Annotated in this window: 218 protein-coding genes, 2 pseudogenes and 3 other annotated features (2 of these 223 cut by a window edge); of the genes and pseudogenes, 35 read left to right on the top strand and 185 right to left on the bottom strand. The window is 40.1% G+C overall.

Going from position 1 to position 230,686, the window contains the following annotated elements; genetic code table 11:
* The 5 genes from AC4HCY_RS09280 to AC4HCY_RS09260 form a co-directional block, all read right to left on the bottom strand.
* Positions 1 to 156, bottom strand: the 5' end (the start) of a protein-coding gene (locus AC4HCY_RS09280; RefSeq protein WP_024400914.1) for a DUF2800 domain-containing protein. 972 nt of this gene lie to the left of the window's left edge; 156 of the gene's 1,128 nt are visible here — the first part of the coding sequence; its start codon is at positions 154 to 156; its stop codon lies off the left edge, out of view.
* The gene (locus AC4HCY_RS09275; protein ID WP_024400915.1) at positions 153 to 470 is read right to left on the bottom strand and encodes an rRNA biogenesis protein rrp5; all 318 of its coding nucleotides are present in this window, start codon (positions 468 to 470) and stop codon (positions 153 to 155) included. The genes AC4HCY_RS09280 and AC4HCY_RS09275 overlap by 4 nt, the downstream gene beginning before the upstream one ends.
* 318 nt (positions 471 to 788) lie before the next feature.
* Positions 789 to 1,283 (bottom strand): sigma-70 family RNA polymerase sigma factor, encoded by a 495-nt coding sequence (locus tag AC4HCY_RS09270; protein WP_039652167.1) that lies wholly within the window; start codon positions 1,281 to 1,283, stop codon positions 789 to 791.
* Positions 1,284 to 1,437: 154 nt separating this feature from the next.
* Entirely contained in the window at positions 1,438 to 1,596 is a 159-nt protein-coding gene (locus tag AC4HCY_RS09265) for a hypothetical protein (RefSeq protein WP_200888058.1), read from the bottom strand.
* A gap of 22 nt (positions 1,597 to 1,618) precedes the next feature.
* On the bottom strand, positions 1,619 to 2,077 hold the full coding sequence (locus AC4HCY_RS09260; RefSeq protein WP_228381164.1) for a helix-turn-helix domain-containing protein: 459 nt from the start codon (positions 2,075 to 2,077) through the stop codon (positions 1,619 to 1,621).
* A gap of 186 nt (positions 2,078 to 2,263) precedes the next feature.
* On the opposite strand from AC4HCY_RS09260, the gene AC4HCY_RS09255 reads away from it, so the two are divergent.
* From AC4HCY_RS09255 to AC4HCY_RS09245, 3 genes are all read left to right on the top strand, one after another.
* Entirely contained in the window at positions 2,264 to 2,923 is a 660-nt protein-coding gene (locus AC4HCY_RS09255) for a helix-turn-helix domain-containing protein (protein ID WP_024400918.1), read from the top strand.
* A gap of 18 nt (positions 2,924 to 2,941) precedes the next feature.
* On the top strand, positions 2,942 to 4,204 hold the full coding sequence (locus AC4HCY_RS09250) for a double zinc ribbon domain-containing protein (RefSeq protein ID WP_039652065.1): 1,263 nt from the start codon (positions 2,942 to 2,944) through the stop codon (positions 4,202 to 4,204).
* A gap of 71 nt (positions 4,205 to 4,275) precedes the next feature.
* Positions 4,276 to 7,128, top strand: a complete 2,853-nt coding sequence (locus tag AC4HCY_RS09245; protein WP_024400920.1) for a DEAD/DEAH box helicase family protein — start codon at positions 4,276 to 4,278, stop codon at positions 7,126 to 7,128.
* A gap of 40 nt (positions 7,129 to 7,168) precedes the next feature.
* On the opposite strand, the gene AC4HCY_RS09240 is transcribed toward AC4HCY_RS09245, so the two are convergent.
* The 22 genes from AC4HCY_RS09240 to uvrC form a co-directional block, all read right to left on the bottom strand.
* Positions 7,169 to 8,506, bottom strand: a complete 1,338-nt coding sequence (locus AC4HCY_RS09240; RefSeq protein ID WP_024400921.1) for a DNA methyltransferase — start codon at positions 8,504 to 8,506, stop codon at positions 7,169 to 7,171.
* A gap of 4 nt (positions 8,507 to 8,510) precedes the next feature.
* The gene (locus AC4HCY_RS09235; RefSeq protein WP_024400922.1) at positions 8,511 to 10,379 is read right to left on the bottom strand and encodes a DNA methyltransferase; all 1,869 of its coding nucleotides are present in this window, start codon (positions 10,377 to 10,379) and stop codon (positions 8,511 to 8,513) included.
* A complete protein-coding gene (locus AC4HCY_RS09230; protein ID WP_024400923.1) occupies positions 10,345 to 10,707 on the bottom strand; it encodes a helix-turn-helix domain-containing protein in 363 nt (120 codons plus the stop codon). Before AC4HCY_RS09230 ends, AC4HCY_RS09235 begins: the two co-directional genes overlap by 35 nt.
* Before the next feature lie 315 nt (positions 10,708 to 11,022).
* Entirely contained in the window at positions 11,023 to 12,399 is a 1,377-nt protein-coding gene (gene rlmD / locus AC4HCY_RS09225; protein ID WP_491095911.1) for a 23S rRNA (uracil(1939)-C(5))-methyltransferase RlmD, read from the bottom strand.
* Positions 12,353 to 12,931, bottom strand: coding sequence for a DUF1003 domain-containing protein (locus AC4HCY_RS09220; protein ID WP_333783322.1), 579 nt, complete (start codon positions 12,929 to 12,931; stop codon positions 12,353 to 12,355). Before AC4HCY_RS09220 ends, rlmD begins: the two co-directional genes overlap by 47 nt.
* Before the next feature lie 173 nt (positions 12,932 to 13,104).
* Positions 13,105 to 14,109, bottom strand: coding sequence for an aldo/keto reductase (locus tag AC4HCY_RS09215; protein WP_323432522.1), 1,005 nt, complete (start codon positions 14,107 to 14,109; stop codon positions 13,105 to 13,107).
* A gap of 77 nt (positions 14,110 to 14,186) precedes the next feature.
* Positions 14,187 to 14,612 carry an acyl-CoA thioesterase gene (locus AC4HCY_RS09210; RefSeq protein ID WP_491095910.1) on the bottom strand — a complete coding sequence of 142 codons (426 nt, stop codon included), beginning with the start codon at positions 14,610 to 14,612 and terminating at the stop codon, positions 14,187 to 14,189.
* Between the two features lie 40 nt (positions 14,613 to 14,652).
* Positions 14,653 to 16,407, bottom strand: a complete 1,755-nt coding sequence (gene pyk, locus AC4HCY_RS09205; RefSeq protein WP_491096102.1) for a pyruvate kinase — start codon at positions 16,405 to 16,407, stop codon at positions 14,653 to 14,655.
* Positions 16,408 to 16,419: 12 nt separating this feature from the next.
* Complete coding sequence (gene pfkA / locus AC4HCY_RS09200) at positions 16,420 to 17,379, bottom strand: 6-phosphofructokinase (protein WP_491095909.1); 960 nt, start codon at positions 17,377 to 17,379, stop codon at positions 16,420 to 16,422.
* A gap of 352 nt (positions 17,380 to 17,731) precedes the next feature.
* Positions 17,732 to 17,929, bottom strand: coding sequence for a hypothetical protein (locus AC4HCY_RS09195; RefSeq protein ID WP_323432518.1), 198 nt, complete (start codon positions 17,927 to 17,929; stop codon positions 17,732 to 17,734).
* Positions 17,930 to 17,991: 62 nt separating this feature from the next.
* Entirely contained in the window at positions 17,992 to 21,504 is a 3,513-nt protein-coding gene (locus tag AC4HCY_RS09190) for a DNA polymerase III subunit alpha (protein ID WP_491095908.1), read from the bottom strand.
* Between the two features lie 148 nt (positions 21,505 to 21,652).
* The gene (locus AC4HCY_RS09185) at positions 21,653 to 22,918 is read right to left on the bottom strand and encodes a glucose-6-phosphate isomerase (RefSeq protein WP_491095907.1); all 1,266 of its coding nucleotides are present in this window, start codon (positions 22,916 to 22,918) and stop codon (positions 21,653 to 21,655) included.
* 27 nt (positions 22,919 to 22,945) lie between these two features.
* Complete coding sequence (whiA, locus tag AC4HCY_RS09180; protein ID WP_323432515.1) at positions 22,946 to 23,902, bottom strand: DNA-binding protein WhiA; 957 nt, start codon at positions 23,900 to 23,902, stop codon at positions 22,946 to 22,948.
* A 13-nt stretch (positions 23,903 to 23,915) separates the two neighbouring features.
* Positions 23,916 to 24,440, bottom strand: a complete 525-nt coding sequence (gene lepB, locus AC4HCY_RS09175) for a signal peptidase I (RefSeq protein ID WP_323432514.1) — start codon at positions 24,438 to 24,440, stop codon at positions 23,916 to 23,918.
* A gap of 21 nt (positions 24,441 to 24,461) precedes the next feature.
* Positions 24,462 to 25,496 carry a gluconeogenesis factor YvcK family protein gene (locus AC4HCY_RS09170; RefSeq protein WP_442916715.1) on the bottom strand — a complete coding sequence of 345 codons (1,035 nt, stop codon included), beginning with the start codon at positions 25,494 to 25,496 and terminating at the stop codon, positions 24,462 to 24,464.
* A 12-nt stretch (positions 25,497 to 25,508) separates the two neighbouring features.
* Complete coding sequence (gene rapZ / locus AC4HCY_RS09165; RefSeq protein ID WP_323432512.1) at positions 25,509 to 26,375, bottom strand: RNase adapter RapZ; 867 nt, start codon at positions 26,373 to 26,375, stop codon at positions 25,509 to 25,511.
* 45 nt (positions 26,376 to 26,420) lie between these two features.
* Complete coding sequence (locus AC4HCY_RS09160) at positions 26,421 to 27,155, bottom strand: PHP domain-containing protein (RefSeq protein ID WP_442916717.1); 735 nt, start codon at positions 27,153 to 27,155, stop codon at positions 26,421 to 26,423.
* Positions 27,156 to 27,278: 123 nt separating this feature from the next.
* On the bottom strand, positions 27,279 to 28,196 hold the full coding sequence (murB, locus tag AC4HCY_RS09155) for a UDP-N-acetylmuramate dehydrogenase (protein WP_491095906.1): 918 nt from the start codon (positions 28,194 to 28,196) through the stop codon (positions 27,279 to 27,281).
* Positions 28,196 to 28,903: a coenzyme F420-0:L-glutamate ligase gene (locus tag AC4HCY_RS09150; RefSeq protein WP_491095905.1), complete on the bottom strand. Its 708-nt coding sequence runs from the start codon at positions 28,901 to 28,903 to the stop codon at positions 28,196 to 28,198. Before AC4HCY_RS09150 ends, murB begins: the two co-directional genes overlap by 1 nt.
* Positions 28,904 to 29,046: 143 nt before the next feature.
* Positions 29,047 to 30,390 (bottom strand): extracellular solute-binding protein, encoded by a 1,344-nt coding sequence (locus AC4HCY_RS09145; protein ID WP_491095904.1) that lies wholly within the window; start codon positions 30,388 to 30,390, stop codon positions 29,047 to 29,049.
* Positions 30,391 to 30,522: 132 nt separating this feature from the next.
* Positions 30,523 to 30,786 (bottom strand): PspC domain-containing protein, encoded by a 264-nt coding sequence (locus AC4HCY_RS09140; protein WP_323432507.1) that lies wholly within the window; start codon positions 30,784 to 30,786, stop codon positions 30,523 to 30,525.
* A 68-nt stretch (positions 30,787 to 30,854) separates the two neighbouring features.
* Entirely contained in the window at positions 30,855 to 32,714 is a 1,860-nt protein-coding gene (gene uvrC, locus AC4HCY_RS09135) for an excinuclease ABC subunit UvrC (RefSeq protein ID WP_491095903.1), read from the bottom strand.
* A gap of 90 nt (positions 32,715 to 32,804) precedes the next feature.
* Here uvrC and AC4HCY_RS09130 point away from each other — a divergent pair, with 90 nt between their 5' ends.
* Positions 32,805 to 33,518, top strand: coding sequence for a hypothetical protein (locus AC4HCY_RS09130; protein WP_323432505.1), 714 nt, complete (start codon positions 32,805 to 32,807; stop codon positions 33,516 to 33,518).
* A gap of 141 nt (positions 33,519 to 33,659) precedes the next feature.
* On the opposite strand, the pseudogene ltrA reads toward AC4HCY_RS09130, so the two are convergent.
* From ltrA to AC4HCY_RS09110, 4 genes and pseudogenes are all read right to left on the bottom strand, one after another.
* Positions 33,660 to 34,825, bottom strand: a pseudogene (gene ltrA, locus AC4HCY_RS09125) (group II intron reverse transcriptase/maturase).
* A complete protein-coding gene (locus tag AC4HCY_RS09120; protein ID WP_323432503.1) occupies positions 34,782 to 34,991 on the bottom strand; it encodes a hypothetical protein in 210 nt (69 codons plus the stop codon). The pseudogene ltrA and the gene AC4HCY_RS09120 overlap by 44 nt, the downstream one beginning before the upstream one ends.
* Positions 34,992 to 35,272: 281 nt before the next feature.
* Positions 35,273 to 35,671, bottom strand: a complete 399-nt coding sequence (locus AC4HCY_RS09115; RefSeq protein ID WP_323432502.1) for a HEPN domain-containing protein — start codon at positions 35,669 to 35,671, stop codon at positions 35,273 to 35,275.
* Positions 35,661 to 36,020, bottom strand: coding sequence for a nucleotidyltransferase domain-containing protein (locus AC4HCY_RS09110; RefSeq protein WP_323432501.1), 360 nt, complete (start codon positions 36,018 to 36,020; stop codon positions 35,661 to 35,663). Before AC4HCY_RS09110 ends, AC4HCY_RS09115 begins: the two co-directional genes overlap by 11 nt.
* 226 nt (positions 36,021 to 36,246) lie before the next feature.
* Here AC4HCY_RS09110 and AC4HCY_RS09105 point away from each other — a divergent pair, with 226 nt between their 5' ends.
* Positions 36,247 to 37,011 (top strand): SDR family NAD(P)-dependent oxidoreductase, encoded by a 765-nt coding sequence (locus AC4HCY_RS09105; protein WP_323432500.1) that lies wholly within the window; start codon positions 36,247 to 36,249, stop codon positions 37,009 to 37,011.
* Between the two features lie 41 nt (positions 37,012 to 37,052).
* On the opposite strand, the gene AC4HCY_RS09100 is transcribed toward AC4HCY_RS09105, so the two are convergent.
* The gene (locus AC4HCY_RS09100; RefSeq protein ID WP_491095902.1) at positions 37,053 to 37,511 is read right to left on the bottom strand and encodes a YbaK/EbsC family protein; all 459 of its coding nucleotides are present in this window, start codon (positions 37,509 to 37,511) and stop codon (positions 37,053 to 37,055) included.
* A 141-nt stretch (positions 37,512 to 37,652) separates the two neighbouring features.
* On the opposite strand from AC4HCY_RS09100, the gene AC4HCY_RS09095 reads away from it, so the two are divergent.
* Positions 37,653 to 38,366 carry an EcsC family protein gene (locus AC4HCY_RS09095; protein WP_442916716.1) on the top strand — a complete coding sequence of 238 codons (714 nt, stop codon included), beginning with the start codon at positions 37,653 to 37,655 and terminating at the stop codon, positions 38,364 to 38,366.
* Between the two features lie 23 nt (positions 38,367 to 38,389).
* Here the strand turns inward: AC4HCY_RS09095 and AC4HCY_RS09090 are convergent, their stop codons facing one another.
* Positions 38,390 to 38,887, bottom strand: a complete 498-nt coding sequence (locus AC4HCY_RS09090; protein WP_323432497.1) for a hypothetical protein — start codon at positions 38,885 to 38,887, stop codon at positions 38,390 to 38,392.
* A gap of 248 nt (positions 38,888 to 39,135) precedes the next feature.
* Between AC4HCY_RS09090 and AC4HCY_RS09085 the strand changes: the two genes are divergently transcribed.
* Positions 39,136 to 40,101: a peptidylprolyl isomerase gene (locus tag AC4HCY_RS09085; RefSeq protein WP_491095901.1), complete on the top strand. Its 966-nt coding sequence runs from the start codon at positions 39,136 to 39,138 to the stop codon at positions 40,099 to 40,101.
* 596 nt (positions 40,102 to 40,697) lie between these two features.
* Here the strand turns inward: AC4HCY_RS09085 and AC4HCY_RS09080 are convergent.
* Positions 40,698 to 42,023: a transposase gene (locus AC4HCY_RS09080; RefSeq protein ID WP_491094266.1), complete on the bottom strand. Its 1,326-nt coding sequence runs from the start codon at positions 42,021 to 42,023 to the stop codon at positions 40,698 to 40,700.
* Positions 42,024 to 42,173: 150 nt separating this feature from the next.
* Between AC4HCY_RS09080 and AC4HCY_RS09075 the strand changes: the two genes are divergently transcribed.
* The gene (locus tag AC4HCY_RS09075; protein ID WP_491095900.1) at positions 42,174 to 42,740 is read left to right on the top strand and encodes a hypothetical protein; all 567 of its coding nucleotides are present in this window, start codon (positions 42,174 to 42,176) and stop codon (positions 42,738 to 42,740) included.
* A 191-nt stretch (positions 42,741 to 42,931) separates the two neighbouring features.
* Positions 42,932 to 43,504, top strand: a complete 573-nt coding sequence (locus AC4HCY_RS09070; RefSeq protein WP_491095899.1) for an HD domain-containing protein — start codon at positions 42,932 to 42,934, stop codon at positions 43,502 to 43,504.
* 108 nt (positions 43,505 to 43,612) lie between these two features.
* On the opposite strand, the gene AC4HCY_RS09065 is transcribed toward AC4HCY_RS09070, so the two are convergent.
* From AC4HCY_RS09065 to AC4HCY_RS09055, 3 genes are read right to left on the bottom strand one after another with little or no spacing between them, the layout of a single operon-like run.
* The gene (locus tag AC4HCY_RS09065) at positions 43,613 to 43,837 is read right to left on the bottom strand and encodes a DUF4367 domain-containing protein (protein ID WP_491096101.1); all 225 of its coding nucleotides are present in this window, start codon (positions 43,835 to 43,837) and stop codon (positions 43,613 to 43,615) included.
* Positions 43,837 to 44,337: a hypothetical protein gene (locus AC4HCY_RS09060; protein ID WP_491095898.1), complete on the bottom strand. Its 501-nt coding sequence runs from the start codon at positions 44,335 to 44,337 to the stop codon at positions 43,837 to 43,839. The genes AC4HCY_RS09065 and AC4HCY_RS09060 overlap by 1 nt, the downstream gene beginning before the upstream one ends.
* A complete protein-coding gene (locus tag AC4HCY_RS09055) occupies positions 44,303 to 44,887 on the bottom strand; it encodes an RNA polymerase sigma factor (protein ID WP_491096100.1) in 585 nt (194 codons plus the stop codon). Before AC4HCY_RS09055 ends, AC4HCY_RS09060 begins: the two co-directional genes overlap by 35 nt.
* Positions 44,888 to 45,235: 348 nt before the next feature.
* Here AC4HCY_RS09055 and AC4HCY_RS09050 point away from each other — a divergent pair, with 348 nt between their 5' ends.
* Positions 45,236 to 46,867: an alkaline phosphatase gene (locus AC4HCY_RS09050; RefSeq protein WP_491095897.1), complete on the top strand. Its 1,632-nt coding sequence runs from the start codon at positions 45,236 to 45,238 to the stop codon at positions 46,865 to 46,867.
* A 149-nt stretch (positions 46,868 to 47,016) separates the two neighbouring features.
* On the top strand, positions 47,017 to 48,756 hold the full coding sequence (locus AC4HCY_RS09045; RefSeq protein ID WP_323432492.1) for a GGDEF domain-containing protein: 1,740 nt from the start codon (positions 47,017 to 47,019) through the stop codon (positions 48,754 to 48,756).
* Between the two features lie 77 nt (positions 48,757 to 48,833).
* Here AC4HCY_RS09045 and AC4HCY_RS09040 read toward each other — a convergent pair whose 3' ends face one another.
* The 4 genes from AC4HCY_RS09040 to AC4HCY_RS09025 all read right to left on the bottom strand — a co-directional run bounded on the left by AC4HCY_RS09040 (position 48,834) and on the right by AC4HCY_RS09025 (position 52,874).
* Complete coding sequence (locus AC4HCY_RS09040; RefSeq protein WP_491095896.1) at positions 48,834 to 50,858, bottom strand: methyl-accepting chemotaxis protein; 2,025 nt, start codon at positions 50,856 to 50,858, stop codon at positions 48,834 to 48,836.
* A gap of 977 nt (positions 50,859 to 51,835) precedes the next feature.
* Positions 51,836 to 52,237: a hypothetical protein gene (locus AC4HCY_RS09035; RefSeq protein WP_491095895.1), complete on the bottom strand. Its 402-nt coding sequence runs from the start codon at positions 52,235 to 52,237 to the stop codon at positions 51,836 to 51,838.
* A gap of 132 nt (positions 52,238 to 52,369) precedes the next feature.
* Positions 52,370 to 52,606, bottom strand: coding sequence for a BhlA/UviB family holin-like peptide (locus AC4HCY_RS09030; RefSeq protein ID WP_255229146.1), 237 nt, complete (start codon positions 52,604 to 52,606; stop codon positions 52,370 to 52,372).
* Positions 52,607 to 52,625: 19 nt separating this feature from the next.
* Positions 52,626 to 52,874, bottom strand: a complete 249-nt coding sequence (locus tag AC4HCY_RS09025) for a sigma-70 family RNA polymerase sigma factor (protein WP_491095894.1) — start codon at positions 52,872 to 52,874, stop codon at positions 52,626 to 52,628.
* A gap of 100 nt (positions 52,875 to 52,974) precedes the next feature.
* Here AC4HCY_RS09025 and AC4HCY_RS09020 point away from each other — a divergent pair, with 100 nt between their 5' ends.
* Together AC4HCY_RS09020 and AC4HCY_RS09015 are read left to right on the top strand one after the other, a co-directional pair.
* Positions 52,975 to 53,514 (top strand): LytR/AlgR family response regulator transcription factor, encoded by a 540-nt coding sequence (locus AC4HCY_RS09020; RefSeq protein ID WP_491095893.1) that lies wholly within the window; start codon positions 52,975 to 52,977, stop codon positions 53,512 to 53,514.
* A 345-nt stretch (positions 53,515 to 53,859) separates the two neighbouring features.
* Positions 53,860 to 54,429: a hypothetical protein gene (locus AC4HCY_RS09015; RefSeq protein ID WP_255229149.1), complete on the top strand. Its 570-nt coding sequence runs from the start codon at positions 53,860 to 53,862 to the stop codon at positions 54,427 to 54,429.
* A gap of 90 nt (positions 54,430 to 54,519) precedes the next feature.
* Here the strand turns inward: AC4HCY_RS09015 and AC4HCY_RS09010 are convergent, their stop codons facing one another.
* From AC4HCY_RS09010 to uvrB, 5 genes are all read right to left on the bottom strand, one after another.
* Complete coding sequence (locus AC4HCY_RS09010) at positions 54,520 to 54,930, bottom strand: hypothetical protein (RefSeq protein WP_255229150.1); 411 nt, start codon at positions 54,928 to 54,930, stop codon at positions 54,520 to 54,522.
* A 54-nt stretch (positions 54,931 to 54,984) separates the two neighbouring features.
* Positions 54,985 to 55,113, bottom strand: a complete 129-nt coding sequence (locus AC4HCY_RS09005; RefSeq protein ID WP_255229151.1) for a cyclic lactone autoinducer peptide — start codon at positions 55,111 to 55,113, stop codon at positions 54,985 to 54,987.
* Positions 55,114 to 55,794: 681 nt separating this feature from the next.
* Positions 55,795 to 56,823, bottom strand: coding sequence for an NAD/NADP octopine/nopaline dehydrogenase family protein (locus AC4HCY_RS09000; RefSeq protein WP_323432489.1), 1,029 nt, complete (start codon positions 56,821 to 56,823; stop codon positions 55,795 to 55,797).
* A 129-nt stretch (positions 56,824 to 56,952) separates the two neighbouring features.
* On the bottom strand, positions 56,953 to 59,802 hold the full coding sequence (uvrA, locus tag AC4HCY_RS08995; protein WP_491095892.1) for an excinuclease ABC subunit UvrA: 2,850 nt from the start codon (positions 59,800 to 59,802) through the stop codon (positions 56,953 to 56,955).
* A 10-nt stretch (positions 59,803 to 59,812) separates the two neighbouring features.
* Positions 59,813 to 61,789, bottom strand: a complete 1,977-nt coding sequence (gene uvrB / locus AC4HCY_RS08990) for an excinuclease ABC subunit UvrB (protein ID WP_323431967.1) — start codon at positions 61,787 to 61,789, stop codon at positions 59,813 to 59,815.
* A gap of 211 nt (positions 61,790 to 62,000) precedes the next feature.
* Between uvrB and AC4HCY_RS08985 the strand changes: the two genes are divergently transcribed.
* On the top strand, positions 62,001 to 62,168 hold the full coding sequence (locus tag AC4HCY_RS08985; RefSeq protein WP_323431966.1) for a hypothetical protein: 168 nt from the start codon (positions 62,001 to 62,003) through the stop codon (positions 62,166 to 62,168).
* Positions 62,169 to 62,193: 25 nt separating this feature from the next.
* On the opposite strand, the gene AC4HCY_RS08980 is transcribed toward AC4HCY_RS08985, so the two are convergent.
* The 13 genes from AC4HCY_RS08980 to AC4HCY_RS08920 all read right to left on the bottom strand — a co-directional run bounded on the left by AC4HCY_RS08980 (position 62,194) and on the right by AC4HCY_RS08920 (position 76,675).
* Entirely contained in the window at positions 62,194 to 63,462 is a 1,269-nt protein-coding gene (locus tag AC4HCY_RS08980; protein ID WP_491095891.1) for a PDZ domain-containing protein, read from the bottom strand.
* A gap of 12 nt (positions 63,463 to 63,474) precedes the next feature.
* Complete coding sequence (locus tag AC4HCY_RS08975) at positions 63,475 to 64,674, bottom strand: S41 family peptidase (protein ID WP_491095890.1); 1,200 nt, start codon at positions 64,672 to 64,674, stop codon at positions 63,475 to 63,477.
* 244 nt (positions 64,675 to 64,918) lie between these two features.
* A complete protein-coding gene (locus tag AC4HCY_RS08970; protein ID WP_323431963.1) occupies positions 64,919 to 65,347 on the bottom strand; it encodes a Fur family transcriptional regulator in 429 nt (142 codons plus the stop codon).
* Positions 65,348 to 65,366: 19 nt separating this feature from the next.
* A complete protein-coding gene (locus tag AC4HCY_RS08965; protein WP_323431962.1) occupies positions 65,367 to 66,179 on the bottom strand; it encodes a metal ABC transporter permease in 813 nt (270 codons plus the stop codon).
* Positions 66,157 to 66,870 carry a metal ABC transporter ATP-binding protein gene (locus AC4HCY_RS08960; protein ID WP_323431961.1) on the bottom strand — a complete coding sequence of 238 codons (714 nt, stop codon included), beginning with the start codon at positions 66,868 to 66,870 and terminating at the stop codon, positions 66,157 to 66,159. The genes AC4HCY_RS08965 and AC4HCY_RS08960 overlap by 23 nt, the downstream gene beginning before the upstream one ends.
* A 126-nt stretch (positions 66,871 to 66,996) precedes the next feature.
* Complete coding sequence (locus AC4HCY_RS08955; RefSeq protein ID WP_323431960.1) at positions 66,997 to 68,142, bottom strand: murein hydrolase activator EnvC family protein; 1,146 nt, start codon at positions 68,140 to 68,142, stop codon at positions 66,997 to 66,999.
* Between the two features lie 15 nt (positions 68,143 to 68,157).
* On the bottom strand, positions 68,158 to 69,054 hold the full coding sequence (gene ftsX, locus AC4HCY_RS08950) for a permease-like cell division protein FtsX (protein WP_491095889.1): 897 nt from the start codon (positions 69,052 to 69,054) through the stop codon (positions 68,158 to 68,160).
* On the bottom strand, positions 69,051 to 69,731 hold the full coding sequence (gene ftsE / locus AC4HCY_RS08945; protein WP_323431958.1) for a cell division ATP-binding protein FtsE: 681 nt from the start codon (positions 69,729 to 69,731) through the stop codon (positions 69,051 to 69,053). Before ftsE ends, ftsX begins: the two co-directional genes overlap by 4 nt.
* A 109-nt stretch (positions 69,732 to 69,840) precedes the next feature.
* Positions 69,841 to 70,983: a murein hydrolase activator EnvC family protein gene (locus AC4HCY_RS08940; protein ID WP_323431957.1), complete on the bottom strand. Its 1,143-nt coding sequence runs from the start codon at positions 70,981 to 70,983 to the stop codon at positions 69,841 to 69,843.
* 641 nt (positions 70,984 to 71,624) lie between these two features.
* Entirely contained in the window at positions 71,625 to 73,592 is a 1,968-nt protein-coding gene (locus AC4HCY_RS08935; protein WP_491095888.1) for a metallophosphoesterase, read from the bottom strand.
* Positions 73,593 to 73,757: 165 nt separating this feature from the next.
* A complete protein-coding gene (locus AC4HCY_RS08930; protein ID WP_491095887.1) occupies positions 73,758 to 75,044 on the bottom strand; it encodes a sensor histidine kinase in 1,287 nt (428 codons plus the stop codon).
* Positions 75,041 to 75,778 carry a LytR/AlgR family response regulator transcription factor gene (locus AC4HCY_RS08925; RefSeq protein ID WP_491095886.1) on the bottom strand — a complete coding sequence of 246 codons (738 nt, stop codon included), beginning with the start codon at positions 75,776 to 75,778 and terminating at the stop codon, positions 75,041 to 75,043. The genes AC4HCY_RS08930 and AC4HCY_RS08925 overlap by 4 nt, the downstream gene beginning before the upstream one ends.
* A gap of 348 nt (positions 75,779 to 76,126) precedes the next feature.
* Positions 76,127 to 76,675: a LiaI-LiaF-like domain-containing protein gene (locus AC4HCY_RS08920; protein WP_491095885.1), complete on the bottom strand. Its 549-nt coding sequence runs from the start codon at positions 76,673 to 76,675 to the stop codon at positions 76,127 to 76,129.
* A 223-nt stretch (positions 76,676 to 76,898) separates the two neighbouring features.
* Here AC4HCY_RS08920 and AC4HCY_RS08915 point away from each other — a divergent pair, with 223 nt between their 5' ends.
* Complete coding sequence (locus tag AC4HCY_RS08915) at positions 76,899 to 77,468, top strand: 5-formyltetrahydrofolate cyclo-ligase (protein ID WP_323431951.1); 570 nt, start codon at positions 76,899 to 76,901, stop codon at positions 77,466 to 77,468.
* Positions 77,469 to 77,696: 228 nt separating this feature from the next.
* Here AC4HCY_RS08915 and AC4HCY_RS08910 read toward each other — a convergent pair whose 3' ends face one another.
* The 13 genes from AC4HCY_RS08910 to AC4HCY_RS08850 form a co-directional block, all read right to left on the bottom strand.
* Positions 77,697 to 80,090, bottom strand: coding sequence for a Lon protease family protein (locus AC4HCY_RS08910; RefSeq protein ID WP_323431950.1), 2,394 nt, complete (start codon positions 80,088 to 80,090; stop codon positions 77,697 to 77,699).
* A gap of 81 nt (positions 80,091 to 80,171) precedes the next feature.
* A complete protein-coding gene (locus AC4HCY_RS08905) occupies positions 80,172 to 81,107 on the bottom strand; it encodes a transketolase family protein (RefSeq protein ID WP_323431949.1) in 936 nt (311 codons plus the stop codon).
* Positions 81,107 to 81,934 carry a transketolase gene (locus tag AC4HCY_RS08900; RefSeq protein ID WP_323431948.1) on the bottom strand — a complete coding sequence of 276 codons (828 nt, stop codon included), beginning with the start codon at positions 81,932 to 81,934 and terminating at the stop codon, positions 81,107 to 81,109. The genes AC4HCY_RS08905 and AC4HCY_RS08900 overlap by 1 nt, the downstream gene beginning before the upstream one ends.
* 132 nt (positions 81,935 to 82,066) lie before the next feature.
* Positions 82,067 to 82,798 carry a WecB/TagA/CpsF family glycosyltransferase gene (locus AC4HCY_RS08895; RefSeq protein WP_323431947.1) on the bottom strand — a complete coding sequence of 244 codons (732 nt, stop codon included), beginning with the start codon at positions 82,796 to 82,798 and terminating at the stop codon, positions 82,067 to 82,069.
* On the bottom strand, positions 82,795 to 83,898 hold the full coding sequence (csaB, locus tag AC4HCY_RS08890; protein WP_491095884.1) for a polysaccharide pyruvyl transferase CsaB: 1,104 nt from the start codon (positions 83,896 to 83,898) through the stop codon (positions 82,795 to 82,797). The genes AC4HCY_RS08895 and csaB overlap by 4 nt, the downstream gene beginning before the upstream one ends.
* A gap of 15 nt (positions 83,899 to 83,913) precedes the next feature.
* Entirely contained in the window at positions 83,914 to 85,161 is a 1,248-nt protein-coding gene (locus AC4HCY_RS08885) for an O-antigen ligase family protein (RefSeq protein WP_491095883.1), read from the bottom strand.
* An 11-nt stretch (positions 85,162 to 85,172) separates the two neighbouring features.
* A complete protein-coding gene (locus AC4HCY_RS08880; protein ID WP_491095882.1) occupies positions 85,173 to 85,583 on the bottom strand; it encodes a hypothetical protein in 411 nt (136 codons plus the stop codon).
* Positions 85,584 to 85,595: 12 nt separating this feature from the next.
* Positions 85,596 to 86,087, bottom strand: a complete 492-nt coding sequence (locus AC4HCY_RS08875) for a DUF4330 domain-containing protein (protein ID WP_323431943.1) — start codon at positions 86,085 to 86,087, stop codon at positions 85,596 to 85,598.
* A complete protein-coding gene (locus tag AC4HCY_RS08870; protein WP_491095881.1) occupies positions 86,071 to 87,225 on the bottom strand; it encodes a glycosyltransferase in 1,155 nt (384 codons plus the stop codon). The genes AC4HCY_RS08875 and AC4HCY_RS08870 overlap by 17 nt, the downstream gene beginning before the upstream one ends.
* Entirely contained in the window at positions 87,200 to 88,153 is a 954-nt protein-coding gene (locus AC4HCY_RS08865) for a PIG-L deacetylase family protein (RefSeq protein WP_491095880.1), read from the bottom strand. The genes AC4HCY_RS08870 and AC4HCY_RS08865 overlap by 26 nt, the downstream gene beginning before the upstream one ends.
* Before the next feature lie 28 nt (positions 88,154 to 88,181).
* Positions 88,182 to 89,258, bottom strand: a complete 1,077-nt coding sequence (locus AC4HCY_RS08860; protein WP_491095879.1) for a GNAT family N-acetyltransferase — start codon at positions 89,256 to 89,258, stop codon at positions 88,182 to 88,184.
* A 115-nt stretch (positions 89,259 to 89,373) separates the two neighbouring features.
* A complete protein-coding gene (locus AC4HCY_RS08855) occupies positions 89,374 to 90,228 on the bottom strand; it encodes a DegV family protein (protein WP_442916679.1) in 855 nt (284 codons plus the stop codon).
* Between the two features lie 75 nt (positions 90,229 to 90,303).
* Positions 90,304 to 91,659, bottom strand: coding sequence for a radical SAM/SPASM domain-containing protein (locus AC4HCY_RS08850; protein ID WP_491095878.1), 1,356 nt, complete (start codon positions 91,657 to 91,659; stop codon positions 90,304 to 90,306).
* Positions 91,660 to 91,956: 297 nt separating this feature from the next.
* Between AC4HCY_RS08850 and AC4HCY_RS08845 the strand changes: the two genes are divergently transcribed.
* Positions 91,957 to 92,508, top strand: a complete 552-nt coding sequence (locus AC4HCY_RS08845) for a TetR/AcrR family transcriptional regulator C-terminal domain-containing protein (protein WP_323431937.1) — start codon at positions 91,957 to 91,959, stop codon at positions 92,506 to 92,508.
* Positions 92,509 to 92,515: 7 nt separating this feature from the next.
* Here AC4HCY_RS08845 and ade (AC4HCY_RS08840) read toward each other — a convergent pair whose 3' ends face one another.
* From ade (AC4HCY_RS08840) to ftcD, 19 genes are all read right to left on the bottom strand, one after another.
* The gene (ade, locus tag AC4HCY_RS08840; RefSeq protein WP_491095877.1) at positions 92,516 to 94,237 is read right to left on the bottom strand and encodes an adenine deaminase; all 1,722 of its coding nucleotides are present in this window, start codon (positions 94,235 to 94,237) and stop codon (positions 92,516 to 92,518) included.
* A gap of 16 nt (positions 94,238 to 94,253) precedes the next feature.
* A complete protein-coding gene (locus AC4HCY_RS08835; protein WP_491095876.1) occupies positions 94,254 to 95,216 on the bottom strand; it encodes a xanthine dehydrogenase family protein molybdopterin-binding subunit in 963 nt (320 codons plus the stop codon).
* Positions 95,213 to 96,493, bottom strand: coding sequence for a xanthine dehydrogenase family protein molybdopterin-binding subunit (locus AC4HCY_RS08830; protein ID WP_491095875.1), 1,281 nt, complete (start codon positions 96,491 to 96,493; stop codon positions 95,213 to 95,215). The genes AC4HCY_RS08835 and AC4HCY_RS08830 overlap by 4 nt, the downstream gene beginning before the upstream one ends.
* The gene (locus AC4HCY_RS08825) at positions 96,474 to 96,968 is read right to left on the bottom strand and encodes a (2Fe-2S)-binding protein (RefSeq protein ID WP_323431933.1); all 495 of its coding nucleotides are present in this window, start codon (positions 96,966 to 96,968) and stop codon (positions 96,474 to 96,476) included. Before AC4HCY_RS08825 ends, AC4HCY_RS08830 begins: the two co-directional genes overlap by 20 nt.
* A gap of 197 nt (positions 96,969 to 97,165) precedes the next feature.
* Positions 97,166 to 98,023, bottom strand: coding sequence for an FAD binding domain-containing protein (locus AC4HCY_RS08820; protein ID WP_491095874.1), 858 nt, complete (start codon positions 98,021 to 98,023; stop codon positions 97,166 to 97,168).
* Between the two features lie 19 nt (positions 98,024 to 98,042).
* Positions 98,043 to 99,389 (bottom strand): 5'-deoxyadenosine deaminase, encoded by a 1,347-nt coding sequence (locus tag AC4HCY_RS08815; RefSeq protein ID WP_491095873.1) that lies wholly within the window; start codon positions 99,387 to 99,389, stop codon positions 98,043 to 98,045.
* Between the two features lie 191 nt (positions 99,390 to 99,580).
* The gene (locus AC4HCY_RS08810; RefSeq protein ID WP_442916682.1) at positions 99,581 to 100,876 is read right to left on the bottom strand and encodes an NCS2 family permease; all 1,296 of its coding nucleotides are present in this window, start codon (positions 100,874 to 100,876) and stop codon (positions 99,581 to 99,583) included.
* 127 nt (positions 100,877 to 101,003) lie between these two features.
* Complete coding sequence (ade, locus tag AC4HCY_RS08805; protein WP_491096099.1) at positions 101,004 to 102,791, bottom strand: adenine deaminase; 1,788 nt, start codon at positions 102,789 to 102,791, stop codon at positions 101,004 to 101,006.
* Between the two features lie 33 nt (positions 102,792 to 102,824).
* Positions 102,825 to 103,094 (bottom strand): EutN/CcmL family microcompartment protein, encoded by a 270-nt coding sequence (locus AC4HCY_RS08800; RefSeq protein WP_323431929.1) that lies wholly within the window; start codon positions 103,092 to 103,094, stop codon positions 102,825 to 102,827.
* Between the two features lie 46 nt (positions 103,095 to 103,140).
* On the bottom strand, positions 103,141 to 103,365 hold the full coding sequence (locus AC4HCY_RS08795; RefSeq protein WP_491095872.1) for a hypothetical protein: 225 nt from the start codon (positions 103,363 to 103,365) through the stop codon (positions 103,141 to 103,143).
* A gap of 32 nt (positions 103,366 to 103,397) precedes the next feature.
* Positions 103,398 to 103,679, bottom strand: coding sequence for a BMC domain-containing protein (locus AC4HCY_RS08790; RefSeq protein WP_323431927.1), 282 nt, complete (start codon positions 103,677 to 103,679; stop codon positions 103,398 to 103,400).
* Positions 103,680 to 104,021 (bottom strand): BMC domain-containing protein, encoded by a 342-nt coding sequence (locus tag AC4HCY_RS08785; RefSeq protein ID WP_491095871.1) that lies wholly within the window; start codon positions 104,019 to 104,021, stop codon positions 103,680 to 103,682.
* A complete protein-coding gene (locus tag AC4HCY_RS08780; RefSeq protein ID WP_323431925.1) occupies positions 104,021 to 104,323 on the bottom strand; it encodes a hypothetical protein in 303 nt (100 codons plus the stop codon). Before AC4HCY_RS08780 ends, AC4HCY_RS08785 begins: the two co-directional genes overlap by 1 nt.
* Positions 104,324 to 104,335: 12 nt before the next feature.
* Positions 104,336 to 104,620, bottom strand: coding sequence for a BMC domain-containing protein (locus AC4HCY_RS08775; RefSeq protein WP_323431924.1), 285 nt, complete (start codon positions 104,618 to 104,620; stop codon positions 104,336 to 104,338).
* 19 nt (positions 104,621 to 104,639) lie between these two features.
* Positions 104,640 to 106,013, bottom strand: coding sequence for a UbiD family decarboxylase (locus AC4HCY_RS08770; protein WP_491095870.1), 1,374 nt, complete (start codon positions 106,011 to 106,013; stop codon positions 104,640 to 104,642).
* A complete protein-coding gene (locus AC4HCY_RS08765) occupies positions 105,991 to 106,566 on the bottom strand; it encodes a UbiX family flavin prenyltransferase (RefSeq protein ID WP_323431922.1) in 576 nt (191 codons plus the stop codon). The genes AC4HCY_RS08770 and AC4HCY_RS08765 overlap by 23 nt, the downstream gene beginning before the upstream one ends.
* A 19-nt stretch (positions 106,567 to 106,585) precedes the next feature.
* Positions 106,586 to 107,200, bottom strand: a complete 615-nt coding sequence (locus AC4HCY_RS08760; protein WP_491095869.1) for a cysteine hydrolase family protein — start codon at positions 107,198 to 107,200, stop codon at positions 106,586 to 106,588.
* A gap of 306 nt (positions 107,201 to 107,506) precedes the next feature.
* Positions 107,507 to 108,919 carry an allantoinase AllB gene (allB, locus tag AC4HCY_RS08755; protein WP_323431920.1) on the bottom strand — a complete coding sequence of 471 codons (1,413 nt, stop codon included), beginning with the start codon at positions 108,917 to 108,919 and terminating at the stop codon, positions 107,507 to 107,509.
* Positions 108,920 to 108,996: 77 nt separating this feature from the next.
* Positions 108,997 to 109,902: a glutamate formimidoyltransferase gene (gene ftcD, locus AC4HCY_RS08750; RefSeq protein WP_491095868.1), complete on the bottom strand. Its 906-nt coding sequence runs from the start codon at positions 109,900 to 109,902 to the stop codon at positions 108,997 to 108,999.
* 395 nt (positions 109,903 to 110,297) lie between these two features.
* On the opposite strand from ftcD, the gene AC4HCY_RS08745 reads away from it, so the two are divergent.
* Positions 110,298 to 110,990, top strand: coding sequence for a cyclase family protein (locus AC4HCY_RS08745; RefSeq protein WP_491095867.1), 693 nt, complete (start codon positions 110,298 to 110,300; stop codon positions 110,988 to 110,990).
* A 19-nt stretch (positions 110,991 to 111,009) separates the two neighbouring features.
* Here the strand turns inward: AC4HCY_RS08745 and AC4HCY_RS08740 are convergent, their stop codons facing one another.
* On the bottom strand, positions 111,010 to 112,713 hold the full coding sequence (locus tag AC4HCY_RS08740) for a PucR family transcriptional regulator (RefSeq protein WP_491095866.1): 1,704 nt from the start codon (positions 112,711 to 112,713) through the stop codon (positions 111,010 to 111,012).
* Positions 112,714 to 112,906: 193 nt separating this feature from the next.
* Here AC4HCY_RS08740 and AC4HCY_RS08735 point away from each other — a divergent pair, with 193 nt between their 5' ends.
* Entirely contained in the window at positions 112,907 to 113,803 is an 897-nt protein-coding gene (locus AC4HCY_RS08735) for a radical SAM protein (protein ID WP_491095865.1), read from the top strand.
* A 71-nt stretch (positions 113,804 to 113,874) separates the two neighbouring features.
* Positions 113,875 to 115,506, top strand: a complete 1,632-nt coding sequence (locus tag AC4HCY_RS08730) for a diguanylate cyclase domain-containing protein (protein ID WP_491095864.1) — start codon at positions 113,875 to 113,877, stop codon at positions 115,504 to 115,506.
* Between the two features lie 4 nt (positions 115,507 to 115,510).
* On the opposite strand, the gene AC4HCY_RS08725 is transcribed toward AC4HCY_RS08730, so the two are convergent.
* The 7 genes from AC4HCY_RS08725 to acpS all read right to left on the bottom strand — a co-directional run bounded on the left by AC4HCY_RS08725 (position 115,511) and on the right by acpS (position 120,884).
* Positions 115,511 to 116,077 carry a hypothetical protein gene (locus AC4HCY_RS08725; protein ID WP_323431914.1) on the bottom strand — a complete coding sequence of 189 codons (567 nt, stop codon included), beginning with the start codon at positions 116,075 to 116,077 and terminating at the stop codon, positions 115,511 to 115,513.
* Between the two features lie 146 nt (positions 116,078 to 116,223).
* Positions 116,224 to 116,580 (bottom strand): type II toxin-antitoxin system PemK/MazF family toxin, encoded by a 357-nt coding sequence (locus tag AC4HCY_RS08720; RefSeq protein WP_255227057.1) that lies wholly within the window; start codon positions 116,578 to 116,580, stop codon positions 116,224 to 116,226.
* A gap of 1 nt (position 116,581) precedes the next feature.
* Complete coding sequence (locus tag AC4HCY_RS08715) at positions 116,582 to 116,857, bottom strand: CopG family ribbon-helix-helix protein (protein WP_255227058.1); 276 nt, start codon at positions 116,855 to 116,857, stop codon at positions 116,582 to 116,584.
* 178 nt (positions 116,858 to 117,035) lie between these two features.
* Positions 117,036 to 118,220 (bottom strand): alanine racemase, encoded by a 1,185-nt coding sequence (gene alr / locus AC4HCY_RS08710; RefSeq protein WP_323431913.1) that lies wholly within the window; start codon positions 118,218 to 118,220, stop codon positions 117,036 to 117,038.
* Positions 118,221 to 118,285: 65 nt separating this feature from the next.
* Positions 118,286 to 118,915, bottom strand: coding sequence for a hypothetical protein (locus AC4HCY_RS08705; protein ID WP_323431912.1), 630 nt, complete (start codon positions 118,913 to 118,915; stop codon positions 118,286 to 118,288).
* Between the two features lie 12 nt (positions 118,916 to 118,927).
* Complete coding sequence (locus AC4HCY_RS08700) at positions 118,928 to 120,487, bottom strand: NAD(P)H-hydrate dehydratase (protein ID WP_491095863.1); 1,560 nt, start codon at positions 120,485 to 120,487, stop codon at positions 118,928 to 118,930.
* Entirely contained in the window at positions 120,435 to 120,884 is a 450-nt protein-coding gene (gene acpS / locus AC4HCY_RS08695) for a holo-ACP synthase (RefSeq protein WP_323431910.1), read from the bottom strand. Before acpS ends, AC4HCY_RS08700 begins: the two co-directional genes overlap by 53 nt.
* 325 nt (positions 120,885 to 121,209) lie before the next feature.
* Here acpS and AC4HCY_RS08690 point away from each other — a divergent pair, with 325 nt between their 5' ends.
* A complete protein-coding gene (locus tag AC4HCY_RS08690) occupies positions 121,210 to 122,313 on the top strand; it encodes a hypothetical protein (protein WP_491095862.1) in 1,104 nt (367 codons plus the stop codon).
* Positions 122,314 to 122,429: 116 nt separating this feature from the next.
* Here AC4HCY_RS08690 and leuS read toward each other — a convergent pair whose 3' ends face one another.
* A complete protein-coding gene (gene leuS, locus AC4HCY_RS08685) occupies positions 122,430 to 124,871 on the bottom strand; it encodes a leucine--tRNA ligase (RefSeq protein ID WP_491095861.1) in 2,442 nt (813 codons plus the stop codon).
* 47 nt (positions 124,872 to 124,918) lie between these two features.
* Positions 124,919 to 125,136 (bottom strand) — a binding site (T-box leader).
* Positions 125,137 to 125,611: 475 nt separating this feature from the next.
* Positions 125,612 to 127,360: an IS1634 family transposase gene (locus AC4HCY_RS08680; protein WP_491095327.1), complete on the bottom strand. Its 1,749-nt coding sequence runs from the start codon at positions 127,358 to 127,360 to the stop codon at positions 125,612 to 125,614.
* 262 nt (positions 127,361 to 127,622) lie between these two features.
* Between AC4HCY_RS08680 and AC4HCY_RS08675 the strand changes: the two genes are divergently transcribed.
* On the top strand, positions 127,623 to 128,783 hold the full coding sequence (locus tag AC4HCY_RS08675; RefSeq protein WP_323432453.1) for a hypothetical protein: 1,161 nt from the start codon (positions 127,623 to 127,625) through the stop codon (positions 128,781 to 128,783).
* Between the two features lie 287 nt (positions 128,784 to 129,070).
* On the opposite strand, the gene AC4HCY_RS08670 is transcribed toward AC4HCY_RS08675, so the two are convergent.
* The 6 genes from AC4HCY_RS08670 to AC4HCY_RS08645 all read right to left on the bottom strand — a co-directional run bounded on the left by AC4HCY_RS08670 (position 129,071) and on the right by AC4HCY_RS08645 (position 135,323).
* Positions 129,071 to 129,676, bottom strand: a complete 606-nt coding sequence (locus tag AC4HCY_RS08670; protein ID WP_323432454.1) for a hypothetical protein — start codon at positions 129,674 to 129,676, stop codon at positions 129,071 to 129,073.
* Positions 129,677 to 129,800: 124 nt separating this feature from the next.
* Positions 129,801 to 131,471 (bottom strand): peptide ABC transporter substrate-binding protein, encoded by a 1,671-nt coding sequence (locus AC4HCY_RS08665; RefSeq protein WP_491095860.1) that lies wholly within the window; start codon positions 131,469 to 131,471, stop codon positions 129,801 to 129,803.
* A 269-nt stretch (positions 131,472 to 131,740) separates the two neighbouring features.
* Positions 131,741 to 132,583: a M55 family metallopeptidase gene (locus AC4HCY_RS08660; RefSeq protein ID WP_323432456.1), complete on the bottom strand. Its 843-nt coding sequence runs from the start codon at positions 132,581 to 132,583 to the stop codon at positions 131,741 to 131,743.
* Positions 132,584 to 132,623: 40 nt separating this feature from the next.
* Entirely contained in the window at positions 132,624 to 133,445 is an 822-nt protein-coding gene (locus AC4HCY_RS08655) for a C40 family peptidase (RefSeq protein ID WP_323432457.1), read from the bottom strand.
* Positions 133,438 to 134,535 (bottom strand): dipeptide epimerase, encoded by a 1,098-nt coding sequence (locus AC4HCY_RS08650; RefSeq protein WP_323432458.1) that lies wholly within the window; start codon positions 134,533 to 134,535, stop codon positions 133,438 to 133,440. The genes AC4HCY_RS08655 and AC4HCY_RS08650 overlap by 8 nt, the downstream gene beginning before the upstream one ends.
* 11 nt (positions 134,536 to 134,546) lie before the next feature.
* Positions 134,547 to 135,323, bottom strand: a complete 777-nt coding sequence (locus AC4HCY_RS08645; RefSeq protein WP_491095859.1) for a serine hydrolase — start codon at positions 135,321 to 135,323, stop codon at positions 134,547 to 134,549.
* Positions 135,324 to 135,562: 239 nt separating this feature from the next.
* Here AC4HCY_RS08645 and AC4HCY_RS08640 point away from each other — a divergent pair, with 239 nt between their 5' ends.
* On the top strand, positions 135,563 to 135,901 hold the full coding sequence (locus AC4HCY_RS08640; RefSeq protein WP_323432460.1) for a DUF3870 domain-containing protein: 339 nt from the start codon (positions 135,563 to 135,565) through the stop codon (positions 135,899 to 135,901).
* Here AC4HCY_RS08640 and mnmL read toward each other — a convergent pair.
* The gene (gene mnmL / locus AC4HCY_RS08635; protein ID WP_491095858.1) at positions 135,896 to 136,822 is read right to left on the bottom strand and encodes a tRNA modification radical SAM protein MnmL/YtqA; all 927 of its coding nucleotides are present in this window, start codon (positions 136,820 to 136,822) and stop codon (positions 135,896 to 135,898) included. The two genes, AC4HCY_RS08640 and mnmL, sit on opposite strands and share 6 nt — an antisense overlap.
* A gap of 51 nt (positions 136,823 to 136,873) precedes the next feature.
* Positions 136,874 to 137,176: a hypothetical protein gene (locus AC4HCY_RS08630; RefSeq protein WP_323432462.1), complete on the bottom strand. Its 303-nt coding sequence runs from the start codon at positions 137,174 to 137,176 to the stop codon at positions 136,874 to 136,876.
* Between the two features lie 142 nt (positions 137,177 to 137,318).
* Here AC4HCY_RS08630 and AC4HCY_RS08625 point away from each other — a divergent pair, with 142 nt between their 5' ends.
* Positions 137,319 to 137,840: a peptidylprolyl isomerase gene (locus tag AC4HCY_RS08625; RefSeq protein ID WP_323432463.1), complete on the top strand. Its 522-nt coding sequence runs from the start codon at positions 137,319 to 137,321 to the stop codon at positions 137,838 to 137,840.
* Between the two features lie 21 nt (positions 137,841 to 137,861).
* Here the strand turns inward: AC4HCY_RS08625 and asnA are convergent, their stop codons facing one another.
* On the bottom strand, positions 137,862 to 138,878 hold the full coding sequence (gene asnA / locus AC4HCY_RS08620) for an aspartate--ammonia ligase (protein ID WP_323432464.1): 1,017 nt from the start codon (positions 138,876 to 138,878) through the stop codon (positions 137,862 to 137,864).
* 53 nt (positions 138,879 to 138,931) lie between these two features.
* Positions 138,932 to 139,179 (bottom strand) — a binding site (T-box leader).
* A gap of 148 nt (positions 139,180 to 139,327) precedes the next feature.
* Here asnA and AC4HCY_RS08615 point away from each other — a divergent pair.
* On the top strand, positions 139,328 to 140,035 hold the full coding sequence (locus tag AC4HCY_RS08615; RefSeq protein WP_323432465.1) for a hypothetical protein: 708 nt from the start codon (positions 139,328 to 139,330) through the stop codon (positions 140,033 to 140,035).
* A gap of 61 nt (positions 140,036 to 140,096) precedes the next feature.
* Here the strand turns inward: AC4HCY_RS08615 and AC4HCY_RS08610 are convergent, their stop codons facing one another.
* The 4 genes from AC4HCY_RS08610 to AC4HCY_RS08595 all read right to left on the bottom strand — a co-directional run bounded on the left by AC4HCY_RS08610 (position 140,097) and on the right by AC4HCY_RS08595 (position 142,932).
* The gene (locus tag AC4HCY_RS08610) at positions 140,097 to 140,270 is read right to left on the bottom strand and encodes a DUF1540 domain-containing protein (protein ID WP_323432477.1); all 174 of its coding nucleotides are present in this window, start codon (positions 140,268 to 140,270) and stop codon (positions 140,097 to 140,099) included.
* A 68-nt stretch (positions 140,271 to 140,338) separates the two neighbouring features.
* Entirely contained in the window at positions 140,339 to 141,028 is a 690-nt protein-coding gene (gene sfsA / locus AC4HCY_RS08605) for a DNA/RNA nuclease SfsA (RefSeq protein WP_323432466.1), read from the bottom strand.
* 66 nt (positions 141,029 to 141,094) lie between these two features.
* Entirely contained in the window at positions 141,095 to 141,592 is a 498-nt protein-coding gene (locus AC4HCY_RS08600) for a peroxiredoxin (protein ID WP_323432467.1), read from the bottom strand.
* A 185-nt stretch (positions 141,593 to 141,777) separates the two neighbouring features.
* On the bottom strand, positions 141,778 to 142,932 hold the full coding sequence (locus AC4HCY_RS08595) for an aminotransferase class V-fold PLP-dependent enzyme (protein WP_323432468.1): 1,155 nt from the start codon (positions 142,930 to 142,932) through the stop codon (positions 141,778 to 141,780).
* A 167-nt stretch (positions 142,933 to 143,099) separates the two neighbouring features.
* Between AC4HCY_RS08595 and yedE the strand changes: the two genes are divergently transcribed.
* From yedE to AC4HCY_RS08580, 3 genes are read left to right on the top strand one after another with little or no spacing between them, the layout of a single operon-like run.
* On the top strand, positions 143,100 to 144,185 hold the full coding sequence (yedE, locus tag AC4HCY_RS08590) for a YedE family putative selenium transporter (RefSeq protein WP_255227099.1): 1,086 nt from the start codon (positions 143,100 to 143,102) through the stop codon (positions 144,183 to 144,185).
* Positions 144,175 to 144,387 carry a sulfurtransferase TusA family protein gene (locus tag AC4HCY_RS08585; protein WP_323432470.1) on the top strand — a complete coding sequence of 71 codons (213 nt, stop codon included), beginning with the start codon at positions 144,175 to 144,177 and terminating at the stop codon, positions 144,385 to 144,387. The genes yedE and AC4HCY_RS08585 overlap by 11 nt, the downstream gene beginning before the upstream one ends.
* Before the next feature lie 19 nt (positions 144,388 to 144,406).
* Positions 144,407 to 144,631, top strand: coding sequence for a putative Se/S carrier protein (locus tag AC4HCY_RS08580; RefSeq protein ID WP_255227101.1), 225 nt, complete (start codon positions 144,407 to 144,409; stop codon positions 144,629 to 144,631).
* 34 nt (positions 144,632 to 144,665) lie between these two features.
* On the opposite strand, the gene AC4HCY_RS08575 is transcribed toward AC4HCY_RS08580, so the two are convergent.
* Genes AC4HCY_RS08575 through AC4HCY_RS08565 form a run of 3 tightly spaced genes read right to left on the bottom strand, consistent with a single transcriptional unit; the run spans position 144,666 to position 147,008 of the window.
* Positions 144,666 to 144,863 (bottom strand): DUF1858 domain-containing protein, encoded by a 198-nt coding sequence (locus tag AC4HCY_RS08575; RefSeq protein ID WP_255227102.1) that lies wholly within the window; start codon positions 144,861 to 144,863, stop codon positions 144,666 to 144,668.
* Positions 144,765 to 144,971: a DUF1858 domain-containing protein gene (locus AC4HCY_RS08570; protein ID WP_491096165.1), complete on the bottom strand. Its 207-nt coding sequence runs from the start codon at positions 144,969 to 144,971 to the stop codon at positions 144,765 to 144,767. The genes AC4HCY_RS08575 and AC4HCY_RS08570 overlap by 99 nt, the downstream gene beginning before the upstream one ends.
* A gap of 3 nt (positions 144,972 to 144,974) precedes the next feature.
* Positions 144,975 to 147,008, bottom strand: a complete 2,034-nt coding sequence (locus AC4HCY_RS08565; RefSeq protein WP_491095857.1) for a methyl-accepting chemotaxis protein — start codon at positions 147,006 to 147,008, stop codon at positions 144,975 to 144,977.
* A gap of 333 nt (positions 147,009 to 147,341) precedes the next feature.
* Here AC4HCY_RS08565 and AC4HCY_RS08560 point away from each other — a divergent pair, with 333 nt between their 5' ends.
* Complete coding sequence (locus AC4HCY_RS08560) at positions 147,342 to 148,532, top strand: anaerobic nitric oxide reductase flavorubredoxin (protein ID WP_323432472.1); 1,191 nt, start codon at positions 147,342 to 147,344, stop codon at positions 148,530 to 148,532.
* A gap of 27 nt (positions 148,533 to 148,559) precedes the next feature.
* Here AC4HCY_RS08560 and AC4HCY_RS08555 read toward each other — a convergent pair whose 3' ends face one another.
* The 3 genes from AC4HCY_RS08555 to AC4HCY_RS08545 all read right to left on the bottom strand — a co-directional run bounded on the left by AC4HCY_RS08555 (position 148,560) and on the right by AC4HCY_RS08545 (position 152,014).
* A complete protein-coding gene (locus AC4HCY_RS08555) occupies positions 148,560 to 149,030 on the bottom strand; it encodes a pyridoxamine 5'-phosphate oxidase family protein (RefSeq protein ID WP_323432473.1) in 471 nt (156 codons plus the stop codon).
* A gap of 89 nt (positions 149,031 to 149,119) precedes the next feature.
* Positions 149,120 to 150,469 (bottom strand): CCA tRNA nucleotidyltransferase, encoded by a 1,350-nt coding sequence (locus AC4HCY_RS08550; protein WP_491095856.1) that lies wholly within the window; start codon positions 150,467 to 150,469, stop codon positions 149,120 to 149,122.
* A 585-nt stretch (positions 150,470 to 151,054) separates the two neighbouring features.
* On the bottom strand, positions 151,055 to 152,014 hold the full coding sequence (locus AC4HCY_RS08545; protein WP_491095855.1) for a hypothetical protein: 960 nt from the start codon (positions 152,012 to 152,014) through the stop codon (positions 151,055 to 151,057).
* 187 nt (positions 152,015 to 152,201) lie between these two features.
* On the opposite strand from AC4HCY_RS08545, the gene AC4HCY_RS08540 reads away from it, so the two are divergent.
* Positions 152,202 to 153,167 (top strand): LCP family protein, encoded by a 966-nt coding sequence (locus AC4HCY_RS08540; protein WP_491095854.1) that lies wholly within the window; start codon positions 152,202 to 152,204, stop codon positions 153,165 to 153,167.
* Between the two features lie 379 nt (positions 153,168 to 153,546).
* On the opposite strand, the gene hypE is transcribed toward AC4HCY_RS08540, so the two are convergent.
* The 9 genes and pseudogenes from hypE to AC4HCY_RS08495 all read right to left on the bottom strand — a co-directional run.
* The gene (gene hypE, locus AC4HCY_RS08535; RefSeq protein WP_491095853.1) at positions 153,547 to 154,551 is read right to left on the bottom strand and encodes a hydrogenase expression/formation protein HypE; all 1,005 of its coding nucleotides are present in this window, start codon (positions 154,549 to 154,551) and stop codon (positions 153,547 to 153,549) included.
* A gap of 5 nt (positions 154,552 to 154,556) precedes the next feature.
* Entirely contained in the window at positions 154,557 to 155,627 is a 1,071-nt protein-coding gene (hypD, locus tag AC4HCY_RS08530; protein WP_491095852.1) for a hydrogenase formation protein HypD, read from the bottom strand.
* Between the two features lie 4 nt (positions 155,628 to 155,631).
* A complete protein-coding gene (locus AC4HCY_RS08525) occupies positions 155,632 to 155,853 on the bottom strand; it encodes a HypC/HybG/HupF family hydrogenase formation chaperone (RefSeq protein ID WP_323431365.1) in 222 nt (73 codons plus the stop codon).
* A 104-nt stretch (positions 155,854 to 155,957) separates the two neighbouring features.
* The gene (gene hypF / locus AC4HCY_RS08520; protein ID WP_323431366.1) at positions 155,958 to 157,664 is read right to left on the bottom strand and encodes a carbamoyltransferase HypF; all 1,707 of its coding nucleotides are present in this window, start codon (positions 157,662 to 157,664) and stop codon (positions 155,958 to 155,960) included.
* Complete coding sequence (locus AC4HCY_RS08515; protein ID WP_323431367.1) at positions 157,642 to 157,914, bottom strand: hypothetical protein; 273 nt, start codon at positions 157,912 to 157,914, stop codon at positions 157,642 to 157,644. Before AC4HCY_RS08515 ends, hypF begins: the two co-directional genes overlap by 23 nt.
* Positions 157,907 to 158,368 (bottom strand): hydrogenase maturation protease, encoded by a 462-nt coding sequence (locus AC4HCY_RS08510; RefSeq protein WP_323431368.1) that lies wholly within the window; start codon positions 158,366 to 158,368, stop codon positions 157,907 to 157,909. The genes AC4HCY_RS08515 and AC4HCY_RS08510 overlap by 8 nt, the downstream gene beginning before the upstream one ends.
* A gap of 5 nt (positions 158,369 to 158,373) precedes the next feature.
* A complete protein-coding gene (locus AC4HCY_RS08505) occupies positions 158,374 to 159,780 on the bottom strand; it encodes a nickel-dependent hydrogenase large subunit (protein WP_491095851.1) in 1,407 nt (468 codons plus the stop codon).
* 17 nt (positions 159,781 to 159,797) lie between these two features.
* The gene (locus tag AC4HCY_RS08500) at positions 159,798 to 160,673 is read right to left on the bottom strand and encodes a hydrogenase small subunit (protein ID WP_491095850.1); all 876 of its coding nucleotides are present in this window, start codon (positions 160,671 to 160,673) and stop codon (positions 159,798 to 159,800) included.
* A gap of 16 nt (positions 160,674 to 160,689) precedes the next feature.
* A pseudogene (locus AC4HCY_RS08495) lies at positions 160,690 to 160,920 on the bottom strand (cytochrome b5 domain-containing protein); the annotation flags it as partial.
* Positions 160,921 to 161,111: 191 nt separating this feature from the next.
* Positions 161,112 to 161,332: a binding site (T-box leader), on the top strand.
* 159 nt (positions 161,333 to 161,491) lie between these two features.
* Between AC4HCY_RS08495 and AC4HCY_RS08490 the strand changes: the two are divergent.
* Positions 161,492 to 162,517 carry an ornithine cyclodeaminase, nickel-pincer nucleotide-dependent gene (locus AC4HCY_RS08490; protein ID WP_323431371.1) on the top strand — a complete coding sequence of 342 codons (1,026 nt, stop codon included), beginning with the start codon at positions 161,492 to 161,494 and terminating at the stop codon, positions 162,515 to 162,517.
* Positions 162,518 to 162,590: 73 nt separating this feature from the next.
* Here the strand turns inward: AC4HCY_RS08490 and glyA are convergent, their stop codons facing one another.
* The 27 genes from glyA to AC4HCY_RS08355 all read right to left on the bottom strand — a co-directional run bounded on the left by glyA (position 162,591) and on the right by AC4HCY_RS08355 (position 194,595).
* Positions 162,591 to 163,811 (bottom strand): serine hydroxymethyltransferase, encoded by a 1,221-nt coding sequence (glyA, locus tag AC4HCY_RS08485; protein ID WP_491095849.1) that lies wholly within the window; start codon positions 163,809 to 163,811, stop codon positions 162,591 to 162,593.
* A gap of 29 nt (positions 163,812 to 163,840) precedes the next feature.
* Positions 163,841 to 164,038 (bottom strand): sulfur carrier protein ThiS, encoded by a 198-nt coding sequence (thiS, locus tag AC4HCY_RS08480; RefSeq protein WP_323430954.1) that lies wholly within the window; start codon positions 164,036 to 164,038, stop codon positions 163,841 to 163,843.
* Positions 164,039 to 164,068: 30 nt separating this feature from the next.
* Positions 164,069 to 165,964 carry an aldehyde ferredoxin oxidoreductase family protein gene (locus AC4HCY_RS08475; protein WP_491095848.1) on the bottom strand — a complete coding sequence of 632 codons (1,896 nt, stop codon included), beginning with the start codon at positions 165,962 to 165,964 and terminating at the stop codon, positions 164,069 to 164,071.
* A 20-nt stretch (positions 165,965 to 165,984) separates the two neighbouring features.
* Positions 165,985 to 167,064, bottom strand: coding sequence for a TRAP transporter substrate-binding protein (locus AC4HCY_RS08470; RefSeq protein WP_491095847.1), 1,080 nt, complete (start codon positions 167,062 to 167,064; stop codon positions 165,985 to 165,987).
* A 39-nt stretch (positions 167,065 to 167,103) separates the two neighbouring features.
* On the bottom strand, positions 167,104 to 168,279 hold the full coding sequence (locus tag AC4HCY_RS08465) for a M20 metallopeptidase family protein (RefSeq protein WP_491095846.1): 1,176 nt from the start codon (positions 168,277 to 168,279) through the stop codon (positions 167,104 to 167,106).
* 38 nt (positions 168,280 to 168,317) lie between these two features.
* Entirely contained in the window at positions 168,318 to 169,583 is a 1,266-nt protein-coding gene (locus tag AC4HCY_RS08460) for a TRAP transporter large permease (RefSeq protein ID WP_323430950.1), read from the bottom strand.
* The gene (locus AC4HCY_RS08455; RefSeq protein WP_323430949.1) at positions 169,583 to 170,143 is read right to left on the bottom strand and encodes a TRAP transporter small permease; all 561 of its coding nucleotides are present in this window, start codon (positions 170,141 to 170,143) and stop codon (positions 169,583 to 169,585) included. The genes AC4HCY_RS08460 and AC4HCY_RS08455 overlap by 1 nt, the downstream gene beginning before the upstream one ends.
* Positions 170,144 to 170,202: 59 nt before the next feature.
* Positions 170,203 to 171,381: a M24 family metallopeptidase gene (locus AC4HCY_RS08450; protein WP_323430948.1), complete on the bottom strand. Its 1,179-nt coding sequence runs from the start codon at positions 171,379 to 171,381 to the stop codon at positions 170,203 to 170,205.
* A gap of 77 nt (positions 171,382 to 171,458) precedes the next feature.
* Positions 171,459 to 172,127, bottom strand: coding sequence for a GntR family transcriptional regulator (locus AC4HCY_RS08445; protein ID WP_323430947.1), 669 nt, complete (start codon positions 172,125 to 172,127; stop codon positions 171,459 to 171,461).
* 229 nt (positions 172,128 to 172,356) lie between these two features.
* Entirely contained in the window at positions 172,357 to 172,443 is an 87-nt protein-coding gene (locus AC4HCY_RS08440; protein ID WP_491096098.1) for a winged helix-turn-helix domain-containing protein, read from the bottom strand.
* On the bottom strand, positions 172,424 to 172,552 hold the full coding sequence (locus AC4HCY_RS08435; RefSeq protein ID WP_323430946.1) for a hypothetical protein: 129 nt from the start codon (positions 172,550 to 172,552) through the stop codon (positions 172,424 to 172,426). Before AC4HCY_RS08435 ends, AC4HCY_RS08440 begins: the two co-directional genes overlap by 20 nt.
* Before the next feature lie 224 nt (positions 172,553 to 172,776).
* Entirely contained in the window at positions 172,777 to 173,100 is a 324-nt protein-coding gene (locus AC4HCY_RS08430; RefSeq protein ID WP_323430945.1) for a DUF4387 domain-containing protein, read from the bottom strand.
* A gap of 16 nt (positions 173,101 to 173,116) precedes the next feature.
* Entirely contained in the window at positions 173,117 to 174,469 is a 1,353-nt protein-coding gene (locus AC4HCY_RS08425) for an acyclic terpene utilization AtuA family protein (protein ID WP_491095845.1), read from the bottom strand.
* A gap of 30 nt (positions 174,470 to 174,499) precedes the next feature.
* Positions 174,500 to 176,971, bottom strand: coding sequence for an oxidoreductase (locus AC4HCY_RS08420; RefSeq protein WP_491095844.1), 2,472 nt, complete (start codon positions 176,969 to 176,971; stop codon positions 174,500 to 174,502).
* 185 nt (positions 176,972 to 177,156) lie between these two features.
* Positions 177,157 to 177,627, bottom strand: coding sequence for a (2Fe-2S)-binding protein (locus AC4HCY_RS08415; RefSeq protein WP_491095843.1), 471 nt, complete (start codon positions 177,625 to 177,627; stop codon positions 177,157 to 177,159).
* A gap of 1 nt (position 177,628) precedes the next feature.
* Complete coding sequence (locus tag AC4HCY_RS08410) at positions 177,629 to 178,516, bottom strand: FAD binding domain-containing protein (RefSeq protein ID WP_323430941.1); 888 nt, start codon at positions 178,514 to 178,516, stop codon at positions 177,629 to 177,631.
* Positions 178,513 to 180,804, bottom strand: a complete 2,292-nt coding sequence (locus AC4HCY_RS08405) for a xanthine dehydrogenase family protein molybdopterin-binding subunit (protein WP_491095842.1) — start codon at positions 180,802 to 180,804, stop codon at positions 178,513 to 178,515. Before AC4HCY_RS08405 ends, AC4HCY_RS08410 begins: the two co-directional genes overlap by 4 nt.
* Before the next feature lie 28 nt (positions 180,805 to 180,832).
* Positions 180,833 to 181,702, bottom strand: a complete 870-nt coding sequence (locus AC4HCY_RS08400; protein WP_323430939.1) for a hypothetical protein — start codon at positions 181,700 to 181,702, stop codon at positions 180,833 to 180,835.
* Between the two features lie 141 nt (positions 181,703 to 181,843).
* Positions 181,844 to 182,881 (bottom strand): TAXI family TRAP transporter solute-binding subunit, encoded by a 1,038-nt coding sequence (locus AC4HCY_RS08395; protein WP_491095841.1) that lies wholly within the window; start codon positions 182,879 to 182,881, stop codon positions 181,844 to 181,846.
* Between the two features lie 37 nt (positions 182,882 to 182,918).
* Positions 182,919 to 184,835, bottom strand: a complete 1,917-nt coding sequence (locus tag AC4HCY_RS08390; RefSeq protein WP_491095840.1) for a TRAP transporter permease — start codon at positions 184,833 to 184,835, stop codon at positions 182,919 to 182,921.
* A gap of 23 nt (positions 184,836 to 184,858) precedes the next feature.
* Entirely contained in the window at positions 184,859 to 186,388 is a 1,530-nt protein-coding gene (locus AC4HCY_RS08385) for a 4Fe-4S binding protein (protein ID WP_323430936.1), read from the bottom strand.
* A 17-nt stretch (positions 186,389 to 186,405) separates the two neighbouring features.
* Positions 186,406 to 187,656: a methylaspartate ammonia-lyase gene (locus tag AC4HCY_RS08380; RefSeq protein WP_491095839.1), complete on the bottom strand. Its 1,251-nt coding sequence runs from the start codon at positions 187,654 to 187,656 to the stop codon at positions 186,406 to 186,408.
* A 179-nt stretch (positions 187,657 to 187,835) separates the two neighbouring features.
* On the bottom strand, positions 187,836 to 189,194 hold the full coding sequence (locus AC4HCY_RS08375) for an amidohydrolase family protein (protein WP_491095838.1): 1,359 nt from the start codon (positions 189,192 to 189,194) through the stop codon (positions 187,836 to 187,838).
* Between the two features lie 319 nt (positions 189,195 to 189,513).
* Complete coding sequence (locus AC4HCY_RS08370) at positions 189,514 to 190,371, bottom strand: fumarate hydratase (RefSeq protein WP_491095837.1); 858 nt, start codon at positions 190,369 to 190,371, stop codon at positions 189,514 to 189,516.
* A gap of 12 nt (positions 190,372 to 190,383) precedes the next feature.
* The gene (locus AC4HCY_RS08365; protein WP_323430932.1) at positions 190,384 to 190,890 is read right to left on the bottom strand and encodes a fumarate hydratase C-terminal domain-containing protein; all 507 of its coding nucleotides are present in this window, start codon (positions 190,888 to 190,890) and stop codon (positions 190,384 to 190,386) included.
* A gap of 326 nt (positions 190,891 to 191,216) precedes the next feature.
* Positions 191,217 to 193,151 carry a sigma 54-interacting transcriptional regulator gene (locus tag AC4HCY_RS08360; protein ID WP_323430931.1) on the bottom strand — a complete coding sequence of 645 codons (1,935 nt, stop codon included), beginning with the start codon at positions 193,149 to 193,151 and terminating at the stop codon, positions 191,217 to 191,219.
* Positions 193,152 to 193,368: 217 nt separating this feature from the next.
* A complete protein-coding gene (locus AC4HCY_RS08355) occupies positions 193,369 to 194,595 on the bottom strand; it encodes an MFS transporter (RefSeq protein ID WP_323430930.1) in 1,227 nt (408 codons plus the stop codon).
* A 539-nt stretch (positions 194,596 to 195,134) separates the two neighbouring features.
* Between AC4HCY_RS08355 and AC4HCY_RS08350 the strand changes: the two genes are divergently transcribed.
* Positions 195,135 to 195,416 (top strand): hypothetical protein, encoded by a 282-nt coding sequence (locus AC4HCY_RS08350; RefSeq protein WP_323430929.1) that lies wholly within the window; start codon positions 195,135 to 195,137, stop codon positions 195,414 to 195,416.
* Between the two features lie 69 nt (positions 195,417 to 195,485).
* Positions 195,486 to 196,946, top strand: coding sequence for an aminotransferase-like domain-containing protein (locus tag AC4HCY_RS08345; protein ID WP_491095836.1), 1,461 nt, complete (start codon positions 195,486 to 195,488; stop codon positions 196,944 to 196,946).
* Between the two features lie 12 nt (positions 196,947 to 196,958).
* Here the strand turns inward: AC4HCY_RS08345 and hisIE are convergent, their stop codons facing one another.
* The 10 genes from hisIE to AC4HCY_RS08295 form a co-directional block, all read right to left on the bottom strand.
* Complete coding sequence (hisIE, locus tag AC4HCY_RS08340) at positions 196,959 to 197,591, bottom strand: bifunctional phosphoribosyl-AMP cyclohydrolase/phosphoribosyl-ATP diphosphatase HisIE (RefSeq protein ID WP_323430927.1); 633 nt, start codon at positions 197,589 to 197,591, stop codon at positions 196,959 to 196,961.
* Positions 197,592 to 197,750: 159 nt separating this feature from the next.
* Positions 197,751 to 198,509: an imidazole glycerol phosphate synthase subunit HisF gene (hisF, locus tag AC4HCY_RS08335; RefSeq protein ID WP_491095835.1), complete on the bottom strand. Its 759-nt coding sequence runs from the start codon at positions 198,507 to 198,509 to the stop codon at positions 197,751 to 197,753.
* Positions 198,491 to 199,210 (bottom strand): 1-(5-phosphoribosyl)-5-[(5-phosphoribosylamino)methylideneamino]imidazole-4-carboxamide isomerase, encoded by a 720-nt coding sequence (gene hisA, locus AC4HCY_RS08330; RefSeq protein ID WP_323430925.1) that lies wholly within the window; start codon positions 199,208 to 199,210, stop codon positions 198,491 to 198,493. The genes hisF and hisA overlap by 19 nt, the downstream gene beginning before the upstream one ends.
* A complete protein-coding gene (gene hisH / locus AC4HCY_RS08325; RefSeq protein WP_491095834.1) occupies positions 199,207 to 199,809 on the bottom strand; it encodes an imidazole glycerol phosphate synthase subunit HisH in 603 nt (200 codons plus the stop codon). Before hisH ends, hisA begins: the two co-directional genes overlap by 4 nt.
* Positions 199,810 to 200,388 carry an imidazoleglycerol-phosphate dehydratase HisB gene (gene hisB / locus AC4HCY_RS08320; RefSeq protein WP_323430923.1) on the bottom strand — a complete coding sequence of 193 codons (579 nt, stop codon included), beginning with the start codon at positions 200,386 to 200,388 and terminating at the stop codon, positions 199,810 to 199,812.
* Positions 200,375 to 201,424 (bottom strand): histidinol-phosphate transaminase, encoded by a 1,050-nt coding sequence (gene hisC, locus AC4HCY_RS08315; protein ID WP_491095833.1) that lies wholly within the window; start codon positions 201,422 to 201,424, stop codon positions 200,375 to 200,377. The genes hisB and hisC overlap by 14 nt, the downstream gene beginning before the upstream one ends.
* Positions 201,412 to 202,734, bottom strand: coding sequence for a histidinol dehydrogenase (gene hisD, locus AC4HCY_RS08310; protein WP_323430956.1), 1,323 nt, complete (start codon positions 202,732 to 202,734; stop codon positions 201,412 to 201,414). Before hisD ends, hisC begins: the two co-directional genes overlap by 13 nt.
* A complete protein-coding gene (gene hisG, locus AC4HCY_RS08305) occupies positions 202,718 to 203,362 on the bottom strand; it encodes an ATP phosphoribosyltransferase (RefSeq protein WP_323430921.1) in 645 nt (214 codons plus the stop codon). Before hisG ends, hisD begins: the two co-directional genes overlap by 17 nt.
* Position 203,363: 1 nt before the next feature.
* Positions 203,364 to 204,323, bottom strand: a complete 960-nt coding sequence (locus AC4HCY_RS08300) for an ATP phosphoribosyltransferase regulatory subunit (protein WP_491095832.1) — start codon at positions 204,321 to 204,323, stop codon at positions 203,364 to 203,366.
* Positions 204,324 to 204,664: 341 nt separating this feature from the next.
* On the bottom strand, positions 204,665 to 206,254 hold the full coding sequence (locus AC4HCY_RS08295) for an ABC-F family ATP-binding cassette domain-containing protein (RefSeq protein ID WP_323430919.1): 1,590 nt from the start codon (positions 206,252 to 206,254) through the stop codon (positions 204,665 to 204,667).
* Between the two features lie 136 nt (positions 206,255 to 206,390).
* Between AC4HCY_RS08295 and AC4HCY_RS08290 the strand changes: the two genes are divergently transcribed.
* From AC4HCY_RS08290 to AC4HCY_RS08280, 3 genes are read left to right on the top strand one after another with little or no spacing between them, the layout of a single operon-like run.
* Complete coding sequence (locus AC4HCY_RS08290; protein ID WP_491095831.1) at positions 206,391 to 207,971, top strand: spore germination protein; 1,581 nt, start codon at positions 206,391 to 206,393, stop codon at positions 207,969 to 207,971.
* A gap of 17 nt (positions 207,972 to 207,988) precedes the next feature.
* Positions 207,989 to 209,146: a Ger(x)C family spore germination protein gene (locus tag AC4HCY_RS08285; protein ID WP_323430917.1), complete on the top strand. Its 1,158-nt coding sequence runs from the start codon at positions 207,989 to 207,991 to the stop codon at positions 209,144 to 209,146.
* A gap of 17 nt (positions 209,147 to 209,163) precedes the next feature.
* Positions 209,164 to 210,258 carry a GerAB/ArcD/ProY family transporter gene (locus AC4HCY_RS08280; RefSeq protein ID WP_491095830.1) on the top strand — a complete coding sequence of 365 codons (1,095 nt, stop codon included), beginning with the start codon at positions 209,164 to 209,166 and terminating at the stop codon, positions 210,256 to 210,258.
* A 13-nt stretch (positions 210,259 to 210,271) separates the two neighbouring features.
* Here AC4HCY_RS08280 and AC4HCY_RS08275 read toward each other — a convergent pair whose 3' ends face one another.
* The 19 genes from AC4HCY_RS08275 to AC4HCY_RS08185 all read right to left on the bottom strand — a co-directional run.
* Positions 210,272 to 212,575, bottom strand: a complete 2,304-nt coding sequence (locus tag AC4HCY_RS08275; protein WP_491095829.1) for a bifunctional diguanylate cyclase/phosphodiesterase — start codon at positions 212,573 to 212,575, stop codon at positions 210,272 to 210,274.
* A 336-nt stretch (positions 212,576 to 212,911) separates the two neighbouring features.
* A complete protein-coding gene (locus AC4HCY_RS08270) occupies positions 212,912 to 213,418 on the bottom strand; it encodes a hypothetical protein (protein WP_323430914.1) in 507 nt (168 codons plus the stop codon).
* Between the two features lie 108 nt (positions 213,419 to 213,526).
* A complete protein-coding gene (locus AC4HCY_RS08265; protein WP_323430913.1) occupies positions 213,527 to 215,290 on the bottom strand; it encodes a copper amine oxidase N-terminal domain-containing protein in 1,764 nt (587 codons plus the stop codon).
* Positions 215,291 to 215,466: 176 nt separating this feature from the next.
* Complete coding sequence (locus AC4HCY_RS08260) at positions 215,467 to 216,894, bottom strand: helix-turn-helix transcriptional regulator (protein WP_323430912.1); 1,428 nt, start codon at positions 216,892 to 216,894, stop codon at positions 215,467 to 215,469.
* 118 nt (positions 216,895 to 217,012) lie between these two features.
* The gene (locus AC4HCY_RS08255) at positions 217,013 to 217,705 is read right to left on the bottom strand and encodes a hypothetical protein (protein WP_323430911.1); all 693 of its coding nucleotides are present in this window, start codon (positions 217,703 to 217,705) and stop codon (positions 217,013 to 217,015) included.
* 230 nt (positions 217,706 to 217,935) lie between these two features.
* Entirely contained in the window at positions 217,936 to 218,646 is a 711-nt protein-coding gene (locus tag AC4HCY_RS08250) for an ABC transporter ATP-binding protein (RefSeq protein ID WP_491095828.1), read from the bottom strand.
* A 3-nt stretch (positions 218,647 to 218,649) separates the two neighbouring features.
* Positions 218,650 to 219,414, bottom strand: coding sequence for an ABC transporter ATP-binding protein (locus tag AC4HCY_RS08245; RefSeq protein WP_323430909.1), 765 nt, complete (start codon positions 219,412 to 219,414; stop codon positions 218,650 to 218,652).
* Positions 219,411 to 220,313 carry a branched-chain amino acid ABC transporter permease gene (locus AC4HCY_RS08240; RefSeq protein WP_491095827.1) on the bottom strand — a complete coding sequence of 301 codons (903 nt, stop codon included), beginning with the start codon at positions 220,311 to 220,313 and terminating at the stop codon, positions 219,411 to 219,413. The genes AC4HCY_RS08245 and AC4HCY_RS08240 overlap by 4 nt, the downstream gene beginning before the upstream one ends.
* A gap of 15 nt (positions 220,314 to 220,328) precedes the next feature.
* A complete protein-coding gene (locus tag AC4HCY_RS08235) occupies positions 220,329 to 221,210 on the bottom strand; it encodes a branched-chain amino acid ABC transporter permease (RefSeq protein WP_491095826.1) in 882 nt (293 codons plus the stop codon).
* 95 nt (positions 221,211 to 221,305) lie between these two features.
* Positions 221,306 to 222,478, bottom strand: coding sequence for an ABC transporter substrate-binding protein (locus AC4HCY_RS08230; RefSeq protein ID WP_323430906.1), 1,173 nt, complete (start codon positions 222,476 to 222,478; stop codon positions 221,306 to 221,308).
* 103 nt (positions 222,479 to 222,581) lie between these two features.
* Positions 222,582 to 223,418 (bottom strand): DNA-binding domain-containing protein, encoded by an 837-nt coding sequence (locus tag AC4HCY_RS08225; RefSeq protein ID WP_323430905.1) that lies wholly within the window; start codon positions 223,416 to 223,418, stop codon positions 222,582 to 222,584.
* Positions 223,415 to 224,683, bottom strand: a complete 1,269-nt coding sequence (locus AC4HCY_RS08220) for an ATP-binding protein (RefSeq protein ID WP_323430904.1) — start codon at positions 224,681 to 224,683, stop codon at positions 223,415 to 223,417. The genes AC4HCY_RS08225 and AC4HCY_RS08220 overlap by 4 nt, the downstream gene beginning before the upstream one ends.
* Positions 224,684 to 224,827: 144 nt before the next feature.
* Positions 224,828 to 225,298 carry an HAD family hydrolase gene (locus AC4HCY_RS08215; protein ID WP_323430903.1) on the bottom strand — a complete coding sequence of 157 codons (471 nt, stop codon included), beginning with the start codon at positions 225,296 to 225,298 and terminating at the stop codon, positions 224,828 to 224,830.
* Between the two features lie 18 nt (positions 225,299 to 225,316).
* A complete protein-coding gene (locus AC4HCY_RS08210; protein ID WP_323430902.1) occupies positions 225,317 to 226,060 on the bottom strand; it encodes a phosphate ABC transporter ATP-binding protein in 744 nt (247 codons plus the stop codon).
* Positions 226,057 to 226,896: a PstA family ABC transporter permease gene (locus AC4HCY_RS08205; protein ID WP_442916642.1), complete on the bottom strand. Its 840-nt coding sequence runs from the start codon at positions 226,894 to 226,896 to the stop codon at positions 226,057 to 226,059. The genes AC4HCY_RS08210 and AC4HCY_RS08205 overlap by 4 nt, the downstream gene beginning before the upstream one ends.
* A complete protein-coding gene (gene pstC, locus AC4HCY_RS08200; protein WP_491095825.1) occupies positions 226,890 to 227,756 on the bottom strand; it encodes a phosphate ABC transporter permease subunit PstC in 867 nt (288 codons plus the stop codon). The genes AC4HCY_RS08205 and pstC overlap by 7 nt, the downstream gene beginning before the upstream one ends.
* Before the next feature lie 161 nt (positions 227,757 to 227,917).
* The gene (locus tag AC4HCY_RS08195) at positions 227,918 to 228,859 is read right to left on the bottom strand and encodes a phosphate ABC transporter substrate-binding protein (RefSeq protein ID WP_491095824.1); all 942 of its coding nucleotides are present in this window, start codon (positions 228,857 to 228,859) and stop codon (positions 227,918 to 227,920) included.
* Positions 228,860 to 228,954: 95 nt separating this feature from the next.
* Complete coding sequence (locus tag AC4HCY_RS08190; protein WP_491095823.1) at positions 228,955 to 229,908, bottom strand: threonine ammonia-lyase; 954 nt, start codon at positions 229,906 to 229,908, stop codon at positions 228,955 to 228,957.
* 494 nt (positions 229,909 to 230,402) lie between these two features.
* A protein-coding gene (locus AC4HCY_RS08185) for an HAAS signaling domain-containing protein (protein WP_491095822.1) crosses the window boundary here: on the bottom strand, positions 230,403 to 230,686 show its 3' portion. 733 nt of this gene lie beyond the right edge of the window; 284 of the gene's 1,017 nt are visible here — the last part of the coding sequence; the start codon falls outside the window, past its right edge; it ends in the stop codon at positions 230,403 to 230,405.

Raw genomic sequence — 230,686 nt, 5'->3', positions numbered from 1 at the left:
CTTGCGGAGTTTGTGTTCACTTAACGCATGGGCAGCAGTGCCTTCAGCCGCAGCTTCACCGCTGTTGTCGTCAAACTCCAGCTCCAACCTCGCTGATGGTGTACAGTTCATCCAGCGATGGGCTCCAGATGCAGAGAGAATTGCATGTTTACTCATTTCAATCCCTCCGCATCGGCAAGAAGTGCAGCATACTTGCTTGGATCAATCTGGCTGAGTTTTGATGCACCATACTTTTCTAGAAGTGCTCTTACTTCAGTTGTAAATCCGTCATGGCTTTTTTCCGCAAGTACCGCCCTTACTTCTTCTAAGGTGATCTGCTTTTCTTCAGATTGTTTTTCAGGCTTTGGTTGCTCTGGCTTTGTAATCTCATCAGGCCCATTACTTGCTATTGCATCAGCTACAGCCTGAACGCTATCCGCTAGCGATCTAAGATCTGACACCACATCGAGTAGAAGCTTGACCCTGCTCATGTCCCACACCTCCTTCCTTGATTTCCTTAATTTCTACCGTCTCAACTGAGTCGCCGGGAGTAATTACTAGCAGACTGACTTTCTTTCCGAATAGGAAATCAAGCATTCTCGTTCGGATTGTCTTCCGACTGCTTTGAATTACTGGACTTCTTACGCCACCGGGCCTTGCCACATTGATAGTAACTTTGTGTTTAAGGCTCATATTCCATCTCCTTTCCGGGGGCGATTTATCTGCCCCTCACCGATAAGCGAAAAAGAGAGTTCTTTCGAACCCCCTTTAGAGAAAAGAATTTTTATAATGGGTCCTTGCGAACCCAATTAGGATAGAATTTTTCTAAGTCTTTCTTGAAGCTTTTTAAGGCGACCGCGAATAGCCGCTTCTGTAACACCTTCTTCTGCTGCAATATCAGTGTTGGATCGTTTCTCAAGGTACACTTTTTTGAAGAGTTCTTTTTGTTGTGGTAAAAGACATTCCATTGCCTTAGTTAACTTGTCCAGCATATCTTGATACTCAGTTTCATCTTCCGCTTGGAGCATAAGATGTTCGGGATTCGCAGTATCATCCGCAAGATACTTATTGCGGTCATTTGCCAATTCATTTTCACCATCATGATAGGCATCTAAATGAGTTGTAACTCTGTAATCATAGCGGCGCTGCTCGTCCACTTCGTCATCATCCATAGTATGTAAAAGCTCGATATCAGCTTCGGTGACTCCATCTTCGCCTGGGGTTATTACAATCTTTGTTCCTTCAGCGGTGTAATAAATGTAGTTAGTTCTCTTTTTTTTACTTGTTTTGTACGCTCTTTTCATAATTTGACTCCTTTGGTTTTCAAAATTTGGCTTTGAAAAATCCGCAGGAGCCGGTTTTCTTTTATCCGCAGAGCAGAAAAAAAGACGGGCAGGAAACACTTTCAAAGTGTTCATCCTGTCCGTCTAGCGGCTCTGCGGATTATTTCGGGTTAACTTAAGCTATCTTTATGACTTCATTATTTTTGACTTCATAGGTTCCATCATCTAGGAAGCGAATGACAGTACGTATACCTTTATGTACTATTTCAACAATTTTCTGACTTGAATCAATGCGGCAAACAAGCTTGCCAGAACTATTTTTTATACTCTGCATAAAGTTGAGCCTCCCTCCTTATCTACTGTTTGGAATTACTTAAAACAAACAAATGCTCCCATTTTTCATTGGGAAAAGCTTTCAAAAAACCACCAATTGCCTTTTTGCCTCCTTTTCGTGCACCTCTAAGCAGTCTGTTAGCTTCTGTTACAGAAACACCCATGTGCCTTGCTAAATCACTTCCAGACCAACCTAGTGACTGCATCATTCTTTTAATGTGCGGTATATTAGGAACAATACAATCAAAAGCATGAGGATACGAACTTTTTAGTTCGGTTTCAGGTAAAATAAAAAGCTGCCTTTTATCAGCCTCGGGAAAAGCTTTTGTTATACCAGATATTACTTTTCTACCGCCTTTACGTTCTCCATTTAAAACACGATTTGCCTCAGAAACTGAAACATTCATTCTTCTTCCTAATTCAGCTCCAGTAAGTCCCTCTTTCCTTGCTAATTCTCTTATATAGTTAGTGTTAATTTTCATTTTTACCTCCTCTTGAACTTTTAGGTTCGGTTTAGGTTAAATAAAAAAACTACTTCTATAAAATGGTTTTCTTTTATTTTAGATTATCAATCATTGAACCTTTTGTCAATGAACTTATTAGTTCACAAAAATAAGTATTGCGTTTTGGTTCGGTTTGTGATATTCTTCTTCTAGGAGGTGAGTATTGTGGCTGAAACAGCAATTGGAAAATACCTTAAGGCAGCTCGTGAAGCAGCTGGTATTAAAAAGTGGGCACTGGCTGAAAAATCAGGAATTAGTCATACAGAAATTCATAGAATTGAAAATGGTGATAGAGCTAACCCATCAATCAAGAATATTAAGGCAATATGTAAAGCATTAAATATTCCCGTGGAGGAAGCTTTAAAAGCAGGAGGATATATTAGTGCTGCCACTGATATGGATTCTTATCTTGAAGAACTATTTAATGAATCTAATCCTAAAACCATTGCAGAAAAAATAAGATCTTTAAGAAAATCCAAAGGACTCAGTATTTCAGAATTAGCAAATTTATCCAATCTATCACCTCAAATAATTGAATCCATGGAGTCTGGCGATAACCTTTGTGATTATAATGATTTTGCTTCCATTACTAGAGTTTTTGGTATCCCCGCTCTACGGGTATTATCAGAAACAGAGTCTGCGGAAGATCTAGTAAATTCTACTAAGAGTAGTGGAGATGAATTGCTTGAAGGCTTATCTAAGTCTGAAGAATTAGTAAAAACACTATTTAGAGCAAAAGATGCTCCAAAAGAAACAATGGATAAAATGGCCGAATTCATTAATATCGTTTTAAAGCAAAGCGGAATATCTGATGACAACAAATAACAAAAGGAGGTGAACGTGTTGGCAGCTAAACGCATTCCAAATAAGCCCAGATATGATTACGTAAAACGCACAGCACGTAAAATTTTATTGTCAAACAATATAAATTCACTTCCGACTGATATTGATTTGATTTTTAAAGCTAACAATATCATTTTATTTTCTGAATCTGAAGCTGAACAAATTGCTATGAGCGATTTACCCCATGAATTTAAGAACAACAAAGATATTCAAGCTATTACACAAAAGAGAATTATTCAAGGAAAATCAATATATATATCTATTGTAAAAGATCGTAATAGGGTTCCGGGTAATGTTCGTTTTTCCAAAGCACATGAATTAGGACATATATTCTTGAAACACTTTGAGGAGTTCGATCTTCCGTCCTCGCTAAACATTAGTAATTCTCACGAATATTGGGTTCTAGAGCGTGAAGCTGAAATGTTTGCTGCAGAATTACTTGCCCCTACAGCAATTCTCCGCGCATGCAATTGCTTTGACAAAGAAAGTATAAAATCACTTTGTAATTTATCTGAAGAAGCTTCAGAATATGTAATATGTGATATTAGACGCGATTATCATCTCATGGAGCGTGAAAAAGCTGCACTTGAATGCCAGTTTGATGACTTCATTAGAAATAAAAAATACTTACTTCTCACATCACCTGCATTTTGTGGCAATTGTGGAGCACCATTAAAACCTGCAGATCGATACTGCATAATGTGTGGATTTAAAACGACCAATAACGTAAACATAGATAAGGTATTTTTATACCCAACAACTATTCCGTTAAAAAGCACTGGACGTGTCTACTATTGCTTGAGATGTGGAGAAATTGACTTACCCTTATCTTCAAAAATATGTAATGTCTGTTCGGCTCCATTATACAATCTTTGTACAAACTGTAACAGTAAACTATCTGGAAATGATAGATTCTGCGGTTCTTGTGGAGGGGTATCATCTTTTTTCCAAAGCCGCTTACTGGAGAGTTGGGCTGAAGTACAAAATAGTTTGAATAGCGTACACAAGAATCAAATACTCAACTATAGAAAAATTAATTTTTGGGATTATATCATAGAAAAACTATTAGACAAAAATAAACTTGATGTCCATAGGGCTTTATTTGGGTCATGTGGTTATGATGATTGCGGTAAATTGATTATTGCATTTGAATCAGAAAGTAATAATTTGATTGATAAGGATGTTATTCTTGATGAAATAAATGCTATTTGTTTGCCATATTTTGATACTACATATGACGATATAGATATTATACTTACTTAAACAGCTCAATAATAAAATTTCTGATAGGACAAGGTAGCTCCTTGTCTCTATCTCGTAGGAGGAGGGTTTTTATGATTTTTAATAGTATATTTTCTAAAAAGTATACTTCGTGGGTGGAGTTAGAGGCTGCAATTGAATCAATTGAAATTCCTAAAGAGAAAGGTACTGCTTTTGAACAGTTTGTCTTTGCCTATTTCACATATTTTAAGGATTTGTATCTTATCTCAGAGCTATATATGGAAAACTCAATTCCAATTGAATTGAGAAAAAAAGTAAAACTAGAGAAACGAGATAGTGGTGTAGACGGCTTAATAGTTAAAGAAGATGGAAAAACTGTAGCCTACCAGGCGAAATTCAGAAGCGGCCAATTATCCCCTTCTTATGATGAACTAACTTCATTTTGGGCTGAGTCTGAGCATGCCGATGAGCGATGCATTTTTGCAAACTGCTATGAGCTTCCCCAACAAGCTTACAAAAAGAAAGATCAATTTTTTGTATTAAGAAATGAATTAAGTAGCCTAGAACCAGATTTCTTCGAATGGTTGTACTCTTATGCGACAACTGGTGTAAGCGAAACACGTATTCAAAGGTATACACCTATGCCTCACCAAGTTAAAATGATATCCGATGTTCTTGAGGGATTCGCAACAGAAGAAAGAGGGAAAATGCTTGCCGCTTGTGGCACTGGTAAGACCCTTACTGCATTATGGATAAAAGAAGGTTTATTGGCAAAAAATGTACTATTTGTTGCTCCGAACCTTGCTCTCATAAAACAAACTCTTGAAGCTTGGATGCCACAGGCAAAAGCTCCATTCACCTACCTTTGTGTATGTAGTGATGCGACAGTAGCCGAGAATGCAAAACATCTAGAAAATGATGATTTCCAGGCAGATGCTTCATATATCGGTGTTCCGGTTACTACCGATCCAGAGAAAATCCTTAATTTTATAAAATTCGAATCACCGAAAGACAAGGTTATATTCTCAACATACCAATCGTTAGATGCCATAGTTGGAGCATTAGAAAAAATTGATAGATTTACTTTTGATATTGCCTTCTTCGATGAGGCTCATAGGACTGCCGGTAATAAAGATACTCAAATGTTCATTATGGGTATGAATGATGCTTTTATCCCTTCCGAAAAACGGTTATTCATGACAGCTACAGAAAGATTTGTTAATCCTCGTATAGTAGGGAGAGCACGTGAATATAATTATGAAGTCTTTTCTATGGATAACTATGAACAGTATGGCCCGACATTTACCTCACTTCCTTTCAGATCTGCTATTGAACAAGGAATAATCAGCGATTACAAAATAGTTCTTTGTTGCATGAAAGAAGGAGAACTAAAAAGTATAATTGATAATAATCTTGTTCTAAACATTGGCGATAGGGAAGTGGATTCGCAGAATCTATTCAAACAAGTTCTTCTCGCAAAAACCATGAATGATATTGGAATTAGTAAAGCTATTTCCTATCATCGCGATATTGAATCTGCAAAACGCTTTATTTCATCTGCAAATGGGACTAACTTAAACGAAGTAGTATCTGGTATTTCTGGAGATATAGTCGTTTCAGATGTATATTGTGACCATATAAATGGAAGCATGTCTGCTGGAGCTAGAAAAGCAATTTTTGACGATTTTATAACATCTCCATTTGGTGTAATTTCTAATGCTAGATGTCTCACAGAAGGTGTTGATGTACCGATAATTGATGCTGTATACTTTGCTGACCCCAAAAACTCAGTTATCGATATTATTCAAGCTGTGGGGCGTTCATTAAGAAAAGTAAAAGATAACCCTGACAAAATTTCGTATATAATAATTCCGGTTATTATCGCTGATGAGGTTTCTAGTTTTGAAGATATTGATCCCGAGAATTTCAGCACACTGCATACTGTTGTACAAGCATTAAGAGACCAAGATCGAATTCTTGCAGACTATATTGACAAACTAAATCTAAAACTAGCAACAGGCGAGAGGCCTAGGGGTGAAGACGATGGCGACTCCCCAATAATCATAGAGGCAACAGAGCAACTAGGAATTGACGATATAGCTGGGAAAATTCTCTTACGAGTTGCTGAAGTAAATAGAGACCCAGCAAATATATCCCGGGAATTTATTTTTGAACCTAAGTCTCGTACATCAGGAGTAGAAAGAGGAGATTTTACTACTATCGGAGACTATAATCTTGAATCATATTGGAAATCATGTGTAATAGCTACTTTGCAAAAATATGAATCTTTTGATGTAGGGCTTCCACGTACTGCTATAGCGATTGATCATAACAATGTTTCACATGCTGTGAAGATCGGTGCTATAATCGAAAAAGAACGTAAATTCTATGTAACTGATATTGGCCGTAAGTTATTTGCATGTTCTTCTTTTGAAGAAGCTGCACCGATATTTGAAGAACAATTATTAAAGTTTAACAAATTAGCGGCAATCACTAGGTTTCCACATTTTCCGTACCGTTATGCTTTAAGGGTATTAGCACAAGTAGGTAAAATATCGAAATTTGAATTTGCCTATGCATTATTTATAGCTAAAAATATTGGAGTGCGCGGGGTTAGTGAAGCCTGTGAAAGGATATCATACCTTAGAGATACTTATCCTCGTATTGAAAGTTTAAGTGAAGCTAACAAAGAAATAGTTTTGGCTGCTCTTAACGAAAAGTTCGATACAACACTTAAGCTCATTGACATTTGGTCATCTAGAACAACCCTTTACAACCAGTTTAATTACCTTAAGAAGCACCTTGCAATATGGCCCGGAGTAACTATCTCAGGAACTCCAGAAATAACGCTTGCCCCTAATGGAGCGGATAAAATTAAAGAGCTTCTGGAAAAAACAAACGAGATAGAAACATGCCCTATGGATAAGCTTATAACGAACTTTATTACTTTCAAAAGTTGGCTTTAAACAAACTGCCGCAGATGATTTTCTCACCTGCGGCAGTTTGTTATTCTTTCACCAATTCTACTATGCTCTCCCTTAATACATTTTTTAAATAAGGAAAACGCTGCAATTGTTGAGCCGATGTTCGGCACTTTCTGCATTCTATGATACTTTCCACTCGAAATCCAACTTGCTCAGATAAATAAGCTAACAACAAATCCGTTGGAACTATAACACCAACATAAGCAGATTGATCAATAACTATATATGTTTTTTTGCCTTTTTCAAGGCAAAGACCGCACTGCCTAATTATTTCCTGCATGTCAGAAAAATACCCCTTAATCATATTAGGAACCTTTCTGGTTCGCGAGTCCCTTTTTCCAGTCTCTGCTTCTTTTATAGGAATCGCCTTTTCAATTTCTTCTGCGATAATATTTATATATTTATCTGACTCTTTTTGCTCTTTTACACCAACAAATGACCTTACCGCTTGCTTTCTAAAATCGTTAATCCCTTGAATATTAGTAGCAAAATCGCCAAAAACAAGTTCTAATTTATATGATTCGAAATAATCAAATGAATTCGGGTATGGTGGTGAAAAAATAATTGTCCCGGCCTTTAAATTCTTTGATTCGTAATTCTGTTTAAATATTTGATATAAGTTTTTAGCACTATCAGCAATACATTCTCCTTTGCCTTTTAAATTACTTGATGTAGATTCTAAATCGTTCAGAATTTCAATTGCTTTATTAATAAAAACATCTCTTACATCTGAGACCTTTGTGTTAACTGTTTTTAAACCATTACCATCTCTCCGACGGTTAGAAGAACTCTCAATAATACAAAGGAAAGCAGTTTTCAAAATCAATTGCACTCTCGTGTCACCTATGTTGTCTATATAATCTTTCAAACTGCAAAGCGTCTCAAAATTTCTTTGAGTGAAATACTTTTTTATGTCATCATATTTATTTGTCCTAGATGTTTTAAATTCTGGTAAATCCCTCACTAAACTTTTACATAATTGCAACTCATTTTGCGTGTATTGCTGCATTTTAACATTAGCTATAAACGCTGATAATGGATTTACGTCTATGCCAAATCCATAGTATCCATTAAGAACAGCAACCACAGGAGTTGTTCCAGATCCACTGAATGGATCAATTATTACTTCACCTTTAGCAGCACCAGAATCTCTAATTAACTCCTTTATTAAATTACCTGAAAACCCTTCTCGATAGCGAAACCATTGATGAAATGGTACGTCAGCGTTCTCGGAAAAATTTACAGAATTACTATATTTATATGATAAGTCTTTAATTTCATATCGACACTCTAATTGTAAAATAAACTGCTGTAATTCTTTACTTTCATATATCTGCCTTTCATTAAGAAGTTCTTTCATAGCATTACTGCTCCTTTTTGACCCATTTTTCATTAATGTAATTTAGCTTTTTCTTTAACAAATTATCTACATAGTCATCGGAATATGTTTCAACTTTAAGCATTTCCTCCTCGTTGTCAATATGTTCTACAATATATGCCATAAGCACGCAGACAAGCTTGGAGAATATTTTTTGATACAGCTCAGTGGTAGAATACCTTTTGCGTTTCTTATATAGCTGTTCAATCTGCATATCAATATTTTTCTCAATTACCTGCTGCAACGTATACCCATTAAGAACTGAAATTGCAGGGTTCTTTCCTTTAACAAACGAATATATGAAATCACCATGGATATTTCCTGCGTATCTTAAATGCGCAGTATTTTTATAAGATTTAATAAAATCTTGGAAGATTACTCCATCATCCGGAAGATAAAAGCCAGCCCTTGCAACAGCCTTCATCATTGCAATCCAAACCTTAATATTCTTATTGTTGAATGTAAAGACCATATAACCGCCGTCTTTCAAAACTCTATTACACTCTGCGTAGATTTTATATAGTAACTCCTCATAATCCGTTTCAGTCTTGGCCCCTGATACTTTTACCTTTCTATTGACAACTGCTTCTTCATCCTTAAAAATATAAGCATTTAATCCACTAAAGGATTCGTACCATGCATTCCAAACAGCTGATAATTCAGCATATTGTACGTTACTCCCATAAGGCGGGTCTGTTATTACTACATCGATAGATTTATCGGGTATTGGAAGATCACTTGAACTTCTGTTTAATACTAGATAGCCACCTTTTTTTCGTAATTCATCGAAAGAATGCGCCTCTTTACACCCTTCAGGTAAATTCTGCTTTGAATATTTAACTCCAGCAAGTATACTTTTTGCTCTTTTGAAAATGATATCTACAACGTTGGTTTCTACATATTGATTCGGAAGCCAATATGCGTGTTTGTCCATTGAAGTAGGGTTACCGTTTTCCCAATTATCTGTAACCCTTGTCATATTATTTGTATACCTCAATGCTGAGCTAAATAGAAAATATAGCATCTCAAATATATCCTTTGGTAATTCTGATTTTTTAGAAATAATATCGTTAAAAATAGAACAGTTTATAGCATAGTTTCTATCTGTAAAAAGATCCTTATATTCAGTAACACCTCGTTCTTTTAGCTTATCTTCATGTTGTCTATCCCAATCCATGGGTATCTCAAAATTAGGACTATATTTTAGCTTATTTACTGTATCTAATAACTCGTTATAATTGCAAATTTGCGTTTTTGAATCTATTGCCCTTGTTTTGATTTCATTGGTTGCATTCGATCTATAGCGCACACGTATCGGAAGACTACCATTTGGTATACCTTCAATCCTTCTAACTCCACTGTGACCCTCGCAAGATTTATTCGAACACTGATAAATGCCATTCTTTATTTTATTATCTTCTGTTAGAACTATTTCTTGACCACAATGAGGGCAAAGAACAATATACACCCATTCAGTCCATTCACAAATGCCACTATCATCACCAAAGTCAACAAAATACCATCTTTCATATTTCTCCCGAATCTGGCTACAGAAGTCTTCGTAAACTTTCTTTAATAGATCAATATCCCCATTGAACATCTGCATCCTTGTGATAAAAGTTGCTAATGGATTTATATCTACACCTATTACTTTTCTCTCTAAAGACGCCCCTTCAAAAACTGTTACTCCACCACCACAAAAGCAATCCAATATAATATCATTCTTATTTGAATAATGTCTAATTAAATTATTAAAAACATTATAAGGTCTTCTGGCAAAGTATTTATGCATTCTATATTGAGGAGTATGTCCTTTAGCTTCAATTGATTTCTTTATTGGTTTTACCTTTTTCATGATGTTCTTCCTTTCCCTCGTCCATTTTCTTTGCCCGAATTTCTTCTAATAAATCTTCCCTTTCCAGTAAGTAATCATATATGTCGACTGGAATTTCCCTCCGCTCACTAGCAGCTAAGTCAAAAAACTCAACCTTTTCTTCTTCACTTAACTGCAGTGCTTCTGCCAACGCATATTGAGTTTTCTTATCTGGAGGATTCTTTTTCTTTTTTATAATTTCACCAAGATAAACAGCCGAAATATTAGCTAAAGAAGCAAGCTTACTGTTAGTAAGATTTATAGCATCTCGTTTACTTACTAAAAATGAACTGAATGATTTATATTTCACCGATTAACCCCCATTCTATAATCTTTATGCTTTATGCTTTATGCTTTATGCATTTAGCTAATTGCTTATTATAACATTTTTTCTGCAAAAACGCAATGAATTTCTTCGATTCCTGATATCTATCCTGTCTCCTCAACCCCTACAAAAATAAGCGTTATCTAACCTGTCAACTCAACCCTATCACTTTCAGGGCAGTGGATATGTTACCGCAAACAATAAAAATAAGGGTTTCCTGACATTATCACCTCTGGCAAAGTAGCCGAGAGAAAAGCTCAATGTCTGGAAACCCTTTATTTACAGGCATTTGCAATTCTTCTATTTCTCAACCCTTGACATCAATACCACACACTCAACGTGTACAGTCTGTGGAAACTGGTCCACAGGCTGTATTTCTCTTACCGCATATCCCCGCTCCGACAAATATTTCAAATCTCTTGCCATGGTTGATGGATTGCAGCTTACATACACTACCCGTTCAGGTGCCATCTTTACTATGACCTCCAGCAGCTTTTCATCGCAGCCTTTCCGGGGCGGGTCCACTACGACCACATCTGCTTTGACGCCTTCTTTATATAGCTTGGCAATAACCGTCTCTGATTCTCCCAGTATAAATTCCGCATTGCCAACCCCATTGAGCTTAGCATTTGCTCTGGCATCCTCTATAGCCTGTCCGATGATTTCCACTCCATATACCTTTTTAGCTTTCTCGCTGAGGAATAAGGATATGGTTCCTATGCCGCAATAAGCATCTATGACTGTTTCTTCTCCTTTTAGACCCGCATATTCAAGGACCTTATTGTATAAAACTTCTGTTTGTACAGGGTTTACCTGGAAAAAGGAGAGAGGAGATATTTTAAACTTGAATTCTCCTATAAAATCATATATATAGCCTTCTCCGTATATGACCTTATTCTTGTCTCCCAATATCACATTTGTATTTTTCTTGTTTATATTCAAGATCACCGTTTTCAAGTTTTTAATGCTCTGCTTTAACGATTCCACCAATTCAATACCATAGGGCATATTGTCACCGTTTATGACTATGCACACCATGACTTCTCCGGTTTTAAAGCCTTTCCTCGTCATTATATGCCTGATCAAGCCATTGCCGGTGTTTTCATCATATATGCTGATTTTATGCTCATCTATGAAGTCTCTTATGACCTCAATCACTTCATCATTTATTTTATCTTGAATCATACATGCATCTGTATCTATTATTTCGTGGCTTCTGCCGGCATAAAAGCCTATATGTATTTTGCCGTCCTTTACTCCCACAGGGAATTGAGCTTTGTTTCTATAATACCAGGGGGCCTCCATGCCGATGGCAGGATGGACAGTTATACCCTTTAACCCCCCGATGCGCTCAACAGCATCTTTCACGAGCCTTGTCTTGTAATCCAGCTGCCCCTCATAATTCATATGCTGTATCTGGCAGCCACCGCATCTTCTCACTATAGGGCAGGGAGGCTCAGTTCTATATGATGATGGCTCAAGCACTTCCAGCAGCTTTCCATAGGAATAGTTTTTCAGCACCTTTACAATCTTCGTCCTTACTATTTCCCCGGAAATAGCTCCTTCTACGAATACTGTATAGCCTTCGATTTTACCCACTCCTAAGCCTTCGTGAGTTTGTCCCGTTATATTAATTATATAAATCCGATTCTTCTTTACGGTTGTTTTTTGCTCCATTCGGTTCTCTCCTCAATACAATTTCTTTTCTTAAAGTTTCTATAAGACCTATCATATTTTCCATTTCATCTTCCAATATATGTTGTCGATTTATTATATTATCTATTTTCATATGCAAATCTTCAAGTATTATTTCGGATTTCGTGTTGATCAGGTATTCGTTTTCTGCTCTCAGCCTGTCTTTTTGAGCCTCCCTGTTTTGACTCATCATTATGATAGGAGCCTGTATTGAGGAAATGCAAGCCAGTATGAGATTAAGGAAAACATAGGGATAGGGGTCAAATGGTTCTGTCAGAATCAATCTGGTATTTGCTATTCCCCAGGCTAATACAATGGCTGTAAATATTGCGATGAATTTCCAGCTCCCCGTAAATTCAGCCATCTTGTCTGCGGCCTTCTGGCTTGCTGTAAGCCTTTTGCTCAATTCAATGTTTATATTCAAAGACCGCCTATCTTTAATGAGATCATGAATTTTTTGCTCTCTTTCATATTCATCGGAGATAAGTATCTGAGAAATATCCTTAGTATCCAATAGTCTCACCTCTATATGTTCTTCTATGTATGCTGTTAACAATTGAAGCCTTTCTTATTTTTCTCAACATAGAGATGAGTTTATTCAAGTGTTGAATCATTGGGCAAAAAAAAGGCACCGTATCGGTGCTAAAAATTAGAATCAGTTACTTTTTGATTATTGACAGAATTTTTCTATTTAAACACTTCGGTTACTTTTTCCAGCATATCTCTTATGGGAAGCTCATAGGGACATCGGGTCTCACATATGCCGCATTTTTTACAAGCATCTGCCTTTACTTTGAAATTATTGTATCTTGTTACCGCCCAATCCTTGAGATCATATCTGCTGTAATATCCTTCCATGAGAAACATTATGGGGATATCTACTCCCTGAGGACAGGGCATACAATAGCCACATCTCCTGCAGAAGGTATTTCCCAGTTCTTTTGCAACTTTAACTATCTCGCTGCGCTCGTCTTCAGTCAATGCTATTCCATCCGCAGCTTCTGCATTTTCTGATACCTGATCCAAGGAATCCATGCCCGGTATCGCAATGCTCAAATATGGGCTTTCCAATATGAATTTCAAAGCTTTCCGTCCGTCTCTTAAGGCACCTCCGGCCATTGGCTTCATTGCAATAGTACCTATATTTTTTTCATGGGCTATTTTGAATATTTCCTCTGCCTGCCTTTCTACAACACTGAAAGGGAATTGAATGGTGGCAAAACATTCTGTCTCCAGGGCCTTCTCCATAATGGGAAGCTTATGGCTTGTGATCCCTATGTGTCTCACAACGCCTTCTTCCTGAAACTTTTCTAAAGCCTCATAGGCCCCGCCCTTACCCATGATCTTGTCGTATTCATCCAAGGAGCCCACATTATGAAATTGGTACAAATCTATATAATCTATTTGAAGATTTTTCAGTGATATTTCCACTTCGGACATCATACCGTCCCTATCTCTTGCCATGGTTTTGGTTGCTATGTATACTTTGTCTCTTTTTCCCTGAAAGGCCTTTCCCAAAAGCTCTTCACTCACTGTATAGCCTCTCGCAGTATCAAAAAAGTTGATGCCGGCTTCTATACATTTAGAGACGATCTTCTTTACTTCATCTTCACCTACATGTTGAATGGGTATGCCTCCAAAACCGATTCTTGAGACATTCATTCCTGTTTTGCCCAGCAAATTATATTGCATTGTTCACTGATCCCTCCATTATCTGCTTATACTCACGTGCGGAACGCATATACGGAACGCATACAATGCGTTCCCTGCTACACCGCCTTGGTTTTAAAAGAAAACAGCTTGTCATAAATCTCAGGATTAAATTTTTTCAGGTTTACAGGTCTGCCTTCCTTGTTTGTGAAGGCAGACACCGTCTCGCCCTCTGCCAGGATCTCCCCGTCCTCAGCCCTTACAAGCTGATAACTGAAAGATATTCTGGCTACCGTCATATCCTTTATACCGGTCTTTACAACCAGACAGTCGTCATATCTAGCCGGTATCCTATATCTGCAGTGGGTTTCAACTATTGGAAGCATGATTCCCGCATCCTCCATGTCCTTATATGACATGCCTCCCATTTCTCTTAGAAATTCAGTCCTTCCTATTTCAAAATAGACATAATAATTAGGATGGTAGATTATACCCATTTGATCTGTCTCGCCATATCTGGCTCTAAGGGTTGTTTCATGTATCATATATTCACCTGTCTTTCTTGATGAGGCCCATCAAAGACAATCACAGCACCCTTGCCCTGCCTCTGTATATTAAACCCCTGCTGCCGTCAACCGTGACGACCTGTCCGTCTGTCAAAATATCAGCAGCTTTTTCGACTCCGACCACTACAGGCTTTCCAAGCTCCAGACCTACTATGGCAGCGTGTGAAGTGAGGCCCCCTTCTTCCACAATAAAAGCAGCGGCTTTCATCATGAAAGGTATCATATCAATATCTGTAGCCTCAGCTACTAAGATATCGCCATCATTTACTTTATCGATTTCCTTTTCCCCATTTTTAATGATGCAAACTCTGCCTGTTGCGGCTTTATTGACTATGCCCATTCCCTTAGCAATGATCTCGCCTACTACATGAACCTTTATCAAATTGGTGGTTCCCGCTACACCCACAGGTATCCCTGCAGTAATAACAACAAGATCGCCATTGGCAATCAATTCTGCTTCCAATGCCTTATCTACAGAATGCTGTATCATCTCATCGGTGCTGTCTGTGGGAATTACCGTTACAGGAGCAACGCCAAAGCTCAAGCTCAATTTTCTGGCCACTCTTTCATCCGGAGTTGCCGCTATTATAGGTGCTTTGGGCCTGTACTTGGAAACCATCCTGGCTGTGGAGCCGGATTGGGTAGGAGTGATTATGGCGGAAGCCCCCAGATCCATAGCAGCTGCGCAGCTTGCATAGCTTATGGCATTGGTAACTGTTATATCATTATTTCCGTCACTTTTCACCAGTTTCTTTCTGTAGTCCAAAGCAGTCTCTGTTCTCTCCGCTACGGCTGCCATAGTGGTTACAGTCTCAAAGGGATACTTCCCTGCTGCTGTCTCCCCTGAGAGCATGACAGCATCAGTACCGTCAAATATCGCATTTGCAATATCTGTAACCTCAGCTCTGGTAGGCCTTGGATTGCGGATCATCGATTCCATCATCTGAGTCGCTGTGATCACCGGCTTGCCCAGAGCATTAGCCATTGCTATCATCCGCTTCTGCACAAGGGGTATGTCCTGAGTAGGTATTTCTACGCCCAGATCTCCCCTGGCGACCATCAGGCCATCCGAAACCCGCAGGATTTCTTCACAATTATCCACGCCTTGCTGATTCTCTATTTTAGAGATTATCTGGATATGATCTGCATGCCTTTGTTCAAGAATCCTTCTTATTTCATAGACATCAGAAGCTTTTCTTATAAATGAGGCTGCTATGAAATCTATATCATTGTCTATGCCGAAGCTTATGTCATCTATATCCTTGTCTGTAACTGCAGGAAGCTTTGATGTGGCCCCCGGAATGTTCACATTCTTTCTGTCGCTTACAGTACCGCCGTTCACTACCCGGCAGAATACATCAGTTTCATTCTTATCCGTGACAGTAAGCTCGATCAGGCCATCTGCAATAAGTATTCTTGTACCTTTGCTTACTTCGTCCGGCAAAGATTTATAGCTTATGCTTACAATGTCGTTATCTCCCTCGATATCTCTGGTTGTAAGAGTAAAGCTTTGCCCGACGACCAATTCCTCGGAACCCGTTTTGAACTTGCCCAATCTCACTTCCGGACCTTTTGTATCCAGCATTATGGCCACCGGCTTGTTAAGCTGCTGTCTCACTTTTTTTATACTGTCTATCCTCAGCTTGTGCTCTTCATGGGTCCCATGGGAGAAGTTCAGCCGGGCCACGTTCATGCCTGCTTTCATAAGCTTTTCCAACATTTCGGCACTCTCACTGGTCGGACCTATGGTACACACAATTTTAGTTTTTCTCATCATCTCACCCCGCTATATTGATAGTATCTTTGCCAACTCATACATATCCGTATTAAAGGTTTTTTTCATTTCCAGCGCTTTTCCAAAGTCTTCGCTTATGATTTTATTATCTCCGATGCCGACTGCCTGGCCGGATTCGCCCTGCAATAATGCTTCCACGGCTCTTGCACCAAGCCTGCTTGCAAGAATTCTGTCAAAGGCTGAAGGGCTGCCGCCCCTCTGAAGATAACCCAGTATTGTTACTCTTACTTCCATGCCGATCTTATTATGTATTTCTTCGGCTAGCTTTGTTGCCTTTCCCACTCCCTCAGCCAGCAGTATGATGCTGTGCAGCTTTCCCCTGTTTTTACCTTGCAGCAGCCTTTTGCAGACATCATCACAGGTGTATTCCACCTCCGGCACTATGATGCTTTCAGCACCTCCCGCCAAGCCTGAATACAGGGCAATATCTCCGGAGTTTCGGCCCATTACCTCTATTATGCTTATCCGTTCATGGGATGTTGTGGTATCCCTTATTTTATTTATAGCATCAAGCACTGTGTTCACTGCCGTATCAAAGCCTATTGTGAAATCAGTATAAGCCAGGTCGTTGTCTATAGTCCCCGGCACTCCTATGCAGGCTATGCCCTTCTTTGACAGCTCTTTGGCGCCTCTGAAGGACCCGTCGCCGCCAATTACAATTATGCCGTCGAAATCAAACACATCCGCAATATTTACTGCTTTTTTCAGTCCTTCTGCAGTCTGGAATTCTTCACATCTGGCAGTTCTTAGTATAGTTCCTCCCCTGTGGATGATATCTGCCACAGAAGAAAGGTTCATCTCTATGACATCTCCGTGTATAAGCCCGTTAAATCCTCTTTTTATACCATATATCTTTGCCCCATTATATATGGATGTCCTCACAACGGCCCTTATAGCTGCGTTCATGCCCGGAGAATCTCCTCCGCTTGTCAATACGGCAATGTTCTTCATCAAGTTTCCCCCTTTATTCTTTATTTTCAAAAAAAGAAGAGACCGAAACCACTGAAAGACACGGAATTTTTCACAAAAAACACAGAAAGATTTTTTATTTACCATTTCAATTTTTTAGAGGTTTTTGTTAATTATCCGGATTCCTCTTTTTATTGTTCATTGGTTTCTACATATAAAGCGCTAAACATTCTACAAAGCTGTCATTCCAGTTAAGATTATCGATTTCACTCAGAATGACGGCATACGCTTTTTTATTTATGAACAGTAACGACCATTATCAAACCTTCAGTGATTTTTTGTGAAGTTCAGTGACTTGACCTGGTTTCCGCCTCCCTGACCCCAGCGGTCTGCCTTAATACCCTGATTCATATATTATGTTTTGTGCTTCCTCAGCTTCGCCTTCCGGCACCAAAACCTCAAAATAACCATCTTCCTGAGCAGCCCCTTTGCTAACAGGCTGGATTTTCGTAAGCATGCCTTCCTGCGTCAGAAGCTGTTCTGTCTTTTCGGCCGATTTCTTGTTTTTAGCAATATATATTACTGTCCACATACATGATGCCTCCTTTAGTTCACGGACTATTCCCTAATCCTAAGTTTAATGTAATACTTAAATTATTTCAAGGCAACACATTGATCTCCACAAGTTTTTTTTAGTTCTTCAATCAGGGTATCGTTGATTGTGACCCATATGCTTCGCGGCGCCTGCATAACTCTTGAGCTTTGCTTGGCCTTTCTGGCTTCATCAACCACATAGACAGGTTGATCACCTCTATTTTTCTCAAGAATCTTTTTTACTGAGTTCAGCAGTCCCGGATTTTTTTCCGAATCAATTTTAATATACAGCTTTTCAAACATTTTGTTCTTATTAGGCAAGCTTTTATCGTCTTTATTTAAAAGGGAGATCTTCTCACAGATTATTTTTGCACTCTCCTCTTCTTTTATACTTATTCTGCCCTCTACCAGAATTATATTATCAGGCTTGAGCAGTTCCTTATAATTCTCATAGGTTTTTGGAAAGATAATCATCTCTATAGATCCATATAAGTCTTCAAGCTGCGCAAAGGCCATCATGCTGTTATTCTTTGTAGTTTTCGTCTTTATTGATTCTAATATGCCTCCCATTATGACTCTTTTTTCGTCCAGTTCAAAAATATCCTCGTCAACATCTATATTTTCTGAAGGTTCTTTTATCAATTCCGCTGTATTGATGCTCGTTTTGTAGTCCAGTTCTTCTTTATACTCCAAAAGCGGATGACCGCTGATATAAAGACCCAGCATTTCTTTTTCCATGGCCAGCATAATATTTTTAGGATACTCATCCAGGGCAGGGTAAATATCATGATTTATGGATATATCACAAATACTGTCATCAAACAATGATAGCTGACCCTTTATATTATTCTTTCTCTGATCATGGACACAGTCCATGAGCCTTTCATATACTGCCATGAGCTTACTTCTATATACGCCCAGGCTGTCAAAAGCACCGCATTTGATGAGACTTTCAACGGTACGCTTATTGACTACGCCCAGATCCACCTTATTGACAAAATCATGAAGGCTTTCGAAAATACCTTTTTCGGTTCTGTTTTCTATTATTGAATTGATAGCGTTTATGCCCACATTTTTTACTGCTGCCAGGCCGAATCTTATTTTGTTATCTTTAACTGCAAAGTTGACATCGCTCTCATTCACATCCGGCGGAAGGACTTCTATCCCCAGCTTCCTGCTGTTTAGAATGTATTCCGCCACCTTGCTGCTGTTTCCCATGACGCTGGTTATGAGGGCTGCGGTAAATTGCACAGGATAGTGATATTTCAGCCATGCGGTTTGATATGACACAACTGCATATGCGGCAGCATGGGACTTATTAAAGCCGTACTTTGCGAATTCCGCCATCTCATCAAATATTTTTTCGGCGGTACCCTTATCTATGCCGTTTCTGACACAGCCCGGAACTATGATGCTGCCGTTCTCATCAGTGATTCCGTTTATGAAATTTTCTTTTTCCTTTGCCATTACATCTGCTTTTTTCTTTGACATGGCTCTTCGGACCAGATCGGATCTTCCCATAGAATACCCGCCAAGCTCTCTAAACACTTGCATTACCTGCTCCTGATATATAGTACAGCCATAGGTGACGCTTAATATCGATTCCAGCTTGGGATGCAGGTACCTGACCAGCTCCGGATTATGCTTGTTCTTTATATATCTGGGGATCTGATCCATAGGCCCCGGACGATATAGAGAAACACCTGCTATGATATCTTCCAGGCAATACGGCTTCAACTCCTTCATAAACTGAGTCATTCCGCCGCTTTCAAGCTGAAATACACCGTAGGTTTCCCCTTCACATATCATCTCGTATACTTTGCTCTCATTATAATCAATTTTTGAAAGATCAGGCACATCCAGGCCTTGCTTTCCTATTATCTCCAGGGTATCCCTTATGACCGTCAGAGTGCGGAGACCCAAGAAGTCCATCTTCAAGAGTCCCAATTCCTCAAGGGTAGTCATAGGGAACTGGGTGGTAAGCACATCTTCATTCATCTGAAGAGGCACATAATTTGTAACGGCCTCTTTCGCTATGACCACTCCCGCAGCATGGGTAGAGGCGTGTCTAGGCATTCCTTCCAAAGCTCTGGACATATCTATAAGCTGCTTTATATTCTCATCTTCCTCATAAAGATTTCTCAGTTCCACATTGACATTCAGAGCCTTATCTATAGTCATGCCCAATTCCATAGGAATCTTTTTAGCCACGCTGTCCACCTGAGCATAGGGCATATTCAATGCCCTTCCCACATCCCTTATGGCAGCGCGGGCTGCCATTGTACCGAAGGTTATGATCTGTGCAACTCTCTCCTTGCCGTATTTTTCTACTACATAATCTATGACTTCCTGCCTTCTTTCATAGCAGAAATCCACGTCAAAATCCGGCATGCTTATTCTCTCGGGATTGAGAAATCTCTCAAATATCAGATTATACTTAATGGGATCAATATCCGTAATACCGATTGCATAAGCTACTATGCTTCCGGCTCCTGAGCCCCTTCCGGGACCCACCATTATACCTTTTTCCTTTGCAAACCTGACATAATCCCATACGATGAGGAAGTAATCCCCATAGCCCATCTTTTCTATTACGCCCAGCTCATAGTTCATCCTATCCTTAATCTCGTCAGTGATAGCTTCATATCTCTTGCTCATCCCTGTTTCACATATATGCCTGAGATAGGAATCCGAGGTATAACCTTGGGGAACGTCAAATTTAGGCAAATGCACCTGGCCGAAGGTAAAATCCAGGTTGCATCTGTTTGCAATATCTACTGTGTTATCTATGGCTTCCGGTGCATATTTGAACAGCTCATACATTTCTTCCGGCGACTTTATATAGAATTCATCGGTTTGAAACTTCATCCTGTTTTCATCATCTACAGTTTTGCCTGTCTGCACACATAGAAGCACATCATGAGCTTTGGCATCCTCCCGCTTTATATAGTGGACATCATTGGTAGCCACTAAGGGTATGCCCGTCTCTTGGGACATTCTCACCAGCTCCTGGTTTACCAAGGCTTGCTCTCTTATCCCATGATCCTGCAGCTCCAGATAGAAATTGCCCTCACCAAAGATATCCAAATAAGCCAGGGCTTCTTCTTTAGCCCTTTGATAATTTCCCTTTAATATGAATTGCTGCACTGAGCCTGCAAGGCAGGCACTCATAGCAATTATTCCTTCGGAATACTGTCTTAAAACCTTCATATCTACTCTAGGTTTATAATAAAAGCCTTTGACAAATCCGAGAGATACAATATTTGTAAGGTTTTTATAACCTGTCTCATCCTTTGCCAGGAGCACCAGATGGTACTGGTCGCTGTCCTGCTTCGGATCTCTGTCTTCCATCCCTCTGGTTGCCACATATACCTCACAGCCTGTTATAGGCTTTATGCCGTACTTCTTGGCTTGCTTATAAAAATCCACTACGCCGTACATGACCCCATGATCGGTTATGGCGACGGACTTCATTCCTAATTCCTTGGCCATCTCCATTATCTTGTCCAATCTGCCGGCACCGTCTAAAAGACTGTATTGAGTATGAACATGAAGGTGAACAAAATCTCTCATAATATCCGTTCCTTTCACGTCTTGTTGAACGAGACTTCATTCAGTGGGGTTTCAACTCCACTGAATGTTAGTCGAGTCCATGCTGGACTTAGCCGCCCTTAGACTCACCGCTTATAGCGGCGGAGTCTTAGGGCGGGCTAGTTCAGTGTTAACTATCTAATAATTTATATATATTTTTCTTGTACATTTCAACGCCCGGCTGATCAAAGGGATTTATATCCAATAAATAACCGCTTACTGCGCAGGCTTTTTGCATGAAATATACCAGGTGTCCAAAGCTATGCTCATCCAGAGAAGGTATCTGCAGAGATATCACCGGCAGTCCGCCTTCTTCATGAGCCTTCATAGCACCTTCACAGGCTGCTTTGTTTATATAGTTCAGCGTCTTGCCGCTTAAATAATTCAGACCGTCCAAATCATCGGCACAATATGGTATGCGCACATCCGCAGGCGGATTCTCTACGCTGATTATAGTTTCAAATAAATCTTTTCTCCCTTCCTGGAGATACTGTCCCATGGAATGCAAGTCCGTGGTAAACTGCAAGGTCGCCGGAAATATGCCTTTTCCGGCCTTGCCTTCGCTTTCTCCGAAAAGCTGCTGCCACCACTTCCCAAAATACGCCATAGAAGGTTCATAGTTTATGAGCACCTCTATGCCTTTTCCCATTCCATACAATATGTTTCTCAGTGCAGAATATTGGTAGCAATAATTTTCCTCCAGGCACGGATTATCATATATCCTATAGGCTTCTTCCGCCCCTTTTAGTATTTCATCAATGTCTATCCCTGCAGCTGCCATGGTGATCAAAGCTGCAGGAGTCAAAGCCGAATACCGGCCGCCGATATTTTCAGGAATCTCATAGCTTTCATAGCCTTCCTTCTCAGTCATCCCTCGCAATGCGCCTTCATTCTTATCAGTCACAGTTATTATTCTTTTCCTGACCTCTTCTTTGCCATGCCTTTTCTCCAGCAGCTCTTTGAGAACTCTGAAAGCCAAAGCTGTTTCCAGGGTCGTTCCGGATTTGGATATGACGCAAAGGCTGAAATCTTTATCCCCAATAGCATCTATAACAGACTGCAGATAGGCGCCGCTCATATTATTTCCGGCAAACAGTATTTGAGTTGAACCAGCGGATAATAATTCTACCGCTGCTCTGCTTCCCAGGTATGAGCCTCCGATGCCTATAGATACAAATATCTGTGAGCTGTCTTTAATCCTGCGGGCTGTACTTTTTATCTTCTCCAGCTCTTTTGCATCGTATTTTATGGGCAAGTCCAGCCAACCCAAAGGCATTTTGCCGTATTCGGCCTGGCTATGGAGAATTCTATGGATTGAATCGATCTTTTCAGCATATGAATTCAAAGCTTCTTTCTGAATATAACCTTCTGAATATCCTATTTTTATACCCTTCAATAGATACCCTCCTGAAAAATATGTTTTTTATCGGAACTTTCTTTCCCTCAATTTTTCAGCCAGCTCATCAAGCTTTCTCAGCCTATGATTGACCCCGGATTTGCCCACGGGGGGATCTATGGTCTCCCCTAATTCTTTAAGGCTCGCATCCTGATAGAGCAGCCTCGCTTCTGCAATATCTCTGAGGTTCTTGGGCAGCTTATTGAGTCCCATGCTTTCTTTTATATACTTTATGTTGTTTATCTGCCGCATGGCTGCATTTACCGTTTTGCTCAGATTTGCAGTTTCGCAATTGACTATTCTGTTAACATTATTTCTCATTTCTTTATATATTCTAACATTTTCTAAATCTAATAATGCACTATGAGCGCCTATTATATTGAGAAAATCAACGATATTTTCTCCCTCTTTAAGATAGACCACAAAATTGCTTTTTCTGACGACTATCTTTGCGTTCAATCCATAGCAATTTATGAGATTTTTAATATCCTCTGCATAGATCTCATTGCTCGTCACCAATTCAAGATGATAGGTCTTTTCAGGATCGCTTATAGAACCCCCTCCTAAAAAAACACCTCTCAAATAAGCTTTTTTGCAGCAATCATTCTTTATGATGGCTGCCGGTATTTTATAATTTATTTTATAGCCTCCTGCAGTTTCATTCATTATGGAGAGCTTTTTTAAAATATTCTCAGATGCCGCATCCGAATCTACTAAAAGAGTATAGCTGTAATTCTTCTTCAGTTGCTTATTTTTTGTCATGGACACTCTAGTCTGAATATCAAAATTATTTTTTATCAAGGAAAAAATTCTTCTTGCTATAGCTGCATTCTCTGTTGTCAGCTTTATACCTATCCTGTTTTGGCCCAGGATCTGTATGGTACCGTTCATTTTTATCAAGGCAGACAGTTCCGCTATCTGACAACAGGATTCTTTATCATTGATCTTAGCAATTTCATTTTTCACCTTTGATGAAAAGGACATGGAAGCACCACCTTTACTTGATTGTGCCTACTTTATTCAGAGGCCATAGTCTAAATACTGCTTTCCCTATTATATTTTTTCTATCTACAAAACCAAGAGAATCAGACCTGCTGTCCCTGCTTTCTACCCTGTTGTCGCCTAAAACAAAATATTTGTTATCCGGTGCTATCGCTTTACTGAAGTCATTTTCATAAGTAGGCACTTGTATATAGCTCTCTTCCAGCAATTTTCCGTTTATATATACAGAGCTATCTTTTATATCTATTTCTTCCTTGGGAAGACCAATAACTCTTTTTATCAGATCCTTGTGCTCAAGATTGTCATTTATGACCACTATATCTTCTCTTTTAGGAGCTCTCATCCTATAGCTCAGCTTAGATACTATAAGTATCTGGCCCTGATACAAGGTGGGCTCCATAGAAGGGCCTTTAACATATGCAATTTGAAAAACAAAGGTTTTTAGAATAAATGCAATCAAAAAAGCAGTTGCAATAAGCTTTATCCATGATATTATCTCATTCTTAATACTTTCGCTCAAAGTCATCTCTCTCCCTTTACTTTAAAAAATACTGTCCTTTTGTTCTTGGTTTATCAGCTTGAATATGCATCTTGACAGTGCATTATAGTCATGTCGTACATATCCTTTGTCGATCCTTACAAAGTCGTCTCCCACGACCTTGATCCCTTTTGCCGCTATATTGTCCCAATCTATTTCCACCGGCTTGGCATACTCGTCCATATACCTTAAGGCTGAATCTTCAGGTATCCTGCCCGAGTTTACTATTGCATATTCAATTATATCATGTCCTGCATGTTCATTTATAGCATTTATGTGATCCGACAAATCATATCCCAAGGTCTCCCCCTGCTGCGTCATCATGTTGCATATGTATATCTTCATCGCAGCCGCTTCATGGGCGGCTTTAGCTACACCCTTAACCATGAAATTCGGTATGATGCTTGTATAGAGGCTGCCCGGGCCTATGATCACCGCATCAGCTTCCTTTATAGCCTTCAAAGCTTCAGGCATGGCCTCGCATTCTGCGGGCTCCAGATACACTCTTTTTATTTTCTTATTGCTGCTGATCTGTCTTATAGGTATCTGGGACTCTCCTTTTATAATAGTTCCATCATCTAATTCAGCGAAAAGAGTGATGTCTTCCAAAGTCACAGGCACAACTCTGCCTGTGACAGCAAGAACATTGCTTATCTCTCTTATGGCATTATCAAAGCTTCCGCATATATCATTCAAAGCCGCAATAAAGAGGTTGCCGAAGCTTTGGCCGCGCAGGCTGCCTTCTTTAAACCTATACTGCATCAAGCTCTCCATAATGGGCTCCGTATTGGCCAAAGCCAGAATGCAATTCCTTATATCTCCGGGAGGGAGTATGCCCAGATCATTCCTGAGTATTCCCGATCCTCCCCCGTCATCAGCCACAGTCACTATGGCAGTTATATTTGAAGTGTAAGCCTTAAGGCCCCGCAGCAGTGTGGAGAGACCTGTTCCTCCACCTATAGCCACTATTTTAGGGCCTCCGATAGCCCAACCATTATCCTTAATCAAACCTCCAGAAGCCTTCCTTTCCAAAATCATCTTCCCCCATCACTAACAGTTTCCTTCTTCATCTATATCTCTATGCTCCACTATCACCCTATGATCCTTCTCCCTCAGCTTTTGGCTGAGCAGATTGGAAATGGTGACGGAGCGATGCCTGCCGCCGGTACAGCCGATGGCTATCACCAGCTGGCTTTTACCTTCTTTTATATAATATGGTATCAAAAACTCCACCATATCCAGGAGCTTCTCCATAAATATTGAGGCCTCAGGCCATTTCATCACATACTCACGCACATCTTCATCATGTCCGCTATGCCTTCTCATGGATTCAATGTAATATGGATTCGGCAAAAACCTTACGTCAAAGACCAGGTCACCATCCAAAGGAATTCCATATTTGAATCCGAAGGAAATAATATTTACAATAAGCTTCTCATTCTTTCCTCCTTCCACAAAAAGATGGACTATCTCCTGTTTCAGCTGTGAAGTGCTCATATTCGTAGTATCGATTATATAAGTAGCTTTCGCCTTTATTTCCTCCAGCTTTTTTCTTTCAGCTTTTATGCCCCTTATTATCCTTCCGTCACCTGCCAGAGGGTGCATTCTTCGGCTGGTCTTAAACCTCTTTATCAAAGTCTCGTCGGAAGCCTCTAAAAATAGGATATCATAGTAAAAGCCTCCTTTCTCAAGTTCATCTAAGCTTGACTGAAGCTGATCAAAGAATTTTCCTCCTCTGATATCCGTAACTATAGCGATCTTTTCTATACTGCCCCTGCTCTGGCTGCATATATCAGCGAACTTTGATATAAGTGCAGGAGGCAAGTTATCTACGCAAAAAAAACCTAGATCCTCAAGGAACTTAACGGCTTGACTTTTCCCTGCTCCTGATAAACCGGTTATTATAACAAATTTCAATATATCTCCTCCTTGAACGAGAGTTCATTCAGTGTTGAACAGCGATTAAGAATCATACGCATTGATGATCTGAGCACCGGTCAATCCTGCCGATTCTGCCAACTCTGCGGCATTTCTGAAATTGCCTACATCCTGGGGTGTATGAGCATCGCTGTTGATCACAAATTTGACGCCATGGCCTGCCGCAACCCTCAGATAATCCACAGTCATTATATTGCTCTTTGAATTTATCTCCAGTGCAGTGCCCACTTTTGCCGCCGCCTCAGCCAAACGTCCTGTATCCATAGATATTCTGGCGCCAGGATGTGTAATAATATTTACCTTGTACTTCTTTATGGCATTTATCATTATATCCGTATTGGACTGCCTCATTTCCTCTGCCATAGCTTTGTTAATCCTTGAAATATAATTTTTCCCATAAAGGTTAACAAAGCTAGGGATTCCCTTTAATACCACCATCATGTGATATCCCAACAGCACGATATCCATATATCTCATCGCTTCATCATCCAGATCTATGTGCCCGTCTCTGCTGATTATATTGCATTCCATGCCGAGGAGAACTTTAAAATCCTTATATTTTTCATTGATCTCATCTATTTCGGCTCTCATCTTTTTTATATTCTCTCTCTTTACGCCAAAACTGAAATGCCTAAAGCCGTGATCGGTAATGGCTATTTCTTTCAAGCCTTTTTCTCTTGCCGCTGTAACATTATCCATTATTGTTCCCGTGCCATGGCTGTAAATAGTATGAGTATGATAATCTGCAAAGAGCTTTATCACATGCGACACCTCTTCATGTTTAATTTAATTATATACTACTCTTAGTATTATCAAAAGGCAATTTTGAATGCAGCATGAAATGAGAAAGCCACAGAGGACTGCCTGCCCTGTGGCCTATGCTTATTCAAACCTGCCTATCAGTTTGATTTCCGTTTCAAGCTTAACCCCGAATCTCTCATATACGGTTCTTTGTATGTGCTTGATCAGATTGTATATATCCTTTGCGGCAGCATCACCTGTGTTTACGATAAAGCCGCAATGCTTCTCGGAAATTTGAGCTCCCCCGATGGTATAGCCTCTCAATCCGGCATCTTCGATAAGCTTGCCGGCGTAATAGCCTTCAGGTCTCTTAAAAACGCTTCCTGCGCTTGGCAGGTTCAATGGCTGCTTGCTCTGCCTTCTATCCGTATATTCGTCCATAAGCATTTTAATATCCGCTTTATTAGCTTTTTTCAGTTTTAAGGTGCATCCCAATACTGTATAGCCGTATTTCTCAACCGCGCTCTTCCTGTATCCAAATTCCATTTCTTTATTCTGAAGAACCCTATATTCAAGATTTGAATCCAGTACCTCTGCTTTTTCCACTATCTCTTTCATTTCTACACCATAGGCCCCTGCATTCATAGATATGGCCCCTCCGATAGAACCGGGTATGCCGCTGGCAAACTCCATGCCGGATAAGGAGTGGCAGGCGGCTATCTTTGCCGCCTCAGGCAGTTTGGCTCCGCACTGGGCAATGAGTCTGTCCTCCATTATTTCAACAGCGGACATTTTATCGCCGAGCTTTATAACCGCTCCCCGTATTCCTTCATCAGACACGACCATATTGGTTCCATTGCCCATCAAGATATATGGTATGCTATTTTCTTTCACATATTTGATGAACTCAATGAGTTCCCTTATATTTTCAGGCTCAAAAAAGATATCCGCATTTCCCCCCACCTTGAAAGAGGTGTAATCCTTCATTGGCTCGTCATACTTTACGCTAGAAAATAAATCATTAAGCTGCAAAACTAATCCTCCTCTGATATATACCATTAATCAACTTCCAGTTTTCTTATAATCCCTATTGGGGTTTGTTCCGAGCACTGGCCCAGAGGATTGTCCTTCAATATGCCTAAAAGCCCTTTCCTATCCATTATCTCCTTGGAAGTTCCCAATATATTTCCTCCCAGATCATTTATATCGACTATCGCAACTTCAGCCTTTACGCTTTCGCTTATCTGCCTTGCAACCTTATCAGGGTTCTCCGGCCCCAAAACTACATATCTGTTATATGGCGGCAATGTGTTTGGCGTAGGTCCGTCAATAGAAGATGCCTTGTATCCGGCTATCCTGTAAAAATCTCCTCTTCGTCCTATGAGCTTCCCTAAAAAACCTACAACAGCGGCAAAAAGTATCTTAACAACTCCGCATTCTCTCAAAGCCATCTCCATAGTCTCAGGTATCCCCAGTCCTATGCCGGCTTTTGTCTTGGTGACGTACCTGGATAAAAATCTGGCTAAAGGTCTTGGCTTGATTTCATCCAATGGAAAAGCCCTGCCTTGAGTTATGGCCACGGCTTTTTCACTGATAAACACTATATCCTCTTCCTTTAAAATCTCCTGGGTATATTTCTTTACCACATCAGCAATATTGTCTTCTTTCATTATTACATGAGTCTTAACCGGTATCCTTATGTACTTCTTATTATTATATTCAATAACAGGCTGCTTTTCCTTTTCTCTGCTTTTCTCTTCCGACATATTATCTCCTCCGATTACCTATTTCCTGTTGTTCTAACTGATAACCAGTTCACCTATGCTTTATTGCAGTGAACAATTGTTACTTAATTATACAACATTATGCTGCCGGGTATCTATATAATTATTTGACAATATTTTATGTATTAATCATTCTGATATGAAAAATATTTATTTACCTGAGTTTTCATATCTTCCAATGCCTTTTCAGGAGATTTTCCGGAGTTAAGCATCTCTTTGATATTATATTGTATAACTGCATCTATTTCCTGCCAATTCTTATGCCTTGGCAGGTTTTCAGCATAGCTCAGTTCCCTGTTGATGGCATACATGGCATCATCTCCACCATATATCATGCTGCCTGATTTTCTTGGAGAAAAGTATCCGAATTTCGTTAAGTCCTGAGTGAAGCTTGCATCGGTGATATAATTGATAAGCTCTGCACAGGCTTTCCTTTTCAACGGGTCTTCCTGTTTAAACAAACCATAAGAATAGTATATATCATTCATATATACAGGCATTTCTGCTTCTCCCCTGGGATAAGCGGCTACGGCAAGGTCGATTCCATATTGGCCGCCTATGTTCTTGATGTATTGGGCCATCCATGCATCAGCGAGCAAAACAGCACATTGTCCTGACAAAAAAGTGCTGAAGGCCTGGCCTTTGCCCATCTCTCCGAATTGCGGGTGGGTCACCGCATGCTTATGCTTGAGCTCATATAGCTTTTGCAAGCCTTTCAGGGCTATGGGACTGTTGAATATGTAATTTCCGCTGCTATCAATGAACTGGGCCCCGTCACTCATCAAAATGCCTGTAAGGTTATAGCATCCCGGGTCAATATAGCCGTTGAGACCATAAGTGCTGCCTGTTCCTTTTCTGTTTCCCTTATGGGTAAGCTTTTTCAGGCTATCAATAAACTCCTCATAAGTCCACTGGCCATCCTTCGGAAGCTCTGCTCCTCTTTGCTCAAATATGCGCTTATTCAGCAGCAAAGTATAGCCTCTGGCAGCCCATGGTATGCCATAGACATTGCCTCTATAGCTTACGGATTCCAATGCCTCTTTATCAAAATCATTTTTGTTTGCATCGGTTATATACTCGTCCAAAGCGTCCAAAAGTCCGGAAGAAATAAAAAACCAATCGCTGCCCACAGGGGCAATATCAGGATGTGCCCCTATCTTTGCAGCCGCCATCAAAGTAGTTCTGCCGTTTTGTATATCCAGAGGCCTGAATTCTACGTAAACTCCCGGATTCTTTTTTTCAAATTCCCTGATCCTTTTTTCTATCCATCCGAATCTGCTGCCGGTGGTCGTGTCCAGATTGGGATAATCCCAGAATCTTATGATTCCTTTCCACTCCGGTTCGTTAGTCTTAGGCTCATAGCTTTTTCTGTAGTCTACGGCATATCGCTTAAATATAGCCGGTCCTGTAAAAATATATATGGTCATTATAATGCATAAAAAAAGAGTGACAGCTCTTTTCATCTTCATTAAAACACTCCCTTTGGCTTCGTGCTTCCGGTTTCGAGAGCCTGGATTGCTCGCACAGCATACATATTCTCTCCTTAATTTATATTCCGGCAGAAGAAGAAATAGCACAAAAAAACAAAATGACAGGTATTGCTACCTGTCCTGTTCATCCTTTTCTACCTTATAGTTTACATTCGCATAGGGATTGTTTTGATCGTAGTTGTCCACCGGCTCTTCGGGTATTATAAATGCCGCTATGATATATGCAAGAAGGATTGGAAGGCCCGCACTCAAGAAGAAGAAGGCAACCCATATCAGCCTTACTATGGTTACATCAATATCAAAATAATCGGCCAAGCCGCCGCATACCCCGGCCAGAGTCTTATTATGTCTCGATTTATACAATTTTTTGTTCATATCATTTACCTCCAATTAGCGCTTTTAGGTGCTTCTGTAACTATATACGGCAGTCTGTTGGAAAAGTCTTATTTATTGAAAAAATTATATATATTTTCTGCTGCTTTTCTATTCATGCCTTTCACAGCCCCCAATTCTTCAATAGACGCTTTCTTGATATCCTCAATTCCCTTGAAATGTTTGAACAATGCTCTTTTCCGTCCGGGACCTATCCCTTCAATCTCATCTAAAACTGACTTTGCAACTTTTTTCTGTCTCAGGCTCCTATGGTATTCTATGGCAAATCTATGGGCTTCATCCTGCATAACAGCTATCAGCTTGAAAGCTTCGCTTCTCGCAGGTATTGCTATCTCATTTTCATGATATATCAGTCCCCTGGTCTTATGTCTGTCATCCTTTACCATGCCGCACAAAGGTATTGAAATATTCAGCTCCTTCAATACTTCTGTGGCAGCATTCACATGTCCTAAACCGCCGTCAATCATAATAAGATCAGGAAACTCAGAAAACTTTCCATGGGAATAGTCTACCTTTTCTTCATCAAGCTTATTCCTTTCTTCAATGCCATGAGTGAATCTCCGACCTAGTATCTCCCTCATGCTCCCATAATCATCCTGACCTTCAAAGCCCTTTATCTTAAATCTTCTATAATTCTTCTTGGCAGGCTTGCCGCCTTCAAATACTATCATGGAGGCCACATTGTCCACTCCTTGAATATTCGAAATATCAAAGGCTTCAATCCGATAGATATCCTCACCGATATCCAGATAACCTGCCAGTTCTTTGCAGGCTTCTGATATTTTCTTTGCTTTCTCGGATTTCTCCATCTCCAGCCTCAGATTTTCCTCCGCATTGCTGCGGGCCATCTGCACCAGTTTCCTCCTATCTCCTCTCTGGGGGGCAATTATGCTGACCTTTGAGCCCCGTTTTTCTCCCAGCCATTCCTCAATCACTGCCTTTTCCTCAAACTCATCAGGCACGAGTACGGTTTTGGGTATATATAAGACCTTGTTGTAAAACTGCTTCAAAAAGCTGCTTATTATTTCACTTCCGTCGCTGTTTCCAAGGTCAGATAAGAAGAAGGTTTCCCTTCCGATCAGCTTTCCTTTTCTTACGAAGAAAGCCTGGATGCAAACAGTTTCGACCTGCTCAGCATAAGCAATTATATCCTGATCCTCCAATCTAGAGGATATTATTATCTGTTTTTCACTGATTTTCTTAAGCGAGTCGATCTGATCCCGCAGCTCCGCAGCCTTTTCAAAATCCAGGCTCTCCGCATATCCCGCCATTTTTCCCTGGAGATCCTCAAGCAAATCCTGCTGCTTTCCTTCAAGAAAAAGGCATACTGATTTAACTATCCTGTTATATTCTTCTTTGCTCACTTTCCCTGTGCAGGGCGCTATGCATCTTTTTATATGAAAGTTAAGGCAGGGCCTTTCTTTGCCTGCAATCCTTTCAATATTTTTACTGCAGCTCCTTATGGGAAATATTTTGGAAACCAACTCAATGGTCTGGTTTACCGCCCTTCCATCTGTATAAGGTCCAAAATACTTTGCTCCGTCTTTTTTTACCTCTCTGACCTTAAGGACTCTGGGGTAGCTTTCATTGAGGGTGACCTTTATGTAGGGATATTGCTTGTCATCTTTGAGCATCACGTTATATCTGGGCCTATGCTTCTTGATCAGATTGCACTCCAGTATCAATGCCTCCAATTCGCTGGCGGTGATTATATATTCAAAATCCCGGATATTTTCCACCATAGCATAAACCTTGGGAGGCTGGTTTCTTGACGCTTGAAAATATTGCCTTACTCTATTTTTTAGATTAATTGCCTTTCCAACGTAAATAATATGATTATCCTCATTTTTCATTATATATACGCCCGGCTTATCAGGGAGGTTTTTTAGTTTTTCTTCCAGGTTTATCATGAGCTTGCCCCTTTTCTTATACTAAAGCTTTGTTTGATTTATTTTTAAATTTTATATATAATCATTTTATCTGATATGGAGGTGTTATACTTGTCTAATTCTATGAAGCTTGTAGCTTTTATACTTTCTTTGTTTGTTTTTCTTATAGGTTCGGTTGTTTTCAATATGATACTGGGAATTACTCCTGCCGCCCAGAATGAAACAGGGCTCATGCCTGTAATCGCGGGTTATTTGAATATAATGATTAGCACTATGCTGCTGGTTTTTTCCCAAGCCATTTTTCGCTTTAAATATACCCAAAGACAGATGAAAAAGCTTGGTCATTATAATATTGTAGGGGAGTATTATATAGCTCCTTTCAGGCTGGTCGACAGGCTGATAATATATGTCTTCCCCTCAATACCTGTAATCTATCCTTTTTTCAGAGGAGAAAGGCTCAATAAATACACCCTCTGGAGCATAGCCTTGCTTTTTATATTCATTATTATAACAGAAATATTGTTTAATTTGTTTAATAAATCAATGAAGATTGTGGTAACGGATAAAGGAGTGGCAGTAACCGGATATGATCTGCGCCTCGAACTCCCCATCAGCGCAAACTATCCCAGTTCCTCGGGCTTTTACCCCTTTGAAAGAATTGAAGGCTTCAGATATATGAAAAAAAAGATAACCCTTTATCAGACCTACGACCTTGGCCCCATAACCATCACTGCTCCAGAGGATGAAATCAAGAAGATAAGAGGGCTTCTGCTCCAGAACCACGTGCCGGAGAGCAAGCTGAGCGGCGCCAAGCACAACGGATAGACACCAATTATACCGTTGCTTCAACATTTCTGGGAGTATGGTAGAGTAGGGAAGTGAAATTTTTCACTTCCCCCTTCATCAAACCGTGCATGCGGTTTTCTCGCACACGGCTTTCCGATATTCTTCTTCCTTCAGCATTCGCTATGCTGCAAGCTTTTGCAGTCCTCTCTCATAAATAAGCTTTCGGACTTTAGAAATCTGTGAAAGGCGTCTTCTCTTTTGAGTCTTTTGGTTATACCATATAGTAAACTTCTTTATGATATACCAACCTATCTTGTTCAGCTGTTTTCCCTCATCTTCCTCATGGCTTTCTTTGATGGAAATTGATGCGTTTCGCTAAATATCTGACCTCTTGCTGTCTCCGTCTTTAATCTCCTGTGGTGAAATCCTAGGAAATCAAATCCCTCTTTCCCATCCCATAGACTCACTAACCTTGTCTTTTCAGAATGTAGTTCCAATTCCAACTTATCCATGATAGTTTTCACTGCCTTTAGTGCGTGTTCTGCTTCTTTCTTTGTCCTACAGATTACTACAAAGTCGTCACAATACCTTATGAGTTTCCCAAGGTGTTTGTAGTGCAGTTCCCATTTACTGTCCAGGTAATGCAAGTAGATATTAGATAAAAGCGGTGATATCACTCCGCCTTGTGGACTTCCTATCTCGCTTTCATTCAATTCTCCATTTTCCATTACTCCTGCCTTTAACCATTTCCATACCAACTTTAGGACTCTTCTGTCCGATACCCTCTGCTTGACCATAAGCATTAGCTTGTCATGGTTGATGTTATCAAAGTACCCCTTGATATCTGCATCAACCACCCACCAGCCTTTATTAGCGGTATCCTTTCGGATTCTATCCAAGGCTTGGTGCGCGCTTGGCTTCGGTCTAAAGCCATAAGAGCAATCCAGAAAATCAGCTTCAAACAGCGGTTCTACTATTAGCTTTACTGCCATTTGTACTATTTTGTCTTTTATGGTCGGTAATCCTAGCGGTCTTTGTTTGCCGTCTCCTTTTGGTATGTAGGTTCTTCTTACTGGTTTAGGTTGGTATTTCCCTTCTATCAACTCCTGTTGTATTTCCTGTACGAACTTTTCAACTCCATACTTTTCTACATCAGCAATTGATATTTTATCAATACCTCCTGCTCCACCATTGGCTTTGACTCTTTTCCATGCTTCCATCAATATATCTTCCCGATACACTTTGTCATAGAGAGCATGGAATCTCCTCTTGCTGTTTAACTTGGCTGCAAAATCTCTAGTACTATGAACGCCTCCGACTCCCTCTTTGCAAGCTTGCAACTTCACCTTTCGGCTTATATGCAGCTTCTCTACAGCTTTCGCTGTGCAAAGTAGGGTCTCTCCAGTTCCGAACCACACTTTCAATACATGTCGCTTCCTCTACACCGAGGGATTCTTCGATGGTGCTGTCCAAGTTCTTCCCATCTTCCATGGTCTTCGCCCATAATACCAAGGCTCGACTTCCCTTTTTCCCTCTGTATACCAGAGTCCTTTTTGACGATGCGGCAGAATTCACTTTATGTTACGACCTGTATTTTCGCTCGCCCTGTTTTCTAGACAGGTACTTTATCCTCCCGCTCAGCACCCCACATTACTGTGACGCACCGGGATTAGCTAACGGGCTTCTTGGCAACTACCCGTACCGGACTTGCACCGGCAAGTGTGGTCCAGCTTCGCTGGACGCACGTATTAAAAAAGAGCCAGCTGTTGGCTCTTTAAATACGAAAAACATACTTATTCATTTTTCCCCTTTAAATACTGCTCGATCATACTGACAAAATGCTCAGCATTGTATACCTGTTCTTCCGTTTCATCCCTGCTTACAACATAAAAATCATCATAATCACTTTTATTGCGGATTTTAAAAGCCTTTTGAACAATAGTAGAAGCCTCTATATCAAATATTCCTGTCTTTACATAATACTGATTAAAATACGTAATTACCCCAGAGTGCTTTTTAGCGTCGAAGCCGTCTAAAGCCAATACAGCTCTTATTGCATGAAATATTGCATAATACGATCTGTTGATGGTGCCTTTTAAATAGTTATCTCTCAAATTTGCTTTTGAATTATCCAGGTCTTCTTTAGCTCTGGCTAATCTATATTTTGATAATTCTGCAAAATCATTGTTCATATAGTATCACACCTTCGTTAACAACATTTCTATAGAAGGGTACGACATTTTCATACTTTTCAAATTTCTTCTCACTCATCAGAACAGGCACAATAAATACGTCATTATTTAAATTTATATTAACCTCAATAGGCGTTAATATATCATCATATTTATTCAAATTGCTTTCATCATCATCTATCATCAGCATGATGTCAATATCAGATTCTTCATCGAAGTCGCCCCTCGCATAGGAGCCGAAAAGCATAACCTTTTTCAGTCTTTCTCCCAAAACAAGTTTAACTTCATTAATATATACGTTTATTATTTCATATGTTTGTTGTTGAGTCTTTGCAGCAAGGCGTGCCATAAAAATCCCCACCACCAATCTTTTTGTTTATTATATTATATACTAACATGTGACTGTAATCAATTAGAAACGAAATCAGATGAATTTACAGATGCAATCTCTTGGATGGGCTGAGCGGTGCCAAGCACAACGGATAGACGGCTATTTCCAAAACTTAAGAAATCATGTATAATATAACTCATAAGCATTATTGGTTAAAATTTATACGATGTTAGGAGGATGTACTATGAAATTAGCTGGTAAAATCGCTGTTGTTACAGGAGCAAGCGCCGGAATGGGCCGGGATATCGCCTATCTGTTTGCAAAAGAAGGCGCTACTGTTTATGCTGTGGCAAGAAGGGTAGAAAGGCTGGAAGAATTGGCCGCCAGTTCAAAAGATTTTGCAGGAAAAATAATTCCATATGGCGCAGATTTGACGAAAAAAGAAGACGCCGAAAAGATTATCGACTTTGCATATAGCGACTCCAGCAGACTAGACATTCTGGTAAACAATGCAGGTATAATGGATGATTTCAGCCCTGTGGGCGATGTAAAAGATGAAATGCTGGAAAAAGTCTTTAATTTAAATGTATTTGCACCTTTCTACAGCAGCAGAAAAGCAGTAGAAATATTCTTGAAGCAGGGCAGCGGAAATATCATCAACGTTGCATCCATAGGCGGCTTATACGGAGCAAGGGCCGGAGCTGCTTATACCGCATCCAAGCATGCGGTGGTCGGTTTGACTAAAAATACCGGATACATGTATGCTAAGAAGAACATCCGATGCAATGCTATATGCCCCGGCGGTGTAGAAACAGAAATTGCCACAGGAGATTTCATGAAAAATGCAAATCAAGAAGGCATTGGTGTCATTATGGCAAACATAGGCGGAAATCCGAGAAACGGAAAAAGCATGGAGATTGCAACTATAGCATTATTCTTGGCTTCCGATGATTCCAGCTTTGTCAATGGTCAGTGCATAACCGCAGACAGCGGTTGGACTGCATTTTAGGACATTTATTCGCCCTGCAGGCTTAGCCTGCAGGGCGTTTATTATTTGCAAACATCTACCCATACGCCTTTTGTCACTTCTGCCAGGTAATCCACACTGATCTTCACGGCAGTGTTTGCTCCTCCCCCGGCAGGAAATACATAATCGAAAACTTTAAGGGACTCATCCAGATAGATATCCAGTGGCTTGATCAATCCGAAGGGACATACTCCGCCTGCCGGATGCCCCGTAGCCTCTTCCAAATCATCCAAGCTGATGAATCTTGGCTTTTCAGTGAAATTGTCTTTAAATTTTCTGTTATCTACTTTTACATCACCTTTCGCCAGCAGCAATATATCCCTATCTTTGAGCCTGAATGCCATAGTCTTCGCTATTCTTGCCGGTTCAACTCCAAGTGCCGCCGCAGCGAGCTCCACCGTAGCCGTGCTCGTATCCATCTCTATTACTTCCAGGGGAAGCCCCTCATCTTTAAATTGTTTTTTTACACTTTCTATACTCATTTTTATCCTCCGATATTTATACTTTTGTATTATAATATCATTATAATACAACAATATAAGAGAAGCCAGGCTAACCACAGGCTTATGAATATTAAAAGATATTGTATTATTATACTTTCTGTTATAAGGCAGGTGTTTGGGATAGATACCTATTATATAACCGCGTCTATAGAATTAAATGAATGGAAAAAAAGAATGAGGAAAAGGCCTTCTATAATCAATAAAGCTTCGAAGGGCGTTCAAAATAAGATCAACAGCATGCTGCCTGATAAATATCATGAAATCCTTACTTCTGCTATAAAAAATATGGTCAGGGTCGTGCTATCAGGGTCTGAATATACAACCAGAAAGCCTGATATGCTTATGCCCTTTGAAGGAAGAGAAAAACTGGTCAAGGAAAAGATAAGCTTTTATAAAAAAACCGCTATGATTGAAGGCGCAGGTACAGGTGCCGGGGGAGTGCTGATGGGCTTTGCAGACTTTCCACTGCTTCTTAGCATAAAAATCAAATTTTTATATGATGTCGCATCCATCTATGGCTTTGATGTCAGAGATTACAAGGAAAGATTATATATCTTGAAAATATTTCAGCTTGCTTTTTCAAGCCAAACTGCAGCAAATAGAATTTTTTATGAAATGGAAAACTGGGAGGAGCTTTCCAGAACTCTGCCCAGCAGTTTAGAGCTTTTTGATTGGAGAGGGTTTCAGCAAGAATACCGGGACTATATAGACATTGCGAAGCTTTTGCAGATGGTGCCCGGAATAGGGGCACTTATAGGTGCCTATACTAATTCCAAGCTTTTGGATAAGCTTGGAATCACTGCTATGAACTCTTACAGGATGAGAATTCTATAGAACCCGATTGGGCAAAGGTGGATTTATTCTTTGAAATCCACCTTTGCCAATTTCCCATTTTCATTCATAGTTATTTGAGTTATCTTAGAAAGCTTTTTTTCATCATTTATTTTGGCACATTCAAGGACTTGAAAAATCTTTGCCGTAGGCCCATTCGCTTTATAAACATCTCCTAGCATTTTAAGTATGGAATAGGGATGGTCCGGGTCTTTAAGGCCTATAAATGAAGAATTGGGTGCTGTGATAGCATCTGCAATGAGCTTTGCATAGTCTATATCCGCAAGATCGGCTATAAGAAAATAATCTGTCTCTTCCTTAAGATCTTCAAAGCCTTTCACCTGTTTGATTTTAAAGCTGCCCTTAGCAACTGCACCGGCAGCAGCCATAAGTGGGAGGATACCCCAGCCTCTGTGTCCGGAAATTATCAAGCAGTCTTTTCTCATTATCGACTCTTCTATATAATTTCCTTGACCCTCTGTCATAAAACCTTGGTCTACCATTTTCTTCAAAAAATTGTTCATGCGATCTCTCCTATCTTTTACTGAAAAATACTATGCTATTACAACCAATATGTTATATTATTATTCTATCATAAATATCATATCAAATACATTTTAAAATACTTTGTATTCGAAATATTCTATTGAAAGCCTTGTACCTCGATTTGCGTCAAGCTTGTACTGTTTACATAGCAGTTGAAATAGCTTATAATATTAATTATGCGACATCTGGCAATACACTATTACTTTAAAAGAAAAGAGATGATTTATTGAATAAGAAAAGAAGCCTATCCATGGTGTTAATTATTTCAATGCTGGCCATATCTGTTCTGCTTACCGGCTGCAGTTCTGTTAATACTGCCCAGGCAGCAGATAGTATTATTGTAGCAAAGGCTGCAGGCCAGGAAATCAAAAAGTCTTATTACGATGATATGTTTAATATATTTAAGGTCCAGCAAGAGCAAAATTATGGACCGGAAATATGGGAAAAAGAAGTTAGCGGCAAAAAATATATAGATTTTGCAAAAGAGGAGCTCTTAAACTCTTTGATCGATGAAACGATCCTATTGAAGAAAGCTGCTGATTTAGGTGTTATTGCTTCTCAGGATAAAGTTGATGAGGAAGTCGAATATATCAGGCAGATGTTTGAATCAGATAAAGAATATAAGGATTACCTCGCTGCCCAGGGCATCACAGAAGATTATGTAATAAACAGCATCCGCAAGAGAATGGTTATCAGTAATTTTATCAATGAAGTTACAGAATCGATGGATGTGCCTGAGAATGAACTTAGAGCAGCCTATGACTCTATGAAGAACAGCTTTATAAGCGTTAAGGCAAGCCATATTTTGGTGGAGAGCAAGGAAGAGGCAACAAAAATTCTGGAAAGAGCCAAATCCGGTGAGGATTTCAACAAGCTGGCTGCAGAATTTTCAATCGACCCCAGTGCAAAAGAAAACAGCGGCGACTTAGGCTACTTCAGCGCCGGTGACATGGTTCCTGAGTTTGAGAAGGCTGCATTTTCCTTAGAGCCTGGTCAAATAAGCGGTTTAGTGCAATCCGACTATGGATTTCATATCATTAAAGTAGAGGATAGAAAAGTATTAAGCTTTGATGAGACTAAGACTCAGATTAAAGATGAGCTGCTTTCCAATAAGAAAAATGAATATTTTACTTCCTATTTTGAAGAGTTAAAATCAAAAGCCGAAGTAATAAAGTATATGGAAAACCTATAATTATAATAGAATAACCGTAACAACTCCGGAAAATAACAGATAAATTGACCCTGCAGAAAATCTATAGGGTCAATTTATCTGTTATTATTTATTTTATACCTATTAAAAATAATATAATATTAACGCAGCGATGGGATTAAATAATTGGGAAAAAGGATGAAAAAGAATTCTTCTATAGTAAATAAATTTTCAGAGGGCGTTCAAAACAAGATAAACAGCATGCTACCTGGAAAATTGGTATACGAACAGCATAGACAATCGCAGTTTTCTTATGATAGTATAGCCTTAATCAATGGAAATATAGGTTTCCTGGTAAGAAAGCATAAGTAAAAGAGCATTGAATTACTGTAACAAATCACCCTCCCAATTTGTTTATTTATATGGGAGATGAATTAGAAACATATTCGTGTAGGTGTTCAGTAAAGTGAAATAAATTGGTTGCGGACACCAAAAAGTAACAGTAATTAACAGTAAAGCAATAACAAAAGGACTGATCATTGAAAATTAAAAAAGGTGCAGTTGATAGGAAGAGTTTACCATTGTAAAATGGCAGAGCTTAGCTAAACATAGGAGTAAAGGATTAAATTTCCTATGGATTAAGCGGCATTTTTCTGGTAATCTATACTCTCAAGGACTTCAGCTATGGCTTTTGCATGTTGGGTCATGCATACCAAGGCAGTCCTCACGAAGAAGTTTTTTGTACCCCGGAATAAAGGGGACTTTAATCCGTTATTGAGGACCGTATCGCCGATTACAGATTCGATGCGTGCTCTTCTTGAGTATAGGTCTTTCCAGAGTTGCGAGCCTCTAGGGACTTGTGTAAACCAGCGGATGTCATCTTCAATGTGAGTATAGACTGTCTTGCCATAGTTGGAATCACAACAAGGTTTATCACACTTAAGCTTCTTAGCTAATTTCTTTGATGCTTTCAAAGGGCATCGCCACTTGTATCTACGCTTCTTTCTATCAATTCCCCAGTAATAGTAAACATGACCGGCAGAACAAACAGGTAACCCGTATTTATTCTCTTGTGTAGGAGTTTGCGAGTTTCTTGGGTTGATCGCGATAATCGGCTTACCACCCAGCAAAGAGATCCACCAGTAAATGTAGTATGCATCATAGCCTGAATCCAGGATGACATGGTTAAAATCCACTTTCATATCGTGATAAAGGTACATTAAAAGATGTGAAGCTACTTTGGAATCATGGACATCGGCTCCTGCAACAAAAAAAGTAAGCGGTAAACATTTGGATTGATTATCAACTATAGGGGTTGCTGCAAAATGTAGTCCATAGCCTATTAAATATCGGTCAAGGTTATGGTCATATCCTTTGGTGGCTTCTGGGTCTTTACACATAGAACATTTAAAAGGCTTAATGCTATTGCTGGAGCACCTACAGTACTTTTCCGGAACATACTTCTGCTTACAGAAAGTCTTGACCTTGCAACCATCAAAAATCACTTTATCATGGGGATCAATAATACCAAGCGCAATGGATTTATTGACGAATACAAGTTCAAATATCTTCTTAAGCAACGTACCCTGAGTCATGATATCATTTATGTCAAAATCCTCTCCAAACAGGTTAGACATAAACCAAGAGAAATAGGCTTTTGAGGGCGTTTTCTCAGGGGTAAATCCGGATAGGTAAGCATACCGGGGTGTATCTTTTAGTTCTTTGACCCATTTGTTAATGGATGTAAAACCTGCAAGATACATCACTAATAGTGACCTTAAAGCATCTTGAGGAAGATAATTTGCGATACGTCCCCATGGATTGCTGGAGTAAAAACGTTTACAAAGGTCATAGACACAAGAAAGATCAATATGTGAAAGAATTTTTGCAATACTATCAGTTTGTTTAACGTTCTGATAGAGATTTAATCTATAAGCTAAATGGCTTTGATTTGGTGGTAACAAATGACCTCATCCCCCTTCCTAAACCCCTATTTTAGCAGGTTTGGAGCATGTGAGGTGAAGTTACTTGTTTCCAGTTACTATAAATCAAGTAAAATCAATGGGTTCAGCTTTGCTGAACACCGACATATTCGTAAAAAGGAGGTGATTTTTATGAACAAGGAAGCTGCTAAAAAGAATCTCATTATTATTCATTTTTTAATACTCATTTTAGTTTATGTGGTATCAGCTTGTACTTCCAACTCAACAAAACAAGATAATAAGATAATTGAAGCGGTTATCAGCAATGAAAAGGATTTGGTATCCTTACAGCTCAAAGAATTGGATTTCGAAAAATATAAAGCAAGCGCTGAAAAATTGCTTCACTCCTATTTCCGGCAATCATATATTGAGGGCATGGATAAGAGACATAGTGTAGGAGCTATTCATGCACTATCAATAAAAACTCCTATAATATACAAAGTGTCTAAGGTATATACAGATGCAAAAAAGGAAAGCAAAACAGTGCTTATAGATTCTCCCGTAGATGACAGCACAAGCAGGTTTTATAAAAGGTATATTTTCAAAAAAGAAAAAGATGAATGGAAATTGTTTCAGCTAAGAGAGCATTATGTAGTAATGGATGGTGCCGCAAAAGATAACTATAAAAGAATAATAGATTTATTCACCAATTATGACGGTAAGCCTATTGAGTATTCCACTGTAACGATTAGAGAATAAAATATTGCCATCCATGCACAGTACCAGTCTCACCTCCGCATAGGCTTTCAATGCAATGGCTTTAGTTAAAATCAGAATATATCAGACATGATGATTAGGCTTCTTTGCTCATGAGATTTACTGTATAAATAAGAAAATGAATATATCTTGGTGTTATTATCCAAGATCATGGAAAAAAGGGGGATATGCAAATGCCTAAGGATAATTACTTAGAGTCATTTAAAAATTATGTAAAAGAGCATTATACTTCAAAGGATGCGGCTCATAATTTTGAACATATAGAAAGAATAATCAGCACATCAAAGAAAATAATAGATTATGGTGTTGATGAAAATATTGACTTTTGTCTATTGGCATTTTTACAATGTTTCCATGGATTAAACAGAAAGTTAGCAACCGATTCTGAATTTAAAAGAAACACAATTGATTTTTTGCTTGGATTAGGTCTCTCCGGTGAAAAAATAACTATTTACTTTGAATGTTTAAAACGTCACTGCAAATCTCCACAGAGGATTGAAGAAAAAATAGTACACGACTCTAATTTTATTGAAGCTGTTGGTTCTTATGGTTTAGCACGAGCATTTAATAGTGCTGGTACAAGAGGGCAAACTATTGAAGAAATAATTGATATATTAGAGACCCATTATTACAATACGATAGAATGCAAGACCCAATTTGGGAGAATAGTATACAATGCGAGAAAGAAATTTGCAGAAGATTTCCTAATTTTACTGAAGAAAGAAATCGACTGGTATAAAGAATGATATATACTTGAGAGTGCTAATTTATTTTACGATTCTTCTTTGCCGGGATTAATCAATCTTTATACTTATAGGTATTGATGAGCATACTCATATCTTTTCTAAAAAATTTTATTTTTTGTAATTTATGCTTTCTGCAATTTTTATGAGCAAATCTTTATCTGTTTTTGATTTTAGGTAAAATGAAAAATTATCGTTATGCCAAAGGATTGTTATAAGCTGTTCTTTTTCTACCAGCAAACCTTCGGAGCCATTTATAACGATTTTTTCTACTTTTGCTTCTTCCGTATATATTCTTAAACTGGCATTTTCATTATTATATTGGGCAAATGCAATTACCTGACCTTTATCATTTGAGTAATGAATAATCTTTGAGGCAGAGAATACTTCAGTCTTTGAATTTCAAAGCCCTCCGGTATATAATCCGGAAGATATATTTCTTTTAGCGCGGCGTCCTCCCCGGGGCTTTTTGTTCTAATTTCCGTATACTCCTTTTTTGTTTGCATAATGAGGTTTATAGCTTTTACTCTAAAAGCTTCAACACTGAATAATAGGATTGAAGAGCCTATAAATAATATAAAAAATACTACTGCCGCGCTCTGCAATAGCTTGGTTGAGATTCCCCTGAACTTTTTCATGCTTTCTTTTCTATTGTATTGATTTATTATGCTTTTGATTTTTTCATCCAGCTCAGAAGGAAAGACAGGCTCTTCCTCAGCCTTGTCCTGCTGTATTTCCTCTGCTATATTTCCCACATGGCAGGCTCCGGCATATTCAAGAATAGCTTCAAGCATTCTCGCTTTAGCTTTTGCTTTTTGCTCTAAAAAGTCGCTCATCTTCACACAACTCCCCATCCTGTGATAATAGCTTAAAAAAACTTTTTCTTGCTCTATGGAGCCTAGTCCTCACATTTTCCTCAGTTATATTGAGCAAAGCGGCTATTTTGTCGTTAGTGTACTGATAAAAATATTTGAGTGATATGATGTCAGAATACGGGGGGTACAGTTCTTTAATCTTTGAAGCTATCAAACTGAGCATCTCTGAATCGATTACTATCTCCTCAACAGCCTTTCCGTCATCCGGCAAGATCTCATCCAAAGCCTCCAATTCCATATTACAGATTTTTTTCCTCTTTCTATATAGATTAATAGAAACGTTTCTAACAATAATAACAACGAAAGCCCTTGTTCTGTTACAGTCTATTTCACTTATTTTTTCTAAATTATTGATTATATTTATAAAAGCAGCTTGTACCGCATCTTGAGCCGATTGATAATCCTTCAATACTCTGTATGCTACTTTAAACATATCCTTGCTGTATCTTGCATATAAAGCTTCGACCTTGCTTCTATCCTGCTCGTCCTCTATGGCAGCCAGAAAAAGCATCACATTACAGCCTCCTCGCACTTCATAATTATTCCTTTACGAATTAAGACGGGTAAATCAAGAAAAAGTCTGAACACTTTGATCGCAGCATCCAAAATTAGCAAATTTTTCTATCTTTATTTATTCTATATCTCTATGAAGGTAACCTTCTATCTCAGCCTATACAAATGATATTCCAATGGATGTTTATAGCACGAGAGTTCTTATATAGAATAAATTTTACCCGAATTTTACATTATGTTAATATCACCTTCACATTGTCGGTTTAAAATTTATATAGGAAATCAAAGCAAGAGTGATTTTCAGAAATCTGGCTTTGATAGATCACATTATTAGGAGGAGATTTAAATGAACAAATCAATAAAGAGGCTCATTACTATCTTAACTTTAATAACAATGATGTTTTCATTAGGCTTGACTAATGCAAATGCTGCAGTTGCTAACTCAAAGTCAAACACAGTGAAGAATGTAATCTTACTTATTCCTGATGGTATGAGCATATCAGCTACAACCATTGCAAGGTACATAGTGAATGGAAATGAAAAAGGATCTAATAAGCTTTTCATGGATCAATATGTTACAGGACTCGTAACTACTACATGGTTTAATGGACCTATCACTGATTCAGCTCCTGCCGGAACAGCCTATTCAACAGGCTACAAATCAATTCCCGGCTCCTTGGGCATTGATGAAAACAAAATTCCCAAAGCTACTATTCTTGAAGCAGCTCAGATGAAGGATAAATCAGTTGGCATTATTGCAACCTCGGAGTTCATGCATGCTACACCGGCAGCATTCAGCGCCCATGAAGAAAAACGCAGTAATTATGCTGTAATTGCGCAGCAGATGTTAAACCAGGATATCGACTTATTATTAGGTACAGGAGCTTCTAAAGTAAAACCGGAAGAGTTGAATATTATTGAAACAGCAAAAGCTAAGGGTTATGAAATAGTAAACAACAAAGCTGAAATGGAAAAATCAAAGGCTGCAAAGCTCTGGGGCAACTTTTCCAACGCTTTTAACTCAACAGACAATCTTTCTTATGATATAGACAGAAAAGCAAGTGAAGAACCTTCCCTTGCAGAAATGACAGCCAAAGCCATCGATGTGCTCAACAAAGATAAAGACGGATTCTTCCTCATGGTCGAGGGCAGCAAAATAGACTGGGCAGCCCATGCCAATGATACTATAGGTATTGTTACCGATACTTTGGCTTTTGATGAGGCTTTTAAAACAGCAGTTGATTTTGCTAAAAAGGATGGCAATACAATAGTTGTTGCAGTAACAGACCATGGAAACAGCGGCATTTCTATAGGAAGTTATGATTTATTAGGATATGACTCCGCACCATTCAGCATTTTGACTCCTTTAAAAGGAGCAACAAAAACTGCAGAAGGTGCCATGGCTTTGCTCAAAGAAGATAAATCGAATGTTGATGAAGTCCTGAAAGCTTATGGCATTAACCCTGCCGGTTATACACCAGCCGATATTACTTCAAAAGACAGAGACACCTACAATAACGCAAAGGTAAACCGTTTGATCACGATCTTCAAGACTGAGCCCACAAGCAGCAATCTCATCAAAATAATGAATCAAAAAGCTTATATCGGTTATACTACAGGTGGACATACCGGCGAAGATGTGCCTGTATACCTATACACTCCGGAAAAAGTCAGCAAAGCGCCTCTGATGGGAGTCAATGAAAATACTGATGTTTCCAAATTTGTGGCTTTCTCACTCGGATTAAGTTTAGAAGAAGCAACTAAAAAATTATTTGTAGATGTAACAGAAAGAAAGGGCGCTTCAATCTCCAATAATGTATTGACTCTTAATGAGAATGGCAAAACCCTGACTATAAAAGCAAATCAAAGCACAGCCAAATTAGATAATAAAACCGTTGACTTAAATGGAGAAGTAGCTGTTTATATTAACGGAAGATTTTATGTGCCTCAATCAGCATTAGATCTATTAAAAAAATAGAGCATTAGATTTCCCTCTAGTGCTTTTATATATAAGGCTTACAACGCTGAAAATGCCTTTTCATCAATGAAGAGGCATTTTCCATTACTGCAAAAATATTTGCCCAGAACACTATATACTATATTTTCTAACAGATAGGGGGATGCGAAATGAAACAAATCCTGGAAGATATAATAAGAACAGAAAACATAAGAACCGTATTTCAGCCAATAGTATCACTATTAAACGGCGACATATTAGGTTATGAAGCCCTAAGCCGGGGGCCTGCAGGAAGCCCTTTGGAAAGACCTGACATGATGTTTAAGGCTGCCGAAGAACATAATATGATCTGGGAGCTTGAATATCTTTGCAGGCTGAAGGCACTTGAAAAAGCAAAGAATATTGTCCCTTCAAAAATGCTTTTCATCAATGTCGACCCCAAAATAATTAATGATGAAAAGTTTAAAAGCGGATTTACAAAGGAATTTATAGAAAAATCCGGTATAAATGCTGCAAATATAATATTTGAAATAACAGAACGCACATGCATAGAAGATTATAAAACATTTAAAAAATCAATAGACAACTATATAAATCAAGGCTTCAGGATTGCCATAGATGATACAGGTTCAGGGTATTCGGGCCTCAAGATGCTTGCCGAAACACATCCTCATTACATCAAGCTTGATATGGACCTCATCAGAAATATTGATAAAAAAGCATTGAATCAAGCCCTGGTAAAGGCATTGCTGGAATTTGCAAATTCGTCAAATATGAAAATTATAGCAGAAGGCATCGAAACCCCGGATGAGTTAAACACCTTGATCAGGTTCGGCATACATTATGGCCAGGGGTATCTGCTTCAAAAACCTTCTCCTGAATTTCTGCAAATAAGCCCCAGCGTAAAGAGCATGATAACAGAAAAGCAGGCACAAAATCAAAATCAATATGTCAATAATATGCACAACATACCTATAGGTGAAATAGCCAGATTCGACAGCCCCATAAATCCATGCGCAACAGGAAGCGCGGTCAATGACATATTCAAAGCTAATACGGATATACAAGGGCTGCCGATTGTCGAAAATGGGGTCCCCACGGGGCTTTTAATGAGAAATGACTTCTATTCAAAGCTGGGAACTCAATATGGAGTAGCTATTTTTATGAATCGCCCCATCAAGCTTCTCATGAATAATAGCCCTCTTATTGTAGATTACAACACGGCTCTTGCTCAAGTTTCAAATATAGCTATAAACAGAAGAGAGGAAAACTTATATGATTACATTATCATAACAAAAAATAATAAATATTATGGAATTACTACTGTAAAAAGCTTGTTGGAGCATATAACCCAATTGGAGCTTAACACTGCCAAGCAATTAAACCCTTTAACGGGTTTGCCGGGGAACCTCTTAATCGAACAGAATATCAAAAAAACTCTGGATTTGGATGAAGATAAATATATCATATATTTTGATTTGGATAATTTTAAAGCATATAATGACACATATGGTTTTGAAAATGGGGATAGGATCATTGGGCTCACTGCTAATATCATTAAGGAATGCTTAAGTTCAAATTCTTGTGAAAGCTTTATAGGACATATTGGGGGAGACGACTTCGTTGCTATAGTCGCTTTAGATGATATTGAAAAAACCTGCAGCGATATAATGCAGGTATTCGATAACAGAGTAAAGAATTATTACACTGAAGCTGATAAAAATAATGGATACATCATGTCAACAAACAGGCATGGTACAGTAGAAAAATTTCCCATTATTTCTCTTTCCATCGCTGTAGTTGATAATAAAAAGCATAAATTTAAATCTCCTGTAGAGGTGTCAAGGCAGCTCAGCATCCTGAAAAAGAAATGCAAAATAAAATGGGAAAGCAACTTTTTTATATATTGACAGAAATAAAAAATAGCTGCTCATATAGGAGGGGGAAGGAAGAAGAGAAAACCAACATTGAGCAGCTTTCTTATTAGCTATATTTTAAATTTTTTAACGGCAACGTGTGAATCTTCTATGCTTTTCAATAGATCATCCAATTCTTCCGAAACATTGACTAAACCTTTGGTTTGGCTTACAGAGCCTTCATACAATGTTTGAGATTGATCATAGCTTTTCTTTGATATGGCATTTATGTCATTCATGTATGCTGATATTCTATCTGTATTAAGAGCTTGCAACTCTGATTTTCTTGAAATTTCTCCGATCATATCATTAATTCTGTTTATACTTTCTACGATTTTAATAAAAGAATTTTCAGTTTTGATCACTATATCATTGCTCGATTCAAATTGTTCAACGCTTTCCTCCGCCACTTCTGCAGTTGCTTTCATTTCTAAGAACAAGTCTTGGACTACTGCTTCAATGCTTTTTACTGAATTTTGGGACTCATCGGAAAGCTGTCTTATCTCTGCAGCAACAACGCCGAAGCCTCTGCCTGCATCTCCTGCTCTTGCAGCTTCAATGGCCGCATTAAGAGCAAGAAGCTTAGTTTTGGCTGCTATTGAAGTTATTAGATCAGTAGCACCTTTGATTTGCTCTAAATTCGTCCCAAAGCTGCCGACCCTTGCTTCCATATTCAAGATGGTATCCTTTGTAAAGTTCATATTCTCATTAAGCGCTCTTAATGTTGCGGCTTCTTGTTCAACTATTTTCCTGGCTTTACTCATATAATCAAGTATTTCCACCGTTTGATCCGATATTTCTACAGCAGAGTGTAAAACATCATCCAGTTCGCCCTTAGCCTCTTCCAGGTAGCTTGACTGTTCCTTAGAGCCTGACTTTATATCCTCTGAAGTTATTTCAATGCTTTCGGATATACTCCTTACTTCATCTATATACTGGCTCAGCATTGCAGACGATGATGCAGTCGTATTTACCGTATTTATAATCTGCTTTACTAAACTTTTTAAAGAAACAGCCATGTTGTTGAATTCTTTAGAAAGCTGTCCTATTTCATCATTACTTTTAATAGAAGACATATAATTCAAATCTCCATTGGCAACAAGCCTTGTATCATTGACGAGTACTTTTACGGGCTTTACAATTTTTCCTGATATAAATATTGCCGCAGCCAATCCTATTATCAATCCTAAAGATATTATAATCCCAAAATATAGATTCATATCGGATTTTGCTTTTACTATGTTGTCCTGAGGAACGGCTACCGACAATAATCCGGCAACCTCCCCTTTTGTATTCAATAGCGTCCCATAAGCTAAATAATAATCTTTATTTCTTATTTGCCTGCTCTCAAACCGGACTTTTTGATCATTGAGCAGGTATTCTTCTATGTTCTTATCTATTTGAAGAGAGTTTTTCACCTCATTATAGTCATCTGCTTTATCATCTAAAAATGTAGATACGATATTATCCTTTAGATATAATGTAGCTTCCAATTCGTTTAACCTTTTTATATGCTCCAAGAATCTTTTGTCAAGGTTGTATTGTGTTATTACCGTGCCTATGGTCTTCACTCCGGTAGCAACAATATCTGATTTCATGGGGGCCGCCGACTGTATGCATATGGCGTTTTGCGTTGGTTGTATTAAAACTGCCTTAAAGCCGGCAAGACCGCTTTTAACCATGAAGTCATCAGAAAGATCGTCACCGGATTTCAGCGGCTGATCTGTTCTCGATATCAGTTTCTTATTCTCATCCGCTATCATAACGAAATCCAATCCAAGCTCGCTTGTTAACTGAACTAAAAATTGAGAAGCGCTAAGGTTATTGCCTTCCATCGTATATTTGCGCAGCTCTGAGAAGCTTGAAAGTATGGAGGCATTATCTTTGGCCTTTTGCTGATAATCTTCAAAATAGTACCTTGCCGAGTCCAAGCCATTTGATAGCCTGGATTCCCATTCATCACTTATTTTCTGTAATACGATGTGCCGGGATGTATATGTGGAAAGCACTACCGGAATAAGAATTGAAATTATAACGACTATCAATATCTTAAACCTGATAGATATATCAGAAAATCTTTTCGCTCCCTTAAGCATCTCATCAGTCCTTTGCTCATACTTAATGCCTGTCATCTATATATGATTATAGCTAAGCATTGTTAATTCCATATTAAGTCCTATTAAACTCCATGTTAATTGATTAAGCATCTTATTACCGCCCCCTCGGAAAAGGCCTTGCTGCAAATAGGGCTGAATGTGCTTAAACGGCATAGGAAATAGCATATTTAGCATGACACTTAAGTTTATTTCTATATGTAATTTATGGTATAATTAAGAGGAGCATACATTTTTAAAATTTCCTATGCATTTTAAAAAGTATTAATTGGAGGTGGTTTTCTTAAATTTAGCTAAATGGCTTTTGGCTATTTTTATCTATTTACCGGTAATACTTTTACTAATGAATGGGATTCAATTAAAGCCCCTGGTAAAATTGAAGATAATTATGTCGAAAAAGTAGGGGTGAAACAGAAATTTTGAACCTTGAAATATATATCACTCAGGCTCTCAGAGTTTTCGAGAGCGTACTTATTTTATAACGGGGGGTAAAATAATGAATTCAAAAAAAACCTGGATTTATCATCTTTACTATCAGACATAAATTATATATGCCAAATTATCTTATTTATAATACTTGGATTTATAGTATGGCGTCGACCATTGTATGTAAATGAATTCTTGCAAATAATGCTTAAAAGGACATATGTATTTTTATCTATAGGAATTTTTTTCAGTATTGTAAAAAATATTTCTAATATATTTTTAAAAATTAAATCAAAATATTTTAATATAATTTTAACTGCTTTAATGATAATCTTTTTCATAATAGTTCTAATTAATATAATAATTATGCTTATTACATACTATAATTATTATTAAATCTATCTACGTTATATTCAGCCTGATACTCTTAAATAATTTAGATTTGCAGAAAATTAAGGCTCTCCTATAATTATAAAAAGAACTGCTGCAAATTAATCTATTAGGTTATTTGCAACAGCTCCTTTACATAGGTCTTATCCTATGTATTCATAAATTGTTTCTGTCTTCCAAGTTTGACTATTACCACTTCCAGTTGAATATTCATAAACTTCTGTGTATATTCTTACTTTTCCACCTTGATTGTTAATTGTCTCAAGTATTGGTTCTAATTGCGCAGAATCATAATTATTTAAAAGCGCATTAGCTGCTGAGTCTATACTTATTATGATTCCAATTGCGGCTAAAATACTTTTTACACTCTTTTTAATGTCTAGTACATGCTGATTGAAAAAATCGTGGGTTAAAAACCCTATAGCAACACTAGCAAAAGCGGCAGCTAGAGTAGAAAAATTAGTTTGTCTCTCCTTATTAATCTTAATTACAATCTGTGCAGCGGTGTAGTCTTTATAACTACTATCTATTAATGTCCATCCCATAATAAATTCTCTCCTTTTCATTTTAATTTATAATTGAGTTATTTTATATAAGCAATAACCGGTTAATTGTTATACACTCATCAAAGACGCTTTTAACTCTAAAATGTAAATGTCACTTTTATTATAAAATTTTTATAATTTATCTTTTTTAAATACAAAATCTTTAATCTCTTTTACATCATTTTTTACTTCTTCCATTATGCTGAATTTTTCTGAAAGATTTGATATTATCGTCTGATACTTTTCCTCTCTTTCCTCCTGCTTCAAATCACGTTTTTCCTGCGCCTTTAAAATATATAAAATAAGAACAATGCTTAAAGCTGCCCATATTCCTTGGGATGCTGCAATTTTCATAATTTCATTTTCCATATCTCTCAACCTCCTGTTCTTAAATTAGCTTTCTCAAATTGCTTAAAGCCCTATTCTTTATACCGTTTACAGCTTGTCGCGAAATGTTTAGCCTGTCCCCAATTTCCTTATAAGAATACCCGTACAAAAACTTTTCTTTTATAACTCTTCTTTGCAGGCTTGGCAAATAACTTATTAAATCCTCAACAAATATTTTGCTTTCATGCTCATAGTATGATTCATCCAATATCATGGCTAAATTTAATTCTAAAGATTCTTTTAGATTCATCACACAGTTTCTAAAATGTCATGTTTAGCATCATACTTTCATTATATTTCCTTTTAATATGTTTAAATGGTATAATATAGGAAGGAAAGGATGAGCAAATGTGCATTTAAACATCTTTCTATGTGATGATGATTCTGTGCAAATTGATGATGCGGTCATAGTATATATCACCGGATACTCGGATTATGCTTTAGATGCCTTTAGGGTAAGATCTTTTGATTATCTGATCAAACCTGTTACATTCAGCCGCTTTGAAACCTTGATGAGAGATATATTAGTTCGCGTTAGCGAAATCAAAACCTACAAAGAAAAACATGAAATATTAGTTATTAACAATAAAAATTCAAATATTGTTATAAGATATGATGATATAATATGCTTTGAAAAAAGCTTCAGGAAAATAATAGTACATACAATTGTCGCGCCATATGAATTTTACGGCACACTGACAGCCCTTATCGAAAAATTAAATATGAAGACTTTTATCCAATGCCATCAGGGATATATAGTAAATATAAGCAAAATTAAAGAACTAAAACCAGATCAAATAGCCTTTTATGAATCTGATTTAATAATACCTGTAAGCAGGAAATACAAGCCTTATATTAGAAAAGCTTTTGAAAAAGCACTTTTCTCATAATGATTCCACTCGTATAAGAACTTTATTTGTTCCTTTTAAATAGACAATAAAGTAAATGCTTCAGCAGGAATAGCTAAGGTCTGTTGGGATTATCTGCTGGAATATATATCAAAATAAGCAAAATAGCTATGAACAGATAGAAATTAGATAGGCGCTCTCGAATAAAGGGGATACTGCTTACTATACATATGCAATATATCAGATTAAAGCACTATTATGAACTAATTATGCTTAAGTGGTAGAGGAAATGTCATATTTAGTATGGTGTTTAATCTTCTTTTCTAATTTTGTTTAATGTATACTATATGTGGCTTTATAAATTTATTATAGAAAGGAAGACTTTTTATGCATAAAGGCAACAACAATAGCAGAAAAAAATTATTATTGCTAGTAGTTTTTTTGACTTATATAGCAACAGCTTGTACTTCAAAGCCAATAGCAATATCACAAGACGATAATGTCATTGAAGCAGCCGTTGATAATGAAAAAAATTTAATATCATTACAGCTTAGAGAGTTAGAACTAGATGAATACAAGGCAAATGCTAAAAAAATACTCCACTCTTATTTCTATGAATCATACATAGAAAAAATAGATAAAATAAATAGTATTGGAGGAATTTATGCGCCGTCAGTAAAAACCCCTATAATTTATAATGTGTCTAAGGTGTGCACGGATTCAAAAAAAACAAGTAAAATTGTCTTTATTAATGCGCCCGTAGACGATAGTACAAGTCGACTCTATAGGATGTACATTTTTAAAGAAGAGGATGAACAATGGAAGTTATTCCAATTGAGGGAGTATTATGTGGTAATGGATGGTCCTAAAAAAGATGATTTCAAAAGAGTAACAGACCTATTTACTAATTATGATAATAAGCCTATCGAGTATTCAGCTATAAAGATCAGAGAGTGAGTTGTAACCATCCACTTCTTTACAGATGGTTTATTGTTTCACATGATTCCGTGCTCAATAGACTAAAGTCCATAATAAATTATCCTATTATTAATATGGAAATTTCCAATCTATTGGGTTGCCGCTGCGTAATTTTTTTACATCCCAATACTGGTATGATCCAGGAATATATGGAAAACCCGGTGTATGTGTCCAAGTAGCATCATCTGGATAAAAGTAATAATTACCCAAATCCCATACTGTAATAATTACTGAACCACATACACAATCCCATTCGTGAGCATTATATGTTGTTCCATTTATCTTAGCTTTAGTAAGTGAAGAAAAGCCTTGATGGCGACCATCTCCACTTGCGTTATTAGGGCAATATACTGGATAATTAGGTGATACATGATTAATGTCCATCCTGCAAAATAAATCTGCAAAAGTTAAGTTCGTTAATGTAAATAATGTAACAAAAACAACTAAAGTAAAGAACAACATTTTTCTATAGCCTTTCATTTAATCATCTCCCTCCCTTATTATTCGTTTTCTTTCTAACTCATTCACTCAATTCTACTGTCTTAGCTTGTCCGGCATCTTAGGTTGATAAAGCACCCAATAGCAGCATGTTCCCACGGAAGTCTTTGCCATAAATAGAGCCAAACATGCTATCATGCTCAAAAGATTATGCTTTACTCTCAAAGCAACCACCTCCCATATGTATCTTACCTGCAATATATCACACTATTTTCCCATTTTGAACTCATTATGCATAAGTGGTATAGGAAATGTCATATTTAACATGGTTTTTATATTATTTCTGTGCAGAGCTGCTATATAATTAAATAAAGATATAATAATTCATATTAAAGGTGGTGAGAAAACTTGGCTTCCGAAGAAAAAGCTCTATTATAGTAATAATATCTTCAATGATCTTTTTTTATAACATGGTGATAATCATGAAAAAAATTGTTAATAAAGATGATACTAAGGCCAATACTCTATTTGGCTCAATACTATTAGCAGTAATAATTTTTTTCACGATTCTTCTTTGCTGGGATTAGAATATGAATACGAAGGTGTAATAGAAATTGTTGTATGCCCATATTTGGATATGAAATAAAGGCAGTCAGTAAAATACTATTAACTTTATATTCTAATTATCTCACAAGGATATGCAGTTTCTCGAAGCGGCAAAGAATTGTTAAATAAGATATGTATCACCAAATCCGATATAGTTTTTTAGATATTGAAATAAAAGGGTAAATGGTGTCAATTCTCAGAGCCGCGAAAATCAAATAAGGATTATCAACTAGCCCAGGATAATTATTGGCGCATATATTGATAACCCCTTATTCGGTCGTAATATTGATAATTCTTCTTTTACAATCCGCTCAGATTTATTGCAGACAAATCAGGTCCTTGTTCTTCAAAGCTTGTGCCTAAGCATAATTCATAGCACTTTACCAGATTATCTATGTAGGGTATTTTTACCTCATAAATACGGCCTAATTGCTGAATCGGTTTAATACCGAAAGGAATATCTTCAGTAATATGTCTATGCGAGAAAGAATCCGGTCCTTTTGCTGTTTTATAGCTTTTTGTATTTTTTAAAAGATCATAAAGATTTTCATATTTACTGCCCCACGCATCATTAAGCATATCCAGACAGCTCGTACCGGAAATCCCCATAGCACGCAAAACAGTCAAGCGTTCCTTATCGACTTCTTCTGCATACTTCACACTGTAATGTGTGGCAGCATCACCATACATGAGGTAATCCTCACCATTTTCAATTCGGCTTAAATTGAACAAATTGATCGGTGCATGCAGAACCGGATTGGTCGCATTCATAGATGTTTCCAGCACATTCTCTACACCATATAATTGTGGGAATGCTTCTGAAAGTTCTTTTAGCACAAGGCTGCAGCATTTTGCAGGAATGGTGGCCAAAGACAGTTTGCTCTTGATGGACTTCAGAAGACATGCTCCTGTTCCCTTGAGAGCAGACATCAGCAACATGCCGCCGGTTTCACCAACGATAATATTCTTTTCTTTTATTTCGTCTTTAAGAATATGATAGACTTCATAGGCTCCCCAATTGCAATTAAATATAATGATTCTCTGCCCATGATGCAGCTTCCCTTTCATTCTTTTTGCTATTTCATTATGACCATTTGCAGTGGTCATAATCATGATATAGTCTGCTTCTTTTAGGGCATCCTCAATACACACACAACCAATCGGTTGAAAATGACCCTCCAGTGCGCCTTCGATTTGTATGCCGTTTTGGCAAATAATTTTTATTTTTTCAGCATTTCTATCCCATACTGAAACTTGATATCCTTTATTCATCAAATATGATGTTATTGTATGCCCGGTCCTGCCCATTCCCAGAACAGCAAATTTCATATAACAACACTCCCTTGCATAGGTCTATATATTTTTAATCCTTTCATTTTCGGATTGGTATCTCTTGCAAATCTTTTTCCAATTCCTCACCGATTATACAAAAGCATTCTAAAGGTGCTGACACACTAATTACTCAGTGCGACAGCCCTCTATTATTGCTTTATCCAATATCTTTTTCAAATATTCACCTGTATAAGAAGCAGGATTCTTTGCTAATTCTTCGGGAGTTCCGGTGCCTACTATGGTGCCGCCTCTATCCCCTCCGTCGGGTCCCAGGTCGATGATATAATCCGCTCTCTTTATCACATCCAGATTATGTTCAATAACGATAACCGTATTGCCGCCCTCTACAAGGCGGTGCAATATCTTTAAGAGCTTATGGATATCTGCCGTATGGAGTCCTGTAGTGGGCTCATCCAATATATACACTGTTTTGCCCGTGCTTCTTTTTGACAACTCATAGGCAAGCTTGATCCTCTGAGCCTCTCCTCCCGACAGCTGGGTTGAAGGCTGTCCAAGCTTTATATATCCAAGGCCCACATCATACAAGGTTTGGATCTTCCTTTGTATTCTTGGTATATTTTCAAAGAAGCCCAAGGCCTCTTCGACGGTCATATCCAGTATCTCGGATATGGTTTTACCCTTATATCTCACTTCCAGGGTTTCCCTGTTGTATCTCTTGCCCTTGCATATCTCGCAGGGCACATATACATCGGGCAGGAACTGCATCTCAATCTTTATTATGCCGTCTCCCTTGCAGGCTTCGCAGCGTCCGCCCTTTACATTGAAGCTGAAACGGCCGTTTTTATATCCTCTCATCTTTGCTTCCGGCGTGGATGCAAAAACATCTCTTATAAAGTCAAATACTCCGGTATAGGTTGCCGGGTTGGATCTTGGCGTCCTGCCTATGGGTGATTGATCTATATCAATAACCTTATCAACGTTTTCAAAGCCTAGTATCTCAGTATACTCCCCCGGTTTCTGCCTTGAGCCGTATATCTTTTGAGCCAGGGATTTATAGAGTATCTCATTTATCAGAGTGCTCTTGCCTGAGCCGGATACTCCTGTGACGCAAGTAAATACGCCCATTGGGATGCGTACATTCAGATTCTTCAGATTGTTCTCTCTTGCTCCCTTTATCGTAATCCAGTTGCCGTTGGGCTTTTTCCTGTCCTGCGGTACAGAAATATATTTGGCACCGCTCATATACTGGCCCGTTATAGATCTCTCACAGGCCATGATATCTTTCAAGCTCCCTGCCGCAACAACTTCTCCGCCGTGAGCCCCCGCTCCGGGACCGATATCTATTATATAATCCGCTGCATACATTGTGTCTTCATCATGCTCCACCACTAAAAGGGTATTGCCCAAATCCGTAAGGTTTCTCAAGGTTTTTAAAAGCTTCCCGTTATCCTTCTGATGAAGGCCTATGCTTGGTTCATCCAATATATATAAAACCCCCACAAGGCTTGAGCCGATTTGGGTAGCCAGCCTGATCCTCTGGGATTCACCTCCGGACAGAGTTCCTGCCGTTCTGGACAGGGTAAGATAATCAAGCCCTACGTTTATAAGGAAGCCTAACCGTGCATTTATTTCCTTTAGCACTTGCTTTGAAATAAGCTCCTCTTTAGGAGTAAGCTTCAGTTTGCTCATAAAGCCAAGTATCTGGTGGACCGGCATGCTGCACAGTTCAGCAATGGAGATACCACCCACATATACCGACAGGCTTTCTTTTTTAAGCCTGGTTCCCTTGCACAATGGGCAGGGGATTGATGACATATAGCTCTCAATATCGGATCTCATAAAATCTGACTTTGTTTCCCTGTATCTCCTCTCAAGATTGTTAACTACACCTTCCAGGGATAGCATGGCCTCTCCTCTTCCATACTCTCTCTCATACTTAACCTTAAATTTTTCCCCGTTGTTTCCGTACAGGAGCAAATCGATGACTTCATCGCCAAGCTCCTCAATAGGCGTATCCATGCTGAAGCCATAGTGCTTTGCAGCCCCTTCGACTATATTGTAATACCAGGAGTCACCGTTTATGTTTCTCCATGGCTCAATGCCTCCCTCTGCTATGCTCTTCTTTCTATCAGGAATTACCAAATCTGGATCTATCTTGCGAAGCTCGCCTAGTCCGTCACAGCTGGGGCATTTCCCAAAGGGGCTGTTGAAGGAAAACATCCTTGGTGATAATTCTTCCATGGCAATACCACAGTCAGGACATGCATAGTTCTGGCTGAAAAGCTTTTCTTCAACGCCCATTATATCCACCAAGGCAAGGCCTCCCGAAAGCTTGAGCACGGTTTCCAGTGAATCTGCAAGCCTTCTCTCAATTCCTTCCTTGACTACTATTCTATCTACCACTACTTCTATGGAATGCTTCTTATTCTTTTCCAGCTTGATTTCATCATTGATGTCCATGACCTCTCCATCTATTCTGATCCTGACAAAGCCAGATTTTTTCATTTCTCCGATGAGCTTCTGATGCTCGCCTTTTTTCCCTCTCACTATGGGAGCAAGGATCTGCAGCTTTGTCCCGCTGCCCAAGGCTGTCAGGTAGTCCACCATCTGGTCGATGGTCTGCTGAGATATCTCTTTGCCGCACTGGGGACAGTGAGGTATTCCTATTCGTGCATAGAGAAGCCTGAGATAATCATATATCTCAGTGACGGTTCCTACTGTTGATCTCGGATTCTTGCTGGTGGTCTTCTGATCTATGGAAATGGCAGGGGATAAACCCTCTATGTAATCTAAATCCGGCTTCTCCATCTGCCCTAAAAACTGCCGTGCATATGCAGATAATGATTCCACATATCTCCTCTGGCCTTCCGCATATATGGTATCAAAGGCAAGGGATGATTTTCCCGAGCCTGATAGCCCCGTTATTACAACAAATTTATCTCTTGGTATTTCAATATCTATGTTTTTCAGATTATGCTCTCTGGCGCCTTTAATAATAATTTTATCTTTTGACATTCTTTCACCTCTACATATTGTCCTTTAGTTCTTTTATCCTGTCCCTGAGCTCAGCTGCTTTTTCAAACTGAAGGTTCTTTGCGTGCTCTTTCATTTCCAGCTCCAAAGCCTCTATAATTGTCTTTAGTTCTTCCTTATTCACCTTTTCCTTGGATGGCTTGATGTTGTACTTTTCTATCTCTTCACCGGTTTTTGTAGCTTCGATGAGTTCCCTGACCGCCTTGTATACAGTCTTGGGAGTTATTCCATGAGCAGCATTATATTCGCTTTGTATTTTTCTTCTTCTATTAGTTTCATTTATAGCCTTTCTCATGGAGTCAGTCATGGAATCCGCATACATTATAACCTTCCCGTCAATATTTCTGGCTGCTCTTCCTACTGTCTGTATCAATGAGGTTTCAGATCTTAAGAAGCCTTCCTTATCGGCATCCAATATGGCTACCAAGGATACCTCCGGCAAATCCAGGCCTTCCCTCAGAAGATTTATTCCGACCAGAACATCAAACTCACCTAATCTCAGATTTCTGATTATCTCCATTCTTTCCATGGTGTCCACATCGGAATGCAAATATCTCACCTTTATATCCAATTCCTTAAAATATGAGGTCAGGTCCTCCGCCATCTTCTTTGTAAGAGTTGTGACCAAAACTCTCTGTTTTTTCTCAACCCGCAGGTTTATCTCCCCTATCAGATCATCGATCTGACCCTTAACAGGCTTTATCACTATCTCCGGGTCAACAAGGCCCGTCGGCCTTATCAGCTGCTCCACTATCCGGCTACTCTTTTCCATTTCATAGGCTGCAGGTGTAGCGCTGACAAAAATAACCTGATTCAACTTGCTTTCAAACTCTTGAAAATTAAGAGGCCTGTTATCATAAGCAGAGGGAAGTCTGAAACCGTATTCCACCAGAGTATCCTTTCTGGACTTATCACCAAAATACATGCCTCTTACCTGCGGAATAGTAACATGAGATTCATCTATTATCATCAAATAATCCTTGGGAAAGAAATCGAGCAATGTGTAAGGAGCACTGCCTTGAGCCCTCCCGCTTATATGCCTTGAATAATTCTCGATACCAGAACAATAACCTAATTCCTGCATCATTTCAATGTCAAAATTTGTTCTTTGCAGCAGTCTTTGGGCTTCAAGGAGTTTGTCCTCCTCCTTCAGCGCCTTTACCCTTGTCTTTAACTCTTCCTCTATGGTTCCTATAGCTCTTTGGAGCTTTTCATAGGTTGTGGCATAGTGAGATGCCGGATATATGAAGACATGCTGCCTTTCCCCTATAACATTGCCTGTTAAAGAGTCAAATTCCAGTATCTTGTCTATTTCATCGCCGAAGAAATCTACTCTTATGGCTTTATCGGAGGAAGCAGCGGGAAATATTTCCACCACATCGCCCCTCACCCTGAAGGTCCCTCTTATAAAATTGATGTCATTCCTGTCATATTGTATATCCACCAGTTTTCTTATCACTTCGTCCCTATCCTTGATCATCCCTTTTCTCAGGGACAATATCAGGTCTCTATAGTCCTCCGGATCACCGAGACCATATATGCAAGATACGGACGCTACGATTATTACATCCTTTCTTTCAAAAAGTGCTGCTGTAGCCGAGTGTCTCAGCTTATCTATTTCTTCATTTATCTGTGAATCCTTCTCTATATATGTATCAGTGTGGGGTACATAGGCCTCAGGCTGATAATAGTCATAATAGCTGACAAAATACTCTACACAATTGTGAGGAAAAAACTCCTTGAACTCGCTGCATAGCTGGGCGGCGAGAGTTTTATTATGCGCTAATACCAGAGTAGGCTTTTGAACCCGCTCAATAACATTTGCCATCGTAAAGGTTTTTCCGGAGCCGGTAACACCTTTAAGAGTGAAAAATTTCTCCCCTTTGCCTATACCGTCAACCAATTGGGAAATTGCTTTAGGTTGATCTCCCATCGGCTTAAATTCAGATACTATTTTAAAACTATCCATGGAAAGCCCTCCGTCATCTTAGAACATGTGTTCGTAAAAATTATATATCTTTGGTACTGTTCTGTCAACTATTGAAATATGTGTATATATACACCTATTTATGCATAAATAAAAATTATTGTTGCATAAATTTAAATTTTGTTGTAATATTATAAATAAATGATGATATAATATTATTGATTTAAATATATTTTGATTGAGGGGTATTATAATGGACAAAGGTTTTAATTATGATTTCAAAGGGCCTAAAAACAATAATGATAAATTTTATGAAATTTATAGATACTTTGAAAGCATAAGCCATAAAGAAGGCTCAGCTTTTCAAGAGCTTTTGGATTATACACTGAAAAATAATACAAATTTGAAGAAGAAAAAATAAAGAAGGCTTCACAATAGTGAGCCTTTTATTTTTTACCTTTCCACAGACCTTTAATCCGCTGTGCCAGCTTGGAGGTATTATTTATCTCCAAATAAAGCTCAGGACTTCTTGGTACGATCAACACACCAAGGCTGGAAATTCCTTTTTCGTAATCCTTATATTCCAAGGTTTTCTTTTCACCGTTGGATTTCACTATATCAAGCCAGATATATGTGGGATAGCTCCTAAAAAAATCGGACAGCTCCCCTTCACTGTCGATCCTCATATTATTTATTGATATAATAGTATCTCCCGGCTCAAGGCTCATCTTTATACCGGGAAAGCCCTTCCTGCAAAACAATACCTTTAGACCTCTTTCAGCGGCTTCAAATAAAGCTTTGCCTTCCTCTTCTTCCTTTTGTCCATATATTATTAAAAGCTCATGGCCCAAAGGAGCAAACACGGCAGCCGCATAAGCAAACAAATGAAGCTTGGAGGCTATGGCAGTCAACAGGATTAGAATCACACTATACGCAGCCAGCCTCAAGGCTGAATATTTGCACCGCTTGGCAGGGCTATTGGTGATAGCCATATCTCCATAGCCCAGCATCACAGGTATTGGCTGCAGTATATACATTAAATTTCCCATATCCCCGTCAAAGCCCGGCTGCCTGATAATTGGCCACCAATCCGGCATAGGTATGGATTCACCTGCTCCGCCTGTCATCAAAGCAGCAAATAATATCATCATGGGGAGAGGCCATATCCTGTTCATTATATAGCCTCCCACCACACTGCCATCCTTGCGCTTCAGAAATGCAGGCACAGCATTGGAATATCCGTCGATCCATATCAGCAAGCTCTCAATGAGGTGGAGAATTCCTACCAAAGCTATGATGCCTATAGGATTGATATTGGGGAATCCAAAAATTAAGTTCATAAGAGCTACAATGCCGCCGGCATAAGAAAAGCATAGATATCTTACATTTATCAGTGAAAGCAGCAAAGCTATGATCCAGATATATAATATACCTGAGCTAAAGCTGCCCGAACCGGCCTTATTGAACTGCTCGATCGTAATCCCTAAAAAAACCGATATGCTGCTTCCGAGCACTCCGCCCAGCAAGCCTGCCAAAACCGAATTCTTAGTTTTCTCCCAGAGAGAGATCTTGTATCCCAGCATTCGCTCCTCAATATCCGAGCCTTTTCCATACATAAAATAGGCAATGCCGACTATGAGCAAAAACAAAGGATTTAGCAGTAATGAACCTATAGATACAAGCACCATCTCCGATACTTTAATAAAAGTAAGCATTTAACACCTCAACTATTTTATAAGCTTTTGTATCTCCTCAATAGCCCTATCAAGCTGAACATCCTTTATATCTTCCGGTCTCTGACCTTCTTTGATCTCTAAAGCTTTAACTTCAATATCAGGTTCTATACCAACTTTATTTATGTCTATGCCATTTGGAGTATAATACTTCTGTATAGTAAGCTTAAATCCGCTTCCGTCTCCCAGCTTTTCCACTGACTGAACCAGGCCCTTTCCAAAGGTTTTTGTCCCTATCAGCAGCCCTGCCTTCCTGTCTTTGACAGCACCGGATACAATCTCAGAAGCGCTGGCGCTGCCCTCGTCAACAAGTATGACGAAAGGAATGTCTATTTTGCCATCCTTAGAGCTTGTTACTATCTGGTTTTTATTTTTGTCCTCTGTATAGAATATCGTGCCCTTATCCAGCAGCTCATCAGCTACCTCTACACACTGAGTTACAAATCCGCCAGGATTCTGCCTCAAATCAATAATCAAGCCTTTAGCATCATGTGTCTTGATGTCAGCTAATGCCCTCTTAAATTCCTTGCCTGTATCTTGATCAAACATGCTTATACGTATGTAAGCAATCCCATCCTTCAAGATTTCAGCTTTAACTGTTTTTAATACTATATCCTCTCTTTTTATTTCAATCACCAGAGGTTCAGTTTTATTTTCCCTGGAAACTGTCAGGACCACCTTAGTCCCTTTTTTGCCTTTCATAAGAGTTGTAGCTTTATCTAGCCCTATTCCGGTCACCTCTGCGCCGTCAACCTTTATTATCTTATCCCCTGTTTTAAGACCTGCTTTCTCACCGGGCGTATCCTCAATCGGAGCAACCACTGTTACATAGCCGTCCTTCTCGGTTACAATCACTCCTATACCACCGTATGAGCCGGATGTTGATTCATCGAAATCTTTGAATTCCTTTTCATTCATGTAGACAGAATATGGGTCCCCCAGCGCTTGAAACATCCCCTTTATAGCTCCGTCCATCAGCTTTCCCGAGTCCGCAGGCTCCAGGTAGTATTTATCAATATATTTTTTCAGTGTCAGTAATTTTCTGCTCTCTTTTACTATTTCGTAATCGCTGCTTGAGATAATCACTTTATCTCCAAGCCTCAAAGATATAAAGTTGGTAAAAGTAAATGTCAATATTGCAGTTATTAAGATAGCTGCCATTACAGAAAGTATGAGCTGTCTCTTTTTTACCATAAATTCACCTCGCATCATTTTTGGGTCATTGAACGAGGCTTCATTCAGTGGGGATGGGGCCCAACTGAGTGTTAGCCGAGTCCATACTGGACTTAACCGCCCTTTGACACCCGCCACCTGTACAAGCGGGGGATTTAGGGCGGGTTAGTTAAGTGTTAACATTATTTTTAAGTGCCATTAATATTCTATTATGTAATTATATCATTAATACTATTTGTGTGGGGTAAATTTTCATATTTTGTGTTTATTCCTTGTGCCTGCAATTGCTGCATATGCCGTATATTTCAAACTTATGCTCTGTAGCCTCGAAATCAAGCTCTTTCAGCTTTTCCCTGTCCTCCGCAGCGGCGAAAGGGCAGATGTCTATCTCTCTTACTTCTCCGCATTTATTGCATATGACATGATGATGATGCTTACCGTTTATTAGCTCGAAATGACTGCAGTTGTCGCTTATATTGAGCCTCTCTACTATTCCCAACCCCACTAAAAGCTCAAGATTCCTATATATTGTAGAGAAGTTTATTCCTCGATATTTATCGCTCACAAGAGCATATATCTCATTAGCAGTATGATGGCCTCCGCTGCTAAGCACTTCTATGATGGCCTTACGCTGCTGTGTCAGCTTACAGCCTTTATTCTTCAATATTTTCTCAGGGCTAAGTTCATTATTCATGCCGGTCACCACCAAATCATTATTTTTCCTTTTTTATTACACTCTTCACAAAAAGAACTATCAGCAATATAAGCACAGATAAAAGAACTATGGTGCCGCCCGGAGCTATGTCTAAATAATAGGATAGTATGAGGCCTGATATCACTGATATGAGAGCAAAAGCTACCGATAAACCCATGGTCTTGATAAATCCGGTACCAACCTGAATAGCAGCCGCAACAGGAATGACCAGCATAGAGGATACCATGAATATCCCTACTATCCTCATAGAAACCACTACGGTCAAAGCTGTCAAAACGGTCAGGTACAGGTTGAGAAGCCCGACAGGAATGCCTGAAATCTGTGCGCCCTCCTCATCGAAAGCTATATAAAACAGCTTTTTGTGCAAGGCTATCACTGATAGAATTATTATCAAGCTCAATGCACCCATTATGTATATATCCTGAGAATTTACCGCAGCAATGCTGCCAAACAAATAGCCCATCAAATCCGTATTGAAGCCTTTGGCTAAGCCTATCATGACAACTGCGAGGCCAATGCCTGCAGATAATATTATAGAGTTTGATATTTCTTCATATTTAGAAAAAGTTTTTCTAAGCTTCTCAATAGCAATAGCCCCACCAACAGAGAAAGCCAAAGCCCCCCAGAAAGGATAAAAGCCCCAAAGCATTCCTGCAGCTATGCCTGCTAAAGAAGCATGGGAAAGCGTATCTCCTATCATCGATAATCTTTTCAGCACAATAAAAATCCCTATCAACGGGCATGTAACAGCAACCATGATCCCTGCAATAAACGCTCTCTGCATAAACTCATATTGAAATATTTCCATCATTTTTATCCCCACCCTCGGATTTGCGAATATTATCCGTTATAATTCCTTCGCTTAATTGTACGACCCTGTTCACCATAGATTTAATATCTGTATAATCATGTGTTACCATGACTATTGTTATGCCATCCTCTTTATTTAATTTGTTGAGCAAATTATAGAAATCTTCTTCAGTCTCATTGTCTATCCCTGTCGTAGGCTCATCAAGAAAGAGCAGCTTCGGTGAACTTACCAGGGCCTTTGCAATAAAAATTCGCTGCTGCTGACCTGCAGATAATCTTCCTATGAGCCTTCTTTTATAGCCTGCCATCCCCACCTGTTCGAGGGATCTTACTATCAGAGCATCCTGTTCTCCTTTGCTCAGCCTCAGCTTGTTTGCATATAACGGCGCGCTCACTACCTCTTCTACCGAAGCTGGAAAGCCAAGATTGAGAGTAAGTATCCTCTGAGGTACATAGCCAATTTTACTCCAATCCTCAAACTTATCCAGCGGCTTTCCGAACAGACAAATGCTGCCGCTGTCAGGCTTCAGAAGGCCCAGGCATATTTTGAGCAGCGTGCTCTTACCTGCTCCGTTTGAGCCTACTACCGCAGCGAAATCTCCGTCCTTGACCATAAAGCTGCAGTCTCGCAGCACCTTGCAGCCGTCATAAGAAAAATTAATACCTTCTCCTTTAAGTACAATATTATCCATTTTCATCAATCCGTTTCTCTCTAAAAGATATGTCTTTGCAAATTATTTGCAATACCATTTTATATTATTCCCCAAATTTATGCAAACATATAACAAGAAAAGCTGTGACTATGCACAGCTTGAGTTCTATTTTTTCTTTTTGGTTATGTACGGCATCGGGTCGGTGTGAGCCCCATTTATCCTGACCTCGAAATGAAGATGAGGTCCGGTGGACAAACCGGTGCTCCCTGCCTTAGCTATGGTCTCGCCCCTTGCAACAGTGTCTCCTTCTTTTACCAGAAGCTTGGAGTTATGTGCATATAGAGTAGAGGTTTTTCCTCCATGGTCAATAATTATTGCATTGCCGTAGCCTCCGTATGGCCCTGAGAAAATTACCTTACCACTATTGGCGGCAACAATATCCTTGCCTAAAGGAACCGCTATGTCGACCCCTGTGTGAAGCTTCTTCTTCTTTAATATAGGATGGTTTCTATATCCATATGGTGATGTGATCTTGGTATACCCGGGAGCAGGCCAGGCCATCTCTCCGCCTATATATTCCCCTGAGGATTGAGCTGCCACTATCATCTTTGCTATCTTGGCGGATTCTTCCAAAAGCTTGTCCTCTAATCTTTCAAGCTCTTTCAAGTCCTTGTATACTTCCTTTAATACCTGTTCCTTATCCTTCTTGACGGATTCAACTTCTTCCTTCTTTTTGCTGATATCACTCTTCAGTGCTTCCTTTTTCTGCTGTTCGTTTTCCAGCTGCTGCTTCTTTTCATCAACTGTGTTTCTATAAGTCTTCATTTCCTTTAGCAGATTTACATCATAGTTTATTATTTTTCTCAGCAAATCCATCCTGGATATAAAGTCGCTGAAGCTGGCAGAGTTCAGCAAAACCGCCAGATATCCGGTACTCCCGCTTTGATACATAACTCTGACTCTTTTATTCAGCAAATTTTTTTGACTATCAGCAGTCTCTGTCGCTCTATCCAATTCCCTCTGAGTTATGGCTATCTTGCCTTCCAAATCAGATAGCTGTCCCTCCACAAACTCCAGATTGGTTTCTGCATCTTCCAGTTTTTTATCAAGCTCGCTTATCTGTTTGGATAAATTCTTGCTTTCCTTTTCTTTCTGAGCTTTCTGAACCTTTGCGAGTTCTAATTTTTTATTATTTTCCTCCTGCTGCTTTTTGAGGTTTTTTAAATCAGTAGGGTTCTGGCCATAAACGGGTATAGCAGAAAGAACAAAAATTAAAGCAAGAATCAAAGCGATAATCTTACGCATGTTCATGTGCAGGTCCTCCTATCAAACCCTAAGAAATTTTCTAATGGATATCATGCTTCCAAGGGAGCCTATGATAACTCCAAAGATTAAAAGCGCCGTAATAAGGCTGGATATAATCTCGGAAAAAGGCATCAGAGATATGACCAGAAGGCCAAACATCTGCTGCTTAATATAGTTCGCTGCAAAATAATATCCCGTGCTTAACAAAGCAATAGATACTATGCTTCCAATCAGCCCTAACAGAATGCCCTCAAAGAAAAATGGACCTCTTACAAACCAATCCGTGGCTCCTATGTACTTCATTATTCCTATTTCTCTTCGTCTGGCAAAAACCGTGAGCTTTATCGTATTAGATATGATGAACACAGATATCAAAAACAATATTCCCACGATCACCAAACTTCCTATGCGAAGAAAATAAGTGATCCCCAGCAGCTTTTCAAGCTCTTCTTTCCCATAAACTACCTTCTCGATATTGGACATGGCACTTATTGCCAAGGTAACCTTCGGAGCGAGCCTTGGGTCTTCCAAGGTAACAATAAAGGAATCCGACAAGGGGTTATCTCCCTCCAGCCCTTCAAGAAGGTCAGAGTTTTCTCCCAGTTCTTCGCTGAATTTCTTTAAAGCTTCATCCTTAGAAAGAAAAACAGAGTCCTTTACTCCTGTAAGCTCCTTTATCTCCTTGTTTATATCATTTATAATGTTTTGGCTCAGCCCATCAACAAGATGTACCTTTATTTCTACCTGAGATTCAAGCTTTATAGCCAGGTAATCTACATTCAGCACCAATACCAAAAATATCCCGATAACAAGCAAAGCCGCCATAACAGAGCTTATGGAAGCAAGGCTCATCACCTTATTCCGCCAAATACTTCTCGTTGATTGCTTGAAAAAATATCTTACGGTTCTTGCCTTCATATGCCATACCCGCCTTTCATATCGTCGCGGGCTATGGTACCTTCTTCAATAGCTATAACCCTTTTCTTCATAGCATCTACTATTTCTTTGGCGTGGGTAGCCATAAGAATGGTAGTACCTCTGCGATTTATTTCATTAATGCTTTTCATAATCTCCCATGATGTATCCGGATCAAGATTTCCTGTAGGTTCATCAGCAATGAGTATAGACGGTCCGTTTACCATTGCTCTGGCAAGTGAAACCCTCTGCTGCTCCCCTCCGGAAAGCTGGCTCGGGTATAGATTAGATTTTTTGCTGAGGCCCACAAGGCTCAATACTATCGGAACCTGCCTCCTTATATCCTTAGCAGGTGCTTCAACGATCTCCATGGCAAAAGCTACATTCTCGTATACGGTCTTCTCTTGAAGCAGCCTGAAGTCTTGAAATACAACTCCTATGCTTCTCCTCAAGAATGGTACTTCTTTTCTTTTCAACCGCGTCACATCTTTGTCGTTTATTATAATTTTGCCTTGATCTGCTTCTGTCTCCTTCAGCAGCAATTTGATCAGAGTTGATTTTCCAGCACCGCTGGGACCTACCAAAAAAACAAATTCACCGTTATCTATCTTAATATTAATATTGCTCAAAGCTCTGTGACCATCTGAAAAAGTTTTGCTTACATTGATCAGTTCTATCAATAAATCACAACCTTTCGCGCATCTTTCTATAACTTCTACAAAAAAGCGTAAAATCCTTTATAAATATTTATAAATTACCATAAAAAATAAACCCGGCTTATAGCCAGGCTTATTTCTTCTTCCTTAGATATGGCAATGGATCGGTGTGAGCTCCGTTTATCCTCACCTCAAAGTGAAGGTGAGGCCCTGTTGACACTCCCGTGTTGCCGGACTTGGCTATCTCTTGGCCTCTTGCAACCTTATCTCCTTCCTTTACCAGAAGCTTGGAGTTATGTGCATATAGTGTAGAGATCTTGCCTCCATGGTCTATGATCACTGTCTTACCATAGCCGCCATAGCTTCTCGCCAGGATTACTTTTCCTGCATTGGCAGCTACAATCTTGCTTCCTGACGAAACTTTTATATCCAGTCCCGCATGGAACTTCTTCTTTTTCAATATCGGGTGGTTCCTATAACCATAATAATCACTGATTTGAGTGCATCCCGGAGAAGGCCAGGCCATATCTCCTTCTACATATTTATCTGAGGACTGGGCTGCCAGTATCATCCTGGTAAATTGAGCCGATTCCTCCAACAGCTTGTCCTCTTGCTTTTCAAGCTCCTTTAGGTCTTTAGATACTTCCTTTAATAACTGCTCTTTGTCCTTCTTGACTGATTCTACTTCTTCCTTCTTTTGACCGATATGATTCTTCAATAATTCTTTTTGCTGCTGTTCGTTCTCAAGCTGCTGTTTCTTTTCATCAATAGCATCTCTATAGGTTTTTCTTTCCTTTAACAGATTTACATCATGGTTTATTATTTTTCTAAGCAAATCCATCCTGGATACAAAATCGCTGAAGCTGGCAGAATTCAGCAAAACCGCCATATACCCTATGCTGCCATTTTGATACATCACTCTGACCCTTTTATTCAATAGATCTTTTTGATTAGCCGCTTCTTCAGTTGCTCTGTCCAAGCCTCTTTGAGTTATGGCTATCTGCCCTTCCAATTCAGAAAGCTGGCTCTCCACAAGCTCCAGGTTTTCCTGGGCTTCATCGAGCTTTCTATCCAATTCCTGTATCTGGTTTGATACACTTTTGCTTTCTTTCTCCTTTTTGACTTGTTCCTGCTTATTAAGCTTTATCTTTCTCTCCGTTTTATCCAATTTCTTTTGAAGCTCTTTTATATCACTGGGATTTTTCCCATAAACAGGTATAACGGAAAAAACAAAAATTAGAGCAAGAGTCAAAACGATAGTTCTACGCATTCTCATGTACAGGTCCTCCTGTTGACTGTATTCTAAAATATACTCTCAGAAAGAGTTTGAGCACATTTACCATTTCTATCAATAAACAGCAACTCTTCATCTATCTTCTATGTCTTCTACAAAGAAGTGTAAAATCCTTTATAAATCTCTATAAATTGCTATAGCCTTCTAGGCTTATTTCGAGATTATTACTTTTTACATAATTCTATGTTCTTATGGAAAATCCTCCTAAAATGTAACCGCTATAAGCTTACAACAATTCGACATATTTCGGCTTTTATAAAGACAAAGCAAACTAAATACGGAAAAGCGAGGGTGGAAACCGATATAAGTTTCCACCCTCCTATTTTGATATCTTTTTCGGCCAGTAGCATACGCCCACATCCAGCGCGCGGGGCTTGTCCAGATGAAAGTCGGCATACCGGCAGTACCAGCACTGCCGCAGCCCTTCGTGAGTATCGGCTCTCGGTTCAAAGGCAGGGCAAACCTGCTTTGGCCACACATTACCCTCAGTATTGGGGGCTTTCAGCGGTGCATCCTCACGCCTGCGCTTTTCCATTCCATCACACTCCTTCAGGCGAGAATACAGTGATATTTTTTCGAATACTTCGGCTTGCCGTTTATTTTCAAATTTGCATACCCAAATTTTAATTGCTAAGATTCTTCAGAGTTTCAATAATGGGGAGCAATCGGTCGGTTGCAAGACCTTCTAAATCTACGACAGGTATATCAAACAGCCAATAGTCCCCTGTCGCGTGATTTTCACCGTCGCACCATACATTCAATCTGCCTCCGTCGCCAAAGTAAAATTGCGTTGCCAATTCAGGAGTGCCAATGCTCTCTGCAAGTTTTTTATACGCCGCCATCCTGAATTCTTCGGTAATTTCACCGTCAACTCCCACAACTGTCAGACCGAATCTGCCGTCAAGTGCCAATTGTTTAAACGCATTCTTGTCCTTTATGAAATCCCACAGATTCCCTGCACCCTTATTGCCCGCAGTCAAGCTGAAAAGCTGTGTCCGTATCGAATTGACAGGGTGAGCCGCTCCCGCGGTATAGGCGGTATTATATGTCCTTATGCTCAGCAAGTCCCCGGCTACAACTTCAAAAACAGGCATAATGTCGTATGTGGTATTGCTTTCAGCAGCAAAAGTCGGCCAGAGGCAGAAAGTTTTTAATTCCTCATTAAGTTTAGCCTGTATATTATCATCTGCTAACCCGCTCACTTCAACATAACGCGCTTGCGTGTCGTCATCGCCGTAGTTTTCAACCGCTTTGTAATCAAATGTCACATCTGCCTTGCTGATGCTGGCGCCAATATCCGTAACAGAGCCATCCTCCATAAACCTGTAGAGCGCAGCCGTATCCTTATTGCCGGTGGTGATGACCGCAAATGTTCTGGTGGCATCCGGATAGTCAGTGTTATGGTCGATCCAGGTTCCTTCGTTCAGGTAGTATTTCCCGTCGCCCGTAACTCGGTATGTAGGCACATGGGTATGACCGAACACAACCACATCCACTTTTTCCTTCGCATTATCCAGATACTGCGCCTTTGCTTGCCTGAAAAAATACTCCCAGTCCAAGGTTCCGGAGACCGCCTGTAAAAAGCTGTTGGGAACCTTGACGTTGTTAAGCCTCTGACGCTCGTCCCATGTGCGCTGAATATTCTTAAACAGCACCGGCGCGGAAATCGTCCCGTCCGCCTGCTGCGCCGGATAGAAATCCAGATAGGTATACGCATCGTCAAATCCGGCTATATGCATATCGAATATTTTCTCGTCAAGGCTCTCGTTGGGTGTCATCCGAGCGGAGATGTTTTTGAGAAGCGAGTAATAAATATAAGCGCCGTACTGGTCCGTATCGGTTTTATCCGGTACGATCGTAACGACCGGCAAATCCTTTTCAACTTTCGGCCGGCCTTCCAGCACCCACGTTGCTGCATAGCGGGCGTAAAAATAGCCTGCCGGCAGGATGGTGTCCTCATTGCCGCACAGCTCCGCGTTGGTGACCGTGTCCGGAGCGGAAAACACATCGTAACGGTGACCATGTTCGATTGCGATCTCGTTTCGGTCGCCTGTGTAATAAGTGCCGAGTCCTTCGGCATCCCTGGCCTGAACGATTTTAGGGATCGCTTCCTGCAAAACGTCGGCCTCCAGGGTCATGTCATGGTTTCCGATTACGTAGACCAGCTTTATCCCACTGTCGGCCACATTGTTCAACTCGTCAATAACGTCCTGATTGTTGGCTATCACGTCCTTGTAAAACTGTCTTGCATCCGTGTAGCCGGGATAATAGACCGGCAAAAACCACTCGTCCAAAAAATCACCGTTGATGACCAGCTCTCGCACATCTGTTGTGCTTTGCAGGCGCCGCAAGAACTCTATAAGCAGCGGACGGTTTTTCAGTGTTTCTGTATAGCGGTCATCGATGCCGAGGTGAATATCGCTTATGACGACGATCTTGTCTCTTGTGTTGCCGGCATCCCACAAAGCTGCGGTGCCCTTCGCTGCGTCTGAAACTGACGCTCCGGTATTCAGCGAGAAGCCTGTGGTGAGCAGCACCAAAGAAATCACCATGCAGGACGCCAGCAATAAAGAGAGCATTTTTCTTTTCATGTTCATTTCCTCCAATATTTCAATAATATTTTGTAAATTTTCGTCCTAAGAATAACCCAAAAAAAAGAAAAAATGAGCCTTTACACTTAAAAAGCTCATTTTTACACTTAAAAAACCATCTATTCACTTAAAATTCGCTCTTGACAAATTGAACTCTATGTTTTCTCACACCAGAAGGCGTACCCGAAAAACGCCGTTTTCGATTCTATACATCAGCTCGCCGTCATACTTTTTCGCAAAAGCGATGACGCTTTTGCTGCCGACTCCGTGGCCTTCTTTGCAGGCGACAGGATAGCCGCTTTCGTCGAGTGAGGTGCCCTCCGCGCAAGGGTTTCCCATTTCCAGCAGCAGCCGCCCCACGCTTCGGCAGGTGAAGCGGAGATAGGGGACCTGTTCTTTCGGCAGCCTTTCGCAGGCCTGAATTGCGTTTTCCATCAGGTTTGAAACCACCATGGAAAGCTCCAGCGCATCAACAGTCACATTGCCCGGAATATCCAGCGCGATCTCCAACCGTATACCTGCCTGCTCCGCAAGGCCCGCATAGTGGCAGACGGCGGCATTGACGGCGGGGTTTTCGCAGTAGACCTTGCTGATTTTGTGCGCAGCTTGATTTTGACTTTGCAGCAAAGCGTAAGCCTCGCCGGTTTTTCCCTGCTCCAAAAGCTCCAGAAGCACATTGTTGAAGTGGCGGCGGTCATGGGCGGCGCGGCTGTTTTGCGCCGACATCTCCGCCATAAGCTCCAATTGCCGGGACATATTTCCGGCGGCCAGTTGCAGGTATTCTCGCTCCACCTGCATTTTCCGGTTTTCTTCCTTGACCCGAAACTCCCGCTGAAGATTTTTGAGAGAGAGAAAAATGGAGCCGTAGGCGGCAAGTCCGATAAAAATTACCAGAAGCAGCGGTACCGCCTGCTCCGTCAGGGTAACGACAATATCGTCCGAAGACAGTACATAGTGGTTGAACGTGATGTAAATGCCCAGCGCCACGGCGAAGTACGCCGTCCAATGCTCCACCGCCTGCCGATACAGCGGACGCACATGGCGCGATAAAATAAGCAGAAAAGTGCCGAACAGGATTAGGCGCAGCAGCGAGTTGGCATAGGGGGGATAAGGCAAATGCCTTGAGCCGATGAAGCTGATGATAATCACAGCGTCGCTGATGTTCTGGACGGTGAGGTAGGAAAACAGCCACTGCATGAAGGTGTCTTTGAACAGAGGCCGCACCGCAAAGCAAAGCACCGCAAACAGAACAATATCAAGCTTTGAAAGCAAGGTCAAATTTCCGCTGAGATAGCAGTAAATCGCCGTGCCCAAATCGGCGGCAAGAATGCCGAGCATGGTCAGCAGCGTTATCTTTTTAGAATATTTCGGCTGCAAAAGCGTCATCATCAGCAGGACATTGGCGGTGGTGGAGATTACCGCCCGCAATAAGTCAGGAAAAAGCCCACTCATCTCTGTACCCCCTTTGCCATCAGGTAGTCCATATATGTATCCCGCACCGCAGGGTATTGCTTTGCTGCAATAGGGACAATCTTGCCGCCGCACAGCGTGAAGCTGTCCTTGGCAAAGCGCTCCACCCGACGCAGATTGACCACAAACGAGGTGTGACATTGAAGAAAATGCCTGTCCTTCAAAATTGACAAGCTATATTCCGAAAAATTCTCCCGAATAGTACGGCTGAGCACTTCCTCGCCGTTTGTCAAGCTGAAAATGACAGCGTGGCTGCGGTATTCACAGCAGACGATGTCCGACAGCTTAATTATCCGCAGACTGTCAGCGGTTTTGACGGCAAATGTCTGCTCTTCCGCAAGATCTGCTTTGGAGATGGCGAGAGTCAGCGTATCAAACAGCCGCTGCTTTTCGATGGGTTTAATGAGATAATTGATGGGGCTTGCGGCGTATGCCTGCAAGGCAAACTGCGGCTCGGTGGTGGCGTAGATAATCTGCGCCTCACGGTCAAGGCGGCGTATTTCTTTGCCTAATTCCAAGCCGCTCACCATGGGCATGACAATGTCCAGTATGTAAATGTGAAAGCTCTTTGCATCAATGGCGGTCAGCAATTTATCCGGGTGAGAAAATTCTTTCATCTCTGCTTCCAATGTATTAGTGTCAAGGTATTCTGTTATGTATTCGTTTATGATTTCCAGTTCTCTCGGCTGGTCATCGCAGATAGCAATACGCAGCATGGCGGTCACTTCCTTATAGTATGTTCTTTTCGGGGATCAATAGGCTTCTCGCACCGAGATATATTCCTGCAAACTGCTCAACCGTTTCACCTACATGTAAATATAAAAATACAAAATATATCATATACGAATATCCGTATGGTTTCAATAGCATACACAAAAAAATTACAGATGTGGATAAGCTGTTCCGCAAAGCCTTTAGGCATATGGCGTCGGAAAGCCTGTCTGGCAAGCTGGAGCAGGAAATCAGCATAGAACGGGACAAAATGCTGAACGCCGACCGTTGGAAGAAGAAAAGCGCAGGACTTCAAAATCCTGCGCTTTTCTTCTTTTTGTTTATGTTGTTCCCTACTCTTGCTTTTCTTCTTTTATTATAATTTCACTGCCATCAGGTTTTGGTCTGCTCTGAGTGTTTTGTCTCCTGTCGCTTTTGAGCAATATGAGTATTCCAAGAACTATGAGGAAAGCAGGCGCTAAATATTTTCTGTTGAGAATATATATGGTGTTGGTCAAGAAAATCAACCCAAGCCCGCCTAAGATTGTGATAGGAATGAGCAAGGCTTTGTCCCTGCTGCCGAATAGATACAGCTCCAGCAAGCCTATCGATATACCTATGAGAAATACAGGCCAGAGTTCGGCCATAATATTCCATCCAAATACCACATTTGCATAAAAAAGCAATCCATAAGTGGTCAGTATCCCTCCGGGTACTAATATGCCAGGGTTTTTATCCATACCTGTAAAAAATGACATATGCAGATAAATACCGGGTACTAAAAGAGCAAGCGGCCATACATAGCTCCAAGAAAAGCTTATATAGCCAAGATTGGAGATCAAAAACAGCGTACCGATTATAATGAACAGCCCGCCAATAAATATATTATGATTTTTTTTCATCGATAAAACCTCCATCAACTATTCGTGTCATTATATGATACGCCTTCAATGCGGAAAAGTCTGATTGTATGGATGAAATATTGTATAATAGTAGTAAAATGCAAAGCATTTTTCTGGCGCGTGGCACGAGGTACGTGGCGCGTGGATTGAGTAGGACTCTGGAGTAAGGGGAACGGAATACCATAACCTGAATCCTAAGTTCTATATATAGGAGATGATATATTTGAAAAACGTAACAAGAAAAGAAATATTGTCCTTAAGGAATTCAATGAGTATTGAAGAGGTTGCTTCAAGAAGCGAGGAAATAAAAAATAAGCTTATTAGCACTCCTATGTATGCTGAGGCAAAGCATATATTTTCGTTCCTGAGCTTTAACAAAGAAGTCCTTACTAAGCCTATTATCGATGATTGCCTTCAAAAGGGAAAGAAGGTCTATATTCCTCTATGCAATATGGAAATAAGGGAAGTAGTATTATGCAGCTTTGACGGCTGGAATAAGCTGCGCCCTAACAGGATGGGCATATTGGAGCCTGCAAAGGATTCGATCAGGATTGCTGATAGAAAGGTACTGGATCTCGCTATTGTGCCCGGAGCGGTTTTTGACAAGGCAGGCAACAGGATCGGCTACGGCGGAGGATATTATGATAAATTCTTCTCTTCCTTGAAGAAAAACATAGTAAAGATCGCTGTTTGCTATTCCTTCCAGCTTGTTGATCATATAGCACCCGATCCCCATGATGTGCCTATGGATTACATAATCACTGAGAAGGAAATTATCCGATGTCATGAGTAGCTCCATACGCAATAGCATCCATGTATAGTCACGTATAGTCTATACATGGATGCTATTTTACTGTAGCGTAATATATAAAAGTTTTAAGTTATTAGTTAAAATAGATAACCGTGCTAATCCCTGGAAAAATCAGTGTTAATCCGTGTTCTCCGCATCCCCTTCCGTGTCTTGACCTGGTTTCCGTCCCCCTCCTGAGCTCTGAGTTCTGAATCCTGAGTTCTACAACCCTTATTCCCCGTCAAATTCCTCAACCAGTCGTGCATATTTCTCTATTTTCTTCTGCACCAGATGGTAGAGAGTGCCCTCAGGATAATTTCCGTCTTCATCCGCTTTGCCTGCAGGTATATCCGTCAGAATCTCGATGCCTTCCTCTACGTCGGCTATGGGATAAATATGGAACAAGCCTTTTTCTATGGCTTCGATCACTTCATCATTCAGCATAAGATTATCCACATTCTGATGAGGTATAATGACCCCTTCATTGCCTTTTAAGCCTTTATGCTTGCAGCTTTGGAAAAAGCCCTCTATTTTCTCGTTAACCCCGCCGATAGGCTGAATCTTGCCTTTTTGGTTTACGGAGCCTGTGACGGCTATATATTGCTTTATAGGCACATCAGATAGGCTGGACAGCAATGCGTATAATTCCGTTGAAGAGGCGCTGTCGCCCTCCACTCCGTCATACAGCTGCTCAAAGCATATATGAGCGGACAATGTAAGCGGGAACTCCTGGGCGAACTTTTCTCCCAGATAACCGGAAAGGATCAGTACGCCTTTATCATGTATGCTGCCGCTCATCTCCACTTCTCTCTCAATATTGGTAATACCCTTATCCCCTGCAAAGGTGGTGGCGGTGACCCTGCTGGGCTTGCCGAAGGCATAATCCCCCATATCCATCACCGATAGCCCGTTGACCTGGCCTACCATGGTATCTGCAGTGGAAATAAGTATCACTCCTGTATCAATAAGCTCCTGCAGCTTTTCTTCCACTCTGCTTGAGCGGTATCTTTTCTGCTCTATGGCCTTCTTCACATGTGCATCCCTGACGATATCAGATGCAGCTATCCTTGCCCAAGCGTCTGCTTCATATAATATCTCCACGATATCATTAAATCTTGTGGAAAGCTTATGCTTGTGATCTGCAAGCCTTCTGCTGTAGTCTATTATATAGGCTACTGCTGTGCAATCGAAATGCATAAGATTTTTTTCCCGGCAGTGAGAGCTGATAAATCTTGAATACTTATCAATATTTTCAGGGCTTGAAACCATTTCCATGTCAAAGTCTGCTTTTATTTTAAACAGCTTTCTGAAATCTTCGTCATAGCTGAACAGCATCTGATAAAGATAGCTGTTCCCGAGCAATATAACTTTCAAATTGAGAGGGATGGGCTCCGGCTTCAGGCCTCCTGAAACAAGACCCGTATTTGTAAAAATATTCTCTATAGCTATGCTTTTGTTTTTTAATGCTCTTTTAAGGCCGTCCCAACTCTCAGGGCTCTTGGCGATATCAGACATGTTGATTATCAAGTACCCTCCATTGGCTGCATGGATTGAACCCGGCTTTATTTTTGTAAAGTCGGTAGTAACAACTCCCATGTTGCTTTCATAATCAATCCGTCCCAGAAGATTGTAATATTTGGGATGAGGTTCAAAGACCACAGGCGCTCCCTTAGTCTCCCTGTTATCAATTATCAGATTTACCTTATATTTCAATGTGAAATCCTTGGCATTGATCTTCTCCAGAATATCTATCTCTTCTTCTTTCTTCTTATCAGTTTTTCTGAAGTCTTCAATATTTTGAATCATATCCTTTTGTACAGCTTTGAGATAGCTTACTACATTCTTAAATTCAGAGTATTTTTCAACAAGCTCTCGAACAGGCTGTTCAACGGTTATAAGGGCAATCTTTCCCTCCAGCTGCTCTACCTTGTCCCTGGCGGACTTCTCCATATCTCTCACTTGCTTTAAATACTCCATAAGCTTTTTTTGCACAATATAGGATTTTTCTTCTATTTCTTTTCTTTTAGAGACATCCAGATTTATAAAATCTCCTTCTTCCATAGGCTTGCCATCAGCTACGGGAATGGTAAGGAGCCCTTGTTCACTTCTTTTAAGCATGAAGCCCTGGTCCTGGGCATATTTATTAAAATCCTCCATTATATCTGAGCTTTCGTCTTGAAAAGCCTGCAGTATCTCACTTTTTTGCTTCTCATATTCTTCGCCCTCAAAGGCCTTGGGTATCTTCATCCTCAACATCTTTACAAGCTTCTTCATGTCTTTTACAAAGGTATTTCCTGTACCGGAAGGCAGATTAATAGCGATGGGGCGATCCGGATTTCTAAAATTATATACATAGCACCAGTCCTCAGGAGTCTTTTCTGTTTCTGCCATTTTTTTTGCTATAGACCTTGTATAGCTGCTCCTGCCTGTACCCGTCAGGCCTGCTACAAAAATATTATAGCCCTCCCTTTTTATGGTAAGACCGAACTCCATTGAGGAAACTGCCCTTTCCTGGCCGATTATGCCATCCAAAGGCTCCAGTTCTTCTGTGGTTTGAAAGCCCAATTCTTCGCATCTGCATCTGTTAGTGAGCTCATCGACTTCTAATTCTCTATATCTACTCATGAAGACCCCCCCTATCTGAAAAGTAATTTTGCTGCTCTTTCCAATTTCAACACTGAACGAAGCCTAGTTTCATAACAAAATCTATTTCTTGGATATTGCCTGCCTTGCCGCTGCTGCAATATCCTTGGCGCTGATACCGTATAATTCTACTAATTCCATAGGTTTCCCCGATTGGCCGAATACATCTTTTATACCCACTCGTACCACAGGTACAGGATATTCTTCACATAGCACCTCGGCTACTGCTCCGCCAAGTCCTCCTATAATATTATGCTCTTCAGCGGTAACAATTGCTCCTGTTTTTCTGGCTGATCCGATTATAAGGTTCTTATCTATGGGCTTTATGGTATGCATGTCTATGACTTCTGCACTTATGCCTTCTTCTTTCAGCATTGCAGACGCTTCTATGGCCAGATGAACCATAAAACCCGAAGCGATTATGGTCACATCCTTGCCTTCTTCTATCAATATACCTTTTCCTATTGTAAAATCTATATCCTCTTTATATACTTCAGGCACTCCAAGCCTGCCAAGCCTTATATACATAGGTCCGTTATATTGTATTGCTGCTTCTATGGCCTTTCTTGTAGACAGGGCATCAGCAGGATTGACTATGGTCATATTGGGCACTGCCCTCATTATCGCCACATCCTCTATGGCCTGATGGGATGCTCCGTCCTCTCCCAATGTAATCCCTGCATGAGTAGCAGCGATCTTCACATTTAGCCTGGGATATGCTATGGAGTTTCTTATCTGCTCAAAAGCTCTGCCTGTTGCAAACATGGCAAAGGTGCTGGCAAAAGGGATTTTGCCGCAGGTAGCAAAGCCAGCCGCAGTCCCTATAAGATCCTGCTCGGATATGCCCATATTAAAAAATCTGTCAGGATACTTTTTCTTAAAGTCATGGGTTTTGGTGGATTTTGAGAGATCGGCATCCAAAACCACCACATTCTTATATTTTTCGCCCAGTTCTGCTAAAGCCGCTCCATAGGCTTCTCTAGTTGCAATGTTACCCATTATTTCAAAACCTCCAATTCCTTTAAGGCCTGCTCTTTCTGCTCAGCATTTGGAGCTACACCGTGCCAGCCTACTTCATTTTCCATAAAGGAAACTCCCTTGCCCTTTACTGTGCTTGCAATTATCACGGTAGGCTTGCCCTTAGTGCTCTTAGCTTCTTCTACAGCCTTTTCTATTTGCTGCAAATCGTGGCCGTCTATGGAAATAGTGTGCCAGCCAAAAGCTTTCCACTTATCTTCTATAGGATTTACATTCTTTACTTCTTCATTGGTTCCATCTATCTGCAAGCCGTTATGATCTATAAATATGGTCAAATTATCCAGCTTGTAATGCGCTGCAGTCAAAGCAGCCTCCCATACCTGGCCTTCCTGGAGCTCTCCGTCTCCTAAGAGCGCATATACTCTGTAAGACTTGTTATCCAGCTTTGCAGAAAGAGCCATGCCGTTTGAAACAGATAAGCCCTGGCCCAATGAGCCTGTGGACATATCCACCCCCGGTGTCCCTTTCATGTCCGGATGGCCTTGAAGCATTGAATTCGTTTTTCTCAGCTTCATCAGTTCCTCTTTCGGAAAATATCCCTTTTCGGCTAAGGTGCTGTATAACACCGGAGCTCCGTGACCCTTTGAAAGCACAAATCTATCCCTGTTTTCATCCTTAGGGCTGCTTGGGTTTACATTCATTTCCTTAAAATAAAGATAGGTCAAAATCTCAACCGCCGATAAAGATCCTCCCGGATGGCCTGATTTTGACTCAGCAAGCATCGTAATTATATCTTTGCGAATAACATTTGCAGTTGCTTTTAATTTTCCTAAAACTCTGTTTTCCATAGTTACCTCCTTAATATTAGAAACTCAGGGTTACGGGGCAATTCACCTTGTACCCCAGGGCACCTTCTCTTGCCCCTTTGGGGCAATTCACCTTGTACCCCAGGGCACCTTCTCTTGCCCCTTTGGGGCAATTCACCTTGTCTTTGCATCGTAAAAAGCCAGGGCTATAAATTTGGGCAGCTTCAGCATTCGAAAGAACCTTTTAGGTTCTTTCATCAGCCTATATAACCACTCCAGACCGGTCTTTTGATAAAACTCGGGAGCCCTCTTGACTCTTCCTGCATAAACATCCAGGCTGCCCCCTACACCCATTGCTATCTTAACACCAAGTTTATGCCTATTATTGTATATCCATTTCTCCTGCCTGGGGGCACTTAATGCCACAAATATTATATCAGGCTTCTTCTCTATAATCTCATCAATTATCTTCGCTTCCTCTTTCTCATCAAAATACCCATGATGAAAGCCTGCTATTTTTATACCCGGATATTTATCATTAAGTTTTTGTGATGCCTCCTCTGCCACTCCCTCTTTTCCTCCAAGGAAATATATGCTTTTCTTTTCAGAGTAAGCTATTCCTATCAGGCTTCCCATGAGATCGCAGCCTGTTACCCTCTCCTTTAATGGAGAGCCGTAAAATTTAGAGGCTATAACCACCCCTATACCGTCGGGTATTACCAGGTCTCCGTTATTTAAGACCTGAGCAAATCCTGTATCCTTCACCGCATCAACAAGTAATTCGCTGTTTGGTGTAAAGATCATCTTCGTTTCATCCTGCTGCAAAAAATCCAAAAGCCTATCTTCTGCCTCTTCAAAGGTTACATTGTCTATATTGATTCCCACTATTTCAACAGAATCCCTCATACCCCCACCTTCTCTGCCTTCATCAGTTCATAGGCCAAAGCTGCATTTTCTTTAGCTTTTTTCTTCATGACTTTCATAGTATTTTCCAGTCTCTTTTTCTTATCCCAATAACCTTGCATTATTTCATCAACCCTCATGGTTATCATATCACTGCTTATGCTTTCTACATTGCCGGCATCGCTCTGGCCTATATAGTCCAGATAACCCTTTATCTTGGGATCATATATGAGGCCTACCATAGGAGTCGCAGTGATGGAAGAATATATAAGGGTATGAAGCCTCATAGCTATTACCAGCTCCATATGCCCCATTATACCGATGAGTTCCTCAGGCGCATAGGTTTTTGATAAAACCCTGTAGGGCACATTCATTTTTTCCGCTGTCTTTATCATTACCTCTGTATCTGATTGATACATGGGTATAAAAACAGGCAGCAAATTGTACTTTTTATATATATATTCCAGAGAAGCCGCCAGCTGTACCTCAAGATCCCTGGACAACTTCCACTTTCTGATGTTTATTCCTATATAATTAGAATCAAGGGGCAATCCTTCTTTTTTAAAGATTGCGTCTATAGTCTCCTTACCCGCAGGCATAGCAGTGAGCACCGGATCTGCGGTGACCATTACCTTCGGTTTCTGCACACCCATGCTGTCCAGCAGCTTCAGCGAGTCCTCTTCCCTTAGTGTTATCAGGTCTACATTATCAATTACCTTTTTTACTCTTTTCATATTAGTCCCGGAACTTATAGGACCTATTCCATTGGCATAGAGCATGATTTTTTTATTATACAATAAGCCGATACGTATAATGGATAAATAATACAATAGGGATCTGGTGCTTGTCACATCCTGCAGCAGGCTGCCCCCGCCGCTCAGCAGCAAATCGCACCCGCCTATGGCCTGAGCTATGCTTTTAATATTTAGCCGGTTTACCGCATTTATCCCATATTCGGCACTTGTTTTGGCGGGATTGTTGGATAAGGCCGTTATCTGAATATCAGGGTCGATTTCTCGAAAATCCCGAACTATAGACTTTAAAATTGCTTCGTCACCGCTATTGCCAAATCCATAGTATCCTGAAATCACTACTTTCTTCATACAACGCTCTCCTATCTATTGCATTTCCTGCAAATTGGCACCTAAATTTCTTGCAGCAGATATGAAGGCTGCAAACATCCAAAAAAGTATTACAGATTTGGGCATATATAAGATATGCTCTGCAATACCATGAACCATTATTGATAAAAAGCCGCCTAAAAGCCCTACAGAAACGTAGCTGAAATATCTATCCTTGGTCTTTTTCGCAAACTTTATTGTTGATATAAAGATTGAAAGAACCACCCAGATGAAAGTCAACATGCCGAATATACCCATTTCAGCCATGATCTCAAGGTACATATTATGGCTATGCCATGCCCTGCTGCCCTTTATGCCGTATTCCAGAAAAGTATTCTTGAAAGCCCAATAGCCATAACCCACGCCTGTGATCCAGAAGTCTTTTATCATATTGATGGTGCCTTCCCATATATATGTCCTATAGGCATTTGAAGTATCCTGAACATTGCCTATGGTATTTATCCTCTGCAGGACTACATTGGGCAAAAGCGGTATAGCAGCTATGCCTCCTGCAATAAAAAGAGGTATAAATTTGGCCATCTTCAATAATACAAACAGCATGGCGGCAGAAACAAATCCAAGGTAACCGCCTCTGGAAAAGGTTAATACGAGGCATACGAACATAACACCGGCTATCAATCCCATGATTATTTTATTAAGCCATTTCCTGTATACAAATACCAATGTTATCGCAACAGGCAATATATGCTCCAGATATTCGGCAAAGACATTTGGATTGCCGAAGGTTCCCACTACCCTGGTCTCTAAATCAGGGTTCAGATTCACATCGACCCAGGCCTTGCTGGTAGTTCCAAGGGTAAAATACTGCATTATTCCATAGATGGACAATATAAATGCAGTAATAATAAAAATCTTCATAGCCTTATCAAAATCTTTTTTGGTTTTTAATGTGTTGACAATCACAAAATACAATGCCAGACTCACAAGGCTTACCACAAGATTTTGAGCGCTCAGCACGGGTTCAACGGATATGAGCGTGGTGATTATCTGAACCAGTGCAAAAGCCATCAAAGGCATTGCAACCGGGTCCTTAACAAAATCTTTCTCTTTGTTCACCGCAGTTTTGATGAAAAACGAAAATACCACCACTGCTGCAAATATCAGCGTGGCTTCGTTAGGTAAAAAAGGCAATGCTATAATTAAAGCATATAAGCCCCAAAGCGGACTATTGAGAGTTAAACCGGAGATTCCAATACCTCCCAACAGCTTTAAAGCAGTTTCCACACAAACACCTCCTAGTCCATACCTTCCCAGAATTCATACAGGCATCTCATAAAAATGCTGCCGGATACAATTCCTGCTATGCTTTCTTTAGCTTGAGCCCTTGCACCTGATGGCTTCATTCTTTTGATCAGGTTAATATATTTGCTCTCTGCAATCCCCTGCTCCAGACTGAATTTGCTGTTGAAAAAATCAGCCACAGCCAAAAACGACTGTGTGAAAAGCTTATAGGATAGCGAATTCCTTTGTGTCTCGATATTGAAAATTCCGCTCACCATCTGCCCAAAAACACTGTCACTCCATATATTTTTAAAGGAGTGCCTGATGCTTTTAGTAAATTTGCAAAAATAGCTATATCTATAGGCTTTCTCAAACCCATCACCAAGGTTCATAGCAAAAGATATTATTTTACTGTTATCATACATGCCATAATCCCCTTACTCATTAATAATCAAATCGTACACAAAGCCTCTTACTCCAAACTTTCTTCCCTTTACGGCTACGGGATAACCTACCCTTACCTCTTGATTTCCCATATATACTCCGGTTTTGCTTACTACGGCGTCACCTTCTATATATATCTTGACATCAAATCTATTTGGTATTTCTGCCTCAACCATCCTGCCATCGGCAGTATTGACCATCTTCGTTGCAGGCAGAGCTTCTTTCTTTACAATTTTACCATAGACAGTATTCTTGTCATAGTCCTTAGCAATTTCGCCTTCTTCAATAGCATTATAGGTCACATCCCTGACCTCCTGGATCATATACACCATAGTCACTTTTTCAGTGTTCACCGCAACGGTAGGATTTACTTTAAATACCTTATAAGCGCCAAATCCTATAAGAGCTATCAATACAATACTAATAAACAGATCGATGATATTTATCAATCCGAAAAGTCTTCCCCTTTTATCTATTATTTTCATCCGTATTCCTCTCTTTCTTGTTTTCAAGCATAATATCGTATATATTTATATGATTTAAAGCTAAATTCTTCAGAGAATAGTTCTTGTCAGCCTTCTTGTACAGAGCTTTTCCCATAGCCTTGCTCCTTGCCTCATCTTCAATCATAAGACTTAGCTTCCTGCTCAGCTCATTGCTGTCGCCGGCCTTAAACAAGTACCCGTTCTCTCCGTCTTCTATAAGCATGGGAATGCCTCCCACCGCTGATGATATCGTCGGCTTCTCCAGCCTGGCGCCTTCCAAAAGCGCATAGGGAAAGCTCTCGCTATAAGAAGTCAGAACATTGATATCAATAGCATTCAAAATATCATAGGGAGCATCTCCAAAGCCTATAAAATGAACATTGTCTTCTATGCCAAGCTGCTTGATAAGATCATCCAAGGCAGGCATCTCTGTGGATTCGCCTGTAATCAAAAAATGGATGTTCTTATTGGCGGCTAGTATATCGGCTGCGGCTTTAATAAATATTTCATGCCCTTTGACGGGATGAAGCCTGGCCAAAATACCAATAAGCTTTTTATCCTTTAAGCTTATTAAGCCTCTTTCTTCCAAAAACTTTTCCCGGCTTTTGTAACTTATATCTTCATCAAAATCCATCCCGTTATACACAGTGAAAATCTTATCCGCTGGAAAGCCTCTTCCTATCAGCATTTGCTTGAAGCTTTCAGATACAGCAATAAAATAATCAAATTTTTTGAGCGCAAATACGTTTAAGTTGGTATAAATTATATGCTTGTACAAATTTCCCTTGAAATCCAGCATAAAATCACTATGTATTGTTGTAACACAAGGGATTGGAAGCTTGTTTTTGATGAATCTGGTGATAAAATTAGCCCTAGCGCCGTGGGAATGAATCAAAGTAAAGCCTTCATCCTTTATCAGCTTTACCAAGGTATCTATGACCTTCAAATCATACCTGCGCTGCTGAGGAAGTACAATTATATCTATGCCCATATCTCTCGCTTCCTGGGCAAAAGGCCCTTCCATGAAGCATACTATCTTTACGGTCAGGTTCTTCTGCAGTTCTTTGACCAGAGTTAAAACATGAGTCTTTGCACCGCCTACATCCCCGCCGCTAATTAAGTGCAGCACCTTTTTCACTATCCTCTACCCTCCTAACCGGGTCAGCCCCCGCATTTTGAAACAAAGCAATCTCCTTCTTTATCTTTAAGCCTTTAAAATATGCCGGTATCATAAAATATATGCTGTACATCTGCCTGAAGGAGGATGAAATCCTGTTGTCCTTATTATATCTATTATAAGCAATTTCATAGGTTCTTAATTCGATTCTCTTGAACAGCTCAGCCCCTTCTTTTGATGAGGCTAAAATACCGTTAAGCCTGTTCATGGCAAATATGGATTCAAAGCTCATAGTCTGAGAGCTGTAGAAACTCATGGCATCTGATTTTGCCTTCAGGTATCCGTCGCAGTCAAAATAATGAGAAACTCCATAGACGCTTATCGGAGAGTTGATTTCATAGCAATAGGTATCGTATTCCTTATGGGTTTTCAGCATTTTCATCGAAGCAAGATATATACCGCTTACTGCGGTATGATCGCTATGTCCGTCTAAAAAGTATGGAACGAAAACTGCGTCAGGCTTATAATCATCTATGGTTTTTGCAACATCCTTTATCGCCTTTTCATCATCAGGCTTCAAGGACCCATCGGGACATCCAATAAATATCGGCTCTTCCATGCCCATATTCTCAGCCAGCCTCATTGCCTCCAATTTTCTCATTTCCTTCATAGCATCAGGAGTCAATTCATAGCTTACGCTCTGGGAGCCGTCTGTCATATATATACATTTTACAGTGCCTTTACTCTCTAAAGCTTTTTTTATCAAGCAGCCGCAGCCTAAAATTTCATCATCCTGATGCGGTGCAAGTATGAGAAGTTTTTTCCCTGCAATGTCTATCTCTTTGATCCCCTTGGCTCTTGACTTTACAAAATGCAAATACAAGCCTAACACCATATTGTTAATAATTTTTACAGGCTTTGCAAGCAGCTTCTTTAATATATCTTTCATATCTTAGATATCCACCCCCCGCAAAAATTTATATATAATCCGAATCTCCTATAGTAACATACCAGTTTTTATAGTCATAGATGAAATCCTTCATAGCCGCTGCCGTATCTCCGACAGGCAGAGCCGTCAGCACCGAAGGCGAACGAAGCTGCAGGAACGCCAGCTTTTTCAATATTTCCCCATAAAACCACTCTTTTATCATCCAGCAGGAAATAGCGCAGGCTCCGCTGTTCTTTAAGTATTTTTCGGCTTCACTGATCAGATCTGCTGCCGCATCCGTATGATCCTTAATACAGATCAAATCTGCAATATGGCCCAGAAGCTGCGTTTCACCGGCTTTATCCGGTTTATCCTCCAATGCTGCAACTATATAACCTATCAGTTCATCATTTTTATAAGCCGCAAAAGCCTTATACTCTTGAGGCCCGGCAATATACCTCCAGTTAAGGTATTGTGAGCTTCGCTCGATAGAAATAGGATAATCGTTCTTTACTTTATTCCATAAGGTATCAAAAACCTGGTCAAATGATTTAACTTCCCTGATATCATAATTCTTTGCCTTTCTAAAAATTATATTTCCAGCTTTGCCATAAAGGTCAAAAAGAGCTCCTCCAACAGCATTGACGATCTTGTTGCCGGAAAACATGCCCAAAGCCTTTCTTCCTTTTAGTATTTTTATATACTGGGGAATCTCACAAACCTTCTTTATATTGATTTTATTCAATGATGCCATATATGCAGCCTCATTGGGGAAATTAAATCTGAGCTGCATATCTTCCTTTCTCATATCATCAACAGCTGCCATAGCCATATTCTCAAATATGCCCATCTTTCTATGATCTTTATCTACCATTGCGTCAACCGACTGGCCTGCCTGAATGCTTTCCCCCAAAAAGCTCACTCTGAACCTCCAGATGCAAGAGAGCCCCAGGATTTTATCATCTTTGACAGCCAGCTTTATTATAGACTTGCCCTGGGGATTCTCTTCATTCTTCCATTTGAAATGCTTAAGGTCTATACCCTTTCCAAAAACCTCTTTGAATAATCCAGATACCCCTGGCCAACTGTTGTCCTCATAGTCCTTTATCGTGTAATCCGGGTTCAATAAATCTCACCTCTAACCTGACTCAATAGTTTATCTTTAATATTATAGCATATATGAAGATGTATAGACATAAAAAAAAGCCCGCAAAGGGGCAGAAACCATGAAATTAAATTTATCATTTTGTCATAAATAACACGCCCAGCGTGTTTGGCCCACAGTGAGACGAAATCGTACATCCTGCTCGTGTGACCAATATTTCCCGAAATCCCGCAATATTCTGTATAGTTTCCTTTACAAGCTCAATTCTTTCTTCAGATATGCCGGAATGGGTGATAAAAATTCTATCGAGTTTTATATTTGGATATTGTTCAAGTCTATCTATAGTGTATTGCTTAAGCACTTTATCCAGCGTACCGCGATACTTTTTCCCTACGCTCATCTTTCCGTCTGTATTATCCACTTCAATGCAGGGCTTTATATTCAATATATTTGCCCCCAAAGCCGCTAATGCCGAGCATCTTCCGCCTGCATGCAAAAATTCAAGGGTATCGATTATAAAGCTGGCGTGAACTTCAGCTTTTATGTCATTTATCTCCTGCACTATCTTGGGAGCTTCCATCCCTTGGGCTATGCGCTCAGCCGCCTCTATGACGAGCAATCCTGTGCCGGTCGAAAGGTTGCAGGAATCAATGGGATAAACATTGCCAAGCTCTTGAGCAGCTATGCAGCAGTTTTGATATGATGAAGAAAGCCCAGAGCCAAGGTTGAAATGAATAACCGAGTATCCTTCATCGGTCCATTTTTTGAAATAGTCTACAAATTCCCGAACATTGATTGCTGCAGTTTTGGGTATTATATGATAGCGGCTATAAGCATTATAGATATCGTCTGCAGTTATGTCCATACCATCCTTATATTGATCATTGCCTAATATGACATGCAAAGGATGTATATTTACCTGATAACGCTCCTTCAGCATATCATCAAGATCACAGGTGCTGTCTGCACTCAATACGATTTTGCCCACCATCTTCACCTCAAAATTTATAGTATCGATTATACAAAAAGACTCATTATAATACTTATATATTTCAATCGTATGAATTTATGCTTTTTTACCTGCAGGAGAATTAATCCATACTTTTTCCGAGGTTACTTCCCATCTATCAGCAGCATCCTTGCATTTAGCGGTCAAAAGATCAACATCCTCAGGGCTTGCCATATCGGTCGAATGAGCACCGGAACGTTTGACCATGCCTGCCAAAGCCCCTTGATTGTCCAACAACGGACATGGGCGAAGATGGTTCTTGTTGAAGGGCTGGCCTTTTCGGTACTCCACGAACAGTGGGGATTTGAGAGCCTCCATCAGAGAAACTTCCTTTATATTCACATTGGAATAATGTATAAATGCGCAGGGTTCCACATCACCGTTTGCATTTATGTGCAGATAATTACGGCCTCCGGCAATGCAGCCTTCAACATATTCTCCGTCGTTCCAGAAATCCAATAAAAATATTGGTTTTTCATTTCTGAAGCGGCGCACCTGATGATACATGTACTCTCTTTGTTCATCTGTAGCCATAAGGTCAATGGGAGCACCATTGCCGATGGGCATATAGGTGAAATACCAGCAGAATTTTGCACCGTTTTTTATCATCGCATCGATATACTCGTCGCTTCCCACCTCATTTACATTCTTTGATGTATAGCAGGAGGAGATGCCGAAGGGGAGCTTGCGCTCTTTCAGTGTTTCCATGGCTTTTATAACTTGATTGTAGGTTCCTTTCCCGCGACGGCTGTCGGTAGCTTCTTCAAAACCTTCGATGCTGATGGCGGGAACAAAGTTATGCACCCTCTTCATTTCGTCTGCAAAATCCTCATCTATGAGGGTGCCGTTTGTAAATGCAAGAAAGACACATTCATTATGCTTTTCACACAATGTGATTATATCCTTTTTGCGAACCAGAGGCTCGCCCCCTGAGTAGATATACATATATATGCCAAGGTCCTTACCTTGCTCAATAATTCTATTCAGCGTCTCAAGACTCATATTCAGCTTATCGCCATATTCTGCCGCCCAGCAGCCGGTGCACCTCAGATTGCAGGCTGAAGTGGGATCCATGAGTATTGCCCACGGGACATTGCAATCTTCTTTTTGGGCTATGTCAAGTTGCTTCTTCCTTCCGAGAATGGCGGCGTTAACCAAGAAGTTTTTCATAAACATGCATCTTGTCTCTTCATCCAAATCCGTATAAATGCTTTTAAGATATACATTCCAATTATTGTCGGGATCTGCTATGATCTCTCTGACAGCCCTGTAAGCGCCTGAGTATAAGCCTGCCTTGTCGAAACGCTCCAGCCAATCAAGCACCTTCGGAATGTTGTTTTCATAATCGGAATCCATATAGGCAAGCACTTTGTTCAAACCGTAAGATTCAACCTTTTCCTTTAGAGTTTTCATTGTTTACGACCTCCATATTTATTTACTTAACCCATTATCCATTCTGATACATCCCAGTTATATAAAGTTCAAGCAATATCCTGTCTAAAATAATATATTACAATTAGGCAGTTATAATGACATGTTGAAGCATACTCAGCCGCAACAATTTCTCACAGCTTTACAACTAGCTTAGCATGTTGTAAGATTATAATTAACCAATAGTCCTGTCTAAGTGTCCAAATTTTACACAATAAATCAATAATGTTGGGTTTTTAGACAAATTTAACGAATTGTCCATATATGGAGTGATGATAAATGGCAAAGCCTGAACTTACCAAATTATTAATAGCGCAAACACTGAAGGAGCTCATGATACGTACTCCTCTCGATAAGATAAGCGTTCGAGATATTGTAGAAGCATGCGGCATTAATCGAAAAACATTTTACTATCACTTTCATGATAAGCAAGCGCTGATCTGTTGGATTTTTGACAGTGAATTCGCAAGCCTGACTGATTTGAATAAGGACAATACGGTTATAGATGATCTGGTTGAACATCTTTATCAAAATAAGGATTTTTATATTGCCGCTCTTACATCAGATGTGCAGAACAATCTAAGAGAGCATCTGTTCAAGATTGCCTATGATATAATAATGATGAAAATATCATCGATCATCGGAGCACGTAAGATGGCATCCGGCGATATGCATATGATTGCAAGTTATTTTACCAACGCTACTATCGGATGCATCACTCAATGGGCAAAAGAAGGTATGAAAACACCTCCTGATGAATATGATTTTCTTTTTTATCCTATGACTGAGGAATGCCTTGAATTTGTCATTGAAAAATATTTTAAGAAATGATTACGCTTTATACGTTTATGCTTACAAATTTAAAGTTGTTTACATCAAAAAGGCCTAAATCCGTCAGCTTTATCTCAGGTATTACAGGCAATGCCAAAAAAGACAATGTCATGGATGGATCATAATCCTTATTGACTCCCATTTTATAAGCCGTCTCGATAAGATCTGCTAAAATGCTCTGCACTTTCTCTATAGGGCTGTCGCTCATCAGGCCTGCTATGGGCAAGCTCAGATATTTGATTATTTCTCCTCCGGAAGCAATGGCGACACCGCCGCCAATCTCTTCAAGCTTTTCTACGGCTCTTTTCATATCCCTGTCGTTGTCGCCGATCACTACTATATTATGAGAGTCATGAGCGACAGAAGAAGCTATGGCACCATCCTTAAGCCCTAATCCCAAAACAAGCCCCAAGCCTATGTTGCCGGTAGCATTGTGTCTTTCAATAACGGCAATCTTGAGCAGTTCTTCTCCGTCTTTGGAATAATATTTGCCATCAGTTTTTACTACCTTACTGATCAATGTTTTTGTTACTAAAGAGTTCGGAACCAAGCCGATTATTCTCAATTGTCCGTGATCATTCTTGATCTGGAAGCTATCTTCCTCCAACTCTTTAATATTTACTGAATTGCGCATCTTTGAGTCGTTTATAGAAAATATATCGAATAGAGCCTCATTATTTTCAGCTATCAGCTTACCGTTTTTATAGACTTGGTATATATCTATGCTTTTTAAGTCATTTAGAATCAGCAGATCTGCTTTATATCCCGGAGCTATGCCTCCTACTCTATGCAAATTATAGCAACGGGCAACATTGATGGTAGCCATTTGAACAGCTGTAACAGGATCAACACCATTTTTTATTGCCAATCTCACATTGTTGTCGATATGTCCCTGCTTCAAAATATCTTCCGGATGGCGGTCATCAGTGCAGAACATGCACCTGCTTATACTGCTGTTATTCAGAGCGGGAAGCAAGTCTACCAAATTTTTTGCCGCTGAACCTTCCCTAAGCATTATATGCATTCCCAGCCTTAACCTCTCTACTGCTTCTTCCGGGGTCGTGCATTCATGCTCTGTTCTTACGCCAGAAGCTGCATAGGCATTTATTGCCCTGCCGCTTAAGCCGGGTCCGTGGCCGTCAACAAACTTGCCGGAATTCTGACATAGAACTATTTTATTTATAATCGTTTTTTCGCAGTTTATAACATTTTCAAAATCCATAAGCTCCCCTAAGCCCAATACTCTGGGATGATTTATAAGCTCCAGCAGGTCCTCGGCTTTAAGTATGCTGCCTGAATTTTCAAAGGGTGTGGCAGGCACACATGACGGCAGCATTATATACACATCGATGGGCAGGTTTTCGGTGCCCTCCAGCATATATTTTATTCCTGCTATTCCCTTGACATTTGCAATTTCATGAGGGTCGGCTATTATTCCTGTGGTGCCCCTTACGGTAACTGCCCTTGCAAATTCTCCCGGGGTGACCATAGTGGATTCTATATGCATATGTGAATCTATAAAGCCCGGGCATAGAAATTTGCCCTCCATGTCATATTCCTCCGCCCCTTCATACTCACCTATGCCTGCAATATATCCATCATGTACTGCTACATCAGCCTTTATTATTTCTCCTGTAAACACATTTACTATATTGATATTTTTAAATACGATCTGAGCCTTGGCTCTTCCGGCTGCTACATCTATCAGCGCAGTTATTATCTCTCTCATCAAAGCCTGCCTCCCTTCAATTTTTCTTAAAATTTTGTACTGATTCTTGAATTTTCTTTACGATATATTCCGGACTTGCAGGAAGCTTTGTGATCCTTATGCCCGCCGCATCATATACGGCATTTAGTATTGCAGGCATTGCAGCAAGCATGACAGGCTCGCCGATGCCTTTGGCGCCGTAGGGTCCGGTTGATTCGACCTCTTCCACAATAATACTGCTGATATCTGGCATATCCATAGAGGTGGGGATGATATATTTTGAAAAATTATTGTTTTTAATGATGCCGCAGCTTAGGTTCAAATCCTCATAAAGTGCCCAGCCCATACCCATGGCAAAACCTCCTTCTATTTGCCCTTCGATCAGCAGAGGATTGATGGCTTTACCCACATCTTGCACACAATAAGCCTTGAGCACTTCCACCCTCCCGGTTTCGGTATCGACCTCCACCTCAGCCCCATAGCAGGAAAATGTATAAGGCCAGTAAGGATCGCCCAGGCCATTTTCTTCATTCATGGCATATGTACGGGCGGTAAAGGAATCTCTGGCTTTCATAGCTATCCCCTCTGCGTTGGCAGCCTCATATATATCTTTTAGATTCAGTTTTTTAACCGGCATTCCCTTTAAGCTTATATATCGCTCTTCAATCCCCTTGACCATTTTCTTCAGCCTCATACATGCCAGCCGTACACCATTGCCTGTATTATAAGTCTGCCGGCTTGCCGCTGCTGTTCCGGCGTCCGGGGTGCAGCAAGTATCTTCGCTGATGAGGACTATGCTTTCCAATCCGACTCCCATCGCCTCCGCTGCAATTTGAGCCAATACGGTTTTGGCACCCTGGCCTACTTCTGTAGCTCCGGTGTATACCAGTATCCTCCCTTGCTCATCCACTTCTGCTTCGCAGATAGAAACATCAGGAAACCCATTGCCATAGCCGGTTCCATAAAATGTTGCGCCTATGCCCTTGCCTCTTTTTTTCATGTTCTCACCCCCGAAGATACGTTGTAGCCTATTTTCTCTGCCGCTTTTTTTATCATCGTCTCCAATGGTACCGACTCCTCCAATATTTGGCCGGTAGCTGTTCTGCTTCCTAGCTTGAAGCAGTTTCTTAGTCTCAAATCCACAGGGCTTATGTTTATTCTTCTTGCTATTTCGTCTATCTGCTGTTCATAAGCCATAGCTACCTGAGCAGCGCCAAATCCCCTCATGGCTCCTGTGAATGGATTATTCGTATATACTGCATAGCAATCAATCTTCACATTGGGTACCATGTAGGGGCCGGTTGCATGGACTCCGGCCTTTCTCAATACATTTATAGACCAGGATGCATGGGCGCCCGAATCTCCGATTATTTCGGCCTCCATTGCCATTAAGGTTCCGTCCTTTTTTGCTCCTGTTCTATAATGCATGTAAAAGGGATGTCTCTTGGAATGAGCAATAAAAGATTCCTCTCTTGAGTATATTGTTTTTACAGGCCTTTTAAGCCTGTATGCAGCAAGAGCCAAATGAATCTGCATCGTAATATCCTCCCTGCCTCCGAAGGCTCCTCCCACTGCTGATGTCATCACCCTTATTTTTTCCTGAGGAAGGTTCAGCACCTGAGCAATCTCATCCCTGTCATAATGGGGATATTGAGTTGCAACGATAAGGCTGAGGCTGTCATTTTCATCGATATATGCTACGCCTGCCTCCGGCTGCAGGAAACCATGCTCTGCCATTGAAGATTCATAATTATTTTCTATTATTATATCAGAATTTTTGAAGCCTCGTTCTATATCTCCATTTCTTAATTTAAAATGAAATATCAGATTTTCTTTATCGTCATGGACTCTTGGCGCATCATCCTTCATGGCTTCCACCGGGTCAAATACGGCAGGCAGCTCTTTATATTCTATATTTACCGATTTTGCAGCTTCTTTGGCTGCTTCATAGCTTTCAGCCACTATAAAAGCTATGGGCTCGCCGATCCTTCTCACTCTTTTTGAACAGAATACTTCATGGTCTTTGATAATAACGCCATGATGGTTATTGCCCGATACATCCTCAGCAGTAAAAACATATAGCACCTCCGGATGCTTTTGGGCTTCGCTTTTATCCACCTTGATCTCTCCACAGGGAATGGAAGATCTTAATGTATATCCATAGGCCATGTTATCCATATAGACATCACCGGGATACAGCGCTCTGCCCATAACCTTTTCTCTTGCATCTATCCTTATCTCGCTTCTTCCTACAGTCTTAAGGGTTTCCATCATCATATCCCGCCTCCTTCATCTTCTCCGAGGCTCTTATTATCGCTTTCTCAATCTTCTTATATCCGGTGCATCTGCACAGGTTTCCTGATATAGCCCGTCTGATATCTTCTTTGCCCGGTTTATTATTTTTATCCAATAAAGCCTTTGCCGACAGTACCATACCCGGTATGCAATAGCCGCATTGCACTGCTCCCTCTTCAATGAAGGCCTCCTGTATGGGGTGTAAATTCTGCTCATCTCCTAAGCCTTCTATAGTAGTTACAGCAGCTCCCTGGACCTGACCAAGAAGGATAAGGCAAGAGTTTGCCGTTCTGCCGTCGATTATGACTGTACAGGCGCCGCATTCTCCCTGGCTGCATCCTTCCTTAGTGCCGACCAGCTTTAGCTCATTTCTCAAAAAATCTATCAATCTCGTGCTCAGATCAGCCTCCATGAATATATCTTGGCCGTTTAGTGTAAAGCTTATTTTTCCCCTCATAAACCCATACCCCCTACTGCAACAACCCATTTTTAGAAGTTTCCAAATACTTACTGCCTTAACTGATAACGATTGCCAAAGCTTCAAGACTAAGACTTTGTAAGCTTGCATAGGGTTGCGTCAAAACTAACAAACTCTAAGTCTCTTCACAACGCACTCTTTTATCAGTTAGGGCAACTAAGGTTAGATTAACGTTTTTACAGTAAAATCAATTCCCCGGCGGCCATGAAGCAGGCTTCCCTGAAAACAGCCTTTACTGCAACTCTTTTATAAGGCATAGAAGCTCTTGATTTAAGCCTTTCCGCCACTTCCCGAGACAGAACTTCTGCTGCTCCTTCTATGCTTTGCTCATCAAATACGGCATCCTTAAGAAATTTCTCTGTCTTTTCCTCTTTTGTTGCTTTTATTCCCAGGCTGCCTGTATATATGCATATGTCTTCAATCCTATTGCCGGCTAATAATACTTTTACTGCGCAGGATATGCTGGATATGGTTAAGGCATTTCTCCTGCCCAGCTTAGAAAATCCACAGCCCTCATTTTCTCTTAAAATGTTAAAATCTATTGACTTCAATATTTCTCCCTCATTCAGCTCAGCTTTGCCTTTATCGTTTATAAAGCCTCTTAGAGGCGCTTGCCTTGCGCCCCTTTGGCTGATGATTATGCATTCAGCATCCAGGGCCATAAATAAAGGTATGCTATCTGCTGCCGGTGCAGCATTGCAAATGTTTCCCCCTATGGTTGCCCGATTTTGTATTTGAACGGCCCCCATCTTCATAGCCATATTTACAAGAAAAGGCAATCGTTCTTTTATATACCGATTTTCAATTATATCTGTGAAGGTTACGGCAGAGCCTATGCTTATCTTATTTTTCTCAATCTCTATTTCCTTGAGCTCGGGCAGGCCGCTTATATCGACCAAAAGTTCCGGTTTTTCCTCTTGATTTCTAAGTTGTATGATTAAATCCGTACCGCCTGCAATGATTTTGCTTCCCTCATAAGATGCCAATGCTATGGCTTCATTCAATGTGCCGGGTTTATATAGCTTGATATCCATATATATTCCCCCATCATCCTTAAAGACTGTCTCTGATTATTCTGCTTTTGCTTATCTGTCTGCTGATAAGCTTATTGCAATTATTCTTTATTTCCTCTTCATTTAAGGTCTTAAGCATCCTATCTTCCATCAGTATCTTTCCATCCACTATAGTTGTAATTACGTCTGAAGCCTTGGCAGAATAGACTATCTGTGATATCAAGTTGACTTCCACAGATGGTGCGGTATGAATATTATCTAAATCTAATATTGCTAAATCGGCTTTCTTTCCAATTTCCAGGCTGCCAATCTCATCTTCCAAACCTATTGCTTTGGCTCCGCCCAAGGTAGCAAGCTCAAAAACGGCCTCTGCAGGCATGACGGTAGGGTCTAACAGCCTTACCTTTTGAATCAAAGCTGCTGTTCTCATTTCATTAAACATGTCCATATTATTGTTGCAGGGTGCTCCGTCAGCTCCAATAGACACATTGATGCCCATTTTCATCATTTCCGGTATTTTCGCAATGCCGGATGCCAATTTCAAATTGGAATTTGGGCAGTGGGCAACCTTGGTCCCCGTTTCCGCAAGGGTTTTCATCTCATCATCATCCAGCCATATGCAATGGGCAATAATGAGATTTGGCCCTGTAAGCCCTATCTTCTTTAGATATGAAATATTCCTCATCCCCCTGTCCTTTATGACGAATCCGATTTCCCCCAGATTTTCAGAGGCATGAGTATGTATCATGGCATTGTTTTCCCCGGCTAAATCCCTGACGCGCATCAGCAGTTCCTCGGTGCAAGAGACTACAAATCTTGGGGCAAAGGCATATCTGATTCTGCCATTATCCTTCATATGCCATTTATTTAACAGATAGAGGCTTTCCTTAACAGAATCCTCTGTTCTTTCCATCATGGTTGAAGGCACATCTGCACCATAATCCATCATGCATTTTCCTGTTATCGCCCTGATGCCGGATTCATATATGGCATCTATTGCGCTGTCCGTGTGATGTACGGATTCCATATCTACTATGGTTGTCGTTGCCCCTTTGATGAGTTCTGATATGCCAAGCTTTGCGGAATAATAGTTGGATTCACTGTCATGGGCACCTTCTAATGGCCATATCCTCTTTTTCAGCCAATCCATTAGCTCCAGATCATCACCCTGTCCCCTGAAAAGTGCCTGCGTAAGATGCACATGAGATTGTATAAGGCCCGGAATTATGACTTTGCCATGGGTATTTATCTCTCTATCTGCTTTAATATCTGAATCATGCCCTATAAACTGTATTCTGCCGTCCGCTATTAATATATCGCCCTCAAGAATGTCTCTCTTCGGGTTCATAGTTACAATAATGCCATCTTTGATCAGCAAGGTGTCCATAACTTTCGTCTCCCCTTTCATTGTTTCAATAAGAGGCTGTTGCATAACGCGTTCAACCTATCAGTCTGAAAGAGTAAAGCGACTAAAGAATCTTAAATTAGATCCTTCGAGCATAGCCCTCAGGATGACAAGGCCGCCGGACTTTCATATTAATGTAAAAGTTGGAATTTTGCAACAGCCTCCCGGCCTGACTATACTATAAACTTAAAAACAAAAATCAGTGATAATACATACATCACTATTGATACTTCTTTTGCTTTTCCCGTTAATGTTTTAAGTAAAGTATATGACAGCATTCCAAAAACAATGCCTTCAGCAATGCTATAGGATATAGGCATCATGATGATCGTTAAAAACGCAGGTATTGCTTCAGTATAGTCCTTCAGATTGATCTTCAAAATCGGCTCCATCATAAACAGTCCTACCAAAATCAACGCGGGAGCGGTAGCTGCCCCGGGTATTATCAAGAATATGGGGGAGAACAACAGAGCCAGCAAGAATAAAACTCCTGTGGTTAAAGCTGTCAGCCCTGTCCTTCCCCCCTCAGCAACCCCCGATGCGCTTTCCACATAGGTAGTTACCGTACTGGTCCCAAACAGCGAACCCATAACGGTTCCAATGGCATCCGTAAGAAGTACATTGCTGGCCTTAGGAAGCTTACCATCCTTGTCCAGCATATCTGCCTTGGAAGCAACTCCTATGACTGTTCCCACAGTATCGAAGACATCTACAAACAGAAAAGTAAACATGATGATCAAAAAATCAATGCTGAATATAGTTGACCAATCTGTTTTTAATACTGCAAGGAATGTAGGAGCCATGGACAAAGGAGCTTGAATAATGCTTTCCGGCAGCTTGGACACACCCATAATTATTCCTATAGCCGTTGATATCAATATACCTATGAATAAGGCTCCCTTCACTCTTTTATGCAACAATACTCCGGTTATTATTAAACCCAGTACGGCAAGTATGGCAGACGGGCTTTTCATGTCTCCAAGCTCTACTATCGCCCCTCCTGCTTTAACGATCCCCGCATTTGCAAAACCTATGAAAGCAATGAAAAGCCCAATGCCTGCACTGACCGCATATTTCAAGTTCATAGGTATCGAATCAATAATTGCTTCTCTCACCTTAAAGAAAGACATTATTATGAATATTATTCCTTCCACAAATACCGCAGTTAAAGCTAATTGCCAGCTATAGCCCATGCCAATTACCACTCCATACGCAAAGAAAGCGTTAAGCCCCATACCCGGCGCCAGGGCGAAGGGATAATTTGCCAAAAAGGCCATCAGGATCGTTGTGAGTCCGGATGCAAGGCAGGTGGCGGTCAATACAGCGCCAAAATCCATACCTGCTTCTTTTAATGTCAAAGGATTTACAATGATGATATAAGCCATAGTCATAAATGTGGTTAACCCTGCTATGATTTCAGTTCTAACAGTAGTCTTATGCTCGTTTAATTTAAACAGCTTTTCCAACATACCTGAGTTAGGATTTTTGTTTGCTCTTGTCTGCAAATCCACGTTATTCCCTCCTTTTATTGATCTGTTTTGAAAAAAGTTATAATTATACCTCCTTTCGCTTTTGCCTTTGTCCTGCATCGGATAACTAAATTACAGGCGGCAATATTTCAAAGCTGTTGACATCTATTAGACCTTTGTCGGTGATCTTCCACTTAGGGCTTGTAGTCAAAGCTAAAAATGACAGGTGCATAAAAGGCGCATGAACCTTGCATCCAAGCCTATCCTTTATCACACTGTTGAGCTCCCGCATCTTGCTGCTGAGCTCATAGGCGGTCAGTTCATCGGTGATCAAGCCCCCGACAGGCAGAGACAATTCATTTAATACTGTCCCGCTTTTTGCTATGGCTATACCGCCCTTTATTTCTATGACTCTGTTGATCGCCAGTGCCATATCCTTTGTGTTCGTGCCTATTGCTATGATATTATGTGCATCATGGGCAATGCTCTCAGCAAAAGCACCCTCCTTGAGGCCAAAGCCGGTTACAAAAGCTTTACCGATGCCGCCTGTTTTACCATATCTCTCTACACAGGCAATGTATAGAATATCATTGTTTATATCGCATTGGACTTTTTCATCAGATACCCTCAAATCTACGAGCTTTGCATCAGTAAGATTTTGATCGGGTATGAGAACTATGCATCTGGCCTCAGCCTTATTGCCGTCTTTATATATCTCCAATTTTTCTTTGGAAACAGTACTGCACTTAACCGAGTTCTTAACACTATCAGGATATCTATATAGCGGCAGCTTTATCAGCAATTCTCCGCCGTTGGAGATGAGCTTCCCGTTTATAAATACTGCCGCTATCTTCATCTGAGTCAAATCTTCGATTACGGCGATATCTGCAAGCTTCCCCGGCGCCAATACCCCAATATCATTGAAGCCAAAATAGGCGGCGGGATTGATCGTGGCCATCTGTATCGATTCTTCGGGTCTCACCCCTTGGGCTATGGTCCTCCTTATTATTTCATTCATATGACCTTGCCCCGCCAAATCATCGGACAGCATATCATCAGTGGCTAAGATAAGCCTTCGTGAATCCAAGCCTTCCTCAGTCAACGCCTTAATGCATTCAGCCATATTCCTCTGAGTTGAGCCCTCTCTCATAAAAACATATATGCCGTATCTCAATTTTTCAATGCATTCTTCTTTAGTGGTAGTCTCATGGCATGAGCATCGCCCTCCGCAGCTGATTATATGAGCGGCGAGCTCTTCACCAAAAAGCTCCGGTGCATTTCCGTCAACGATTTTACCCAATGATGCCGCATAGGCAGTTGATGCGACCAAATCATCTATGGCCTCCGGCGTATGCTTATATACATTTTTAACATTGCTGAATCCTTGAAGCTCTCCGATTCCTGCTATATTTTTATAGCAGAGCAGATCTTCCATATCCTTTGAATTGATATCAGCCCCCGCTGTTTCAAGAGTGGGACTATCCGGAGCCATAGCCGGAACCACAAGCTTTATCCTGTTTGGCATCGCATCAGCTTCCTCAGCCATAGCTTTTATGCCTATAGGGCCTAATGCATTGCCTATTTCATGAGGATCCGCAACAATCGTGGTAGTACCCGACGGAATTGACAGCTTTGAAAACTCAGTAATTGTAAGCATGCTGCTTTCAAAATGCATATGTGAATCTATAAAGCCCGGAGATATATATTTCCCCCGCACATCAATAACCTTTGTCCTGCTCCCGATAAGCTTGGATGCATCTCCAACCATCATTATGTATTTACCTTTTATTGCTACATCTCCGGGATAGATCTCTCGTGTGGCCACATTTACTATATTGCCTCCGTAAAGCACGATATCAGCAAATCCGTCCTCACCCAATAGATGATCGATAAGCTTTCTATGATCTACTGCCATTTTTATATGATCGGTTTTCACATGCTCAACCCCTTATTCGTTAAGGTCTATCTTATCAACTATTCCAACTATTGCTGCATCTACAGGAATTCCTGATTTTTTTACAGCATAAGGTGCTACGCTGCCTGTAACATAAATGACTACTTCACCCACTCCGGCGCCAACAGTATCTACTGCAATAAGAGGGTTATCCCTATCCTGCCCCACAAAATCCATGGGCTGGGTTATCAAGAGCTTGGAGCCTACAAGGCCTTCGTCCTTTCTGGTAGCGATAACCGTGCCTATTACCCTTCCTATAAGCATTCTATATTCCTCCAAAACTTCTATTTGACATGCATTTGCATCCTTATTACTTCACGATCAGGGTTATTTTTCTTTGCTTCAGCCTATCCTTTGCCAGTGGAGTTATGATATCTCCCTTTGAAAGGATAAGCTCCTGACCGTCTTTCAACCCGTTTATATCGCTTTCAGTGATAACCCTTTTGCTGCTCTCAGCTTCGACCAATATCGACGCTTTCTTGGCGTGCATAAGATTTTGAAGAACCTCATAAGTAAATTTTCGTTTGTCTGCCACGGAGTAGACCTCCAATCACAACAATCATGTATCTACTTATTTTCTTTCAGCATTACCCTTTCAACCTCTGCATGAGGCCTGGGTATTACGTGTACTGAGAAAAGTTCTCCCACCGCTCTGGCGGCCTCGGCGCCTACATCCGTTGCAGCCTTTACTGCGCCCACATCCCCCCGCACCATAACGGTGACCAAACCGAAGCCTATCCTCTCGTAGCCTACTATGGTTACATTGGCCGCCTTTACCATTGCATCAGCGGCTTCTATTGCCCCTACCAAGCCCTTTGTTTCTATCAATCCCAATGCTTCTCCGCTCATTTACTTTTCCTCCTCAATTTTATTATCCAATAATATCTGATTGTATTTCTCTTCGAATTCCATAAAGATTCGTTCCAATTCCTCATGGGGCCTCGGTATTACATGAACGGCAACGACCTTTCCCACTTTTCCTGCCGCAATCTCACCTGCCTCCACAGATGACTGAACTGCGGCTACCTGACCTGCTATTTCAATAGTGATGCTTATCGCTTTATCTACCCCGATGACCTTTTCACAGCCGACAAGTCTTACATCCGCATTTTTGCAGGCCGCATCAAGGGCGGCTAAAGCAGTTGTCATCCCTACCACTTCTATAAGGCCAAAAGCACCTACGGCCATCATCAACCCTCCCTGCGCAGCTTGCCTACAGAAGCCAGACTCACTAAATTCTTACACGCTTTATTCATTTGATTTTTCTCTTCAGCAGGCCCATCTCTTTGATAATCTTTCTGCAGCTCTTCTAAAGTAATAAGCTTTATCCCTTTGCCGGCAATATGATCATGCTTCGCTAATATCTCCTTCAGCAGCTTTTCCTGCTCTTCTCTGAGATTTGCGGCACCAGTATTCTTGTCTTGCACCTGTTCATTGATTGACGGTCTGTTCAAAGTGTTATTCAGCATGACTCTCATCAAAGGATTCGGCATAACGCATCCCTCCTATATCATATCTATCAGAGAAATGAATTTTATTACATCCTCATGAGGCCTTGGCAATACATTGAAGGCTATCAATTCACCTATATTGCCGATGGAGTTCTTCCCTGCCTCCACTGCTGATTTTACCGCAGCCACATCGCCTTCTACCATGGCAATGACAAAGCCTGAGCCTACAACATAAAACTTTGATATGTTTACATCAGCGGTCTTTACCATGGAATCCGAAGCTTGTATGGCTGCTGTCATTCCCCTTGTTTCTATCATGCCAAGGGCTTCTCTCCCCATTTATATCCCTCCAGAAATATTACCGGAAGTAATCCGAAATATTTATTCTTTCCCAGCCGGGTATGCTTGTTCTCTCAAATTTGCCTTCCAGCCCTCCGAAAGGCGCTGTGGCATCAATGCCCATTTTGGCTGTGATGCCTCTAAGCTCATGGGTCGGTTCCAATCCCGAGCCTCTTGCTCCCGGAATAATGATCACATCTTTGTCTGCCTGAACCCTGGTCGCAATAGCCCACTCTACATCAGCAGGATCAAAAATATCCACATCCTCATCGACTACAACCACATGCTTTACATCCTTATTGCTTGCCAGGGCAGCAATGATAGCGCTTTTGCCATCTCCCTCAGAGGTCTTGCGTATCGAGACTATCGCATGAAACCTGCATCCTCCGATCGTCGGCAAATGGACAGCTTTAACTGTGGGTATGATGTTCTTTACCTGTTGATAAAGATGCATTTCTCTCATCAGCCCATTTGGCAGAACATGCTCTGAGCTCGAAGGAAAATTTATTTGAAATATAGGGTTGCTGCGGTGGCATACAGCCGTTATTTCCATAATAGGCTGGGGTGTCCCGCCGCCGTAGTACCCTGCCATTTCACCAAAGGGCCCTTCCTTTTCACGGATCTTGGGCGGCATAAACCCTTCGATCACGATCTCCGCATATGCGGGCACCAGCAAATCTGCTGTTTCACACTTTACAAGCTTCAGCGGCTCTCCTCTCAAGGCGCTGTCGACCTCATATTTGTCCAGTCCATATATCTGAGAGTTGACCTGAGATGAAACCATAAATATCGGATCATAGCCGAGTATGACCGCAATTTCCATAGGCTCATCTTCTTTTTCCATATCAAAGTATTGGTCCAGAAGCATAGGAGACTCTATGAGCACGCTCATCCGGTTTCCTCCCAAAACTTGCAGCCTTCTCACTGAGGTATGGCTTTTGCCGGTTTTTCTATCCTTTACTACAACTATGCCTGCTGTAATAAAAGGATTGGAATCCTTTTCATGAAAGGTAGGGACCGGAAACAGTCTTTTAATGTCTATGTTCCTTCTGATTATGTTTTCTTTTACAGGCCCGCTGCTGACAACCTCATAGGGCATCGGATTTGCAACAGCCTCCATCAGAGAAAAAACAATCCCTTCATTGCTTGTATTCAGCAATTCTGCATACCTGGATCTTTCGCCGCAGATACCCGCCACTGCGGTTATATCGCAGCCCTTGATTTTTTTAAACAATACGGGTTTGATGCCGTTCAGCTTCTTTATCACTGCACCTAATTCAAATTTTGGGTCTACTTCCTTCTCGCATATCATGAGCTGTTTTTTTTCTTCTAATATTTTCAGGTAATCCCTCATCGACTGCCTAATCACGCTATCTCTCACCAACCTTCCCATTCTCCCCCCATCTCTCGCTGAGATCATGATCTATATCAAAGGCATCCAGAATCTTTCCCGTCATTATGGCTACCATATCTGAAATGCTTTGAGGGTGAGTGTAAAATCCAGGTGCAGCCGGCATGATGACTGCACCTGCCCTGGATAATTCAAGCATATTTTTCAGATGGATGGTGCTCAGCGGAGTTTCCCGCGGCACCACCACCAGCTTCCGCCTCTCCTTCAAAACCACATCGGCACTGCGGCTGAGCAAATTGTCGGAATATCCATTAGCTACGGAAGCCAATGTCTTCATCGAGCATGGTATGATCACCATGCCTCCAGTTTTAAATGTACCGCTGGCAATGGGAGCATATAGATCATCATAGGAGTAAATCTCTTTGGCAAACTCCATTAAATCATTCTTATCCAGTCCGCATTCATATTTGACCACATCTTCTCCCATCTTCGTCATCACCAGATGTATCTCTATTCCAAGGAGCTTTAAGGTCTGCAAGAGCCCCAGCGCATAGATTGCACCGCTGCCTCCGCTGATGCCTATAATAAGCCTCATTTAAATTCCTCCAAACATATCAGGAGCAGCAGCGGCCCTTTTCTTTATTATCGGGCTGCCCCGCGTCCTTCCATGGATCTTCCCCTTCTTCCCATGCCTTGATATATTCATCGACAGTCATCACCTTGGCAAAGATGGTCATGTCTCTAAGCCCGGCTCTGTGCATTTCTTCGTCCTTTGATGCGCAGCAGTCCGATATGGCAATCACCTTGTACGCCCTATAGGAAGCATCCGAAGCAGTACTTCTTACGCAAACATTGGTCCATACCCCTGTTACTACAACCGTATCTATATTCTCTTCCCTGAGATATAGATCCAAATCCGTATACATAAAACCGCTGTGCCTTCTCTTGGGAATTACATATTCATCTCCAACCGGCTTAAGCTCATCGATTATCCGGGAGCCCCAGGTTCCGGCGACGGCATGGACAGGCCTTACTCTAAAATCCGCATCATGCTTCCTATGAGCCTCCTGGATATGGACGATATGGATATCTTCCGGCCTTGTTCTTCCATAATCCATCAACTTGCGCAATGCGGGGACAATCTTTTCTCCATCGGGACATCTTAAGGCTGCATTTTCCCCAATAAAGTCATTCAACATATCGATGACAAGAATGCAATGCTTTCCCATAAAAGCCCTCCTCTATTTATATTTATTTAAACAACTCATTTCAGCAGTTTGTTATCCTGTTGTCCTGACTGATAACGATTGCAGAGCTCCGGAGCTAAGACTTTGTAAGCTTGTATAGGGCTGCGTCAAAACTCGCATGCAGCGTCTATCATTACTGTTAAGACTCAAGTAAGTTATGAGATTTTCTAACTAACAGCATATAGGCTCAAACAGTTGACGCAGCTTTTCCTATACATCGCTAACAAACTCTAAGTCCCTTCGCAACGCACTCTTATATCAGTCAGACAACAAGCTACTGCAATAAAATCAAAATTTAATCTGCCTCGGCAGTTTGCTTATGGTCTGTCTTTTCACGAATCGTCCATAGCCGGGTTTTGCGATTATGCCTTTGCCGTCTTCATATACCAGGCTTCCCCTTACTATGGTTTTAACAGGCTTCCCTTTGAGCGTCATCCCATGAAGGGGAGTATATTTTGCCATTGTATACATCTTTTCTTGCTCAATAGTCCATTCTTTGTCCAGGTCGATTATGGTGAAATCCGCATCGGAGCCTATCTCCATGGATCCCTTTTTAGGGTATAGGCCATAGTGTATTGCCGGATTCTTGCATAGTATTTCAACCATTCTGCTCAGGCTTATTTTCCCTTTGTTATAGCCCTCACTCACTATCACGGGAACCATTGTTTCAACTCCCGGTATTCCCGGGAAGCTGTTCCATATGTTCATGCCCTCTGCACATTTCTCAGTAGAGATCTCATAAGGAGCATGGTCTGTGGCTATGAAATCAACACTTCCGTCTGTCACACCCTCCCAGAGCATTTCATTATCCTTTACAGTCCTCAAAGGTGGGGCTATCTTGGCAAAGCTTTCATATTTTGACATGGCATCCTGATAGTTGATGGTCAAATAATGAGGACAGGTCTCGGAAGTGACATCCAAGCCTCTCATCTTTGCATTTTTAACCAAAACCGCACCAATGCCCGTGCTCATATGAACTATATGCAGCCTTGCTCCCGTGAACTCTGCAAGGCTTATCCCCAGCTCAATGGCAACCTTTTCTGCCAGCTCAAGCCTTGCTTCGGCCCATGCAGGCCCATCCAGCCTGCCTTCATTTTTTAGCTTTTGGACATAGAAATCGCACATCGCATAGTTTTCTGCATGTATACCTATGGGCAAGCCTGTAGCTGCAACAGATTTAAAGGCTTCCAGCATTTCAGGGTCAGTAACTCTGGGATAAGTAGGCACAGAAGGCGTCATATATACCTTAAAAGCGCAAACTCCATAATCAGCCTGCTCCTTGACATTATGAAGCCAATTATTTCTTACGTCCTCTCCGGTGACTCCTCCCCACATGCCATAATCAACTATGGCTTTATCTGCAATCTGGCTCAGCTTATACTCCAGATTATCTACGCTTCTCACCGAAGGCACGCTGCAGCATGGCATGTCTATTATGGTGGTAACGCCTCCGCTGGCAGCGGCGGAAGTTCCCGTCAAAAAATTCTCCCTGTGGGTGAATCCCGGATCGTTGATATGTGTATGAGAATCTATACATCCGGGGATCACCAGCTTCTCACAGGCATCTATTATTTCCTTCGCCTGGATTTGTGCCTGTTCCATGAATCCTACTATAATTCCCTTATCCACCAGGATATCGACCTTCACTGTTGTGTCACCCTTTGGTATCATTGCGTTCTTGATCAATAAATCAATAGACATTTTCTTACCTCCTTTATTTTTGTGGAAGATTCCGTGCCAATCCGTGTTCTCCGGTCTCTCTTTTGTCGCATTTTTTTCTAAATCAAATCCAGAAGATGATTTTCCAATATCTGATTCCTATTAAAATTCTCCAGTCCTATGTAAAATTCCAAGGAATTTATCAGAGATTCAACGGGCACTACTCCCACCAGCTCACTGCCGATCACATTGATGCCATACCTTGACGCTTCAAGCTTCACAACCTCATAGGTGCGATACAGAGGTGTATTGACATAATCAAACATATTCATAGATACACAAACCTTGTCTCGTTCCTCAAACTTTAAACCTACCGATCTGACAGTAGTAAATCCGCCGCTCGGTCCTCTTACAATTCGGGCTATCTTCCTAGCGATTTCTAAATTTGAAGTATCTAAAATCACATTAAAAGCCACCAAGGGATTTGTCCCCGCGCTTACAATAGTCGCTCCGGCAGTGGGGTGCAATGCGGCAGGCCCGATATCAGGCTTTCTTTCATCTGTATGTGCAACTTCTTTAAGACCTTCATACTGGCCCTTTCTGATGAAGTCCAAATTTTTTCTCTCAATTTTTCTCGCATTCTCTCCCGTAAAATAAACAGGCACCTTAAACCTTTCATATACTTCCCTTCCTATCTCTTCCGCCAGTTCTACACATTCTTCTAGGGTAATATTTTTCAGAGGAAAGATGGGAATGGTATCCTGTGCGCCAATTCTGGGATGAGAGCCCTTTTGGTCCTCCATATTGATGAGTTCAATAGACTTTCCTGCCATATTGAGCAATGCTTCCTTAAGCGGCTTCGGCTCTCCGATTAAAGTTACGACAGTCCTGTTAAAGTCCGGGTCGGGATGGTAATCCACAAGCTTTACGCCTTTCACATTTCTAACTTCGTTTAAAATTTTCTCTATTGTTTCCTTGCGCCTTCCTTCGCTGAAATTGGGAACTGCCTGGATATATTGGGCCATTTTATACCTCCTAACAAAATTGATATTTGAACAGCAAATTATTTTAAATATTCCAAATATTAGTTCAATTTTTTGATGCTCAATACCTTTGGAGTAATTTTATAAAGAAATATATGATTTTTTTCCCAACCCATCCTTTTAGTTGTTAATATTTCACATGCAGTGATATGCATTTATCCATATATATGCTTGAGTGGGTCCCAAAATGTACAAGCTTTAAAAAATAACTTTTTTTGTTAAAAAGCAACAAAAATACTTTAAAACAAGCAGCGTTAATTACACTGGAATTATATAAAACAAACAACTTTAAAATATTTTCAAAATTTCAAAGGATTTATTCTTCTTTTGTCTAATTGAACCTGAAATCGGTATTTCTATGTGAAGGGGAGAATTATATGGCATGGAAGCTTTTAGATTTGTCACAAGAAATATATCAAGGTATGTCAATATTTCCTATGCACCAAAACACATTTATAATGACAAATATGACCCACGATGAAAATAGAGCAAAAACAAAAAGTAAGACCCTGGGTTTTTCTGCGAGAAATTTATTGATCAGTGAGCATTGCGGAACCCATACGGATGCAATCTGGGAATATGAGCCTTCAGGACCGACCATTGATAAAATGTCTCTTGAATATTTTTGGGGCAGCGCTATATGCTTGGACTTAAGCCATGTAAAAGCTGAACGCTTCATAACCCCAAAGGATTTGGAGGATGCGATGAGGAAGTCAAACCAGCAGATTGAAAAAGGTGATATCGTCCTTCTTTACACCGGACATTATGACAGAAACTTCAATACCGACAAATGGCAAACCTCTTATACCGGGTTGAACAAAGATGCCGCAGAATGGCTCGCAAAAAAAGGAGTAGTAAATATAGGGGTGGATGCGCCTGCTATTGACCACCCGGATGACTTGGATTTTTCAGGGCACTATATTTGCGGAAAGTACAATATGACAAATACGGAGAACTTATGCAATTTGCACTTGCTCATTAACAAAAGATTTCTTTTTTTCGGTCTGCCTCTCAAAATAAGAGATGGCTCCGGGTCTCCCATCAGAGCCGTCGCTTTGATTGAAGAATAGACAAACTGATGGCAGCCGGTCACTGGAACCGGCTGCCATTTTCTTCGATTATTTTCATTATTTTGAGCCCTACCTCTGCATTTAATCTGCTCTCGGGAGACTTCAAATCTATATTGGAAATCTCCTTGATCCTTTCCAGCCTATAGAGCACCGTATTATAATGAGTATACAAAGCTTCTGCCATTTTCCTTATATTCCCGTTATGCTCGAAATATGCTTTGAGGGTAGCTATGAATTCCGTATTCCTCGTTTTATCATACTCATATAAAGGTAGGATTGTATTTTCATAAAAAGCGACCAATTCATTTTTAATATTATCCTGGCTAAGTATTTTATAAACCCCTATATCATCAAAGTGCATAGCATTTCTTCCGCAGTTGTTTCCCAGCAGCATAGCTTTTCTTGCCTCCTGATAGCTTTTCCACAGCAATCTCACATTGGTGCAATGCCTTCCTATGCCTATGTTTACCTTGGTCTTTTGATACTTATGGTCAACCGCTTTGATTATCTTATCACCTATACGCCGCGCCTTTTTGCCCATTTCTTCTACATCTCTTGCTTCAGCGGATCTAAGTAAAATTATTATGCTGTCGCTCTTTTCGCCTATGATCGCTTTCTCATTTTCCTTTTTTAAGATTTCATCAATATCTTGAATAATACTATTCTTATATTGAGCGAAGATCTCACTGGGAGTCATCTGTTTATGCGCCGGAATTTTCTCCCTGCTCTCAATGCTGACTATCATCACAGTATGTCCGTCCTTTTCACTCCAGTCAAAAAAGGAACCCCTCTCAAAGGCAAGGTTTTGCATCGTTGTATCTCTGGAAAGCAGATTTTCTAAAAACTCCATCTTGTATCTGCTTTCTACCTGGTAAACGGACATCCTCTTTATTATCTCCAATGCGATAACCGCAGATGCGGTCTCAAGGGTTCTGTAGTCTATAGTTCCTATGGGCTTTAACATCTCCCACAGAAAAACATATCCATATATGTTTTCAGAAACCATGACGGGGAATAGAATGCGTTTTACAATCCTCCCATTGATATTATCAGCATAGCTTGTCAACTTTTTTATACCGTTCTGGGACAAGTTCTTAGTCCTGTCCTCATTATGCACAATAGAGAATAAATTGCTGTTTAATAATGAACTATCGGGAGAGCCATCGTCTCCGACACAACCGCCAAATATATTATCCCAGATGACAATGGGGTTTCCTATGGTTTCATAAAGCATTGCCGCTATATCCTGAAGGCCGCCGCCGGATAAAACCACATTCATCAAATTGTTATGAATATTTTCCATCCGTATGATCAAAGCGGTCTGTTTATTGAATATATGAGAAGATAAATTATCAGTTATATATGCAAAGGGCACATTGGGGTCTAATTCTATTAAAGGGAAATTGTACTTATCAGCAGCATCAATAAGCTCCTGGCTTATAGGCATATCCAAACCCCCGGCTTTCAAAGCCAACGCAGCCAAATTTTTATTATGAAGGTTTCCTATCAGATCATTGCTCAAGTCAGGCTTTGCCTTTAATGCCAAAGAAGTTGTTATTAGCAGTTCACCCTCAGAGACCCAGTCTATGCCTTCATGATCGGCCATGATGTTTAGCCTTACAATGATCCTGTCCAATCCTTCAGATCCGGCAATTACCTTTGATGTCTTTAAGGGTTCCAAGCCCATTGCTTCTCTGACTGTCATACCCTGCTCCTTAAGCATACTACCACCCCCATATATGAGTAAAATGCGAAGCTTGTTTTTAAATATTATAACATATATGGAAAGCTTTAGAAATAAAAATAAATCTTTATAGACCATGTAGTATCTGATAAAATTATTTAGGAAAGGGACACTGCTTCTCTTAATGTAAAGTATGGGACACACAATAGTGTGCCGAAAAAATGGTGGTAAAATGAAAGGATTGGAAAAATGCACTATATGTCCAAGAATGTGCATGATCAATAGAAATGATCATCCGGGTTATTGCGGAGTAAAAAATAAAATAAGGGCTGCAAAAGCATGCCTGCATAAATGGGAGGAGCCGTGTGTTTCAGGCATCAATGGGTCGGGCGCAATCTTCTTAAGCAATTGCAATATGAAATGCGTTTTTTGCCAAAATCATGATATAAGCCAAGAGGGCTTCGGAAAGGAAATATCAGTAGCAAGCCTGGCTGATATAATGCTTCGGCTTCAAAAAAATAACGCGCATAATATAAATCTTGTCAGTCCTACTCCTTATATATATCATATAAAGGAGGCTGTAAATATTGCGAAAAATAACGGTTTGGCCATACCTGTGATCTATAATTCAAACGGATATGAAAATACGGAGGCCTTGTCATGCCTGGAAGGCCTTATAGATATATACCTGCCTGATTTGAAATACTATGATGATAAATACAGCATTAAATATTCCAAAGCCCCCGGGTATTTTGAGCATGCCGCAAGTGCAATCCTTGAGATGTACAGGCAGGTCGGAAACCCTGTCGTTAACGATAACGGCATTTTAACCAAAGGGTTGATGATACGCCACATGATGCTTCCCGGGCTCTTGTTTGATTCAAAGAAAATTGTTGATTGGGTTATAGAAAATCTGCCCCCTGCAGTTTATTTAAATATTATGTGTCAGTATACTCCTATGTATAATGCTAAGGACTATACGGAAATAAATAAAAAATTGAACTACAAGCATTATGAAAGCCTTATAGACTATGCTGTATCAATTGGTCTTGAGAATGGATTTATGCAAGCTCAAGACAGTGCCGATGAGCAATATATACCTATCTTTGATCTGGGCGGAATAGAGTAAATGCTTTTGTTAGAATAAAGTGCTCAATATAGTATGGCAATGCTGCTGACCAAGTTTTGGGAGGATATAAAATGAACACTTCAGTAAGAGAGCTCTATAAGATAGGAAAAGAAAAAATGAACACTGATTATTATTGTGCTCTTGATGTTTTTATTCAAGTATATAATATGGCTATTGCAAATTCTGATAAAAAACTTCTCGGTGAGGTTTTATTAGACATGTGCTTTATCTACAGGAACTTGTCAGACTCTGTAAATGGATTCAAAACTGCAGAACATGCATTAATGTGTTTTGAAGAAATGGGCGATATAGAAGGACAAGCCAGAGCAAATAATTATTTTGGCATTTTCTGCTTTTATTCCGGCTTATTTCAAAAGGCTTTAAGATACTTTATGGCTGCTAAAGATTTGGTAGAAAGCAAAGACTGTCCTAAACTGTATCTTTCAATACTTTCTAATATAGGCGAAGTTCATATGGAAGCAGCGGATTATAATAATGCAATGCCTTATTATGAGAAAGCAGAGGCATTGGCGATGCTAAATCAAATAGATGTTTATCAAGCTGCAGTCCTAACGAATATCGGAAATATTCATCTCCTAAAGAATGATCTTGATAAAGCCTTAGATTATTTTACAAAATCTTTTTCACTTATTGATGCAAATAATGATATCATTTATTCAGGGGAATTGCTTAATAAAATTGGTATCATACATATGAAGAAAGGCAATTTGGACGCAGCAAGAGATTATTTTTATCAAGCCAAAGAAAGATTTGCAAGTATTGATAACAAATACTATCTTATAGATGTTTTGATTCAATTGTTTGATCTTGAATTACAGTCAAAAAGCAGCGATCCCTTACCATTACTTGATCAGGCGTATAAAATAGCTGTATCCTGCTCTGCTGACAAAAAGCTTGCTGAAATAGAAAAGCTATATCATGATTATTATGTCTCAATTGGAGAGTACAAAGAGGCCCTCAATCATTTTACTAACTATCACTATTTAGTAAGCAAAATCGAATCTATGAATTTGATTCATAGATTGGAAATTCTAAAATTAGAAAGTGAATTAGTGTACAAAATGCCTCCCAATGCCATGCTGAATGAAATAATCGAGAACCAATCCATCGAGAGTAAAAAAATTGTTGATTTATTGAAAAAGCAAAATTCGATTCTAATAAAGCAGGCAAATTACGATACTCTGACAAACATGCCTAATCGAAGGAACATAAACAGAAAGCTGGAGTCACTTACTAATCCCGACTTTGGAAAGTATCATGCACTTATAATGATAGACATTGATCATTTCAAATGGGTAAATGATGGTATGGGACACGCATATGGCGACATGTGCTTGGGAAAAATAGCCAATATATTATTAGAGGCTATGAACCAGGTAAAGGGGTTTGTGGGACGCTATGGCGGAGAAGAATTTATTTGTATAGTGGAAAACGTTGATATAAACCTGATTTATCATATTGCCGAACAACTTCGAATAAATGTGGAAGGTTCAAACATTCCTTATACATATGGAGAAAAACAGTTTAAAGTCACAATAAGTATTGGTTATACAGTAATTCTCGATTATATAAATGCTTCGATAAAAGAATATATTGAAATAGCAGATAATGCTCTGTATCAGGCGAAAAGTGCAGGTCGAAATTGTGTGCGAATGGCTTCATTGGATTGCCCTCACGCATGAATTGTTATTTCAATATATAACCGCCCTTGATGATCAAGAACGCATCCCCTTCTGCCTTGACACCTCTGCCGTCTTCTCTCGATGATATGAGCATATGGTTTAAAACTATGGCTTCTCCGCTTTGCAGATCCTTTGCTGCTGTTATATCGGAAAGTCCTCCGTTTTTCCCATATACTGCAGTAGTTTTCCCCGATCTGATTATTATTTCTGAGCCTTCTCCTGCAAGCAATATCTGACCTTTTTTCATTTGTACCACTTTAAAAGTCAGGGCGCTCTCCACCTTTTGCTTTAAATCCTGTATTTCTGCATCTTTTTTATCTATCAGTGCCTTATATTCTTCCATGCTTCCGGAATATTTCATCACTTCATTTTTAAGGCCTTCCGTCGTAGAATCTATATAATATTTGATCTGATCGATTTTCTTCTCCACAAAGCTCAATGTCACAATGGGATCACTCTCTGAACCGGGAATAGCTCCATCTGCCGAACCCAGTATTACAAAAGAAGTCAGAATAATTACCGCTGCTATTATTACTATTTTTGTTTTAGATATACAAAAGCTGATCTTCATTAATTTTCCTCCTATTTCCCGTTTTATACGATAGCTAACCGCCGCTAACTTACTATTCGACATTATAATAGAAAATCCTGTATATTTTTCAGATTTGTAATATTTGAAAAACAATAAAACAAAAAATAAGAAAAGGGCTTTCGCCCTTATATTGTATAATCAGCCAATCCAAAGCTTATTTGGATGCATTCATCCACTCTCTTCATAAGCTCATCTGATAGATGCCCAATCCTCTCCTTTAATCTTTTCTTATCTATTGTTCTTATCTGTTCTAAAAGAATAACAGAATCTTTAGTAAGGCCATATTCTTCCGCGCTGATTTCAATATGAGTAGGCAGCTTTGCCTTGTTAATCTGTGAAGTAATAGCAGCAACAATTATAGTAGGACTATATTTGTTGCCTATATCATTCTGAATAACAAGTACAGGTCTGACTCCTCCCTGCTCAGAACCAACAACGGGGCTTAAATCTGCATAAAAAATGTCGCCTCTTTTTACAATCACATTATTCACACTCCGCAAGCCTTGATTCATACCTGCATATAGTCTCATAATCAGCAGTAAGCCCAACCTCTGCTAGTGTAATATTTATCTCAGTCATCTCCAGATAACCTTTTTTCATGCTTTCTATAAAATTCATCCTTTTCATTTCGCTCAAATAAAATTTCATTGCTTTTCTCACGAACTCGCTTCTATTACATTGTTCAGTACAAATTATGTTGTCAACTTCCTTTAAAAGGCTATCAGGCAAACTGACGACTATTCTTTTACATTCAGCCACACTAGCACCTCCAGGTTTATCTATCGTCTTATCCAATATGTATGAAAATAATAATAAAAATATTCGTCCTCAAGACAACAGTGTTCTGAATTTATGCTAACCATATGTAGACTATTATATACCAACTTTTACATTTAAGCTATATATAATATTTACCAACATGCTGTCTTTTAAGGTTTTAATCTCCATAGGGGGAAATATGATTTACTATGTTTACTATTTTCCCATCTTTTACATATACTCTCGGAATCCTCTTGCCAATCATGCAAACAATTTCATAATTAATAGTCCCAAGCTTTTCTGCTATTTCATCTATGGAAATAAAGGAATTTTTTTGTTTGCCAAATAATACGACTTCATCCCCTACTTTTACATCCTCAATACCTGTAACGTCTATCATGCATTGATCCATGCATATCCTGCCTATTACCGGCACCCTGATGCCATTCACCAAGGCTTGAGCCTTTCCTGTCAGCATTCGGGTATAACCGTCCGCATAGCCCAATGGCAATGATGCAATTTTGGTTTTTTGGGAAGCTATAAATTTTCTTCCGTAGCTGACGCTCTCTCCGGCATCGATTTCCTTTACATGGGTGATTCTAGCCTTTAAAGACATAACCTGCTTCAGGTTTATTCCGTCCAATTCCACATCCTTTGATGGCGCAAGGCCGTAAAGTATTATCCCCGCCCTGACCATATCCAGATGCATTTGTGGGAGATCTATTATAGCCGCACTGTTTCCGCAGTGCTTCAGCCTGATAAATATTCCTTCCTTTTCCAGTTGGTCAGCAACCCGAATAAATTTGTCAAACTGCTCATTAGTATAGCTTTTATCCTTTTCATCCGCAATAGCAAAGTGAGTGAACATGCCTTCTATTATCAGATTAGGAAGATTATATATCTCTTTTATTTGGGCTGCTGCAGTCTCATCAGCCTTAAAACCTATTCTTCCCATGCCTGTGTCAAGCTTTATATGAACCTTTGCTGTCTTGTTTTGCCTCTGTGCCTCCATTGAAAGGCTCCTGGCCAATTCATAAGAATACACCGCTTGCTCAATATCATTGCCAACAATAGCCTTAGCCCTCTCAGGCTGAGTATAGCCTAAAATCAAAATTGGTTCCTTTATACCGGATTTTCTTAATTCCAGAGCTTCATCCAGCCCTGATACGGCAAATCTGTCCGCCCCGTTTTCCAACAAGGTTTGAGCAATATATTTTGCTCCGTGCCCATACCCATCAGCCTTTATGACGGCTGTCACTTGAGCACTATCCTTCGCCAGCCTTCTGATCTCCCTCATGTTATCGGCTAAGTTGTCTAAATTTATTTCCGCCCAGGCAGGCCTTATAAGATCAATATTGTACATCCATAAACCCTCCTTTGCATTTTCAATAATATTATAGCACTTGTATGTATATCTTTATCAAAATATTAAGAAAATTTTTGTTCTTCTATGTCGAATAGTGAATCGTCCGCTTCAGTGCCATATAAGAATGTTTTATACTCTACCTCTAATGTCTTTGAATCATCTTCAGCAAATACGTTTAAGAGCAATGGTTGAGCGTTCTTCGGATTTACATGCAGCAAGGCCTTTTTAAAATAGGGATTATTGCCTGCAATGCTGCATTGAAAAACATAATAATCTCTGCCATCCTTCTCTTCCACAGTCCATTTTGCATCCGGAGCATTTTTATAATTTTCAAGAAAAGCAGATAGAAAAGAGTTGTGTTCCTTAGTACCTGCAAAGGTATCGGATTTGAAAGGCTTATCAATACCCACATGAAAAATGCCGCATTGCCCGTTATTGTAGATCATTATTTGCTTCATCACCAGATTGTCATCATAAAACTCTATTCGGAATTTATCCGGTTTTTTATAATACTGCTTAAGATTGTAGTAAAATACGCTTCTGTTATTTTTAACAGCCATCCTTGCTTCGCTGCTGTAGCCGGGTGCATCTTCCATTTTTTTTAATATTTTTTCAGCGCTGGGTGCGGAAAACATGCATCCTCCAAGCAGCAAAGACACTATAACAATTATGGATAAAACCTTCTGCCGCATTAGAGACCTCCTCTACTTTCCCCCTATATCCATAATTGTATGCGGTATATATTTGATTATGTCAGAGGCAACCATTCCCCACTGTCCGTATTTCTCCGCTGCCCTGTCACCGGCGGCACCATGTATATATGCACCGCATGAAGCCGCTTCCATCGGGCTCATTCCCTGGGCCAAAAAGCTTGCTATTATGCCTCCGAGCACATCTCCGGAGCCTGCTGTGCCCATGCCCGGATTGCCGGTGGGGTTGATCCTGGTCTCTCCCCAGGGAGATGCAATGATCGTTCGATACCCCTTTAGTACCACGATCACCCTATACTTTTGCGCAAAGCTCTCCGCCGCCTCCAGTCTGTTTCCTTGAACCTCGCCTGTGCTGATACCCATAAGCCTTGCCATTTCTGCCGGATGAGGAGTTATTATGGTCGCTGACCGCCTTTGCAGCAAAATAGCCGGTTCTTCAGATATCACATTTAATGCATCCGCATCAAATATAGCAGGTTTATTGCAGCTTATCACCGCATCAAAAACAGCCTCTTTGACCTGAGAAGATGTTCTCAGGCCGGGTCCCATGAGAAAAACTGAGGCGTTGCGGAGTGCCGATATGATTTCTCCGCTGCTTTTTGAAGCCAGGCATCCCTCTCCATCATCCGTCAGCCCCCGGGTTATCACCACGGGTATCACACCCCGAACCGCATCAAATGAGCACAAAGGTACTGCCAGCTCTACAATTCCTGCTCCGCTCCGCAAGGCTGCCTTGGCGGCTAAAAGCCCTGCCCCTTCCATTCCTTTAGAACCTGCCGCTATCAATATTCTCCCGTAGGTCCCCTTATGTCCATGAGCCTTTCTGGGCTTGATGCAGCCGCTGACATAATCTCTGTCCGTCAAGTATCTGCTGATCCCTACTCTATCATAAGCCTGCTCAGGAATTGACAATCCGCATACCGCAAGCTCCCCGCAATAATAGGGGCCATCATTTATAACAAGCCCTATTTTAGGCAGCCCTAAAGCAACCGTTTTATTGGCTTTGATGCAGCTGCCTTCTGCAAAGCCGGTATCACAATTCAGGCCGGTGGGGCTATCTATGGAAAGCACGTATTTGCGCTGCTTGTTTATTTTATCTACTATTGTCTCATAATTGCCCTTAAGCCTTCCTTTAAAGCCGGTTCCCAGCATGGCATCGATAATCATATGGCTTCTGCCGAACATGATATCCAGGGCTTCTATATTTGAATCCTCCATGCTGAGAATAGGAATACCAAGCTTCTTTATTATGTTTAAGTTTATCAAAGCATCCCCGGTTATTTTTTTCTCGTCACCGCATATAAATACCACTGTTCTCCATCCCTTGGATGCGAGATGCCTGGCTGCGGCAAAGCCGTCGCCGCCGTTATTTCCGGTTCCGCAGATCAAAGAAGCCTCCCCCTCTTTAGGCAGGCGCCCTCCTTCCATCTCTTTTTCTATTTCTTTTACAATCCCTAAAGCAGCATTCTCCATTAAAACAATGCCGGATATGCTGAATTCTTTAATTGATACTTCGTCCGCGCATCTCATTTGCTCCGACAAGCATGCTCTCAATATCCATCCACCTCTTTTCAATAGAAATCTCAGCCACAGCTGTTGCGGTAGCATAATTCCTGCTGTGAGATATAGTTATGTGAATATCGCCTATATAGTTGCCATCAGCATAGTCTTTCACTTTTCCGTTCAATCTTACAAAGGGCTTTCCTTTGACATCCCTGATTATCTCGATCTCCTTCCATTTGAAATTGCGAAGACCGGTCCCTATGGATTTCAACACCGCTTCTTTAGCTGAAAAGCCTCCTGCAACATGTTGGGGGCTTAAAGCCTTGCCTTCCAAATATGCCAGCTCATCAGCAGTAAAAAGCCTGTCAGCGAACCCCGGATATCTCTCCATAGCTTTCTTTATCCTATCTATTTCAATTATATCTGTTCCTATTCCATATATGATCATTTTAATTCCTCCGATGCCTTAAGTCGTTAGAAATAATATTCTACATATAGTTAAAATTATCCTCCTAAAAAACATTACGGGGAGCCTATACTGAGACAGAATTATACTTTTCTATAAATCATAAAATTCTTTAGTATATTTATTTACTTTATATGTAGAAAAAGCCAAATGCTTATGATACTGTTTAGTATATAAGTATAATAATGATTCGCAATAGTAAACAGAAAGTGAACCCCATAATGCTGAACATTATATATACAAAACTGTTTTTATTGACCTTTTGTTACATTTCACACAAAGTTTAGATATGATCAGGGAGGTATAGATGAATACTGCTGAACTAAAGGAATGGTTATTACTAAATGGTGGTCCTGCAATACAATTAAATATTCAGTTTTCACAAAATACTAATAAAGTCATTGACATTAATGCTGTCTCATGTTTATTAGATATTCCCAACGTTAAATCGACCTTGGATTATATTGATGGCTTCAATACACAATCAAGAGATAAAAAAACACTTGAACACTTAATCCATTATTACAAAGACTCATGTATTGAAAAATTTTTCCCAAGGCTCATTGATTTAGGTTTTAGAGCTGGAATACCTGTATTTGACGAAAAAATGCAATTAATCAAAGAAATTTTTTTATATATGCTTAGTGAGAATTATGACTATTGCTATTATTACAGATTAATGCTGCATCAATATTTTTTTGTAGCTGGTTATGATTATCCGGAAGCAGTTAATTCAATGATGCAAAGGCTAAATAAAATACATATAGCAGCAAAAGAGCGTATCTATGAAATATACCAAGATAAGAGCAGCTTGCCGAAAGTGCCGCAGCACTGGATTGACCGCGGAGTACTCAAAGATGATTTAAACCCCTTCGATCAATCATCTGAAAAACCATTACCCACAATATATGATATTAAGGCACTAGCCTATTTCCCAAGTGTTTATAAAAATACAGAAGTACAAGAAAAAATTAATGATGTAATAAATTATATACTTGATCCCATCATCCAAAAGATACCTGAAGGCTATGGCTTATTATGGGTCAAAGACAGGCGGATATATCAGGCTTGTGGTTGGAGCCCAACCTTACCCCTTTATGAAAATTATGATCGCCCGCAACATCTGAGTACGAACGTTCTGCTTGACTACTTGGAAATAATGTCAAATTTTAAAGCAGCGCATAAATCAAAGTGGTTTATTGAATCATTAAACCACTTTGAGCAGTTTAAAGCAGAGAATGGTACATATATCTTTCCTAAAGATCATTTTAACAACAAATACATAGAAGAAGCATTTTTAAACAAAAAAAGCTTAAATTTAAGACCAAATGAACGTCAATATATTCTTTATGAATTAGTCAGCACTTTACGCATGTTAAGAATAATAGACAGGATTAATGATATTGAATAATAATATGATATCCTCATATAATCAAAATTTATCCGTCATCTAACCACCGCTAATATGCATTTCTTTAATAATACATTGAAAACAGCCGGTGCAAAATCTGCACCGGCCATAAAATTTTATTTAACCACTATATTGATCAATCTTCCTTTTACAACTATCACCTTGACTATCTGTCTGCCTAAAATAGCCTCCTTGACATCCTCATCAGCCATTGCTATCGCCTCAATCTCTTTTTGATCGCCGCTGGAAGGTACCATCACCCTAGATTTTACTTTGCCATTTATCTGGACCGCTATCTCAATCTCATCCTTTATGAGAGCCTTTGGATCCCATTTAGGCCATGCCTGGTTGAAGATCGAGTATTCATAACCAAGCTGCTCCCAAATCTCCTCTGTAAAATGCGGGGCAAAAGGCGCTAGTATTACCAATAAGTCAGCCAAAACTGCCTCAAAGAAATCAATATTTTTATTTTCTCCCTCCTGGTCGTACTTGTATAAGGCGTTTAAAAGCTCCATCATCCTTGCTATGGCCGTATTGAAATGGAACTCCTCAGTATCGGCCTCTACTTCCTTTATCGCTCTATGCCTCTCATAGTTCAAATCCTTCTCGAAAGCCGCCATATCGGTCTTGCTCTCATTGCCTCTCAGTTCGAGCACTCTCTCAGCTATTCTCTCGATCCTGTTCAAGAACCTTGCAACTGCCTTGATTCCTCCATCGCTCCAGGGGCCTCCTTCTTCATAGGCAAAACCGAACATGAGATATAATCTGAATACATCAGATCCGTACTCGCTGATAAAGCTATCGGGGGAAATGACATTACCCTTGGATTTACTCATTTTATTACCGTCAGGTCCCAGTATTACTCCCTGGTGTCTTAAAGATGTAAAGGGCTCGTCAAATTTCAAATATCCTAAATCCCTCAATGCCTTAGTAAAGAATCGGGCATACAAAAGATGCATTGCTGCGTGCTCTGCACCGCCCACGTATTTATCCACAGGCAGCATCTTGTCTATCCATTCCTTATTCCATGCCTCATCTGCATTCTTATTGTCCGGATATCTCAAGTAATACCAGGAAGAGCATACAAAGGTGTCTAATGTATCCGCATCTCTCTTAGCCGGCCCTCCGCATTTGGGGCAGGTGGTGTTTATAAACTCCTCACACTTTTTGAGCGGTGATTCTCCATCGGGAGTAAATTCTACATCATATGGAAGCAGCACAGGCAGATCCTTTTCAGGTACCGGCACTGTCCCGCAATGCTCACAGTAAACTACAGGGATAGGAGAGCCCCAATATCTTTGTCTGGATACCAGCCAATCTCTCAATCTGTAGTTTATCTTTATTTCGCCTTTGTTCTCTCTGGCCAGTTTATCTACGATCTTCATTCTGGCATCTGCAGATGTCATCCCGTCAAATTCACCGCTGTTGACCAATACTCCATAGTCTACATAAGGCAATGGAGCATCGCTGCCGTCAGCGCTTTCAATAACTCTCTTGATATGAAGATCAAACTTTTGTGCAAACTCATAATCTCTTTCATCATGTGCCGGCACTGCCATTACACATCCGGTACCATAGGTTGCCAGTACATAATCGGCAATCCATATGGGCAATCTTTCGCCGGTTATGGGATGAATGCTGCAGGCTCCTGTAAATACACCAGTTTTCTCTCTTGTAGTGGATAATCTGTCTACCTCGCTCTGTTTCTTCGCCCATTCTCTATATTCTTCTACTGAATTGCGGCAATCTCCGGACACAATTTTATCCACTATTGGGCTTTCAGGGGCCAGCACCACATAGGTTACTCCGCATAATGTATCCGCTCTGGTGGTAAAAACTTTGAAAGCTATATCGGAATTTTCAACTTTAAACTCTATTTCAGCGCCCTCTGATTTGCCTATCCAATTCTTTTGTATCTTTTTCGTTTTATCCGGCCAATCAAGGTCCTCCAATTTTTGCAAAAGCTCTTCTGCATAGGCTGTTATTTTAAAGAACCATTGAGTAAGATTCTTCTTGGTGACTTCCGAATCACATCTCTCGCAATGGCTGTCTATTACCTGCTCATTGGCTAAAACTGTCTGGCAGCTGGGGCACCAGTTTACAGGCGCTTCTTTTCTATAAGCAAGACCTGCATGGTAAAGCTGCAGGAATATCCATTGGGTCCATTTATAGTATTCGGGCAAACAGGTAACCACTTCATAATCCCAGTCAAACATCGCTCCAATTTCTTTGAGCTGTTTCTCCATTGTTTGAATGTTTTTCATGGTAGAATCATGGGGGTGTATCCCTGTTTTTATTGCATAGTTTTCTGCCGGCAGGCCAAAGGCGTCAAAACCCATAGGTTGAAATATCTCATAGCCCTGGAGCCTCTTGAATCTTGCCCAGGAGTCTGTAGGTCCGAAATTATACCAATGTCCTACATGAAGGTTTGCACCGGATGGGTAGGAAAACATCTCAAGACAATAAAGCTTCTTATCCACTCTATCAGGATTGAACTTATACAGCTTGGTTTCCTCCCATTTTTTTTGCCATTTCCTATCGACTTCTACGTTATACATGCTTATCACTCCATCCATATTGATAAAAAAATAAACCCCGTCTCCTGCAAAGAGACGGGGCAAACCGCGGTACCACTCTAATTGATCATCATTCAACACTGAACTAATCCACTTGAAGCCCTATAACGGCGGGCGCCGTCTTACCCTACTATTTTCAGGCAGCAGCTCCTGGGTGAGTTTGAAGATTGAACGCTGCCATTTTCCACCGTTTTATGGCTCTCTATAAGCTTCATATTCTTCTACTATTCCCATTCTTCACTTTTGTAATATTGTATGTGATTTTATCGCAAAATTTCATCTTTGTCAATATTTTTAGATTAATCTTGTGTATCAATATCATGTGGCTCAGTTGACATTGTAAACGCAACCTCTGCCCAGCTTTGTCATTGCATTCAATTTGTTAAACAAGATAGTGGCATTAAGTCTTACAATAAAAAGTTCAATAATGTACAAATAAAGAGGCGGAAGAATCGCATTTTGTAAACATAAAGAATAGTTTATAAGCCAGTATAACGCCATAATACAGGGCAACAACATATTACCCTGTATCCATTTCTATTATTAAAATGAATCTTTCTCCGTGCCTTATTATACAATTTTTAAATATTTTGTTATTGACTTACATATTTTACAACATTACAATCCCCTCTTTGACAGTTGAACAAAATAGAAATCCTGCAAAGCCTTGATACAAGGAATCTTGCAGGATTTAATATTGATGTAAAAAGTGCGTACTTTTTTTACTTTTTCGTATCTTTAAAAATTTTTTTCATCATATTTGTAGTAACAATCTGGTAGTCTGTTCGAAAATTAAAAGCATCATGAATAGCATCGGTAAAATCTGTTCTAGTGTAGGTTGGAACATACCCTTCGCCTTTAACTTCCAAAAAGCCCATATCTCTTAGCCCACTAATAATCTCATGGCATGTGTATTTTTCTTCGAGCTTCTTTTCAAGTAACCTGTAAATAATCAAAGATATAAAGCAAGTGGTGAAATGAGCTTCAATCCTGTCATCGTTTCTTAAGTACACAGGTCTTGCTTTGAATTCACTTTTCATAATTCTAAAGCATTCTTCAATTTCCCATCTTCTGTGATTTACTTTGATGATTTTAGATACATCATCCTCAAGGTTTGTACAAACTCCATAAAAACCATCGAAGGCTTCTTCTTTCTCTATGAGTGAAGAATCAATGCTATAGATCTCTTTTGCTGCGACTTCTCCATCCGGGGTATAGCTTGTTTTATGTATAAACCTTTTATAATCGTTAGGGTTGCATTTCTTGATTTTTATTGGGTTTGTATCTATAACCTTTCGGGCACGTTCTATTTGAGAACTACGAATTTTACGATGATAATCCCTATATCTAATAGAATAAGTTACAATCAGTCTTTGTTCAAAGCCATTTTCTTTGATCCAACGTTCCTTGTAAAAGACTGCAGCTTTTATTTTTGCTTTATCTTCAGTAGTAGCTTTATTTATCATCTCATCAAGCTTAGAAATGGCATAGGTTTTTTCGCTACCCGGGAGTTTCCAGCCATCTGGGTCAAGAGCCCATTTTTTTAGGTGTTCTTTTAATTTTTTTATAGACTGTGTTGTAATAAAGGCACGATCATCCTTGCTGTTAAACTTTCGATTATCTTCAGAAGCCAGTCCTGCATCGGTGCAGATGATAAATTTAGAAAGCTCAAAGTCAGAAATAATTTTCTTTTCCAATGGCTTCAAAGTCAACTGTTCATTCATATTTCCTCTGTTGATGCTAAACGCTAGAGGAATACCATCTCCATCCATAAATAAACCCATCTGAATGATTGGATTAGGCTTATGATCTTTAGAAGGGCCATATTGCTTATCTCCATCCTCTTGTTCAATTTCGAAAAAGTAATTGGTGCAATCATAGTAAAGTATACCGGTATTTCTTTTTGAAACTTTCAGGCTGTTTTCGTATAAACAAGATTGAATAAAATCAGTCTCCTTGGCGAGTACTTCAAGAGCTCGGTATATTTGATGCAAGTCAAAATTCGGCTGTTCAATAAACCTTTTAGAAAGCGCATAAGTTGCGAGTTTTGAAGAAGGGAAGATAACTCTGCCGTAGATTAATCTGGAAAGAATTGAATCCAGGTCAAAACCAAATTTATATTTTTGGGAAATATACTTGCAAATCTTATTAAGCTTTAGTTCATGATATATTTTTTGCAGGAATAGATACCCGCCGTTGAAGGAACGTTGTTCGCCTTTCGAAATAATTTTAGACTGTTCGAAAGGAACAAGTATTTTTCGTGTTTGTTCCTTTTCTTCTTCATTTAACCTTTTTATATATTCTTTAGCCCACTCATATGGATCTGCACCATTAAGTTTTTCTCTGAGTTCAATTTCGGTTCCAAGTTTCTCTACAATCTTGGAGGAATTTGATTGAGTTTTGCTATTATAAACAGATTTAATCACATAAAGTGAAGCCGCATTTTTAGATTTGGTTACCTTAAGTCTCATTTAAAATATCGCCCCCTTATCTTATATTATAACACAGTGCTATAAAGTGCGATATAATAAAATGAGAAAATTGACAAAAAAATAAGCCTGTTTCAGGGCTTTTAAGCATTTTTTCTTTATTCAACTGTCAAAGATCCGAAATGAATCTTTCTCCGTGCCTTATTATACAATTTTTAAATATTTTGTTATTGACTTACATATTTTACAACATTACAATAATGTTTAGAGAGCAGTATATTAGATAAAATAGGAGTTGAATATTGTGGGATTTCTGAATGTATGTGGGCGGAAGCTGCTTCCTGCTGTTTGTGGTTTAGTTTTACTTATGCCTGTTATGGGATATTCATCTCAATTTGTACCCACTCAAAAGCATACGGACTTAAAAAGCATTGCCGCTATTCAATTATCTTCTCAAACTGTAAAAGCATTGTCTGCCAGCAAACAAATAACTGATGAAGATACTATAAACATCGAAGCATATCGAAAGTACTTTTCTAATGAAAATGAATTTGAAAAATTTCGATTAAAACTACTAAATGACAAACTAATATATTCAAATTCAAGTGAATATAAAGAATATGTTGAACGTGAACTGCGCCATGTCACCCTGCCTTTAACCGTGGAATATTCATTTGACAATATTACTATTGCTGCTAGCCGTCCTAAAGGTATACCTGCCCACAACCAGGTCGGCAAGATAGACATAAAGCTGGATAACAACACCATATATACGATCGAAGATGATCTATCATACTTTTGGTATTGGTTTACCGGAGATCAACCTAACATAAAGCCGGAAGCCGGGCTTTTTTACGGTCAAGATAAAAAACCATATATATTTCTGACATACTTTTTACCGGGAAACCAGCACTATTTTCCATCGAAATGTTACATATTCCGATTAGAAGATGGTATGCCTGTTGTTATTTGTATGTTGAACGAAGAAAAGGCAAATATCTCGCTTGCTGGTGACTCCTATCACATAAAAAGTGATTTCTTCAATGTAGACGAATATTTAAAACCTGCGCATCCCCGTGGAGATTTGGGTAAAGCTGAGTTTGAAGATGCAAAACTATATGAATTATTTGATTTTGACAATGACGGACATAAAGAAATATTGTATTCCAATAGCATTAACTATAACGAAAAGCCTATTCTATGTTATTTGTTTAGTATGCTGCATGTCAATGAAAAGGGGAGTTTAGAACCGCTGTGGACATATTTAGCGGATGATTTTGATCGTTTAATACTTATAAAGATTGACCGTGATGGTATTTCCAAGAGTGAATTAAAAGCCAATGTAGAAGAGTTTTTATCAGAAGATATGGACATTAAAGAATTTGATACTAGGCTGGACAATTTGATTAAGAAAGGAATCATATACATTGATGATTCCGGCTTGCTTAGACTTAAGTGCCATTAATAGCATATACCGAATATCAATTTAATATAATATAGTCTAAATAGTCCATAATCAAAAGTATATTTTAGCCAATTCCAGGACATATAAAGCCACGAGTATCATATGATTACTCGTGGCTCAGACTGAAGACAAAGCAAAATATAATGAAAGAATCCTTGAATACAAAAAGGATTCTCTTGTTTTTTGTCGAATATATACAGTAAAAAATATTAGCGATGTGTTAGAACGCTTAATACAGTTTGAAATATTTTACATGGATCAGCAAATAAATCGGATAAGCTTATCCTTCAATCCTTCAGCAAGCTTTCATCCAGTTTATCCATTTCATCTACGCCAACAATGCCGTGCAAATATGAATAAAGCCTGTTAACCCGCTCGTCCACGTCCACTTTTTTCTGAATGAGCTCCATCAGGGCTTCTCTGATCCTGCTTATTTCCTGCTGCATATCATCGGCCTCCTGTTTGCTTTCATTGATAAGCTCATAGGTTCTTTTCACAGTTTCTTTCAATAGTATGGCATTTTCTTTGTCTATTGTGGAAGGCAATGCCTCAAGCTCTTCCAATATCAAAGGTATCCTTTGGTTTATATGCAGGATCTCTTTTTGGGATTCTTTCAGTGGTCCTAAAAAGGCTTCATTATTATTTTCATTGAGTTCGTTTGAAATATGTAGTATTTTATTCATCGAAATCTTTTTTCTTTTTTCCAGTTCCTTAAGCTCTTGCTCCAGATTTTTTTCCTTTGCGAGAAGCTCTTCCAGCTTTGTTATCGATTTCTGCATGCTTCTTGATTTAAAATTAGAAAACAGTTGTATCCATTCAGGGGTATAAATCAAAATAGGAATTTTATTTTTTCTTACCATGGCACCATCTATATCAGGTTCTTTCAAAATCATCACCCTGCTTCCCAATAATCTCCAAATCCTTTATCAATATTAATAATAGCACAAGAGCAAATTTGAGTATATAGTAGCATATACTCAAAAAGGAAGTCCAAAAGGACTTCCTTGCAATGGAAAATTATTTTATATATGTGTAGATCAAGTCAGGATCTGCTCCCACCAAAGACCTTACATAATTAACTAGTTTATCTGATTGTACATATGCATTGCAGCCCCAAAATATAGGAACAATAGGCAGCTCATCTAAAAGTATTTTTTCGGCTTCAAATAATTTTTCACCCCGCAGCTTTAGATCCGGCGTAGACTTAGCCGCCTTAACCATATCATCAAAAGCTGTATTGCTGAATCTGCCTCTATTTACCCCATTTCCGGTTAAGTATACATCGATATAGGTCATAGCATCATCATAATCAGGGAACCAGTTGCCATAGGCGATATCAAAATCGCCATCATCAAGCAATTGGAAATATTGTTTTTTGGGTACCTGAACTATCTCAGTTCTTACGCCTAAAGTCTTTGAAAGCATATCCTGTACTGCTTCCATGTGAGTTCTTCTTATTGCATCATCTCTTGTTAGAAGCTTAAATGTAGGCAATTTTTCTACTGTCGTGTTCAGTTCTTTCAAAGCCAGCCCTAAATACTCTTTTGCCTTTGCCTCATCAGCCTTAAGGGGAAGTGGATCATAAGGCGATTCGGCTGTATACTTATCACTAACACCTGCAATTATCGGAGGAACATATCTGGTCGCCGGCAGTGCTCCATTTTTGGCTACTGATTTTGCAAAATCCTCTCTATTTATAGCGTATGATATCGCTTTCCTGAAATTTTTATTATTAAGAATCCCGAACATATTTTTATCCTTGTTATTAAAGTTAAAGGATAGATAATAAGCGCCTCCATTAGGCATAAACTTTGCTTCACCTTTTTGTATATAAATCTCACTCATATCACTTGGTATTGATGCGGAAAGCAACTCTCCGGTGTCATATAAGCTAATAGCCGTTTTGGGATCAGGTATGATTACAAGATCTATTAAATCTGCTTTAACTTTATCTTTATCCCAGTAATTTTCATTTTTAGCAAGAACAATTTTCTCCTCATGCTTCCATTCTTGAACAACAAAAGGACCATTATAAACCATTTTGTCTGCTCCTGAAGAAAACTCCTCTCCGTATTTTTCAACTATGTCTTTGCGTGATGGCCAATAAGGTAAAAATCCGAGAATTCTCAAAAAATATCCTGTAGGAGCCTCCAATTGTATTTCAAGAGTTTTTTCATCTATAGCCTTCACTCCTACTTCAGCTTTTTCAACTTCATTTTTATAGAATTTTTCTCCGTTTTTAATTAAGAAGCCCATTATTTCAGAGTAAGCTCCAGCAGTATTAGGATCAAGCAGCCTTATTATTGAATATTCAAAGTCTTGGGCTTTCACGACAGTGCCATCGCTCCACTTTGCATCCCTTAAATGGAAAGTATAGGTTATACCGTCTGAGGAAACCTCCCAACTTTCCGCCATACCCGGTTGTATTTTTCCATCATACACTCTGGTCAAGCCTTCTAAAGTATGTCCTAAAACAAAAATCGATGTCAAATCACTGCCTTTTTGAGGGTCCATTTGCGGTGGCTCAGCATCCAAAGATAGATTAAGAACCATTTTCTCATCTGCTGGTCCTTGGCCTTCTGGCTGCGCATTATCCGTAGGAGAGACTTTAGGACTACATGCTGTAAAAACTAAGCTGATAATAAGCAACATGTAAACAACAAGCAACAAAGTTTTTCTTTTCATCATATTTCCCCCTCTTAATTTTATTGGCTTATATATTACGTGAATATATAACAGATAGAAAAAATGTTTAATAAAAATCCAGTAGAAAATAAAGACTATTTTCTACTGGATTTTGAACACTTGGAATTGTATCCAAAGCAGCAGTGCATAGATAATAATTTTTTATTCAACTATCAAAATGCATTGCATAATATTCAGAATATTATGTGTTATTTATATATTCTATGTGATTTTAAATATACCTTCTCACTTTAATAAAAATTCTATATAACCTACAGATAGTTCGAATCGGCTACAGAATACGCCAATGTCCTCAGGACAGAGAAGACTTTAAAAGCTTGAATATAATCATCGCACTCATAGGTGGTGACGCGCTCGCTTACTCTGATTACGCCGGGCACATAGGTAGCCTTGTGAGCCATGGCAGGTGTATTCCATACCAGTTCTATTTTAATAGGAGGCTTGGATTTGTATAGATATCCATATTTTTCTATATCCTCCACCGCTCTTCTGGAAGCTTCCCGAAGCTCACTTCTTACAGTCTCCACAGGCCTGCATAATGCAGAGAATCTTCCAAGGGCTTTCTTGGTCTCCACGGTTTCAATGGTCGGGAAGAACTGTTTTGCCTGTGCTACAGTGGTGTCGTCACCTGAAAGCATCAATACAGGCACATTGAAATAGCCTGCTACCTCAGCATTTATTTCCGCTTCGCCTACTTCCTTTCCGTTTATCTTGAAGCTGTATAATATAGACGGGCTATATGTGTGATCCATTATAGCGAATGGAGTCCCGAATCTTCCATGATATCCTATAAAAATTACTCCGTCGAAAGTATCATCAATGCTATCCATCATTGAAAGAGTCTTGTCGGAACCGCAGGCGAGTAAGAAATCCCCCTTCAGCATTCCGATGGGTATATTGAGCATATCGCCGTGAGAATCCCCAATAACTGCAATGCCGCCGCCTTCGTTTATGCCCTTTATGACTGCATTGGCCTCTTCAGCCATAAGCTGACGGCCTTCCCTATACAAATCATTATTTTCCACTCCTACCTGATTTGGACTGACAATGCCTCCGATACCTTCCATGTCAACAGATACATAAATTTTTTTCACATATACCACCCTTTCATATAAATAATAAATAGTTTATGCCTTATCTCCCAAATACAGTTCCCACTCCATTTATCATCTTGTGCAGATCTTCCCTATAATCATCACTTCCGGGATTGATGCTGTTTATCAATACCCTGCCTTCCCGGCCGGTAGAGTGGATATAATTTCCTTCACCGATAAACATGGCCACATGACCCGGGAAAAACATCAGATCTGCCGGTTTTATATGTTCTAATGAAATGGATTTCATGTATTCTTCTTTTAAATTGGCATCCCTGTATATTATTATACCATTCAGCATATATGCCATAGATACAAAGCCTGAACAATCTATACCCATAGGACTCTTGCCTCCCCATCTGTATTGGGTTCCCATGTAGGCAAAAGCCGTGTCTATGATGCTCTTTCTCACCGTCTCCTCATCCCGCTTCAAGTCAAAGCATGGGATCTTTCTGAATACTTCCTTGCGAATCCAGCCTCTTCTTTTATCTATAAGCTCAACTTCACACCATCGTTCTTCTTCTCTGCCAGTCATATGAATAAATGCTCCCATTGTCAGTGTTTCCAGCTGATAGCTGGCATATTTGGGCTCGGCCAATACATCGACTATCCTACCGGATATACAGCAGTCTGCATTTTCCTGCCACTCAATTGCCCTATAGCTATCGATTAAAATATTGCTTTCGTGGACATAGCCCTCATAATCGTAATGCGCTTTAACTCTGTACCATCCGTCATCAATGGCCTCTACCAGCTCCAGCACCATGCCGTATAAGCTCTCATCCGCAACCTCGCTGTCAAAGGAAGGCTTCAATTTCAAAGGTATGACATTCTTTCTGGTGATGGCAAGCTTATTATTCATCAAAGGCACCTCCGTCAAAATCAATGTTTTTTATGCCAAGTCCCGCTCCATCACTGAGTATTAATTTGTTTTTGGAGAGCTCTACTCCGCCTGAAATAGGCTCCTTTTCTATCAAATCAACAGCATCCAAATCAGCTCTGGTAATATTTAATTTGCCCCCTGCAAAATGAGCTGCTGCAGCTATGCCCACCTTGCTTTCGATCATGCAGCCTATCATGCACTCTACCCCGCAGCTTTCCGCCATAGCGTTTATCTTCTGCGCATTATGAAGGCCGCCGCATTTCATAAGCTTTATATTCAGTATGTCCGCAGCCCTCTCTTTGAGCAAAATAAAGCAATCATGGGGAGAAAACAAAGCCTCATCTGCCATAATGGGGGTTTCAACATTGCTGGTAATATATTTCAGTCCTTCTATATCAATAGCCTTTACAGGCTGCTCCACCAGCTCAATATCAAAGCCTTGATCCTCCATAGCCCTTATGGTTTTTATAGCTTCCTTCGGTGTCCATCCCTGGTTGGCATCAAGCCTTAACTGTACATCAGGCCCCACAGCGTCTCTGATGGCCTTAACCCTCCTGATATCCAGCTTGCCATCTACCCCTACCTTAGTCTTCAATGTCTTATATCCATTTTTGACATAGTTTATCGCATCCGCAGCCATCTCCTCAGGTGAGTTAACGCTTATGGTTATATCTGACTCGATCTCTTTCCTCGCACCTCCGAATAACCTGTACAAGGGTATATTGAATCTTTTGCCGAAAAGGTCATAAAGCGCTATATCCACTGCAGCCTTAGCGCTCGTATTATGAACTGCCGAGGATTCAACCTTTCTTATTATGGCTTCCAGTTCTTCGATATCCATTCCTACTACGGCAGGCGCTATATAGTTTTTAATGGCACCTGCTATTGATTCATTGGTATCGCCTGTGATCACGGCTGTGGGAGAAGCACTGCCATAGCCTATGTCTCCTGTATCTGCGGTAAGCTTTACTATTAAAGCATCTGCAACAGATACCTGTCTTAGTGCCGTCTTGAATGGCTTTTTTAATTTCATGGAAATAAGCTCCGTCTCAACGGAAAGGATTTTCATTGGGCCACCTCCTAAATTTTAGAGCAAAAATATTTATAAGCTGCTTCAGAAACCTTGCCTATGATATGCTTTGCCGATACATTGCTTTCTGCTTCGGTAACAAATACTCCCAGAAGGTAAACAGTATCCGTCAGATAAAAAATACCTATATCATGATTAAGGTTTTCCAAGTCCCCTGATTTATGTGCTACTACAATATCCTCAGCAATATATCTTGTAAGCAGATCCTTATGCTTTTGCCTCTTTAAAATATTCAATGCCAAATCGCACATATTTCTGTCAAGTATACTTTCTTTATAAAGGGCCTCCATCATATAAGCCATATCCCGGGCAGTGGTCAGGTTCTGCCTGCCCTGCCTTGCAGCTTCAAAATCCATCATCTTTCTTTGCAAAACCGTGCCTTTAAGCTGCATCTTCTCTGCTTGATCATTGATATTATCATAGCCTAAAATATCTATAAGCACATTGGTAGCAGTGTTATCACTTATGATGATCATAAGGGTTATAAGGTCCCGTATACTGTAGCAGGCTGCACCCAGCTCCGATATTATGCTGAAATCAACCCTCTCATAAGGCTTGACGAAGACCATCTCATCAAGGGAAATCCTGCCCTCCATGACCTGCTTCAGTGCTTCGATCATTATAAGAATTTTTATGGTGCTGGCGGAAGGAACCACCCTTGCTGCGTCCAATTCAAGCATCACTTCTTCTTTAAGCAAATCCTTCAGCACTATAGAGACCTTGGCCTCCATCCTGTCAAAGCATTTTAATATATCATCTTTAAGCATAAAACCCCTCCTCGACTTTATTTATAAACAAAAATTTCGGCAGAAAAAGCTATGATAACTCTTTCTGCCGAACTTCATTTACGGTAATAAATGCTGCGACATAAATGCGATCAGAAAAGTCAATGTCAATAATGCCATTGAGGCTATCCCGACCTTAAAATATATATTCTATATATTTTGAAAAACTCCTCTTACATTAATAGTATTTTTATGATAGTTTATATATGGAGGGATTAAATTTGAAATATACTACTGATACTACTTATATAGTAGGAAATTCCAAATCTCAACAAAACAACCCCATAACTCATGTATATGGAGCATTCTTTATGGGCTTCGTCGTCAACAGCCAGACCGAAGAAATAATTGATGTAGAATGCAATTCCATACTTCCTCTTACAAATGAGTTCATAAAAACAATATTCATCGGAAAAAGCATCAGGCATGATTATGAGCAAATAAGATCTGAAGTAGAAAAAAGATATCTGGGTTCATCCCAGAGGGCTGTTCTCGTTGCCTTCAAAGATGCCCAGAAGAAGTATGTTGATTTTAAATCAGGGAAAGAGGTTCAACTATAATCCGGACTTCTTTCCCTGCCAGCTATCCCTTTCAACTAGCTTTTCATCTATTGCATTCAAAACTTCCCATTTATTAAGACTCCATCTGGGTTCTATGAGAGTAGCCCGCGGCCCATCTCCTGTTAGCCTATGTATGACCATATCCGGTGGAAGTTTCTCGATGCAATCTACCACCAAATCCACATATCTCTCCTTGTCCATAAACTTAAGCCTTCCCTCTTCATAAAGTCTAACCATAGGTGTATCTTTCATAAGATGTAGAAGGTGAAGCTTGATTCCCTGAGTATTTGTTTTTGCAACATAATCGATAGTCTTAAGAATATCGGTTTTGGTTTCGCCGGGTAGCCCCAATATGCAGTGAGTGACGACATCAATATTTCTCTTTTTCAATTCTTCAACCGCGCTTATATAGGTCTCCAGGGCATATCCCCGGTTGATCAGCCCGGCTGTATCTTCATGAATGGTCTGCAAGCCCAATTCTACCCACAGGTATGTGCGGCTGTTCAATTCCTCCAGCAGTTCAAGGATGTCGGGCGGCAAACAGTCAGGCCTTGTTGCAATGGCCAGACCTATTACATTCTCCTTCTCCAGTATGGTATTATACTTTTCTCTCAAAACTTCAACAGGCGCATAGGTATTTGTGTAAGCTTGAAAATATCCGATGTATTTTCCGCTCTTCCATTTTTTTCGCATCATAGCCTTGGCTTCTTCAAATTGAAGTGACAGGTCTTTATTTTTCATGGTAAAGTCCCCGGAACCTCTGGGACTGCAAAATATGCACCCGTTTTTGGATACCCTTCCGTCCCTGTTGGGACATGTAAAACCGCCGTCTAAGGATATTTTAAATATCTTTTCGCCAAATTTCTGCCTTAGAAAATAATTTAAGCTATAATATCTTTTGTTATCCCATTCCATTAGCATTCACAACTCTCCTGAATTAATTGTTTTGTTTTTCTATCTGATTTATACTTTTTATACCTTATATAAAAAAGCATAGCTCCTGCAAGTCTGAAAAATCCGGAAAAACTCATGGCTGTAGATCACCACGTTGGCAAGCGCACTGGAGACATTTATCAAGCTTAGCCAAGCCTCATTGGCATGAAGAAAATCTACTTCATAAATAAAGAATAAAGGCCATGCCATCTGCCATGATATATGAAATATGAAAGCAATCAATGTAAATACTATTGCCGCAAAAGCGCCCTCCCACATAATATACCAACCATTACTTGCTTCCCTGCTTGATAGGTCCAAAGGTTTCATAATATTTATCATATATAACACCTATAATATTTAATAATAGATAACCCTATAATATTATAATATATTTTCCTGCTCATTGCCGCATAATATATTTTACATAGTCCTTCATTTATTATAGAATAGTTTTGATGTACATATGAAAGGAAGATTTTGCATGAACACTAATCCAATTGTAACAATCGAAATGGAAAACGGAAAAACTATAAAAATCGAGCTGTATCCGGATGTAGCTCCGAATACTGTAAAGAGCTTCATATCACTTGTGAACAGGGGCTTCTATGATGGGCTCATATTTCATAGGGTCATCCCCGGCTTTATGATTCAGGGCGGATGTCCTCAAGGATCAGGCACGGGCGGCCCCGGCTATTCCATAAAAGGAGAGTTTTCATCCAACGGATTCAAAAATGATTTAAAGCATGACAGGGGCGTCATCTCCATGGCCCGTTCCATGCATCCCGACTCAGCAGGTTCCCAGTTCTTCATCATGGTAGAAGCGGCACCGCATCTGGATGGCGCTTATGCTGCCTTCGGCAAAGTAACAGAAGGAATTGAGGCTGCAGATGAGGTCGTCGACTCTCCAGCAGATTTCAGAGATAAGCCTATAAATGATCAAAGGATCAAAAAAGTCGCCGTTGAGACCTTCGGCGTCAACTATGATGAGCCTGAAAAGATGTAGGGGCGGGCGCGGACGCGCCCCCTACAGCAGTGCTATCTTATGAGCTTCGCAGATGCTTATCATTTCCTGAGGCCATATGGAAGCCTGTATCTCACCTATATGCGCCTTTCTGAGAAAAAACATGCATATCCTTGACTGTCCTATGCCTCCGCCAATGGTCAAAGGAAGCTTATCCTCCAGCAGCATTTGGTGATACTCAAGCTTAAGCCGATCTTCACAATCGGACAATTTAAGCTGTCTGAGCAAAGCATCCTTGTCCACCCTGATTCCCATGGAAGATAACTCCAATGCCATATCCAAAACAGGATACCAGAAAAGTATGTCTCCGTTCAGCATCCAATCATCATAATCGGGAGATCTTCCGTCATGTCTTTTACCGGATTTCAACTTACCGCCGATACCTGTAATAAATACCGCACCTTTTTCTTTTGCAATGGCATTCTCTCTCTCCTTGGGACTTTTATCCGGGTACATATCCTCAAGCTCCTGAGAAGTTATAAAAGTTATTTCATCCGGAAGTATTTCTTCATAGTCTTTGTAAATGCCTTGCATACATCTCTCCGTATTCTTAAAGGCCTTGTAAATCTTTCTTACACAGTCTTTGAGAAAATCAATGTTTCTGTCTTCCTTCATTATTATCTTTTCCCAATCCCATTGGTCCACATAGATGGAATGAATATTATCAAGATCCTCGTCCCTTCTAATGGCATTCATATCTGTGTATAGGCCCTCATAAGGCTTAAAGCCGTATTTGTAAAGCGCCATTCTCTTCCACTTGGCCAGAGATTGCACTATTTCGACCCTCTTCCCCTCTATGGATTTGACATCAAAAGATACAGGCCTTTCCACACCGTTTAAGTAGTCATTCAGCCCTGTATCTGTAGTAACAAATAAAGGTGCAGAGACCCTTGTAAGATTCAGCTGCTCCGACAGGCTTTTTTCAAAATAATCCTTGATCCTCTTGATAGCTATTTGTGTCTCCAAGACATCATGCATAGAGCTATAACCCTTAGGTTTTATAAAAGTAACCTTTCCCATTTTTTGCCCTCCAATATTGAAAAATTAAATAAAAAAACCCTTCATCCCTGAAATAAAGGGACGAAAGGCATTGCTTCCGCGGTACCACCCTGATTAACATATGGTTCACTCTGCCGATACGGAATAACCGGTATTCGATATCGCCCAAGTATAACGTCCTGGCTGCGTCTAAGTCTACTATCCTAAGATTTCGGTTAGAAATTCCGGGATGTTCTTCAAATGGGTTATCGTATCGGCCTCTCACCATCGCCGACTCGCTATGACTACCTTCCCAATTTACTCTTCCCATCATAATCTTTATAATGTTATGCATTTTTATACAGTATAATCTAATTTAAATTTGGTGTCAATATTTTTTTAATAATTGGTGAATATTGTTTTGAATTTTCATTCATGTTATACTTTATACAGCAATATTGACCTAAAAATATTGTATTGGAGGGTGTTATATGAATTTAATTGAGTTCTTAAAGAGGCAAAATATTATCCCTGAAAAGAAATCCGAGAAATTCATTAAGATACTGGAACAATATTCCGAAAACGATGTGTTATACCCGGATGTCATTAAGGAGCTTGACCTTACAGTCACTGAACATGAAAGACTGTTTAATGAATTGGGAAAAAGAGACTATATATCTGCAATATATATAATACAATGTCCATACTGTAATGAATTGGGCAACACATATGTAGATGAAGACGATATACCTTTTATAGACCATTGCAGATTCTGTGAAGCTGAGTTCAACCATCAGGAAAATCATATGCAAGCATACAGGCTGTATTTCAATTATGATGAGGAAGTTGATGTTATCGAGGAATTAAACGATAAAATTGCAGCAAATCAAGACAGGATCATGGAAATAACAGATGAAATCCGCTCTCTGGAAAATGCCCGCAAAACTCTCCAGCTTGAAAATATTAATTTTATAACCACAAAAAATGAATTAATAAAGAATAAAAACGAGAGCAAAGCATACTCCAAAATGGTCGCAAGAGGCTCCAACGTAAAATTCCTTGGAAAGTATCTTGATAATAAAAAGCTGAATTTGAAATGCTTCCGCTGCGGAGATGATATGGAATTTTTCGATGTGAACGGCAAAATAATGGGAGCTTGCCCAGGATGCGACAACGAAGTTGAAATGGAATTCCACTAAATAATGATATATTTGCCATGAAATAAGCTGCCCGGCGGGCAGCTTATTGGTTTCCAGCTATTTATTTAGGAGCAAAGGTTGCGCAATCTGTTTCTTCAGTATTCTTAGCATTTCTTGGCTGAATTTCAATGCTTGAAGCTGTGCAATGATCATCCGAAGCATGATAGTGGCATGTATTGACTACACATTTTACTCCGGGAAGATGACTATCTGTATGACCTACTCTACCTTGCATTTTTATATCTACCTCCATTAATATTCTCCATATTATTATCTAATTCTGCAATCGATGTTATGCTGAGATTATATTCCAATTATCCTAATCTCCTGGGATATCGTTATCTCGTTTTCCTTAACAACGGAATCATAGGCCAAGACCTTTACGCCTTTATCTGAGCAGCGCTTGAGCTCCTCTGAGAACTCAGGGTCCATGACAAAGTTCGGAGAAAAAGCTTCCACACCTTTCATCTGGATTAAAAAAATCACATATCCCTCATAGCCCTGGGAAACAGCATGGCTCATCTCCGCCAAATGTTTCCTCCCACGTTCAGTAGGAGCATCCGGAAACATCGCCAATCCACCATCTTCAAGGGTCACACCCTTGACCTCAATAAAGCCCTTGCTTTCCTCTTTTTCAAAGTACATGTCGAACCTTGAATTGCCATAAGTCACTTCTCTCTTCAAGTATTTTACACCAGAAATCAATGGAATCTTGTCTTGTTTTACACCTTCAAATACGACTGCATTCGGTATTTGAGAATCAATATTTATGAGCATATCTCCCTTGTAGGCTGCAATCAGGGAGTAAGCAGTCTTGCGGTTGGGATTATTTGATGCTTCCAATATCACCTTTGTGCCTTCCGCTAAAATTTCCTTGCATCTTCCCGTGTTTCTTACATGTACTATTTCCTCTTTCCCGTCAAGCAAGACATGGGCGATAAATCTATTTGGTCTTTTTATAAACAAAGCTTTTTTTATATCTTTATATTTCATATTAAACCTCTTCAAATACATCAAAATATTAATCGATTGCTCTAATTGATCGACGGTATCAAAAATTTAGAGGGTGGGCTTCCCAGCCTCCCAGTTTACAGGGCATGGTTTCTGAGTTTGATGCGCCGCAAGAACCCTTAGTATTTCATTGACGTTTCTTCCTATGGACAAGTCATGGACTGAGGCATACCTTATTACTCCATCAGGGTCTATTATGAATGTGCCTCTATAGGCTATGCCTGTTTCCTCATCCAGGACATCATAGCTCCTTGACAAGCTTTTTGTGTAATCCGATAAAATCGGGTAATCTACTTCGCCTATGGATTCCAGCCAGGCTTTATGGCTATATACGCTGTCAGGATTCGCTCCTATAACTTGAGTATTGAATTTTTCAAAATCCTTTAACCTACGGTTAAACTCCGGCACCTCGCTTCCTCAGATAGGGGTAAAGTCAAGGGGATAGAAAAATAATACAACCCACTTTCCTACATAATCTTTCATTGAAACTTTCCCTTTTGTGCTGTCCAAAGTAAAATCAGGCGCTTTTGTCCCTATTTTTATCAAGTTTATTCCTCCTCGGTTAATTAATCATCTATAGTTAATATTCTATCCCATCATGCTAAAATTATTAAGCATCAAGCTTGCCGTCAATTTATATTATAACTTAAAATTGGAACAGCCCTTCAAATAATTAAAGCCGAAAATTAATAAGCTGTATGGGAACTTCCCATACAGCTTATTATTACGGATTATATGCTTTTCAATATTTTATTTAATGCATCCAGAGCATAAATTATTTCTTTCTCCCTATTGAAGTGGCTGAAAGAAAAACGGACGGTTCCCTGGGGGAAGGTATCCAGAGTCTTATGGGCCGAAGGTGCGCAATGAAGCCCGCATCGAGTCATTATGCCAAAGTCCTTATCCAGCAAATAGGATACCTCTGCATTATCCTTTCCTTGGCAATCTATTGATACGACAGCGGTTCTGCCTTCAATTCCGTCTAATCCTGCAAGCCTTACCCCTTCTAAAGCTTTAATGCCTTTAATAAATAAACCTGTGAGCCCCATCTCTGTATTTCTGATATTTTCTGTACCTTCTTTTTCAAGGTATTTCAAAGCCTCGTTCAACCCAAAAATACCAGGTATATTTATAGTACCGCATTCAAATTTATCCGGCATGAAGGGCGGAATCTCTTCAGAGTCCGACATGCTTCCGGTTCCTCCCGATATCAAGGGGTCCATTAAGTCCGCCATTTCATCGGTGATGATAAAGCCGCCTATACCCTGAGGCCCCAAAAGCCCTTTATGTCCAGTAAAAGCCAGGGCATCAATATTCATTTTCTCCACATCTATTTCGACTGCTCCTGCGGTTTGTGCAGAATCCACAATAAATTTGACGTTGTTTTGCCTGCACAGCTCTCCCACCTCAGATATGGATATGATTGTACCGCACACATTTGAAGCATGAGTCATTATCACTGCCTTTGTATTATCCTTTATGCATTCCAGTATATCATTGGAGTTCAATTTTCCCTGAATATCACATTTAACCTTTGTATATTCTACACCCTTTTTATGCAGCTGCATCACAGGCCTCATGACCGCATTGTGCTCCATAGAAGTAACAATACAATGGTCCCCGGGCCTTAAAAGGCCTTTAATGATGAAGTTTAAGCTTTGAGTTATATTCTGAGTAAATATTACATTTTTACTGTTTGAATAATTAAAAAGGCTGCATAATCTTTCTCTTGCTTCCAAAACTACCTCAGCCGCTGAGTAGGCGCTTTTATAGCCGCCTCTGTTTATATTGCTGCCTATATTTTCTATGTAATTTATCATTGCATGAGCCACACCGGGCGCCTTCGGGTATGACGTAGCTCCATTATCCAGATATACTCGTTCCATGCAGATCCCTCCTATATTTTATATTACTACAAATCCATCCTATTATCTACAAAATCATGCATTGATAGTTTCTATAGTCCCATATCGGATTATAGATATATTGAATGACAATTATTTAACGATTTGTAATATACTTAATTTGCAATACTTTATAGGAGGTATGAAAATTGAAAGAAAATAAAGGAATTATTTTTACCGGGGCCGTAGTCGGTATTATAGCTGTGTTATTAGTCAAGTTGGGCAACCCCGGCAACATGGGTTTTTGCATAGCTTGCTTTATCAGGGACATTGCAGGCGCCTTAGGACTTCACAGAGCAGAAGTGGTGCAATATGTACGTCCTGAGATAATAGGCCTTGTCATCGGCGCTTTTTTAATGGCCATTGCCGGCAAAGAGTTCAGTGTGCGCGGCGGATCTGCACCCTTCTCCAGATTTATATTGGGCTTCATAGTGATGGTCGGTGCTTTAATGTTCTTAGGCTGTCCCTTAAGAATGATACTGAGACTTGCAGGCGGCGATCTAAATGCTATAGTAGGACTGGCAGGCTTCACAGCCGGGATATTCCTTGGCATAGTTTTTCTTAACAAGGGCTTTAGCTTGAAAAGAACATATAGTCTCCCAACCTTTGAGGGATTACTTTTCCCCGGTGTTATAGCCGCATTATTCGTTATATTGCTTGCTGTTCCGTCCCTTCTCATCTTCAGCGAAAAAGGACCGGGAGCGGCTCATGCACCTATCATAGCAGCTTTGGCTGCCGGACTTATAGTAGGAGCATTGGCTCAGAAAACCAGATTATGCACGGTAGGCGGCATAAGAGACCTGATATTATTTAAGGACTGGCATCTTATTTCCGGCTTCATCGCCATATTAGCTGCAGCATTAATTGGCAGCATAATCCTGGGACAATTCAAGCTTGGCTTTGCAGCTCAACCTATAGCCCATACGGATGGATTATGGAATTTCCTTGGCATGGCTTTAGCCGGCTTTGGCTCAGTCTTGCTGGGAGGATGCCCGTTAAGACAGCTGATACTGGCCTCCGAAGGTAATATAGATTCAGTGATAACTATAATGGGGCTTACCTTTGGTGCCGCCTTTGCTCATAATTTCAAGCTGGCCTCATCTGCCAATGGCCCTACACCAAATGGACAAATAGCGGTAGTTCTTGGTTTTATTGTGGTATTCGCTATTGCGTATTTCAATATTGAGAAGTCTGCTGACTTAAAAATGAAGGAGGATGTGCAAATTGAAGCATAGTACAATAGATGCAAGAGGAAGATCTTGTCCAGAACCTGTTCTAATGACAAAAAAAGCACTTTCAAAAAGTCCCGAAGGTCTGGAAGTGCTGGTTGACAATACGACAGCAAAAGAAAATATAAGCCGCTTTGCTGGAAACTCCGGATATAAAGTGGAGGTTGCACAAAAGGGCAGCGATTATATCCTCATCCTGACCAAGTAGGACCACCATGGAGTATATCGTGACTTTTTTTACACATTTCGGCGCAATAAAATACAGCAGATTTTTATCAGGGAAGGGCATACCTTCAGAAACCATGCCGGTTCCAAGAAAGCTCAGCTCCAGCTGCGGTGTATGTGTTAAATTCAGAGCCTCCGAAGAGATTTCGTCAATGGTCAGCGATGATATTGAGAGAATATTTTTGCTGGAAGGCTCTGAAGCTAAACTTATATATGACAATAAATAGGGGTAAAGAGCAACTTTGCTCTTTACCCATTTAATCATTGCTTCACTGCTTCATTTAATTTCTCCAGTAATGACTCTACATTAAAACCGTGAACCATGGCTGCCTCTTCCAGAGTTTCCGCTTGTGCCGACGGTCAGCCTACACAGCCCATTCCGAAGCTCATAAGAATCTCAATGGCTTCCGGATATTTTCTTACTATTTCTCCTATGGTCATATCTTTATTTATTGACATCCATACACCTCCTAAATTCTTTTCTATCTTATTATTCCTCATATCGCTTAAATAAACCGGCCTTGAAGTATCATCAAACAAAATTGCCGGCATATGATTTAATTTCATACGTTATACCTTAAATTTCGAAACCATCTCCACAAGCTTATCGGCATGTTCTTTGGTATATCGCATCTGCTGTATAACATCAGCTGATCTTTCCATCACTTCACTTGATTTCTCAGCTATATTTGTTGTCCCTTCCGCTCCTTCATTAGTTGCCAGGCTTACCTCGTCTATAGCTTTTACCATTCCTTGTACTGTTGACTTCAGCATAGAGAAGGAGGATGTGAAATCTCCTACCAGTTCTTCGAAATATATAGCATCCTTGCTGTATTGCTCGCAAGTGTTGACCAAGATTCCATAGTCCTTTATTGCCTTTTTATCTACAAAATCCAGAAGCTCATTGGAGCTTCCAACCAGTTTATCTACAGACTCCAATACGCCCTGAGTTACTTCTTGAATCTTTGTAACAGCATTCTTTGAGTCTTCGGCAAGCTTTCGTATCTCATCAGCTACAACAGCAAAGCCTCTGCCTGCCTCTCCTGCCCTGGCAGCCTCTATTGCTGCATTTAAGGCCAATAAATTGGTTTGAGAAGTAATCGATAATATAGAGTCCGACAAAATCCTTATCTCGTTTATTGTCTTTGATTCCTCAATAGCGCTCCTTAGCTTATCATTTGTCTTAGAAAATACTTTATATGCACTCTCCCTGGACTGCAATGCATCCTCCTTCAAGCCTAGGGCACGGCTGTTTATATCCTTTGCAGAGGATACACCGGCGCTTGCCTTTTCCCATATCCTATCCAGGACCTGCTCTATTTCGTGAGAGTTCGCATTCATCTCCTCCATTGCCGCTGCCGTTTCCTCCATGCCGGCAGATATTTCTTCGGTAGTTGCCGATACTTCTTCAACACTCGCATTCCATTTTCTGATATTGCTCTCCGTATTGTTCACCGCATCAGTAATGTTTTCTGAGGTATCTATAACACTGCTTATTATCCTTTGCTGAGCCTCTGCCATTTGATTTATAGCCGAAGCAATCTCTCCTATCTCATCATTTGTCTTTATATCTGCCCTAACGGTTAGATTTCCCTGAGAAATCCCACGAATGTTGCTGAGCAGCGGAGGAATAGGCTTCAAGGTTGCTTTTGTTATCATGAATAAGACCAAGCCTATTATGATCAAGCCTATTAAGCTTACGACAATATTTTGCTTGGTCGATTTATAAACCTCTGACATGACCTTGTTTTTTTCAACAGTAACTCCTATAGACCAGCCATTTGATTTGATCGGCGCATAAGCAATTATTTTTTTAGATGAATCCAGATCATAGGTTCCATACCCGCTCTCCCCGGCAATCATCCTCGATCCTATGGCACCTATATCGCCCTCAAGCTCAGGCAATACTTCGTTCAGTACTTTTTCCTGATCCGGATGATATAGAACCATGCCTTGGTTGTCCAGCAAGAAGGTATATCCGTCATTTTCTATCTCATACTGTCCGATGATCGCCGGCAAGCTGTCTATTGCAAGATCCGCACCGACGGCACCCAGCATTTCTCCCCCATCATAAACCGGTGCCGCTATGGTGATCACCATTTTGCCGGTGATCGCATCTACATAAGCTCCGCTATATATCAATCCATTTTTTTCAACGACCCTTTTATACCATACCCTCTCCTTTAAAGAAAAATCATCCAGACCTACCCATCCGTCCTGAGCTAATATGGTATCAGCCTTTTTGGGCCCCACATATATGGAAAGAATGTTGGAATCCAGTTCTTTTATCGCATTGAGCTCCTTAACAACTGCGTCGTAGCCTTCAAAGGCACTGAGAGTCTCCCTGTTGTCGGCTATCTTCATATACTCCTTAAAAATTCCGTTTTTTACAGCTTGCTCTAATATAATGCCGTTCTTGTAAAAAAATTTGTCTATTGATTCGGCTATGAGCTTTGAATCAGATATAATATTTTCAGCAACATAGCCTTCCAAGGTTTTCTGGTTGGTATTAAGATTGAAATAGCAAATAGCTGTAAAAATCAATAGCACCATAAGTAAACTGCTAAATAGTATCTTCCCAACTATACTTTTTTTTGCCTGCATTTTATTACCTCGCTCTCATAAATAATTTTACAGGTCATGGTTAATGGCAATAGCTTAGTGGCAAAACTATATATCAGTGTTAATTCTATTTTATCCATTATTCAGAATTTTTCAAACATTTTTCACATATTTTGCATAAATATGTGAGATGTTGTAGTATTTTGGGGTAATTGATAATTTTTCACATGCATAATTTAATATATATTATGACAATTGATAATAGTTATTGTATATGTTATTATCAAATCAGTGGCCTTTAGCCATCGGATAAAGCTAAAATACTTGGATGACTTTAGCGTTGATAAAATTTTTAATTATATAAGGAGGAGTAACATGGGATTTAAAATTACAGAAAAAGTAACATGGGTCGGTAAAACCGACTGGGGATTAAGGACTTTTCACGGAGGAGAATACTCAACTCATAGGGGGTCATCCTACAATGCCTATTTGGTGCGTGATAAAAAAACAGTGCTGATCGACACCGTATGGCAGCCCTTTGCTAAAGAATTTATCGATGAGTTGAAAAAAGAAATTGATTTGAATGAAATAGACTACATAGTTGCCAATCACGGAGAGATCGATCACAGCGGTGCTTTGCCGGAGCTGATGAAGCTGATTCCAAACACACCGATTTACTGCACTGCAAATGGAGTGAAATCTTTAAAGGGACATTATCATCAAGACTGGAATTTTGTAACCGTAAAAACAGGCGATGTGCTGGACATAGGAGAGAGCAAATTGACCTTCATAGAAGCAAGGATGCTTCACTGGCCTGATACCATGTTTACCTACATGTCCGGCGAGAATATTCTATTCAGCAATGATGGCTTCGGACAGCATTTAGCCGCTGAACCAATGTTTAATGATTTGGTGGACCAGGCAGAATTATTCCAGGAAGCCATGAAATATTATGCAAATATCTTGACGCCCTTCAGCACTTTTGTGGCAAAGAAAGTTGAAGAAGTTTTGAGCTTAAATCTTCCTTTGGATATGATATGTCCAAGTCATGGCATAATATGGAGAAAAGATCCGGCGCAGATAGTAAAAAAATATCTTGAATGGGCAAATAATTATCAGGAGAATCAAATCACCATCATATATGACAGCATGTGGCACGGAACCAGAAGAATGGCTGAATATATATTGGAGGGCATAAAAGAAGCGGATAAGGATGTCACCGTTAAAATATATAATGCAGATCATACCGACAAAAACGACATATTGACAGAGGTATTCAAATCCAAAGCCGTATTGGTGGGCTCTCCTACCATAAACAAGGGACTATCCTATGCCGTCATGGGATTATTGGAGATGATGCGGGGCTTGTCGTTTAAGAATAAAAAGGGTGCAGGCTTTGGCGCCTATGGCTGGAGCGGAGAATCCGCTAAAATCATCAGTGATGAACTGGCCAGAGCGGGCTTTACAGTGGTAAGCGAACCTATCAAGGAATTGTGGAACCCTGATGAAGAAGCACTAAACAGATGCAAAGAATTCGGAAAGAATTTTGTTGAAAAGATAAAGTAAGCAAAAAGAATAAGCAGCGATGACTGCTTATTCTTTTGCTTTTTTCCCCGTAATATGTTCAATGTCTATCCTTACTACTTTTGTCTTGTTAAAATCATTTGATATGTACTTTTTGCCGCTTTCCGTATAATCAGGTGCATATTTCTCGATCAGCGCAAAAAGAGCAGCCCTCTTTTCATTGTCGTCCGTTACTATATTAGCCCTGCCGAATACTATGACGCTCTCGTACCTTGTGCTGAACTTTTCCGGTATCACCTTAGCATTACCGACTACGCAAAAGGAAACCTTGTTGTTTTTCTCTATATTGTCAAGCTTGTGGCCTTCCGTCGCGCAGTGGAAGTAAAGAGCATCATCCCTGCATGCATAGTTCAAAGGCACTCCATACGGATAGCCGTCACTGCCTATAGTTGATAAAGTGCCGTACTCACATTTATGTAATAATTCTGCAGCTGCTTCACGAGTAATAGCCTTATTAGCTCTTCTCATTTCTCTGAACATGATAAATCCCCCTTTTTTAATATTGACAGTATTTTTAATACATAAGTGTTAAATATATATTTGAAATATAACATATGTAAAATTCTACATCAATCAGTAATTTGACCTGTACATTTTGTTTGAGCAATATGGATCAAGGATTCCTTCTTGTTTAATCCGGGTTCTTCAATGACACAATCCAAAAGCCCATTTAGGATTTGGCCCATCTGCACCCCCGGCTTAAACCCTATATGCTTTAGATCATCCCCGTTGATTGCCAGATCCTCAATATTTACAGGTTCATTTTTAGCAATTATGTCCCTCACCGTGCTTTCCATCTCTGCTGCTGCAGCTATAAGCTTCTGCTTTTTTTTACACATCGCATCGGCTTTTTGAAGGCTTAATAAATCAAATATATTTTCTTTTCCTACCTCACTTATCAATCTCTTCAGCTTGCTTCTTTCGTTGCTTCCATAATGTCTCATGTGGTAGTCCACCAATAATGCAACCTGCTTTATTATTTTGTTGGAGCACCTCAAACGTTTAAGCGCCTTGACAGCAATTTCTGCCCCTTTTTCATTGTGCCCGTAGAAATGTCCTATCCCTTTATCATCCAATGTATAGGAGTATGGCTTTCCTGCGTCATGAAAAAGCGCTGCAAGGCGGATGTGGAGAATATCAGGGGTTTGCTCCAGAACACACAGGGTATGCTCAAATACATCTTTATCATGGTGAGGGTTGTTTTGTTCAAATCCTACAGTGGCCAGTATTTCAGGCAGCACAAATTTAATCATCCCTGTTTCCAGCATAGTCTTTATTCCATAAGACGGATTGGGTCCTATAAGAATTTTGAAAAGCTCTTGTCTTACCCTTTCGGCGCTTATCATGGGGATCATCCCTGCAAGCTGCTCTACCGCTGTAAGCGTAAGCTTATCAATGCCGAAGTCAAGATTTGCCGCAAATCTTACAGCCCTGATCATTCTTAAGCCATCTTCCCGGAATCTGTCTTCGGGATTGCCCACAGTGCGTATCAGTCCCTGACCGATGTCCTTGATCCCTCCGAATGGGTCTATCAGACCTTTGCCCCTGTTCCAGGCTATGGCATTGATAGTAAAGTCTCTTCTGCTCAAATCTTCTTCTATGGTCCTCTCAAAGCGGACCCAATCCGGATGCCTGCCGTCACTATAGGCCCCTTCGCTTCTAAAGGTCGTAACTTCAGCCTTCCCCTCTGGGTATATCACCGTCACAGTACCGTATCTCTCACCGGTAGCAACAACGCTTTTATCATAAAACGCTTTAAAAACTTCGTCAGGCATGGCTGAAGTAGTAATGTCCCAATCCTTCGGAGATCTTCCCATCAATATATCTCTGATGCATCCGCCTACAAGATAAGCCTCATATCCGTTGTCAGATAATCTTTGCAATATATTTTCTACAAAGCTGGGGATACCAATTATCATGGATTCATCTCCTCAATTGAATGATTTCAACAGCGGCATAATTTGACATAATATGAGTTTTCCCGGGAAATATGTATGAATATCGCATAGTAAAAAGCAGCAGGCTTAAAGCCTGGCTGCCCAGAAATAGTCCTTTTCTTGTAAATATTGTACCATATTTGCCTAATTATTCAAGGATTGTTAATTCCTTAACTTGATCATATTCTTATATTTATTTAGCTGCCTCGCTGTCTCAATATACTTGTTATTTAACTTATTTTTTTCCTCCTCATCCAGGTCTCCATCCAGCTTGCCCTTCATGTTTGTAGAGAGAGGATGGAAAAACAAAAACTGCAGTAAAACACTTAGTGCCGGCTGCAGCATTAAACTTGCAAAATGCAATAATGCGATTATACAAACAACAGTAGCTTCAATATATGATAAGTGTTTTAACCATCATCTCTCAACGATGCCTGTGGCATCGGGTTAAGAAGTATTCGATTAATAATAGTTAAAACACGTTCCTCATTTCACACCTCAAAATTCTAGTTATTTGCTATTAATTTTAGCATTATACTCAATATTATTCAATGTTGTAAAAGTTTATTACGGCAAAAACTTTTGGTTCTTGATCAAATCGTCTTGATATTTCTTTACCTTATCAGTCAGCTTAAAACCATCTTTTTCTACGGCCTCATAATACCCTTTCAGTGCCTGAGCCAGCTTGCTGTCTTGTGCAATGGCCTTCTCATATGCAGCCTTAGCATCAGCATCCATCTTTTTATTTTCATAGGCAAAAAGCGGAGTGTTATTTAAGCCGTATACTGCAAAGGTCACATATTTTTTATATAAGTCTCTCACTTCTTCGTACTTTGCCGAATCCTTATGCTGTGACAAAAACTTCTCTTGTTTGAAGGCTCTGTCAAACAATTCATCCCAGCTTATTACCAATGCTGCATCCTTTGCAGGCACCTTGTCGGACTCTGCTGTCATAAGGGTTATATAGTCCTTGATATCAGCAGCTGCATAGGAAGAATATTTTTCATAGAAGTTGTAATCGATGATCGGAAAAAACATGCCTTCCGCCGTTTCTATCTTATAGCCTAGTTTTATGGTCTCTTCGAGGACCTTTTTTACCTCTTCGTCCTTAACATCTGCCGTATCAATGCTTGACAAATCATATTCAGGCTTGTACAGTTCTCCAAGAGTGCTTTGAATATTACCGGCAGCATAGTACTTATCTTCTAACTTAGGCAGGTACTCCTTTTGTATCTCTTCCAGCTTGATTATGAGCTTAGAAGCATTTTTCGGCGATAGACCTCCGATATTCTTCTCTGCGAAGGAAATATATTCGAAAATATTGTTTTCTTTAGCAATAATGGTTTCATATTCCTTCATGATGCTCTCTTGCTTGGCTTCGTCAAAGCCAGAACCTTTTTGGCCTTTATCCGGTTCAGTGATATTTGTGCCTCCCGGTGCCGCTGGTTTATCAACATTAGTGCAGCCTGCATTGATCGATACGATCATAGCTAATACTGCTGCTATCAACAGCTTTCTATTTATCACGAAAAATCCTCCTTTAATGTAAAAACAACAGATTTAATATCTTAGACGCAAAAACATCAACATTTTCTTTGCAAAAACACATGAATTTTTTGGCATTGCCGTTTATGAAAAGAAATATCTTTTCTGCAAATAATATATTTAAGCATTTTATTCGACAGTCAATCTCTGAAAGGTGGCAAATATAAAAATGACTATTCATATAAAAAAACTGATACGGGCTGTTATCATAGCCTTATTTATCATGCTTATTGCCTGCAGCTGCAACAGCACCGGCAAAATCAATGCAAATGCTATTGAGCCTAAAGCACCGGAATCTAAAAAAGTCAAGGAAATAAAAGAAGCCAAAGAAAGTAAGGAAGATAAAGAAATCATCAAGGAAAATAAATCTGCTCAAGGTGAAATTGACTTTCCGTTTAAACCGACCCCAAGTCAAATCAATAAAAATATATTGATATTAGGAATAGATGCCAGAAAGAATGAACCGGCCAGAGCCGATACAATTATTTTGGTGAATATAAGAAATGACAAAGTCAATTTTATTTCCATACCCAGAGATACGCTGATAAAGCTAAAGGGGAAAGGCACCCACAAGATCAATGCATCCTATGCTTTCGGCGGCATTGGTTTATGTAAATCTACTATAGAAGATCTTCTTGACACAAAGATTGACAATTATCTCGTATTTAATTTCAAAGCTATACAAAAAGGTGTGGATGCCCTGGGCGGGTTCACTGTGACAATTCCCCAGACAATAAAGATAAGGGACCGGGAGCTTAATAAATGCTTTACATTAAAAAAAGGCAGCATCAAGCTCAATGGGATACAGACTCTTGAATACTTAAGGTATAGAAGCGATGGCAAAGGTGATATAGGCAGGGTTTACAGGCAGCAGGAGTTCATAAAGGATCTGCAGAGCAGCTTCTTAAAGCTGGAGAATGTGCCGCTTATACCCAAAGCCTATTTAGCTATCCGTGATGATATCAAAACAGATATGGATGCTTCCGATATGGCTTCCTATTTTATCAGCGGCTATAAGCTGAGAAATAATTTTGAGTATCACACATTAAAAGGTTACAGCAAATTTATAGATAAGGTTTCTTATTATATACTCTATCAAAGCAGCATAAAAAGCATTAAAGATGTATTAAAATAAATCGCTCATGCAGCAAAGGCATCCGCTTGAGGTAAAGCGAATGCCTTTATTTGTTTTTCATAGCCTCTTCAGCGGCAACTGCAACTGCGACAGTGGCGCCAATCAACGCCATTGGTTAAACCTGAAATATCTTTTATATGTTAATTTATTCATTAAATAAATTGCCTCCAACCGCATTTACATAAAAAACTCCCACTTTAGTAAAGAAACGCCAAATTAGGAGCCATCAGCCTAAAGCATTTACAGTGAGACCCATCAATGCTTAATATTTTATTGAAATAGTATAAATATTTATAGATTCTTATGCGATCAAAAATTAAGATAACGGAAGAGAATCCCTGCATGAAAACATTGCAGAGATTCTCTTCCGTTGCAGCTTTCAGCATATCCTTGGCAGCATATTTCCTTCCAAGGATGCCAGTATCCTTTTGCCTCCAAAAAAATTTTCTATATAAACATTTGTGTTTTCAGCATCTTCAAAGCAACCAATTATCTGAGCCTCTTTGCCATCATCAAGGGCTCTGATCCGAGCGAGTATTTCAGTTGATTCCGCCTTATCAGCTACAATTACGGCTCTTCCTTCGCAGGCTAAATATAATGGGTCTATTCCTAATAGTTCATTTAAGGCCTGTACTTCTTTCCTTATGGGGATATTCTCCTCATATATATGTATGCTTTTTCCCGCATGTTCTGCAATTTCATTTAGAGCAGTGGCAATTCCGCCTCTTGTAGGATCTTTCATCAGCTTTATGCTCTCCATATACCCATTGAGAGCTTCAATGATATGGTTTATTGGCGCGCAATCACTTATAAAGCTTCCATCTGCCTTTAAGCCATAGCGGTCCCTGGATATGGCTGTGCCATGCTCTGCTATCGTGCCTGTTACGATGATATCATCGCCGGGCATAATTTTTTTGGTCACATAGCTTTTATCCAATATTCCAACACCTGAGGTGTTGATGAAAATTCCATCGGCACAGCCTTTTTCAACAACCTTCGTATCACCCGTAATAATTTTGACTCCCGATGCATCAGCGGTGCGGGCCATAGATTCAGCAATCCGATCCAGAGCTTCTATTGGAAAGCCTTCTTCTATTATCAATCCGCAGCTCAGATATAAAGGCTTTGCCCCTGCTACCGCCAAGTCATTCACGGTGCCGCATACAGCAAGCTTGCCTATATCCCCTCCGGAAAAAAATATAGGCTTTACTACAAAAGAATCAGTTGTAAAAGCTAATCTGCCTGATTGTGCTTCAAACACTGCAGAATCCAGTCCATCGATGAGCTTCTGATTATTGAAATGCCTATAAAATATCTCTTTTATTAAATTCCTTGTGCTAATGCCTCCGCTGCCGTGGGCCAAAGTAATTTTATCTTCGTTCAAATACATCACCTTCTATATCTGTAATATACGGAACAAGAGCCTTCTGCCGATACCATACAAGGGCCGTAAGGGTTTGTCGGGCTGCATGCGGCATCAAACAAACGGCATTCCCCGGGGGTCTTTTTTCCCATGAGTATATCACCGCAGCTGCATTCCATCGCGTCCTCATGGCCCCACGGGCTGAGATTAAAATTATATGCAGCATCATACTTCATATATCTTTCCTTTAATACCAATGCCGAATCACTTACTAATCCTATTCCTCTCCATAGACCTTTAGAAGCGGTGAATACGTCGTCCATCAATAATTTTGCCTTTTCATTGCCATTAAAGCTGACACAGCGCTTATATATATTCTTTAGTTCTGGCTTTTTGTCCCCGCATTTGCTTTGTACTATTAAATATATTGCCCCCAATATATCGGCTGCATCAAAGCCTGATATGACGGAGCAGATATCATGCTTATCAGGCAGGAAGCGGAAATATTCCTGCCCCATTACGGCGGCTACATGACCGGGGCATATCATTCCGCCGAGCTCTCCATCATGCTTTTCCAGCACTCTTTCCAGAATCGGCGGCATCAGCCTTATGGAGGTCAATACATTAATATTATGTATTGCTTTTTCTTCAGCATGCCTTATCATAGCTGCAATAGCAGGCGCTGTGGTTTCAAAGCCAACTGCAAGGAAAACAACTGTTTTATCCCTGTTGTTTTCAGCTATTTCTAAGACCTCCAGAGGAGAATAAACAACTACCGGTTTTTTATCTTTTGTCCGGCTATTATCCAGACTTGTTTCTGTCCCTTTTACTCTTACCATATCACCGAAGGTTGCTATAATGACATTGTCCATCATCATTAGCCTGACCGCATCATCAATAAAGCTTGCCGGAGCTACACAAACAGGGCAGCCCGGGCCGGATAAAAGCTTTATCCCGGGAGGCAGCACCGAGGGAATGCCGTATTTTGCAATAGATTGGGTATGAGTTCCGCAAACCTCCATTATTTTCATTTCTTCAATGTTCGCCATACATGCCCATATACCCTTAATCAGCTTGGAAATATAACTTCTGTCCATATTTTCAATAGTCTCCTTCGAGCATATGCTTGAAAGTATCCTCCAAATAGTAGAAATACCTTTCATCAATCTTTTTAATAGCACATCCGGCATGAATAAGAATCAAATCTCCTTTTCTTGGATTATCCAGGAGACCAATATATATGCAGTTTTCTAAACCCATGATATCTACCGCTGCATAAGCTCCTTCAACAGAGATAATTTCTCCGGGGATAGCTATACACATCTTATCACCCCATAAAGCACATATTTATTCTCAAATCCTTTGGCGTTTTCATATTATTTCACCTTCTCTGTATCCCAGAATTATCTTGAACGAGACTTCATTCATTATTCAACAATTCTTGCAGCTGCGACGACCAATTGACCTATGGATATTCCGTTGTCATTTATTGGAATATGCTGATTATAATATACTTCAAAGTCTTCTCCTCTCAACCTCTCCAAAACACCCTTCAGCAGATACGTATTTTCAAAGCAGCCGCCGCTCAATACCACAGTATCAACATTTGATATTTCCCTTATCCTAATGGCCATATCCAGCGTTATATCGCATATTGTATTATGGAACCTTGAGGATATTATCTCAATCGGTATATTAGTATCCATATCCCTCAGTACGCCTTCAATTATTTCTTTATAATCTATTTCAAGCTGTCCGTCATCATTCTTATATATTCTATATTTGTAGCTTGCTTTCTCATAAGGATTCAATATACTCTCCAGCAATATTGCTGCTTGGGCATCATAGGTAATCATATGACATATGCCAAGCAAAGAAGATACACAGTCAAACAGCCTTCCAAGGCTTGAAGAAGAATAGCAATTATAACCGGTTTTGAGGGCCTGTTCTACAACAAATGACTTGTCTTTGTCCCATTGTGAAATATACCTGTTATCTTCATAACCCAGAGCATGCAGATAGCTTAATGCACTTCTCCATGGCTCCTTGACGGATTGATCGCCGCCTTGAAGGCTTACATACTTAAAATGCCCCACCCTGTGGAAGGCTTCTCTGCTGCCGATGAAAAATTCTCCTCCCCATATTGCACCGTCTGTTCCCCAGCCGGTGCCGTCATATATTATCCCTATTGCCTTCCGGTGAAGGTCATGCTCTGCCATACAGCTTGCCATATGGGCATGATGATGCTGGACGGCCGCCTTTATCCCTTCAAGCTTTGATGCATATTGGGTTGTGGTATAATAGGGATGCATATCATATGCAATTATTGCCGGTTGAGAATCAATATCCTCCAAAAATTTGTCCAAGGCATGCTGGTATATTTCAAAGACCTCCTTATTCCCTAAGTCTCCAAAGCATCTGCTCAAACAGCCATAACCGTCTTTCAAAACACTGAAAGCGCCTTTTTGTTCCGAACCTAATGCAAGTATCTCATATACCCCGCTACCCATATGGACTTTAAAAGGAGCAAAGCCTCTTCCTCCCCTTATTACGGATTCCCTTCCTTCAAAGACTTTGAAAACCGAATCCTCCAGAGGCATATCGATTTCATTATCATGATATAAAAAGCAATCGGCTATACCTGCCAGAACTTCCATCGCGCCGGCATCCTTGTATTGTATAGGCGAATTGCTAATATTGCCGCTGGTCATTATCAATAAATCCAGGTCTTCACAAAACAGCGAAGCATGGATATCAGTATAGGGCAGCATCATCCCCAGCCTGTTCATGCCTGGTGCTATGTTTCCGGGCAAGCTGCAGGAAGCCTTCATGCGGAGCAAGACAATAGGCATCCTGCAGCTTTGAAGCAGGCATTCCTCTTCGCAGCTTACCAGGCACTCCTTTTTGACCGTTTCCATATCCTTAGCCATCAATGCAAAGGGCTTGTCTTTTCTTCTTTTTCTGTCCCTGAGCTTCTGAACTGCCCCCTCATTCCTCGCATTGCAGGCAAGATGATATCCGCCTATCCCTTTTACTGCAATTATATTTCCTTCTACCAGAAGCTCAGCAGCTTTGACAAGCATATTTCTGCATTTTATTTCTTTTCCATCGCTAGTTTTCAATGACAGCATCATTTCTTTTTCCTTCCAGAACATATATTATTGCCGTATTCTCCTCAATATCCTCTTTTCTTATATCCGCTGTTGTCCATTCTCCCATTATTGAATCCTTCTGCTCCTTTAGAAATTCAATAAACTCCTCCTCGTCAATATGGCTGTTTCTGCTGACTTCCATGACTACCCTATCAAGCCTTACGATATCGTACTTATCGCATATTTTTCTTAATTCCTCATATATGCCCTTGATTAAAAATGTATCATGCATGATACCCCTCCCCCAAAATAGATATAATCTTATCTTTCACCCTCTCACAAACTGTTGGCAGAATCTCTTGCATGGCATGGCTTAATCCCCAGTTCGGCTCAATCTTATATATTTCTATAGCCAATACTGCTCCTTTTACCTCAAGACCGTATACATTCAGCCAAAGCAACAGGTTGGATTCATGTTGGGAATTGCATCTTCTGCATCTCATCATGGCTTCTTCGATAGACATATACCTCACAGTCCCCGGCTCTGCTCCACTGTAGGCGGCATCCAGAATTATTATAAAATCTCCTTTTTTTATTGTTCTTAAGCAATATTCAAAATCAGTCTCACCCAATACAACTTCAAAGCCGGCTTCTACTAAAAAATCTTCCAGTTGTTCGGCCACTGATAAGCCTATAGCATCATCCCCCATGATCCTGTTTCCTATTGCAATTACCTTCTTATGCATAGGCCTTATACAATCTTAATTTTGAAGGGCTCTGTTTCATCACTTATAATATGGGTAGCACAGGATACGCAGGGATCAAAGGTTCTGGCAATTCTTCCTAGCTCAACAGGTTTTTTTATATCTTCGACTCTTGTACCCGCCAACGCCTTTTCAACCGGCCCCAAAAGGCCCTTTGAATCATGGGGTGATAAGTTCCAGGCTGTGGGAGTTATGATATCATAATTAGAAATCTTTTTATCCTCAATAGCAACCCAATGGCCCAGTGCACCCCGTGTTGTATCTATAAGTCCTGCGCCTCTTGCACTTTGAGGCATATCGTATACCCTTTGGGAGGACTCTTTTAACTCCATCCTATCTAATAAGGCCTTCATAATATAACCTATTTTCTTTATTTCCAATACTCTTGCTATGGTCCTGTCCATTGCGGATATGCCCCTTTTGTAATCTCCGCTCATGAACATTCTTGCCAAGGGGCCTACTTCCATTGGAAAACCTTCATATCGCGGGCATTTCACCCAAGTATAAGCATCAGCCTTATGAAAATCTTCCTCAAGGGGCGGCCCCGGAGGCTGTCTTTCATTTGCTGGCGCCTCATACCAAGAGCTATATATGCTTTCTGTAATCTTACTCAGATCAGCCTCTTCATATATTCCTCCATAAAATGCTCTTGGACCTATATATCTGATTTCTTTGTCCGGGTAATCAAAAACCCCATAGCTTAAAAGATTCTTATAGCCTTTTCCCATATAATAATATTCTGGGTAATATTCTCCTATGATATTTACATCAAAAATCATGACAATCTCAACAAAGTTTATTATTTTATCCAGTATGGATTTTACTTTTATATATTTATCTGCTTCCATATTTACTGTTACCCCGCCCACAAATATGCCGTGATTATGGGGAGCCTTTCCGCCTAAAGTAGCCAGCATCTCATGGGCCATCCGGCTATATTCAAGGGATTCAAAGTAATGCTTTGTCAATAGATTATCCAACCTCTGAGGCAGTCGGAAATCTTCATGAGATTCATATTCTAAAGCAGATATATTTGCCCCTCTCACATAGTCGGGTAAGGTGTACTGGTAAAAATGCCTGATATGATTTTGTATAAATTCACATCCATGCATAAAGTCTCTTATATATTTGTCATTGAGCTCAGGAGTTACTCCCAGCGCTTCTTCTAATGCTAAGGATGAAGCCATTGAATGTGCGGTGGAGCAAATACCGCAAATCCTTTCCGTAAAATATACTGCATCTAATGGGTGCCTCCCCTTTAACATCTTCTCAAAGCCTCTAAATAGAAGGCCGCTGCATTTAGCATCTGAAACTATATGGTTTTCTATCTGCACCTGTATCTCCATAAAACCGCTTATTCTTGTAACCGGATTGATGATCACTGTTTCTGTCATGATACACCTCCACTCGTTTAATACCTTACAAAGGGCTCCATTCCATCAGGAAATCTTTCCTGAGCACATCCTATGCAGGGAGTATTATCCTTTATAGGCCAGTTCACATAGCTGTTCCACTGCCTTACGGGACAGTCCGTCTTAGTAACCGGCCCTCTGCAGCCAATTTTAAACATGCATTCTTTATCTCCCAGTTTTTTTGCAAATATTCCCCGGTCAAAATATGACCTCCTAGTGCAGCGGTCATGAATAGTGATACCATAGAACATTACGGGCCTGTTTTGGTCATCGAGCTCCGGCCTGCCAAAGTATAGCAGGTGAGCAATAGTACCGATAACCCAATCAGGATGACCAGGACAGCCGGGAACTTTTATAACTTCTCTGTTTAAAACCTTGTCTATGCTCAGGCTCCCTGATGGATTCGGCGCTGCAGCAGATGGACCGCCATGAGAAGCGCAGGTTCCTACAGCTAATACGTATTTAGCTTTCCCCCCGGCTGCTTTGATCGCTTCCAATGCAGTGATAAATTTGCCGTCATGGCGGGCTATAATGCTGTAATTTCCGTTGTCCTTTGCTGCTGCAGCCCCTTCAACAACCAATATAAACTCAGTGTTCAGAGTATCTGCAAATTTTTTATAAGCCATTTCACCCTCAGCCTGCATCAAGCTGTTGGAATAAGTCATATTTACCATGCTCTTTAGCAAATATCCCACACCCGGGTTATCTGCATTCAGAAGTGATATGATATTTCCCGAACATCCTGTAGCCTCCAGCCACATCAGATTCATTCTGCCCTCTGCCATTTGCCGGCTCTTTTCTATGGCCAAATCGATTATTCTTGCTGCGGTCACATTTTTAGCATCAATGACAGGGCATGGAGTAGGATTTTTCATTTACACACCCCCAAACCTAAGCCTTTATTATACCGACCTTGGGCAATACATTTAATATTTCTAGGCTGCCATGGCAGCTTAGGAATTGACTTGTCAAGTCCTTGCCTGCATAAAGCCCGAAATGGGTGCCCCCGCCCCAGAAAGCGTTATTGCTCACATCATAAACAATACTATTTACAGCCACATATGCCGGCCTGCCTCCGCTTCCATCATACATAGCCAATTCATCTAAGGTGAATTCCTTACGATAGACCTTCATCAGCCCGTGTCTTAAATTATAGTAATAGCACCATAAACATACTCTACAAAACGGACAATTCCACATCTACAGACCCCCCTTATATCCTTCTGTAAATTATATGAGATAAAATTCATATAAATTCGATTTGAAAACTATTTGACAATTTATACTTTCTTTTGTATACTTAAACATAAATATCAATGGCTATGAAGAGGATCAGTAAATAGAAGGATTCTAAAAGGAAGGAAGACTCACCGACTGAAAGGTTTTCCAAGATTATTTCTATTGAACCCGCCCTCCAAGCTGCAAATGAAAAGTTTGTCCGCTTCGCCTGCGTTATGGGCTTTGAGAGGAATAGATAATTTTTTAGCTTATCTATTTAACTTGGGTGGCACCGCGAATTACCTTCGTCCCTTGTTTGGGATGAAGGTTTTTTTATCAAGTTGAAACGCGGGTTAGTTCAGTGTAAAATAGATGTATTAAGCTTATTTATTCAACATGGGTGGTACCGCGAATTGCCTTCGTCCCTTGTCCGGGACGAAGGTTTTATTTTTTTGAATTAAGAGGAGGAAATACTATGATGGATGTTAACACTCAAAAATCAGTAATTTTAAAGGTTTCTGAAAAGGATAAAAATGTTCCCGACGATTTTTATTCAACCACTAATTACACCACTAAAATTTTTTATGGAAACAAGTGGCTCACAGTTCATAATCAGAGGATGGATGCACTTATAGTTGTGGGCAACGGAATTGCTTCATGCAAAAAATTGAGAGAAATCAAAAAAGGAGATATGATCGTATGCGGCGATACAGGTGTAAAACTTGTCATGGATAACGAAGAGGCCGGTTCAGACGGTTCCTTTAGCTTCATGAATAACTGCGTTTCTTCTGAGAGGAGGAATGAGCTGCTAATAAAGGAGCTGGCCGCTGAGCTTTTTAATGAAGACAAACGCTTGACAGTTGTAGCAGGACCGGTTGTGGTCCATACAGGCGGCGATTATTATCTGTCTCAGCTCATCCGCAGAGGATATATCTCCAGTGTTCTTGCAGGCAATGCAGTTGCCGTCCATGATATAGAAAAGACCCTTTTTGGCACTTCCCTGGGCATATGCGCTAAATCAGGAAAGGTAACTCATAACGGCTATAGAAATCATATGCGGGCTATAAACCAAGTAATGAGATATGGCTCTATAAAGAAAACCGCAGAAGCAGGAGTGCTCCGTTCCGGCATCATGTATGAATGCGTGAAGCATAATGTGCCTTTTGTGCTTGCCGGAAGCCTAAGAGATGACGGTCCCCTCCCGGATACGATCACTGATATGATAGAAGCTCAGAACGCTTACAATGATCAGCTGAAGAAAGCCGATATCGTTCTGATACTCGGCACAATGCTGCATGGCATAGCCAGCGGCAATATGCTTCCTGCGAAAATTAAGATGATATGCGTGGACATTAACTCTGCAGTAGTAACAAAGCTCAGCGACAGAGGAAGCGGTCAAGCTTTAGGAATCGTTACGGATGTTGGGTTGTTCTTGAACCTTTTAGATAATGAGCTTTGCAAGCTTGAGAATATGCCAAAGTTCGCTGCACAGGGAGTTTAACTAAAATTTCATATAAAAAAGCTCACTTTACATGAAAGTTCCAAGTAAAGTGAGCTTTTTTTATTCTGCCGAGTTAGAAGCAATATTCACATTTTATATACTTTCTGCTGAATTCTTCTACTTCTCTTGCTATCGCTTCAGGTGCTTCTTTATCAATCAAAACTCTTTTGAAAAATTGTGCGATAATTTTCATATCGTTTTCTTTCATACCCCTTCTGGTGACTTCTGGAGTCCCTATCCTTATTTCCGGGCTATTACCGGAGAAATCATCAGAACATAATATCTTCGCCTTTTCAAGATATTTTGCAGGTGCTTCATCTACCAGATTTCCGATATCTACAAGCATCAAATGAGTTCTAGTAAATCCCTTCTCCTTGCCTGCAACGTTAAAGCCGCAATCATACAATGCTTCAGCTAAAGCCACTGAATTTTTGATTATCTGTTTTCCATATTCTCCTCCATATTCCTTCATCTCCAATATGGAAGCAGCCAATGCAGGCAGCCTGTTCAAATGGTGGCTTGTGACCAGGGATGGAGATAATGTGTTGCCAACCTTTTCAATCAGTCTTTCATCATTTGATACTATAAATCCACCCTGGGGTCCGGGAAATGATTTGTGGGTACTGCCGAACATTATATCAGCACCCTCCTCCAAAGGATTAGGAAATACTCCTGCAGCTATAAGGCCTGTTACATGAGATGCATCATAAGCAATAATTGCACCTATTTTTTCTGCTGTATCTTTTAATTCTTTGATAGGCTCGGGAAACAGTGTACCTGAACCTCCGAATATTATGAGCTTAGGTTTAGTTTTCACTACTTGCTCCTTCAGTTTTTCAACATCTACACATTGGTTGCTAAAAGGCATGTATTGAACCTTGATGGTCTCTTTAAATTGCCTTATCTGGCACATGGGACCTACCAGACCATGTCCCCAATCCTTCAAGCTTACTTCAATAACCAATTCTCCCGGTTTTAATAAAGCCAAAACTACAGCCATTCCGGCCATATGACCGCTTATAGGTCTTAAGTCAACACATTTTGCCTTGAAAATATCTTTCACAAGCTCTTGAGTAGCCATTTCAAATTCATGAATATATTTATTTCCTGTATATTCTCTTTCCTCCGGCTTTAAAGTGGAATAACATCCATAACGATTGCTAAAATCACAACTCAGATAACTTCTTACTTTATCACTGGAGTAATTCTCTGAAGCTATTAGATTAAGGCAACCTTCTCTATAGCTTAAGTGCTTCTTAAGCAGATTATCAATATCATTGGTTTTCTTAAACATTTAAACCCTCCTTGTTATGACTATACTTCTTATCCTCCGCTTAATGGTCTAATGATTTTTACAGAATCTTGATTCTTCAGTTTATAACTTTCATACTCAGACATTAACAGTTGGTTGCCATTAATGAATACTGCGACATGATTGGAGTATCCTAAGAGCTGTAAAAGCATAGTCACTGTGCATTCAGAAGGAATAGATAGGGTCCTACCATTTGCAATTATGTCCATATCATCCCTCCACATTATTTACTAAAGTTACTACTTCAACAATAACCACTCCAAAGAAAGCCTTTTCAATGTGGATTCTTTTGGGTTACCTGTTTCTTTGCACCATCCTGCAAGTTCATAATATACTTCCTTTGATTTTTCAAAGGCATTCCTATTTAAGCAAATCCCTTCTGATGGACCATCAGTAAATGGTTGAAACAGCCTTTCAGGAAGCTTATCATCATCTTTTGTAAAGCCTTCTCTGCTATTAAAATATCTCATCATATTAATTCTTCTTTCTCCAATTAGCATTAGCTCATATAATGATGTATGCCAACCAATACCGTATTTACATAAATCAACCATATCATCAGGACCATATAATTCCCAAGATGGCCCCCATACGAATTGGCATAGGCACAAAGTATCCAATACAGAGAAATATTTTTGACTCTCAAAAGCAAATCTAACCTTTTCAGTATCTAATTCATAAGGATTATCATAACCCTTCCAAATACCTATTTGAGCTAATCTTGCTCTCTCTTTGCTATCCGGTGGCATGACCAGGAATACATCGTGCTCACTGGATTGGTGATCCGCGCCAAAAGGATTCACAGCATATATCAATCCAACAGAGGGCTTATACTGAGGCATATGAGCCGGCAGTTCCTGTCCTTTTGCGGACATGCTATAAATATCTGCATCTCTTCCAATATATTTTGCTGCTCTAGCGCTGCCTTCTGCTAAAATATTGCCGAACGCTTCTCTATAAGCAATCTTTTTTATAAGCTTTGGCACTACCTCGTTGTTACCAAAGCTTAAATCTAATCCATCTGCAGTTGCCTTATCTATCAAGCCCTTTTCGTAGCATTCCATAGCGAAAGCGATAGTAGCCCCGCAAGAAATTGTGTCCAAGCCATACATATTGCATAATTGATTTGCTAAAGACACTGTTTCCAAGCTTGTAACACCACAGTAGGAACCCAGAGCAGCACAAGTTTCGTATTCTGGACCTCCATAGAGTGGATCCACGACTCCCGGTACCTCTACAACCCTTTTGCATCTTACAGCACAAGCGTAGCAAGTATCCCTTTCTTTTAATATGGTTTCATACATGGTCACGCCTGTTATATTTTTAGCTCCCCCCGGAAAGTGACCGGTCATCCAGTTCTTTGTCGGAAGAAAACCCTGTTCATGAAATCCTTCCAAATCTCCATCTGTTCCGAATTTTCCAAGACCGGCCAATGCATCATTTTCCTCTAGTTTTCGCTTTACGCTGCCCGCCAGTTTTCGGAAGTTCTCACTATCATAGGCTTCCATGGCTCTTCCTTTTCTTACCACAACTGCCTTTAATAACTTAGAACCCATTACAGCACCAAGACCATTCCTGCCATTTGCCCTATTGCACATATTTATTATACATGCATATCTTACAAGGTTCTCTCCTCCAGGGCCTATTTGAGCAATCTCCACATTTTTCTCACCTAATTCTTCCCTAATTATTTCTTCGGCTTCACCTGTGACCTTGCCCCAAATATTATGAGCATCCCTTAACTCTGCATTATCTCCTTCAATATATAGATAAACAGGCTTCTCTGACTTGCCATGGAAAACCACTGCATCCCAACCATTAGCTTTGAGATGAACAGGGAAAAATCCACCCGCCTGGCTATCTCCTATAGCACCTGTAAGGGGACTTTTACCTGTTACTGTTAATCGGCTGATACCGCTTATGGGCAGCCCGGTCAATGCGGATACCGAGAACACCAATATATTCTCAGGTGACAATGGCTCTACACCTACTTTTATATCCTTAAGCAGCAAATAAAGACCTAATGCAGACCCACCCGGGTATAATCTATATATCTCACCGGGTAAAATATCCTTTTTGATTGTCCCGCTAGACAAATTTACATGTAGAACTTTTGCATCTGGGAACATATTCATTACAGTTCCTCCTTTAAAATCTATTTATTCTCTATAATCTTAACCTCTTCTATTAATGTATCTAATATCTTTTGTGCGTCTCCTCCAACCATTTTCACATACTCATTATAAGCAGATTTACTAGCTTCTCTAAATGCATCTTTTTCTTCCTTAGTCAATTCAATTATTGGGATATTGCTATTTTGTTTAATCTTTTCAAGGGCTTTCCCATTTAAATTTGCTTGAACTTCAAAGGAGAAATCTCTTATCTCATCAATTGTTTCCAATATCATATCTTGATACTCTTGGCTCAAAGAATTAAAGAAATCCGGATTTACCGAGGTGGTTGTAACATATAAGTTAGAGTTCGCCAGTGTTAGATACTTTTGAACCTCATAGAACTTCATTTCTTCTATTGCAAACAACGGATTTTCTTGGCCATCAATCATATTAAGCTGAAGTCCGCTGTATACCTCCATGTAAGGCATCGGTGTTGGATTTGCTCCATAGGCCTTATATGCAGCGACTATCATAGGTGATGGCATAGTTCTCATCTTCATGCCCTTCCACTTATCAGGATGATTTGCAGGCTTGCTTGTTGTCCATTGCATCGGGCCCTCCGTCCAGTAAGCTAATACCTTTATATTCTTTTCTAAATATTTAGCTGATAGCAATTCGTTTAAAGCTTTGCTAGTCTTAAATATTTCTGCGTTTTTGTCCATATCATCGGTGAATAAGAAATGCAAAGAAAAAAGCTGATTCTCCGGCACGATGGTCCCTGTATTTCCAGGAGAAACTGTAGCAAACTCAATGCCTCCGGTCTGTAAAAGCTCGCATTGTTGTGTAGCATCCCCAATCTGCCCAACGGGATATATTTCAATTTGCACCTTGCTATTGGATTTCTTCTCAATAATTTCTTTAAACTTTTTAACATATACATCTTGCACACTTCCATCAATTTCTTCATGAGCAAATCTCCATACAACAGGAGCCCCTTCTGTGTTAGCCGCCTTATCTGGTATCTCACCCTGTGCTGATGATTCTGCTGGCTTTGTGCCACAGCCTGTTAATAGTGATATAACTAGCATTAAAGAAATTAATATAGAGATTGTTTTTTTCATGTTTATCCCCCTTATTTTTAAATTTAATATTTCAATTGTCTAATCCAAGTAGTTCAACACAGATCTGATATGCATCTCAACGCCATATTTTAATGTGTCTTCGTCGATGTCAAACATTGGATGATGATGTGGATAATTTGTCTTCTTCTCTTCGTTGCCTATACCGATGAAATAAAATGCGCTTGGTACTCTTTGGCTGAACTCAGCAAAGTCTTCGCCTGCCATACATCTATAGCTTACAATTCTGCATTTCTCTCCAAAAGTTTCGTGAGCAGCTTTTTCAATATAGTGAATCATAGAATAATCATTTTTTAAGGCAGGATTGCTTGGAATATATTTTAGTTCATAATCAGCACCCATCCCATAACATATTCCTTTTATCAAACGCTCTATTTTATATAACAGAATTATTTTATCTTCTTCTTCATTCTCAAACAAAAACCTTATAGTGCCTCCAATTTCTACTTTTTCAGAAATAATATTACGACCTCTGCCTCCATTTATTTTGCCAATCATTATTGTAATAGGCAATAAGGGGTCAATCTCCCTGGTCTGAATTGATTGAAGAGACTGTATAATATTAGAAGCAACTAATACAGGGTCAACTGCAGTATGGGGAGCAGAGGTATGTCCTGCTCTACCTATAACGGTCAGTTCAAACTCTTCATTAGCAGCCATAACTGGACCTCCTACTAATCCAACACTTCCACTTTCAATGGGTGTCCATAAATGTATTCCAAAAGCTGCATCAACTTTTGGATTGTCAAGGATCCCTTCTTCTATCATATTAAGAGCCCCTGCTTCCTCCTCATTTGGTTGAAAAACAAACTTGATATTGCCCTTAATGTCTTCTCTATGTATTGCTAATATCTTAGCTGCAACCAGCAGCATAGCCGTATGACCGTCATGTCCGCATGCATGCATAATACCTGGATTTCGAGATTTGAAAGGCAGGTTTGTTTTTTCTTCTTGAGGCAGAGCATCAATATCGGCTCTCAGCATAACAGTTTTCCCTGCAGTTTTACCTTTCAATAATCCAACAACCCCTGTTTTTGCAACTGTTGACACCTCTAGCCCTAGTTTTCTCAGATATTCCTTTATAATCTTTGAAGTTCGAAACTCCTGGTAGCCGAGTTCAGGATACATATGAAAATCTCTTCTAAGTTTTATTAATTCGCTTTCTAAGGCTTTAATTTCTTCTTTTAAATCAAACAAATATTATCGCCTCCTTTTTGACTAATATATATGCTTTATTATATTAATGCTAGGGAAAGCTGAGGAAATACAATGATCAATACGGATATCATTACCAACATAATCAGATATGCAGGCAACTTTTTAATAACTTTAAGAAATGGCCTGTCGAATACGGCACAAGCCGTAAATATATTGCAGCCGAAAGGTGGAGATATAGATCCTATTGCAGCCTGCAAGGTAACTATTATACCTAAGTGAATTGGATGGATACCAGCCTTAACAGCCAAAGGATAAAATATGGGTGTTAGTATGATGATTACAACTATTGAATCTACAAACATACAGCCAACAAAGAAGAAGATCGTTACCATTGCTAATATCTTTATGACCGATGGATTCACACCTAATAGTGCTGTGGTAAGAAGCTGGGGAATCTTAGCGTAGGATATGGCCCAGGAAAATAACTGTCCTGCTGCTACTAAAATAAATACCGCCGAAGTTACAATAGCAGTTGATAAAGCTATATTGGCTAAATCCTTTAGTTTTATAGTTTTAAACAATAAAAGCTCTAGTATTGCTGCATAGAGAACAGCTATGGCAGCTGCCTCTGTAGGGCTAAAAAATCCTGAATAAATGCCTGCGAAAATTATTACAGGAAATCCAAGAGGAGCTATAGCGTCTTTTACAGCTTTAACTCTTTCACCCCAGGTTAATTTTTTGGTTCTAGGTATGCCTTTTCTCTTGGCATCAAAATAGTTATACACCGCAAAAAAGAGTAACATTAGTAATCCTGGAATAACACCTGCGATAAATAAGTCGCCAACGGATGCACCTGTTACAACGCAGTACATTATCATGGATATGCTAGGAGGTATAAGCAAAGCAATTATAGCTGAGCTTATTATTAATGCGATAGTATCTTCATCCCTATAGCCAGAGTCCAGAAGTCTGTTTCTCATTGGTTTTCCAATAGCAACTACGGTGGCTTGAGTTGATCCTGAAATTGCACCAAACAATGTACATGTAGCAGCTGTAGTAATAGCCATGCCACCATGTATATGCCCTACGAAAGTTTCAACAAAATCCAGCAATCTCTTTGAAGTTTGCCCTGCACACATTATATCCGCAGCAAAAATAAACATGGGTACAGCTAAAAGGACATAGGCTTGAATTCCGGCCACTATTTGCTGTATGGCTAATAGTGGATTTATATTAGGGAAATAACGTATTAGCACAGCTAGAGGTGCAATAATCATAGTTATAAACATGGGAAAATTCAAAAGCAAGAAAAAAATCATTATGCTCATCAACAGTGCTACCATTAGAGCACCTCCTCACATTTTTGCCTGTTAGTTTCACATAAGCTTTCACTATCTGCCCCAAATATTACCTCACTAGATAAATACAGTTCTTTATTCTTTATATTTTTGAAAAATGTCCTTGCATATTCTATAGCGCCTAAGAAGAATCCTATGGGAACGATTGCAATTATGATATATGTTGGTATCCTTAATGCTGGAGTTACCCTGCCTAATGTTTGAACCTTTTGTGTATATTTGAGCCCTAAATAAGCTATATAAAACATGGAAACAGAAGAAAGACTAGAAATAATTAACATAAAAACTTTTTTATATTTTATGCTCAACAAGTCAAATATTGCAGACATGCTTATATGCCTTGCTTTTTTAGTACAGTAACCAACACCTAAAAAGGTAACAATTATAGTCAATATTTGTCCGACTTCTTCTGAAAAAGTCCAGCTTCTGTTAAAAACCGACCTGCTTATTACACTTCCTATCAATATAATGGCCATCACTATGACAGAGTAGCTCAAGATCCATTCTTCAATCTTGGATATATATTTGTTAAAAAACTTATCCATATTTCTCCTCCTATTACTTCTGCTTTGCATGCCGCAAAGCAGAAGTAAATTTCTAAAGACTATTTCTCCAGTAATCTTCTTGGATAATTTGTGAAAGTTTCGCAACCATTTTTAGTTACCCTGAAAGATTCACTGATATCAACACCACATTCATCCAGCCATATCCCAGGTATCATGTGGAAGGTCATGTTAGGCTGAAGTACAGTTTTGTCTCCAGGTCTTAAGCTTGCCGTATGCTCACCCCAGTCTGGTGGGTAGTTAAGACCCATTGAATACCCTATTCTGGAATCCTTAATGAATCCGCTCTTAGCTATGCTATTAGCCCATACCCTCTCAACTTCTTCGCAAGTCATGCCGGGTTTTACATTATTTAAAGCATTGGTTAAGCCTTCTGCAACTACAGCAGCTAAATCCCTAACCTTTTGAGGTGCCTCCCCTATTATCATAGTTCTAGATAGAGGACAATGATATCTTCTGTAGCATCCTGCTAATTCTAAAATTACAGTATCCCCGTTTTTGTATGGCTCATCTGTCCAGCTAAGATGAGGAGTTGAAGTTCTTATACCGCTTGGCATTAAAGGCACTATAGCTGTATAATCACCGCCATACTCTTCTGTTCCGCTTATTTGGGCATGATAAACATTAGCTGCAGCATCACATTGCCTAACTCCTTCGTCAACGGAATTATAAGCTGTTTCCATAGCTTTTTCTGCTATCCTGGCTGCCTTTCTTATGTACTCAACTTCTGTATCAGACTTAATAATCTTAACCCAGTTAACAATATTTGTACCATCTTTAAATACTGCATTAGGTAAACCTAATACAAGCCTCTCTTGACACTTTGCTGTATAATAGTAAGCATCCATCTCAGTAGCAATAATCTTTTTGTCATATCCTCTTTCCTTGAGGACGTCTGAAACAAAATCCATAGGATGCTTGATTAATGATTGCACATAATCGTCAGTATAGGGCTTAATATTTTCTTCGCTCAACCATGTTGTCAATCTAGCAGCATTAGCATCTTGTCCTCTTCCAACCCAAATTGGCTCATCTTGATCTACTAAAGCAATAATACATTGATGTACATAAAAGGACCAACCGTCAAAACCAGTCAAGTAATTCATGTTTGCAGGATCAGTTACAATAAGAACCTCTATGCCTTTCTCATTCATGCTCTGCTTAGTTTTTCTCAACCTTTCCTTATACTCTTGAATTTCGAAATATAAGGTTTTTCCCATTTGCCAACATCTCCTTCACTTTATATTTTGTATACTGTCTATTGTCGACAATGTATCGTGCATTAATTATATGTCCTTCAAAAATCACCTTCTTTATATGAAATTATGTGTTCTTTTAGCGCCTTTTTGCTTTTTTCTAAGTCATTATTTCTCAAATGCTTTATTATTTCATAATGATCTGTAGCTGTAACAAGCAGGTTTCCTGTTTTGTTTGTATCATAAAGCATAGCCATTCTAAGTTGAAAAAAAATGCCTTCTAATATTTCTACTCTTCTTTTGCTACCGGATTTTTGCCATATAAATCTATGAAATTCAATGTCATTCATATTTATTTTCATGGCTTTCTTTATAGGATCTTCTGAACTTCTTACAACCTTGACCATTTCATTAACTATATTATTAAGTTTATCAAAATCTTCTTCAGTCATTTTATTTTCGTTAATTATTATATCTAAAATGTTATTCTCTAAAAGAAGCCTTATATCAAAAACTTCTTTTATATCATCAAGGGTATACCTTGTAACATAGGTCCCTTTTCGCGGAATAGTAGTGAGAATGCCTTCCTTTTCCAATTGCCTCATGCCTTCTCTTACCGGCGCCCTGCTGATACCCAGCTTATTTGCAACTTCAGATTCAAGAACATGGTCACTTTCCTTATATACTCCGACTAATATCATTTCCTTAATATAGTCAATTACTACACTACTTAAATTTTTCTTTTGATACGAATCTGCGCTAAAAAACATATTACAACTCCTTCTAAATTATTTGCTACTCAATTGTAAATTTTTTAATGTTACATTATCTAAGCTATCGTTTTGTCGACAATCTACTTTTATTTATATTCGCTATGTTTTGAAAAACTCCTCTTTATATTTTAAATATATTGTTATATTTTGCATCATAAATCTTTTCTTTCTCTATATTTCCTTTTCTATATAAATCGCACTAAGTAATTTAAATTCTAAGGAGCAGCTATTTTTTGAATTCTTCTTGCTTTTGGGGGTCAGCCTTTGCAAGGGTGTATGTGGGTTTGGTAAAGTTAAGTCCTAAGGGGTGCATAACTTTTAACATGCATGCTTTTATCACGATTATCTTTAATAGCTACTTTTAGTTCCTGCATCTCAGGATTTTGATTATCTATCTCAAGAGTATTATTGTATTTTGCCATTGAACCCCCCAATCTAATCACAATTTATGTTTGCATAATATAATAATTCTCCGATATTTTTAGGTCACAATTAATGGCCTGTAACAGATTTAGTATGATTTATATATATCATTAAAGTAAGTCCTCTTTTCTTTTGGATTTAAATACCTATAGAATTAAAATAATGGTTGGCTGATATTGAGAAGCAATAATCAGCCAACCATTATTTATTAGGGGGTTACATATTACATTGGTATCAATACTCCCATCAATGGCGCGTGCTGCTGGGCACCATATACATCGGTTTCTCCTATACTGCCTGAATCAATGGGTCTCTTGATAGTAACCTTAAATGCCATTGCAGGGTCGAAAAATACCAAAGTGGAAATATCCTTTTCTTCAATATTATAAAGCTTGCAGACCAATTCTTTTGTTATGATCCCTGAATCCTTAACCTTATTGTAATAATCTTTATTGTCAAATATTACATCCATTGTCAGTTCGAATGGGCCGGAATTCTTGCTTCTCAGCACCTTCGCCAGCTCATACAACGTTTTATTTTCTGCCATGCTAAAGCCTCCTTTTCTAAAACCCTACAAATTCTGTCGGGAATAGTTCGCAGGGATCATCGATATCCATGAGATGATATACAGTAAACTTATATACCGGACCGAATTCTATATCTGAAGGTGAATACAACAGAGCTATATTACCTGCCGTAGCCTTTCTTCCCTTATAGGGGAAGTGCATCAATGTGGATCTCGCGCTGGAGCAAATGGTGTTTGCCAGTTCCTGGCTTGATGCAATGACTTCCATGACTATGCCTAACTCGTGAGCCGGGGTTTGTACAGGCTCTAACGATCCCATTACCCCATTTCTGCCATACAAGTGGAATAAAATCTTATATTCTGATCTTGGAATATCATCAAAATAGGCTGCTACCTGCTCCCTGATATCGTTTTGAATATCATCTATGTTCTGTATAGCTATCGGGTCTCTCGTTCCGCCTATTACCAAAGTTCTATAGGCTACCTTTGCAGAACCTTCCAGCTTAACAGCATAAGGCTGTTTTACAAATTTGCTTCCCGATACCTTTACCACCCCATCCGCATGCTGCTCAAATTTACAGCCAGATAGATCCAATGCAAATCCTGGTCCATGAAGGTAGTACGGATGATCCTTTTCATATAGTGTGTGCGCGGCTACAGAGCTGATGTAACATTTTCTTTTTGGGTTCAGGGGTTCTACAAGAAAATGATCTTCTCTTAGATAACCCATCATGCAATCCTTGGTAGTGCCGGGTTCGGCACATAGGGCACCGCATTCAAGTATCTTACCCAAATGATATGCCAGACCTGCATCAAAGCCCTTCATTATCGGATATGCCGCAAATACCGAAGGATCATAGGCCCTGCCGGCTATGACTATTTGAGCGCCTTCCTCCAGAGCTTTTACAATTGGTTCATGACCCATCTGAGCTACTACGCTGTTTGTCTTATCCAGATCCTCTACTGTGAGCTCTGGTACATAGTTCATAGGATGAACTTTGTTTTCAGCCATTTTATTTTTAATATAGTTCTTATCAATATCTGCCCATACTATGGCAGTTTTCATCTTAAGCTTTTTTTCTTCAAGTATCTCTTTTATAACAGCCAAGGTCCAGTCGACATGAGGTTTGGCTCCCGAACCTCCTGCAGAGCCTACTATTACAGGGACATTTAAGTCATATCCTGCCTGTATCATCAATTCCAAGTCTTTTTTGGCGGCTTTTTTACTTACTATGCCTACTCCCGCGCCTAATTTATGGGGTCCCGCATCTGTCGAGCCTGCATCAACGGCTATTAAGTCAGGCTTCTTGCTTAACCCGTTATAAAAGGATTCTTTAGGATATCCATAGCCCAAAATTCCACATGGCGATAAGATCTTAAGTTCTTTCATTGCTATCCCTCCTGGTATTCTGCATGCGCCTTACAGCCTGCTGCATTTTAATACATCGCATCTTAAGCATCTATTTGTCTCTTTTAACATTGATTCTTCTTCATATCCTTTTTCTATTTCAGAGAAGTCTTTTATACCCTTGCATGCCATGTTCTCCATCGGCTGCCTTATTGCTTTGTTTTCATCTACAGGCCTTGACAATTCTCTTTTATGTTTCTTTACCGATATTACCTGCCCATCGCCGCCTAAGTATTTATCTATGGAGGCCGCCGCATATTTTCCTTCGCTTGTGGCCCTGACAACAGAATCCGGACCCGTTACGCAGTCTCCTCCTGCAAATACATAGGGTATATTTGTGCAGCCTCCGAAGCTAGCCTTGATGTAATTGCCTCTCAGTTCAACTTTTTGATTTTCTTTTTCATTAAAAGTTCTTTCCATGGCTTGTCCAATAGAAACTATTATATAATCTGCTTCAACCGTATTTGTACTGTATTCATCAAAGCTTGGATTAAATCTGCCTTCGCCGTCAAAAACATCCAGGCACTTTTTGAAGCTTATTGCTGCGGCCCTATTGTTTTTTGCTGAAATTTCTTTAGGCCCCCAGGAAACGTTGATTTCCACGCCTTCTTTCTCTGCATCCTCTATTTCCCATCTATGTGCAGGCATTTCCTCTCTTTTCTCAAGGCAGAACAGCATAACTTTTTCCGCTTCCAGGCGCAATGCACTTCTTGCTACATCAATAGCTACATTTCCTCCGCCTATAACTGCAACTTTTTTATCCTTAAAGCTTATGGTTTGCCCTAAATTCAGCTTTCTTAAAAATTCTACACCGGATAACACACCTTCCGCATTTTCACCGGGTATATTGAGCTTTCTGTCCCCATGAGTTCCCACGCCTATATATACGGCCTCGTAGCCCATACCCTTTAAGTCTTCTATAGACATATCTACCCCAAGGCGTTTATTTGTGACAAACTTTACTCCCATTTCCCTGAACACATCAAACTCTTTATCCAAGAGATTTCTTGGCAATCTGTAAGCGGGCAGCCCCACGGAAAGCATACCTCCTATTACAGGCAAAGCCTCAAATACTGTAACGCTGTAGCCTTTTTTTTGAAGGAAAAAGGCGCAGGACAAACCGGAAGGCCCGGAGCCTATCACAGCAACTTTTTTCCCATTCGGCTTTTCCATTTCAGGCAACGGCAGCTTGCTATACTCGTCAAGCACAGCATCGGTAACATATCTTTTAATCCCTCTTATCGACATAGGCTCATCAATCTTAACCCTGTTGCACAAGGATTCGCATGGGTGATGGCAAACTCTTCCGCATACCAGAGGCAGAGGATTTTCTGATTGTATAACCTGATATGCTTCTTTATATCTTCTCTGAGATGCTAAATCTATATAAACCGGCACTTCTACATTGGCAGGGCACGCATTTTGACATGTATATCTCATGCAGTGTATATACGCTTCGGGATCATGTCTTTCGTATAAACATTCTGTGCAGTACAGGCATTCTTTTATAAGGTCATACCTGTTTTCCTTCACCTTGCGGACCCACATGGAATCTGCAATCAAAGGCCTTGCCAAAGCCACCATGTCTGCTCTGCCTTCTTCGATTACACTCTTTGCTGCTACCGGATTTCCCAGTTTGCCCACAGTTATTACAGGTATAGATATGTGTTTCTTTATATCTTCAGCCAGATATACATTAGGTCCGTCCGGATATTCTATTGTAGGCTTGCCTCTTTGATCGCTATACCCCTTGAGTCCTCCGTCATCAAATCTTACACCCGCTGATACATCCATGCAGTCTATACCGTACTTTTCCAATTCCTTTGCAAATATCCTGGTTTGAACAAGAGTATTCCCGCCTACAATAAATTCCTCTGCGCTGATCCTTACAAATAAAGGATAATCTTTACCAACCAATTCTCTTATTCTCTTTAATATTTCAATATGAATAAACATTCTGCCATAGATATCTCCGCCGAATTCATCAGTCCTGGTATTAGTCCTTCTTGAAATAAAATCTGCCATAGTATAGGTATGTGCGTAATGAAGCTCTATGGCATCGAAGCCCGCCTCCTTTGCCCTCCTCGCCCCATTAACAAAGTCTTTAATTATTTCATAGCATTGCTCGTTGGTCAAATCAGATGGTTTTAAACCTGCTCCATATATGGAATGAGCTATCTGAAGTCCTATTTTGCAATCCTCTTGATGAACGGCGTCAACAAGTCTTTTTAACCCTTTGACATGCTCATCTCTGCTGATCTGAAGCCTGTTTCCGGGGTGAATATATATCGAGCTTACACTTGTGTGCTCTGTCATAATAAGTCCTACACCTGATCTGGCTCTGTCTACATAATGCTTAATAGTATTATTTGTAACAAATCCATCCTTAGTTGCTGAATTGGAAAACATTGGTGACATTATGATCCTGTTTGGCAGTTCCAATGTATTTATCTTTATCGGCGTAAATAGTCCAACCTTTTGCATATGCTTACCTCCAAACTTCATCGTATCTGTTCCTGTTGCCCTAACTGATATAAGAGTGCATTGCGAAGGGATTTGGTTGCAAAGTCTTAGTCTCGAAGCATAAGGTGAATTGCTCCACAGGAGCAAGAGAGGATGCTCTGGGGCATTTGCAATCGTTATCAGTTAGAACAACATTTTGAATCATATTACTTTTTATGCAGTTTCTCTGCCGCAATCCTTACTGCATCTATGAATTGGACATAGCCTGTACATCTGCATAGGTGTCCGGACAGCTCATCCTTTATAGTTTCTTCACCGGGCATCTCATCCAAATCCAGCAGAGCTTTTGCCGAAAGGATGACTCCGGGAGTGCAAAAACCGCATTGTACAGCACCCGCTTCAATAAATGCTTCCTGTATAGGGTGCAATTCACCCTTTTGTGATAAACCTTCTATGGTAACCACTTTCTTGCCCTGAACTTTGGCCGCAGCAACAATGCATGAGTTTACAGGCTTGCCTTCCAAAAGGACCGTGCAAGCTCCGCACTCTCCCTCTTCGCAGCCTTTTTTCGTACCTGTGAGAGCCAGGTTTCTCCTTAGCACGTTAGCCAAGGTATCCCAAGCATTTATTGACAGCGCAACATCCTTGCCATTTATATTAAAGGTCAGTGCCTGCATACTATAGCACCTCCATATTCTTCAATATGTTTTTTGCTGCATTATCAAGGGCATTATTTACAAGATCTTCTACTAATGCTTTTCTGTATTTGCTTGATCCTCTCAGCAAGCTGTCTCTGGGATTTGCTTCATCAGCAGCAATCTTTGCAGCTTCTTTTATGATTTCTAATGCTTGGATACCCTTGCCAGCAAGGTATTCTTCAGCCTTTTTAGGTCTGAAGGGGGTTGTAGCAACAGGAGCAATGGCTATTCTTGCATCCTTTATCTTGCCATTTTGTACCTCCAGTTTTATAGCTGCATTTGCCATAGGCAGAGCCAAAGCTTCTCTTGGAGCAAACCTGCACAGTGAGGTTGCATATCTGAGTTTAGGCCTTGGTACTATTATTTGGGTAAGAATCTCTCTTGTGCTGTCAATTTTGCTCTTACCAACGCCTGCATATAGTTCTTCCAGAGGAGCTTTTTTCAGCCCGTCTTCTGTCAGTATTTTACATATAGCTCCTAACGCTATGAGTGGTATGACTGAATCAGCAGCAGGCTGAGCACTTACTATGTTTCCGCCCACAGTACCTATGTTTCTTATCTGAGGTGATCCTACATATCTGCAGCCATCTGACAAGGATGGAAAATGCTTTTTAACATCTTCGTTAGATGCAATCTCTGCATGAGTTACAGCTGCACCAATTATCAGCTCATCTTCAGTCAATGCAATATGTCTCAATGCATCAATGTCTGCAATATCTATGAGTGCCTCGGCCTGAATTTTTCCTTCTCTGAGCCAAAGCATTAAGTCTGTTCCTCCGGCAATTATCTTAGCCTCACCTGAATATTGACGGAGATAACCAATGGCTTCCTCTATGGTTTTTGGTATTAAATATTTTTCAACCTTCATTGCCTATCCCCCTCTTCCTTTTCTTTAATTGCCCAGAACACTTTTTCTGAAGTGATCGGCAAATCCTTTATTCTCACTCCTATGGCATCTTCAATAGCATTAGCTATTGCAGGAGCAGTAGGTATGAGAGTAGGTTCACCTATTCCCTTGGCACCGAAAGGGCCTATCGGATCATTGGTTTCAACTATAACACTTTTTATCTCCGGCATATCTTTTATTGTCATCAATATATAATTCTTCAAACTGTTGCTAAGGGGTTTACCGTCTTGAAATACCATGTTCTCGTATAATGTCCAGCCGATTCCCTGTGCAACTCCGCCGTTTATTTGGCCTTCAACACCGTTTTTATTTATTACTTTTCCTACGTCATGAGCTGCTATAACCCTTAGAACTTTTACCTGACCTGTTAGAGTATCAACTTCTACCTCCACCCCGTGAGCACCGTAAGTGTAGGCACTGGAATAATCACCGTAGAAATTTGCATCAGCACCCTCAGTTGGAGGATCATAAGTCTCGTAAACAGTAAATGGTATAGCTTCTCTGGTTCTTATGCCTTCCTGGCAAAGCTTTTTAAGAGTTATATTGACGCTCTCATCTTCTGTAAATACTATGTTTCCATTTTTTATATAAAGCTTATCTTCAGATTTGCCTAATATTTTTGAAGCAAACTCCATTATTTGTTTCTTTACTTTTTCAGCAGCTAAATAAACTGCTTTTCCTCCTACAGTTGTAACTCTGCTGGAATAAGTACCAAGACCAAAGGGGCTTACATCCGTATCAAGAGGCATTACAGTAATATCTGAAATTGAAACTCCAAGAACTTCAGCAGCGATTTGAGCAAATACGGTTTTTGCACCTTGACCCATGTCTGATTCTCCGGAGAATACAAATACTTTCCCATCTTCATGTATACGTATCATAGCAGAAGATCCATCAAATTTATCTCCTCCTCTGTTACCTGATACATGGTTCATGCAAGCTACTCCAATGCCACGTCTGATACGCCCATTTTGCCCCTCTTTCGGCAGCCTGTCCTCTTCTATATATTCTCTGGCTTTCTCCAAGCATTCTGCCAATCCGCAGCTTCTTACCTTCCATCCATGCAATGTGCAATCGCCTTGTCTTATTGCATTTTTGATTTTTACATCCACAGGTTCAAGGCCTATGCGTCTTGCACAAGTGTCTATAAAGGACTCCAATGCAAAATGCATCTGGCTGTTGCCGTAGCCTCTGAAGCCGCTGGTAGGAATAAGATTAGTATATACTAAATAGGAGTCTGTCTTGGTAGATTTAAATCTATATAAGCAGTCTGTCCTAATTGACATGTTAAGCAATACCTTAGGTGCAGCCCAGCTATAAGCACCGTTATCGGCAATTATTTTTGATTCTTTGCATACCAATGTTCCGTCTTTCATCATGCCCAGCTTTATCTTTATCTTTGGGGCAACTCTTGGCCTGGTGGTCAGCATTTCTTCTTCTCTTGTCAAAACGTATTTCACCGGTGCATCAGCTTTTTTTGCTAATACCGCAACTATGGGATGGAAATTTCTTATCCATATTTTTGCTCCAAAGGCTCCCCCAATATAAGGTGACTTAACAGTTACTTTGCTGGGTTCAATCCCTAAAGCCTTGGCTATTTCATTTCTTCCTTGAAAAACTGATTGAAGGCCTGTCCATATGGTCAATCTTCCGTTTTCTTCCCACTTTACAACGGCTCCAAAGGGTTCCATATAGCAGCCGGACACTCTATGAGTACTAAATTCGCTTTCGAATACATAATCGCATTTGGAAAAATCCTCATCTACATTGCCTCTTGAAATATGATATTCTTTAACTATATTGCTTTTTATATTTTCATGAACCAATGCAGACTCAGGAAGCATGGCTTTTTCTACATCATCAACGACATCTAGCAGCTCGTATTTTACATCTATAAGCTTTATGGCTTCTTCTGCAGCTTCCTCCGAATCAGCTGCCACAGCTGCGATTTCATCTCCAACATACCTTACCTTGTCTATAGCCAGCATTGTTACATCGTCTATCTCCATGCCAAATTTATTAGTGGGGCAATCCTTGGCAGTTATTACTGCTTTAACTCCAGACAGTCCCTCCGCCTTTGAAACATCTATGCTTAAAATCCTGGCATGAGGATGTGGTGAACGAAGTATCTTTGCATAAAGCATACCGGGAAAATTCATATCATCCAAGTATTTTGCTTTTCCGGTTACTTTTTCCTTAGCATCAATAAAATCTTGCTTGCATCCAATATAAGAACAATCATTTTTCATGCATATACCTCCGTAATAATATTTTTGTTTAGTATATTGCACTGATAGTGAAATCTGCTGAATTTTCAGGATAAACAGCCATATGACCCTTGAGAAAAATCACTGCACCCAGTATCACTTTTTTTTCAAATAAGGCCTTTGCTCTCTTTAAACCATTTCTAACGGCGATTTCGATATTCTCCTGCTTGATATCTCCAATATTCTTTGTTACGACTGCGCCTCTGATATCCGTATCATAATCCAACTCTTCCGCCATACATCTCTCAATAGAAGCGTCCTCGCAATATATTGCATTGGCTATGGAAGTCGCAGCTGCATCTGCCAGGCTTCCTGCAGCCGCCAACACTGTCACGGCTGACGCAATACCTTTAGTCAGGCTCCTTCCCCCAAAACCGCTTGTAGCAACGCCGTGGATTCCACTACTGCCTTTTATCCTGATCACGTGTGTTGGCTTATTGCCTGATAAGTCGCTTATTATACCGATCCTCATATATTCACGATTATGAGGCATTTGATATGATATATCTCCTCCGTTATTTACAACTACATAGTCAGCACCAGCTTTGAACACTTTTTCTTTGACCAAATCTGAAAATGTGCCTGCTACAGAAGCCATTGGAGTAAAGTCAGATTCATCCAATCGTTCCACTGACTCTATCATTTTTTTGAGCGCCAAGGAGCATTTGTTTTTTTCATCATATCCAATTCCTGTTATATACTTTTTAGCTACATATAATTCCTTTGCTAATTGTTCCAACAGTTCCAAGGCTTTATTGGCGCCAGCAACAGCTGCATAGGTATAAGGTTCTTCCCTGAGCCCCGCCTCGATAACCATGGTTATGGGTCCGTGGTCTACCAATACCTTGCCTTCTTTTATTATTTTAAATCTTTCATCCAAATCAAATCCGATTCCCTTCCGATTGGATTGTTAACCCTGACCTAACCTGTTGTGCCAGCTGATATAAGAGTGCATTGTGAAGAAGCTCTGCAATCGTTATCAACTAGCACAACGAGTTGAATTAGGTCTCGTTTTGATATTCTAGAGCACGCCTTTTTCCTTATAGTATTTTTCAGCACCGGGATGTAACGGCACCGGTGAAACCTCTGTCATCTTTTTTAAATCCAGATCAGACAGGGAAGCATGTATGCCTTTGAAATAGCTCAGGTTTTCATCTAACGACTTAACTATCGCATAAGCTTCTCCATCACTAAGATCAGTGCTTGCAAACAGGACAACTGTTGCTGCTACAGTAGGAACATCATTCTCAAGGAAAGAATATTTATCTTTGGGTATTATAGTTTTATAAGTTCCAAGCTCTGCATTTACCTTCTCTATAGCTTCATCCGACAATGGAAGAAGATCCAGCTTTAAATTTGTGGAAGCATCTACTATATGGCTTGACGGAACTTGAATGACATTGCTATATGCCTGTAACTTCCCGTCTCTCATCAAATCGATGGAATTACCCATTGACATGAAATCAACTGATCCGCCCCAGGCCTTTATGTCCTCGTAGGTGATACCACTGGCCTTTAATGCTTCTTTTCCTACTATCTCCATAAAGGAATCTGCTGTATTAAGATTAAGCTTCAAGGGATATTTTTTATCTCTTAGATCATCAAAGTTCTTGATCCCCGTATCTGCTTTGATAAGGAAGTGCTGTGCAGCCTCACCGTACAAAACAGTTAGAGCTCGCAGGTTGTCCATGTTTTTGTTAAAAGGTGCTTTGCCTTCGGAAGCCATCTTTATAAGGCCTGTATGAGCTATGCCTAGTTGAATCTTTCCGGCAGAAACCAGGGCGATATTGGCGGCTTCTTGTCCGACTTCATATGCTGTATTGGAGCCGGAATAGCTTCTGCGTATAACTTCTCCCACGCCTTCTCCTATTGCAGCCCAGGCGCCTCCAATGGAGCCCCCTACAATCGTGACATCGATTTTATCTGGTACCTTGAATTCGGCAGCCTCACCGGATTTTTCTCCGGGAGCCTTCTCTCCCCCTGAGCATGCTGTTACCAAGCTCATCACCATTATAATGGAAAGGATAACACTTGTTAGTCTTGTAAATTTTCGTTTCATAAGATACCCCTTTCATAAATTTTTTTATAATAATAGTTTAGGCTGCTAAACTACTATTTTTTATTTTGATTCTTTGGTAAGCATATATTGCAGCGAATACAACCAGTCCGGCAACAGTAGTCATAGTTTCCGGATATAGCATCATTAATCCCGATATAAACAATGCTATACGGGTAATTTTTCCGGCCCTGTCCCTGAGCCAGCCTTCCATGCCTGCAGCCATGGCAATAACGCCCAGCATACAGCCAAACATTACAAATAAAGTGTGAAGGCTGAATGTCTTTACATTGATCAGTAGAACCGGTTGATAGATGAAAATGAAAGGTACGATAAAGGATACTATGCCCATCCAGCAAGCATACCAGCCTACTTTCGAAGCATTGGCTTCGGCAATGCCCGCTGCTGCATAAGCCGCAACGGCAACAGGCGGTGTAATAGCGGATAATGTAGAGAAATAAACTACAAACATATGTGCAGGCATTGGAGGTATTCCAAGCTCATATAGGGAGGGTACGGCTAGTGACACCGTAAGTGCATATGCTGCAGCTACAGGCATGCCCATCCCTAATATGGTGCATAAAACTGCGGTTATTAAAAGGGCGCCAAATATATTGCCTCCGCCTACGCTTAATACAAGACTTGCTATCTTTCCACCCAATCCGGTTATCATCAGGCCATTGATCACTATGCCTGCTATGGCACAGGATAAGGATACTATGACGGATTGAAGAGCTCCATCTTCTAAGGATTTCAATATTTTCTCCATCGACATCCTTGTTTCTTTTCTGAAAAAGCTTGCTGCAATTACGGATACAATGCCGGCAACAGCTGCGAGTGAAGGTGTATAGCCCTTTATAAGCATAGCGACTAGAACTACCAAAGGGAGAATAAAGGGAAAGCCCTCCTTCAGTGTTTTGCCGACGGGCGGCAGATCTTTGGGATCCACTGCGGTCAAACCTAATTTTTTGGCTCTGAAATGTACCATGAAGCCAAGTGCCAGGTAAAATAGTATTCCAGGGAGAGCCGCAGCAACCGCTATATCGATATAGGGAATGCCCGCCATCTCTACCATCAGAAAGGCTGCTGTGCCCATAATGGGGGGCATTATTCCTCCACCTGTCGCTGCTACTGCATTTACAGCTCCTGCAAACTTAGAATCATACCCTACCTTCTTCATCATAGGTATCGTAAAAGAGCCTGTAGTAACAACGTTGGCTGTGGGGCTGCCATTGATCATGCCAAATAGTGCGCTGGCAACCACAGCAACCTTACCTGCACCACCTGTATACCGTCCTGCTACTGACATAGAGAATTTATAGAAGAAATCCCCCGCACCTGAGTTTGCGAAGAAAGAACCAAACAAGACAAAAAGGAATACATAAGTGGATGCCACAACTATAGGTGAAGTAAATACTCCATTGGTGGTAAATACCAACTGATCCAGCACATCTATAGGAACTATTCTCCTGTGCCCTATATAACCGGGTATCAGATGACCAAACAGTGCATACAAGAGGAATATTATCCCAATAGATGGCAGTACAGAACCCATTGTCCTTTTTGTCAGTTCAATCACAAATAGAACAATAATAATGCCTGCAACAATATCCAACGCAAGAAGCGGGTCCACTTGAGGCCATCTCAGCAGATATCTCGGTATCTGAGTAGCATAATATATACCTGATAATGCTGCCATTATAGCCAGCAAATAATCATGCTTAGGTATCTTGGTTATGTCACAGCCCTCATATGGTGTATAAAGCATATAGCCTAATACTAGGATAAAAGTTAAATGTATACTGTAATGAAGCAAAGGCTGTATACTGGAAAAAGTGCTTTGCCAAAGCTGATAAAGCGACATTATTATAGCTACGGCACTGATTATTCTCTTATCTTTTCCGGTAAGTTTTCTCTTTTGACCTTCTTTCGTTATATTAGCTAAGTACTTTAGCATAACATTTATACACCTGCCTTCTTTTACTTAGATTTCTCTAGTCTAATTATTTGGTAGCGATCTTCTTTGATGACTTCCTCCATTTTTCTTACAGCTTTTATGTGTCCTCCAATATCGCCATATTTTTCTTTTACTATGGTATATTCGATTGGAGCGACTACCGCAGGTGATGCTGTATAGTTGAAAGGCTTCTCAACCATTTTTTCTACATCCGCCAGGAAGGTTATTCCTCCCCCCGGCATCACATATGCAGGAGCTCCTGCAATGGTCAATACTGCATCGCCTCTATGCACGGCTTGAGTCAGCTTGATCGGGTCCACGGTCACTCCTGCTCTGGCGCTGCCGCCTACTCCGGCATAATACATAGCGGATACCCTGCTGTCTTCACAATTGTCAGCCGCCAGCTTTCTGAACTCTTCAAGTTCTTCTGTCAAAGGAATCTGAACCGGCTTCCCTTCTTCATTAACGCTGAACAGCGCGACCTTTCTCCAAGTAGTTTCTGCTACAAGTATTTTCATCCCGGGTTTTGCATAATTCATGTCTATGGATTTTATTGCTTCTATAGGTTCTTTGATATTTGTGCCGCCCCATCCGTCTCCATGCTCAAAGAAATACCTTCCCGGCGTTGCCAGCCTGCCTACAGGAGTTACGCCGCTGTATGGAAGCTGCTCAGCTCCTGCCGGATGTTTGGTAAACAAGCCTGTAATGTGGTGATCCAGTATTATCGCCTCATCAATCAATTTCCCCAAATGTTTTGCGAACAAACCGCAGCATGCGCCGCCGCAGCCAACTCTCATCTTTTCGTCTTTAACGCCGTTTATTATAGGCGCCTTACCTACTTCTAACTCTAAGATTGCTCCATTATCTATCTTTAAGATGACTTTTTCCTTATTGCCCAGCTGAGTCATGGTTTTTACGACCAACATTCCATCAGGCCCTTTAACCCTGTTGACTCCGCCTATGATAAGGATATGAGAGCCATATTGTTCTGTAGTCACTATTCCCATTACCTTGCCGTCTCTTCTCACCAAAGCGCCTTCATCGCCTATATAGAAGTTTGTATCGATCTTGACCATCATAGAGCTATAGGATACCGGAGCTTCAGTAACTACGGTAACAACATCATAATCATCTATGTTTTCCTGCACTATGTAAGGGGCCGGATGATAATCCGGATAGCTTGCTCCGGCCCCTACAGCAGTGATCAAAGGTTTGCTGATAGCTATTTTTTCTTTGTCTACAGGTGTTTTTTCAGGTATTTGCAATGGCCTGCACCTTAGTAAGCTCCCATTATCATTAACGAACCTTTTGCAGGCTCCAAATAAACCGTTAGGAATTTCACATTTTACACCGCAGTTGGTACAGACCAGTATTTCTTCTTGTGCCTTTGCTTCTGAGAGAGCATCAAATTTGCATACCTTAATGCAGGTTTTACAGTTTACGCATTCTTTGCTGACCTTTGCCTTTTTGTCAATAACCTTGATCGCATCCATAGGACAGTTCTTTTCGCATGCTTTGCAACCCATACACTTTTCTACATTAACCTGTATCATATTTCAATCTCCTCTTATTAAATTAAGCCTTCTTTCTTTGCTTTAAGTATTGCAAGCAATCTCTGCTGCTCATTATTTACTATCATGACGCCTTCATCAACGCCCATTCCCGGCTTGCCTGCCATTGCAAAAGGCTGAGTAGCTACTGCCAGGTTCACGCATACAAGGGCTGATTTGTCTGTTTCGTTGCAGGTACCGCCTTGATATGCCAGAACTCCATTCTTCTTGCAGTACAAAACTGCCTCTACTATATTGTTGATTCCGCCTAAATCTATTGTCTTTACCTGAACCATATCAGCACCTTTTGCATCGACCCATTGTACTATCTCTTCATAGGTGTTGGCATATTCATCGATTATAAGCTTCAATTTTGAACCCGCTTCGTCAAGTTTTCTGCGGAGATATTTCATTCCCTTTAATTGTTCTTCATTGGATTTTAAGTCTATAGGCATTTCAACAAATACCTCATAAGGCTGACATGCTTTTTCTACTTCTATAAGATATTCCACAACTTTGTCCAGATCATTGTTGAAAGCTTTCCCCATGCAGCCGTATACATCATATCTCATTACCGGTTTGTAGTTCGGGTCACCGATATCCTGTATTCTGTTTTTTACCCACTTGACCCAATCGAGGAACTTCTTGCCGTCTTTGCCCAGCTTGTCTTCTACATTGTTTATGAGTCCATGAGGCATCATGCCTACTTCCTTGAGTATCATCTTGTCAACATTCGTGTATCTTTCATCTCCTGACTGGGCATTGATCCTAACAGGCTTCAGCTCCAGCTCAATTCCATATTCATTTGCAATAACCTCGGTCATTGTAATATGCTGTTCTTTAGCCACAGTCTCCAATATGGCCTGCGTCACGCCATATCTTATAGGGGCAGGCAGCCTTACTCCGTCAAATAGCTTTCTGTCGAATTCTTCAGCTGTCTTTTTGAACTCTTTTATGTTCTTGCCCTCAAAATAAGGAATCACTTCTTTGTTTATAATTTTGATCAAGGCTTGGGCTGTGTTTGGAACTTCTCTTCCGCCGCTTGCAGCGTATTGAGCCACCGCACAATCTCCATATGCTATGTCGCCGTTTTCCAGCACAAACATTACCGATACGGCTTGTCCCGACTGTCTTACTGTTTTGAAGCCGGGAGTTTTGGGCTCACCTCTATATATAAAACCGTCCGGCTTAGCCCCCTCTTTTATTGCCTCTTTGTCATCCATGTAGAACCCTGTCAAACCTTCTGTGCATAATACTTTTTTTACTATCATCGCTGTCTTCCTCCTATAAATTATTTATTGATCTGTTATGCTATATATAAATGTTGTGCTATATGAGGCTATTGCAAAGGGGAACGAGGAACACTAAAAGTCAGTAATTAAAAGCTACAGATTATCAATAAATAAACTTCAGTGTTTTCCGCCTCACCCTACAACGCATTTTTTATAAATTACGAATTAGAATTTAATAACCGTTTCCCATTTTTAGCGACCAGCCTGCCGTCGATATATATCCTCTCAACCTTTGATACCTGAGGATAAGCGGTAACCAATATATCTGCTGTGTAGCCCTTTTGCAATAAACCTAAATTCGGTGCAAGCAATGGCAGTGCTTCTGTAACATTTTTTGTACCCTGAGCTATAGCCTTTGGAAGGCTTACAAGCTTTCTCTCAACGGCATGCTGCATTGCTTCAAGCATTGAATCAAAGCTTCCTGCGGCGAAGTCTGTAGAGATAATATCTATAAGATCCTCTTCATAGAAAGCAAATAAGTTATCCGGTGTTGCTACCAATCTCTTAGCACCGAAAGGATCATGTACTGCAGCATCAATAATCACGCACGGATATTGTTTCAGCTTCTTCGTATTTTCAACAGCCTCATCTTTTGTAAACAAATAGTTGGAATGGCAGGCTATAAATTTTTTAACCCCGGCCTTTGCCACTTCATGAACTATTTTCATGGATGTAGGTGCATTATGGCACATCAGCGGGACATCCAGATCCTTTGCCAGCTTAGCTGCTTCCATATATCCGTTTAAGGCTACTTGTACTGATGCTAATGTGGTCTTATATACTATGTCCCTTGTTTGCTCAGGAGTGAGGAAGCTGTCCAAATTATGCTCTTTCAATGCTTTTGCTACTCTGTCCCTTTCGTAATAGGATTTCTCTATATATCTCCCTAAAACCGAAAGCTTCATAGCTCTTGCCTGGAGATAATCAATATCCTTTCCTGTTTCATTCTTTACTGCTCTTGGTATATAAAGATAATCCTGGCCTCCGCCGCCAAGGGTATGCCCTCCGCCGACCTCTCCGATACATACCGCTCCATCTTCAAGCATTTTTTCGGCTGTCATTCTTTTGTGTTTTTCAGTCAAACCTTTTCCGTCGCATAGCATTCCGGCCTGCAGATTAATAGGAGCGTGTGTAGTAGCGGTTTTTATCCTTATGGGATGATGTTTTTGTGTTTCTTCAACCTCATCCATGGTTACGAACCCATCAACATTCAATACTGTTGTATGCCCTTGAAGCAGGTTTCTGTCCAGCAATTCAAGGATTCTCTCTCTCCCATAGTTTTCAGCGCCGCTTGCAAATATAGGACCGAAGGTTACCCCATGCTGATGGTGATTAATAATACCGGGAAGTATCGCTTTGCCTGTACAATCGATCACTTCATCTGCGTTTTGCTCGGCAGAAGGATCAAGCTTCTCTGTCACTTCTACAATCTTTGTTCCTTCCACTATTACATGACCCTTATCCAGTAATGTCTTTCCATCACCCGTTACGACGGTACCGTTTTTGAATACTATCATTGATTCTTGCCTCCTTATAATTGGTGTTGTGCTAACTGATAACGATTGCGAATGCTCCGAAGCTAAGACTTTGTAAGCTTGTATAGGGTTGCGTCAAAACTCGCATGCAACGTTTGTTATTACTATTAAGGATCAAGTAAGTTATGTGGTTTTCTGATTTAATGCATATAGGCTCAAACAGTTGACGCAACTGATCCTATACTGCGCTAACAAACTCTAAGCTCCTTCACAATGCACTCTTATATCAGTTAGCACAACAGGTTATTACAATGCAATCAAATTTATATAAACTGATTGCATGAGATTATTTAGCGAATTATCATTCAAATACCACCGTGGCCTTTCTAGGATCAAAGCAGCAGCCTACCCTGAGAGATACTACCCTGACTCCGCTTGCCCTTTGAGGGCCGACCTTTATGAATGTGGCTAAAACCGTATTCTTGCCACCCAGTCCTAAAGCCCCATAGCCTTCTTTGTTAACAGCCTCAGTAACTCTTCTTTCCATATCCGACTGAACCAAGAAATTGCCGTTCTTCATAGCTTCCAATGCTAGAGAAGCAGCCTCAACATTGGTACGCCCTATTCCGAAGCCTAGGACACATGGCAAACATCCCAGCTTCTGTGCTCCATCTTTGGCCCATGCTATCATCTCGTCCAAAACCGTGTTTACAGAATGCTTGTGGAATACCCGCAATGTCTTTCCCCTTATTTCAGGACCCCCGCCAAGCATCAGTACAGTCAATGCTATCTTGCTCCCCGATGTGCGCCTCATTTGAACAGGCGCCATACTAAGATCCCATGGATCATCGGATAACCCTGCCGACTGGCTTATTCGCTGCTTATCATCTCCCAGCACAGCCATAGGTCTGCCTGGAAGATCCTTGAGGCCCTTTGCTATGCCTTCTTCCACAGCAGCAAAGAAACCCGCAGGCACCTCGCACTCATCACCAATTTCCAAAAATACATGGGGTATGCCTGTGTCATCACACAGCGGCAACATACCAACCTGTGCTATTCTTGCATTCTCTAATATGCTTTCCAGAACCCATTTAGCGTGGGGATTATCTTCATTAGCTGCTGCCCTTTCATAAGCTTCAATTTGGTCCGGCCTAAAGGCAGTACTTGCTTTAACCAATGCTTCTGCCGTTTTATTTACAACGTCATCATATTTAAGCATTTTTCTCACCCCTTATTTATCGAATATTGATTTACCATGTGCCACAGCAATAATTACAGGAAATTTTACTACCTGGAGCATGTGTAATGCTTCCATTCCTTCTTGGTGAAAAGCTGCTATCCTTTTATCAACTATTGTCGAGGTAAGCAATGCCGTGACCGGTGGCGTAACGGCAAAAACAGAATTATATTCCTTTAAGGCTTCTACAGTATTTTTTCCCAGGCTGCCCTTTCCTATATGAATCTTTACGCCTGCTTTTGATAGCGTCGGTATGGAGCCTTCAATTTCCAGCTTATTGCTTGAAGTCGGCCCTATCCCGGCTACGCTGACCGCCGTATGGAAAACAGCAGAACCATTTAAATCTATACCTATTTCATTCAGCCTGTTGTTTTCGATTAGCTTTACTATCTTAGGCAAGACCGCATCCCTGCCTGTATATATCACCCCTGTAATTTCGAGAGTGTCATATACTTTTAGCTCTTTTACCAAAGCATTTGAAATTGGTGTCGAAACTTGCACTGTATTTCCTCCTTCATTTTAAATTTCGTCTGTGTCCGATTTTTGAACGGTGCTTTTCAAATTTTGAACGATACCTTTTTATAATAGTACTTGTCGACTGTTATGGGTAAGGACTGATAAAGACCCCTTCCTAACGAATGCCAACTTCAATCTTACTGGCCTCGAAGCACTTCACACATATATAATGCATATCTTATGCCAAAACATAAAAACTTGCATAATCTTATAAATTTTTTCTTTTTTCATCATTTTTCGACATTTTAATGTAATAGAAAAGCCATGGAAAGGATGCCATTTCCTATTCCATGGCTTCTTATGGTTTAAAGCTATTTAATTTTTTCTATTTCCTTAAGCTTAGTCCAAAGGCTTGTCCTGCTTATGCCCAGCTTTCTTGCCAGAGATGCCTTATCCTCGGGATATTTCTGAGACAAAGCCTCTATTATTTCCAATTCCATATCTCTCATAGTCCCTATATTTATGCTTATCTTATCATCGCAGAAAGTCGATGCATGCATTTCAGAGCTTATGAGGTCAAAATACAATTCCTCCAGGAGCTTGAAAGAATCTTCGGTATCCTGAGATAATATCACGAATTTTTCAACAAAGTTTTCTAATTCCCTGACATTTCCGTACCATTCGTAATTTTGCAGCTTTTTCATGAATATACTGGGAATGTCTATGGACTTATTCCTCATATGCATTCCTATAAAATAGTTGATCAAATGAGGTATATCGTCTCTTCTTTGCCTTAAAGGAGGTATATGGAGATTCAATACATTAAGTCTATGATAAAGGTCCTCTCTAAATTGCCCCATCCTAATCCTTTCAGCCAGGTTTGCATTCGTCGCAGCTATTATTCTCACATCCACAGGTATGGGCTTATTACCTCCCACCCTCATGAGCACTCTTTCCTGAATTACTCTGAGAAGTTGGGCCTGAGCCGCTAAAGTTATTTCAGAAATCTCATCCAAAAATACCGTGCCTCTCTGAGCAAGTTCAAAAATTCCTATTTTGCCGCCCTTTTTAGCGCCGGTAAAAGCGCCCTCTTCGTAGCCGAACAGTTCACTTTCAAGAAGACTTTGAGGAAGAGCAGCACAATTTATTGCCACAAATGGTCCGCCTTTTCTGGGGCTTTCATTATGGACGCCATTAGCAAGAACCTCTTTCCCCGTACCGCTTTCACCTATTATCAAGATATTCGCATCTGTCTTACTATAGCTCTTTGCTTTTTTTATCAGGGCCTCGACCGCTTCAGATTTTCCTATATAATCATCAAAGGTATATCTGGCCTTTAACCCTGCTTTATTTGTAGTATTTTTAGCATTGCCTGCTTCCAGCTCTTTCATGCTCAAAACATCACTGCTATAGCTGGCATATTGAATTTTGATTGCATAACCTATTATTTCTCCATTGCCCTGCAAGGTAGTTTTCTTTACAAACAGATCGCTGCCCATACAATTTGCCTTATAACTGTTTTTATTATCAAGCAGCGGTTGAAATAATGGTATATCTTTAAACGCATCATCTATACTTCTATCTATAAGCAGGCTTGGATTTATTTTTAAATACCGGGATATGCTTTCGCAAAGATATGTGATCTTCCTGCTGCTATCCAAGAATATTAAACCCAAAAAGCTTTCTTGTATAAATGCATCGAAGGATTTGTTCACCTTTCGGAGATCATGAACAGCCTCAATCATTTTTTCGGCTTGGGTAAACGCATTATAGATAGCTTCACTCTGGGACCGAACCATAGCAGTTTTCATCCCATAGCCCTTAGCTATTTCAATTGTATATGCTCCTATGCCGATAACCGTGCCGATACCGTCATAATAAGCTTTTGCCACTTTTTCTTTTAGTTCGGATACATCCTCAAAATAATAAATGCTTAAATCCTCTTTGTTGATATTAAGGACTTTTCTTATGAAATCAAAATCATTATATCTTAAATCGTTGTCATATAAATAAAAAGCCATTTTTGTGCCTTGCGCCTTGGCTTTATAAAGAGTCTTTATTATATCAAAATTTGTTATCTCTATATCTACTACAGGGATATCCACAGCTTTACTTATCAATCTCCCGGTAGCCCCACGGCTTATGATAACATCAAAGCCCTTGGCTTCATATTCTCTGGCTACTTCAACCGCTTTATTCAAAACACAATTTTGAACCTCTACATGATAACCCTTCTTTACCTCATATTCATGCGCAATCTTTTCCAATTCAGGATAAGTAGAATATATTACTGCAATTTTATGCATATCCACAACTCCTTTTTCTGCTACATTCATTAAACTTTTGTATAAGCCCGTTCAAATTGCCAGCCTTGCAAAACATACAAGCATTACCGCAATTCAAATCTGCATTGAACTAAAACAGCCGGTTAGAATTTTAGTATATTATTCATTCTTTGCACCGGCATAAAAATCCTTCTTTCATCGTTATTTAATTATCAAAATCATTTTATTAAATTTCTTACTATTTGATCATGGGCGATCCGATTTTTCTTTTTCCGCTGTCAAAAATCCTGGCGAACAGCAAGATCGCAGTTATATACAATACAGCAGTTATATAATAAGGGAGTTCATAGCTGACGTTGGCCATTAAAAAACCTGCAACGGATGCACTGATACCTCTTGTTATATGATTTGACAAATTCATAAGGCTGCTCAAGGCCGACCTTTCTTCATCCCCTACAATCTCCATGGTAAGACTCTGCAAGGCAGGCTGAGCCATATTCATAAGAGCGCTTCTCATGAAGAATACAAAGGTTGTAAGCCATACGTTCCCTGCTATGGATATGATCAACAGAAATGGAATAGACAATATCTGACAAAGCTGAACAGTAAATACCCTCCCCAGCTTTTTAGAAACATAAGGCACCAAAAAGGCACCGATTATTGTAGCGACCTGAGAATAAGCCATTATTGTGCCGACTACTCTAGTTCCAACATTCAGCTTGTAATGAAGGAACAGGTTGAAAAAAGGTATCACAAGCCCTGCACCGAAACCTATAAGCATATTATAAGTTATTATCAACACTACATTTTTTCTTTTTAAGAGAGAGAAAAAACTGCCTTCTCTGCGGATACTCTCGCTTGTCTTCTCATTCTTGATCTTGTATAGAGGAACTAATGCGAGCAATACCATCAAGGAAAAAAATACTTGAGTGCCTCTTAGGATGCTTATGCTTTCGCCTCCAAACAATTCCGGTATCCTTCCCCCACTATAGGAGCCGAAAATAGAAGCAAGCTGATTTATTATAAAATTAATGCTAAACAGATTGATCCTTTTTTCTTCCTCACAATTCTCAGCCAGAAACGGCGCGTCATTAACATACATAACTGCTGATCCTATACCGTTCAGGCAGGCAAAAAAATAAATAAGCAGCTGGGATGTAAAAATACATTGCCCCAAGTATCCTAAACTGCTTATTATTACTCCCAGCATTACCGCCCGCTTCCTGCCTATAATATCCGACAGCATTCCCACAGGCACAGCACTTAATCCGATCAATACGGTTTTAAGCGCTATTACATTTCCTATAAAGCCTTCTTCAAAGCCTAATCTCTTAAAGTATATGCCTTGCAGCACATTTGCGAAAGCTGACATCACAAGATAGCTGATGAAGGTGTTCAACATATATAATTTTACTTGCTTGCTGAAGTTTCCATTATGTTTAAATTTATATAAAATGCTGGACATGTAAAATTACCTCTGCAATTTTAGTTATTGAGCGAGCCTGACATCGTCCATCTCCCGCTTGACAAGAAAGGAGCAGCGACGGCAATAGCTGGCGCACTAGCTCTATTATTAATTATAACATAGCTGCATCCTATATTAACAGCGTTCTTAGTTCAGATGGAGTTTTTAATGGTGGTTAGCCATCGTATAAATACGTAAAATAATATGGCACAAATAGTTTTTGGTTGGTTGTAGTTCAATTAACAATCTTCTATATATTTCTAAATCCTTGATATTAAATAATTCTATTCAAGTATAGCTTCTATTTGGTTGGTGTAGTATAATAGTTATTGGTTGGAGACCTATATCATTATACATATTAAAATATATATGAATGCTGAATTAACAGCATCTATTGTCCAATTGAGGTTTATAGATCTATCTGAGCTTTAGAAGATGCTATTCTAGAGCTTAGCGCTTCTTATCTCCTATTTGAAAAGAAACGATAGTATCAGCTATAACCCACCATAGGATAAGTTTCACAAAAGGAGGGGTACGTAATGATCGATTATGTGCTTTTTATATTATACTTTTTTATACTGATATCTGTGTGTTCTTTTGGTACGGCTGTTTTAGCAAAGGATTTCGAAAGATGCAATGGGCTAAGAAGCTTCATACATATACTTTTCATTGCTAAGTCCGCCATATTGGTAGGATATCATGGTTGGGTTGAGGTGCTGCTAAATAAAGAAGTATTTTTTAAATACACTTTTGACACTATATTTGTTATACTTGCCACAAGTTCCATTGTAGAGGCAAAGCTTAGACAGATGAGAAGTTGAACGAGGCTTCATTAAGTGTTAAAATCTACTATATACAACCAATCATAAAGATAAATAGGAGTGGAGGCCATGTCCATCAGTGAGAATTGGATGCCTGATAAAAGCTCCGGTATTCCTTTATATCAGCAGATCAAAGATTATATAAGATATAAAATTTCCAGCGGCGATTGGGCAATAGGCACCCAGATTCCCACTCAAAGAGAATTTGCCCGGAGGTTTGACGTCAATAGGAGCACTATAGTGACCGCAATAGATGAGCTGATAGCCGAAGGCTTGCTTGAAGGCAAAACCAAAGGGGGCACCATTGTTAAAAATAACACCTGGTCCCTGCTTTCTAAAACTCCCCCTCCGGATTGGCTGTCCTACGTGAGATCCGGAACCCACCAGCCTAATTTCAGCACCGTACAACAAATAAACAGATATGAATTCGAACCTGAAATAATACGATTAGGTACAGGAGAGTTGTCTCCGGAGCTATTCCCTAAAAAGATGATGGATTTTGTAACGGACAGCTTTTCAAAATCCGTCAAATCCCTTGGCTATGAAGAGCCTAAGGGTTCCTATGAGCTGAGAAGGGAAGTAAGCGCATATCTGAGCACTCTTGGAATAAATGCATCACCCTCTCAAATACTCATCGTATCAGGGGCTCTTCAGGCTTTGCATTTGATATCCGTTGGGATTTTATACAAGGGTTCTACCATACTTACGGAAAACCCATCCTATATATATTCCATCAATGTATTCCAATCTGCGGGAATGAAGCTTTATGGCATCCCAATGGATGAAGAGGGTATACAGATAAATAAGATAATCAGGTACAGAAGGCAAACCAATGCTGCCATTTTGTACGCCATTCCTTCCTTTCAAAACCCTGCGGGGGTATGCATGAAGGATGAAAGAAGAAAAAAGCTGTTAGGCATATGCGAGGACGAAAGGCTTCCCATCATCGAAGACGATGCTTACAGAGAGCTGTATATTGATAAAAAAGCGCCAATACCTCTAAAGTCAATGGACAACAAAGATTTGGTGCTTTTTCTTGGCAGCATGTCCAAGAGCTTATGCCCCGGGCTCCGTATCGGCTGGGTAGTCGGTCAGGAGGCTGTGATCGAGCGTCTGGCAGACATCAAGATGCAGACCGACTACGGCTCCAGTTCATTATCTCAAAGGGCTGCAGCAGAATGGCTGTCCTCCGGATTATATTTCGATCATCTGGTCCGGATAAGAAAAGAGCTTAAAATTCGGAGAAATATTGCATTAGATATTTTGAACCAATACTTTTCAGACATAGCAGAGTGGAAAAAGCCAGAAGGAGGCTTTTATATCTGGCTGTGCCTTAAAAAGCCCCTTTCTCTTCAAAAGCTTTTTAACAATTGCTTGAAAAAGGGTATACTGATAAATCCGGGAAATGTTTATCAGCATATGTCAAATCAGCACATAAGAATATCATATTCCTATGCTTCCCACGAAGATTTGAAGCATGGCTTGGTTGTGCTTTCCCTGGCTATACGTGAGTTATATCAAAGGGATTGAATTTGAGCATGGTCATTTCTCCCTTCTGCTGATCAGTTCTTCCTTAATATCCTCTATGCCCACATTCTCATTGACCATTAATACTAAAACATGATATACAAGATCGCTTAATTCATAAACCAGTTCTTCCTTGCTCTTGTTTTTTGCAGCAATTATGACTTCGCTGGTTTCCTCCCCGACTTTTTTCAGTATTTTGTCCAGGCCCTTTTCAAATAAGTAATTCGTATAAGAGCCTTCTATAGGATTTTTCTTTCTATCCTCCAAAAGGCCATACAATTCTTTTAAAATATCAGTTTTCCCATTTTCCGGCTTCAGAGCTTCGTTAAAAAAGCAGGAGAACTCTCCTGTGTGGCATGCAGCACCCCTTTGCTCCACAACAAGCAATATGCTGTCTTTATCGCAATCATAATAAAAGCCTTTTACTTTCTGTATATTCCCGGAGGTTTCACCCTTTTTCCAGAGCTTCTGTCTGCTTCTGCTGAAATACCAGGTTTCTCTTTCCTCAAGGGTCTTCCTTATGGATTCCTTATTCATGTATGCGAGCATCAATACTTTTTGAGTTTCTGCGTCCTGCGTTATTGCAGGTACAAGCCCTCTATCGTCAAATTTTATTTCTTCAATTATTTTATCTATGTCCATTTCCATCCCCCTTAAAATTTTTCATCACACTTCGCATAGTAGGGAATAGTCAAGACTATTCCCTACACACATATGCTTATTCCTCAGCTGCAGCAGGCTCCGTTGCCCTATGACCCCAGAGCCCAGCCCTAATGCCAGAAGCCAGCGGCCAGAAGCTAGTGGCTTTTATATCCTTACTTCTACATTTCTATCTTTAAGATACTTCTTCAGTTCTTCTATCTTAATTTGTCCATAGTGAAATACCGAAGCTGCCAGTACTGCGTCTGCGCCGCCATATTCTATGGCGGCATAAAAGTGCTCCAATTCTCCCGCTCCTCCTGATGCTATTACAGGCACATTGACGGATTCTGTTATCCTTTTTAGCAGTTCAATATCATAACCTTTTTTCATTCCATCTTCATCTATGCTGTTGACAACTATTTCCCCCGCACCCAGCTTAACACCCATTAAAGCCCACTCAACCGCATCCAAATCAGTTTTTTGCCTTCCGCCTTTTACATATACGCTCCAGGAGCCTGCATCATCCTTCTTGGCATCGATGGATAGAACTACGCATTGAGCTCCATATTTCAAGGATGCCTCCCTTATCAGTTCAGGGTTTCTTACTGCTGCAGAATTGACAGATACCTTATCTGCTCCTTTTCTTAAAATATCCGTAAAATCATCAACAGATGATACTCCTCCGCCTACGCAGAAAGGTATGTTTATATTGGCTGCCACCTTTTCGACAAATTCCAAGGAAGTCTTTCTTTCCTCATTGGAAGCGGTTATATCGTAGAATACCAATTCATCCGCTCCGCAGTTGCTGTAATACTTGCCCAATATTTCAGGGCTGTCCACATCCACTATGTTTTGAAACTTTTGTCCCTTTACTACCCTTCCGTTTCTTACATCCAGACAGGGTATTATTCTTTTTGCAAGCATTCCATTACCTCCCCAAAATCCAGCAAATTATCATAAAATGCCTTTCCTATTATTCCACCGTATATGTCCATTGATTTAAGCTTTCTAACATCTTCAATAGAGCTTATGCCCCCGGAGGCTATGATATCCAGGCGGGTTTCCTCTGTCAAAGCTTTATAAACATCAAAATTAGGGCCTTCCAGCATTCCATCCTTGGCTATATCGGTGTATACTATAGTTTTTACTCCTATTTCTTCAAGCTCCTTGCATAAATCTAATGAATCAACTGAGCTTACTACCGTCCACCCTCTTGCGGCTGCCTTCCCATCCTTTGCATCTATAGATACTACTATTTTTTCTTTATACTCTGACACCAGTTTTTTCAAGAGCTCTCTATCTTCAATTGCCATGGTTCCTACTATCACTCTGTTTACTCCCAGATTCAGCAGTTCCTCAACTCTGGCTTCACTCCTTATTCCTCCGCCGACCTGCACCGGGATATTCAAATTCTTTGCTATCTCCTCTATGGATTTTTTATTGACAAAGCCTTCACCCTTTGCTCCGTCCAGATCCACCAGGTGCAAGAACTCAGCTCCTCTTCTTTCCCATTCCAATGCCAGCTCTAAAGGTTGATCAGAATATATCTTTATCCTCTGAAAATCTCCCTGGCAGAGCCTCACACATCTATTATCCTTCATATCAACCGCAGGAAATATTATCATCTTATCATCTCCCCATACGCTTTTAACAGATTTAAACCGACCTGAGCGCTCTTCTCAGGATGGAATTGCATCCCAAATATATTGTCCTTCCTCACTATCGCAGGAACCTTCACCCCATAATCCGCATATGCCACCAGCTCGCTGCCGGAAGATTTTATATAATAAGAATGCACAAAGTATACATAATCCTTTTCATTTATATACTTTAGAATTGGGTCCTGGTTATTGAACTTCAGATCGTTCCAGCCCATATGAGGCACTTTCAGGCCTTCCTCCAGCTTCTCCACGCTGCCCTCTATGAGTCCCAGCCCTTCATACTCTCCATATTCATAGCTTTTTTCATATAAAAGCTGCATGCCTAAGCATATCCCCATAATTTTTTTGCCTTGATCCGCCTGATCCTTTATCACAGGTATGAGTTCCAGCTCTTCAAGAGACCTGATAGCATCCCTGAAGGCTCCTACTCCAGGAAGGATTAGTGAACTTGCATTTATTATATCTTCCTTTTCATTGGAAACTTTGCAATCTATGCCTGCTTTATCAAAGGCCCTGGATACTGAAGCCAAATTTCCCAAGCCATAATCTATTATTATGTTCAATCACAGAACCCCCTTTGATGATGATATAGTATCTGATTGCACCTGTACCGCTTCCTTCAATGCTCTTGCAAATGCCTTAAACATCGCTTCAATCTTGTGGTGGTCATTTTCACCATACAACACATTGAGGTGCAAGGTCACCCTGGCTTCATTGACAAAGGCTCTGAAAAACTCCTTAAAATCCTGGGTGCTCATATCTCCAAGTCTTTCACTTTTAAAATCTGCATCAAAAACCAAATAAGGCCGGTTGCTTATATCCAATGCTGCTCTGCATAATGCTTCATCCATAGGTATATAAAGACTACTATATCTTTTTATGCCTCTTTTATCTCCTAAAGCACTATTAAAAGCTTGACCCAGAGCTATGCCCACATCCTCTGTAGAGTGGTGTGCATCCACATTCAGATCTCCATCGCATTCTATCTTCAAATCCAGGGAGCCATGGAAGGCAACCAAATTCAGCATATGATCAAGAAAGCCCATGCCTGTCCCTATCCGACTTTCGCCCTTTCCGTCCAGATTTATCTCCACCTTCACCTTTGTTTCAAGGGTATTCCTCTCAACCTTAGCTCTTCTCATTTTTTACTATCTCCTTAAGCGATTTTATGAGCTCTATGTTTTCAGCCCTGCTGCCTACGGTAACCCTGTAGTATCCCTTCAAATTTCCGGAAAAGCTTCGGATCAATATCCCGTCCTCCTTCAGCCTTTTATCCAAATCATCGATACCAGAGCTGAAAAATATAAAATTAGCGTGTGACTTATATACTTCAAAGGGCAGTTCTCCTAATTCGCTGAACAGAAAATCTCTCTCTTTTTTCACTTCTTCCACATAACCGGTGATCTCATCTTTTTTTCTGAGCGCCATTGCACCTATATACTGGGTAACAGCATTCAGGTTATAAGGGGATCTTACATTGTTGATCGTATTGATGATCCCTTCATTGGAAATCATATACCCAAGCCTTATAGCTGCAAGGCCCAATGCCTTTGACAAGGTCCGCAATACTATCAGGTTTTTGTATTTTGTGACCTCCTGTGCCATAGAGCCCTCTGCAAACTCCATATATGCTTCATCCACGACCACTATGGAATCAATCTCTGATAAAAGCTTCTCTATATCCTTCTTAGCTATCAAAAAACCCGTAGGATTGTTGGGGTTGCATATCAAAATGAGCTTTGGATTCATTTCCCTGGCCCTTTTTATCAAAAGATCCATATCAACAGAAAAATCCTCATTGCTTTCCACCCCAATGAATTTAGCCGAATATATACTGCCGAACACGGAATACATGCTGAAGCTGGGCACGAAGCTTATCATCACCTCATCCTTATCTACAAAGGTTTTTATCACCAGCTCTATCATCTCGCTGGAGCCGTTGCCGGCAATGATATTTGAAGGGCTGATGCCAATATATCCTCCCATCTCTTTTCTCAGCAGCACTGCATCATTGTCAGGATAAAAATTGATGTTGAAATCTTCTCCGAAGCTCAAGCCTTTTGATATATCCTTAAATAAAATATTTTTGCCCTCATTGGCATCAAGCTTTATTCTAAAAGGCACTTGATTCGCATTATATGCCTTAAGCCCTTTTACACTCTCTTTTACCTTATGCATTTTACCGCTGCCTCCTTGAACAAAACTTCACTGTCAAATCTCACTCTTATGGAATTTGCATGACCTGTCAGTCCTTCTTCTTCAGCTATCCTCATGATTGAATCCTTGGATCTTTCCAGGGCATCCTTGCTGTAATAGATCAATGAGGTTTTCTTCATAAAATCATCTACGCACAAAGGCGAAGAAAATCGGGAGGTGGAGCTGGTAGGCAATGTGTGGTTCGGCCCTGCAAAGTAGTCCCCTACCGGCTCAGGAGAATATTCTCCCAAGAATATGGCTCCGGCGTTTTTGACTCCCCTGTATACGTCAAAGGGATTCGTGGTAAGCACCTCCAGGTGTTCCGGTGCTATTTCATTTGCTACCTCAACGGACTCTCCCAAACAGCTTGTTATTATGATTGCTCCGTAGTTTTCCAGGGATTTTTCGATTATTTCTCTCCTCTCAAGGCCCTGAAGTTGTATTTCCAATTCCTCCATGACCTTAGCCGCCAATGGCTCCCAATCCGTTACCAATATGGCTGCTGCCATTTCATCATGCTCTGCCTGGGAGATCAAGTCGGCAGCTATATATCTGGGATTTGCCCATTGATCTGCAATTATGAGAATTTCACTGGGGCCGGCTATCATATCTATGCCCACCAAACCCATGACCCTCTTTTTCGCCATCGCCACATAAATATTGCCAGGGCCTGTTATTTTGTCCACCTTGGGTATGCTTTCCGTTCCGAAGGCCAAGGCAGCTATACCCTGAGCACCTCCGACCTTGAATATTTTATCCGCTCCTGCTATGGAAGCAGCTGCAAGTATCGAAGGCTTTACTTTTCCATTTCTATCCGGCGGTGTTATCATTATTATTTCATTTACGCCTGCAATCTTGGCAGGTACAGCATTCATCAAAACTGTCGAAGGATAAGCCGCGCTCCCGCCGGGAATATAAATGCCTACCCTTTCTATGGACCTCACCAGCTGGCCAAGTATTATATCTTCCCCTTCATAAACAGAATAAGAGTTCTTTATCTGTTTTCTATGATATTTTTCAATGTTTTCTCTGGCTTTTGTGAGGTCCTCCAGCAAAGCCTCGCTTGTGCAATCTATAGCCTCTTCTATCTCTTGCCGGGTTACCAGAAAATCCTCCAGTACAACTCCGTCAAATTCCCGGGTATATTCTCTCAATGCTCTGTCCTTATCCCGCCTTACATTGGCTAGAATATCATCCACAGACCTGTTTACCTCATCAATCTCCAGCTTGCTTCTATCCAGCAGCTTGGCCAGGAAATCCCTGTCCTTTGAAATATCAATTATCCTCACAATACTGAACCTCCATTTCTTCCAAACATTTAATCAGATCATTTATCCTGTCAAATTTAAACCTGTAGCTGACTCTATTGCAGATAAGCTTGGCACTGACCTCAAACATGTCCTCAATAACTTCAAGGCCGTTGGCCTTCAGTGTCTTTCCCGTTTCAACCAGGTCCACTATCACATCGGAGAGCCCTACCAAAGGTGCCAGTTCCACAGAGCCATTCAGCTTTATCAGCCTGATCTTCTGCCCTCTTTCGTCGAAGTACTTTTTTGAAATCTTAGGATATTTGGTAGCCACTCGAAGAATCTCATCCTTCTTATAGACTCTCTCCCCCTTCACCCCGGCTACTGCAAATCTGCATTTCCCAAAGCCCAGATCCAGAATCTCGTAAACATCATTATCGCTTTCCAGGATGACATCCTTGCCTGCTACCCCCAGGTCTGCAACCCCATTTTGCACATAGGTCACTACATCCGAGGGCTTAACATATACAAAGCTTATCTTTTTCTCTTCATCCTTAAAAATCAGCTTTCTCGAATCAGGATCTATGGAGCCTCCCAGGCCAGCCGCCTTTAACAGCTTATAAGCTTCGTCCCCAAGCCTGCCCTTAGCAAGTGCAATATTTATAAAGTCCAATTTATTGAGCCTCCTCGAATTTTATTTCCGTCAATTCATCTATGTCTATAGAAAAGCCTATTGCAGGCACCCTTTTCCCGAAAATCTCTGTAAAGGAATCATATCTTCCTCCGCTTATGATAGCCCTATAAGAATTTGGCAGATATCCCTTGAATATCAGCCCATCATAGTAATCCAGTTCTGTCACCATGGATAGATCATAATGCACATAGCTTTTACCCCCCTCTTTTTCTATAAAGTCATTCAATTCCTCAAGCTCATTTAAGGCTTCTTCCATCTCCTCATTCAGGCAATGCTTCCTCGCTGCAGCTTTTACATCTTCGATGCTCCCTTGAATATTCATTATGTCAGCTAAAGCATCATATATTTCTTTTGACAGCTTCATATCCTCCATATGATTTATCAGCTCATACCTGTTCTTGCGATAAATCAACTCCTTTAGCTGCTTCTCCCGGTCTTCGTCAGCATGGATTTCCTTTAAAAGTCCATCTATGTATTTACTGCTTGACATTTCCAGGATGAATCTGCCGTTAAAGCTTTGTAAAACTTTCAAGGCCGATAATATTACCTCCTTATCTGCATCCAGAGAAGCCTCACCCAGATATTCCGCCCCCATTTGCCTTATCTCCCTGATATTTGAGGCTTCATTGCTCCGGAAAACCGTCGAGCTATAAAACAGCCTGAGCTTTAAACCATCCTGCCATCTTGGAATCAAGCTTTTTATGATATTGGTGGTTATATCAGGGCGAAGTATCAAGACATCAGAGCCTCCGCTTATCACCTTTACCATGGATTCCCTTTTTATCCTTTTGTTTAATAATGTGTATTTGCTGAAATCCTCAAAGGCTGAAGGCTCGATCTGAATGAATCCTTCATTTAAGAACATATCCTCGATCCTTCTCCTGATTTCACATCTTTTCTTCGAATAGCCTATCTCATCCTCAATCCTCAAATATTGCATTTATTCCACCTGACCTTTGCTGTTTTTATTGATAAGAAGTCCTTATCCGGATAAAAAAAGAATCCATATAGGTATTACCTATATGGATTCTTTTTTTATCTCTTAACCATCATAGGTACAATCCCTAAATTCAAACAGAACCAGGGATTGCACCTATGAGCTATTATAGACTCAAGTTACAAACCCTCTTGCTATGATGGTGATGAAGTTTTGTATTTAAATTGTTAAAAGCCAAAGTCAACATGGTTGACTCCCCTTTCAAGTTTAAAAATATTGTTTACATTATACTACCGCCGGAATAATATTGCAACACTTTTGCATAATTATATATATCTGCAGTTTTACTGAAGCCCCTTAAATTCCAAATATTCGTCATAGGTCATCCTTCTGTCGATGAAGCCTTCGGGGGTTATCTCTATCACCCTATTGGCTATCGTCTGCATGAGCTGATGGTCATGGGATGCAAATAAAATATTGCTCTTATAGTCAGCCAGCCCGTTATTGAGAGCTGTAATGGTCTCCAGATCCAGATGATTGGTAGGCTGATCTAAAATAAGCACATTAGCGCCGCTCAGCATCATCTTAGAAAGCATGCAGCGAACCTTCTCCCCGCCGGACAGTACCTTTGCCTGCTTTAATGCTTCCTCTCCGGAAAAAAGCATTCTCCCCAAAAAGCCTCTTACATATGTTTCCGTCTGATCTACCGAAAACTGCCTCATCCAATCCACCAGGCTCAGATCACATCCATCGAAGAACTCGGAATTTTCTTTAGGAAAATATGATCTGGTTATGGTCAGCCCCCATTTAAATTCTCCTGAATCTGCGTCCATCTCGCCTGCAAGGATTTTAAATAAAGCGGTAATAGCTTTTTCATCCCCTACAAAGGCAATCTTATCATCCTTGTTCACCATAAAGCTTACATTGTTCAATAAGATATCTCCTTCTACAGACTTTGTAAGACCATCAACTTTCAGTATATCATTTCCAACCTCTCTATCCATTCTAAAGCCAACAAAGGGGTATCTCCGGGAAGAAGGCTGTATATCTTCCAATGAAATTTTATCCAAAAGCTTTTTCCTCGATGTAGCCTGCTTCGACTTAGAAGCGTTGGCGCTGAACCTTTCGATAAAAGCCTGAAGCTCCTTTATTTTCTCTTCTTTTTTCTTGTTCTGATCCTTAGCCATCTGTAATGCCAACTGGCTGGATTCATACCAGAAATCATAGTTTCCGACATACAGCTTGATTTTGCCGAAGTCAACATCACACATATGGGTACATACCTTGTTCAGAAAATGCCTATCATGGGATACCACGATAACAGTGCCTTCAAATTCTATCAAGAACTCTTCAAGCCAATTTATTGCCTTAATATCCAGGTTATTGGTAGGCTCATCCAGAATCAATATCCCGGGCTTTCCAAATAAAGCCTGGGCCAGCAGAACTTTGATTTTTTCTGCTCCGGTCAGCTCATGCATGTATTTCTCATGAAGCTCAGTCCCCAAGCCCAGGCCTTGGAGGAGTATGGAAGCATCCGACTCCGCTTCCCAACCGTTCAACTCGGCGAATTCAGCCTCAAGCTCTGCAGCCCTTATGCCGTCTTCATCGGTGAAGTCTGCTTTTGCATACAGTCCATCCTTCTCCTTGCCTATCTCATAGAGCCTGGCATTTCCCATTATCACAGCCTCAATAACCTTATATTGATCATATTGAAAGTGATCCTGCTTCAAAACGGACATGCGGCTCTGTGCATCGATTATCACTTCTCCTGTATTCGCCTCTATTTCGCCGGACAAAATCTTGAGGAATGTGGATTTGCCGGCTCCATTTGCTCCAATAACTCCATAGCAATTGCCCGGAGTAAATTTAATATTTACATCATCAAAAAGCTTTCTTTCTCCATATCTCAAGCTAACGTTTACTACGCTGATCATATCTAATCCCCTTTATTTATTTTTCATACTTGGCTATTATATCACAAAATACCTGTATTGTATCGCATTAAAATGTATAGTATTAACTCCTGAGGGAATAATCATTACCAAATAAAGTTATTGCCGGGGCTTGATTATGGTAAAAAAGATAGCAAGAAAAATTAAACTAAAAAAATTGATCAGTGAAAGCAAGAAAAACTCTGATTATGAAACGGAAGTCTCAAAAAATGCTAATTCACTGCCAGAAAGTATTGAAGACAATTTGAAAATAATTCAAAGTACTTTTGAAGGCAGCTCGGATTTAAATATCAGAAGATTCAGTATTGGAGCAAACAAGAAAAAAGCTTTTATAGTCAACATAGAAGGCTTATATGATAAAAGAATAATAAACGAAAATGTACTAGCTCCATTAATGGAAGACCTTATAGAAAAAACATCTTCAGAAGAGATCGATATAGAGTATATAAAGAGTTATATACTTAATGCTTCAAGCCTGGCAATAATATACACAATTGAGAAGGTCACAGATAATATTTTAGACGGAAGCACAATACTTTTTCTTGATGGTGAAAGCAGCGCCTTAAGCATCAATGCAAAATCCCGGAAACATAGAAATATAGATACGCCCATGACCGAAAATAAAATAAGAGGTCCCCATGAAGGCTTTATTGAGGTGCTTAGCACCAATATAGCTCTTGTAAGAAATATAATAAAGAGTCCGGATCTAAAAGTAGAGACCTTCAAAATCGGAAGGCAGACAAGAACCAATATATGCTTATTATATATTAAAAGTTTAGCAAAGGATAAGGTTGTGGAAGAAGTAAAAAAAAGATTAGACTCCATTGATATTGATGCCATCCTTGAATCCGGATATATTGAAGAATTCATCGAAGATGCCCCTCTATCCCCATTTCCTACGGTAGGCAATACAGAAACTCCGGATAAATTTTCAGCTAAAATATTAGAGGGCAGAGTAGGTATATTAGTTGACGGCAGTCCGATGGCACTCACTGTCCCTTACCTTTTTATAGAAAGCTTTCAAGGGTCAGAGGATTATTATGCAGGAGCTATAGTGTCATCGCAATTAAGGCTTATAAGATTTATGGCTTTTCATATAAATCTCTTTTTACCTGCCCTATATGTGGCGTTGCATGGGTTTCATCCAAATATAATTCCCCAAAAGCTGCTGCTTACCATACAAGTAACCCGCGAAGGCCTGCCTCTGCCTGTAATAGTAGAAGCAGCAGGTATGATTATCATATGGGAGATATTAAGAGAGGCCGGAGTACGTATGCCAAGACCTATAGGCGAGGCTTTAAGCATTGTTGGAGCCCTTATAATCGGGCAGGTAGCCGTAAATGCAGGCTTGGTCTCACCACTTATGATAATCGTAGTGTCATTGACAGGAATAGTAAGCCTTCTCACTCCGCCCCTTATGGATGCAGCTACAGTGCTGAGAATACCGATATTAATATTTGCATCGGCTTTCGGCTTATATGGCGTTATCTGGTGTTATTTTTTTATGATCATACATTTGACCTCCATCCGTTCTTTCGGAATGCCTTATATGTCTCCTGCCATGCCCTTTAATCTATCGGGCATGAAGGACTATATCGTACGCTTATTTTGGTGGCTTATGAAGACTCGTCCCAGATATATAGGCAGAAAAGAATTGCAACGGGCTGAAGATATAAGGATGCCCAGCCCAAAAAAATAAACTGAGGATGATATTTCATGAAAATAAAGCTTACATTTATTCTTATTTTAACATCTGTATTCCTATCAGGATGCTGGGATCTTGTTGAAATAAAGGATAGGGCTATAATAACAGCCTTTGGGATCGATAAGTCTGATATGGATGGAAAAATTACATTCACTCTGCAAACTATAATACCTTCTCGAATAAGCACACCCATGAAAACCAGTCCTGAGATGAAGCCTTCCGTCAGAGTGGTATCAAAGACCACAGATTCTTTTGCCGATGCGATAAGGGAATATGCCAAGCAGGCTGAAAGAAGAACCTATCTGATGCAAAACAGGATTATTATTATAGGAGAGGATATGGCAAAGGAAGGTCTTACCCCCGCAATGGATTTCTTTATGCGTCATCCCGATAGTTTTCAGGGAGCATGGGTTTTAATATGCAAGGGAAAGGCCTCAGAAATAATAAAATGGAACAGTGAAGTAGAAAGAATCCCGGCAGATTTTATTGAAGAACTGGTAAAAACCCGAAACTTCATATGTTCCTCTTCAGTAGAAAATATACATACATTTGTGAATAAGCTTTCCACAAAACCAACCTCACCTGCAACGGCAATGATCGAATTAGTAGATTCAGGCAATAATGAAACCGAGGCTAGGCTTTCCGGCATTGCAGTTTTTAAAAAAGATAAAATGGCAGGGATGCTAGACAACCTTGAAACCAAAGGATACACCTGGATCAATAACGAACGGGGCCGCAGATTGTTTGAGATCGGAGATATAGGGAAGGCAAATGTTAAAATGACCCATGAGATTGAAGGCTCAAGAACAAAAATTATACCTGAACTTATAAATGGGAAGCCTGCTATATTGATTAAAGTAAATGCAACGACTAAGATATATGTTCAAGACGGCAGTTTAGATTTAGACTCTCAGGATACCCTTAAGAAGCTGGAGAAAATGTTAGAGGAAGAAATTAAAAGCCAGATAGAAGCCTGCCTTAATAAGGCATTAAAAGAGTATAAAACCGACATATTCGGGTTTGGCGAAAAAATACACAGGAAATATCCTAAGGAATGGAAAAAGTTTAAGGTAAAATGGGAGGATGCTCTTGCTGATCTGAAAGTAATAACAGATGTAAATGTAAAGACAAAAAGTACCGGTATGATTATAGATACTATAAAGCCCTGATAGAGGAGTGGAGACATTTGTTTCAGGATAAGGAAAAGATATCAGTCAACCAGGCATTTATGCTTGTTATAGCTGGAGGTATAGGAAATATCTTTTTAGTTTATGTTAATCCAGCTGTAAAAGATGCAGGAAGAGATGGATGGCTTTCTGTGCTGATAGCCTATACTATGTCAACATTATTAGGATTAGTGCTGGTTAATTTGGGACTTCGCTTTCCCGATAAGACCTTCATACAATACCTGCCTGTTGTATTAGGAAAGTTTATCGGCAAGCTTATAGGCTTGGCATATGTCTTATGCTGGATGGTTATGAATCCCATAATAATAAGAGATTTCATGGATTTAATGAGATTTTTCCTTCCTACCACACCCCAGCTTCTTATAGGCAGCTTAATGTATATACTTGTCATATATGTAGCCTATAAAGGCTTTGAGGTATATGCGCGGACTGCTGAATTATTTGTGGTAATTGTGCTTTTTTCCATATTGCTCTTGATGATTGGTATTTCGCCCAACGTTGATTACGGCAGTCTAAAGCCTTTTTTGGAAAATGGTTTTTCTCCGGTATCAAAAAGTCTCCTCGTGCAATTCCCATTTGCGGCTGAGACTATTCTATTTATGGCATTATGGTATCCTTGTATGAGCCAGATGAAGAAGGGCAAAAAATGCGTATTGATAGGTGTACCTATAGCAGGATTGGTTTTGGTATTATTATTTATAACAGTTATAGCATTTACAGGTCCAGCCATGGCAGCAGAATTAACCTCTCCTGTTTTTTATATGGTTCGCTATATTCATATCTCTGATTTCATATCAGGCTTTGAGGCCCTATTCATGCTTCTCTGGGTTTCATCAATCTACCTGGAGCTCCTGGTTTTCTTTTATCAGCCTTTAATCGGCTTAGCCCAATGGCTTAACCTGAAAGACTATAAGCCTTTGATAATTCCTGGGGCTATAATAAACCTAATGCTATCTCTTATCCCGGCTAATGTGGTACAAGCAAGCTATTTGGATACCCTGAAGAATCCATACATTATTCTACCAATGGCAGCATTGATTCCACTTGTGTGGATGGTAGCTGTAATTAGAAAACTTGATGAATCCAAGAAATAATATAAATTAATTATTATTTGAAAAATTCTTTTTCAAATAATAATGGTTCGGTAGGCTTGCTTATCAAATATCCCTGAATCTGATCACAGCCCCTATCTTTAAGGAAGTTTAACTGCTCTTCCGTTTCCACGCCTTCTGCAGTGGATTTCATGTTCATAGTTTTTGCCATGCTTATTATTGTGTTGGCTATGGCCTTTGCAGTTTCATCTTCAGATAAATTTTTGACGAAAGAACGGTCAATCTTTAAGGTGTCTATGGGGAACTCCGTCAAATAAGCCATAGATGAATATCCTGTGCCGAAATCATCGATAGCGATGCCAACTCCCATATCTTTTAGGATTTTCATCTTCTGCAGCTTTTCAGACACACCGTCCATAGCAGCGGTTTCAGTGATCTCCAACTGCAGATAGCCGGGCTCTAAACCGATTTCATTGAGGACTCCCCTTACCATATTGACAAAGTTAGGCTGGTCAAATTGAAAAGCCGACACATTGACTGATACGGTTATAGGCTTCTTTCCTTTTGACTGCCATTCCTTATTTTGTCTGCAAGCTTCCTTTAAGACCCAATTCCCCAAATCAACGATGAATCCGCTTTTTTCCGCTATATCGATAAGATTAGGTATGGACATGCCGCCAAATTCCTTATGTCTCCACCTGAGCAACGCCTCAGCTCCTGTTGCTTCTCCGGTCCTGACATCGATAATAGGCTGGTACAGCATATACAGCTCATTCTTTTCAATTGAATGATACAGCTCGTTTTCGATATACTGTTCTTCTCTCACTACGTCGTCAATGCTTGAGCTATAAAGATTGTATTTATTTCCTCCGGCCTTTTTAGCCATGAGCTTGGCCAAAGTTGCCTGATGTATCACTTCCGAATACTCGCGCTCCTTATCGGGAATCAGGCTTACGCCGATACTGACCTTTATGATAAATTCATATCCTTTGAGCCTGATTATCCTGCAGCAATTCTTCCATAAGCTTTCGATGCGTTTTTCTATGGTTTCAGCATCCTTTTCCCATATAAGGAATATAAACTCGTCCCCAAAAAATCTCCCCAGGGACTCATCCTGGTTTATAAATGCTTTCAGTCTCCGGGATATGGTGGAAAGGGCTTCATTTCCACCCTCATAACCAATGATGCCGTTTATCTTCTTAAAATCATCTATCGATACAATTCCAACAGCTATTGCTCCAAGCTTATCTCTCAATAGATCAACCTTGCAAGGCAACTCTGACAAAAAACCTATATAGTTATATAAGCCTGTCACTTCATCTTTGTATGTAAGGTCTTTTATTCTATTAAGCATCAAATTAAAGCTTTTTCCGGCATCTCCGATTTCATTGGGCAGTCCTTCATCTGCTTTCACATGCAAATCCCCATCGGCGGCTTGCTCGAAAACCTTTTTCAGTTTCATAATCGGTCTGGTAACCCTGCCGGAATATATATAGTAAAACAATAGGATCAATGCAAAGCATATAAAAAATAATGCCAGGATAGTATTCCTTACCTTAGCAACTGCCCTATAAACCTCATCCTTAGATATTGAGATAATAAAAGTCCAATCCGGCGAGCCTTTTATTTTCTTAAAGAATGCCAGCCTCTTGGAGCCATCGGCATTATTGTACTCAACTGTGCCTGATTCTCTGCCCAAAACGGATTGAATGGCTTCCTTATCATCAGATATGTATTCTCGGGCATTATTGCTCGCTACTACCAAACCCTCGCTGTTCAATATTAAGCCGTATCCAGTATCACCTAAACTCATTTGCCCGATTATTGTATTTAAGAAATTTACTTCAATAACAATATTGACAAGCCCTGTAATTTCCTCTCCACTTCTAACAGAATGAGAAATAATGATTATTGGTGTATCCGGTTCTGCAAAGGGACTGATAAAGGGTTGAGAAATATGGTACTCCTTTTTTTCTATGAATATTTTTTCATATTGCTCCTGCTGTGATATTTGGACATCAACACCTCTGGTATTCCAGCCTTGACCATCCGGTTTGGCTATTGTCATATTCCTTACTTTGCTGTCTAATACAAACTCAGGAAGATACATTTTTATTTTTTCCAGATCCATTGATTTTATCAAAGAGGTTTTAGAGACCACCTCTACTTGATCTACAAATCCGGCTAATTCCTTCTCAACTTCCCCGGCTCTGGAATTTGCTATTTCATTATATTGAGCCTTTATTATTTCAGGCAGCTCTTTTAGCTCCGCATTAGCCGATAATATTAGAATAGAAAAAAATACTATAGAACCGACCAACAAGTAAGTAAGCATCTGCCACCTTATAGACTTAAGCATTTTGTCACCTGCATATATAATATTCTCATTCAATTTAATAAATTTATTGATCACTTTTAGTCTTTTCTACATATTTATCAAAATTCTAACATTATTATAGCAAATTCTTCTAGCTATTGATAGTATAATTATTACATCATATTATTGAATGATCTTGAATATCATATAGCGATGTTCGAAAACTGACTGCAATAAAGCTTATGATGCTGCACCTTTTATCCAATGGCTTCCGCTTTCAACAGTCTCACCATTATTTACTTTGCAATATCTTTCAATGGCCTTGCAAACTGTCTGGAGTAGCTCAAAAAGCAAGCTTGTTGCTTTAGCTGCATATAGTCAATCTATGACATTGGGAATTATACCCGTTTCATATTGAAATCTCTCTGCAATCCCTTTTATTTCCTGTTTGCCTATAGTGCCATGCAAAAGCTGTATGCTTTTGCTTTTATTGTCTTTTCTATAGACAATACAAATAGTATCATGTGTTATTTCAACTCCCTCCAATCTGATTCCGTCAATATTGAATTTAATCACTTTTGATCCAAGCAATATGCCAAAGCAAGATATAATAAACTCTAAAGCATCAGTTGAATTTCCATCTATTTTTGCAACCTGAATATTCATGATTATATTCTCAATTATCAGTTTTGCAGCATTGAATCTTTCATATTCCAGTATTAGTAGACTCACAAGTATTATAGATGCAAAAAGTAATATAGCAAAAACAACTCTCATATCAATCATGAAAATAAAAAAACCTTTAATAAAAAGTATTAAAGTAAATAATAACACCATGATGACCGAAGTAATAAGAACTCTTAGCCTTTGCTGTATTACTTCCAAAATTCCCCTCCCCTTTCTCGTATGCAATAGCTTGCAATGACTGCGATGACTGAATGGAAAGCCCCCCACTTATTTAAAGTGAGGAGCTTTGCGACCTATGTGATTATATTATTCCTCGTATACAATAACAGCTTCCTTCGTGCTGTTGATCCAATCCACCTTGCAGTTTAGGTTTTCTGCTGCAAATCTAACAGGTACAAAGGTTCTGTTATTTTTGGAGGCAGGTGCGACATCCATTTTCTTGTTTGCTCCGTTTACAGTTATGTCTGTTTTGCCCATCCACATAACAACGGTATTTCCTCTTGCCTTGAGGGTTATCTTCTGAGTGCTTCCATCCCATTCTACCGTTCCGCCCATAGCTTCAACAACAGCTCTTATTGGTACCATGGTCCTGCCCGCTATTACCAGAGGTGTTGTTCCTCTGCCCGGATCCACTTCTTGATTTATGCCGTCAACACTCATATTGGGGCTTTCCAGCTTAAGCATGATGAAATGCTTAAAGCTTCCGGGCTTATAAAGTTGATTACCAGTTTTTATAACAAAAGCAGCAATAGCATTACCTAATTTTTCTTCTATCCCTTGAAATGGATTTGCTTCTGCAAGCACCGGCTTTACTGTATAGTAATAAGTTGTATTTGGCTCAACATTTACATCTGCATATGAGGTACTTGTTATATAAAAGTCAGTAACAGATATACCCAAGCTGCTTTGAGAAGTTGACCTGTAAAGTCTGTAGCCAAGACCACTTGACGGCTGCCACATGATACGAGAGCCGGATTCAAAGGCTTCAGCACTGTTACTTCCGGTTGGTGTCGGAGAGGTTGGTGTTGCCGCTTTATTTGTTGGTGCCAGTTTAACCTCAGTTATACGTTTGCCGCCTTCCCAATTTCCCCAGCTTCCTTCAGAGCCATAACGCCATTTTCCTGAAAAACCCTTTCCATCCGCAGACATAGTAAACTCAATTTCTCCTGAATCGTTTGGCGGTGCGTAGGAAGGAGACTCTGACCAAGTACCGGTAAGAACATTTCCTGAAATAGTACCGTTTATTCTACCTTTATCATGAGTATAAGTCCCTGTAACGATTGGGCCATTTTGAGTTAGTATCATTTTACCCCAGTTGGAATCCCATTCACCTTCCCATGAATATTTCCCCAAGTCTGAGCTTCCTGCAGTTGATGCTGTTACCGTTATAGTAGTAGGATTGCTAATTTGCTTCCATTCGTAAGTGTATCTTACGCCTACTTTACCCGGAGGTCCTGCATAGGCACCAATATAAAGCGCCCATCTATCACCTGCGGAACCTTTATCTTTGAACTTCAAACTCATATTAGCACTACATGAAGTTTGAGATCGGTCGTCTTGGCCATATCCTATACCAAACCACCTTGTTTCAGTACCATCTTCATAAATAACCTTAGCTTCAACTCCACTTGCAGTTCCATAACCTAAACCTATTAGGTCCGCTACATCCAAAGATAAAAACGGGCTTATAGCTACGCCGAAGTTTCCTGTCCTATTGCTAAAAACCTCTTGTTCAAAAGCGATTGATATGGTTTCATTAGCTTGGATAATGGTGGGGGGATTGCTCCAGGTATATTTTACATGAAGATTGCCGGGATTGCTTTCATCTTTTGAAGCGTAAGCTCCTAGCCCATAGGGTATTGTAGTTTGAAGCTCAGCAGTATTCCCCTCTAAGCTTGCAAAATAGCTCCATGGATCTCCCGGTTTAAAATCTTCAGGTATTGGAAATTGATAAGTATCTACTAATACCCAAGCATAACCGCTTTCATCTGCAGATACATTTATTGCAAATCCATTCACCGCGCTTAGAATGATTGTTAATGCAATAAATAATGATAATAATCTTTTCATGCTTTATCTCCCTTCTTAATCTTATATATTGAATAATTGTGCCTAGATTTAAGCTAATAGCCAAGTATGCTGTCAGTCTTAAATATAGTTTATACATTTGCAAAAATCGTCACCCAAAATAGGTGATTTAAGAAAAAAACCCCTCACCCATTTCGGGTGAGGGGCTACTATATGCTCTAATTCTCCTTTTCCATCAATAAGTTAATAAGCTCCACTTTACTTTGAACATTGAATTTTGAATATATATTTTTTATATGGGTTTTAACAGTATTTTCACTGAGGTAAACTTCATTGGCTATCATCTTATAGGTCCGGCCTTTTAGAAGCAAAGCCGTAATCTCACTTTCCCTTTCAGTCAAATTACCAATCATCGAAAAGCTCTCAATAGTATCTTTTTGTTTGGAGGGCGCCATTTCATACAGTGTCATTAAGAAAACATGATTCTTCAGCAGCATTGAAAGATGCTTGTGAAGCAGCGGAAGCATTATGAGAGTAATGAGAACTACAGACAATGCCAGCATTGATGAGTTATAATATATAGTATCTGAAGAAGCAATACTATTTCCCAGCATACCGCCTATAAATATGCCCAGTACATTTGCAGAAAGTCCTATCCCAAGAATTTTAGCAGGATTATCATGGTAATCTAACATTTCACCCAATATGCTCCACCAAAAAAGGTCATATATGCCGCAGGCCCCCAGCATTAGAGTATTTATGATCAGATAACTCAAAACAGATCGATCCAATAGTATAAATGCTATAAAGGAAAAACCTATCATAGCTATTGCTACATAAAGTATATAATTCCTATTAGTTTTTTCCCGAAGGTTCTTTATAATATAAAGAGCAATAATATAAGGTACAGCCCAATACCAGCTTACAAGCAGCTTATGATGTGCAAATGCAGGGTTAACGACCTGATACATCAAGCCGGAGTTTATTGTGATTATTACAATAAAAAAGCATAAAAAACAAAAAGGCTTTGCTGGACTGACAGATATTGTTATCCCATCTATGTAGTTTTCATCACTTGTCTTGACATCCCCCGGCATTCTGACCATAAAGAAAAGCGATCCAATGAGCATAATAATCGATAACGCCAATCCTGCATATGGACTTATATTTATTGCCGTCGCATTTATAATAACCATCAATATATTAGAGTAAATAAGTAAATCTGCAGCAGTTTTAATCCTATTATTAGAGGGTGTGTAAATTTTAAAGTAAAAACCCCAGGCTGCAATACAGACTCCTGTCATAAAAGAACATGAAATAATAGAAATATGCCAGATTATTGACGGTGTAAAAAAAAATGGAATACTGCCTGCGATGCAAATAATAATAGAAAAAATCATAACGCGCTTTACCGTCTTCATGGTCTTAATGAAAAATCCGCAGGAAATCAAACCACAGAAATGTGCGGCTATTGCCCCAAAAACCATTGATTGAGCTTCTATACCGAATCTCTCGGTAAGAGCATACAAAACCTGGCCTTCAAAAGGAAAAGCCAGCAACCATGAAAAGAACAGCGAAAATACAACGATTGATAATATCTTTTCATCAATATTTGATATTTTTTTAGTTATTCTCTTCTTTGACAAATATATCCCCCCGCAAAATGACTTATAGCAGTCATTATAATTAATTATAATTGCTTATAAAAGATATTCCAAGCTATATAAATTAATTTTTAAAAACCGGGGAGAATCCCCGGCTGATCTACTGCTTATTTTTGTTGTATTTATTATGCTGAGGCATTATCTTCCTTATTTCCTCAGCTTGCTCTTTAGTTATTATCTTATCATCAACCATTTTTTGAACCACATCTTTGCGTGACTTTTTATAATTCTGGAAGAATTCCTTTTTCTGCTCTTCAGTCATACCCTTAAGCTGCTCAAACATTTTTCTGCGCCCTTCTCTTTCAATCTTCAAATAGTCCTTTATTTTTTCAACATCCCTTGATTTAATTATTCCCTTCTCGACTAAGCCGTCTAAGTCCTTTGATATCTTTTCCTCATGAATCTGGCTCCGCTTTTCCCTTATTTTATCGGCTTCGGCATCTGTTATGATTCCTTCTTTTTTCAGTTCCTCCAGCAGGCCCATTCTCTTAGATTTTATCCGAGCTTTTCTTTGCTCAATATATTGCATTATTTTATCTGCTTTTTCACGGGTTATGGTCCTTTCTTCCACTAAACTGTCTAAAGCTGCTTTTATGCCTTCTCCATTTCCTTTATATGCGATTTTGAACTGAGGACCGGCTTTATAATCGGCAGATATACCATATTTTATATTTCCATGCTTTTCCGAAGCCTCGTTGGCATGTCCTCCAAAGGCCGAAGCTCCCATAGGAAACAACAAAGCTGCAGTCAGCAATCCGATGATCAATTTGTTGCCGCTTGGATTTTTATCCATTTCATATCTCCTTTCTTCATATGATTGTCATTGAATCTGACAAATATATTATTTGCTTTTTGGCTCATTATCTTGTGATGAATGATATGGATATTTTATTATTGACAAAACATTGGTTCAAATGGTTCGCCAGGGAAAATATGCAAACAAAAAATTTGCCGCAAGTGCCTAAAAAAGGCGCAAAAAAAAATGGCGGGGGTTAAAATATTACCCCTCACCATTTTTTATTCCTATTGTACTTTGGCTCCCAGATAGGCCTCCCGTACTGCCGGGTTGTCAGCAATATACTTTGCAGAGCCTTCCATCTTGATCCTGCCCTGCTCCAGTATATATGCCCTGTCAGCTATAGACAAAGCCTTATAGGCATTTTGCTCAACTAATAATATGGTTTTATCCATTTTCCTTATGTCTATTATTATATCGAATACCGTCTGTACCAATAGCGGTGCCAATCCAAGGGACGGCTCATCCAGAAGCATTATTTCAGGATCGCTCATAAGGCCTCTGCCCATAGCAAGCATCTGCTGCTCTCCCCCGCTCAAGGTTCCGGCTATCTGCTTCTCTCTTTCCTTCAATCTCGGAAAGAGCTCATATACCTTCTCAAGATCTTCTTTTATCTTGTTCTTATCCTTCCTCAAGTATGCTCCAAGCATAATATTATCCTCGACAGTGAGGTTTGCAAAAACCAGTCTCCCCTCAGGCACCTGGCATATTCCCAGCTTCACTACCTTATTAGGATTTACCGGCAGCTTTTCGCCTTTATATTCTATAACTCCCTGCTTATATTTCAAAAAGCCGGATATTGCATTGAGCAGCGTTGATTTGCCTGCCCCGTTTGAACCGATTATAGTCACTATCTCGCCCTTATTTATATCCAAGCTGACACCCTTTAGTGCGTGAATGCCGCCATAAAATACATTTAAATCTTGAACCTTTAACATTCTCTACCCCTCCACTCCCAAATATGCTTCAACTACCTTAGGATTATTCTGAATATCCTGAGGGGTTCCTTCTGCCAGCTTGCATCCGAAATTGAGAACCATGATCTTTTCACATATTCCCATCACCAGATCCATATGATGATCGATTATTAAAACGCTCAAATCAAACTTGGGGCGCATCTCGGAAATCAGGCTCATAAGCTGAGCCGTTTCATCCGGATTCATACCTGCCGCCGGTTCATCAAGGAGCAAAAGCTCAGGGTTCAATGCCAGAGCTCTGGCAATTTCCAGCCTTCGCTGCAGTCCATAGGGCAAGTTGTTAGCAATCAGATCCTTCCTGTCCTGAAGCCCCATTATTTCCAATAGATTATCTGCTTTCTGCTTCAGCTCCCTTTCTTCTTTTCTGCACTTGGGGAGGCGTAGCACGGATTCCAAAATATTATAGCTGCCGTTGCTATGACAGGCTATCAAAACATTTTCATATACGGTGAGCTTCTTAAAAAGCCTTATATTTTGAAAGGTTCTTGTGATCCCCTGACCTGCGATGAAATAGGGCTCCTTGTCGGTGATGTCCCTATCCTTAAACATTATCTTACCTTCTGAAACCTTGTAGACACCTGTTATAAGATTGAATATGGTGGTCTTGCCTGCACCGTTAGGGCCGATGAGCCCGCTTATTTTACCTTTCGGGACTTCAAAATCAACATTGCCTACAGCAGTAAGTCCTCCAAAGGTCTTTGTCAGATTCTGCAGCTCAAGAATATTCATAGTGACTTTCCTCCTTCCATCTGACTTGGAAGGTCTTCCTTCTTATTCTTCAATCTTGTAAAAAGCCGCTTCATGCTTGATGGGGTAAATTCATATCCGCCCATAAGACCTTCTGGCCTCGATATCATTATTATGATAACTGACAATCCGTATATTACCAAACGCCAATTGGAGAAGCTTCTCAATATCTCCGGCAGAGACGTGAGCACCAAAGCCCCCAGCACGCTTCCGGATATGCTTCCCAAGCCTCCGAATATAACGATTATTGTCAACTCTGTAGATTTAACAAGGCTGAACATTTTAGGCTGGAGAAAGGTCATATAGTGGGCCATAAGGCCTCCCGCTATCCCCGCATAGGCTGCGCTTATCATCAAGGATATGAGCTTATACTTAAATACATTTATTCCTACTATTTGAGATGCAAGCTCTTCCTCCCTGACAGCTATCATATTCCTTCCATGCCTTGATCTTATTAAATTAGCCAGAATTATAACAGCTACCACATTTATTATTACAACATTTGTCAGGTTCGTATAATTAGGTATTCCGGGCCAGCCCCTTGCTCCTCCAAAATACTGGACGTTGTCCAGAACAAGCCTTATCGCCTCGCCAAAGCCTAACGTAGCAATACAGAAATAATCTCCTTTAAGATTCAATGTAAGCATGCCGATTATCGCACTGACCAAGGCTGCTGCCAAAGCTCCCACAAGCAATGCGGGTATAAAGTGCCAGCCGTACTTTACGGTCATCATGGCCGCGGCATAGCCCCCTATGGCCATAAAGCCTGCATGGCCGAAGGAAAATAATCCTGTAAAGCCGGTGAGCAAAGACAGGCCGAGGACTGACATAAGATTGACGCCTGCCAGCAGCAATATGCCCTGAATATAATATAAATCCATAGTATTGCCTCCCTCCTAAGCCTTATCTTCCGTTACTTTGCCCATCAAGCCTCTGGGTCTGAATACCAATATAGCGATGAGCAAGACAAAAGCAATGAGATCTCTATAATTGGAGGAGAAGTACCCGGAGGTCATGGTCTCTATTATGCCCAGCAATATGGAACCGATAACCGCTCCCGGAAGGCTTCCCAGGCCTCCGAATACTGCAGCTATAAATGATTTATTGGTTATTACCCCTATTTGGGGATAAACGGTATATTTCATTCCGAACAGCACGCCTGCAATGCCTGCAAAAAATCCGCCAAGGGCAAATACAACTATTATTACAAGGTCAGTATTGATTCCCATCAACGCACTGGCCTTTACACTATAGGAGGTAGCTTGTATAGCTTTTCCCATCTTTGTAAAATCAATAAAAAATACCAATAGCGCCAAGCAAATAGCAGAGATGATAAACATAGCCAAATCCAGTCTGCCCAGTGTCACACTGCCCAATTGAATAGGAGTCCTGGATAAAATCTCGGGATAGCTTTTGAATGTAGGCCCTATTGTTGCTATTACGATATTTTCGAGAAATATTGAAGCGCCCATGGCAGATATTATAAAGTACAAAAATGGAGCTCTTCTTTCCCTCAAAGGCTTATAGGCTCCTCTTTCAATCACTACTGCAAGGACACAAGTGGTCAATGCAGCTGCAATAAAAGCCGCAAAAAAGGGTAAGCCCAGCTTGGTAAGATAATAATATCCAAAATATGCCCCCAGCATTATTACACCGCCATGGGCAAAATTACTGAAATTCATTATGCTGTAAACCAGTGAATATCCTACGGCCATAAGCGCATAAACACTGCCTATGGACAGGCCGTTGATAAGCTGCTGTAAAAAAAACTGTGACATCCCTTCACCCCTAACTGTTAAAATAGAGGCTGTTGCAAAATTCCAATGTTGAACGCGTTATGCAACAGCCCCAGCCTATTCATACTGTTGATAGATTATTTAGCAGAGTATTTCTGCTGGAATACGTATTTGTCTCCTTCGATTTTAACGATAGCAGCATCCTTGCCCTCAGGATTATGAGTCTCCTTGCTTATATTGATCTGCCCTGTAACACCTTTAACCTTTGTGGTTTCCAGAGCCTCGGTTATCTTAACAGAATCTGCTGATCCGGCCCTCTCTATTGCGTCTGCCAATACAAGTACTGCATCATGAACCAAGTAGCCGTTTAATTCTAATTCTTTGTTATATTTTGTTTTGTATCTGCTCTTGAGATCCTGAACTTCCGGATCATCATAGTCTACGTGATTTACGATAAAGGTGCCCTGAACTGCATCCTTAGCCATTGTGAACAGCTGCTCGGAAGGCAGTCCGTCTCCGCCCATCAGCGGTATGGTTATTCCTAATTCCCTTGCTTGATTCGCGATTAATGCTGCTTCTTTAAAGAATATAGGCAGGAATAAAACCTCCGGATTTGCTTCTTTTATTTTGCTGAGCTGTGGTCTGAAATCGACATCACCGAATTTGAAAGCTTCCTTGGCAACTACGGTGCCGCCCTTGGAAACGAAGAATTCTTCAAAGAATTGAGTTAAGCCTTGTGAATAATCATCAGCTACGTCATAGAGTATAGCAGCTTTCTTAAAGCCCAATACATCGTAGGCATAGCCTGCTGCAACTGCACCTTGATAGGGATCTATAAAGCATACTCTGAAGTTGTAAGGTTTAACCTTGCCATCCAGCACAGTAACCTTGGGATTTGTAGCAACAGTGGCTATATCCGGCACCTTGGCCTGCTCCAATACCGGAGCTATAGGAATAGCATTGCCGCTTGCATTTGGCCCTAATATTGCAACGACTTTATCCTGCCCGGTAAGCCTCTTAGCTACGTTTACCGCTTCCTGCGGGTCTCCCTTGGTATCATAGCCTATTACTTCAAGCTTTTTGCCCAAAAGGCCGCCTTTGGCGTTTATTTCTTCAAAGAGCATCTTTACCGTGTCAAGCTCACACTGTCCCCATACTGCCTGGTCCCCTGTCAATGAACCCATCCAGCCGACTTTTATGATCTCTTCTGCCGGAGCAGCAGTCTCTGTCTGCGGCTTTGAACAACCTGTGAAAGCCATTGTCAGAATCATTAAGCTCACTAATAATAATGCAAGAGTCCTTTTATACATCCTTACCCCTCCTTATATTAAGCAAAGCTTTTAAGCTTTTACTTAATATAAGATTGAATATTCAAAAATATTCAAAAATACTCATGATTGTTCAAAATGTTTTTTAATTTTTATCGCAAAGCAATAGCAACCCTTCAAAAAACTTGCTCATATTTACCTTTCCGCCGCTGTTTCTCTTCCCTCTGATAAAGTCCATCTCAGCTTTTACATTTTCAAAATCAAACAGCATATTTGAGTATCTTTGAAAATTGTCGGCAAAATAATCTTCCAATCCTGCATTTGCAAGGTTTGTCAGGCCTTCCTTCATCGCTCTTCTCATTCTTTGCTTTACGGTTTTGGAGTTGTCCGGCAGGTATTTGCATAATTCATCTATGGCACACTCATCATAGGTTTTCTTTGCATTGATTATATAGGCGCACACATTTATAATATCGTTGGTACCCTTCTCGCCCAGCATTCCGAGCATACTCAAGATATATTTTATTTCTTTGATCTTATCCTCGCCTTGATTGGTTACTTCCTTGCTTATTGTACTGTTAAACACCTTTTTTATGTTGTTCAGCATATCTTCCATCCTTATTTTTTCCGCTACCTTTTTAGTGACCTTTTCCACTTCAATCTTATTCAAAGGCTTGCTTATAAAGAACTCTATTCCCGATTCATAGGATTCTGTTATCAGCTCATGGTCAGAAACCTGGGAAACCATTATAAAGTTAATTTTTGGCCTCATCGCCTTTATCTCTTTTACCAAAGTATTGCCGTCAAGCTTCGGCATGAGAAGGTCCACCAGTACAATATCGGGATTATTGGCTAAAATTTCATTGTAGGCTGTATCTCCATCATAATCGCATCCTATTACCTCGCCCAAATTATTGTCTTCAATGATATTGCTCAAAATTTTTACAACATTTATATCATCATCTACAATATAGTATCTCAAAGCTCTTTCCTCCCAAAAATTCTGCTGGGAACAGTTATATTAAAGCTTGTCCCCTTGTTCAATTCAGACTTTACCGAAATACTTCCCTGAAAAACATCTCTGGTCAAATCTCTTACTAAAGCAAGTCCAAGACCCCTTTCAATATCTCCTGTATTTTCATCAAATTTGGTTGAAAAGCCGGGATTAAATATGTAATCTATATTGTCTTTCTTTATGCCCTCTCCATTGTCAGCTACGGAAATTACATAGTCATCCCCATCCTCAAAGATATTAATCTTGAGCACTCCCTTCCTTCTTTTCTCCATGGCTTCTATGGAGTTATTGATCAGATTTCTTAGCACGGACATGAAATAAAAATGCTCCGCTACATTAAAATCAGCTTTGATGTCAAATAATAATTCAATGTTCAGCTTATTCAGCCTTATATACTCCTTGGTATCGGTTTCCAAAATGCTAATGATATCCTTGATGCTCATACAAGTGCCGTCAGTTTTATCTCTGGCCATCTGCTCCAGGCCGTTTATTACCCTTATATAGCCTTTTTTTATTTCATGGACATCCTTGGCAATATCCAATGCCAGATGCTTTAGCTCATAGGGGTAATCATTTTCGGATATGACCTTGTAGGCAAAATAGGACTTTTTCATTACGTCTTCTATTTCGCTTATATTTTTATTCATAAAATATATTTCGCTCTTGAAGCTTGAAGTGAGAAGCATCAATCTCCTGTATCTCTCTTCATGCTCCTGCTTTGCCAAAAAGCCTCTGTAATGCTTTATGGATATGATCACTCCCATTGCTATGAAGGCCCTTACTGCCGCAATCACTATCAAGTTCCTGATTATTTCCATATTCATGCCGACAATGCTTGTTCTTACGCCCATCTCCACCATATTGGACAGGAAATCACAGAAAAATGCCGCGACGGTAAACCTTGTAATATTCTTCTCGGCCGCATTGAAATATAAAAAATAATATATTACACCATAAGCAAAATAGAAGAACACATCCGGACCTACCATTATCCAGGTGATGGGCAGGTCTCTGATCTCAGTGTATTCAATAATCCCTCTGAAAAGAGGGGATACTATGCCGGTGACAAAGCCAACTATTATCGGGTTCAGCTCTGCATAGTTATATAAAAATATCGGAAGCAAAATTACTGAAAGTGTTATTATGAATCCTTGAACAAAATAATTAAAATGAAATTGGGATGCTAAGGCCACACAAGCTGCTATAAGTAATGTGTGCTTTAATTTATTCATAAAATTCACCTATGCATATTTATAGAGTTTAATGCAAGAATTGTCTTTATGCGTTGAAATAATAATAACATACTTGAAAGTCAAATAGAAGTGTATATATTCTCAATTTTCCCAACTGTCATGCAAATATAGTCCGAGGTTCTGCTACTCCCTGAGAGTAGCCTTTAACCTGCTGTCTTTGAGCAAAATATTGATCGCATCCATGATCGATCGCACCACCACGTCCGCATGGGCCAGCAGCCTGCCGCTGCAGCCTTCGCCCTCAACAACAGCTATGGACAACCTGGCTGATTTAAACATTTCTATATCATTAAAACCGTTGCCTATGCAGATCGTCTTATCAGCTCCTATGCTTTCGACTATTTCTTTTTTAAAATCGGCTGCCTTTCCTTTAGGAAAGGTCCTGACAGATACGCCGGATTGGGCACATTCGGCTTCAACGGTTCCATAGGTATCGGCAGTCAATATGTAAATATCGGCATGGGATTTAAGCTCCGCCAGAAGCTCCCCCACCCCGTCTATAAGCTTTCCGTCCGTCGCTATCGTGCCGTTATAATCAAACACTATGTTTTCTATCTCAATTACTCCTAAACCTGGTATATCATAAATAAGCATTCAATAGTCCCTCCAATTTTACCCATATATGCCTTCAATATATTCCCTAGTCCTTCTGTTCTGAGGTGAGGAAAACATCCTGGCTGTTTCATCATATTCTATCAGCTCTCCGTCCAGCATGAATGCGGTGTAATCCGATATCCTCTTTGCCTGATAAAGGTTATGGGTGACTATTACTATAGTATAATCTCCGGCTAAATTTCTCAACATTTTTTCGATATTAGCAGTGTTTTTCACATCCAGAGCGGAGCAAGGCTCGTCCAGAAGCAATACCTCCGGCTCTACTGTCAGCGCTCTTGCAATGCAAAGCCTCTGCTGCTGGCCTCCGGAGAGCTTCAATGCAGACATGCCAAGCTCATCTTTTACTTCGTCATAAAGGCCCGATATTTTAAGCTTATCAATGGCTATTTCTCTCAACCTGCTTTTGTCCCTTATCCCATAGTAAACCGGAGCATAGGTTAAATTTTTATATATAGAAAAGGGGAATGGCGCCGGTTTTTGAAAAACTATGCCTATCCTCTTTCTTATTTCTTCTTTGGGCATGGAATAAATATCCTTGCCATTAAATAAAATGTTGCCTGCGGCTCTTCCTCCGCTTTCCTCCAGCATTCTGTTCAATGATAAGAGAAATGTGGATTTGCCGCATCCCGATGGGCCTATTATTGCAGTTATTTTATTCTTTTCGATCTTCATATCCATATCATTTATTATCTTTTTCTCTCCGTAATAGGCATAAAAGGATTTTAACTCCAGTACATTCATTTCGTCGCTTCCTTTCTCCAAAAGGTTAAGGATATTGAAACCAGGTTTATGATGAACAACAGTAATATGAGCACCAATGCTGTCCCATAGGATTTTTCTATGGATATGCCCTCCCCTGTTAAAATATACAGATGAAAGGGCAATGCCATAACAGGTGAAGACAAGGACTTGGGAATAGGTGCAAATATTACAGCGCCTGTCAGTATGATAGGTGCGGCAGCACCCATCGCAAAGCCTCCTGCCAGGGTGACTGCAGATACTATATCCCTTATGCTTTGGGGCAGTACCAATCTTAATAATGTATAAAGCTTAGTTGTCCCCAGAGCATATGAAGAAAGCAGCATCGAGCTGCTGAATTCTCTGAAAGTCTTCTCAACTCTGACCTGTATGAAAGGAAATATCATTATGCCCAAGGTCAGGCCCGCAGATATAAGGCTTCTTCCCATCTTCAGATTAGCCACCATAAACGTATAACCAAAAAGGCCAAGTATGATGGACGGAACTCCTGCCATGCATTGTATCACCACATGTGCAAGACTCTCCATCCTTTTGGATTTGCAATAAAACACTATGTATACAGCAGTTGAAATTGCCAGTATAGACGCAAAAACGCATGAGATAAGCATGAGCAGCAGGCTTCCTATGATTGCAGGCAATATGCCGCCCTCAGATCCCAGGGGTATGCCCGCCGGATTGGATAAAATAAACTCCCAGGTCATCGCCTTGAACCCGTTTTTTAAAATATAGATGAATATGAAGGATGCACTCAAAAGAGCCAAAAGGCCGCTGAACAATATCCATGCATTAAAAAATATTGAGCTTATCTTCTTCATAATTGACTCATGCTCCTTTTAATATAAAATAGAGCTATATTTATTATGAGCAATATAGCCATCAGCACAAAGCCTGCCGCAAAGAGGGCGTGATAATGCAGGCTGCCTACCTCTGCCATGCCCATTTCAAGGGCGATGAGCGAGGGTATGGTCTGACATTTTCCTAAAAGCTTAGGCATTATCGGTGCATTTCCGATAACCATCATCACTGCCATGGTTTCCCCCATGGCTCTTCCCAAAGCTAAAACTGCAGCTGCTGTTATTCCCTTTATGCTCTGAGACAGCACTATGGTCCTGATAATGTAGCCCTTGGATATGCCTAATGCCTTGGCTACCATCGAATACTTCCCATACATCTTTCCCATGGTTTCATCACAGGTGGATATTATATACGGCAAAACCATGATCGAAAGCAATATCCCTCCTGCAAGGACGGATTCACCCGAGGAAAAGTCAAATACCCTCTCAAAAAATTTAACCAATACAAGCAACCCGATAAACCCATATATTACCGAAGGCACTCCCGCCATCACATCTATCAATCCCCTCAATATCAGCCTAGGCTTTTCCTTGACATAGCCTGACAGCAAAAGTGAGCTTCCTACCCCTATAGGCAAAGCAATGATTATGGCAACTATGGATACATACAAAGTACCGAGTATGATATTGAGTATCGATAGATTTTCCGGAGCCGCCAGAGGATTCCATGTGTTCCTCGTTATAAATTTCAATATAGGCACCGCTCTGAAAAATATCAAGCTTTCTTTAAATATAAAAAGTATTATAAAGGATAAAAGCAATAATGAAAGAACAGCCAGCAGTTTAATACTTTTTTCAAATACCCTGTCAAGGACCTCCCACATTCTATCACCTCAAAAAAGAGGCTGTTGCATAACGGATTCAACCTGTCATTCCGAAGGAGCAAAGCGACAGAAGAATCTTTTTTATTGCAATGTCTTAAAGATTCTTCTGTGTGCTCAGAATGACTAAATTATCATTTTGCAACAGTCTCAACGATCAAGCTCTATTTTACAGGCACAAAGCCCATCTGTTCTATAATTTTCGCTCCCTTTTCCGATGTCACAACATCCATGAAGGCCTTTTGCTCTGGGGTCAATTCTCCTCTTTTTACCACTATAAGGGGCCTGGATATCTTGTAGGAGCCATTTACTATGTTTTCCTCTGTGGGCTCTACTCCATCCACTTTTAAGGGTATCAGCTTGCCTTCATTTTGATTGACCATGCCAAAGGAGGCATAACCAATAGCATCCTTATTCTCAATTACCTTGGTCACCAGCGCTCCCATAGAAGGAGACTGAATGGCATCAGGCCTTATCTGAGTTTCGCCCATCACGCTCTTCTGGAAGACTTCATGTGCTCCGCCGCTTAAGTCTCTTATAACCACAACAATCTCCTTATGAGGAAGCTTGCTGTCGAGCTCATCCCAGAATTTATACTCCCCGGCAAAGATCTTTTTCACTTCTTCCGTGGTCAAGCTGTCTCTCAGCTTTACCAATGGATTCTCCGGGTTTATGGATATGGTAAGAGCATCTATTCCAAGTGTAAAATCTTTTGCATCTCCGATTTTCTCTTTCTCTTCGGTCTTGATTTCCCTGGCCAGCATACCAAAATCACTGGTGTCTTCCAGCACTGCTTTAACTCCTGCTCCTGAACCGCCGGCAGAAACATAAATAGCTATATTTTGTTCCGGAAAGCTTGGATCTACCTTGTTCCAGGTAGTATATCCTTCGATAAAATCAGTGGCAATAGCCGATATTACCGGTGCCAGCGTGGACGAGCCGTTAAATGTTATTTGTGCTTTGAATTCATTTTTCATTTCATCCGGCTTATCTCCGGCAGCAGAATCGCTATCTGCAGGCGCTGCGGGCGCCTGGCTTGTACAACCTGTTAAAGCCATTGTAAAAACCAGCAGCATACATAATAAAATACTCCAAAATCTCTTCATTGTAAATACCTCCCCGTTGATATATTATGACAACTATCCATAGTGATTTTATTATGATTGCCAGGATTTTACCAATCGATATAATTTATAGTTCTTCACCTTTGTATAGCTTTTATCAATGAGAAGTCCAAATTGCCGCCGCTTATGATTATCGCTATATTTTTATTCTTGAATAATTCCGGTTCAGCCATGACTGCGGCAACCCCCACTGCGCCTGCAGGCTCCGCGATCACCTTTTCCTTATCCATAAGAAAAAGCACAGCCTCTTTGATGCTTTCTTCCTCAACCAGAACTATATCGTCAATGCATTGCCTTGACATATTGTATGGTATTTCTCCTACTCCCCCTATCAGAGCATCGCATATGGAAGGCTCCGACGGAAAGTCGGAATAGAATATTCTATCCTTCATAGCTTTGGCCATAGCAGGGCAGGCCTCAGTCTGGACGCCAATAATTTTTATTGAAGGCTTGAGATGCTTGGCTGCCACAGATACACCGGTTATAAGCCCTCCGCCGCCGATAGGAGCTAATATTGCATCAATATCCGGATTAGCCTCGAGTATCTCCATAGCAATGCTTCCTTGACCCGCTATCACTTCTATGTCGGAACAGGGATCTATAAATATGCGCTTCTCCTTATCCAGCGCCTCCTGGGCTGCAGCATGGGCTTCATCGTAATTTCTTCCCACTGTGACAACTTCAGCTCCATAATATTTTATCTTTTCCAGCTTTGACCCGGGTATAGTTTCGGGGACAAATATTTTAGCTTTTATACCTCCTAAAAGCTTGGCAGAATAGCTTACTCCGGCACCGTGATTGCCTGAAGATACAGCCATTACCCCTTTTGACTTTTCATCATCCGTCAGGCTGGCAAGCTTGCTCAAAGCGCCTCTTATCTTGAAGCCCTTCAGCCTTTGCTGACATTCCAGCTTGAGAAAAACATCAGTTTCCCCATTGCTCAAATACATTGAATGATCCAGAGGTGTTTCATATATATATTTTTTTATTCTATCTCTCGCTAATTGAATATCCTTAAAATAAACCATCATCAGCACTCCCTAAATCCCGATTAATACATATAATATTATCATAAAAATCAAATAAATATCTATAATTATGTGATGAATTACAAAAAAGGAAGCTGCATCCTTTTGATTCCCAGTTTCCTTTTTGTATTAAACGATTTTCACGTTATATATAATTTAAGGATGATCATTTAGTGTATACCAGTTGAATGTTGTATTCTACCGATTTAGCTTCATCATCCTGAACATTTCCATTGATATATATTTGATATTTGCCGGATTCGCCTTGCAAAGTGAATTCTGATGAGCCCAAATCTTTGGAGCTGTCTCCGCCGTGTCATAGTAGCTCTTCTTGCTCTTTACATGCAATGCGTTCCCTACTATAACTCGGCCAGGGCAAGCCCTATCCCTACGAACCCCCTCAGTGTTAATCCGTGTAAAAGTCCGTGCCAATCCGTGTTCCACGTTCTCCCTCATACCTCAGAGGAATACATGCATCCTGAGTTCTAAAACCCTTCCTATTTTTTTATAGAATAATATATGTGCTTGCATACTTCAAAAGCTGTGGTAAGGACGATTATCGCTATGAAGATTTTAAAGCTTACTGTACCTATATCCCCCAGCCTTTGGAAAGGAACAAAATCCGTATTCATGATGCTTTCTTTTACGGCAGGATTCAATATTCCGGGATTGCCTGCCATCACAAGAAATATAGCCAAAGAGCCTATGTCAACTCCTATCTGGACAAATCTTAAAGCATTAGTCCATTTCCCTGCCCTGAGTTTATAACCGTTCAACAGCA

This window comes from Lutispora sp. QWL-02 (genome assembly GCF_058315355.1).
This window is presented reverse-complemented; position numbering and strand designations above follow the sequence as displayed.

What these genes read in the sequence shown, in the direction of transcription:
- AC4HCY_RS09275 (WP_024400915.1), bottom strand. Translation starts at nt 470, where the DNA reads ATGAGCAGGGTCAAGCTTCTACTCGATGTGGTGTCAGATCTTAGATCG.
- AC4HCY_RS09270 (WP_039652167.1), bottom strand. Translation starts at nt 1,283, where the DNA reads ATGAAAAGAGCGTACAAAACAAGTAAAAAAAAGAGAACTAACTACATT.
- AC4HCY_RS09265 (WP_200888058.1), bottom strand. Translation starts at nt 1,596, where the DNA reads ATGCAGAGTATAAAAAATAGTTCTGGCAAGCTTGTTTGCCGCATTGAT.
- AC4HCY_RS09260 (WP_228381164.1), bottom strand. Translation starts at nt 2,077, where the DNA reads ATGAAAATTAACACTAACTATATAAGAGAATTAGCAAGGAAAGAGGGA.
- AC4HCY_RS09245 (WP_024400920.1), top strand. Translation starts at nt 4,276, where the DNA reads ATGATTTTTAATAGTATATTTTCTAAAAAGTATACTTCGTGGGTGGAG.
- AC4HCY_RS09240 (WP_024400921.1), bottom strand. Translation starts at nt 8,506, where the DNA reads ATGAAAGAACTTCTTAATGAAAGGCAGATATATGAAAGTAAAGAATTA.
- AC4HCY_RS09235 (WP_024400922.1), bottom strand. Translation starts at nt 10,379, where the DNA reads ATGAAAAAGGTAAAACCAATAAAGAAATCAATTGAAGCTAAAGGACAT.
- rlmD (WP_491095911.1), bottom strand. Translation starts at nt 12,399, where the DNA reads ATGGAGCAAAAAACAACCGTAAAGAAGAATCGGATTTATATAATTAAT.
- AC4HCY_RS09215 (WP_323432522.1), bottom strand. Translation starts at nt 14,109, where the DNA reads ATGCAATATAATTTGCTGGGCAAAACAGGAATGAATGTCTCAAGAATC.
- AC4HCY_RS09210 (WP_491095910.1), bottom strand. Translation starts at nt 14,612, where the DNA reads ATGATACATGAAACAACCCTTAGAGCCAGATATGGCGAGACAGATCAA.
- pyk (WP_491096102.1), bottom strand. Translation starts at nt 16,407, where the DNA reads ATGAGAAAAACTAAAATTGTGTGTACCATAGGTCCGACCAGTGAGAGT.
- pfkA (WP_491095909.1), bottom strand. Translation starts at nt 17,379, where the DNA reads ATGAAGAACATTGCCGTATTGACAAGCGGAGGAGATTCTCCGGGCATG.
- AC4HCY_RS09195 (WP_323432518.1), bottom strand. Translation starts at nt 17,929, where the DNA reads ATGTGGACAGTAATATATATTGCTAAAAACAAGAAATCGGCCGAAAAG.
- AC4HCY_RS09190 (WP_491095908.1), bottom strand. Translation starts at nt 21,504, where the DNA reads ATGAGAGATTTTGTTCACCTTCATGTTCATACTCAATACAGTCTTTTA.
- whiA (WP_323432515.1), bottom strand. Translation starts at nt 23,902, where the DNA reads ATGTCCTTTTCATCAAAGGTGAAAAATGAAATTGCTAAGATCAATGAT.
- AC4HCY_RS09170 (WP_442916715.1), bottom strand. Translation starts at nt 25,496, where the DNA reads ATGATTTTGGAAAGGAAGGCTTCTGGAGGTTTGATTAAGGATAATGGT.
- murB (WP_491095906.1), bottom strand. Translation starts at nt 28,196, where the DNA reads ATGGTATATATCAGAGGAGGATTAGTTTTGCAGCTTAATGATTTATTT.
- AC4HCY_RS09150 (WP_491095905.1), bottom strand. Translation starts at nt 28,903, where the DNA reads ATGTCGGAAGAGAAAAGCAGAGAAAAGGAAAAGCAGCCTGTTATTGAA.
- AC4HCY_RS09145 (WP_491095904.1), bottom strand. Translation starts at nt 30,390, where the DNA reads ATGAAGATGAAAAGAGCTGTCACTCTTTTTTTATGCATTATAATGACC.
- AC4HCY_RS09140 (WP_323432507.1), bottom strand. Translation starts at nt 30,786, where the DNA reads ATGAACAAAAAATTGTATAAATCGAGACATAATAAGACTCTGGCCGGG.
- uvrC (WP_491095903.1), bottom strand. Translation starts at nt 32,714, where the DNA reads ATGATAAACCTGGAAGAAAAACTAAAAAACCTCCCTGATAAGCCGGGC.
- AC4HCY_RS09115 (WP_323432502.1), bottom strand. Translation starts at nt 35,671, where the DNA reads ATGAACAATGATTTTGCAGAATTATCAAAATATAGATTAGCCAGAGCT.
- AC4HCY_RS09110 (WP_323432501.1), bottom strand. Translation starts at nt 36,020, where the DNA reads ATGGCACGCCTTGCTGCAAAGACTCAACAACAAACATATGAAATAATA.
- AC4HCY_RS09105 (WP_323432500.1), top strand. Translation starts at nt 36,247, where the DNA reads ATGAAATTAGCTGGTAAAATCGCTGTTGTTACAGGAGCAAGCGCCGGA.
- AC4HCY_RS09100 (WP_491095902.1), bottom strand. Translation starts at nt 37,511, where the DNA reads ATGAGTATAGAAAGTGTAAAAAAACAATTTAAAGATGAGGGGCTTCCC.
- AC4HCY_RS09090 (WP_323432497.1), bottom strand. Translation starts at nt 38,887, where the DNA reads ATGAACAATTTTTTGAAGAAAATGGTAGACCAAGGTTTTATGACAGAG.
- AC4HCY_RS09075 (WP_491095900.1), top strand. Translation starts at nt 42,174, where the DNA reads ATGAACAAGGAAGCTGCTAAAAAGAATCTCATTATTATTCATTTTTTA.
- AC4HCY_RS09070 (WP_491095899.1), top strand. Translation starts at nt 42,932, where the DNA reads ATGCCTAAGGATAATTACTTAGAGTCATTTAAAAATTATGTAAAAGAG.
- AC4HCY_RS09060 (WP_491095898.1), bottom strand. Translation starts at nt 44,337, where the DNA reads ATGAGCGACTTTTTAGAGCAAAAAGCAAAAGCTAAAGCGAGAATGCTT.
- AC4HCY_RS09055 (WP_491096100.1), bottom strand. Translation starts at nt 44,887, where the DNA reads ATGCTTTTTCTGGCTGCCATAGAGGACGAGCAGGATAGAAGCAAGGTC.
- AC4HCY_RS09050 (WP_491095897.1), top strand. Translation starts at nt 45,236, where the DNA reads ATGAACAAATCAATAAAGAGGCTCATTACTATCTTAACTTTAATAACA.
- AC4HCY_RS09045 (WP_323432492.1), top strand. Translation starts at nt 47,017, where the DNA reads ATGAAACAAATCCTGGAAGATATAATAAGAACAGAAAACATAAGAACC.
- AC4HCY_RS09040 (WP_491095896.1), bottom strand. Translation starts at nt 50,858, where the DNA reads ATGCTTAAGGGAGCGAAAAGATTTTCTGATATATCTATCAGGTTTAAG.
- AC4HCY_RS09035 (WP_491095895.1), bottom strand. Translation starts at nt 52,237, where the DNA reads ATGGGATGGACATTAATAGATAGTAGTTATAAAGACTACACCGCTGCA.
- AC4HCY_RS09030 (WP_255229146.1), bottom strand. Translation starts at nt 52,606, where the DNA reads ATGGAAAATGAAATTATGAAAATTGCAGCATCCCAAGGAATATGGGCA.
- AC4HCY_RS09025 (WP_491095894.1), bottom strand. Translation starts at nt 52,874, where the DNA reads ATGAATCTAAAAGAATCTTTAGAATTAAATTTAGCCATGATATTGGAT.
- AC4HCY_RS09015 (WP_255229149.1), top strand. Translation starts at nt 53,860, where the DNA reads ATGCATAAAGGCAACAACAATAGCAGAAAAAAATTATTATTGCTAGTA.
- AC4HCY_RS09010 (WP_255229150.1), bottom strand. Translation starts at nt 54,930, where the DNA reads ATGAAAGGCTATAGAAAAATGTTGTTCTTTACTTTAGTTGTTTTTGTT.
- AC4HCY_RS09000 (WP_323432489.1), bottom strand. Translation starts at nt 56,823, where the DNA reads ATGAAATTTGCTGTTCTGGGAATGGGCAGGACCGGGCATACAATAACA.
- uvrA (WP_491095892.1), bottom strand. Translation starts at nt 59,802, where the DNA reads ATGTCAAAAGATAAAATTATTATTAAAGGCGCCAGAGAGCATAATCTG.
- uvrB (WP_323431967.1), bottom strand. Translation starts at nt 61,789, where the DNA reads ATGGATAGTTTTAAAATAGTATCTGAATTTAAGCCGATGGGAGATCAA.
- AC4HCY_RS08985 (WP_323431966.1), top strand. Translation starts at nt 62,001, where the DNA reads ATGGACAAAGGTTTTAATTATGATTTCAAAGGGCCTAAAAACAATAAT.
- AC4HCY_RS08980 (WP_491095891.1), bottom strand. Translation starts at nt 63,462, where the DNA reads ATGCTTACTTTTATTAAAGTATCGGAGATGGTGCTTGTATCTATAGGT.
- AC4HCY_RS08975 (WP_491095890.1), bottom strand. Translation starts at nt 64,674, where the DNA reads ATGGTAAAAAAGAGACAGCTCATACTTTCTGTAATGGCAGCTATCTTA.
- AC4HCY_RS08970 (WP_323431963.1), bottom strand. Translation starts at nt 65,347, where the DNA reads ATGAATAATGAACTTAGCCCTGAGAAAATATTGAAGAATAAAGGCTGT.
- AC4HCY_RS08965 (WP_323431962.1), bottom strand. Translation starts at nt 66,179, where the DNA reads ATGATGGAAATATTTCAATATGAGTTTATGCAGAGAGCGTTTATTGCA.
- AC4HCY_RS08960 (WP_323431961.1), bottom strand. Translation starts at nt 66,870, where the DNA reads ATGGATAATATTGTACTTAAAGGAGAAGGTATTAATTTTTCTTATGAC.
- AC4HCY_RS08955 (WP_323431960.1), bottom strand. Translation starts at nt 68,142, where the DNA reads ATGAACATGCGTAAGATTATCGCTTTGATTCTTGCTTTAATTTTTGTT.
- ftsX (WP_491095889.1), bottom strand. Translation starts at nt 69,054, where the DNA reads ATGAAGGCAAGAACCGTAAGATATTTTTTCAAGCAATCAACGAGAAGT.
- AC4HCY_RS08940 (WP_323431957.1), bottom strand. Translation starts at nt 70,983, where the DNA reads ATGAGAATGCGTAGAACTATCGTTTTGACTCTTGCTCTAATTTTTGTT.
- AC4HCY_RS08935 (WP_491095888.1), bottom strand. Translation starts at nt 73,592, where the DNA reads ATGAAAAGAAAAATGCTCTCTTTATTGCTGGCGTCCTGCATGGTGATT.
- AC4HCY_RS08930 (WP_491095887.1), bottom strand. Translation starts at nt 75,044, where the DNA reads ATGAGTGGGCTTTTTCCTGACTTATTGCGGGCGGTAATCTCCACCACC.
- AC4HCY_RS08925 (WP_491095886.1), bottom strand. Translation starts at nt 75,778, where the DNA reads ATGCTGCGTATTGCTATCTGCGATGACCAGCCGAGAGAACTGGAAATC.
- AC4HCY_RS08920 (WP_491095885.1), bottom strand. Translation starts at nt 76,675, where the DNA reads ATGAAAAAAAATCATAATATATTTATTGGCGGGCTGTTCATTATAATC.
- AC4HCY_RS08910 (WP_323431950.1), bottom strand. Translation starts at nt 80,090, where the DNA reads ATGAGTAGATATAGAGAATTAGAAGTCGATGAGCTCACTAACAGATGC.
- AC4HCY_RS08905 (WP_323431949.1), bottom strand. Translation starts at nt 81,107, where the DNA reads ATGGGTAACATTGCAACTAGAGAAGCCTATGGAGCGGCTTTAGCAGAA.
- AC4HCY_RS08900 (WP_323431948.1), bottom strand. Translation starts at nt 81,934, where the DNA reads ATGGAAAACAGAGTTTTAGGAAAATTAAAAGCAACTGCAAATGTTATT.
- AC4HCY_RS08895 (WP_323431947.1), bottom strand. Translation starts at nt 82,798, where the DNA reads ATGAGGGATTCTGTTGAAATAGTGGGAATCAATATAGACAATGTAACC.
- csaB (WP_491095884.1), bottom strand. Translation starts at nt 83,898, where the DNA reads ATGAAGAAAGTAGTGATTTCAGGATACTATGGATTTGGCAATAGCGGT.
- AC4HCY_RS08880 (WP_491095882.1), bottom strand. Translation starts at nt 85,583, where the DNA reads ATGTATGATAACAGTAAAATAATATCTTTTGCTATGAACCTTGGTGAT.
- AC4HCY_RS08875 (WP_323431943.1), bottom strand. Translation starts at nt 86,087, where the DNA reads ATGAAAATAATAGATAAAAGGGGAAGACTTTTCGGATTGATAAATATC.
- AC4HCY_RS08865 (WP_491095880.1), bottom strand. Translation starts at nt 88,153, where the DNA reads ATGAAAGATATATTAAAGAAGCTGCTTGCAAAGCCTGTAAAAATTATT.
- AC4HCY_RS08855 (WP_442916679.1), bottom strand. Translation starts at nt 90,228, where the DNA reads ATGGTGGGCAAAATCGTATTGAGTGCAGACAGCACCTGTGATCTTGAT.
- AC4HCY_RS08850 (WP_491095878.1), bottom strand. Translation starts at nt 91,659, where the DNA reads ATGAAAACTCTAAAGGAAAAGGTTGAATCTTACGGTTTGAACAAAGTG.
- AC4HCY_RS08845 (WP_323431937.1), top strand. Translation starts at nt 91,957, where the DNA reads ATGGCAAAGCCTGAACTTACCAAATTATTAATAGCGCAAACACTGAAG.
- ade (WP_491095877.1), bottom strand. Translation starts at nt 94,237, where the DNA reads ATGAGAGAGATAATAACTGCGCTGATAGATGTAGCAGCCGGAAGAGCC.
- AC4HCY_RS08835 (WP_491095876.1), bottom strand. Translation starts at nt 95,216, where the DNA reads ATGAAAAAAAGAGGCAAGGGCATAGGCGCAACATTTTATGGAACCGGC.
- AC4HCY_RS08830 (WP_491095875.1), bottom strand. Translation starts at nt 96,493, where the DNA reads ATGATGATGGAAACCCTTAAGACTGTAGGAAGAAGCGAGATAAGGATA.
- AC4HCY_RS08825 (WP_323431933.1), bottom strand. Translation starts at nt 96,968, where the DNA reads ATGAGGGGAAAAATAAGCTTTACACTAAACGGCCAAGATATATTCATG.
- AC4HCY_RS08820 (WP_491095874.1), bottom strand. Translation starts at nt 98,023, where the DNA reads ATGGATATCAAGCTATATAAACCCGGCACATTGAATGAAGCCATAGCA.
- AC4HCY_RS08815 (WP_491095873.1), bottom strand. Translation starts at nt 99,389, where the DNA reads ATGGACACCTTGCTGATCAAAGATGGCATTATTGTAACTATGAACCCG.
- AC4HCY_RS08810 (WP_442916682.1), bottom strand. Translation starts at nt 100,876, where the DNA reads ATGTTGGAAAAGCTGTTTAAATTAAACGAGCATAAGACTACTGTTAGA.
- ade (WP_491096099.1), bottom strand. Translation starts at nt 102,791, where the DNA reads ATGGCAGTAGATCATAGAAAGCTTATCGATCATCTATTGGGTGAGGAC.
- AC4HCY_RS08800 (WP_323431929.1), bottom strand. Translation starts at nt 103,094, where the DNA reads ATGCTTATAGGAAGGGTAATAGGCACGGTTATCGCTACCAGAAAGGAC.
- AC4HCY_RS08790 (WP_323431927.1), bottom strand. Translation starts at nt 103,679, where the DNA reads ATGAGCGGAGAAGCATTGGGATTGATAGAAACAAAGGGCTTGGTAGGG.
- AC4HCY_RS08785 (WP_491095871.1), bottom strand. Translation starts at nt 104,021, where the DNA reads ATGATGGCCGTAGGTGCTTTTGGCCTTATAGAAGTGGTAGGGATGACA.
- AC4HCY_RS08780 (WP_323431925.1), bottom strand. Translation starts at nt 104,323, where the DNA reads ATGCCGAATCCTTTGATGAGAGTCATGCTGAATAACACTTTGAACAGA.
- AC4HCY_RS08775 (WP_323431924.1), bottom strand. Translation starts at nt 104,620, where the DNA reads ATGGGGAGAGAAGCCCTTGGCATGATAGAAACAAGGGGAATGACAGCA.
- AC4HCY_RS08770 (WP_491095870.1), bottom strand. Translation starts at nt 106,013, where the DNA reads ATGGGAAGGTTGGTGAGAGATAGCGTGATTAGGCAGTCGATGAGGGAT.
- AC4HCY_RS08765 (WP_323431922.1), bottom strand. Translation starts at nt 106,566, where the DNA reads ATGAGGCTTATTATAGGCATCAGCGGAGGCAGCGGTGCAATCTATGCG.
- AC4HCY_RS08760 (WP_491095869.1), bottom strand. Translation starts at nt 107,200, where the DNA reads ATGGGAAAGCATTGCATTCTTGTCATCGATATGTTGAATGACTTTATT.
- allB (WP_323431920.1), bottom strand. Translation starts at nt 108,919, where the DNA reads ATGTCTATTGATTTATTGATCAAGAACGCAATGATACCAAAGGGTGAC.
- ftcD (WP_491095868.1), bottom strand. Translation starts at nt 109,902, where the DNA reads ATGGCCCAATATATCCAGGCAGTTCCCAATTTCAGCGAAGGAAGGCGC.
- AC4HCY_RS08745 (WP_491095867.1), top strand. Translation starts at nt 110,298, where the DNA reads ATGGCATGGAAGCTTTTAGATTTGTCACAAGAAATATATCAAGGTATG.
- AC4HCY_RS08740 (WP_491095866.1), bottom strand. Translation starts at nt 112,713, where the DNA reads ATGCTTAAGGAGCAGGGTATGACAGTCAGAGAAGCAATGGGCTTGGAA.
- AC4HCY_RS08735 (WP_491095865.1), top strand. Translation starts at nt 112,907, where the DNA reads ATGAAAGGATTGGAAAAATGCACTATATGTCCAAGAATGTGCATGATC.
- AC4HCY_RS08730 (WP_491095864.1), top strand. Translation starts at nt 113,875, where the DNA reads ATGAACACTTCAGTAAGAGAGCTCTATAAGATAGGAAAAGAAAAAATG.
- AC4HCY_RS08725 (WP_323431914.1), bottom strand. Translation starts at nt 116,077, where the DNA reads ATGAAGATCAGCTTTTGTATATCTAAAACAAAAATAGTAATAATAGCA.
- alr (WP_323431913.1), bottom strand. Translation starts at nt 118,220, where the DNA reads ATGTACAATATTGATCTTATAAGGCCTGCCTGGGCGGAAATAAATTTA.
- AC4HCY_RS08705 (WP_323431912.1), bottom strand. Translation starts at nt 118,915, where the DNA reads ATGCGGCAGAAGGTTTTATCCATAATTGTTATAGTGTCTTTGCTGCTT.
- acpS (WP_323431910.1), bottom strand. Translation starts at nt 120,884, where the DNA reads ATGATCATATATGGAATAGGAACAGATATAATTGAAATAGATAGGATA.
- AC4HCY_RS08690 (WP_491095862.1), top strand. Translation starts at nt 121,210, where the DNA reads ATGAATACTGCTGAACTAAAGGAATGGTTATTACTAAATGGTGGTCCT.
- leuS (WP_491095861.1), bottom strand. Translation starts at nt 124,871, where the DNA reads ATGTATAACGTAGAAGTCGATAGGAAATGGCAAAAAAAATGGGAGGAA.
- AC4HCY_RS08680 (WP_491095327.1), bottom strand. Translation starts at nt 127,360, where the DNA reads ATGAGACTTAAGGTAACCAAATCTAAAAATGCGGCTTCACTTTATGTG.
- AC4HCY_RS08670 (WP_323432454.1), bottom strand. Translation starts at nt 129,676, where the DNA reads ATGATTTTGAAAGAACCTGATATAGATGGTGCCATGGTAAGAAAAAAT.
- AC4HCY_RS08665 (WP_491095860.1), bottom strand. Translation starts at nt 131,471, where the DNA reads ATGATGAAAAGAAAAACTTTGTTGCTTGTTGTTTACATGTTGCTTATT.
- AC4HCY_RS08655 (WP_323432457.1), bottom strand. Translation starts at nt 133,445, where the DNA reads ATGAATAATAAGCTTGCCATCACCAGAAAGAATGTCATACCTTTGAAA.
- AC4HCY_RS08650 (WP_323432458.1), bottom strand. Translation starts at nt 134,535, where the DNA reads ATGAAAATCCTTTCCGTTGAGACGGAGCTTATTTCCATGAAATTAAAA.
- AC4HCY_RS08645 (WP_491095859.1), bottom strand. Translation starts at nt 135,323, where the DNA reads ATGCTTAAAGATGATATATTAAAATGCTTTGACAGGATGGAGGCCAAG.
- mnmL (WP_491095858.1), bottom strand. Translation starts at nt 136,822, where the DNA reads ATGCTAATGGAATGGGATAACAAAAGATATTATAGCTTAAATTATTTT.
- AC4HCY_RS08630 (WP_323432462.1), bottom strand. Translation starts at nt 137,176, where the DNA reads ATGATAAATATTATGAAACCTTTGGACCTATCAAGCAGGGAAGCAAGT.
- AC4HCY_RS08625 (WP_323432463.1), top strand. Translation starts at nt 137,319, where the DNA reads ATGAACACTAATCCAATTGTAACAATCGAAATGGAAAACGGAAAAACT.
- asnA (WP_323432464.1), bottom strand. Translation starts at nt 138,878, where the DNA reads ATGGGAAAGGTTACTTTTATAAAACCTAAGGGTTATAGCTCTATGCAT.
- AC4HCY_RS08615 (WP_323432465.1), top strand. Translation starts at nt 139,328, where the DNA reads ATGAATTTAATTGAGTTCTTAAAGAGGCAAAATATTATCCCTGAAAAG.
- AC4HCY_RS08610 (WP_323432477.1), bottom strand. Translation starts at nt 140,270, where the DNA reads ATGCAAGGTAGAGTAGGTCATACAGATAGTCATCTTCCCGGAGTAAAA.
- sfsA (WP_323432466.1), bottom strand. Translation starts at nt 141,028, where the DNA reads ATGAAATATAAAGATATAAAAAAAGCTTTGTTTATAAAAAGACCAAAT.
- AC4HCY_RS08595 (WP_323432468.1), bottom strand. Translation starts at nt 142,932, where the DNA reads ATGGAACGAGTATATCTGGATAATGGAGCTACGTCATACCCGAAGGCG.
- AC4HCY_RS08570 (WP_491096165.1), bottom strand. Translation starts at nt 144,971, where the DNA reads ATGAAATTAAATCATATGCCGGCAATTTTGTTTGATGATACTTCAAGG.
- AC4HCY_RS08565 (WP_491095857.1), bottom strand. Translation starts at nt 147,008, where the DNA reads ATGCAGGCAAAAAAAAGTATAGTTGGGAAGATACTATTTAGCAGTTTA.
- AC4HCY_RS08560 (WP_323432472.1), top strand. Translation starts at nt 147,342, where the DNA reads ATGGGATTTAAAATTACAGAAAAAGTAACATGGGTCGGTAAAACCGAC.
- AC4HCY_RS08555 (WP_323432473.1), bottom strand. Translation starts at nt 149,030, where the DNA reads ATGTTCAGAGAAATGAGAAGAGCTAATAAGGCTATTACTCGTGAAGCA.
- AC4HCY_RS08550 (WP_491095856.1), bottom strand. Translation starts at nt 150,469, where the DNA reads ATGATAATTGGTATCCCCAGCTTTGTAGAAAATATATTGCAAAGATTA.
- AC4HCY_RS08540 (WP_491095854.1), top strand. Translation starts at nt 152,202, where the DNA reads ATGACTATTCATATAAAAAAACTGATACGGGCTGTTATCATAGCCTTA.
- hypD (WP_491095852.1), bottom strand. Translation starts at nt 155,627, where the DNA reads ATGGACAGAAGTTATATTTCCAAGCTGATTAAGGGTATATGGGCATGT.
- AC4HCY_RS08525 (WP_323431365.1), bottom strand. Translation starts at nt 155,853, where the DNA reads ATGTGTATAGCTATCCCCGGAGAAATTATCTCTGTTGAAGGAGCTTAT.
- hypF (WP_323431366.1), bottom strand. Translation starts at nt 157,664, where the DNA reads ATGATGCTGTCATTGAAAACTAGCGATGGAAAAGAAATAAAATGCAGA.
- AC4HCY_RS08515 (WP_323431367.1), bottom strand. Translation starts at nt 157,914, where the DNA reads ATGCATGATACATTTTTAATCAAGGGCATATATGAGGAATTAAGAAAA.
- AC4HCY_RS08510 (WP_323431368.1), bottom strand. Translation starts at nt 158,368, where the DNA reads ATGCATAAGAAGGTAATTGCAATAGGAAACAGGATCATGGGGGATGAT.
- AC4HCY_RS08505 (WP_491095851.1), bottom strand. Translation starts at nt 159,780, where the DNA reads ATGACAGAAACAGTGATCATCAATCCGGTTACAAGAATAAGCGGTTTT.
- AC4HCY_RS08500 (WP_491095850.1), bottom strand. Translation starts at nt 160,673, where the DNA reads ATGAAAAATCCTACTCCATGCCCTGTCATTGATGCTAAAAATGTGACC.
- AC4HCY_RS08490 (WP_323431371.1), top strand. Translation starts at nt 161,492, where the DNA reads ATGATGGATGTTAACACTCAAAAATCAGTAATTTTAAAGGTTTCTGAA.
- glyA (WP_491095849.1), bottom strand. Translation starts at nt 163,811, where the DNA reads ATGTTTAAGAAAACCAATGATATTGATAATCTGCTTAAGAAGCACTTA.
- thiS (WP_323430954.1), bottom strand. Translation starts at nt 164,038, where the DNA reads ATGGACATAATTGCAAATGGTAGGACCCTATCTATTCCTTCTGAATGC.
- AC4HCY_RS08475 (WP_491095848.1), bottom strand. Translation starts at nt 165,964, where the DNA reads ATGAATATGTTCCCAGATGCAAAAGTTCTACATGTAAATTTGTCTAGC.
- AC4HCY_RS08470 (WP_491095847.1), bottom strand. Translation starts at nt 167,064, where the DNA reads ATGAAAAAAACAATCTCTATATTAATTTCTTTAATGCTAGTTATATCA.
- AC4HCY_RS08460 (WP_323430950.1), bottom strand. Translation starts at nt 169,583, where the DNA reads ATGGTAGCACTGTTGATGAGCATAATGATTTTTTTCTTGCTTTTGAAT.
- AC4HCY_RS08455 (WP_323430949.1), bottom strand. Translation starts at nt 170,143, where the DNA reads ATGGATAAGTTTTTTAACAAATATATATCCAAGATTGAAGAATGGATC.
- AC4HCY_RS08450 (WP_323430948.1), bottom strand. Translation starts at nt 171,381, where the DNA reads ATGGGAAAAACCTTATATTTCGAAATTCAAGAGTATAAGGAAAGGTTG.
- AC4HCY_RS08445 (WP_323430947.1), bottom strand. Translation starts at nt 172,127, where the DNA reads ATGTTTTTTAGCGCAGATTCGTATCAAAAGAAAAATTTAAGTAGTGTA.
- AC4HCY_RS08440 (WP_491096098.1), bottom strand. Translation starts at nt 172,443, where the DNA reads ATGCACCCCTTAGGACTTAACTTTACCAAACCCACATACACCCTTGCA.
- AC4HCY_RS08435 (WP_323430946.1), bottom strand. Translation starts at nt 172,552, where the DNA reads ATGGCAAAATACAATAATACTCTTGAGATAGATAATCAAAATCCTGAG.
- AC4HCY_RS08430 (WP_323430945.1), bottom strand. Translation starts at nt 173,100, where the DNA reads ATGGCAGAAAATAAAACGTTGTATGAGCTGGCGAAGGTGCTGAGAAGC.
- AC4HCY_RS08425 (WP_491095845.1), bottom strand. Translation starts at nt 174,469, where the DNA reads ATGAAAGAACTTAAGATCTTATCGCCATGTGGAATTTTGGGCTATGGA.
- AC4HCY_RS08420 (WP_491095844.1), bottom strand. Translation starts at nt 176,971, where the DNA reads ATGCAAAAGGTTGGACTATTTACGCCGATAAAGATAAATACATTGGAA.
- AC4HCY_RS08415 (WP_491095843.1), bottom strand. Translation starts at nt 177,627, where the DNA reads ATGCAGGCACTGACCTTTAATATAAATGGCAAGGATGTTGCGCTGTCA.
- AC4HCY_RS08410 (WP_323430941.1), bottom strand. Translation starts at nt 178,516, where the DNA reads ATGAAGGTTGAAAAATATTTAATACCAAAAACCATAGAGGAAGCCATT.
- AC4HCY_RS08405 (WP_491095842.1), bottom strand. Translation starts at nt 180,804, where the DNA reads ATGAAAAATGATTGTTCTTATATTGGATGCAAGCAAGATTTTATTGAT.
- AC4HCY_RS08395 (WP_491095841.1), bottom strand. Translation starts at nt 182,881, where the DNA reads ATGAAACGAAAATTTACAAGACTAACAAGTGTTATCCTTTCCATTATA.
- AC4HCY_RS08390 (WP_491095840.1), bottom strand. Translation starts at nt 184,835, where the DNA reads ATGCTAAAGTACTTAGCTAATATAACGAAAGAAGGTCAAAAGAGAAAA.
- AC4HCY_RS08385 (WP_323430936.1), bottom strand. Translation starts at nt 186,388, where the DNA reads ATGATACAGGTTAATGTAGAAAAGTGTATGGGTTGCAAAGCATGCGAA.
- AC4HCY_RS08380 (WP_491095839.1), bottom strand. Translation starts at nt 187,656, where the DNA reads ATGATAGTAAAAAAAGTATTATGCACAGAAGGTTTGACAGGGTTCTAC.
- AC4HCY_RS08375 (WP_491095838.1), bottom strand. Translation starts at nt 189,194, where the DNA reads ATGATAGTATTCAAAAACGGTACCGTCGTAACGGGTGATGGAAAGACA.
- AC4HCY_RS08370 (WP_491095837.1), bottom strand. Translation starts at nt 190,371, where the DNA reads ATGCTTAAATATGATGACGTTGTAAATAAAACGGCAGAAGCATTGGTT.
- AC4HCY_RS08360 (WP_323430931.1), bottom strand. Translation starts at nt 193,151, where the DNA reads ATGCATAAAATTGCAGTAATATATTCTACTTATCCTGAATTGGAAAAG.
- AC4HCY_RS08355 (WP_323430930.1), bottom strand. Translation starts at nt 194,595, where the DNA reads ATGTCCAGCATTTTATATAAATTTAAACATAATGGAAACTTCAGCAAG.
- AC4HCY_RS08350 (WP_323430929.1), top strand. Translation starts at nt 195,135, where the DNA reads ATGATCGATTATGTGCTTTTTATATTATACTTTTTTATACTGATATCT.
- AC4HCY_RS08345 (WP_491095836.1), top strand. Translation starts at nt 195,486, where the DNA reads ATGTCCATCAGTGAGAATTGGATGCCTGATAAAAGCTCCGGTATTCCT.
- hisIE (WP_323430927.1), bottom strand. Translation starts at nt 197,591, where the DNA reads ATGGAAATGGACATAGATAAAATAATTGAAGAAATAAAATTTGACGAT.
- hisF (WP_491095835.1), bottom strand. Translation starts at nt 198,509, where the DNA reads ATGCTTGCAAAAAGAATAATACCCTGTCTGGATGTAAGAAACGGAAGG.
- hisA (WP_323430925.1), bottom strand. Translation starts at nt 199,210, where the DNA reads ATGATAATATTTCCTGCGGTTGATATGAAGGATAATAGATGTGTGAGG.
- hisB (WP_323430923.1), bottom strand. Translation starts at nt 200,388, where the DNA reads ATGAGAAGAGCTAAGGTTGAGAGGAATACCCTTGAAACAAAGGTGAAG.
- hisC (WP_491095833.1), bottom strand. Translation starts at nt 201,424, where the DNA reads ATGCATAAGGTAAAAGAGAGTGTAAAAGGGCTTAAGGCATATAATGCG.
- AC4HCY_RS08300 (WP_491095832.1), bottom strand. Translation starts at nt 204,323, where the DNA reads ATGCAATATTTGAGGATTGAGGATGAGATAGGCTATTCGAAGAAAAGA.
- AC4HCY_RS08295 (WP_323430919.1), bottom strand. Translation starts at nt 206,254, where the DNA reads ATGATCAGCGTAGTAAACGTTAGCTTGAGATATGGAGAAAGAAAGCTT.
- AC4HCY_RS08290 (WP_491095831.1), top strand. Translation starts at nt 206,391, where the DNA reads ATGGTAAAAAAGATAGCAAGAAAAATTAAACTAAAAAAATTGATCAGT.
- AC4HCY_RS08285 (WP_323430917.1), top strand. Translation starts at nt 207,989, where the DNA reads ATGAAAATAAAGCTTACATTTATTCTTATTTTAACATCTGTATTCCTA.
- AC4HCY_RS08275 (WP_491095829.1), bottom strand. Translation starts at nt 212,575, where the DNA reads ATGCTTAAGTCTATAAGGTGGCAGATGCTTACTTACTTGTTGGTCGGT.
- AC4HCY_RS08265 (WP_323430913.1), bottom strand. Translation starts at nt 215,290, where the DNA reads ATGAAAAGATTATTATCATTATTTATTGCATTAACAATCATTCTAAGC.
- AC4HCY_RS08255 (WP_323430911.1), bottom strand. Translation starts at nt 217,705, where the DNA reads ATGGATAAAAATCCAAGCGGCAACAAATTGATCATCGGATTGCTGACT.
- AC4HCY_RS08250 (WP_491095828.1), bottom strand. Translation starts at nt 218,646, where the DNA reads ATGTTAAAGGTTCAAGATTTAAATGTATTTTATGGCGGCATTCACGCA.
- AC4HCY_RS08245 (WP_323430909.1), bottom strand. Translation starts at nt 219,414, where the DNA reads ATGAATATTCTTGAGCTGCAGAATCTGACAAAGACCTTTGGAGGACTT.
- AC4HCY_RS08240 (WP_491095827.1), bottom strand. Translation starts at nt 220,313, where the DNA reads ATGGATTTATATTATATTCAGGGCATATTGCTGCTGGCAGGCGTCAAT.
- AC4HCY_RS08235 (WP_491095826.1), bottom strand. Translation starts at nt 221,210, where the DNA reads ATGTCACAGTTTTTTTTACAGCAGCTTATCAACGGCCTGTCCATAGGC.
- AC4HCY_RS08230 (WP_323430906.1), bottom strand. Translation starts at nt 222,478, where the DNA reads ATGTATAAAAGGACTCTTGCATTATTATTAGTGAGCTTAATGATTCTG.
- AC4HCY_RS08220 (WP_323430904.1), bottom strand. Translation starts at nt 224,683, where the DNA reads ATGAATAAATTAAAGCACACATTACTTATAGCAGCTTGTGTGGCCTTA.
- AC4HCY_RS08215 (WP_323430903.1), bottom strand. Translation starts at nt 225,298, where the DNA reads ATGCTTATTTATGATATACCAGGTTTAGGAGTAATTGAGATAGAAAAC.
- AC4HCY_RS08210 (WP_323430902.1), bottom strand. Translation starts at nt 226,060, where the DNA reads ATGAATGTACTGGAGTTAAAATCCTTTTATGCCTATTACGGAGAGAAA.
- pstC (WP_491095825.1), bottom strand. Translation starts at nt 227,756, where the DNA reads ATGTGGGAGGTCCTTGACAGGGTATTTGAAAAAAGTATTAAACTGCTG.
- AC4HCY_RS08195 (WP_491095824.1), bottom strand. Translation starts at nt 228,859, where the DNA reads ATGAAGAGATTTTGGAGTATTTTATTATGTATGCTGCTGGTTTTTACA.
- AC4HCY_RS08190 (WP_491095823.1), bottom strand. Translation starts at nt 229,908, where the DNA reads ATGATGGTTTATTTTAAGGATATTCAATTAGCGAGAGATAGAATAAAA.